This is a genomic window from Enterobacter sp. BIGb0383 (assembly GCF_003751845.1).
GTDB lineage: Bacteria > Pseudomonadota > Gammaproteobacteria > Enterobacterales > Enterobacteriaceae > BIGb0383.
Genome location: NZ_RJKQ01000002.1, coordinates 1203463 through 1434148, shown reverse-complemented (window position 1 = coordinate 1434148; position 230686 = coordinate 1203463). Strand labels below are relative to the sequence as shown.

General features: G+C 55.8%; 212 protein-coding genes, 5 tRNA genes and 6 pseudogenes (1 of these 223 cut by a window edge). 134 read left to right on the top strand and 89 right to left on the bottom strand.

Going from position 1 to position 230686, the window contains the following annotated elements; genetic code table 11:
• Positions 1-243 precede the first annotated feature (243 nt).
• The 5 genes from EDF81_RS15150 to EDF81_RS15130 all read left to right on the top strand — a co-directional run bounded on the left by EDF81_RS15150 (position 244) and on the right by EDF81_RS15130 (position 6328).
• Positions 244-912 carry a glutathione S-transferase family protein gene (locus EDF81_RS15150; RefSeq protein ID WP_123348932.1) on the top strand — a complete coding sequence of 223 codons (669 nt, stop codon included), beginning with the start codon at positions 244-246 and terminating at the stop codon, positions 910-912.
• A gap of 305 nt (positions 913-1217) precedes the next feature.
• On the top strand, positions 1218-2567 hold the full coding sequence (ghxP, locus tag EDF81_RS15145; protein ID WP_123348931.1) for a guanine/hypoxanthine transporter GhxP: 1350 nt from the start codon (positions 1218-1220) through the stop codon (positions 2565-2567).
• 146 nt (positions 2568-2713) lie between these two features.
• Positions 2714-4360, top strand: a complete 1647-nt coding sequence (locus tag EDF81_RS15140) for a Na+/H+ antiporter (RefSeq protein ID WP_123348930.1) — start codon at positions 2714-2716, stop codon at positions 4358-4360.
• 271 nt (positions 4361-4631) lie between these two features.
• Positions 4632-5015: a helix-turn-helix transcriptional regulator gene (locus EDF81_RS15135; protein WP_184999494.1), complete on the top strand. Its 384-nt coding sequence runs from the start codon at positions 4632-4634 to the stop codon at positions 5013-5015.
• Positions 5015-6328, top strand: a complete 1314-nt coding sequence (locus tag EDF81_RS15130; protein WP_184999495.1) for a type II toxin-antitoxin system HipA family toxin — start codon at positions 5015-5017, stop codon at positions 6326-6328. Before EDF81_RS15135 ends, EDF81_RS15130 begins: the two co-directional genes overlap by 1 nt.
• A 40-nt stretch (positions 6329-6368) precedes the next feature.
• Here the strand turns inward: EDF81_RS15130 and EDF81_RS15125 are convergent, their stop codons facing one another.
• Entirely contained in the window at positions 6369-7253 is an 885-nt protein-coding gene (locus EDF81_RS15125; RefSeq protein WP_123348928.1) for a LysR family transcriptional regulator, read from the bottom strand.
• 103 nt (positions 7254-7356) lie between these two features.
• Here EDF81_RS15125 and EDF81_RS15120 point away from each other — a divergent pair, with 103 nt between their 5' ends.
• The gene (locus tag EDF81_RS15120; RefSeq protein ID WP_123348927.1) at positions 7357-7767 is read left to right on the top strand and encodes a CidA/LrgA family protein; all 411 of its coding nucleotides are present in this window, start codon (positions 7357-7359) and stop codon (positions 7765-7767) included.
• Complete coding sequence (locus EDF81_RS15115) at positions 7760-8449, top strand: LrgB family protein (RefSeq protein WP_123348926.1); 690 nt, start codon at positions 7760-7762, stop codon at positions 8447-8449. Before EDF81_RS15120 ends, EDF81_RS15115 begins: the two co-directional genes overlap by 8 nt.
• Positions 8450-8477: 28 nt before the next feature.
• Here the strand turns inward: EDF81_RS15115 and EDF81_RS15110 are convergent, their stop codons facing one another.
• Positions 8478-9773 (bottom strand): Gfo/Idh/MocA family protein, encoded by a 1296-nt coding sequence (locus EDF81_RS15110; RefSeq protein ID WP_123348925.1) that lies wholly within the window; start codon positions 9771-9773, stop codon positions 8478-8480.
• Positions 9774-9831: 58 nt separating this feature from the next.
• On the opposite strand from EDF81_RS15110, the gene EDF81_RS15105 reads away from it, so the two are divergent.
• Positions 9832-11403: a hypothetical protein gene (locus EDF81_RS15105; protein ID WP_123348924.1), complete on the top strand. Its 1572-nt coding sequence runs from the start codon at positions 9832-9834 to the stop codon at positions 11401-11403.
• 206 nt (positions 11404-11609) lie between these two features.
• Here EDF81_RS15105 and actP read toward each other — a convergent pair whose 3' ends face one another.
• The 3 genes from actP to acs all read right to left on the bottom strand — a co-directional run bounded on the left by actP (position 11610) and on the right by acs (position 15592).
• Positions 11610-13259: a cation/acetate symporter ActP gene (gene actP / locus EDF81_RS15100; RefSeq protein WP_123348923.1), complete on the bottom strand. Its 1650-nt coding sequence runs from the start codon at positions 13257-13259 to the stop codon at positions 11610-11612.
• Positions 13256-13570 carry a DUF485 domain-containing protein gene (locus tag EDF81_RS15095; RefSeq protein WP_184999496.1) on the bottom strand — a complete coding sequence of 105 codons (315 nt, stop codon included), beginning with the start codon at positions 13568-13570 and terminating at the stop codon, positions 13256-13258. The genes actP and EDF81_RS15095 overlap by 4 nt, the downstream gene beginning before the upstream one ends.
• 63 nt (positions 13571-13633) lie before the next feature.
• Positions 13634-15592 (bottom strand): acetate--CoA ligase, encoded by a 1959-nt coding sequence (gene acs, locus EDF81_RS15090; RefSeq protein WP_123348921.1) that lies wholly within the window; start codon positions 15590-15592, stop codon positions 13634-13636.
• Positions 15593-16001: 409 nt separating this feature from the next.
• Between acs and gltP the strand changes: the two genes are divergently transcribed.
• Positions 16002-17315 (top strand): glutamate/aspartate:proton symporter GltP, encoded by a 1314-nt coding sequence (gene gltP, locus EDF81_RS15085; protein WP_123348920.1) that lies wholly within the window; start codon positions 16002-16004, stop codon positions 17313-17315.
• A 51-nt stretch (positions 17316-17366) separates the two neighbouring features.
• Here gltP and fdhF read toward each other — a convergent pair whose 3' ends face one another.
• From fdhF to alsR, 7 genes are all read right to left on the bottom strand, one after another.
• On the bottom strand, positions 17367-19514 hold the full coding sequence (fdhF, locus tag EDF81_RS15080) for a formate dehydrogenase subunit alpha (protein ID WP_123348919.1): 2148 nt from the start codon (positions 19512-19514) through the stop codon (positions 17367-17369).
• A gap of 177 nt (positions 19515-19691) precedes the next feature.
• Positions 19692-20606 carry an allose kinase gene (gene alsK, locus EDF81_RS15075; RefSeq protein WP_123348918.1) on the bottom strand — a complete coding sequence of 305 codons (915 nt, stop codon included), beginning with the start codon at positions 20604-20606 and terminating at the stop codon, positions 19692-19694.
• A complete protein-coding gene (gene alsE / locus EDF81_RS15070; RefSeq protein WP_123348917.1) occupies positions 20590-21285 on the bottom strand; it encodes a D-allulose 6-phosphate 3-epimerase in 696 nt (231 codons plus the stop codon). Before alsE ends, alsK begins: the two co-directional genes overlap by 17 nt.
• Before the next feature lie 25 nt (positions 21286-21310).
• On the bottom strand, positions 21311-22291 hold the full coding sequence (gene alsC, locus EDF81_RS15065; RefSeq protein ID WP_123348916.1) for a D-allose ABC transporter permease: 981 nt from the start codon (positions 22289-22291) through the stop codon (positions 21311-21313).
• Positions 22270-23802, bottom strand: coding sequence for a D-allose ABC transporter ATP-binding protein AlsA (alsA, locus tag EDF81_RS15060; RefSeq protein ID WP_123348915.1), 1533 nt, complete (start codon positions 23800-23802; stop codon positions 22270-22272). The genes alsC and alsA overlap by 22 nt, the downstream gene beginning before the upstream one ends.
• A 57-nt stretch (positions 23803-23859) precedes the next feature.
• Positions 23860-24798 carry a D-allose transporter substrate-binding protein gene (alsB, locus tag EDF81_RS15055; protein ID WP_123348914.1) on the bottom strand — a complete coding sequence of 313 codons (939 nt, stop codon included), beginning with the start codon at positions 24796-24798 and terminating at the stop codon, positions 23860-23862.
• A gap of 64 nt (positions 24799-24862) precedes the next feature.
• Positions 24863-25753, bottom strand: a complete 891-nt coding sequence (gene alsR, locus EDF81_RS15050; protein WP_123348913.1) for a D-allose utilization transcriptional regulator AlsR — start codon at positions 25751-25753, stop codon at positions 24863-24865.
• Positions 25754-26119: 366 nt separating this feature from the next.
• On the opposite strand from alsR, the gene rpiB reads away from it, so the two are divergent.
• Positions 26120-26569 carry a bifunctional allose-6-phosphate isomerase/ribose-5-phosphate isomerase RpiB gene (rpiB, locus tag EDF81_RS15045; RefSeq protein ID WP_123348912.1) on the top strand — a complete coding sequence of 150 codons (450 nt, stop codon included), beginning with the start codon at positions 26120-26122 and terminating at the stop codon, positions 26567-26569.
• On the opposite strand, the gene phnH is transcribed toward rpiB, so the two are convergent.
• Positions 26563-27147: a phosphonate C-P lyase system protein PhnH gene (gene phnH, locus EDF81_RS15040; RefSeq protein ID WP_123348911.1), complete on the bottom strand. Its 585-nt coding sequence runs from the start codon at positions 27145-27147 to the stop codon at positions 26563-26565. The two genes, rpiB and phnH, sit on opposite strands and share 7 nt — an antisense overlap.
• Positions 27148-27231: 84 nt before the next feature.
• Positions 27232-27567: a zinc ribbon domain-containing protein YjdM gene (locus EDF81_RS15035; protein ID WP_123348910.1), complete on the bottom strand. Its 336-nt coding sequence runs from the start codon at positions 27565-27567 to the stop codon at positions 27232-27234.
• A 551-nt stretch (positions 27568-28118) separates the two neighbouring features.
• Between EDF81_RS15035 and crfC the strand changes: the two genes are divergently transcribed.
• Together crfC and EDF81_RS15025 are read left to right on the top strand one after the other, a co-directional pair.
• Complete coding sequence (gene crfC, locus EDF81_RS15030; RefSeq protein ID WP_123348909.1) at positions 28119-30473, top strand: clamp-binding protein CrfC; 2355 nt, start codon at positions 28119-28121, stop codon at positions 30471-30473.
• Positions 30470-31348 (top strand): diguanylate cyclase regulator RdcB family protein, encoded by an 879-nt coding sequence (locus EDF81_RS15025; protein WP_123348908.1) that lies wholly within the window; start codon positions 30470-30472, stop codon positions 31346-31348. The genes crfC and EDF81_RS15025 overlap by 4 nt, the downstream gene beginning before the upstream one ends.
• Positions 31349-31384: 36 nt before the next feature.
• Here the strand turns inward: EDF81_RS15025 and kdgT are convergent, their stop codons facing one another.
• Positions 31385-32380 carry a 2-keto-3-deoxygluconate transporter gene (gene kdgT, locus EDF81_RS15020; RefSeq protein ID WP_123348907.1) on the bottom strand — a complete coding sequence of 332 codons (996 nt, stop codon included), beginning with the start codon at positions 32378-32380 and terminating at the stop codon, positions 31385-31387.
• Between the two features lie 719 nt (positions 32381-33099).
• Here kdgT and proP point away from each other — a divergent pair.
• Positions 33100-34602: a glycine betaine/L-proline transporter ProP gene (gene proP, locus EDF81_RS15015; protein ID WP_123348906.1), complete on the top strand. Its 1503-nt coding sequence runs from the start codon at positions 33100-33102 to the stop codon at positions 34600-34602.
• Positions 34603-34649: 47 nt separating this feature from the next.
• On the opposite strand, the gene EDF81_RS15010 is transcribed toward proP, so the two are convergent.
• A complete protein-coding gene (locus EDF81_RS15010) occupies positions 34650-35273 on the bottom strand; it encodes a DUF2238 domain-containing protein (RefSeq protein ID WP_123348905.1) in 624 nt (207 codons plus the stop codon).
• Between the two features lie 212 nt (positions 35274-35485).
• On the opposite strand from EDF81_RS15010, the gene EDF81_RS15005 reads away from it, so the two are divergent.
• From EDF81_RS15005 to EDF81_RS14995, 3 genes are all read left to right on the top strand, one after another.
• Positions 35486-36259 (top strand): hypothetical protein, encoded by a 774-nt coding sequence (locus tag EDF81_RS15005; RefSeq protein WP_148049937.1) that lies wholly within the window; start codon positions 35486-35488, stop codon positions 36257-36259.
• Positions 36260-36599: 340 nt separating this feature from the next.
• Positions 36600-49895: a hemagglutinin repeat-containing protein gene (locus tag EDF81_RS15000; RefSeq protein WP_148049936.1), complete on the top strand. Its 13296-nt coding sequence runs from the start codon at positions 36600-36602 to the stop codon at positions 49893-49895.
• A gap of 14 nt (positions 49896-49909) precedes the next feature.
• Entirely contained in the window at positions 49910-50101 is a 192-nt protein-coding gene (locus EDF81_RS14995) for a DUF4926 domain-containing protein (protein WP_123348903.1), read from the top strand.
• Between the two features lie 61 nt (positions 50102-50162).
• On the opposite strand, the pseudogene EDF81_RS14990 reads toward EDF81_RS14995, so the two are convergent.
• Positions 50163-50444: pseudogene (locus EDF81_RS14990) on the bottom strand (SymE family type I addiction module toxin); the annotation flags it as partial.
• Positions 50445-50489: 45 nt separating this feature from the next.
• Between EDF81_RS14990 and EDF81_RS23965 the strand changes: the two are divergent.
• From EDF81_RS23965 to EDF81_RS14980, 3 genes are all read left to right on the top strand, one after another.
• A complete protein-coding gene (locus EDF81_RS23965; protein WP_148049935.1) occupies positions 50490-50675 on the top strand; it encodes a hypothetical protein in 186 nt (61 codons plus the stop codon).
• 130 nt (positions 50676-50805) lie between these two features.
• Positions 50806-51300: a hypothetical protein gene (locus EDF81_RS24140; protein ID WP_221180820.1), complete on the top strand. Its 495-nt coding sequence runs from the start codon at positions 50806-50808 to the stop codon at positions 51298-51300.
• Entirely contained in the window at positions 51297-51635 is a 339-nt protein-coding gene (locus tag EDF81_RS14980; RefSeq protein WP_123348900.1) for a hypothetical protein, read from the top strand. Before EDF81_RS24140 ends, EDF81_RS14980 begins: the two co-directional genes overlap by 4 nt.
• Positions 51636-51677: 42 nt before the next feature.
• On the opposite strand, the gene EDF81_RS14975 is transcribed toward EDF81_RS14980, so the two are convergent.
• Together EDF81_RS14975 and EDF81_RS14970 are read right to left on the bottom strand one after the other, a co-directional pair.
• Positions 51678-52025, bottom strand: coding sequence for a SymE family type I addiction module toxin (locus EDF81_RS14975; RefSeq protein WP_123348899.1), 348 nt, complete (start codon positions 52023-52025; stop codon positions 51678-51680).
• Between the two features lie 71 nt (positions 52026-52096).
• Positions 52097-52435, bottom strand: a complete 339-nt coding sequence (locus EDF81_RS14970; protein WP_123348898.1) for a helix-turn-helix domain-containing protein — start codon at positions 52433-52435, stop codon at positions 52097-52099.
• Positions 52436-52637: 202 nt separating this feature from the next.
• On the opposite strand from EDF81_RS14970, the pseudogene EDF81_RS24065 reads away from it, so the two are divergent.
• The 3 genes and pseudogenes from EDF81_RS24065 to cdiI all read left to right on the top strand — a co-directional run.
• Positions 52638-52913: pseudogene (locus tag EDF81_RS24065) on the top strand (hemagglutinin repeat-containing protein); the annotation flags it as partial.
• 56 nt (positions 52914-52969) lie between these two features.
• Positions 52970-53284, top strand: a complete 315-nt coding sequence (locus EDF81_RS14960; protein ID WP_260232712.1) for a CdiA family toxin C-terminal domain-containing protein — start codon at positions 52970-52972, stop codon at positions 53282-53284.
• Entirely contained in the window at positions 53284-53634 is a 351-nt protein-coding gene (cdiI, locus tag EDF81_RS14955; protein WP_123348896.1) for a ribonuclease toxin immunity protein CdiI, read from the top strand. Before EDF81_RS14960 ends, cdiI begins: the two co-directional genes overlap by 1 nt.
• Before the next feature lie 41 nt (positions 53635-53675).
• On the opposite strand, the gene EDF81_RS14950 is transcribed toward cdiI, so the two are convergent.
• A complete protein-coding gene (locus tag EDF81_RS14950) occupies positions 53676-53906 on the bottom strand; it encodes a type I toxin-antitoxin system SymE family toxin (protein ID WP_260232715.1) in 231 nt (76 codons plus the stop codon).
• 116 nt (positions 53907-54022) lie between these two features.
• Between EDF81_RS14950 and EDF81_RS14945 the strand changes: the two genes are divergently transcribed.
• The 12 genes and pseudogenes from EDF81_RS14945 to EDF81_RS14895 all read left to right on the top strand — a co-directional run bounded on the left by EDF81_RS14945 (position 54023) and on the right by EDF81_RS14895 (position 61172).
• On the top strand, positions 54023-55699 hold the full coding sequence (locus tag EDF81_RS14945; protein WP_123348895.1) for a VENN motif pre-toxin domain-containing protein: 1677 nt from the start codon (positions 54023-54025) through the stop codon (positions 55697-55699).
• Positions 55672-56061, top strand: coding sequence for an SCO4402 family protein (locus tag EDF81_RS14940; RefSeq protein ID WP_221180819.1), 390 nt, complete (start codon positions 55672-55674; stop codon positions 56059-56061). Before EDF81_RS14945 ends, EDF81_RS14940 begins: the two co-directional genes overlap by 28 nt.
• Positions 56062-56082: 21 nt before the next feature.
• Complete coding sequence (locus EDF81_RS14935) at positions 56083-56343, top strand: hypothetical protein (RefSeq protein WP_123348893.1); 261 nt, start codon at positions 56083-56085, stop codon at positions 56341-56343.
• Positions 56344-56599: 256 nt separating this feature from the next.
• The gene (locus EDF81_RS14930; RefSeq protein WP_260232711.1) at positions 56600-56986 is read left to right on the top strand and encodes a hypothetical protein; all 387 of its coding nucleotides are present in this window, start codon (positions 56600-56602) and stop codon (positions 56984-56986) included.
• A gap of 547 nt (positions 56987-57533) precedes the next feature.
• The gene (locus tag EDF81_RS23960; RefSeq protein ID WP_185015750.1) at positions 57534-57731 is read left to right on the top strand and encodes a hypothetical protein; all 198 of its coding nucleotides are present in this window, start codon (positions 57534-57536) and stop codon (positions 57729-57731) included.
• Between the two features lie 13 nt (positions 57732-57744).
• Positions 57745-58044: a hypothetical protein gene (locus tag EDF81_RS14920; RefSeq protein WP_123349070.1), complete on the top strand. Its 300-nt coding sequence runs from the start codon at positions 57745-57747 to the stop codon at positions 58042-58044.
• 296 nt (positions 58045-58340) lie between these two features.
• A complete protein-coding gene (locus EDF81_RS23955; RefSeq protein WP_148049933.1) occupies positions 58341-58574 on the top strand; it encodes a hypothetical protein in 234 nt (77 codons plus the stop codon).
• Positions 58552-59055 carry an immunity 42 family protein gene (locus tag EDF81_RS14915; protein WP_123348892.1) on the top strand — a complete coding sequence of 168 codons (504 nt, stop codon included), beginning with the start codon at positions 58552-58554 and terminating at the stop codon, positions 59053-59055. Before EDF81_RS23955 ends, EDF81_RS14915 begins: the two co-directional genes overlap by 23 nt.
• 271 nt (positions 59056-59326) lie before the next feature.
• Positions 59327-59701, top strand: coding sequence for a hypothetical protein (locus EDF81_RS14910; protein WP_123348891.1), 375 nt, complete (start codon positions 59327-59329; stop codon positions 59699-59701).
• A 322-nt stretch (positions 59702-60023) separates the two neighbouring features.
• Positions 60024-60227 carry a hypothetical protein gene (locus EDF81_RS14905; RefSeq protein ID WP_260232710.1) on the top strand — a complete coding sequence of 68 codons (204 nt, stop codon included), beginning with the start codon at positions 60024-60026 and terminating at the stop codon, positions 60225-60227.
• 270 nt (positions 60228-60497) lie between these two features.
• Positions 60498-60800: pseudogene (locus EDF81_RS14900) on the top strand (hypothetical protein); the annotation flags it as partial.
• A gap of 84 nt (positions 60801-60884) precedes the next feature.
• Positions 60885-61172 (top strand): hypothetical protein, encoded by a 288-nt coding sequence (locus EDF81_RS14895; protein ID WP_123348888.1) that lies wholly within the window; start codon positions 60885-60887, stop codon positions 61170-61172.
• 71 nt (positions 61173-61243) lie between these two features.
• Here the strand turns inward: EDF81_RS14895 and EDF81_RS14890 are convergent, their stop codons facing one another.
• A complete protein-coding gene (locus tag EDF81_RS14890) occupies positions 61244-61786 on the bottom strand; it encodes an RNA 2'-phosphotransferase (protein ID WP_123348887.1) in 543 nt (180 codons plus the stop codon).
• Positions 61787-61794: 8 nt separating this feature from the next.
• A complete protein-coding gene (locus EDF81_RS14885; RefSeq protein WP_123348886.1) occupies positions 61795-62727 on the bottom strand; it encodes a LysR family transcriptional regulator in 933 nt (310 codons plus the stop codon).
• Positions 62728-62810: 83 nt separating this feature from the next.
• On the opposite strand from EDF81_RS14885, the gene EDF81_RS14880 reads away from it, so the two are divergent.
• Positions 62811-63290 (top strand): GNAT family N-acetyltransferase, encoded by a 480-nt coding sequence (locus EDF81_RS14880; RefSeq protein WP_123348885.1) that lies wholly within the window; start codon positions 62811-62813, stop codon positions 63288-63290.
• Positions 63291-63377: 87 nt separating this feature from the next.
• Here EDF81_RS14880 and EDF81_RS14875 read toward each other — a convergent pair whose 3' ends face one another.
• Positions 63378-64085, bottom strand: coding sequence for a hypothetical protein (locus EDF81_RS14875; RefSeq protein ID WP_123348884.1), 708 nt, complete (start codon positions 64083-64085; stop codon positions 63378-63380).
• An 82-nt stretch (positions 64086-64167) separates the two neighbouring features.
• Positions 64168-64896 (bottom strand): SDR family oxidoreductase, encoded by a 729-nt coding sequence (locus EDF81_RS14870; RefSeq protein WP_123349069.1) that lies wholly within the window; start codon positions 64894-64896, stop codon positions 64168-64170.
• A 265-nt stretch (positions 64897-65161) separates the two neighbouring features.
• On the opposite strand from EDF81_RS14870, the gene EDF81_RS14865 reads away from it, so the two are divergent.
• The gene (locus EDF81_RS14865; protein WP_148049932.1) at positions 65162-65395 is read left to right on the top strand and encodes a hypothetical protein; all 234 of its coding nucleotides are present in this window, start codon (positions 65162-65164) and stop codon (positions 65393-65395) included.
• A 112-nt stretch (positions 65396-65507) separates the two neighbouring features.
• Here the strand turns inward: EDF81_RS14865 and EDF81_RS14860 are convergent.
• From EDF81_RS14860 to aspA, 6 genes are all read right to left on the bottom strand, one after another.
• Positions 65508-65583 (bottom strand) — tRNA-Phe (locus EDF81_RS14860).
• A gap of 126 nt (positions 65584-65709) precedes the next feature.
• Positions 65710-66285, bottom strand: coding sequence for a transcriptional regulator (locus EDF81_RS14855; RefSeq protein WP_123348882.1), 576 nt, complete (start codon positions 66283-66285; stop codon positions 65710-65712).
• 35 nt (positions 66286-66320) lie between these two features.
• On the bottom strand, positions 66321-68009 hold the full coding sequence (locus EDF81_RS14850; RefSeq protein ID WP_123348881.1) for a protein-disulfide reductase DsbD: 1689 nt from the start codon (positions 68007-68009) through the stop codon (positions 66321-66323).
• Positions 67985-68308, bottom strand: a complete 324-nt coding sequence (gene cutA / locus EDF81_RS14845) for a divalent cation tolerance protein CutA (RefSeq protein WP_123348880.1) — start codon at positions 68306-68308, stop codon at positions 67985-67987. The genes EDF81_RS14850 and cutA overlap by 25 nt, the downstream gene beginning before the upstream one ends.
• Before the next feature lie 93 nt (positions 68309-68401).
• Positions 68402-69703 carry an anaerobic C4-dicarboxylate transporter gene (locus EDF81_RS14840; protein WP_123348879.1) on the bottom strand — a complete coding sequence of 434 codons (1302 nt, stop codon included), beginning with the start codon at positions 69701-69703 and terminating at the stop codon, positions 68402-68404.
• Positions 69704-69817: 114 nt separating this feature from the next.
• Positions 69818-71254 carry an aspartate ammonia-lyase gene (aspA, locus tag EDF81_RS14835; protein WP_123348878.1) on the bottom strand — a complete coding sequence of 479 codons (1437 nt, stop codon included), beginning with the start codon at positions 71252-71254 and terminating at the stop codon, positions 69818-69820.
• Between the two features lie 335 nt (positions 71255-71589).
• On the opposite strand from aspA, the gene EDF81_RS14825 reads away from it, so the two are divergent.
• The gene (locus EDF81_RS14825; protein WP_184999498.1) at positions 71590-72063 is read left to right on the top strand and encodes an FxsA family protein; all 474 of its coding nucleotides are present in this window, start codon (positions 71590-71592) and stop codon (positions 72061-72063) included.
• Here EDF81_RS14825 and yjeH read toward each other — a convergent pair.
• A complete protein-coding gene (yjeH, locus tag EDF81_RS14820) occupies positions 72060-73313 on the bottom strand; it encodes an L-methionine/branched-chain amino acid transporter (RefSeq protein WP_123348876.1) in 1254 nt (417 codons plus the stop codon). The genes EDF81_RS14825 and yjeH overlap by 4 nt on opposite strands.
• 238 nt (positions 73314-73551) lie before the next feature.
• Between yjeH and EDF81_RS14815 the strand changes: the two genes are divergently transcribed.
• The 3 genes from EDF81_RS14815 (at position 73552) to EDF81_RS14805 (ending at position 76063) form a co-directional block, all read left to right on the top strand.
• On the top strand, positions 73552-73845 hold the full coding sequence (locus EDF81_RS14815; protein ID WP_123348875.1) for a co-chaperone GroES: 294 nt from the start codon (positions 73552-73554) through the stop codon (positions 73843-73845).
• 43 nt (positions 73846-73888) lie between these two features.
• Entirely contained in the window at positions 73889-75535 is a 1647-nt protein-coding gene (groL, locus tag EDF81_RS14810) for a chaperonin GroEL (protein ID WP_123348874.1), read from the top strand.
• 174 nt (positions 75536-75709) lie between these two features.
• Positions 75710-76063 carry a DUF4156 domain-containing protein gene (locus EDF81_RS14805; protein WP_123348873.1) on the top strand — a complete coding sequence of 118 codons (354 nt, stop codon included), beginning with the start codon at positions 75710-75712 and terminating at the stop codon, positions 76061-76063.
• A 47-nt stretch (positions 76064-76110) separates the two neighbouring features.
• Here the strand turns inward: EDF81_RS14805 and epmB are convergent, their stop codons facing one another.
• Positions 76111-77139 (bottom strand): EF-P beta-lysylation protein EpmB, encoded by a 1029-nt coding sequence (epmB, locus tag EDF81_RS14800; RefSeq protein ID WP_123348872.1) that lies wholly within the window; start codon positions 77137-77139, stop codon positions 76111-76113.
• 40 nt (positions 77140-77179) lie between these two features.
• On the opposite strand from epmB, the gene efp reads away from it, so the two are divergent.
• The 3 genes from efp (at position 77180) to ecnB (ending at position 78201) form a co-directional block, all read left to right on the top strand.
• Positions 77180-77746 (top strand): elongation factor P, encoded by a 567-nt coding sequence (gene efp, locus EDF81_RS14795; protein WP_123348871.1) that lies wholly within the window; start codon positions 77180-77182, stop codon positions 77744-77746.
• A 68-nt stretch (positions 77747-77814) separates the two neighbouring features.
• The gene (locus tag EDF81_RS14790) at positions 77815-77949 is read left to right on the top strand and encodes an entericidin A/B family lipoprotein (RefSeq protein ID WP_123348870.1); all 135 of its coding nucleotides are present in this window, start codon (positions 77815-77817) and stop codon (positions 77947-77949) included.
• Between the two features lie 105 nt (positions 77950-78054).
• Positions 78055-78201, top strand: coding sequence for a lipoprotein toxin entericidin B (gene ecnB, locus EDF81_RS14785; protein ID WP_123348869.1), 147 nt, complete (start codon positions 78055-78057; stop codon positions 78199-78201).
• A gap of 31 nt (positions 78202-78232) precedes the next feature.
• On the opposite strand, the gene EDF81_RS14780 is transcribed toward ecnB, so the two are convergent.
• The gene (locus EDF81_RS14780) at positions 78233-78832 is read right to left on the bottom strand and encodes a LuxR C-terminal-related transcriptional regulator (protein ID WP_123348868.1); all 600 of its coding nucleotides are present in this window, start codon (positions 78830-78832) and stop codon (positions 78233-78235) included.
• Between the two features lie 270 nt (positions 78833-79102).
• On the opposite strand from EDF81_RS14780, the gene sugE reads away from it, so the two are divergent.
• Complete coding sequence (sugE, locus tag EDF81_RS14775; protein WP_123348867.1) at positions 79103-79420, top strand: quaternary ammonium compound efflux SMR transporter SugE; 318 nt, start codon at positions 79103-79105, stop codon at positions 79418-79420.
• Here sugE and EDF81_RS14770 read toward each other — a convergent pair.
• From EDF81_RS14770 to frdA, 5 genes are all read right to left on the bottom strand, one after another.
• Positions 79417-79947 carry a lipocalin family protein gene (locus EDF81_RS14770; RefSeq protein WP_123348866.1) on the bottom strand — a complete coding sequence of 177 codons (531 nt, stop codon included), beginning with the start codon at positions 79945-79947 and terminating at the stop codon, positions 79417-79419. The genes sugE and EDF81_RS14770 overlap by 4 nt on opposite strands.
• A 114-nt stretch (positions 79948-80061) precedes the next feature.
• Positions 80062-80421 (bottom strand): fumarate reductase subunit FrdD, encoded by a 360-nt coding sequence (frdD, locus tag EDF81_RS14765; RefSeq protein WP_123348865.1) that lies wholly within the window; start codon positions 80419-80421, stop codon positions 80062-80064.
• Positions 80422-80431: 10 nt separating this feature from the next.
• Entirely contained in the window at positions 80432-80827 is a 396-nt protein-coding gene (gene frdC, locus EDF81_RS14760; protein ID WP_123348864.1) for a fumarate reductase subunit FrdC, read from the bottom strand.
• A gap of 10 nt (positions 80828-80837) precedes the next feature.
• Positions 80838-81572: a succinate dehydrogenase/fumarate reductase iron-sulfur subunit gene (locus tag EDF81_RS14755; RefSeq protein ID WP_123348863.1), complete on the bottom strand. Its 735-nt coding sequence runs from the start codon at positions 81570-81572 to the stop codon at positions 80838-80840.
• Positions 81565-83355, bottom strand: a complete 1791-nt coding sequence (gene frdA / locus EDF81_RS14750; RefSeq protein WP_123348862.1) for a fumarate reductase (quinol) flavoprotein subunit — start codon at positions 83353-83355, stop codon at positions 81565-81567. Before frdA ends, EDF81_RS14755 begins: the two co-directional genes overlap by 8 nt.
• A gap of 306 nt (positions 83356-83661) precedes the next feature.
• Here frdA and epmA point away from each other — a divergent pair, with 306 nt between their 5' ends.
• From epmA to EDF81_RS14735, 3 genes are all read left to right on the top strand, one after another.
• Positions 83662-84639, top strand: coding sequence for an elongation factor P--(R)-beta-lysine ligase (gene epmA, locus EDF81_RS14745; RefSeq protein ID WP_123348861.1), 978 nt, complete (start codon positions 83662-83664; stop codon positions 84637-84639).
• A 241-nt stretch (positions 84640-84880) separates the two neighbouring features.
• The gene (locus EDF81_RS14740) at positions 84881-85447 is read left to right on the top strand and encodes a Panacea domain-containing protein (RefSeq protein WP_123348860.1); all 567 of its coding nucleotides are present in this window, start codon (positions 84881-84883) and stop codon (positions 85445-85447) included.
• 116 nt (positions 85448-85563) lie between these two features.
• The gene (locus tag EDF81_RS14735; RefSeq protein WP_260232709.1) at positions 85564-85851 is read left to right on the top strand and encodes a hypothetical protein; all 288 of its coding nucleotides are present in this window, start codon (positions 85564-85566) and stop codon (positions 85849-85851) included.
• Between the two features lie 29 nt (positions 85852-85880).
• Here the strand turns inward: EDF81_RS14735 and mscM are convergent, their stop codons facing one another.
• The 3 genes from mscM to rsgA all read right to left on the bottom strand — a co-directional run bounded on the left by mscM (position 85881) and on the right by rsgA (position 91392).
• Positions 85881-89207: a miniconductance mechanosensitive channel MscM gene (gene mscM / locus EDF81_RS14730; protein ID WP_123348858.1), complete on the bottom strand. Its 3327-nt coding sequence runs from the start codon at positions 89205-89207 to the stop codon at positions 85881-85883.
• A gap of 36 nt (positions 89208-89243) precedes the next feature.
• A complete protein-coding gene (asd, locus tag EDF81_RS14725) occupies positions 89244-90170 on the bottom strand; it encodes an archaetidylserine decarboxylase (protein ID WP_123348857.1) in 927 nt (308 codons plus the stop codon).
• Positions 90171-90339: 169 nt separating this feature from the next.
• Positions 90340-91392 (bottom strand): small ribosomal subunit biogenesis GTPase RsgA, encoded by a 1053-nt coding sequence (gene rsgA / locus EDF81_RS14720; RefSeq protein WP_184999499.1) that lies wholly within the window; start codon positions 91390-91392, stop codon positions 90340-90342.
• A 107-nt stretch (positions 91393-91499) separates the two neighbouring features.
• On the opposite strand from rsgA, the gene orn reads away from it, so the two are divergent.
• From orn to EDF81_RS14700, 4 genes are all read left to right on the top strand, one after another.
• Positions 91500-92045 carry an oligoribonuclease gene (gene orn, locus EDF81_RS14715; RefSeq protein WP_123348856.1) on the top strand — a complete coding sequence of 182 codons (546 nt, stop codon included), beginning with the start codon at positions 91500-91502 and terminating at the stop codon, positions 92043-92045.
• A 235-nt stretch (positions 92046-92280) separates the two neighbouring features.
• Positions 92281-92356: transfer RNA gene (locus EDF81_RS14710), tRNA-Gly, on the top strand.
• Positions 92357-92428: 72 nt separating this feature from the next.
• A tRNA-Gly gene (locus tag EDF81_RS14705) sits at positions 92429-92504 on the top strand.
• 71 nt (positions 92505-92575) lie between these two features.
• Positions 92576-92651: transfer RNA gene (locus EDF81_RS14700), tRNA-Gly, on the top strand.
• Between the two features lie 268 nt (positions 92652-92919).
• Here EDF81_RS14700 and queG read toward each other — a convergent pair.
• Positions 92920-94059, bottom strand: a complete 1140-nt coding sequence (gene queG, locus EDF81_RS14695) for a tRNA epoxyqueuosine(34) reductase QueG (RefSeq protein ID WP_148049931.1) — start codon at positions 94057-94059, stop codon at positions 92920-92922.
• Between queG and nnr the strand changes: the two genes are divergently transcribed.
• The 25 genes from nnr (at position 94058) to rlmB (ending at position 121040) form a co-directional block, all read left to right on the top strand.
• Positions 94058-95581: a bifunctional ADP-dependent NAD(P)H-hydrate dehydratase/NAD(P)H-hydrate epimerase gene (gene nnr, locus EDF81_RS14690; RefSeq protein ID WP_123348855.1), complete on the top strand. Its 1524-nt coding sequence runs from the start codon at positions 94058-94060 to the stop codon at positions 95579-95581. The genes queG and nnr overlap by 2 nt on opposite strands.
• Complete coding sequence (gene tsaE, locus EDF81_RS14685; protein ID WP_123348854.1) at positions 95574-96035, top strand: tRNA (adenosine(37)-N6)-threonylcarbamoyltransferase complex ATPase subunit type 1 TsaE; 462 nt, start codon at positions 95574-95576, stop codon at positions 96033-96035. Before nnr ends, tsaE begins: the two co-directional genes overlap by 8 nt.
• A 16-nt stretch (positions 96036-96051) precedes the next feature.
• Complete coding sequence (gene amiB, locus EDF81_RS14680) at positions 96052-97401, top strand: N-acetylmuramoyl-L-alanine amidase AmiB (RefSeq protein WP_123348853.1); 1350 nt, start codon at positions 96052-96054, stop codon at positions 97399-97401.
• A 9-nt stretch (positions 97402-97410) separates the two neighbouring features.
• Complete coding sequence (gene mutL, locus EDF81_RS14675; protein ID WP_123348852.1) at positions 97411-99282, top strand: DNA mismatch repair endonuclease MutL; 1872 nt, start codon at positions 97411-97413, stop codon at positions 99280-99282.
• Positions 99275-100225, top strand: coding sequence for a tRNA (adenosine(37)-N6)-dimethylallyltransferase MiaA (gene miaA / locus EDF81_RS14670; protein ID WP_123348851.1), 951 nt, complete (start codon positions 99275-99277; stop codon positions 100223-100225). The genes mutL and miaA overlap by 8 nt, the downstream gene beginning before the upstream one ends.
• A 96-nt stretch (positions 100226-100321) precedes the next feature.
• Positions 100322-100630 (top strand): RNA chaperone Hfq, encoded by a 309-nt coding sequence (gene hfq, locus EDF81_RS14665; RefSeq protein WP_123348850.1) that lies wholly within the window; start codon positions 100322-100324, stop codon positions 100628-100630.
• Between the two features lie 73 nt (positions 100631-100703).
• Positions 100704-101984, top strand: coding sequence for a ribosome rescue GTPase HflX (hflX, locus tag EDF81_RS14660; protein ID WP_123348849.1), 1281 nt, complete (start codon positions 100704-100706; stop codon positions 101982-101984).
• A 119-nt stretch (positions 101985-102103) separates the two neighbouring features.
• Positions 102104-103357 carry an FtsH protease activity modulator HflK gene (gene hflK / locus EDF81_RS14655; RefSeq protein WP_123348848.1) on the top strand — a complete coding sequence of 418 codons (1254 nt, stop codon included), beginning with the start codon at positions 102104-102106 and terminating at the stop codon, positions 103355-103357.
• Positions 103358-103359: 2 nt separating this feature from the next.
• The gene (gene hflC, locus EDF81_RS14650; protein WP_123348847.1) at positions 103360-104364 is read left to right on the top strand and encodes a protease modulator HflC; all 1005 of its coding nucleotides are present in this window, start codon (positions 103360-103362) and stop codon (positions 104362-104364) included.
• 82 nt (positions 104365-104446) lie between these two features.
• Positions 104447-104644: a DUF2065 domain-containing protein gene (locus tag EDF81_RS14645; RefSeq protein WP_123348846.1), complete on the top strand. Its 198-nt coding sequence runs from the start codon at positions 104447-104449 to the stop codon at positions 104642-104644.
• 101 nt (positions 104645-104745) lie between these two features.
• The gene (locus tag EDF81_RS14640) at positions 104746-106044 is read left to right on the top strand and encodes an adenylosuccinate synthase (protein WP_123348845.1); all 1299 of its coding nucleotides are present in this window, start codon (positions 104746-104748) and stop codon (positions 106042-106044) included.
• Positions 106045-106262: 218 nt separating this feature from the next.
• A complete protein-coding gene (gene nsrR, locus EDF81_RS14635; protein WP_123348844.1) occupies positions 106263-106691 on the top strand; it encodes a nitric oxide-sensing transcriptional repressor NsrR in 429 nt (142 codons plus the stop codon).
• 54 nt (positions 106692-106745) lie between these two features.
• A complete protein-coding gene (gene rnr / locus EDF81_RS14630) occupies positions 106746-109160 on the top strand; it encodes a ribonuclease R (RefSeq protein ID WP_123348843.1) in 2415 nt (804 codons plus the stop codon).
• Positions 109161-109391: 231 nt separating this feature from the next.
• Complete coding sequence (locus EDF81_RS14625) at positions 109392-110393, top strand: D-cysteine desulfhydrase (RefSeq protein WP_123348842.1); 1002 nt, start codon at positions 109392-109394, stop codon at positions 110391-110393.
• Positions 110390-111109, top strand: a complete 720-nt coding sequence (locus tag EDF81_RS14620) for an aspartate/glutamate racemase family protein (protein WP_123348841.1) — start codon at positions 110390-110392, stop codon at positions 111107-111109. The genes EDF81_RS14625 and EDF81_RS14620 overlap by 4 nt, the downstream gene beginning before the upstream one ends.
• 91 nt (positions 111110-111200) lie before the next feature.
• On the top strand, positions 111201-112208 hold the full coding sequence (locus EDF81_RS14615; RefSeq protein ID WP_123348840.1) for a glycine betaine ABC transporter substrate-binding protein: 1008 nt from the start codon (positions 111201-111203) through the stop codon (positions 112206-112208).
• The gene (locus EDF81_RS14610; protein WP_123348839.1) at positions 112205-112975 is read left to right on the top strand and encodes an ABC transporter permease; all 771 of its coding nucleotides are present in this window, start codon (positions 112205-112207) and stop codon (positions 112973-112975) included. Before EDF81_RS14615 ends, EDF81_RS14610 begins: the two co-directional genes overlap by 4 nt.
• The gene (locus EDF81_RS14605) at positions 112975-113754 is read left to right on the top strand and encodes an ABC transporter ATP-binding protein (protein ID WP_123348838.1); all 780 of its coding nucleotides are present in this window, start codon (positions 112975-112977) and stop codon (positions 113752-113754) included. The genes EDF81_RS14610 and EDF81_RS14605 overlap by 1 nt, the downstream gene beginning before the upstream one ends.
• A gap of 50 nt (positions 113755-113804) precedes the next feature.
• Positions 113805-115022, top strand: a complete 1218-nt coding sequence (locus EDF81_RS14600; protein ID WP_123348837.1) for a M20 family metallopeptidase — start codon at positions 113805-113807, stop codon at positions 115020-115022.
• A gap of 19 nt (positions 115023-115041) precedes the next feature.
• Positions 115042-116604: an ABC transporter substrate-binding protein gene (locus EDF81_RS14595; protein WP_123348836.1), complete on the top strand. Its 1563-nt coding sequence runs from the start codon at positions 115042-115044 to the stop codon at positions 116602-116604.
• Between the two features lie 12 nt (positions 116605-116616).
• On the top strand, positions 116617-117576 hold the full coding sequence (locus tag EDF81_RS14590; RefSeq protein ID WP_123348835.1) for an ABC transporter permease: 960 nt from the start codon (positions 116617-116619) through the stop codon (positions 117574-117576).
• Positions 117573-118430: an ABC transporter permease gene (locus tag EDF81_RS14585; protein ID WP_123348834.1), complete on the top strand. Its 858-nt coding sequence runs from the start codon at positions 117573-117575 to the stop codon at positions 118428-118430. The genes EDF81_RS14590 and EDF81_RS14585 overlap by 4 nt, the downstream gene beginning before the upstream one ends.
• Complete coding sequence (locus EDF81_RS14580) at positions 118423-119415, top strand: ABC transporter ATP-binding protein (protein WP_184999500.1); 993 nt, start codon at positions 118423-118425, stop codon at positions 119413-119415. Before EDF81_RS14585 ends, EDF81_RS14580 begins: the two co-directional genes overlap by 8 nt.
• Positions 119412-120212, top strand: coding sequence for an ABC transporter ATP-binding protein (locus tag EDF81_RS14575; RefSeq protein WP_123348832.1), 801 nt, complete (start codon positions 119412-119414; stop codon positions 120210-120212). Before EDF81_RS14580 ends, EDF81_RS14575 begins: the two co-directional genes overlap by 4 nt.
• Positions 120213-120308: 96 nt before the next feature.
• Complete coding sequence (gene rlmB, locus EDF81_RS14570) at positions 120309-121040, top strand: 23S rRNA (guanosine(2251)-2'-O)-methyltransferase RlmB (protein ID WP_123348831.1); 732 nt, start codon at positions 120309-120311, stop codon at positions 121038-121040.
• A gap of 68 nt (positions 121041-121108) precedes the next feature.
• On the opposite strand, the gene EDF81_RS14565 is transcribed toward rlmB, so the two are convergent.
• From EDF81_RS14565 to bsmA, 3 genes are all read right to left on the bottom strand, one after another.
• Positions 121109-123028 carry a methyl-accepting chemotaxis protein gene (locus EDF81_RS14565; protein ID WP_123348830.1) on the bottom strand — a complete coding sequence of 640 codons (1920 nt, stop codon included), beginning with the start codon at positions 123026-123028 and terminating at the stop codon, positions 121109-121111.
• A gap of 174 nt (positions 123029-123202) precedes the next feature.
• Positions 123203-123478: a DUF1471 family protease activator YjfN gene (gene yjfN / locus EDF81_RS14560; protein ID WP_184999501.1), complete on the bottom strand. Its 276-nt coding sequence runs from the start codon at positions 123476-123478 to the stop codon at positions 123203-123205.
• Positions 123479-123612: 134 nt separating this feature from the next.
• On the bottom strand, positions 123613-123921 hold the full coding sequence (gene bsmA, locus EDF81_RS14555; protein WP_123348828.1) for a biofilm peroxide resistance protein BsmA: 309 nt from the start codon (positions 123919-123921) through the stop codon (positions 123613-123615).
• Positions 123922-124117: 196 nt separating this feature from the next.
• On the opposite strand from bsmA, the gene yjfP reads away from it, so the two are divergent.
• The gene (gene yjfP, locus EDF81_RS14550; protein WP_123348827.1) at positions 124118-124846 is read left to right on the top strand and encodes an esterase; all 729 of its coding nucleotides are present in this window, start codon (positions 124118-124120) and stop codon (positions 124844-124846) included.
• 10 nt (positions 124847-124856) lie between these two features.
• On the opposite strand, the gene EDF81_RS14545 is transcribed toward yjfP, so the two are convergent.
• Positions 124857-125060, bottom strand: a complete 204-nt coding sequence (locus EDF81_RS14545) for a hypothetical protein (protein ID WP_123348826.1) — start codon at positions 125058-125060, stop codon at positions 124857-124859.
• Positions 125061-125200: 140 nt separating this feature from the next.
• Here EDF81_RS14545 and EDF81_RS14540 point away from each other — a divergent pair, with 140 nt between their 5' ends.
• From EDF81_RS14540 to EDF81_RS14515, 6 genes are all read left to right on the top strand, one after another.
• Positions 125201-125815: a GNAT family N-acetyltransferase gene (locus EDF81_RS14540; protein ID WP_123348825.1), complete on the top strand. Its 615-nt coding sequence runs from the start codon at positions 125201-125203 to the stop codon at positions 125813-125815.
• Positions 125816-125965: 150 nt separating this feature from the next.
• Entirely contained in the window at positions 125966-126361 is a 396-nt protein-coding gene (rpsF, locus tag EDF81_RS14535) for a 30S ribosomal protein S6 (RefSeq protein WP_123348824.1), read from the top strand.
• Positions 126362-126367: 6 nt separating this feature from the next.
• Entirely contained in the window at positions 126368-126682 is a 315-nt protein-coding gene (priB, locus tag EDF81_RS14530; protein ID WP_123348823.1) for a primosomal replication protein N, read from the top strand.
• Between the two features lie 4 nt (positions 126683-126686).
• Positions 126687-126914 (top strand): 30S ribosomal protein S18, encoded by a 228-nt coding sequence (gene rpsR / locus EDF81_RS14525; RefSeq protein WP_002210155.1) that lies wholly within the window; start codon positions 126687-126689, stop codon positions 126912-126914.
• A gap of 39 nt (positions 126915-126953) precedes the next feature.
• On the top strand, positions 126954-127403 hold the full coding sequence (gene rplI, locus EDF81_RS14520; RefSeq protein ID WP_123348822.1) for a 50S ribosomal protein L9: 450 nt from the start codon (positions 126954-126956) through the stop codon (positions 127401-127403).
• Between the two features lie 162 nt (positions 127404-127565).
• Positions 127566-128534 carry a DMT family transporter gene (locus EDF81_RS14515; protein ID WP_123349065.1) on the top strand — a complete coding sequence of 323 codons (969 nt, stop codon included), beginning with the start codon at positions 127566-127568 and terminating at the stop codon, positions 128532-128534.
• On the opposite strand, the gene EDF81_RS14510 is transcribed toward EDF81_RS14515, so the two are convergent.
• The gene (locus tag EDF81_RS14510) at positions 128518-129168 is read right to left on the bottom strand and encodes a LysM-like peptidoglycan-binding domain-containing protein (protein WP_123348821.1); all 651 of its coding nucleotides are present in this window, start codon (positions 129166-129168) and stop codon (positions 128518-128520) included. The genes EDF81_RS14515 and EDF81_RS14510 overlap by 17 nt on opposite strands.
• A gap of 237 nt (positions 129169-129405) precedes the next feature.
• Between EDF81_RS14510 and fklB the strand changes: the two genes are divergently transcribed.
• Together fklB and cycA are read left to right on the top strand one after the other, a co-directional pair.
• Positions 129406-130026, top strand: coding sequence for an FKBP-type peptidyl-prolyl cis-trans isomerase (gene fklB / locus EDF81_RS14505; RefSeq protein ID WP_184999502.1), 621 nt, complete (start codon positions 129406-129408; stop codon positions 130024-130026).
• Positions 130027-130323: 297 nt separating this feature from the next.
• Positions 130324-131736 carry a D-serine/D-alanine/glycine transporter gene (gene cycA, locus EDF81_RS14500; protein ID WP_123348819.1) on the top strand — a complete coding sequence of 471 codons (1413 nt, stop codon included), beginning with the start codon at positions 130324-130326 and terminating at the stop codon, positions 131734-131736.
• 38 nt (positions 131737-131774) lie between these two features.
• On the opposite strand, the gene ytfE is transcribed toward cycA, so the two are convergent.
• Complete coding sequence (ytfE, locus tag EDF81_RS14495; protein WP_123348818.1) at positions 131775-132440, bottom strand: iron-sulfur cluster repair protein YtfE; 666 nt, start codon at positions 132438-132440, stop codon at positions 131775-131777.
• Positions 132441-132691: 251 nt separating this feature from the next.
• Between ytfE and EDF81_RS14485 the strand changes: the two genes are divergently transcribed.
• Positions 132692-134353, top strand: a complete 1662-nt coding sequence (locus EDF81_RS14485; RefSeq protein WP_123348816.1) for a methyl-accepting chemotaxis protein — start codon at positions 132692-132694, stop codon at positions 134351-134353.
• Positions 134354-134383: 30 nt separating this feature from the next.
• Here EDF81_RS14485 and EDF81_RS14480 read toward each other — a convergent pair whose 3' ends face one another.
• The 3 genes from EDF81_RS14480 to EDF81_RS14470 form a co-directional block, all read right to left on the bottom strand.
• The gene (locus EDF81_RS14480) at positions 134384-135355 is read right to left on the bottom strand and encodes a DMT family transporter (protein ID WP_123348815.1); all 972 of its coding nucleotides are present in this window, start codon (positions 135353-135355) and stop codon (positions 134384-134386) included.
• Between the two features lie 75 nt (positions 135356-135430).
• Positions 135431-136258, bottom strand: a complete 828-nt coding sequence (locus tag EDF81_RS14475) for an AraC family transcriptional regulator (protein WP_123348814.1) — start codon at positions 136256-136258, stop codon at positions 135431-135433.
• Positions 136259-136340: 82 nt separating this feature from the next.
• A complete protein-coding gene (locus EDF81_RS14470) occupies positions 136341-137189 on the bottom strand; it encodes an SDR family oxidoreductase (protein ID WP_123348813.1) in 849 nt (282 codons plus the stop codon).
• Between the two features lie 78 nt (positions 137190-137267).
• Here EDF81_RS14470 and EDF81_RS14465 point away from each other — a divergent pair, with 78 nt between their 5' ends.
• On the top strand, positions 137268-137663 hold the full coding sequence (locus EDF81_RS14465) for a helix-turn-helix domain-containing protein (RefSeq protein ID WP_123348812.1): 396 nt from the start codon (positions 137268-137270) through the stop codon (positions 137661-137663).
• Between the two features lie 68 nt (positions 137664-137731).
• A pseudogene (locus EDF81_RS24275) lies at positions 137732-138015 on the top strand (type II toxin-antitoxin system HigA family antitoxin).
• Between the two features lie 219 nt (positions 138016-138234).
• Here the strand turns inward: EDF81_RS24275 and EDF81_RS14455 are convergent.
• Entirely contained in the window at positions 138235-140178 is a 1944-nt protein-coding gene (locus EDF81_RS14455; protein ID WP_123348810.1) for a bifunctional 2',3'-cyclic-nucleotide 2'-phosphodiesterase/3'-nucleotidase, read from the bottom strand.
• A 189-nt stretch (positions 140179-140367) separates the two neighbouring features.
• Here EDF81_RS14455 and cysQ point away from each other — a divergent pair, with 189 nt between their 5' ends.
• Positions 140368-141111 carry a 3'(2'),5'-bisphosphate nucleotidase CysQ gene (gene cysQ / locus EDF81_RS14450; protein WP_123348809.1) on the top strand — a complete coding sequence of 248 codons (744 nt, stop codon included), beginning with the start codon at positions 140368-140370 and terminating at the stop codon, positions 141109-141111.
• Here cysQ and EDF81_RS14445 read toward each other — a convergent pair.
• On the bottom strand, positions 141105-141665 hold the full coding sequence (locus tag EDF81_RS14445) for a YtfJ family protein (RefSeq protein ID WP_123348808.1): 561 nt from the start codon (positions 141663-141665) through the stop codon (positions 141105-141107). The two genes, cysQ and EDF81_RS14445, sit on opposite strands and share 7 nt — an antisense overlap.
• Before the next feature lie 331 nt (positions 141666-141996).
• Between EDF81_RS14445 and EDF81_RS14440 the strand changes: the two genes are divergently transcribed.
• Entirely contained in the window at positions 141997-142203 is a 207-nt protein-coding gene (locus EDF81_RS14440; RefSeq protein WP_123348807.1) for a DUF1107 domain-containing protein, read from the top strand.
• 75 nt (positions 142204-142278) lie between these two features.
• On the opposite strand, the gene EDF81_RS14435 is transcribed toward EDF81_RS14440, so the two are convergent.
• The 3 genes from EDF81_RS14435 to EDF81_RS14425 form a co-directional block, all read right to left on the bottom strand.
• Positions 142279-143616 (bottom strand): hemolysin family protein, encoded by a 1338-nt coding sequence (locus EDF81_RS14435; protein WP_123348806.1) that lies wholly within the window; start codon positions 143614-143616, stop codon positions 142279-142281.
• Positions 143617-143806: 190 nt separating this feature from the next.
• Positions 143807-144190 (bottom strand): hypothetical protein, encoded by a 384-nt coding sequence (locus EDF81_RS14430; RefSeq protein WP_123348805.1) that lies wholly within the window; start codon positions 144188-144190, stop codon positions 143807-143809.
• A gap of 84 nt (positions 144191-144274) precedes the next feature.
• Positions 144275-144445: a hypothetical protein gene (locus tag EDF81_RS14425; RefSeq protein WP_184999503.1), complete on the bottom strand. Its 171-nt coding sequence runs from the start codon at positions 144443-144445 to the stop codon at positions 144275-144277.
• Positions 144446-144585: 140 nt separating this feature from the next.
• Here EDF81_RS14425 and EDF81_RS14420 point away from each other — a divergent pair, with 140 nt between their 5' ends.
• Positions 144586-144969, top strand: a complete 384-nt coding sequence (locus tag EDF81_RS14420) for a hypothetical protein (protein ID WP_123348803.1) — start codon at positions 144586-144588, stop codon at positions 144967-144969.
• A gap of 171 nt (positions 144970-145140) precedes the next feature.
• Here EDF81_RS14420 and msrA read toward each other — a convergent pair whose 3' ends face one another.
• Entirely contained in the window at positions 145141-145776 is a 636-nt protein-coding gene (msrA, locus tag EDF81_RS14415; RefSeq protein WP_123348802.1) for a peptide-methionine (S)-S-oxide reductase MsrA, read from the bottom strand.
• Between the two features lie 214 nt (positions 145777-145990).
• On the opposite strand from msrA, the gene tamA reads away from it, so the two are divergent.
• From tamA to EDF81_RS14400, 3 genes are read left to right on the top strand one after another with little or no spacing between them, the layout of a single operon-like run.
• Entirely contained in the window at positions 145991-147727 is a 1737-nt protein-coding gene (tamA, locus tag EDF81_RS14410; protein WP_123348801.1) for an autotransporter assembly complex protein TamA, read from the top strand.
• Positions 147724-151503, top strand: coding sequence for a translocation/assembly module TamB domain-containing protein (locus tag EDF81_RS14405; RefSeq protein ID WP_123348800.1), 3780 nt, complete (start codon positions 147724-147726; stop codon positions 151501-151503). Before tamA ends, EDF81_RS14405 begins: the two co-directional genes overlap by 4 nt.
• Positions 151504-151505: 2 nt before the next feature.
• Entirely contained in the window at positions 151506-151841 is a 336-nt protein-coding gene (locus EDF81_RS14400; RefSeq protein WP_123348799.1) for a gamma-glutamylcyclotransferase, read from the top strand.
• A gap of 53 nt (positions 151842-151894) precedes the next feature.
• On the opposite strand, the gene EDF81_RS14395 is transcribed toward EDF81_RS14400, so the two are convergent.
• The 5 genes from EDF81_RS14395 to ppa form a co-directional block, all read right to left on the bottom strand.
• Positions 151895-153478: a methyl-accepting chemotaxis protein gene (locus EDF81_RS14395; protein ID WP_123348798.1), complete on the bottom strand. Its 1584-nt coding sequence runs from the start codon at positions 153476-153478 to the stop codon at positions 151895-151897.
• 159 nt (positions 153479-153637) lie between these two features.
• On the bottom strand, positions 153638-153997 hold the full coding sequence (locus EDF81_RS14390; protein WP_221180818.1) for an iron chelate uptake ABC transporter family permease subunit: 360 nt from the start codon (positions 153995-153997) through the stop codon (positions 153638-153640).
• 133 nt (positions 153998-154130) lie between these two features.
• Positions 154131-154766, bottom strand: a complete 636-nt coding sequence (locus tag EDF81_RS14385) for an MOSC domain-containing protein (RefSeq protein WP_123348797.1) — start codon at positions 154764-154766, stop codon at positions 154131-154133.
• 9 nt (positions 154767-154775) lie between these two features.
• Positions 154776-155621: a DUF364 domain-containing protein gene (locus EDF81_RS14380; protein WP_123348796.1), complete on the bottom strand. Its 846-nt coding sequence runs from the start codon at positions 155619-155621 to the stop codon at positions 154776-154778.
• A 219-nt stretch (positions 155622-155840) separates the two neighbouring features.
• Positions 155841-156371, bottom strand: coding sequence for an inorganic diphosphatase (gene ppa, locus EDF81_RS14375; protein ID WP_123348795.1), 531 nt, complete (start codon positions 156369-156371; stop codon positions 155841-155843).
• A gap of 400 nt (positions 156372-156771) precedes the next feature.
• Between ppa and ytfQ the strand changes: the two genes are divergently transcribed.
• From ytfQ to EDF81_RS14345, 6 genes are all read left to right on the top strand, one after another.
• Positions 156772-157728 (top strand): galactofuranose ABC transporter, galactofuranose-binding protein YtfQ, encoded by a 957-nt coding sequence (ytfQ, locus tag EDF81_RS14370; RefSeq protein ID WP_123348794.1) that lies wholly within the window; start codon positions 156772-156774, stop codon positions 157726-157728.
• A gap of 51 nt (positions 157729-157779) precedes the next feature.
• Positions 157780-159282: a galactofuranose ABC transporter, ATP-binding protein YtfR gene (gene ytfR, locus EDF81_RS14365; protein WP_123348793.1), complete on the top strand. Its 1503-nt coding sequence runs from the start codon at positions 157780-157782 to the stop codon at positions 159280-159282.
• Positions 159283-159295: 13 nt separating this feature from the next.
• Positions 159296-160318, top strand: a complete 1023-nt coding sequence (gene ytfT / locus EDF81_RS14360) for a galactofuranose ABC transporter, ATP-binding protein YtfT (protein ID WP_123348792.1) — start codon at positions 159296-159298, stop codon at positions 160316-160318.
• Positions 160305-161306: a galactofuranose ABC transporter, permease protein YjfF gene (yjfF, locus tag EDF81_RS14355; protein WP_123348791.1), complete on the top strand. Its 1002-nt coding sequence runs from the start codon at positions 160305-160307 to the stop codon at positions 161304-161306. The genes ytfT and yjfF overlap by 14 nt, the downstream gene beginning before the upstream one ends.
• A gap of 139 nt (positions 161307-161445) precedes the next feature.
• Positions 161446-163011, top strand: coding sequence for a methyl-accepting chemotaxis protein (locus tag EDF81_RS14350; protein ID WP_123348790.1), 1566 nt, complete (start codon positions 161446-161448; stop codon positions 163009-163011).
• Between the two features lie 48 nt (positions 163012-163059).
• Positions 163060-163506 (top strand): DUF2569 domain-containing protein, encoded by a 447-nt coding sequence (locus EDF81_RS14345; protein WP_184999504.1) that lies wholly within the window; start codon positions 163060-163062, stop codon positions 163504-163506.
• Between the two features lie 42 nt (positions 163507-163548).
• On the opposite strand, the gene fbp is transcribed toward EDF81_RS14345, so the two are convergent.
• On the bottom strand, positions 163549-164547 hold the full coding sequence (gene fbp, locus EDF81_RS14340; protein ID WP_123348788.1) for a class 1 fructose-bisphosphatase: 999 nt from the start codon (positions 164545-164547) through the stop codon (positions 163549-163551).
• Between the two features lie 175 nt (positions 164548-164722).
• Here fbp and mpl point away from each other — a divergent pair, with 175 nt between their 5' ends.
• Complete coding sequence (gene mpl, locus EDF81_RS14335; protein ID WP_123348787.1) at positions 164723-166105, top strand: UDP-N-acetylmuramate:L-alanyl-gamma-D-glutamyl-meso-diaminopimelate ligase; 1383 nt, start codon at positions 164723-164725, stop codon at positions 166103-166105.
• 48 nt (positions 166106-166153) lie between these two features.
• Here mpl and yjgA read toward each other — a convergent pair whose 3' ends face one another.
• Positions 166154-166705, bottom strand: coding sequence for a ribosome biogenesis factor YjgA (gene yjgA, locus EDF81_RS14330; RefSeq protein WP_123348786.1), 552 nt, complete (start codon positions 166703-166705; stop codon positions 166154-166156).
• 94 nt (positions 166706-166799) lie between these two features.
• Between yjgA and pmbA the strand changes: the two genes are divergently transcribed.
• Together pmbA and cybC are read left to right on the top strand one after the other, a co-directional pair.
• A complete protein-coding gene (pmbA, locus tag EDF81_RS14325; protein ID WP_123348785.1) occupies positions 166800-168152 on the top strand; it encodes a metalloprotease PmbA in 1353 nt (450 codons plus the stop codon).
• Positions 168153-168209: 57 nt separating this feature from the next.
• Positions 168210-168596, top strand: a complete 387-nt coding sequence (gene cybC, locus EDF81_RS14320; protein WP_123348784.1) for a cytochrome b562 — start codon at positions 168210-168212, stop codon at positions 168594-168596.
• Between the two features lie 38 nt (positions 168597-168634).
• Here cybC and EDF81_RS14315 read toward each other — a convergent pair whose 3' ends face one another.
• On the bottom strand, positions 168635-169027 hold the full coding sequence (locus EDF81_RS14315; RefSeq protein WP_123348783.1) for a nuclear transport factor 2 family protein: 393 nt from the start codon (positions 169025-169027) through the stop codon (positions 168635-168637).
• Between the two features lie 94 nt (positions 169028-169121).
• Between EDF81_RS14315 and EDF81_RS14310 the strand changes: the two genes are divergently transcribed.
• From EDF81_RS14310 to EDF81_RS14265, 10 genes are all read left to right on the top strand, one after another.
• On the top strand, positions 169122-169856 hold the full coding sequence (locus EDF81_RS14310) for a helix-turn-helix domain-containing protein (protein ID WP_123348782.1): 735 nt from the start codon (positions 169122-169124) through the stop codon (positions 169854-169856).
• Positions 169857-170102: 246 nt separating this feature from the next.
• Positions 170103-170432 carry a glycine dehydrogenase gene (locus EDF81_RS14305; protein ID WP_123348781.1) on the top strand — a complete coding sequence of 110 codons (330 nt, stop codon included), beginning with the start codon at positions 170103-170105 and terminating at the stop codon, positions 170430-170432.
• A 10-nt stretch (positions 170433-170442) separates the two neighbouring features.
• Positions 170443-170805, top strand: coding sequence for an SFCGS family glycine-rich protein (locus EDF81_RS14300; protein WP_123348780.1), 363 nt, complete (start codon positions 170443-170445; stop codon positions 170803-170805).
• A gap of 4 nt (positions 170806-170809) precedes the next feature.
• Entirely contained in the window at positions 170810-171106 is a 297-nt protein-coding gene (locus EDF81_RS14295; protein ID WP_123348779.1) for a DUF4312 family protein, read from the top strand.
• A gap of 47 nt (positions 171107-171153) precedes the next feature.
• On the top strand, positions 171154-171930 hold the full coding sequence (locus EDF81_RS14290; protein WP_123348778.1) for a DUF4311 domain-containing protein: 777 nt from the start codon (positions 171154-171156) through the stop codon (positions 171928-171930).
• A gap of 12 nt (positions 171931-171942) precedes the next feature.
• Positions 171943-172587 (top strand): DUF4310 family protein, encoded by a 645-nt coding sequence (locus tag EDF81_RS14285; protein ID WP_123348777.1) that lies wholly within the window; start codon positions 171943-171945, stop codon positions 172585-172587.
• Between the two features lie 41 nt (positions 172588-172628).
• A complete protein-coding gene (locus EDF81_RS14280) occupies positions 172629-173762 on the top strand; it encodes an amidohydrolase/deacetylase family metallohydrolase (RefSeq protein WP_123348776.1) in 1134 nt (377 codons plus the stop codon).
• A complete protein-coding gene (locus EDF81_RS14275; protein WP_123348775.1) occupies positions 173746-174864 on the top strand; it encodes a DgaE family pyridoxal phosphate-dependent ammonia lyase in 1119 nt (372 codons plus the stop codon). Before EDF81_RS14280 ends, EDF81_RS14275 begins: the two co-directional genes overlap by 17 nt.
• Complete coding sequence (locus tag EDF81_RS14270) at positions 174861-175601, top strand: 2-dehydro-3-deoxy-phosphogluconate aldolase (protein ID WP_123348774.1); 741 nt, start codon at positions 174861-174863, stop codon at positions 175599-175601. The genes EDF81_RS14275 and EDF81_RS14270 overlap by 4 nt, the downstream gene beginning before the upstream one ends.
• A 21-nt stretch (positions 175602-175622) precedes the next feature.
• Complete coding sequence (locus EDF81_RS14265) at positions 175623-177533, top strand: transcription antiterminator (RefSeq protein ID WP_123348773.1); 1911 nt, start codon at positions 175623-175625, stop codon at positions 177531-177533.
• A gap of 169 nt (positions 177534-177702) precedes the next feature.
• On the opposite strand, the gene EDF81_RS14260 is transcribed toward EDF81_RS14265, so the two are convergent.
• A complete protein-coding gene (locus EDF81_RS14260) occupies positions 177703-178152 on the bottom strand; it encodes a hypothetical protein (RefSeq protein WP_123348772.1) in 450 nt (149 codons plus the stop codon).
• Between the two features lie 383 nt (positions 178153-178535).
• Here EDF81_RS14260 and EDF81_RS14255 point away from each other — a divergent pair, with 383 nt between their 5' ends.
• Positions 178536-179135, top strand: coding sequence for a nitroreductase family protein (locus EDF81_RS14255; RefSeq protein ID WP_123348771.1), 600 nt, complete (start codon positions 178536-178538; stop codon positions 179133-179135).
• Positions 179136-179173: 38 nt separating this feature from the next.
• Here EDF81_RS14255 and nrdG read toward each other — a convergent pair whose 3' ends face one another.
• Both nrdG and nrdD read right to left on the bottom strand, forming a co-directional pair.
• Positions 179174-179638, bottom strand: coding sequence for an anaerobic ribonucleoside-triphosphate reductase-activating protein (nrdG, locus tag EDF81_RS14250; protein ID WP_123348770.1), 465 nt, complete (start codon positions 179636-179638; stop codon positions 179174-179176).
• Entirely contained in the window at positions 179638-181776 is a 2139-nt protein-coding gene (gene nrdD / locus EDF81_RS14245) for an anaerobic ribonucleoside-triphosphate reductase (protein ID WP_123348769.1), read from the bottom strand. Before nrdD ends, nrdG begins: the two co-directional genes overlap by 1 nt.
• A gap of 476 nt (positions 181777-182252) precedes the next feature.
• Between nrdD and EDF81_RS14240 the strand changes: the two are divergent.
• Positions 182253-182501: pseudogene (locus EDF81_RS14240) on the top strand (ISNCY family transposase); the annotation flags it as partial.
• Positions 182502-182597: 96 nt separating this feature from the next.
• On the opposite strand, the gene treC reads toward EDF81_RS14240, so the two are convergent.
• The 3 genes from treC to treR all read right to left on the bottom strand — a co-directional run bounded on the left by treC (position 182598) and on the right by treR (position 186800).
• Positions 182598-184253 carry an alpha,alpha-phosphotrehalase gene (treC, locus tag EDF81_RS14235; RefSeq protein ID WP_123348768.1) on the bottom strand — a complete coding sequence of 552 codons (1656 nt, stop codon included), beginning with the start codon at positions 184251-184253 and terminating at the stop codon, positions 182598-182600.
• A 51-nt stretch (positions 184254-184304) separates the two neighbouring features.
• The gene (gene treB / locus EDF81_RS14230) at positions 184305-185723 is read right to left on the bottom strand and encodes a PTS trehalose transporter subunit IIBC (protein ID WP_123348767.1); all 1419 of its coding nucleotides are present in this window, start codon (positions 185721-185723) and stop codon (positions 184305-184307) included.
• 129 nt (positions 185724-185852) lie between these two features.
• Positions 185853-186800, bottom strand: a complete 948-nt coding sequence (gene treR / locus EDF81_RS14225; protein ID WP_123348766.1) for a trehalose operon repressor TreR — start codon at positions 186798-186800, stop codon at positions 185853-185855.
• Positions 186801-187118: 318 nt separating this feature from the next.
• Between treR and mgtA the strand changes: the two genes are divergently transcribed.
• Complete coding sequence (gene mgtA, locus EDF81_RS14220) at positions 187119-189827, top strand: magnesium-translocating P-type ATPase (RefSeq protein WP_123348765.1); 2709 nt, start codon at positions 187119-187121, stop codon at positions 189825-189827.
• Positions 189828-189864: 37 nt separating this feature from the next.
• Here mgtA and ridA read toward each other — a convergent pair whose 3' ends face one another.
• From ridA to pyrL, 4 genes are all read right to left on the bottom strand, one after another.
• Positions 189865-190251: a 2-iminobutanoate/2-iminopropanoate deaminase gene (ridA, locus tag EDF81_RS14215; RefSeq protein WP_123348764.1), complete on the bottom strand. Its 387-nt coding sequence runs from the start codon at positions 190249-190251 to the stop codon at positions 189865-189867.
• Between the two features lie 69 nt (positions 190252-190320).
• A complete protein-coding gene (gene pyrI, locus EDF81_RS14210) occupies positions 190321-190782 on the bottom strand; it encodes an aspartate carbamoyltransferase regulatory subunit (RefSeq protein WP_123348763.1) in 462 nt (153 codons plus the stop codon).
• A gap of 15 nt (positions 190783-190797) precedes the next feature.
• Entirely contained in the window at positions 190798-191730 is a 933-nt protein-coding gene (gene pyrB, locus EDF81_RS14205) for an aspartate carbamoyltransferase (protein ID WP_123348762.1), read from the bottom strand.
• Entirely contained in the window at positions 191723-191869 is a 147-nt protein-coding gene (pyrL, locus tag EDF81_RS14200; RefSeq protein WP_123349063.1) for a pyr operon leader peptide, read from the bottom strand. Before pyrL ends, pyrB begins: the two co-directional genes overlap by 8 nt.
• A 272-nt stretch (positions 191870-192141) precedes the next feature.
• On the opposite strand from pyrL, the gene EDF81_RS14195 reads away from it, so the two are divergent.
• Positions 192142-192594, top strand: coding sequence for a YhcH/YjgK/YiaL family protein (locus EDF81_RS14195; RefSeq protein WP_123348761.1), 453 nt, complete (start codon positions 192142-192144; stop codon positions 192592-192594).
• A gap of 42 nt (positions 192595-192636) precedes the next feature.
• Here the strand turns inward: EDF81_RS14195 and argF are convergent, their stop codons facing one another.
• Positions 192637-193641, bottom strand: a complete 1005-nt coding sequence (gene argF / locus EDF81_RS14190) for an ornithine carbamoyltransferase (RefSeq protein WP_123348760.1) — start codon at positions 193639-193641, stop codon at positions 192637-192639.
• A gap of 161 nt (positions 193642-193802) precedes the next feature.
• On the opposite strand from argF, the gene rraB reads away from it, so the two are divergent.
• Together rraB and miaE are read left to right on the top strand one after the other, a co-directional pair.
• Positions 193803-194231: a ribonuclease E inhibitor RraB gene (gene rraB, locus EDF81_RS14185; protein WP_123348759.1), complete on the top strand. Its 429-nt coding sequence runs from the start codon at positions 193803-193805 to the stop codon at positions 194229-194231.
• Between the two features lie 44 nt (positions 194232-194275).
• A complete protein-coding gene (miaE, locus tag EDF81_RS14180; protein WP_123348758.1) occupies positions 194276-195034 on the top strand; it encodes a tRNA isopentenyl-2-thiomethyl-A-37 hydroxylase MiaE in 759 nt (252 codons plus the stop codon).
• A 6-nt stretch (positions 195035-195040) separates the two neighbouring features.
• Here the strand turns inward: miaE and EDF81_RS14175 are convergent, their stop codons facing one another.
• The gene (locus EDF81_RS14175) at positions 195041-195544 is read right to left on the bottom strand and encodes a GNAT family N-acetyltransferase (protein ID WP_123348757.1); all 504 of its coding nucleotides are present in this window, start codon (positions 195542-195544) and stop codon (positions 195041-195043) included.
• A gap of 263 nt (positions 195545-195807) precedes the next feature.
• Here EDF81_RS14175 and EDF81_RS14170 point away from each other — a divergent pair, with 263 nt between their 5' ends.
• Positions 195808-197007, top strand: a complete 1200-nt coding sequence (locus EDF81_RS14170) for a YjgN family protein (protein ID WP_123348756.1) — start codon at positions 195808-195810, stop codon at positions 197005-197007.
• 94 nt (positions 197008-197101) lie between these two features.
• On the opposite strand, the pseudogene EDF81_RS14165 reads toward EDF81_RS14170, so the two are convergent.
• From EDF81_RS14165 to pepA, 5 genes and pseudogenes are all read right to left on the bottom strand, one after another.
• Positions 197102-197604, bottom strand: a pseudogene (locus EDF81_RS14165) (contact-dependent growth inhibition system immunity protein).
• A gap of 432 nt (positions 197605-198036) precedes the next feature.
• On the bottom strand, positions 198037-205071 hold the full coding sequence (locus EDF81_RS14155; RefSeq protein WP_123348754.1) for a hemagglutinin repeat-containing protein: 7035 nt from the start codon (positions 205069-205071) through the stop codon (positions 198037-198039).
• 353 nt (positions 205072-205424) lie between these two features.
• On the bottom strand, positions 205425-208280 hold the full coding sequence (locus EDF81_RS14150) for a valine--tRNA ligase (RefSeq protein ID WP_123348753.1): 2856 nt from the start codon (positions 208278-208280) through the stop codon (positions 205425-205427).
• Positions 208280-208723: a DNA polymerase III subunit chi gene (gene holC / locus EDF81_RS14145; protein WP_123348752.1), complete on the bottom strand. Its 444-nt coding sequence runs from the start codon at positions 208721-208723 to the stop codon at positions 208280-208282. The genes EDF81_RS14150 and holC overlap by 1 nt, the downstream gene beginning before the upstream one ends.
• Before the next feature lie 62 nt (positions 208724-208785).
• Positions 208786-210297 carry a leucyl aminopeptidase gene (gene pepA / locus EDF81_RS14140; RefSeq protein ID WP_123348751.1) on the bottom strand — a complete coding sequence of 504 codons (1512 nt, stop codon included), beginning with the start codon at positions 210295-210297 and terminating at the stop codon, positions 208786-208788.
• A 274-nt stretch (positions 210298-210571) separates the two neighbouring features.
• Here pepA and lptF point away from each other — a divergent pair, with 274 nt between their 5' ends.
• The 4 genes from lptF (at position 210572) to EDF81_RS14115 (ending at position 215055) form a co-directional block, all read left to right on the top strand.
• Positions 210572-211672 (top strand): LPS export ABC transporter permease LptF, encoded by a 1101-nt coding sequence (gene lptF / locus EDF81_RS14130; protein WP_123348750.1) that lies wholly within the window; start codon positions 210572-210574, stop codon positions 211670-211672.
• Entirely contained in the window at positions 211672-212754 is a 1083-nt protein-coding gene (lptG, locus tag EDF81_RS14125; protein ID WP_123348749.1) for an LPS export ABC transporter permease LptG, read from the top strand. Before lptF ends, lptG begins: the two co-directional genes overlap by 1 nt.
• Before the next feature lie 58 nt (positions 212755-212812).
• Entirely contained in the window at positions 212813-213310 is a 498-nt protein-coding gene (locus EDF81_RS14120) for a hypothetical protein (protein WP_123348748.1), read from the top strand.
• A gap of 104 nt (positions 213311-213414) precedes the next feature.
• Positions 213415-215055, top strand: a complete 1641-nt coding sequence (locus tag EDF81_RS14115; RefSeq protein WP_123348747.1) for a dihydroxyacetone kinase subunit DhaK — start codon at positions 213415-213417, stop codon at positions 215053-215055.
• Positions 215056-215087: 32 nt separating this feature from the next.
• Here the strand turns inward: EDF81_RS14115 and EDF81_RS14110 are convergent, their stop codons facing one another.
• Entirely contained in the window at positions 215088-216107 is a 1020-nt protein-coding gene (locus tag EDF81_RS14110) for an NAD(P)-dependent alcohol dehydrogenase (protein WP_123348746.1), read from the bottom strand.
• 266 nt (positions 216108-216373) lie between these two features.
• On the opposite strand from EDF81_RS14110, the gene EDF81_RS14105 reads away from it, so the two are divergent.
• Positions 216374-216844: a ribonuclease gene (locus EDF81_RS14105; protein WP_123348745.1), complete on the top strand. Its 471-nt coding sequence runs from the start codon at positions 216374-216376 to the stop codon at positions 216842-216844.
• 69 nt (positions 216845-216913) lie between these two features.
• On the opposite strand, the gene EDF81_RS14100 is transcribed toward EDF81_RS14105, so the two are convergent.
• From EDF81_RS14100 to EDF81_RS14090, 3 genes are all read right to left on the bottom strand, one after another.
• Positions 216914-217414, bottom strand: a complete 501-nt coding sequence (locus EDF81_RS14100) for a hypothetical protein (protein WP_123348744.1) — start codon at positions 217412-217414, stop codon at positions 216914-216916.
• A gap of 97 nt (positions 217415-217511) precedes the next feature.
• A complete protein-coding gene (locus EDF81_RS14095; RefSeq protein ID WP_123349062.1) occupies positions 217512-218090 on the bottom strand; it encodes a bifunctional 2-polyprenyl-6-hydroxyphenol methylase/3-demethylubiquinol 3-O-methyltransferase UbiG in 579 nt (192 codons plus the stop codon).
• On the bottom strand, positions 218090-219106 hold the full coding sequence (locus tag EDF81_RS14090) for an HNH endonuclease (RefSeq protein ID WP_123348743.1): 1017 nt from the start codon (positions 219104-219106) through the stop codon (positions 218090-218092). The genes EDF81_RS14095 and EDF81_RS14090 overlap by 1 nt, the downstream gene beginning before the upstream one ends.
• 244 nt (positions 219107-219350) lie before the next feature.
• Here EDF81_RS14090 and EDF81_RS14085 point away from each other — a divergent pair.
• Positions 219351-219435, top strand: a tRNA-Leu gene (locus tag EDF81_RS14085).
• A 162-nt stretch (positions 219436-219597) separates the two neighbouring features.
• Here the strand turns inward: EDF81_RS14085 and EDF81_RS14080 are convergent.
• Entirely contained in the window at positions 219598-222600 is a 3003-nt protein-coding gene (locus EDF81_RS14080) for a tetratricopeptide repeat protein (protein WP_123348742.1), read from the bottom strand.
• A complete protein-coding gene (locus EDF81_RS14075) occupies positions 222537-223622 on the bottom strand; it encodes a dsDNA nuclease domain-containing protein (RefSeq protein ID WP_148049930.1) in 1086 nt (361 codons plus the stop codon). Before EDF81_RS14075 ends, EDF81_RS14080 begins: the two co-directional genes overlap by 64 nt.
• 489 nt (positions 223623-224111) lie before the next feature.
• Here EDF81_RS14075 and EDF81_RS14070 point away from each other — a divergent pair, with 489 nt between their 5' ends.
• The 5 genes from EDF81_RS14070 (at position 224112) to EDF81_RS14050 (ending at position 228625) form a co-directional block, all read left to right on the top strand.
• A complete protein-coding gene (locus EDF81_RS14070; RefSeq protein ID WP_123348740.1) occupies positions 224112-225014 on the top strand; it encodes a sce7726 family protein in 903 nt (300 codons plus the stop codon).
• Between the two features lie 6 nt (positions 225015-225020).
• Positions 225021-225953 carry a sce7725 family protein gene (locus tag EDF81_RS14065; protein ID WP_123348739.1) on the top strand — a complete coding sequence of 311 codons (933 nt, stop codon included), beginning with the start codon at positions 225021-225023 and terminating at the stop codon, positions 225951-225953.
• A 1-nt stretch (position 225954) separates the two neighbouring features.
• On the top strand, positions 225955-226980 hold the full coding sequence (locus EDF81_RS14060; protein ID WP_123348738.1) for an RES domain-containing protein: 1026 nt from the start codon (positions 225955-225957) through the stop codon (positions 226978-226980).
• Between the two features lie 220 nt (positions 226981-227200).
• A complete protein-coding gene (locus EDF81_RS14055; RefSeq protein ID WP_123348737.1) occupies positions 227201-227461 on the top strand; it encodes a helix-turn-helix transcriptional regulator in 261 nt (86 codons plus the stop codon).
• Between the two features lie 156 nt (positions 227462-227617).
• Entirely contained in the window at positions 227618-228625 is a 1008-nt protein-coding gene (locus tag EDF81_RS14050; protein ID WP_123348736.1) for a zinc-binding alcohol dehydrogenase family protein, read from the top strand.
• Positions 228626-228711: 86 nt separating this feature from the next.
• On the opposite strand, the gene EDF81_RS14045 is transcribed toward EDF81_RS14050, so the two are convergent.
• Positions 228712-229356: a zinc ribbon domain-containing protein gene (locus EDF81_RS14045; protein WP_123348735.1), complete on the bottom strand. Its 645-nt coding sequence runs from the start codon at positions 229354-229356 to the stop codon at positions 228712-228714.
• 287 nt (positions 229357-229643) lie between these two features.
• Here EDF81_RS14045 and EDF81_RS14040 point away from each other — a divergent pair, with 287 nt between their 5' ends.
• The 3 genes in view from EDF81_RS14040 to EDF81_RS14030 are tightly spaced (at most 1 nt apart) and all read left to right on the top strand, a layout consistent with a single transcriptional unit that may run on beyond the window.
• Positions 229644-230003, top strand: coding sequence for a tlde1 domain-containing protein (locus tag EDF81_RS14040; protein ID WP_123348734.1), 360 nt, complete (start codon positions 229644-229646; stop codon positions 230001-230003).
• Positions 230003-230500, top strand: a complete 498-nt coding sequence (locus tag EDF81_RS14035; protein WP_260232707.1) for a hypothetical protein — start codon at positions 230003-230005, stop codon at positions 230498-230500. Before EDF81_RS14040 ends, EDF81_RS14035 begins: the two co-directional genes overlap by 1 nt.
• 1 nt (position 230501) lies before the next feature.
• Positions 230502-230686, top strand: partial view of a type VI secretion system tube protein TssD gene (locus EDF81_RS14030; RefSeq protein ID WP_123348733.1) — the start only. It continues 307 nt past the right edge of the window; only the first 185 of its 492 coding nucleotides appear in the window; the start codon lies at positions 230502-230504; the stop codon falls past the right edge of the window.

The following is a 230686-nucleotide window of genomic DNA, read 5'->3' as shown; positions in this document are numbered from 1 at the left end:
AACTGGGGCGCTTTAGTCGTTCCGGTCTTTGTCTTTCGCTCTATCCCGCCTGCGTGCGGGAGGGTTTCCCCCGACATCAACACCCCTCAATCGAGCAATCTGGAGGTTCCGGATTGTGCTGACAACTTAAGTCTGGCACAGACCCGCAGAATCGCCAGTGAGCGGTGATTTTTTCGCCATAATTTTTTTCACTATCAGGAACGGTTTCCTATAGTTATTCAGAATAACGAGAAGGAGAGCATTATGCTGACGGTACACCATCTGAACCAATCTCGCTCCCAGCGTATCTTATGGGCGCTTGAAGAGTTGAATCTGCCTTACAAACTGGTGCGCTATCAGCGTGAGAGCAACATGCTGGCACCGGAGGCGCTAAAGAAAGTGCATCCGCTGGGGAAATCCCCGGTGCTGGAAGATAACGGCCTGGTGCTGGCGGAGTCAGGGGCGATCCTCGAATATCTGCAGGAAACCTACGACCCGGATGGCCATTTCAGGCCGCAGGAGCCTGCTGACCGACAGCTGTACCGCTTCTGGCTGCACTATGCCGAAGGGTCATTAATGCCTTTATTGCTGATTAAGCTGGTCCTGGGCCGTTTCGGTAAACCGCCGGTGCCCTTCGGGTTGCGCACGCTCGGCGGGGCGCTGGGGAAGGGCGTGCAAAAAGCCTGGCTTAACGGGCAGATTAAGACCCATGCCCGGTTTATCGAATCCCATCTTGCCGGGCAGCCCTGGTTTGCCGGGGAGCAGCTGAGCATGGCCGATGTTCAGATGACCTTCCCGGTGTTTGCGCTGCTGGCCCGCGGCGAGGCGGGTGACCTGCCGAATATTGAGGCCTGGCGGGAGAGGATTGAACGTCGTCCCGGCTGGCAGCGTGCTATTCAGCAGGGCGGACCGTTCGAGCTGCCGGGCGCATAATCTTTGCCAAAACGTTAGCAGATTGCGCATAAACGATAACGTTTGCGCATTCTTTGGCTACTTCTTCATCACCCTCTGTTATTTTTCGCGAAAACCGGCAAAGTTCAGTTGAAAAGAGGGGGCTTCGGGCAGGATAATCGTTTGCCTTTTTTTGACACACCGTTTTGTATACGCGGAGCTAAACGTTTGCTTTTTCGCGTCGCCCCCTGGCGCACCGATGTAGCACAAGGAGATGACGTTTCGCTGGCAGTGGATTGTCCATCACGTATACGACGAAAAATAAAAAACTCTCAGGGGATGTTTCTATGTCTACGCCTTCAGCGCGTACCGGCGGTTCACTCGACGCCTGGTTTAAAGTATCTGCTCGTGGCAGCACCGTCCGTCAGGAAGTGGTTGCCGGCTTAACCACCTTCCTGGCGATGGTCTATTCCGTTATCGTTGTTCCGGGCATGTTAGGTAAAGCGGGCTTCCCGCCGGCGGCCGTCTTTGTTGCGACCTGCCTGGTCGCGGGTCTTGGTTCTATTCTGATGGGCCTGTGGGCAAACCTGCCGCTGGCCATCGGCTGCGCCATTTCACTCACCGCCTTTACCGCCTTCAGCCTGGTGCTGGGGCAGCAGATCAGCATTCCGGTGGCGCTGGGCGCCGTCTTCCTGATGGGCGTGCTGTTTACCGTGATCTCCGCAACCGGCATTCGTAGCTGGATCCTGCGCAACCTGCCCCAGGGCGTTGCGCACGGTACCGGTATCGGTATCGGCCTGTTCCTGCTGCTGATCGCCGCGAACGGCGTCGGTCTGGTGGTGAAAAACCCGCTGGACGGCCTGCCGGTGGCGCTGGGTCACTTCGCCAGCTTCCCGGTGATTATGTCCCTGATTGGTCTGGCGATGATTATCGGTCTGGAAAAACTGAAAGTACCGGGCGGCATCCTGCTGACCATCATCGGTATTTCCATCGTCGGCCTGATTTTCGATCCGAACGTGCACTTCTCCGGGATTTTCGCGATGCCGTCCCTGAGCGATGAGAACGGCAACTCCCTGATCGGCAGTCTCGATATTATGGGCGCGCTGAACCCCATCGTCCTGCCAAGCGTGCTGGCGCTGGTGATGACGGCGGTATTTGATGCCACCGGCACCATCCGTGCGGTCGCCGGTCAGGCGAACCTGCTGGATAAAGACGGCCAGATTGTTAACGGCGGCAAAGCGCTGACCACTGACTCCCTGAGCAGCGTCTTCTCCGGCCTGGTGGGCGCGGCTCCGGCGGCGGTCTATATCGAATCGGCAGCCGGTACGGCAGCGGGTGGTAAAACCGGTCTGACGGCAATCACCGTGGGTGTGCTGTTCCTGCTGATCCTGTTCCTCTCTCCGCTCTCTTATCTGGTTCCGGCTTATGCAACGGCACCCGCGCTGATGTACGTCGGCCTGCTGATGCTGAGCAACGTCGCGAAAATCGACTTCAGCGACTTTGTTGATGCGATGGCGGGCCTGATCACAGCGGTGTTTATCGTCCTGACCTGCAACATTGTGACCGGGATTATGATCGGTTTCGCCTCGCTGGTGATTGGCCGCGTGGTGTCCGGTGAGTGGCGTAAGCTGAACATCGGCACCGTGGTTATCGCGATTGCGCTGGTAGCATTCTACGCGGGCGGCTGGGCTATCTAAGGCTCACTACCCACAAAAACGGGTGGCTTTGGCCGCCCGTTTTGCCATTTAAGGCATATCCTGTTTCCCTTGTATTGATTAAGATGTTTTAGTATCAGAGCACGACGCTCTGTCGTTATTAAAAAGACACTGCAAACAGGGACAGCATGGAAATCTTCTTCACAATACTCATCATGACCCTCGTGGTCTCGCTTTCCGGCGTTATTACACGCGTACTGCCTTTTCAAATCCCGTTGCCGCTGATGCAGATCGCCATCGGCGCGAGCCTGGCCTGGCCGACCTTTGGCCTGCACGTCGAGTTCGATCCTGAACTCTTCCTGGTTCTGTTTATTCCGCCCCTGCTGTTTGCCGACGGCTGGAAAACGCCGACCCGCGAGTTCCTTGAGCACGGCCGGGAGATCTTCGGCCTTGCGCTGGCCCTGGTGCTGGTGACGGTGGTGGGGATCGGCTTCCTGATTTACTGGCTGGTGCCGGGTATTCCGCTGATACCGGCTCTGGCGCTGGCGGCGGTGCTGTCGCCGACCGATGCGGTGGCGCTCTCGGGCATTGTCGGCGAAGGCCGTATTCCGAAAAAAATTATGGGCATCCTGCAGGGCGAGGCGCTGATGAATGACGCGTCCGGCCTGGTGTCGCTGAAGTTTGCCGTGGCGGTGGCGATGGGGACTATGGTCTTCACCGTCGGTGGTGCCACGGTGGAATTTTTCAAAGTGGCGGCGGGCGGTATCCTGGCGGGCTTTGTGGTGAGCTGGCTGTATGGTCGCTCTCTGCGTTTCCTCAGCCGCTGGGGGGGCGATGAACCAGCCACCCAGATTGTTCTGCTGTTCCTGCTACCGTTCGCGTCCTATCTGATTGCCGAACATATTGGCGTCTCGGGCATTCTGGCGGCGGTGGCGGCCGGGATGACCATTACCCGCTCCGGGGTAATGCGCTCCGCGCCGCTGGCGATGCGCCTGCGTGCCAACAGCACCTGGGCGATGCTGGAGTTTGTCTTTAATGGCATGGTCTTCCTGTTGCTGGGTCTGCAGCTGCCGGGCATTCTCGAAACCTCTCTGGCGGAGGCGGCGGCCGATCCGAACGTAGAAATCTGGATGCTGTTTACCGACATTATCCTGATTTACGCTGCGCTGATGCTGGTCCGCTTCGGCTGGCTGTGGACGATGAAAAACTTTAGCCGTCGTTTCCTGAAGAAAAAGCCGATGGAGTTTGGGGCCTGGAGCACCCGTGAGCTGCTGATTGCCTCCTTTGCCGGAGTGCGCGGGGCCATTACTCTGGCGGGTGTGCTCTCTATTCCGCTCTTTATTTCTGAAAATGTGCCCTTCCCGGCGCGCTATGAACTGGTGTTCCTTGCGACGGGCGTGATCCTTATCTCTCTGTTTGTCGGGGTCGTTGTGCTGCCGATTCTGCTCCAGCACATTGAGGTCGGCGACCACTCCCTGCAGCGGCAGGAGGAGCGCCTGGCGCGCTCCGCGACCGCCGACGTGGCGATTGTCGCGATCCAGAAGATGGAGGAGCGGCTGATCAACGACAGCGAGGAGAACATTGATAACCAGCTACTGAAGGAAGTCAGCTCACGGGTTATCGGCAACCTGCGCCGTCGCGCCGACGGGCGTAACGATGTGGAGAACTCAATGCAGGAAGAGAATCTCGAACGCCGCTTCCGCCTGGCGGCGCTGCGCTCCGAGCGCGGCGAGCTCTACCATCTGCGTGCCACCCGGCAGATCAGCAATGAAACCCTGCAAAAAATGCTGCACGACCTCGATCTGCTGGAAGCCCTGCTAATCGAAAAAGCGTAATAAAGTGCCGCCTCCGCTCAGGAGGCGGCACTCTTCACACCTTCTCCCTGCTAAAAAATGTTATTAATGCCTTATTTTTTAGGCGGTAATGTCTTTTTTAGTCATTAGTGCCTGGATAATTGTGCGTTGATTTATTTTCTGGTGCTAAGATTTCTACAGATGATGTGTTTCTTCAATGCCTAAATTGCCAGGCGTTATTTGCATTTTTGCGCTTTTTTGCCTGGTTTGTTAGGCGTAGATGTGAAAAGAGGTTCAGGTGCGACTAACCGTAATGAGTAATGAGGCGATTGCCGAAGAAATCGGCGACCGAATTGAAAATCTACGCTTAAAGCATAATGTAGGGCAGGCGCAGCTGGCAGAGGCTGCCGGTATCTCGCGTGAGACATATCGTAGCCTGGCTAAAGGACGGGGTACGCTTGTTAACGTTATTGCTGTCCTTCGTGCGCTGGGCGAAATGGAGAGGCTTAGCTCTATGGTCGAGGATATTCCTGTCAGCCCGTTGCTCCTTGCTGAGCTCGGCAAAAATCAGCGGGTGAGGGCTTCCGGCGGGCGTAAAACAGTAGCCGAAGAGACAGCAAAACCCTACGTAAAAAAGACAGCAGATACCCGGCAATTGATTACACGTAAAAAGGACTCGGGAAGAGGAAGCTGGTAATGATTGCTCAGGTGTATCTCTGGAATAGATTTGTTGGTGCGCTTAACTGGGATGACACCCTGAAAGTGGGGCAATTTCAATACGCGCCAGAGTTTGTTGATGGTGGATTGCAAATCGCCCCTGTGCGTATGCCCCTCAGTAAAGACAGAATTTATAGTTTTGCCGCACTTTCTGTCGACACGTTTAAGAAGTTACCGCCTGTCTTTGCCGATTCCCTTCCGGATGCCTATGGATATGCGCTGATGGATGCCTGGCTGGCCCAAAATGGGCGAGACAAAGCCTCTTTCTCACCCGTTGAGCGCCTGCTTTATCAGGGAAATCGGGGGATGGGCGCGCTGGAATACCGACCTGCCATTGAGCCAGCTTCCAGTAAAACTGAAAAAATTCAGCTTGATGCTTTGGTTGAACTGGCTGAGTTGGTGCTGCATAGCCGGGAAGCCATGGTGGATCGCATTGAGTCACAGGATCCTTCCGTAGATGATGAAGCGTTGAAGCGTCTTATTCAGGTCGGTACCAGTGCGGGCGGTGCGAGGGCGAAAGCCGTTATCGCCATCAACGATAAAAATGAAATCCGTTCTGGTCAGGTGAAAGCGCCAAAAGGATTTAGTTACTGGCTGCTCAAATTTGATGTGCAGAAAGAGGCCGCTGAATTAGCGGATACGCAGGGCTATGGCCGGATTGAATACGCTTATTACTTAATGGCGCAGGCTGCAAAAATTGAGATGACGGAGTGTCGACTACTGGAAGAGGGTAGCCGTGCCCACTTTATGACAAAGCGGTTTGACAGAACTGATGACGGCGAAAAGATTCATATGGCAACGCTGTGCGCCCTTGATCATGCCGATTTCAATGTGCCTGGGGTTTATAGCTATGAACTTGCTCTGAATGTGATGCGTGAGCTTAATCTCTCACGTGAAGATGCAATACAGTTTTTCCGGAGGATGGTTTTCAATGTGGTCGCCAGGAATCAGGACGACCATACAAAAAATATTGGCTTTCTAATGGATATGGACGGCACATGGTTCTTATCTCCGGCCTACGACGTGTCCTGGGCATACAGAACGGACAGTGAATGGGTCAGCCATCACCAGATGACGATAAACGGCAAGCGTGATGACTTTGCCCGGGATGACCTGATTACAATCGGCAAAAAAATACAGGGGCTACCTCTTAAAGGGATAAAAGCCATTATTGACGATATCTGCGGCGTTGTGTCCCGCTGGGAAGAATTTGCCACCGAGGCGGGGGTGGACGAAAAAAGGGTATCGGAAATCGCAAAGACGCACAGATTATATTTGGGTGATGAAAGATAACCCTCGGTGCGGCTGTGCGACGGTCGCACGCCGCCGCTGTTCACTTCGCCAGCCAGAATGACTCGCAGCACTTTAGCCACGCCTGGGCGCTTTGTGACAGATAGACCCCATCGCGCCAGATCATTCCCAGCTGCCAGCTGAGATCGCTTTGCAGTGGGATCCAGCGCAGGGCCTGTTTATCCAGACGCTGGCAGATCGGTTCCGGCAGGACGGCGATGCCGATTCCCGCCTGCACCATGGCCGCGAGAAAATCCCACTGCCCGCTACGGACCGCAATGCGCGGCGTGACGCCGTGCTGGTGGAACAGCCGTGAAAGCTGGCGGCTGAGGGCGAAATCTTCGTTATAAATCAGCAGGGGATGCTCCGCCAGTTGCTCGGGAGAGATGGCCTGCTGGTCGGCCCAGGCGTCGGTACGCGGCACCAGGACGCAGAGCGGGTGGCTGAACAGCGACAGGGTGGTCAGGCCGCTATCCTCTTCTACCGGCAGGGCGGTCATCGCCAGATCAAGCTCGCCGTTCATCACCGCCTGCTGGACCGTCAGGCCGCCAGATTCAGAAATTTTAAGCTCCACACCGGGGTATCGCTGGCGAAACAGGCCGATGGGCCCGGCCATCAGCACCCCGACCATCGGGGGAATGCCCAGTCGCAGCACGCCGCGGTTAAGGTGGTTGATGTCATTTAGCTCGGCCTCCAGCTGGCGGAACTCATCGAGGATCGCCAGCCCGCGTTCAAACACCACCCGACCGGTGTCGGTGAGCAGCAGCCTGCGGCCGTCGCGGATCAGCAGGGTACAGTTCAGCTCATCTTCAAGGTTTTTCAACATCTTACTGATGGTTGGCTGGGTGACGAAAAGCTTCTCGGCTGCGCGGGTAAAGCTTTGCTGACGCACCACTTCGACGAAATAGCGCAGCGTTCGAATATCCATCATTATTCCTCGTGACTATACCTGCGATGAGTTTAATTCATTTCAGTCGCGATCGTGCGCTCTCTATACTGTGCTTCTTTGTTTTTGTTCAGGAAATCAAGAGATGGCTGTGGCCTATAGCCGCGTAGCACCTGTGCTACTGCAGCGCTTACAGATCCCGGTGCAGGTGGTGCTTTATGCCGGACTGTTTGTCGTGGCGGAATATCTGGTGGCCTGGCTGCACCTGCCCCTTCCGGCAAACCTCGTCGGGATGCTGATTCTGCTGATGCTGATCCTCTGCCGTATCGTGCCTCTGCGCTGGGTGCGGGCCGGTGCTGCCTGGCTGCTGGCGGAAATGCTGCTGTTTTTTGTCCCGGCGGTGGTGGCGGTGGTTAATTACGCCCAGCTGCTGATGGTTGACGGCTGGCGCATCTGTCTGGTGATTGCCCTGAGCACGCTGCTGGTGCTGGGTGCGACCGCCTGGGTGGTCGATAAGGTCTACCGCTACGAAATACGCAGGGCTGGACATGAGTGACTCCCTGGTCAGTATCCTGTGTCTGGTGATGACGGTTGCGCTCTATTTTGCCAATAAACGGCTCTACCGACGTTTTCACAAACTGCCGCTGATGCCGCTGGTCTTTACCCCACTGCTGCTGGTGCTGATCCTGGTCTTCGGCCATATCTCGTACCAGAACTATATGGGCGAAAACCACTGGCTGATGTGGCTGCTGGGTCCGGCGACCATTGCCTTTGCCGTGCCGGTCTATGACAACCTGGCGATCATTAAACGTCACTGGATGTCCCTGACCGCTGGCGTGGTGACGGCCACGGTGGTGGCGGTCACCTCTTCAATCTGGCTGGCGCGCCTGTTTACCCTTTCCGATGAGATCCAGCGCAGTCTGGCGGTGCGTTCCGTCACCACGCCCTTTGCGCTGGCGGCGGCGAAGCCGCTGGGCGGCCAGCCGGATCTGGTGGCGCTATTTGTGGTGATCACCGGCGTGTTCGGCATGGCGGTGGGGGATGTCCTTTTTCTGCGGCTGGCGATCCGCGCAGGGATGGCTAAAGGTGCGGGGTTTGGTGCCGCCTCGCACGGGGCCGGGACGGCGCGATCCTATGAGCTGGGCCAGCAGGAGGGCGTGGTGGCAAGCCTGGTGATGATGCTCTCCGGCGTGGTGATGGTGCTGCTGGCGCCGCTGGTGGGACGGCTGATGTTCTAGCCGCCGATTGCCCGGCGGCGACAGAACGTTACTGTTTTTTCAGTCGGGCAACCAGTTCAAACTCGCGGAAATTCACCGGACGCTGCTGCTGTATGGAGATATTTCCTGCGATACCGGTGAGGATGGACATGGCCCCCGCGCGGTGGTCGGCGGCCCGCTGCAGCGGGTCGTGAGCGGGTTCACCAAACAGGTCTGCCAGCATAGCGTTATCACCGCCGCCGTGTCCGCCTTCTCCCACGTTAAACTCGGCTTTCCAGGGCGCGGCGAACATCGGGAAGACGGTGATATCGCACTGCTCCAGACTGCCTTCATTTTCCCGTTTGCCCCCGGCGTTAACGTAGGATTTCTCCACCAGCTTCATCTCCAGTCGGCCCTCGCTGCCGTTAAAGACCACGTTCAGCCCTTCCCACGGCAAATACGCGTTCAGAGAGTAGGTGAGCTGCACCTGATTCTGGTACTTCACCAGTACCGACATCGTGTCCTCAATGGTGATCCCGTCGCTGAACACGCTCTGGTCACGGAAGTAGTTATCCTCGTGCTCGGCATCCAGATACAGCGCCTTAAGCTGGGGGTTCTCCTCCATATGCAGCGCGAACGGATCGTCTTTGGCAGCGGCATAGCCGTGGGCGCGTGGGTAAAACTGGCGGATGCCGCGTTTTTCGGCGTTCTCTTTACCGTAGAAACGCAGGCCGCCTTCGGCATACACCCGCTCGGGATAGCTGCCCAGCCAGAAGTTCATCAGGTCGAAATGGTGGGTGGATTTATGCACCAACAGCCCGCCGCTGTTGCGTTTTTCCCTGTGCCAGCGGCGGAAATAGTCCGCGCCGTGCTCGGTATTGAGCAGCCATTCAAAGTGGACGGAGTGGACTTCGCCGATGGTGCCCTGCATCAGCAGTTCGCGGACTTTGCTGTGGTGCGGGGCGTAGCGGTAGTTAAAGGCCACCCGCACCTGACGACCGGTCTGTTCGATGGCATCGAGAATACGCAGCGCCCGGGCTTCGTCGATGGTCATTGGCTTTTCGGTGATCACATCGCAGCCCGCATGCAGGGCGCGGACGATGTAGTCATCGTGGGTGCGATCCATCGTGGTCACAATAATGGTATCGGGGCGCGTTTCGCGGATCATCTCCTCGAACTGCTCCGCCTGCCAGCAGGAGACGGCCTGCGCACCGGCTTCGCTCAGTAGCCGGTTGGCGTACTGCATCCGGGTCTGGTTGGTATCGCAAAAGGCCACCAGGCTGGCGCTGTTTTTCCACTGTCCACCGATTGCCGAAATATAGAGTCCGGCACGTCCGCCGGTGCCGACCAGGGCATATTTTTTCATATTGTCCTCATTAAATAATCGCTTACTATCAGAGCATGGAAAGAATTCGGGCGACGCAATGAAACGTATTCCGCAGCAGCTGATGGAACTGAACAGCACCCTGATCTGGCACTGGCCGTGGCTGGTTCAGGGCGTCGAGAGCGCGAAGCGGCACGGCTATACCGGCATCATTCTTCACCAGCAGGAGCTGCTGTCGCTGCTGGCGACGCCGTCACCTCTGAGCCAGCGGCTGCAGGTCGGCAATCTGATTCACCAGCAAAACTACAGCCTGCAATATTTAAAACGGGTCAACGACTACCTGCAGGCGAACCACCTCTCCTTCTGGCTGCAGGGGGAAGCGGCCCCGTCCGACGATATTATTAAGCGCAAGTTCCCCGAGTTTTCCTTCGATGAGAAAAGTGCCCCGGACTTCTGGCAGCGGTTTTACGCCGCGATTTTTACTGCGCTGTTGCCCGCGCTGCCGCACCTCAGCGGTATCATCCTTAGCCTGACCACGCCGGCGTTCCAGACCGGTGGCTGGCAGCAGAGTCTGCATCAGGTCTGGAGCCAAATACGGGCGCAGGGCAAAAAGCTGGTGCTGCGCGACTTTATCGATAGCTCCTGGCCGCGCCAGCAGCTTTCAGGCGTGCTTTCCCGGCTGCCTGACGACGTGCGGGCCTCGATTAAAGCCACCGAGCTGGACTACCACCCCGGCTTTGCTAATCATCCCCATATCACCGGCCTGCCGGGGCATAAAAAGTGGATCGAATACGATCTCTGGGGCACCGGCTATGGCTGGACGATCCTGCCCTGCTGGCTGGGCGACGAGATTGCCGGCCGCCTGAGCTGGGCCATCAGCGCCGCTGAGGGCGAAATCGAAGCCATCTCCTCGCGGGTTAGCTGGCAGTGGCTGCCCGACAGTCGGGTGATGGACTCGGCCAACGCCATTAATCTTTATGGCCTGACGGCGGCGAATCAGGCGGATAACAGCGCCGGGTCGGCCTTTGACCGCTGGGCCGAACAGCAGCAGCTGCGCTTTCGTCATCAGCAGGACCGCCAGAGGCTGGCGACGCTGCTCTACAGCAGCCACGACTGGCTGTGTAAAACCCCCAATCTGCTGGGGCGACGGCTACATGACCAGAGCCAGGTTCCACAGAGTTTTGCTCAGGCCCAGCAGCTGCTGCATATGGATACCCGCAGTGCCAACTGGCTGCAGGCGTATCAGCCTCTGTTCCTGGCGGATGACCGGGCAAGCGGTCTTGAACAACGTCAGCTGATCGCCCTGGAAAAAGAGGCCGCCTGCTTTCTCAGCGCCGGTGCGGTGCAGGCCCTGCGCGAATTGACTCCGCGTATTGGCGGCGGCGATGAAACGCTGACTGTACTGCTCGCGGCCTGGCGTAATGGCGAAATCTACAGCCAGATGTTTGCCCGCGTGGCGGCCGCCGTGGCCGATTTACTCTGGTGCGACCGCTATGGCGAACCCGCTGAGCGCGTGGCGACAGAGCATCAGCAAACCCTGCTGCGCTATGCTGATACCGTTGCCCGCTGGGTCGATAACCCGCCTGAAGGTAGCCCGCTGTATCTGCCTCTGCTACTCAGTCCCGAGCGGCTAAGCCGTTTTGCCGACAGTCTCGTGATGAATTCAGAATAAAAAGGGGGCGAAGAATTGTCTCGTCCGCCAGGCGGTCTTGCGGCAGGCTTTCGGGGGAAAGGGGAAAAAGTGTGATGGGGTAGGCGAAATGGCAATAAATCCTGTGACGTCGATCTTGTTTTCATTCCGTTGTGGCGTGAAGTTGCTCACGCCACACGGACAAAAATGTGATCCCCGGTCGGGCGACCGGGGAAGGGCGTAAAGGCTTAGTGGGCGCGGCCCTGTTCGATGCCGATCCCGGTCTGGGAACGGATAAACTGGGCGCGGAAACGCTCGCGCTCGCGCTTGCCTTCTTCGGAGTTATCGGTGATTGAGAACAGCCAGATCCCGACAAAGGCGACGGCGATAGAGAACAGCGCCGGGTATTCGTAAGGGAAGACCGCCGTGGCATGTCCGAGGATTTTGACCCAGATTGTCGGGCCGAGGATCATCAGGATCACCGCCGTGAGCAGGCCAAGCCAGCCGCCGATCATCGCTCCACGGGTGGTCAGCTTCGACCAGTACATCGACAGCAGAATAATCGGGAAGTTACAGCTGGCGGCGATGGAGAAGGCCAGCCCGACCATAAAGGCGATGTTCTGATTTTCAAACAGGATCCCCAGCAGGATCGCCACCACCCCCAGCACCAGCACGGTGATCTTCGATACCCGCAGCTCCTGACGTTCGCTCGCGCCTTTACGGAAGACGTTGGCATAGAGGTCATGTGACACCGCAGAGGCACCGGCCAGGGTCAGCCCGGCCACCACCGCCAGAATAGTGGCGAAGGCCACGGCGGAGATAAAGCCGAGGAACAGGTCACCGCCGACCGCATCAGAGAGATGAACCGCCGCCATATTGTTGCCGCCGATAAGCTGTCCCGCCGCGTCTTTAAACGCCGGGTTCGCGCCCACCAGCATGATGGCACCGAAGCCGATGATAAAGGTCAGGATATAGAAGTAACCCATAAAACCGGTGGCATAGAGTACGCTCTTACGCGCCTCACGCGCATCGCTCACGGTGAAGAAACGCATCAGAATATGCGGCAGACCGGCAGTACCGAACATCAGACCCAGACCCAGCGACAGGGCGGATATCGGGTCCTGAACCAGCCCGCCGGGGCTCATAATCGCCACGCCTTTCGGGTGGACGGCCATCGCTTCGTTAAACAGGTTATTAAAGCTAAAGCCCACGTGCTTCATGACCATAAAGGCCATAAAGCTGGCACCGAACAGCAGCAGTACGGCTTTGATGATCTGTACCCATGTGGTGGCGAGCATCCCACCGAACAGTACGTACATCACCATCAGTACGCCGACCAGCACCACCGCGACGTGGTAGTTCAGGCCGAACAGCAGTTCGATAAGCTTGCCCGCGCCGACCATCTGGGCAATCAGATAGAGCGCAACGACCACCAGCGAACCGCAGGCCGACAGGATACGAATCGGGCCCTGCTTCAGACGATAAGAGGCCACGTCGGCAAAGGTATAGCGGCCGAGGTTACGCAGGCGTTCGGCGATCAGGAAGAGAATAATCGGCCAGCCAACCAGGAAGCCGAGGGAGTAAATCAGCCCGTCGTAGCCGGAGGTATACACCAGCGCAGAAATCCCTAGGAACGAAGCCGCCGACATAAAGTCACCGGCAATCGCCAGGCCGTTCTGGAAACCGGTGATGTTGCCCCCGGCGGTGTAGTAATCGTTACGGGAGCGGACGCGCTTTGAGGCCCAGTACGTAATGTACAGCGTCAGCACCACGAAGATCAGGAACATGATAATCGCCTGCCAGTTGGTAGGCTGGCGCTCTACGGCACCGGTCAGCGCATCGGCTGCGATAGCGCTAAAGGGCAGGGTGGCGGCAAGCGCCGTCAGGACTCTTTTCATGATGACTTCACCTCACGCAGCACCGCATTGGTGAGTCGTTCAAACTCACCGTTAGCCCGCCAGACATAAATGGCGGTCAGAACAAAAGAGATCACGATGACGCCGATCCCTATCGGGATACCGCGTGTGACGCTGGTGCCCGCGTGCAGGGGCGTTCCCAGCCAGCCCGGTGCAAAGGCGATCAGCAGAATAAAGCCGACGTAAATCACCAGCATAATCAACGAAAGAATGGCGGCGAAACGCTGCCGTTTTTCGACCAGCTCCTTAAAATGCGCACTGTTTTCTATCTGCTGATAAATTTCATTCATCACAGAGTCTCCATTTGGGGAGGGACTATTTTATTCCCTCTCCCGGAATGGGAGAGGGATGGGCGGTCAGGATGGCATGGCGATGGTCTGCTTCTCTTCGAGCAGTTTTTCCACTACGCCCGGATCGGCAAGCGTAGAGGTATCGCCAAAGTTACTGGTATCGCCAGCGGCGATTTTGCGCAGAATACGGCGCATGATTTTGCCGGAGCGGGTTTTCGGCAGTGAGTCTGTCCAGTGCAGTACGTCCGGCGTCGCCAGCGGGCCTATCTCTTTACGTACCCAGTTGCGCACCTCGGCGTACAGCTCCGGCGTCGGTTCTTCCCCATGGTTCAGGGTGACGTAGGCGTAGATCGCCTGGCCCTTGATGCTATGAGGAATACCGACCACCGCCGCTTCGGCGATTTTCGGGTGCGAGACCAGCGCCGATTCGATTTCGGCGGTACCGAGACGGTGGCCGGAAACGTTCAGCACGTCATCCACGCGGCCGGTTATCCAGTAATAACCGTCCTCGTCACGACGCGCGCCGTCGCCGCTGAAGTACATATTTTTAAAGGTGGAGAAGTAGGTCTGCTCGAAGCGCTCATGGTCGCCGAACAGGGTACGTGCCTGGCCTGGCCAGGAGTCGACGATGGTCAGGTTGCCTTCGGTGGCGCCCTCAAGGGCGTTACCTTCGTTATCCACCAGCGCAGGCTGCACGCCGAAGAACGGGCGGGTAGCGGAACCGGCTTTCAGAGGGATAGCACCGGGCAGCGGGGTGATCATAAAGCCGCCGGTTTCGGTCTGCCACCAGGTGTCCATCACCGGGCATTTCTCCTTGCCGATTTTCTTCCAGTACCACTCCCAGGCTTCCGGGTTGATCGGCTCGCCCACCGACCCGAGGATGCGCAGAGATGAGCGGTCTGTGCCGTCAATCGCCTTGTCGCCTTCGGCCATCAGGGCGCGGATCGCCGTCGGGGCGGTATAGAGAATATTGACCTTATGCTTGTCGACCACCTGGGACATACGCGCCGGGGTCGGCCAGTTTGGCACCCCTTCGAACATCAGCGTGGTTGCACCGCAGGCCAGCGGGCCGTAAAGCAGATAGCTGTGGCCGGTGACCCAGCCCACGTCCGCCGTACACCAGTAAACCTCGCCCGGATGGTAATCGAAGACGTATTTAAAGGTGGTGGCTGCATAGACCAGGTAGCCGCCGGTAGTGTGCAGCACGCCTTTGGGTTTCCCGGTGGAGCCGGAAGTGTAGAGGATAAACAGCGGGTCTTCAGCGTTCACGGCGACCGGCTGATGCTGGTCGCTGGCGGCGTCCAGCAGGTCGCTCCACCACAGGTCGCGGCCTTCCTGCCAGTCAATTTTTCCGCCGGTGCGTTTATAGACCACCACGTGTTCAACGCTTTTGACGTTGGGGTTTTTCAGGGCGTCGTCGACGTTCTTTTTCAGCGGAATAGAGCGGCCCGCGCGGATACCTTCATCGGCGGTGATCACCAGCTTCGAGCTGGAATCAACGATGCGGCCGGCCACGGCTTCCGGCGAGAAACCGCCGAAAATAACTGAGTGAACGGCACCGATACGTGCGCAAGCCAACATCGCCACGGCGGCTTCTACCACCATCGGCATATAGATGGCGACCACGTCGCCTTTCTTAATGCCCAGCTGCTGCAGGACATTGGCGAAGCGGCAGACGTCGCGGTGCAGTTCGCGATACGTGACGTGCTTACTCTGGCTGGCGTCATCGCCTTCCCAGATGATGGCGGTTCTGTCGCCCTGGGTCTGCAGATGGCGATCCAGGCAGTTCGCGGCAAGGTTAAGGGAGCCGTCTTCATACCATTTAATGGAGACGTTGCCCGGCGCGAAGGAAGTGTTTTTGACTTTGCTGTACGGCGTTATCCAGTCGAGGATTTTCCCCTCTTCACCCCAGAAGGTTTCGGGATCGCTAACGGACAGCTGATACCGTGCCTCATACTGGTCCGGATTAATCAGGCAGTGTGCCGCAATATTTGCGGGAATATCGTGTTTATGTACCTGGCTCATAGCTTTTGTTCTCCTTGTAAGATGTTAAGGATATGTCACGTAAACGTTAATTACAGGAGCGCTACAGGCTTTGTTTATTATTTGCGCGATGGATCACGCAATGGCTGAATTGTATGAAAATACGGCAACTGATTCTTTTAACTAAAATAATTTCTTATCTCAATTATCAAAAATACCCACTTATAATTCTTTTCCATAACAATAAGTTATGTATGATTATTGGAAGAAATTAGCGTTTTAATGGCTAATTTCAGTGAAATGCCCTGTTCTTAAAAGGTTGCGCAGAATGCCATACAGATGGTACTTATTTTGCGCGTTGAAAAACCCCGCAATACGAATTACCCCTTTCAGTATGTGTCGTTCTGCAACACAAACATGGGAATGGCGCTTCATTGAGGATGTTTGTTATATGAGAAAAACGAAAGTCAGCCTGGCCTGGCAAATTTTGCTGGCCCTGATACTGGGTATTCTGCTGGGCAGCTACCTGCATTATCACAGCGAAAGCCGTGACTGGTTGATTGCCAATCTGCTGTCGCCCGCCGGTGATATTTTTATCCATCTGATCAAGATGATCGTGGTGCCGATTGTTATTTCCACACTGATTGTGGGGATTGCAGGCGTCGGTGATGCGAAACAGCTCGGGCGCATTGGTGCTAAAACCATTCTTTATTTCGAAGTGATCACCACGGTGGCCATTATTCTCGGCATTACGCTGGCGAATGTGTTCCAGCCGGGCGCGGGCATTGATATGTCCCAGCTGGCAACGGTGGATATTTCGAAATACCAGAGCACCACGGCGGAAGTGCAGAGCCACGCGCATGGCCTGATGGGCACCATTCTGTCGCTGGTCCCGACCAATATCGTTGCCTCGATGGCGAAGGGCGATATGCTGCCGATTATCTTCTTCTCGGTGCTCTTTGGTCTGGGCCTGTCGTCCCTGCCGTCCGCCCATCGCGAGCCGCTGGTGACCGTGTTCCGCTCTATCTCGGAAACCATGTTCAAAGTCACCCATATGGTGATGCGCTACGCGCCGGTCGGTGTATTTGCGCTGATCTCGGTGACCGTGGCTAACTTCGGCTTTGCGTCCCTGTGGCCGCTCGCCAAGCTGGTTATCCTGGTTTATGCGGCGATCCTGTTCTTTGCGCTGGTGGTGCTGGGCCTGGTGGCGCGGATGTGCGGCCTGAGTATCTGGACGCTGATCCGCATCCTGAAGGATGAGCTGATTCTGGCCTACTCGACCGCCAGCTCCGAAAGCGTGCTGCCGCGTATTATCGAGAAGATGGAAGCCTACGGCGCACCGGCGTCGATCACCAGCTTTGTGGTGCCGACCGGCTACTCCTTTAACCTCGACGGCTCTACCCTGTACCAGAGCATCGCGGCGATCTTTATTGCCCAGCTGTACGGTATTGAACTGTCGATTGGGCAGGAGATTATCCTGGTCCTGACGCTGATGGTCACCTCGAAGGGGATTGCAGGCGTGCCAGGCGTCTCCTTTGTGGTACTGCTGGCCACGCTCGGCAGCGTCGGTATTCCGCTGGAAGGCCTGGCCTTTATTGCGGGCGTAGACCGTATCCTCGATATGGCGCGTACGGCGCTGAACGTGGTGGGCAATGCACTGGCGGTGCTGGTGATTGCCAAGTGGGAACACAAGTTTGACCGCAACAAAGCGCTGGCCTATGAGCGTGAGGTGCTGGGCAAATTCGATAAGACCGCAAACTCGTAAGCTGTCTTTACCTATAAAAACGCCGGAGCACTGCTCCGGCGTTTTTGTTTATTACCCCTGCGCACTCTCCAGCAGCCTGGCCTTCAGCGCGTCGTACTCATCAATCACATACTGCTCGGCGGCATGCTGATCGGCGATAGACTCCACGCGCACGGCGCAGTACTTATACTCCGGCGTTTTGGTTATCGGACTGAGGTTTTCCGCCACCAGCTCGTTACAGGCACCAATCCACCACTGGTAGGTCATATACACCGCGCCTTTGTTCGGCCGTTCGCTGACCTGAGCGCGGGTGATAACCCGTCCTTTACGTGACGTGACCCAGACCAGGGCGTTATCTTCAATCCCTAACCGTTCGGCGTCGGCGGTGTTGATCTGCGCATAGCCCGGTTCGTCCGCCAGCGCGACCAGCGCCGCGCAGTTGCCGGTCATCGATCGGCCGGAGTAGTGGCCCACTTCGCGCACCGTGGAGAGCACCATCGGAAACTCTTCCGTCACCTTGTCGATTGGCGCAACCCAGTCACAGGTATAGAACTGGGCCAGCCCGTTCGGGGTATCGAAGCGCTCTTTAAACAGATACGACGTGCCCTGGTCCGCCTCTGACTCATCCCGACACGGCCACTGGATATAGCCCAGCTCACCTATTTTCTCATAGGTGGCACCGAGATAGCCGGGGCAGAGATGGCGTAGCTCGTCCCAAATCTGCTGCGTATTGTCGTAGTGCATCGGGTAGCCCATTCGGGTCGAGATTTCGCTGATAATCTGCCAGTCGGTTTTCAGGTCCCACTTCGGTTCGACCGCCTTAAAGAAGCGCTGGAAGCCGCGGTCGGCTGCGGTATAGATCCCTTCATGCTCGCCCCAGGACGTTGAGGGCAGGATCACGTCCGCTGCCGCAGCGGTTTTGGTCATAAAGATATCCTGGACGATAACCAGTTCCATATCGGCAAAGGCCTGGCGCACGGCCGGAAGCTCTGCATCGGTCTGGAGCGGGTCTTCGCCCATAATATACGCCGCACGAACCTCGCCGTGAGCGACCCTGTGCGGCAACTCGCTGATGCGATAGCCAGGCTCCTCCGGCAGGGTTTCTACGCCCCAGGCCCGGGCAAACTTCTCCCGGTATTCCGGGACTCTGACGCTTTGGTAGCCGGGATAGATATCCGGCAGCGCGCCCATGTCGCAGGCGCCCTGAACGTTGTTCTGGCCGCGCACCGGGTTGACCCCGACGTGGGGCTTCCCGAGGTTGCCGGTCAGCATCGCCAGGCTGGTCAGGGCGCGAACGGTTTCCACCCCCTGGTAAAACTGGGTGACACCCATTCCCCACAGGATAGTGGCGGTCTTCGCCGTGGCATACAGACGTGCCGCCTGGCGGATCTCCGCTGCGCTGACGCCGGTAATGCTTTCCACCGATTCCGGCGTATAGCCCTCGACGATTTTGCGGTACTCCTCGAAGCCTTCGGTACGTCCGGCGACAAAGGCCGCGTCATACAGGTTCTCGGCGATCATCACGTGGCCGAGGGCGTTCAGCAGGGCGATATTTGAGCCGTTTTTCAGCGCCAGGTGCATATCCGCAATACGCGCCGTTTCGATTCTGCGCGGATCGCAGACGATAATCTTCGCCCCGTTGCGTCTGGCGTTCAGAATATGATTCGCCACAATGGGGTGTGAGTCCGCCGGGTTGTAACCGAAGACGAACACTAAATCCGTATTGTCAATTTCCGTGATGGCATTGCTCATTGCGCCATTGCCGACCGACTGGTGCAGACCTGCAACCGAAGGGCCGTGTCAGACGCGTGCGCAGCAGTCGACGTTATTGGTACCTATAACGGCGCGTGCAAATTTCTGCATCACATAGTTGGTTTCATTCCCCGTGCCGCGTGACGAGCCGGTGGTCTGGATAGCGTCAGGGCCATGTTTGGCCTTAATGGCGCTCAGGCGCCCGGCCACGTAGTCCAGGGCTTCGTCCCAGCTGACGGATTCCAGCTTTCCGCCGCGCTTGCGGCGAATCATCGGCGTTTGCAGGCGCGGGGTCAGGATCCGGGTATCGTTAATAAAATCCCAGCCGTAATAGCCCTTCAGACATAGCGTACCCTGGTTGTTCTTCCCCTGAGCCGCTTCCGCCCGGACGATACTGCCGTTCTCCACGACCAGGTTGATTTTGCAGCCTGATGCGCAGTAGGGACAAACCGTCATGATTTTTTCCATCTCTTCGCTCCCGTGAATCGAAGGGTCCTGAGCATGCATTATGCACGCGATAAGCAATATGTTTATTGTGGGTATTGCCGGATATTACGGGCGAGTTTTGGTCAAAACCCTGACGAAGAACAGGGTAAGGGCAGATTCCGGCGGGCAACGTCTGTTTTTGCGTGGCCCGCCGGAGGATTACTGGCGGGTGATAAACTGACTGTGGGCGAGGGCGGCAGCACCCCGGGCACCGTTAAACGAAGAGGAGGATGCGGCGATAAAGCGCACTGCCTGCCAGGGCAGGGGACGGCGAACGTGCTGCTTCGTCAGGGCTATCAGCGTGTCCCGTGGGAAGCCGGGCATATCCATCACCCCGCCGCCGAGGATCACCGCATCCGGGTCGAACAAATTGATGCTGGTGGCTATCGCCCGTGCGGCATGGTGCAACAGGGCCTGCACAAAGGGTTCATCGACGGCATGGAGAAAGAGATCGCCCAGGTCGTACTCGCGGGGCTGCTGTTCATACCAGCGGCGCAGCGCCACCCCGGAACAGACGGTTTCCAGGCATCCTGGGTTGCCGCAGGCGCAGGTCTGCTGCATATCGCCCTGCGGGATATGCCCCAGTTCACCGGCTACGCCGTGCGCACCGGTCCAGGGCGCACCGTTCAGCCAGATGGCGAAGCCCATTCCGGTACCGAGATAGGCCGCCAGCACCTGGCCGTCGGCCAAATCGTTCTCCTGCACGTCGAAGGAGAGCTGCAGGTTGACGTCGCGGGCGAACTCTACCGGGCAGCCCAGGGCCGTTTCCAGCTGGTCGGCAAGACTGGCCAGGGTTTCCGCTGTCAGCGGCAGATTAGGCGTCGAGATCACCGTGCGCTTATCCCGGCCAACCAGCGCCGGAAACCCCATGACCAGCCCGAGACAGCGGGCCTGCAGGCGTTCGCTCTGGGCCAGGATCAGTGCGCTGATACCGGCCACCACGCCACCTTCAATCGCCTCGGCGGTACGGCGTTTTTCACAGTGCAGCACCGTCCCGTCCTCGGCCTGCAGGCAAAAGCGGATATGGGTCGCGCCCATATCCACGCCTGCCACGACCTTATGCTGTTCGCGCATGAGGTTGACCCTCGTTTTTCGCCGCCAGGATCTGTTGGGCCATCACCTGCCAGGCATCATCAATCTGCTCGGCGTGGTTAAACAGCCCGGAAGTGCCGACGATAAAGACATCTGCACCCGCCGCCATCAGACGCTGGTAGGTCGCCTGGTTGCAGGATCCGTCGATCTCAATTTCGTAGCTCAGACCTTCGCGCTCGCGCCAGGCTTTCAGCTCGGCAATCTTATCCAGCATTTCCGGAATAAACGGCTGTCCGGCAAAGCCCGGGTCGACGGTCATCACCGTCACCTTGTCCGCCTTATGAATATAGTATTTCATTGCCTCGACCGGGGTTTCCGGGTTGAGGATCAGTCCGACTTTCATACCGTGACGGCGGATCTCTTCGATCAGGCGGAAGGCCTGGCCGTTAAGGGTTTCCGGATGCAGGGTGATAAAGTCCGCGCCCGCGCTTGCCAGCTGGCTGATATAGTCCTGTGGCCGGGTGACCATCAGATGGCAGTCCAGCGGCTTGCTGGCCAGCTTCTTGACCTGGCTGACAAAGAACGGCGACAGGGTCAGATTAGGGACAAAATGGCCGTCCATAATGTCGATATGGAAGTAGTCAGCATGGGTGTCGATAAACTCGATCTGTTCTTTAAATTTCACCAGATCCATACACATCAGCGAGGGAGAGATCTTCATAATTAACTCCTGGAATACGACGAATTTATTTACTGATCAGTCTGTCGAGGGCAACGGCGGCGATAATCAGCCCACCCATCACCACCAGCTGGTAGTAGGTTTGTACCTGTAGAATATTGAGCCCGTTGTTGATGGTGCCGATAATCAGGCCGCCAATCACCACCGAGAAAATACGGCCCTTGCCGCCAAAGAAGCTGGTGCCGCCGATAATAGCGCTGGCGATGGCGTAGGTTTCGAAGCCCATTCCGGCCAGCGGCTCTGCGGCCCCGAGGCGAGCGGTGGAAACAACTCCCGCAAGACCCGCACACACGCCGGAGATAATGAACACCACCAGAATGTGGAACTTCACATCAATACCGGAGTAGAAAGCGGAGTTTTTATTCCCGCCGAGGGCATAGATATTGCGTCCCAGCCGCATACGGGTGGTCAGGAACCAGAGGATCAGCGCCACAATCAGGGAGAAGATCACCGGCACCGGAATACCGAGCGGGCTGGCGGCGAAGAAGTTCACAAAGTCGAATGAGAACCCGTAGACCGAGTTGGCATCGGAGATCACCAGCGTGATGCCGCGGAAGATGGCGTTGGTGCCGAGGGTGATGATAAACGGGTGCAGACCGGTCCAGTTGACCAGACAGCCGTTGATCGCGCCCAGCGCGCCGCCGACCAATACACCGCCGATCAGCGCCGCCGTGAACGGGTCGACGCCGGCCAGCATCAGTTTCGCGGTCACCATCCCGGAAAGTGCGAGGATTGCGCCGACGGAGAGGTCGATCCCGGCCACTAAGATGGCAAAGAATTCCCCCATGCCGATCAGCACCGTCACCGAGCTCTGGACAAAGATCTGTCGGATATTATTGGTGGTCAGGAAATACTCCGGCGACAGGCCGCCGAAGATCGTCACGATAATCGCCAGGATAAAGAAGGTGCCGTATTTGTCCCAGAACAGGGCGAAATTAAACGGCTTTTTCTCGCTCGCCTCGCCTTTTACTCTTGAGGTAATGCCCATGCCATAATCTCCTCTTCGCTCATATCGTCGCGATTGGTCAGGATTTGCGTCAGTCGCCCTTCGCAGAACACGGCGATGCGGTCGCAGACGGCGATAATTTCAGGAAGTTCGGATGACACCATCAGGATGACTTTTCCGTCGTCGGCCAGTTGACGCATCACTTTATAAATTTCGGCTTTGGCGCCGACGTCGATGCCACGGGTTGGTTCATCGAAGATGATGACCTCAGGGTTGCAGCACAGCCATTTGGAAATCAGCACCTTCTGCTGATTACCGCCGGACAGCTCGGTAATGTTCTGCCCGACCGAGTGGCATTTCAGCCCCAGCAGCTGTCGCTGCTGTTCGGCGATGTTGCCCTCATCGGATTCGTGGAACAGCCCCATCGCACCCTTATAGCCGCCGTTTTTGAGGCTGCGGCTAAGCGCCATATTTTGCGCAATGGAGAAGTTGGGAAAGAAGCCGTTGTCGCGGCGGCTTTCGGTGATGTAGCCCATGCCTTTTTTCAGTGCGTCCAGCGGTGAGCGGGGCGAGATAACCTTGCCGTTGAGGCGAATTTCGCCGCTGCTGCGCTTATCAACGCCGAACAGGCAGTCCATCAGCTCGGTGCGCCCGGAGCCGACCAGCCCGGCAAAGCCAAGAATTTCGCCACGGTTAACGCTAAAGGAGATATCACGGACCTTTTTCTTATCGCGGCTGGTGACGTTTTTCACTTCGAATACCGTGTCGCGCACGATATTGCCGGTGCTCTCTTTCATCGCGTTAAAACGGTTTTGCAGCTCGCGACCGACCATCAGGCGGACGATTTCATCATTGCTGACGTCGCTGACCATCCCGCTGCAGACGCTGCTGCCATCCTTCATCACCGTATAGCGATCGCAGATGCGGCGGATCTCCGCCAGCTTGTGCGAGATATAGACGATAGCGGTGCCCTCTTTGCGCAGCTGATTCATAATCAGGAACAGGTAGTCGACCTCTTTATTGGTCAGCGAGGAGGTCGGCTCGTCCATAATGATCACTTTGGCATCGAGCATTAAGGTTTTAGCAATTTCCAGCATCTGCTTGTGGCTAATGGATAAGTTCGCCACTTTCTCTTCGAGATTTACCTTTAAGCCGACGCGCAGCAGCATCATCGCCGCACGAACGCGCATCTCTTTCCAGTCAATCACGTTAATGCCACACACTTTTTTTGTCAGATGACGACCAATAAATAAGTTTTCCAGCACGGTTAATTCATCAATAACGCTGAGTTCCTGATAAATAATGCCGATACCAAGCTGGGCCGCCAGTTTATGATCCAGCTTATCGTAATTAACGTTATTAATTGCGATGGAACCTTTAGTCGGTTCATGAATACCCGACAGCACTTTCATTAATGTTGATTTACCGGCACCATTCTCCCCTAATAACGCATGGATCTCATGGGTATAAACAGTTAAATCAACCGATTTTAATGCGTGAACCGGACCAAAGGATTTGCCGATCCCCGCCATCGATATATATGGCGTGACCATAATCAACCTCACTATGTTTATCCTCTCCGGAAGGAGAGGATAAAGGACTGCGTTATCTTATTGCTTCGTAACCAGAATGGAATCAACCAGCTTGTACTTCGGCGTTTTATCCAGTGGGATAACCTTGCCGGTCTTCGCGGCATCGACCAGCAGTTTCAGGCCGGTTGCACCGATATCCGCCGGGTTCTGCGCGACGGTGGCGGTCATCTGCCCGGCATCAACCATTTTACGGGCTTCCGGAATACCGTCGGTGCCGACGACCATGATCTGGCCGGTTTTGCCTGCGTTAGCCACGGCCTGGGCCACGCCCATTGCCATGGTATCGTTGGCGCAGTAGAAGGCTTTCAGGTTCGGGTTACGCTGCAGTACGTTGGTCGCGACATCCAGCGCCTTAATGCGATCCCAGTCGCCGGGCTGGCTGGCGACCAGCTTGATCTGGCTGGCTTTTTTAAAGGCGTCGGTGGCACCGTTGCGGCGCGCTTCACCGGAAGCATTACCGGCTTTACCTTCAATAATAGCGACTTCACCGCCGGCATCACCGAGCGTTTTAATAATAAAGTTCGCGCCTCTGGACCCCACGGCGACGTTATCGGTGGTGACGAAGGCCTCAACGTTACCGCCCGCTTTTTTCAGGTTGTCCATATCGATTTTTTCATCGAGATTGACCAGGTAAATGCCTTTTTGCCAGGCGCGGGAAACCGGCATCACCAGATTCACCGAGGAGAGCGGTGCAAAGGCAATACCCTTATAATTCTTATTGCTTAAATCTTCGAATAACTGCAGCTGAGACTGAAAATCGCCTTCAGACGGTGAGGCAAAAATATCCACGCTAACGCCGAGGGTTTTTGCTTCGTCTTCAATACCTTTTTTCATATCCACCCAGAACGGATTAGATAAGGTTTTTAATACTATGGCGTAATCGGCGGCGGCGAATGCACTGGTGGACAGCATTAAGCCCATAGCGGCGCCGCTGAATATTTTCAGATATTTATTCATAGCAGTATTCTCTTATAGGGTTTATTTTGGTGAGCCTCATAATATGAGACTCACCTTTTTTGTCTTACTTCAGTGCGCCCGGTGAGAAGAAATCAACTATCGCACCGGTCTTTTCCATATTGACTGTAGCCTGTTCAATGTTTTGTTGGGCTACTGAAACAAAAAAGGCGTCCAGTAGTGTTAATTGTAATATCCGTGCTGAGGCATTGCGTCCCAATAAAGGGGTCTCTGGTGCTGGCGAGCAAATAATAAAGTCTGCAAGTTTAGCGATCGGCGAATGATAGCTATGGGTAATACAAATAATTTTTGCGCCATTCTTTTTCGCCAGTTCGACCGCTGCTTTTAAATCACTGGTGCGTCCGGAGTGCGACACCACCAGAACCACGTCACCTTCCTGGAGCAGTGACGCGGACATCATCATGATGTGCGCATCCTGATACACCTGGCTTCGGACACCGATACGCAGCAGCTTATGGTGTATATCAGCACAGATGGCGTTAGACCCGCCGACGCCGTAGAGATCGCGCTGCTTCGCCTGGTGAAAGAAGCGGGCGGCGCGGTGGATCTCATCCACATTGACGATCGACTGTCCTTCCATAATGGTGCGCAACGTAATGTTGAACACCTTGTTCACCACATCCTGCGGTGCTTCATCAAAAGCCAGTTCAGCAGGTAACACCTGCTCGGACTGCGAAAAGTAGTCAACCAGCGCGCTACGCAGGTTGCGAAAGCCGCTGAAGCCCAGCAGTTTCGACACCTTAACGATCATCGCTTCCGATACGGTTAAGGCTTCAGCGACATCCTTGATGGCCGGCGCGTCGCTCAGATTACCCGGTGTCAGTAACCAGTCCACAATACGGCTTTCGTTCTCCGTCATCCCTTCCTGCTTCATGCGCAGATACGGGGCGAGGCCGATGCCGTTGGGAAAGCCTTGATCAAACTCTGACTGACTCATCGCACTCTCTTGTCCATAAAATTGAAGACGACACTATATCATCACAGCATAAACAAAAAAGATGCTGTCAACTTCACAAAAATTATAAATTCATAAAGTTTGTGGTTTTGTGAAGTTTTGATTGAGTGGGTGTTGAGGGTTTTATTGTTTAAATTCATTTAAAAACAATAAATTATATTGATTTGGCCTTTCGATTTATATTGCGTTGGTCTGACCAGAATCAGCATAAACACGCTTGCTTTGTAAAATGATGCCGTGTAGAACTGACGCCAGACCCGGTGATTTTGCGGTTTTATTCAGCAGTAAACCGGTCTTAAATCACAAAACTCACCGGGTTTGTAAAGTCAGCAATAATGCGAGGCAGCGATGAAAAAGATAGCGTTTGGTTGCGATCATGTCGGCTTTATCCTTAAAGAAGAAATTCTGGCGCATCTGCAGGCGAGAGGCGTCGAGGTGATTGATAAAGGCGCCTGGTCCGTGGATCGAACGGATTATCCGCGCTACGCCAGCGCCGTGGCGCAGGCGGTGATCGATGGCGAGGTGGACGGCGGCGTGCTGATCTGCGGCACCGGCGTCGGGATCTCGATTACCGCCAATAAATTCCCGGGGATCCGGGCGGTGGTGTGCAGCGAACCTTACTCCGCTCGGCTTTCCCGCCAGCATAACGACACCAATATCCTGGCGTTTGGTTCGCGGGTGGTGGGTTTAGAGCTGGCGAAAATGATCGTTGATAGCTGGCTGGACGCCACCTTTGAAGGCGGTCGTCATCAGACGCGCGTTGACGCTATTGCGGCTATTGAACATCGGGATCAATAGACTTCCACATGGGTAGTGCGCGGGATAGCCAGCAGGCGCTCGCCGCAGGTCAGAATCAGGTCGCGCTCCAGAGGGAAGGGGTGCGAACGTTCCGTCATTTCATGAATAATGCAGTCGGGCAGCAGCGGGGCGATCATCCGTTCTTCCGCAATACCGGTGCCGGTCAGGCGCAGCATCAGCCCGCCGCTCAGGGCCGGAACCTGCAGAATCAGGGCGGAACTGGTGTCCGTAAGCGGATTACCGTTGGCAATCAGCGCATTAAGTTGTTCCTGGCTTATCGCATCATCGGCCACGGCAAAAACCGACTCCTGCGGCTTATCAGCCAGCGGCGCGCCGGTGTGATAACGCAGGTTCGAGCTGACGATATCGTTGGCCATGCGCGGGGAGAACCAGACCGGTGTCTCCTGGTCGGCCAGGGTCAGCAGCAGACTCGTGGTGGCGAGGCTCAGCGGCTGCCAACCATATTTCAGACGGTGCAGGCTGACGATGGTGCCAGGTTCGCTCATGGCTTTGAGCAGACGACGCGCGCTTTGCTGTGCGTCCTGAAGCGGTAGGGTAAAGGTGGTGTTCAATGTCATTAATGAGGTCTCCCAAACAGGTGACCTCATCGTGGCGAAGAAGTATGACGATAATGTTACTGAATACGGGCTCAGACCCAAAAATCAGCTTTTTTTCACAAATTCGGATTTAAGCTTCATCGGGCCGAAGCCGTCGATCTTGCAATCGATGTTGTGATCGCCTTCGACCAGGCGAATGCTTTTCACTTTGGTGCCGATCTTCAGCATGGAAGAGCTGCCCTTCACCTTCAGGTCTTTCACCACCGTCACGCTATCACCATCGGCCAGCAGGTTGCCATTCGCATCCTTAACGATCAGGACGTCGGCATCCGGCGTCGGCTCCGCGTTGTTCCATTCATGTGCGCACTCCGGGCAGATATACATGCCGTTATCTTCATAGGTATATTCGGACTGGCATTGCGGGCAGTGGGGAAGTTGCATCAGGGATATCCTCATAAATGAACTGACAGGACCGGCGTATCCGGTCAAAAATCGGCGTTGCCGAAAAAGGCGGCAAGTATACCGCAATTCCCTATGCTTTACCGGTGTAATTACCGGCGCTGTGCAACCTGCGCGCAGAAGACGACGCGCCGGGCTGAAACCCTGAGAATATTTGATTAGGGAAATTGCTACCCTCAGTTATTTCAGATATGGTGAGATAAATGCACCTCATGTGGCTATAACCTACCCGTAAACCCGGTGATTATTTCGTTTTCTTATGACGAAAACCTTCTCTTCCGGCGCGGGTTAACTGACATGATGATATATCCTGATTATTCCTGAGAATGCGCTACGCTGAGTATCTTCCGGTCTCTGCGGGGACGGGAGCACCAATCTTTTAGCCAGCAGACAGATAATTATATTTCTGGTTGCTTCTTTTGTGTTGATTTTTATAGCTATTTTCCACACGTAATTATAAAAGCCGAATTTTTAGTAATTAAAAAAATGGCTAAATAAAAGTAATAAAATTTGCGTTAAGGAAAGACTTAACCATGCACACACAGACAATATATGAGTTGAGCCAGGAGGCCGAGCGCCTGCTTCAGCTGGCTTTGCACAACCTGCAGACGCTACAGAGCATGCCTATGGCGGCGCTGGACGATCCTGCCACGCAGCCCGGCGGCGAGCGCGCCAATATTCATCCGCTGCATTTCAGCACCCGTGGCATCGAGGCGCAGCAGGCGACGCTGCATAATGAATTACACAAGGTCACGCGGCTTGAAATGGTGCTGGCGATTGTTGGCACCATGAAGGCCGGCAAGTCCACCACTATCAACGCTATCGTGGGCACCGAAGTGCTGCCGAACCGCAACCGCCCGATGACGGCGCTGCCGACGTTGATCCGCCATACGCCGGGGCAAAAAGAGCCGATCCTGCATTTCTCCCACGTCGGCCCGATTGAAGCCCTGATGCACCAGTTACAGCATCAGCTCGGGCGCATCGACAGAGACAGCCTGGCGCAGCGGCTGGAAATCGACAAGGACATGATCGTGCTGCTGGAGCGCATTCAGAACGGGATGGCCTTTGAACGCCACTATCTCGGCGCGCAGCCTATTTTTCACTGCCTGAAAAGCCTTAACGATCTGGTACGGCTGTCGCGGGCGCTGGAGGTGGACTTCCCCTTCGCCGACTATGCCGCCATCGAACATATTCCGGTGATTGAAGTGGAGTTTGTCCATCTTTCGGGGCTTGGCAGCAATCCGGGCCAGCTGACGCTGCTGGACACGCCGGGGCCGAATGAAGCCGGACAGCCGCACCTGCAAAAAATGCTTGATGAACAGCTGGCACGCGCGTCTGCGGTGCTGGCGGTGATGGATTACACCCAGCTGAAGTCGATCTCCGATCAGGAAGTGCGGCAGGCCATCGCGGCGGTGGGCAAAGCGGTACCGCTCTATGCGCTGGTGAATAAGTTCGATCAAAAGGATCGTAATAGCGACGATGCTGAACAGGTACGGGCGCTGATTTCCAGCACCCTGATGAAAGGCTTTATTACGCCGGGACGCATTTTCCCCGTGTCGTCGATGTGGGGCTACCTGGCGAACCGTGCGCGCTATGAGCTGATTATGAACGGTAAGCTGCCCGATGCAGAAGAACAGCGCTGGGTACAGGATTTCGCCGAGGCCGCGCTGGGACGCCGCTGGCGGCTGGCGGATCTTGATGACCAGGAGCATATTCGCCATGCGGCGGATCTTCTGTGGGAAGACTCGCTGTTCGAGCAGCCGATCCGCACTCTGCTGCACGCCGCCCATGCTAATGCCTCGCTTTATGCGCTGCGTTCCGCGTCGCACAAACTGCTGAATTACTCCCAGAGTGCACGGGAATACCTTGAGTTCCGCTATCAGGGGCTGACCATCGCCTATGAAAAGCTGCAGTTCAATATTGTGCGCCTCGAAGAGGATATGACCCAGATACAGGTCCGTCAGGAGAACGTGATGGGCGAGATCCACCATGAGGTGGAGCAGGCAATCGGCGCGGCGGAAAGCTTTATCGATCGGCAGCAGAGTGACATTCTGCAGGCATTTGACGGCTACTTCAGCGACGACAAGCTGGCGACGCTGGCCGCGCTTAACCGGGCGGAAATGCGTCGGGACAGCGAATCCGGACGTGGCCAGCTGGTGCTTGATGACGAAAGCCAGGCGCAGGTAGTACTGAGTAAAATCCGCTCCGCCTGTGAAATGATCCTGCTGGGCGCGCAGCAAACCCTGACTCAGGAGCTGGGGCTGCGCTTTAACCAGCTGGAAACCACCCTGACGCGATCGCTCAATGACGCCATGCGGCCCATCGAAATGCGGCTAAAAAGCGAGCTGAGCGAAGCGGGATTCCATACGCGCATTTCCCTTCCGGCATTTCAGGCCGGAGTGCTTAACTTCAACACGCCGCAGCTGTTTAACGGCGTTATCGCCGCAGAAGACTTGCCGCTCGCCGCACATTCACGGGTGAGCAGCGTGCGGGAGACGATGTCGCGCTGGCTAAACAATCCCAACTGGGGCTGGGACGACTATGTGGTCACCCGGACCCGCTACATCATTGATGTCTCCAGTTTAAAAGAGAAGCTGGTTCAACACGTTCGCGAGTTCTGCGCGCAGATCCTCAAGGCGCTGTCGGCGCAGGTTGATGTCTCCGTCACGGCGGGAATGGCCAGCTTCTTTGCTGAGTTTTCACAAAGCCTGGGCGGTTTACAGAAAAGCCTCCAGGACAGCCTGCTGCTGCGCCAGCAGAGCGAATCGACCGTGCAGGCGTTAAGCCATCAGCTACAGCACTGCCTGAGCGCGGCGCGCTGGATCCAGGAGGACGCCCATTTGCTGCGTGACGATATCCAGACTCTTTTTTCGGTAGAGCAAGCATGAGCACAACACTGCTGGAGGGTCCCGGCCACGCGCTGGAATCTATTCATCCTAAGTTTATGGTCGAGCTGGTGCTGGGCATTGATAACCCACGTCTGGCACCCGTCGCCGCGCAGCAGCAGGTTTTTCGCGAACGGCTGATGAATGAAATCATGACCCAGACCCGGCTGCGGCCCTGGGCCATGTCGGGGATGTTCAGTGAAAATCCCGGGATGCGGCTGGGTCTGGCGGAGAAACTGGCAGGTATGCTCGATCCCGGGCATCTGGCGCTGACCCGCATGGGCGACTATCTGGAGACGCTCCAGCTTAAAGGCGTCGGCACGGAAACGCTTCAGGCCCAGTACGCGAAGGTTGGCGCACAGTTTCGCCAGCGGGCCGCGCATAAGCAGCGGGCGCTGTCCCAGCGCGGGCTGGTGGTGCAGGCTGGTGAACATAGCGAGCAGGTATTCACCCGCTGGCAAACGGGCCAGTATAACGGCTGGTCCCTGGCCGGACGCTGCTATATCGCGCTGGAGGAACTGCGCTGGGGGGCGTTTGGCGACGCCTGTCGGCTGGCAAACAGCGAGGTGACCCAGCTGCTGAAAGACAATGTCAGCGTGATGGCGTCCCAGCTTCTGGCCCAGAGCGTGAACGCCTCTCCGGCGACGCGCCACTTTTATCATCAGTGGCTGACCACGCCGGGCAGTACCGGCAGCGGACTGGTCGAACATAAAGAGATGCTGGGCTGGCTTGGCGGCTGGTGCGATGCGGAGCGTCATCCTCTGAGCTGGTCGGTGACCCAAAGCTGGCAGACGGTTGCGCTGGGAATGCCAAGACTCTGTTCGGCAATGCGGCTGGTGAACGGGATGGTAGAAGAGGTGTTTGGCGAATATAACTAAAAACCCCCTCGCAAAGGAGGGGGCGTTTATGCTGTTTTAGTGCTGTGTACTTTCAGTCTGTTCTGTCTGCTCGTTTACCGGCTGATGATTGCCGAAACGTCGGGCATACAGGGCGGTGATTATCGGCACCAGAATCGCCGTTACAATCACGCTCGCTGCCACCAGCGCCGTTGCGGAAGCCGCAACCGGTTCAAATGCCGGATTAATCTGCGCGATAATCACCGGGTTAGCCACCGCAGCACCTGCTGCAGAGGAGGCTGCCACACCCGCAGTACCGTTACCGCCACCAATCACACGGTCAGCAATAATCAGCGGGATACCGGTGATAATGATAACCGCCACGCCCAGGACGATACCCAGCAGGCCGGTGTCCATAATCACGCTCAGGTTAATGGTGTTACCCAGCGCGAAGCCGAAGAACGGGATCAGAACCGGCGTTGCCTTACTAAAGAAGGTGCGGAAATCGTGGTCCAGGTTACCCAGCGCAAAACCAATCAGGAACGGCAGTACCGCGCCGACGAAGTGATGCGGCTCGAAGGAGGCCAGGCCAGCGGAACCGAGGATCACCATGGTCATCAGCGGGCCAGATTCCAGAGACATCAGCACGAATGCGCCGGACTCTTCTTTACTGCCGTACTGATTCATCAGGCTCGCATACAGGCCGCCGTTGGTCATATCCATCGCAGAGACAATCGCCAGAACGGAGAGGCCAGCAAAGAAGCCGGTCTGAATGCCCGTATCCGGAATAAAGCTTGCGGCAATCATCGCAACCACCCAGGCCACGGCGATTTTAGTCAGCACTAAGGTGCCGGACTTACGTAATACGGTGCCGGTAGCGCGCAGATCGATAGAAGCACCGATACAGAAGAACCATACCGCCAGAATAGGTACGGTGCCGCCGATCATGCCCTTGGTGAAAGAACCGAAATAGTTCCCTGTATTGGGTGCGAAGGTATTTAAGATCGCACCGAGTAACAGGGGGATCAGCATCATCCCGCCCGGGATTCGTTCAATAGTAGCTTTGATTTTCATTGTGCATCCTCACTTCGCATCTCGACAGCGATGGAAGAGATTTAATAATAATTTCATTCGGTTATATGTCGATAGCGGCGGTAAGTGCTCGCTAACCCATGCAAAAATAACGAAATCGAACGCGGGTGTTATGCGTTACTCGAACTACTCATTATGTGTGACGTCGGAAGCTATGATGCGATCTTTGGAATAATGATTCAATCATAATAAAACGCTGTTTTAGTTATCTTCGTCACATATTTCAGCTAAAGGTTCCGGAACATTCCAGTTATTAGGAAAGCTGTAAATGGGATGTAAATATTTATAGATTATTTTTTGACTAGCTGAGTAATAGTCACTATCGGTACGTCTTCTGAGACCGCTTTGAAAATACGCAAAAAAAAGAAGAAAGTGACGGAGGAAAGGGGCCGGAAATAGCAGGGTGATGTCCCGCCATTTACATTTAATGACGCAGGCCGTCACATCTGAATATTTTTCGTGAAGTTGATCACAAATTTAAACACTGTTAGGGTAAAGAGGTCATTAACCCGCCTGAACAGGCGTCAACAGGTTCGGTTGTACGGATGAAAACAGGTCAGCCTGAGTAAATCAGTGTAAGTAAACCTGCTACGCTTGAATGGAGAGTTGCTTAAGTAGCGGCTCACTGGTGCACAGCATGCTCCGATATCGTTCGGAACAGCGGTGGTGCGCCAGAGGCAAAGGAAAGATGAGGATAAAAAATGCTTAAAAGGAAAAAAGTTAAGCCAATTACCCTGCGTGACGTGACGATCATTGATGATGGTAAGTTACGCAAAGCAATTACCGCGGCATCGTTAGGTAACGCGATGGAGTGGTTCGATTTTGGTGTTTACGGTTTTGTGGCCTATGCGCTTGGTAAGGTCTTTTTCCCCGGGGCCGATCCCAGCGTACAGATGATTGCCGCACTTGGGACCTTCTCCGTACCCTTCCTGATTCGTCCGCTCGGCGGGCTGTTCTTCGGGATGCTTGGTGACAAATACGGTCGCCAGAAAATTCTCTCCATCACCATTATTATCATGTCGGTCAGTACCTTCTGTATCGGGCTTATACCGTCCTATGCGTCGATTGGTATCTGGGCGCCGATACTGCTGCTGCTGTGTAAAATGGCGCAGGGCTTCTCCGTCGGGGGTGAGTACACCGGGGCGTCGATCTTTGTTGCCGAATACTCCCCGGACCGTAAACGCGGCTTTATGGGCAGCTGGCTGGACTTCGGTTCAATCGCCGGGTTCGTTATGGGTGCGGGCGTGGTGGTACTGCTTTCAACCATTCTTGGCGAGGCAAACTTCCTTGAATGGGGCTGGCGTATTCCGTTCTTTATTGCGCTGCCGCTGGGCCTGATTGGTCTCTATCTCCGCCATGCGCTGGAAGAGACGCCGACGTTCCAGCAACACGTTGATAAGCTGGAGCAGGGCGACCGCGAAGGCCTGCAGGAAGGACCGAAGGTCTCCTTTATGGAGATCGCGACGAAGCACTGGCGCAGCCTGCTGACCTGTGTTGGTCTGGTGATTGCCACCAACGTCACCTACTACATGCTGCTCACCTATATGCCGAGCTACCTGTCGCATAACCTGCATTACTCCGAAGATCACGGCGTGCTGATTATTATCGCCATTATGATCGGGATGCTGTTTGTGCAGCCGGTTATGGGCCTGCTGAGCGACCGCTTTGGCCGTCGCCCGTTCGTTATCCTGGGGAGCGTCTCGCTGTTTGTGCTGGCGATCCCGGCCTTTATGCTGATTAACAGCAACGTCCTCGGCCTGATTTTCGCCGGTCTGTTGATGCTGGCGGTGATCCTCAACTGCTTTACCGGTGTGATGGCGTCCACGCTTCCGGCGATGTTCCCGACGCATATCCGCTACAGCGCGCTGGCCAGCGCCTTTAATATCTCGGTGCTGATTGCCGGTCTGACGCCAACGGCAGCCGCCTGGCTGGTGGAAAGCTCGCAGGATCTGCTGATGCCGGCCTACTATCTGATGGTCATCGCGGTGATCGGTCTGATTACCGGTATCACCATGAAGGAAACGGCCAACCTGCCGCTGAAGGGGGCAACCCCGGCCGCGTCGGATATCCAGGAAGCAAAAGAGATCCTGCGTGAGCATCACGACAATATCGAACAGAAAATTGAAGATATTGATAAAGAGATCGCTGACCTGCAGGACAAACGCGGACGCCTGGTGCAGCAGCACCCGCGGATCAACGACTAAGGTTTCACTCTTTGAATGCGAAGCGGGCCGACAACGGCCCGCTTTTTTTACGGCTTAATCCAGGTCGCCAGCTGGCGGCTATGCCAGCGGCCCAACCCCAGCACGGTGACCAGGGAGCCGATCAGCGCACAGAACATATCGGACTGGGTATCCCAGGGATCGCCCTGGGTGCCGAGGAAATCATCCGCACCCTGACCCATGGCCAGCGCGGCCCACCACTCGATCAGCTCATAGAAGGCGCTAATCGCAAGCGCAATACAGCACACCACAAACCCGAGCATCTTCCGGCCTCGCACGATAGCCCCGCGGATCAGGATCTCCCGTGCCACCAGCGCCGGTACCAGGCCCTGGAACAGATGGCCCAGCTTATCGTAAGGGTTGCGGCTCAGCCCGAACCACGCCTGCACGTCAAAACCGATGGGCACTTTGGCATAGGTATACATCCCGCCGACCATCAGAATAATGGCGTGGAAAAAAATCAGGGTGTACAGCAGCGGCGTCAGCGGATAGCGATGATGGGTCAGCCAGAGCAGCGGCACCACGATCATCACCGGCGCAGCTTCCATTAACCAGGTCACTTTGTCCCCCGCGCTGATGCCGGTGAAGGCCAGCATTAACAGCAGGAGCAGGGCGGCGCTTTTCAGCACCAGCGGTTTCACAGTTCGGGTCATAACGATTCCGTGTTACGGGGAAAAGAGGCTTACTATCCGCCGGAGAGCGGGGAAATTCAATCCTGTACAAGGAAGAGAGACGTTATCGATTTACCCCCGGAGAGCGTAAAATCGTATCGACCCCATACCGATAAGACGCGTTATTTGCAGCCTGAGGATTTATGAACCTGAACGTGATAGCAGGAATGCTCGCCTTTTTTTCAGGCACCCTGATGGCAAATAGCCACACCTGCCCGGAGAGACACCAGACGGCTAAACAGTACACCGTCAACGGCCAGAGTGATATTCCGCAAACCGCCTTCGCTGTCGCCAACCAGAAGCGAGTCCCGTTTTACAGCGCCCCCGACGCCGACTGTAAAACCGAAGGCCGCTATGTGGTTGCCGGTGACTTTCTGCGGGCTTACAAACATTACGGGGAGTACACCTACGTCAGTTATACCAGCGTAAAAGGCGAAAATATTCCAGGATGGGTAAGCACCTCAGCGCTAAATGATTATTCACCGAAGAAGGCAAAGCCACGTCAGCATACCCTGGGCGATACGGATTTTATTGTCGTGGGTCAAGCGCGGTGGTTTGGCCTGGGCAGCTCCTGGAGCCGTACTTTTGCGGCCTTATCTGACCAGGAAATCGCTTCTGGCTATATTGGTGACTTCCCGAATGAACTGGGAGGGCTAAATAAATTCTCATCGCATGAGTATGCTGGCCTGAGCGTTGTCTCATCTAACCAGGATTACGATAAACGGCTTTGGGGGATGGATGATGACTACATTATCCAGGCCATTACAGTGACCTCCGCAGAGTATAAAACGACGCGAGGTATCGGCGTTGGCGATACCCTGGAAGAGGTGTATCACGCCTACAACGGTATTGCTGCGGTAGAAACGCCTGACACCCTACGCTATTTCGTGAATGACCAGTCCCTCTCTTTCACTATTGCCAATGGCAAGGTTGCCTCTGTTGATTTGGTCTGGCGCAATCAGGAGTAATGGATGCTTGCGGCCCTGAATTAAAAAATCGCGGCCGTTTGATTTAAGTTGGATTATTAATGTGGTGAATTTTATTTACGTTCTTTCTTTATCTTGTGGTTGTTATTGAGTCAGGGAATGAATTTGTTTTATTTTTCGGGGCTGGTATATTTAGTCCTTATCTTATTTATTTTTTATAAAAACAACTAACTCGATCCTCTAAAATGGAATGGACAGGATGTCTCTGCGTATAGCCTCTGTGGCCGTGCTGGCCCTTATTTCTCCCCGGTTAAACCGCTCCCCGAAATTCCCTCTCAGCGTCAACTGGCGCGTCAGCATGATGTTTTAAGAGATAACGATTATGGATAACACTTCTCTGCCCGTGAAATTTTCCCAGCGCGCCATCAGCTGGCTGATCATCAGCACCCTGGTCTGGCAGCCAATGGCTCCGGCCGTCGCCGCCGTCATCAGCCCGACCGGTCCGGCCAGCATGGACAGCGCCGCCAACGGCGTGCCGGTCCTGAATATCGCCACGCCCAACGGGGCAGGGATTTCCCATAATCAGTTTAACGACTACAACGTCGGCAAAGAGGGGCTGATCCTCAATAACGCCACCGGCCAGTTTAATCAGACCCAGCTGGGCGGGATTATCCAGAACAACCCCAACCTGCGTCCCGGCCAGGAAGCCCGGGGCATCATCAACGAAGTTACCGGCGGGAGCCGTTCACAGCTGCAGGGCTACACCGAGGTCGCCGGGAAAGCGGCCAATGTGATGGTGGCGAACCCTTACGGCATCACCTGCGACGGCTGCGGCTTTATCAACACGCCGAACGCCACCCTGACCACCGGTAAACCGCAGTTTGATGATAAAGGCAACCTGAGCGCGCTGAACGTCACCGGCGGGACCATTACCGTCGAAGGCAAAGGTCTGGATGCGAGCCAGAGCGATGCCCTGTCGATTATCGCCCGGGCAACGGAAGTGAACGCCGCGATCCACGCGAAAGACCTGACGGTCACCGCCGGTGCAAACCGCGTCGGGGCGGACGGCAGCGTGGCTGCCATTGAGGGCGAAGGTGCAGCCCCGACGGTCGCGGTCGATACCGGAGCGCTGGGCGGGATGTACGCCAACCGTATTCATCTGGTGTCCAGCGAGAAAGGCGTCGGGGTTAACCTCGGTAACCTGAACGCGCGTCAGGGAGATATTCAGCTCGATGCCAGCGGGAAGCTGGTGCTGAAAGACAGCCTGAGCAGCGGGGCGCTGGTTGCGAAGGGCGAGGGTGTGGTGCTTAATGGCACTCAGCAGGCGGGTGGCAATATGGTTATCGCCGGATCGCAGGATGTGGTGCTGAATGGCACCCTGGTGGTGAAAGGTGAACTGAATATTAAGGCGAAAAGCCTTAAGCACAGCGGCACATCTGCTGCCAATAGCATCACATTTACCGCACAGGACAGTATCAACAACGGTGGTTTGCTGGTAGCTGATAACCTGGCACTTGGTGCTTCGCACATCAGCAATAGCGGGCAACTCCAGGGCACCCAGGCGCTGAATCTGGATACCAATCTACTGGATAATCTTGCGAGCGGGACGCTGTACTCAACGCAAGATTTGCATCTCAATATTCCGCAACTGAACAATCAGGGAACAATACAGGGGCTTTCTCTCAACGTAGCAGGTGATGTGCTGCAAAACAGCGGCATACTGCTTTCCGATACTGGTATGCAGCTTAATGCCTGGCAACTTAATAATCGGGGTAGTGTGGCGGCAAAAGGCCAGTTGACCGCCAACACTTCTTGGCTGAACAACACCGGACAAGTGCAAAGCGGTGGCACTCTGACTCTTTCCGCTGGCGAGGCGACGCTGAACGGGACCCAGGCCGCACAAGATGCGCTGGAGGTGATCGCGAAAACCCTTAATCACAGCGGCCAGTCGAGTGCTGCCAGGATCGCCATAACCGCGATGGACAGCATTAACAACGGCGGAACACTGGTGGCGGACAACCTGGTGCTCAGCGCTGCACTGATTGAGAGTGATGGTCAGATTCAGGGCACGGACGCCCTGAATCTGAATGCTGATCGGCTGGACAACCAAGCGAACGGCACGATCTACACCTCACAGGGTCTGATCCTCAATATTCCACAACTGAATAACCATGGAAAGATTCAGGGGGTATCGCTGAGCCTTACCGGCAACGTGCTGAAAAATGACGGAACGCTGCTTGCCGATACCGACCTGTGGCTAAACGCCGGGCAGATGGACAACCGGGGTAGCGTGGCTGCGAAAGGCCAGCTGACCGCCGAAGTTACCAGGCTGAACAACTGGGGGACGATACAAGGACTGTCGCTTGGAGTTTCAGGAGATACGCTGGAAAACAGTGGCACGCTACAGGGAAAAACCCTTGGCGTGAGCAGTGATGTGGTGCACAGCAGCGGCATGCTGACGGCTGATGACGCTCTGCACGTGGAGGCAGGTTCCCTGACTACGACGGCAGATTCAACCCTGACCAGCAAAGGCGATATCACTCTGACGGTAAAACGCGACGCCACTCTGCAGGGGCAGGTGAACGCTGATAGATCACTAAATCTTGATGCGGGTAGTCTGACCAGCACGGCCCAGTTGCAAAGCGGCGGCAATATGATGATAACCGCCGACAGCGCCACATTTAACGGGGCTCAGGTGGCAAAAGGTTCGCTCGATGTGACGGCGAACTCCCTGAACCACGGTGGCAGGACCAGCGCGGGGAAAATCATTCTGACCGCTCAGGATGATATTACCAACGGTGGCACCCTGATTTCGGATAACCTGGCGCTTAATGCCTTGCATATCAGCAATAGCGGATTACTACAGGGTACCCACGTGCTGAATATGAAAACCGGGCAGTTGGATAACGAGGCGAATGGTTCGCTCTACTCGGTGCAGAGCCTGCTGCTGAACATTCCTTATCTGAATAACCACGGCACAATTCAGGGACTATCGCTGGGCCTCACCGGCGATGTGCTGCAAAACGACGGTACCCTGATGTCAGCCTCCGACGCACTACTACGTGCCAGAGTGCTGGATAACCGGGGAACGGTAACGGTAAAGGGGCTGTTAACCGCCGAGGGTTCAACGTTGGACAACAGCGGTACGCTTGAAGGGCAGGAGCTGGATCTTACAGGCGACACGGTGCGCAATAGTGGATCGGTGATGGCAGCAGGCGACGCCAACATTAGGGCCGGGTTGCTGGATAACCGAGCAACGATGGCGGCAAAAGGCCAGTTAACGGGCGATACCCAAACGCTTATCAACAGCGGCACCTTGCAGGGGCAGACGCTGGAAATCGGCGGTGATGAAATACAAAACAGCGGTGTGCTGAATTCGGCGGGCGCGGCCCTGGTCCGTGCGAGAGAACTGACTAACGTTGGTGTGGCCGCGGCAAAAGGCCAGCTCATCGTCAATGCTACAACGCTTACCAACGTTGGTACGCTACAGGGACAGAGCCTCAGGGTCACTGGGGATCGGGTACAAAACAGTGGCACGCTGGCCGCAGACGGCGCACTGCGCGTGGAGGCTGGAACACTCACCAGCGGCGCGGGTTCCACCATTACCGGCATCGGCGATGTCGTGCTAAGTGCGCAGGCGCAGGCCGATATCGACGGGCAGGTTAACGCCACAGGCGCACTGGATATCCACGCAGGCGTCCTGACCAGTCAGCAACAGGCGCAGTTGCAGAGCGGGAGCGATATGACCCTGGGCGCTGAAAGCGTTACGCTTAACGGTACTCAGGCGGTAAAAGGGATGCTTGATGTTAAGGCTAATACGCTGACTCACGGCGGTAAGTCCAGCGCTGCGGGTATCACCCTGAATGCGCAAAACGGACTGAAGAACAGCGGCACGCTGGTTGCCGATACCCTTAATATTACCGGGGCACAGGTACGTAATAGTGGTCTGCTGCAGGGCACTCGCGCGCTGAACCTTCAGACCGGGAAACTGGATAACCTGACGGGCGGTACCCTCTATTCGGCACAGGGGTTCACCCTCTCTGTCCCTGAATTTAATAACAGTGGGCTGGTTACCACCGATGGCGATCTACATTTGGAAGGCATCGCGCTGGTAAACGGCGGGGAAATCAACGGTGTCAGCCTGTTTAGCTATTACCGTGACCTGACCAACAGCACTGCCGGGCGTCTGCTGGCCGATAAGCAAATAATCCTTAATTCAGCACGTGTAACAAACGACGGGCTGGCGGCGGCAGATGTCGGCAGCGTGACGGCGGATACGCTTGACAACAGCGGCGAAGTGGCAGCGACCTCCCTGCTGCTGACGCTGACGCAGAAAGCTATTAACCACGATACCGGACGCATTGTCGCTGATAGCGATTTAACGTTCAGCGCACCGATGCTGATCAACCATGGGCTGCTGGCGGGTAATAGTCTGACCCTGAAGCAGGCAGATATCACCAACGGTGGTACGTTACAGGGGGCGGACTGGCTTACGGCCGTTGGGGCCAGCCTTACTAACCAACAGGGCGGAGTCGTGCTGAGCAATGGCGCGATGACCCTCAAAAATGATCGACTGGTCAACGCCGGGCTGGTTCAGAGCGATACGCTGGATTTGACGACCGGAGAGTGGATCAATAATGGCAATGTGCTGGGTAAAAATGGCCTGACCGCTGTGGTGAATGGCAGTTTTAATAACCAGGGGCGGGTAATCAGTCAGCAGGTCCTGACGCTACAGGCATCAAGCAGTGAGAATGGCGGCACGCTGATGTCCAAAGCACTCTCACTGTATGGCGATGTACGCAATAGCGGGTTGATTCAGGGCACTGATGATTTGGCCTGGGAAGGGACCACGTTGGTCAATGCCGCAAATGGTCAGATGCTGAGTGGAAACGGCCTGACGCTACAGGGTACCTCGCTTGATAACCATGGGCAGATGCAAGGGCGCATGGTTACCGCAACCGCCGACAGCTTGTATAACGGTGGTACTTTGCAGGCGCAGGAGGCTCTTAACACCACGCTCAGCGGGCAGCTTGATAACCAGGGGGAGATACTGAGCCAGGGGCTGGCAGATATCCGCACTACGCAGATGCAGAACGATGGCAAGCTGGCCGCGAAAGTGTTGCTGCTTACCGCTCCTGAGCTGACCAGCAACGGCCTGTTGCAGGGCAACGACAGCCTTACGCTTACCACCCTCAAACTGCTGAATGGCAGGCAGGGACAGCTGGTCAGCGGCAAAGCGCTGAATCTGAGCCTGGATCAACTTGAGAACCAGGGGCTGCTGTATGTGAACGGCGACTTGACTCTTGATGCGCTCACTCTGGTCAACGGTGGCAGTCTGGAGGTCGATGCACTTGACGCTACGCTGCGTGGTACTTTGACCAACACAGGTATCCTGCTCGCCCATCAAGACGCGACTCTGCGTGCCGACGTACAGACCAACAGCGGTGAGATCGCCGCCTATTCTCTTATCCTTGAGGGAAAAAACCTCAGCAACAGCGGACTGGTGCAGGGTGCGCATGGGCTTCAGGCTACAGCGGATGAACTCATCAATAACGCCGGGGGCCGCTGGCTTTCCGGCGATGTGTTGACCCTCAATGCAGCCCACCTGGACAATGCCGGGACATTGCAGGGGGAGACTCTCGATCTGCACGGTACTACCTTTGATAACCGTGGCACCGTCAACGGCCTGCAGGGCATGACCGGCGTTTACCGTGGTGATGTGACCAACGACGGACTACTGGCCAGCGGTGGCTTGACTGATTTACGCGGCGAAACCCTCACCAGCAGCGGGCGTATCACTGGCGATACTCTGACGTTAAATGCCACGACGCTGCACAACGACGGGTTGTGGCAGGGCAATAACGGCTTGATGCTTAATGCTGACACCCTGACCACCGGAGCGGCATCCCGCACCCTGAGCGGCGGGACCTTCAGGCTGGATACCGGACAGCTTACGACCCTCGGTACGCTACAGGGCGGCCTGGTGAATGTGGCTACCGACAACTGGACGCTTGGCGGTTCGCTGCTGAGCCAGGGCGATTTGACGGCCACGGTCAGCGACACTCTGACGTTGACTGGCTCGTTGACCAGCCAACGAGCGATGAACGTGCGTGCCCAGACACTGCATAACGACGGGCAGATACTGAGTTCCGGGGATATCACTCTGCGCGGCCAGTCGTTTACCAACAACGGTACCGTGCAGGGCAACAGCCTGGCTGCGCATGAAAGTCGCATAACCAATAATGGTACGTTGATCGGACTGAACGACCTGTTGCTGGATAATCGTCAGAGCTCTGTCGCTACGCTGGCGCGCATGGCGCTGGTGGCCCCGGAGCTTGAACTGAACAACGGGGAAACAGGATCGCTACTCACCCAGGGCACCCTGGACATCACTGCCGGGGTGGTACGTAACACTGGAACTTGGCAAGGAAACCGCGTGTTGCTGGCGGCCCAGTCGCTGGAGAACGGCGGAGTGGTGCAGAGCGCCGGGGCGCTGAATCTTACACTTGCGGGAAATCTTCGTTCGACGACGGGCAGTAAAATCACTGCGATGGGTACGGCGGCGTTGCAGGCGCTCTCCATGACCAACGATGGTCTGTGGGCGGCAGACGCTCTTATGCTAAAAGCTAATAGTCTGAACAATAGTGGCGTCATCAGCGGTAACGACGAACTGACTGCCACGCTCAACGGTGCGTTCATTCAACAGGCGGGAGCCACTTTTGCAAGCAGCGGGGCGTTGAACCTGAGTGCCGAAAAAGTGGTGAACGCGGGTAAAATTCAGGGCAGAGACATAACGGTTACCGGCGCTTCGCTGGTTAATAACGCCGGTGCGGAGTTGGTGAGCTCGGACGTGCTCACCCTGATCGCACCAGATATGAAAAACAACGGTCTGATCCAGGGCACCGGTGAAACCCATGTCGATGCTGCCACCCAGGCGCTTAACAACGGAAGGATTCTCTCCGGTGGGCCGTTAACGCTTACCACGCCGGAGTATAACGGCGCCGGCTGGCTTCAGGCGACTGACTTGATCCTCAACGCTGCACAGAACGGAGCCAGCGGCACACTCATGGCCGACCGGTTGACGCTGGCCGGTGATACCTTTACTAATCAGGGCCTGTTGCAGGCCAATGACCTCACACTTAATTACCGGCACCTGACCAATGGTGGCACTCTGCTCGGAGGCAACACACTGACGGTCAATGCCACGCAGGTAGAGCAGTCCGCCACCGGCAAGCTGTTTAGCGGCGGCGATTTGTTTGTGGGTGCAACTGGGCTGGACTCGCTGGGGCAGATGGTGGCACTGGGCAACCTGACGCTGCAACTGACTAACGCTTTTACTGGCAAGGCGCAGCTGGTGGCAGGTAATACCCTGAGCGTCATCAGCGACGGGGCGATTGACAACCAGAGTGTGATGCAGGGCCAGGCAGTGAACCTGAACGCGGGCGGACAACTGACCAACAGCGGGCAAATAACCACCGGTAGCGGAGCCAGTATGTTCAGCGGCAGTGCCATTGCGCTTAGCGACAGCAGCGCCATCCAGAGCGGGGGTGACATCACCCTGGCCAGCCGGGGCAATATTACGACCAACGGTTTTACCGGAACGAGCGGCACTCTGACGATGAGTGCGACAGGGGCTATTGTTAATACCGCTTTGTTGTATGCGGCGAACAATCTGGCGCTCTATGCCAGCAGCATCCATAACCTGCGCGGCGACATCCTGGCAGGCAACAGCCTGTGGATGCAAAAAGACGCGGCGGGTAATGCTAATGGCGAGGTGGTGAATACCTCGGGAACGATTGAGACCACTAATGGCGATATTACGATTAGGACGGGGAGTCTGCTGAATGAGCGAGAGGGACTCAGCGAGTCACGCAGCTATCAGGCGGCAACGGGAAGCCCTGCGGCAAGTGGAGCGAGTTCAATCAGTGTAAAAGTCACCAGCCTGCCCGCTGAACAGTGGGGGTATATTTATACGGTTGTAAGCGGCCCTGGAGGAGGTAATGGGTTTTCTGTTGTCGCACCCATGGCGATAGGGGCAGTGCAACGTTACTTAGTGGGATCAACTGTTGTTAACGTCACGGCGAAGGCAGGTGCATCGCGTATCTCTGCCAATCACGATCTTAATGTGAGTGCCGCTACGCTGAATAACCATGCCAGTAATTTACTGGCTGGCAATCGGGTCAACCTATCTGGAGCTAGCCTGAATAACCAGTCCTGGTTTGGTTATGCTGAAGATGAATACAAGGTCTACCGCTATAGCGGGAAAACAGGCAAGGTATCCAGTCTTGTGGGAAAGCCTGCCTCAGGAAACGATAATAACCGTCGCGTAACCTATACGCTGGACGGCGCACCGCAGTACGAAACGCGCAACACCGATCAGGTTTTCCGTTCAGTGATTCAGGCTGGCGGTCTGGTAACAGCTAATTTTTCCAGTGATATCAGCAATACGGCGACAACATCGAATGGTGGAGGAATAAGTCATGTTATTCCAGCGCCTTCGCTGAACACCCTAAGTAACCAGTCTATTGATACGGGCGCGAAAAAACAGAGCCTGAATAGTGCTGGTGCCGTTAGCTCACCACAGTGGAACGATCAACTGCAAAATGCATTGCAGCAAATCAACGGCGGCGGGTCGCTGGACAGCGGCAGTGCTGCAGGTGTTTCGATCAGCGCAATCCATAGTAACCAACAAGGCAACGCCAGCCTTGGTAAGCTTAATACGCTGGCGGATACGGGCATCACGACTGCCGAATTGAATCCGGTTAAAGGTAGCACTACCGGGCAGTACCAGGGGAAAACCGTTGATACCAGCGCTTACCCCCTGCCGATGGGGAATAACGGCTACTTCGTGGTGTCGGATAATCCGAAAAGCCCCTACCTCATTACCATCAATCCAAAACTCGACGGGCTGGGTGATCTAGATCCGGCTCTGTTTGGAGACCTGAACAAGCTGCTGGGGCTGTCGCCATCGGCTTCTGCACCCGGTTTTAATGCGTCGACTCTGCCGAATGGAGTCACCCCTTCCGCAACGCCCGGGGACCAGACAGCATCCGGGTTACCAGATAGCATTAAGCCTGTTACGCCCCCTTTGGCTATTTCTGGGCCTGCGATATCGTCGCCTGAAATGGTGGTGCCACGGGAGATTAATCCGGAATATACCGACGAGAAGTTGTTCCTTGGTTCCGCTTATATGCTGGATCGCATTAACCTGAAACCAGAATACGATTACCGTTTCCTTGGTGATGCGGCGTTCGATACGCGTTATGTCAGTAATACGCTTCTTAACCAGACAGGTCATCGTTACCTTAACGGGATAGGTTCCGAGCTGGATCAGATGCGCTACCTGATCGACAACGCCGCCAGCCTGCAGCAATCTCTGGGGCTTCAGCTTGGTGTGTCGCTCACTGCCGATCAGATTGCGGGTCTGGACCACAGTATCCTGTGGTGGGAAATCGCGAACATCGGTGGCGAAATGGTGATGATCCCAAAACTGTATCTATCGCCAAAAGATGCCACCATCAACAGCGGCAGCGTGATCGCCGGGAATGACATCAGCCTCAAGGGCGGTAATATCACCAACAGCGGGAGCTCGCTGCTGGCCAAAAATGACCTGAGCCTTGAGAGCCGAGAGTTTATAAATAACAGCGGTGATTCGTTGATTAAAGCGGGAGGCAATCTTGACCTCAGTTCCATCGGCGATATTAGCAACATCAGCTCTGCTATCAGCGGTAAAGCGGTGGTACTAGAGAGCTTAGATGGCAGCATCAATAACATCACTCAGTCCGCGACTTTCTCCCTGGATGATAAAAGCAAGGGCCGTGCCTTAAGCATTACCGATACTAAGTCTGGCAATATTGCCAGTATTACTGCGCAGGATACACTATCGCTGGATGCCGGGAAAAACATCACCATAGGCGGCGCCAGTCTGACCTCGGGCGGTGGCATGCTGATGAAGGCTTGGGGTGATATTGCGCTCAACGCGAACAATATAGAGAGCACCCGGAATCTCAGCGAGGGAAAATCCAAAACCACTCGAGCGTCAGCCTCTTATCAGGGCAGCACGCTCAGCGCTGGCGGTAATCTGGTGCTTGAAGCCGGACAGGATATTAGGGCGCAGGCCGCTGGAATGGTGGCAGAGAAAAGCGTTGAACTACAGGCCGGACGCGACATCAATCTGGATGCTCTGGCAACACGACAGGCCGACAGCTACAAAGCCAGTAAAAAAACAGTGATCAACGAGCACGTCCGCCAGCAGGGAACGGAGATCGCCAGCGGCACCGATACGGTGATTATCGCCGGGCGCGATATGAATGCCCAGGCCGCACAGGTGACGGCGAAAGGGGATATTGGCGTTCAGGCCGGACGTGATGTCAATCTCACCACTGCCACCGAAAGTGATTACTACTTCAAAGAAGAGACCAAAACTAAAAAAGGCTTCCTGAAAAAAACCACCACGCACACCATCGCGGAACAGCAGAGCACCCGGGAAACCGGTTCGTTGCTGAGCGGTGATAACGTGACGGTAAGATCCGGTAACGACCTGCTGGTAAAAGGCTCAGCGGTGGTCGGCGATGGCGATGTTGCGCTGAGTGCGGACCGCAGCATTGATATTCAGGCGGCCACCAATACTGACTCGAGCTGGAATCTTAAAGAGAAGAAAAAGAGCGGGCTGATGGGGTCAGGGGGAATCGGCTTCACCATCGGCACCAGTAAAACCAAACAGGACCTTAAGGAGAAAGGCACCACCCAGAGTCAGAGCATGAGCACCGTCGGCAGCAACGGCGGGAGCGTCACGCTTAACGCGGGGGAACAGGTGCATATTGGCGGTGCCGATCTGGTGGCGAAGAAAGATCTCAGCCTGACCGGGGACAGCGTCGTGATCGAATCGGGCCATGATAAACGGACCAGTGACCAGACGTTTGAGCAGAAGAGCAGCGGCCTGACCGTGGCGCTCTCCGGCGCGGTCGGGGACGTAGTCAATACCGCGGTCTCTACGGCAATCGAAGCGAAAGAGCAGAGTGACGGGCGACTGGCCTCACTGCAGGCCACCAAAGCGGTACTGTCCGGGATTCAGGCCGGTCAGGCGAGTCGCCTGGCAGAAGCCGCCAACGGCAGTGATATGACCAAAAATGGCGCATTCGGGGTTATGGTCTCCCTCGGTGGGCAGTCATCCAAATCCACGTCCCACTCAGAGCAGGACACGGCCATCGGCAGCACGCTGAACGCGGGGAACGATCTCAGCGTGGCGGCAAATGGCCGGGGAAATTCGGCTAACAGCGGCGATATTGCGGTATCAGGCAGCCAGGTGAAGGCCGGGAAAGATATCACTCTCGATGCGGCTCGCGATATCAGCCTGGGCGGCGCGGCAAACACGCAGTTCACCACCGGCAGCAATTCCAGCAAAGGCGGCTCGCTGGGCGTGGGTATTACTGCCGGACCAAACGGCGCCGGGTTTACGGTCTCCGCCAGCGCCAATGCGGGCAAAGGCGGTGAGAAAGGGAACGGCACGACGTGGAATGAGACCACGCTGGATGCGGGGAGCAACGTCAGCCTGACCAGCGGCCGTGACGCTCTGCTGCAGAGCGCGCAGGTCAATGGCGAGAAGGTCACGGCTGATATCGGGCGTGACCTTACGCTCAGCAGCCTGCAGGACAGCAATAACTATGACAGCAAACAGCAGAGCCTGAGCGGCGGGCTGAGTTACACCTTTGGCGCAGGCGGCGGACCCGGCGTCAATATCAGCTACAGCCGCGACAAAATGAAGAGCAATTACGACTCTGTCCAGGAGCAGACGGGGATCTTCGCGGGCAAGGGCGGGTTTGATGTCGCCGTCGGCAACCATACCCAGCTGGACGGGGCGGTGATTGCCAGCCGGGCAGAGGCGGATAAAAACCGCCTTGAGACCGGGACGCTGGGCTTTACGGATATCAACAATAAAGCGGAGTACAAGGTCGAGCATCAGGGCGGCGGGTTCAGCACGTCCGGGGGCATTGCCGGAAACGTGATTGGCAATATGGCGAGCACGCTGCTGACCGGTCTGGGCGGCAGCGGTAACGCGGAAGGCACCACGCAGTCGGCGGTGGCAGACGGAACAATAATTGTTCGCGACGTCGCACATCAGCAGCAGGATGTGAGTACACTGAGTCGTGATACTGACCATGCCAACGGCAGTATCGACCCGATCTTTAACAAAGAGAAAGAGCAACGACGCCTGCAGACCGCACAGCTTATTGGTGAGATCGGTCGTCAGGTGTCGGATATCGTGCGCACGGACGCGAAAATCAGGGCCACGGAAAGTGCCGGCAAGCAGATGAAAACGGCGACGGCAGACGACCGTGCTGCCGCCATTAAGGCGCTGGAAAAGGATAAAAAGGCGGTCACGGAAGAGGCCATCAGCGGGCAGATGTATCAGACGTTCTACAATGATGCGTTTGCAAAAACCGAGCAGGGAACAGGCGGGCAGTATCAGCGGGCTATCACCGCCGCCACGGCAGCGATACAGGCCATCGCGGGCGGAGATATCAAAGGTGCCCTGGCGGGAGCTGCAGCCCCGTATATCGCCAATGAGATAGCGAAAGCTATTCCTGAAAAAGACCACGCAGGAAGAGTCCTGGCGCACGCGGTGGTGAATGCCGCGCTGGCCGCCGCCAGCGGAAAAGATGCAGGAACAGCGGCAGCAGGCGCCGCCACGGGCGAACTGGCGGGCATGATCGCCCTTGCCGCCTGGGACAAAACGCCCGACCAGTTGAGTGAAGAGGAAAAACAAACGGTCTCCGCGCTGGCGACGCTGGCTTCAGGCCTGGCCGGTGGCCTGGTGGGTGACAGCGGTGCAAGCGTGGTGGAAGGGGCGCAGGCCGGGAAGACTACTGTTGAGAATAACTCTCTTAGCGTCAAACAAAACCAGGACCGGGCCAGAGAAATGACCCAGTGCCAGGGGGATGCCTGTAGCGCTGTTGTTGAAAAATATAAGAAAATAAATGCTGAGCAGCATGAAAGCGTTGTGAACTGCTCGGGGGCTCAGGACTGTGTCGATAAAGCGAATGAAGTTGGCCAGTTGCAGGCTGATTATGCTAATCGTATCAATGAGCTGCTGGAAAAGGCGCGTGCTGATGGTGGTCTGAGTCGGGAAGATCAGGATGAACTTTCAGTCCTTCAGGTGACGACGATCCAGCTTGAGGCAGACAGAAACGCGGCGATTCATAACGCATTGATGTCCGGAGATTCATCCGAAGCGAAGCAGCTTGCGATCAACTCGCTGGCTCAGGTGGCAGGGACAAGCGCAGCGGGAATAGCTGCTGGGATTGGGAAAAATAAGACTAATACTGGAGAAAATGCGGCCAAGAATGGATTAAAAAACGCACCAGAGACGCAAACTAGTGTTGATAATAAATTAGCTAATTACCTGTTAGCAAAAGATCATCCAGTTGGTGGAAGCAAGGCTGAATGGTTTGACAAAGCCCTCGGCTTTAACAAAGGGAATTCAAGCGATCTCGCAAAACAAATTGTCTTTGAACCAGGCAAAGCTGTGAAAACAGCAGAAACTCAGCACGGCGTCAAATATGACCAGGTAATATCTATCACTGGTGCTAACGGAAGAACAATAGATGTGAAATTCGGTTGGATTAAGAATAATGATGGAGTCGTTAGACTTGTGACAGCTATTCCGGCCAAGAAATAACGGGTGCTAATATTATGATTAAAGAATATGACGTCGTTAAGTCCACAAAGATGTTATCTGGCTCTATAGCTGCAGGATGTAAGGGGGCTGTTGTTATGGTATATACAGAACCTACATTGGGCTATGAAGTAGAGTTTATTGATGCTAATGGTGAGACGTTAGATGTTTTGACTGTTTATCCAGATGATATTGAGCTGTTGAACTAATATTACGCTCCAATACATAAAATCCCAGCCAGTGCGGCTGGGATTTTAACTTTTTAACCAGTTACTTACGTTTGTTCGCCGCCTGCAGATCCACCCTGTCCGGTAGTGGTGGCCGATTGTGCGGCGTGGCAATCACCTGGATAAACTCCGCAATCTGCCGTTGCTTGCGTGCGGAGAGTTTTTTGCAGGCCTGGCGTAACTGCGTCAGCACTTCCGGTTCTGCCGTCTCCGGCTGTGGTTCCTGCGCGGTCAGGATCAGGCAACCCGGCAGCACCCGGACTTCAACCGGCGTATCGATCGTAAATCCCGCCTCTTCCAGCCAGTCTCCCTTCAGCCTCAGACCCGCGCAGCGACTGTATCAGGCTGTGCCGGCATCGCTGCGTACTTCGTGACGGATGCTGATATATCCCACCAGAGCCTGAGCGGTGGGCTGAGTTACACCTTTGGCGCAGGCGGCGGACCTGGCGTCAATATCAGCTACAGCCGCGACAAAATGAAGAGCAATTACGACTCTGTCCAGGAGCTGACGGGGATCCAAACAATGGAAAGCTGGTATTGCTGCCAGGAACGATGAATTAACAGCTAAAATACGAAAAGACGGAATTGATTCGCTCAAGGCGGCTGAAAAGCTGGAGTGGAAAAACCTGCGTGGAGCCTCGTCAAACTTTGATGGCTCAATCAATACATTGGTTTATCGTGCAAAAATGTTTGGTGGTTCAGAAGACACAACGACTGAACTTGCGAACATTTTTGGAAATGCGGCGATATCTAATGCGGCGGGAATAGCTGCTGGGATAGGTAAAAGCAGTAATGGCTCATCAGTTACAAAAAACGCAGATACAGTATCAAATATTTATGGAATCACTCAATCACGCATTAATTTAATGAGTGGTAGTCAAGCAAGTGGCGCTGGATGGAATTATGTTGTGCATGATCATTATTCTGGGAGGCCAGGTAAAAGCCAATTTACTATTTCTCAATCCGAACTTAAAACATTATTGCAAAGTTCTCAGGTAGTAAAATCCCCAATTGCTGGGACACTTTCCAGTGCTAAAGGAGAACGTTACATCAGAGAGGTTGATCTGGGGAGTCCAATAGGGACAGATAAGTTTAGCAATCATCAACCCACTTCGGTTATGACCATACTTACTGATAAACATGGGAATTTGAACACAGCTACTCCAGGAAGAATAAAATGAAACTGACAGGCTCTCGTACTGAAAACATCAAGAGGGATGAGTTAATAAACTCAGGGTCTTTTATTAGGGGCAATAAAGTAATAACCGGTTTCCTAAATGATAAATATGGACATATCAACTCAGTCTATGTTCTGGCTCATACTCCAGAACAGGGTGAGGATATATACAGGGTGTTAATTAATGGCATTCTAATTGTTGGCTTCGAATTATCCAAAAGTGATAATCAAGTTAATGAGCATTTTGACATGTCAGTTGCTGACTACTCAAAGCAGTTGAAAGGTAGATTGGATAAACTAGAGTTGGCAGTAGCTCTTGATTTAGCCGATAAGCATTAACGATAAACTCCCGTTCAAAGATCGGGAGTTTATTATCAGGTCTTAGATAAAATGATTATCACCACGCTTCACCACCGGCACATCGCCGGTATCGTTAATCGCGCCGGGAAAGGCTTTGATCCACTGGTTCATCTTCCGTTTGCTGAATTTGGCGACGCTCAGCCCTTCCGCACAGCCCCACAGTTCGCGGGTGTTCTGAGTAGTGATCACAATACAGTCCGGCATCACCCGGATTTTGACGGGCATACCTGGCGTAAAGCCAGCCTGTGAAAGCCATTCGCCCTGCAGTGGAATGAAGTTATGTCGGATGCGATCGTAAAACTCGCAGCGGGCAAGGGGCTGTGTTGCTTTAGTTGTGGCAACTTCTGGCTTAGAATTGCGCTCAGCCATAATTAACTCCTGGATAGTTAGTTGTGGTTAGCGGCTATATCGTGCTCGCAACACGGTATAGCCGCGCTTAATCAGGCCCGACCAATCAGCTTTTTGGCCTGATCTTTTAAAATCATCGCATCCAGAATGGAGAGAACAGCCTTCTGTTCATCTTCATCCATCTGCTTAATCGCTTCAAACTTCAGCTTTAACTCATCCTGCGGTTCCCGCTCGCCTTCTTCAAATACCAGCCAGTCGGTGGTCACACTAAAAGCAACAGCGATGCGCTTAAGGATATCCATTGAGGGCAGTGCTTCACCTGATTCATAACGACGGACCTGACTTATATGGATACCCGTCTTCTCAGCCATCTGCGGCTGGGTCAGGCCATTTTCCTTTCGTAGTTGCAGAAACCGGGCAGAAAAACTCATCCAGATATCCTCTGATAATGAATGCTTTCGCTTATCACTGAAATTCTATTTTGCATCCTTACTGGGGTGTATTTTGAACTCTCATAAGGTCTCACACAAGCATTTCAGAACAAGAAATAAACAAATTGGTGGTTATGCGACCCGGCTCCCATTTACCACTCTTGCTATCAGGCAGCCAGGTGAAGGCCGGGAAAGATATCACTCTCAATGCGGCTCGTTGGGCGTGGGCATTACTGCCGGGCCAAATGGCGCCGGGTTTACGGTCTCCGCCAGCGCCAATGCGGGCAAAGGCGGTGAGAAAGGGAACGGCACGGCGTGGAATGAGACCACGCTGGATGCGGGGAGCAACGTCAGCCTGACCAGCGGCCGTGACGCTCTGCTGCAGGGCGCGCAGGTCAATGGCGAAAAGGTGATGGCAGATATCGGGTGTGACCTTACGCTCAGCAGCCTGCAGGACAGCAACAGCTATAACAGCAAAGCCTGAGCGGTGGTCATAATGCTGATGCTTTCTATTCAACAGTAAGTGAGAAAAGTGTGAAAATTGTTGGTGAAAGTCAAAGTAACGTGAAGGGGATTACTGAGGTTCAATATAGAATACCCTCTTACGATCGTGCCGGTAATGTTACAGGTTATAAGGATACGATATTTACCAAAAAAATCTATGACCCTAAGATTTTTACTGACCAAAAAATATTAGACTTGGGGCAACAAGCTGCAAGTAGCGGTTACAAGGCAGCTATTGCAGCTGGGCAGCGAGAATATACGGCAACGGCCGGTGGGATAAAATTCCAAGTTTATTTGGATAAAAAAACAAGAATGGTAGAAAATTTTCACCCGGTGACCAAGTGATGAACGAATATATTTTTGAAAGCACAGATTATGAAAACGATCCTGAATGGATTGTCCGGGATTATTTTAATTCAATGAATTTACAGGGGAAATTCATATGGATGTTACCATATCTTATAAATATGATAGGTTGTGGTGTTAATGAAACATATTGTTCATTCCCTGATTTTGAAGACCCTGATCCCGAATGCCATTTTGAAGGAATAATGTTTGGGGTGTGGGACGGAGAAATTATCGTTCCTGAAGTTGTAGGCTTTAAATATGTCCGTCTGGCCTGTGAAAAATATGTTCAGTTACACCCTGAAGATACTGAAAAAGTAAACGAATTACTGGCTAAAATCCCATCCTGAGTAAAGATCCCGGCTCCAGCGTCGGGATCGTACTGCCAACCTCAGGCAAAATGCCTGTTCCCACACCTGTACACCGACAGATTACCGGTGTCATTCAGCGCCCTCGGAAACTTTTCCTGCCACTGCTTCATCTTCGGCTGGTGGATGTAAGCCACGTCAGGCCCTTCGGCGCAGCCGTACAGCTCGCGGGTGTACTGAGTGGTGGTAATGATGCAGTCCGGCATTACCCGTATCTTTAGCGGCATCCCGTCAATAAATCCCGCTTGTTCTATCCACTCGCCACGTAAAAAAATATCGCCTGATGAACGGCCCGGCTGTAGAACTCGCAGCGGGTGGTGGGTTGTAGTGCTGCACGTCCGGAGGGATTGCCGCGAATGTGATTGGCAATATGGCGAGCACGCTGCTGACCGGCCTGGGCGGTAGCGGTAATGCGGAAGGCACCACGCAGTCGGCGGTGGCAGACGGAACAATAATTGTTCGTGACGTCGCACATCAGCAGCAGGATGTGAGTACACTGAGTCGTGATACGGACCATGCCAACGGCAGTATCGACCCGATCTTTAACAAAGAGAAAGAGCAACGACGTCTGCAGACCGCACAGCTTATTGGTGAGATCGGTCGTCAGGTGTCGGATATCGTGCGCACGGACGCGAAAATCAGGGCCACGGAAAGTGCCGGCAAGCAGATGAAAACGGCGACGGCAGACGACCGTGCTGCCGCCATTAAGGCGCTGGAAAAGGATAAAAAGGCGGTCACGGAAGAGGCCATCAGCGGGCAGATGTATCAGACGTTCTACAATGATGCGTTTGCAAAAACCGAGCAGGGAACAGGCGGGCAGTATCAGCGGGCTATCACCGCCGCTACGGCCGCGATACAGGCCATCGCGGGCGGAGATATCAAAGGTGCCCTGGCGGGAGCTGCAGCCCCGTATATCGCCAATGAGATAGCGAAAGCTATTCCTGAAAAAGACCGCGCAGGAAGAGTCCTGGCGCACGCGGTGGTGAATGCCGCGCTGGCCGCCGCCAGCGGAAAAGATGCAGGGACAGCGGCAGCAGGCGCCGCCACGGGCGAACTGGCGGGCATGATAGCGCTGGATGCCTGGGGCAAAACGGTCGATAAGCTGAGCGAAGAGGAGAAGCAGACGGTCTCAGCGCTGGCGACGCTGGCTTCAGGCCTGGTCGGTGGCCTGGTGGGTGACAGCGGTGCAAGCGCGGTGGAAGGAGCGCAGGCCGGGAAGACTACTGTTGAGAATAATCGGCTGAGCAATAAAAATGAAAAGGAAATCATTAGCAATCTGACAGATGCAGCGCATGACCGACAAAAACTGGAAGCAGCATCCTGCGCGCTAATCAAATGTTATGCGGAGTATCCGGTTGGTTCGGCTGAGTACGAGAAGAATTTTGCCCTGGCTCAGGAAGGTGAAAAATATCAGCAGGAACAGCAACTCCTCAAAAACTATGAATTGCTGACTACCGAACTTCAGGATCCGCTTTATTGGAATAAAGTACCGGAAGAAGTAAAAGTCAAATATCAGGGTTTTGAATATGGTCAGGCAGATCAGATTGCTGATAGTCAGAAAGCCTATGATGCATGGAAAATTGGTTATATAGCTGATAAGTTGGGTGTTTCACCGGGAGTGGTTGAATTAACCAGTACTGGATTTAACATCGGGCTGATTGTGGCAGCCACATCTCAGGCTGGGAAAGTTGTGGGGAATAACCTGACTCAAGCAGGGAAAAATGCTACAGACGTAGCATGGCGAGTTCCTGACTCTGTTTCGAATAAGTTTCCTTCAGGCTGGGGAAACGCTACCGAAAATAAAAAAGGCGTCGGTTTTAGATGGCAAGATCCAAACAATAAAGGGAATGGTGTTAGGATTGATCAAGGAAATCCAAACATCAGTCAGCCAACCCAACAAGTTGATCATGTTATTGTTCGTAATAACGGTAAAGTTATAGGCCGGGATGGTAAATCTATACAGGGTTCTATAGCAGATAACGCAGAAAATGCGCACATTCCTTTAAGTGAGTATAAAAAATGGAAAAATTGGAACTCTCCCAATTAAAATATCCAGATATGCGTGGAGAGCTTATTGAGTATCTTCACGCGTTGAGCGATAGGGAATATCAGTATCAGTCATGGGTACGGGGTAATCGCCCTGGTGGGGGATATGATGAATTGGATTATGCAATCCATTTTCTGTACGATGATACAGATTTGGCTAAAGCTCCCAACTTAATGATTGGCTGGATATTAACAGGAGAAAATGAAGCGAATGCCATAGCTAGTCTAATAAGGGCATTAGACACAGTTTTTGATAAGTATGGAACAGGACTGTCGGATGAAGAATATCTTGATAAGAATGAATGGGGAAGTGTCCTGACTATGGCGAAAGATGCAGAAAGGATTTTGCTTTTAGCTCAGTGAATATAAGTTGAGAATAACTCAATGAGCGGTTGTTCTCCTGTAACCTGTAAGCAGGGACTCGATATTATCGGTGGCGGTGGGAGCAGCAGTCTTGGCGGCGGTATGATCGGTAGAGGTGCAGGTATAGGCCTGGTTGCGGTCATTGGAGAAATATTTGGTGGGGACAGCGAAGATGCTGAGTCGAAACCGAATGCAGGTAAGGATCTGACAGATGCCGAGAAGGCTGAGTGCGGTGGCGCTGGTTCGGGGATGCCAGGCGGCTGGGAACCTCAGGATGAATAAAATGCCCGCGATAAAGAATTAAGTACTTCAGATAGAAGGTCTATCAAACCTCTGGAAGACCAAATGAAGACTCATGAGGATAAATTAGCTGAATATAAGCGTAATCCTAATTCGTTTGATAATCAGGGGCATCTTAAGAATGCGCCAAGCGATGCAGTAAGGCAGGGGTTATAGATGGAAGGGTTCATCATCTTGAGCACGAAATTAAGACTTCCCAAGAAAATATAAATAAAATCAGAAACGGTAAGGGGTAAGTATGCAAGTGGATCTCGATTTACTTGAAGCGGCCATCGCTACTATATTCAGCGACATGAAACAGCGTGGTATAGATAGCGTTCAATTAGATTCCGATTTTTATTGGAATGTGCCATTCAAATGTATTTATGATCCTTATAATGAGCCGAGTCAGCTGGACATTGGGCAATTAGAAGAAGATTATGAGGCATTGAAACATGCTCAAGAAACAGATAAGTTGACCGGCTACAACCTGAAAAATATATCATTCAATAATGAGATATATATCAGTGAAATACCCATCCTAAAACGCTACCCCAGTTTGCATAAAACCGAGCAGGGATCGGACTTGCCTGCTCTGCAGATGATGCAGAACAGCCCGGCGGCCCGAATGCCGGTGTTAACCTGACGGATGCGGAGAAGGCTGAGTACGGTGGCGCAGGATCGGAAACGCCGGGCGGCTGGGAACCTCAGGATGAGGAGAATGCTCGTAATAGTGAGCAGACAACTGTTGATGGTCTGGTGTCTTCATCGTCAAAATTCTGGCTCATTGTAATGGCAATTGTGACTGGCTGCGAATAGCACTGGAGAAGACGCTTGCGGAAGGGGCAACGAATTTTGCGTATGGTGCACTGGGGGCAGGGAGTCTTCCGAAACCTGGGCAAAATTCATCGGAAATATCTAAAACCTCTCCGACCTCAATCATAGATATTGCACCAGGTGGCTCGGGATTTGGTAAAATACCGACAGCTTCCATTTATAATGTTAAATCGATAAGTGCGGCTGAAGCGAATGCGCCATTTATAAGTAAGGGCTGGAATGCACCTTACGATTCAGCAACTCAGGTTAGAACTTTTACGACGGCAACAGATCTTGCTTTTGTTCGGGTTTCTACGTCTGAAAACCCTACAGGTGCATTTTTAGTTCGTGCAAATGAAATTTCTGGTATGAATCCTGTGCAAATTCAACAGCATTTAGGGCTACCAAAAATACCAACTCAAATAGCGGAAGTTATTGTTCCGGCTGGAACAAAAATGCAAGTTGGTAAAGTCGCTGCTCAGCCTGAGTTTGGCGCATTACAAAAAGGTGGTACTCAGTATCAACTTTTACAACAAATACCAACAAATAGCTTTGGCACTCCTAAGCCATTTTAGTAATGTGAGGGTTATGGTGGATAAAATATTAAATGAAATACATCTTAATGATGGTGGTCGAATTGTTGTCCTTGACCGGTTAGGGATGGGGCATATTTATGGGGGAATGGAATGTGCTCGGAATGTGTATCGATTGAGTAAGAATGAGGATCTTATTTGGCAAATTGCGAGTGACTTTGATAGTGAAGGTAGCCCATTCACCAATATCACTTTAAATCAGGATGATAGTCTTGTTGCGTATCGATGGGATGGTGGTGCTTACATAATTGATAAAGAATGTGGGTTTGCAACTCCTTGTTTTTTATTGAAGTGACTGACATGGTGAGAGTGTGTTCAGAGTGCTTAATGTTCTCAGGAGTCTGCGCCTAAATCTGTGAAATTGCCCATTCGTTAAAGGTGATCGTCCAGGCGTTCACTGAACACAACAATAAAACGATGCATTCTAGCCGTGATGGCAACGTCAAAATTACGGCTGGGAAGGGAAGGGGGCGGCCAGCTTTGGCTGATTTCGGGACGGCGATAATCTGGTGCTCGGTAAATCGGGCTTTAGCATGGTGATCTCCTCAGGGACATAATCAGTATGTCCGAAGATCTCTAAAAGTGAATGGTGTGGATTACTGGGATGCTTACACCACCACAGATCCCAAGGTAAGGTTGTCAATTGATAGTGATGGTAATATACATAGGTTCTTTAATACTAGTAAAGATGGCTCTGGTACTTATCATTGGAGTGGAAGTTCTGGTGACGGTAAAAATGCATTAGGAAATAGAGAGTTAGGTGGTTTTAATAAAGAGGTTAGAGAGTTGAAGGAGAAGAAAAATGATCTATGGAAATCCTTATGAATTTGCTGTTTTTTATGAGATTTTAGAAAAAACAGATGAAGGACATTGGAAGTATGGGTTGTTCAATTTTTTTATTGAGGATGAAGCATATCCTTCAAAAGGTTCTAACTATACATTAGGTATGGCTTTAGGTTACTTAAAAGATAGTCAGGAAGATATCCATCTCAATGGCAATGTTGAAAAGGATTTGTCTGAAAATATTACCGATTTAATAACTCAATTGGCTCATTCTCATGGATTGCTTCTTGATACTGATTCCATTGGTTTTGAATTGTCTGATTCAGAACCATTGGGTGTGTTATTAAGCCCTCTTGAAATATTGGATGCCGGATTCTATCTTTTTTACTATTCTAAACATGGTGAGGATAAAGAGTATTTGGTTTATACTTTGGACTATGGTAAGACAGTAAAAAAAACAGTTTTCAAAAAAGGCATTGTCAATGATGTAATTGCTCTTCTTCCCTGTGAAGAGAGTATATAGCAGGATATATAGGAAAGGGTAAATATCTTGGGTGTTTAAATTACCTTGGCATTTTTATCTTTTTTAAATTAAATTTCTGAGGTAGATTTTTTTATCAGTTAGTTCATTGATTATCTGTATGTTTAGTCAGATTATCCACTTTTTAAATGGATTTTACACAGTGAAAGCCTTTATTGCACTTATTCACTCCTGGGATAATGAAATAAAAGGCGAGATAAATCATGCCTTTTTAAACTGATTTGATGTTGAGAATAACAATCTGGAGCTGATTGTGCGTGGTTTTGCCGTTCTCTCGCTGTGCAGGAATAAGGTTGCGGAGCAATTGCTGGAGATCGGTGCGAAAGCCGGAATAGTGGTTCTTGCCGGTGCGGTTATCAAGGACGTTGCTGACAAGATGATCTCCGATGAACTGGATCATCTTATTACCCTGGAAATGATGGGTAACGGTGATGGCATCGGTAACTATCTGATTTTCTTGCAGTATAAATATGGTTCTGGCAATGACTCAGCGGAAAATGGTGGAGTAAATCTGACGGATGCAGAGAAGACGGAGCAGGCTCGGGAACGCCGGGCGGCTGGGAACCTCAGGATGAGGAGAATGCGCGGAATAATGCGTCTTCAAATATTCCTTCTAAGGATAAGTTAGATCAGGCAGCTGCATCACCAAATCGAAATGGATTAACAGATGCTGGACGGGTGTTGCAAAAACATGGAGGCCGAGAAGGTTCTATATATTCGTATTCCAGCCAGAAAACCTCTGTCTTGAACCAGGAAGCACAAACTATAGTTAACGAAATTTTGAATAACCTCAATACTAAAATTGAAACCAGAGTTGTTTTCCAGAATAAGCAAAAAGCCACGGTTGTCGAAGCTACAGCTCCTGATGGTTCTAAAATGATAGGGTTCCGTGAACCGCCAACTAAATAACGAGGGTTAACCCAATGTTGCAATACAGTGTAGGGGGTTCAATGGATAGAGATGATCTTTATGTTGAACTTTCATTTAATAGGGTTCAATGGGGCGAAATATCGTTATCCGAGGACAAAAATTCAGTAAACATTATTATTTATCCAGATGATAATAATGTAATGGAGTTTAAGTATGATGAGTTTTTAGCGCTTATTGAAAAAGCAAAAAATCATCTTCTTGATCTTGAACCATTAGAAAAGTAAAAAATCCCGGCCTCTGAGCCGGGATTTTTACATTTAAACAGTTATTTACGGTGAATCAGACAATCATAGCGATCGCACTTGATCACGAGCAAATCGCCGGTATCGTTCAGCGTGACCGGAAATGGCTTAATCCACGATCCCGTCCCTAATTCTGTGTAACTACCCATTACTTAATGGTGTTCACTCAGTTAGTTACCAGACTCGACAATAAAACGATGCATTCCCAGCCGTGATGGTGACGTCACACTTGCCGCCGGTAAAGATATGGCCATTGGCGGGGCGGATATCAACAATAAAGCAGAGTACAAGGTCGAGCATCAGGGCGGCGGGTTCAGCACGTCCGGAGGGATTGCCGGAAACGTGATTGGCAATATGGCGAGCACGCTGCTGACCGGTCTGGGCGGCAGCGGTAACGCGGAAGGCACCACGCAGTCGGCGGTGGCAGACGGAACAATAATTGTTCGTGACGTCGCACATCAGCAGCAGGATGTGAGTACACTGAGTCGTGATACGGACCATGCCAACGGCAGTATCGACCCGATCTTTAACAAAGAGAAAGAGCAACGACGCCTGCACGCGCATGGAAAGTGCGATGGTGGCCGAAACTTCAAACGCCAGCAATATTAGTGCTATTGCTTGTAAATAGAGGTGTTAAAAATGGATGTGAGTCATTTTAAAAATCATTTTAGCCATAAGCTAAGTAACTATAAATTAACTTATAGCTCATATCCAGATGGGGATTTTGGCTATCTGGAAAGGGTTGTGATTGAAGGGCCTGATAAAGTAGCAGGGATTGATTTTTGGTCAAGAGGTTGGTTGGATATTGATATTTATGATTTGGTTTTAGATCAGCAAGTTATGAATGTGTTGATAGAGCCAGCAGAAACTCAAAAAAAAGAAGAAGAACTTATAAAGTTCATGAGGATATTATTAGATTGTGGCTAATGAAGAATAGCTGCGACTGTATTACCTCCGACATGCTTACCCAAAATGCATTAGACCGCGCCGCCAGCCCTTCAAAACCCAATAAACTCCACCGGCACCGCTTTCGTTAGCCAGACCCCATTATCCGCTTGGTGGAAGATAAAACCCCGGTCGTGCATGGCGCGGGCATCAATCTTCAGTACCACCGGTTTGCCGTGGCGCTGTCCGACGCTGATTGCCGTCGTCTCTTCTGCAGACAGGTGTACATACTGGCGCGACCCGGCGATCAGTCCCTGTTCCTGAATAGATGCAATAAAACGTGTCGCCGTACCGTGATAGAGCACGGCAGGGGGCGTTTTCTCCTGATAGCCGATATCCACCTGGGCGGAGGAGTGTCCCTGAACGGCGCGGATAGACAGGCCATCTGGCGAGATAGCAAAACGCTTTTTATCGCTGCTTTCGACGACGGCTTCAATCAGCGTTCTGTCGAGCTGCCGGTTGTCCGTGGCCGCGCAGGCGATCAGCGTATCGATATTCGCCCAGCCTTCGCTGTCCAGCGCCAGGCCAATAGACTCAGGCTGATGGCGCAGCACATAGCTAAGAAACTTACTGATCTCTGCGTGGGTTTTACTCATCTCTTACCTCAACGTTCACAAACGGGAAAGGTTGCTGCCAGGGCTGAAAGCCGGTTCTGCAGCCAGTCAGCCGCCTCTTTTTTACCGCTACGGCGGTGAGAGTACATCTTTACGCAGTAGGGCGGCACGCTAAAAGGCATCTCGAAGATAGCCACAGGCACTGCGGGTTTGAATATTTTCGCGGCATAGCGCGGGATAGTCATCAGCAGCTCACTTTCCGCGACGATAAAAGGCCCGCCCAGCATGGACGGCGTTTTAATAGTCACATGGCGCTGATGTCCCTGACGCTCCAGCAACAAATCAATCACGCCTTTTTTCTCGTTCCACGGCGTGACGACCAGATGCCTGGCGGCAAGATAGTCCTCAAACGTTAAACGCGTTCTGTCGGGGTTGCTGATAACAACGTACTCATCCTGAAACCAGTCCGTCTCTCTGAGTTCCGCGTAGGGCTCATCTTCCGGTGCGCTAAAGCCCAGCGCCAGATCGACTTCACCGGCCAGCAGCTCCTTTAATGCCGGGTTGTGCGGCAGATACTGCAGGTCAAAGCGCAGGTTCGGCGCGGTGTGCTGAAGATCGCGCATGAGTGTAGGGAAGACGCTGAACGCGGTGTAGTCGGTGATCGCAATATTGAAACAGATATCGCTGGTTTGTGGCACAAAGCGTGGCTGCGGCGACAGCTGACGATTAAGGCTTTCCAGCGTGGCCGCGATCTCCGGGGCCAGCTGGCTGGCATAGACGCTCGGGCGCATATGGTGACCTTCCCGGTAAAATAACGGGTCGTTTAAAAACATGCGTAGCCGGGCAAGCGCGTGGCTGAGCGCGGATGTGCTCATGGCGAGCTCTTCCGCCGCCAGTCTGACCGATCCGTGGCGGAAAACCGCATCGAAGACGGGAAGCAGGTTCAGATCGAGTCGCCTTAAAACCGGATGCATAGAATTCATCTTCTGTTGATGTTATTGCACTTAATTCATCGAAGAATAGCGATTATGCTTGTCGCATTCAATTTGTCACGAGACAGGAATTTATGAGTATTACGATTCGTCAGGCCGTAGCCGCAGATGCTGAGGCGATCTTCGCCATGATCGTCGATCTGGCCATTTATGAAAAAGCCCGGGACGAGGTAAAGACCAGCCCGGAAGAGATCAAAGCAACGCTTTTTGGCGCTGAGAGCGTGACTGAAGCGCTGATCTGCGAAGATAACGGCGTCATGATTGGCTATGTGGTGTTCTTTACCAGCTATTCGACCTGGCTTGGCTGCAACGGTATCTACGTGGAAGATCTCTACGTTTCCCCGGAGTCTCGTGGTCAGGGCGCAGGGAAGGCGATTCTGAAGTATATCGCACAGCTGGCGGTGCAGCGTCGCTGTCAGCGCGTGGAGTGGAGCGTGCTGGACTGGAATACGCCCGCTATCGATTTCTATGACAGCCTCGGCGCACTGCCGCAGTCGGAGTGGATCCGTTATCGCCTTACCGGTGATGCGCTGCTGAATTTTGCGGAAAGTTAATCTGCATCATCGTGTCAGCAAAATCTCATCGGCCAGGCAATCAGCCTGGCCGAAAGGTTATCGCTTTCTTCGGGTATGCGGATTTTTTTATCCATGCACAGGACCTTCCTTCGCCATTAATGCGGCTTCCAGTACCTGCTCAGGTGCCGATGTCAGAAGGTCCTTGGGTTTTTTATTCCCCAGCCAGCCGTTGAGCGTGCCAAACCACAAGGCCAGGGACCAGGGGGTTTTAGTTTCCCCGAACAGTTCGATGACTTTTTTCACCAGCGGCAGGGGCTGCCCACCGATATCCAGCGCATAGGCCGGATACAGATCTCTGCCTTCCGATGTGATGGCAAAAATCTTCCCGGCCCGCTTCCAGCGATTGGGTAATCCGCTGGGATTTTTCACTCCCGCACTGGCTCCACCTCGACGAGAGACCTCCTGAGCCGGCAGCCATTCGCTGTCATTCAGGATGGTCTCTTTGAGTTTCTCGAGCCGTTCTGTATTGGTGGTTCCGCTACGCTTTTGCTTAGCCTTTACCGTGGTCGCTTTTACTTTTACCGTGTCAGGGAGCTGGTTCAGTCCGGCGACGGCCAGGAAAGCGGCTTCCAGCGCAATTTTAAAGACGGCATCATCGATACCGCCAGGGCGCTTCAGTACATAGTATTGCGCGGTCTGCTCTTCCTGAAGATCGTAGAAGCCCGGAACTGACAGGGTGAGATCCGCATGTCCGTCCTCTGTTTTGAGGTAGGAGACCTTATTTGCCGGGACGGCAATAACGTCAAAATCAGACGCTTTTTCACGTGTCATCATGATTTGACTCCTGATGATAATGGATTCATATATCTCATATCACCAAGATAGCCAAAATACCGATTATTTTCCATATCGTCGTTCAGGGCTGACGTGTTGGCCCCTGAAAATAGATCGTGCTGATATGGCAGCTGCGTGGCTGAGTCAGTACGAAACGAATCGTTTCCCACACGGAGCGCGCGTTCAGCAGGCTTTCACCCATTCTCTCCGTTGGTGAGGGCTGTGTGTCCAGGTCGGTGACCTCAAAGTCAGGCGGGTACAGCCCGGTTACGCGAATGTTCTCTTTTGCGAGATGGTGTGCCAGATTCTGGCTAAACCCGCTCATGCCATGTTTGGCGGCAAAGAACGCCGGATGGGCGATGGACTCCGTAAACTGCGGAATACCGCACACGGAGACCAGTGTAATAATATCGGCGCCCGTTGAACGCCGCAGAGCGGGCAGCAGCGCCTGGGTCAGGATCACCGAGCCGGTCAGGCCTGAGTTGATGGTGCTGAAAATATCTTCGGCGCTCTCCGCTTCCAGGCCGCCTTCCAGCCACTGGGCCGCGCTCAGGATCAGAATATCAACAGGCGCATCCTGCGCTGAAAGCTGTGCGGCAAAGGCCGTTACGGATCCCAGCTCAGAGAGATCGCACGCGTATGCCTGCGCCGTACCGCCTTCCCGGACAATCAGATCGGCAGTCGCCTGTGCATCTGCCAGCCTGCGGGCGCAGAGACTGACTTCCACACCTTCCCTTGCCAGCCACACGGCAACGGCCTGGCCAAAATCACGCCCACCACCGGTGACCACCGCACGTTTACCTTTCAGCATCATCTTTTCCCTTTAAGTGACTGATGAACCGAGTTTTACCATAGCGGGCTGCGGAAACTTTCCCCGCCGTGCGGTGTTAAGGCGATACCGCTCAAAGGTAAACGAAACTTAAGCGATACTTAAATAGCGTTAATTTCTGCTTAATAAATATGCGACCTGGTATAAACTGAGCGCCATTTTGGTCGATAACCTTAATGAGAAAAACAGCATGCCAGGCCCTTATTACGGCAGCTGATTGATGTTTCTGCATTTTCGGACACACAGAATGAAACGGGTTGCTCTGAGCTTTGTTCTGATGGTGGCGGCTAACGGTGCGTTAGCAGGCGGAACGCTAAGCGGTACGATTGGCGTTCGTCTGGAGGTATTGCCGACTAACGGCTGTCTCAATAACCGCTGTGTGCTGGACCCCTATCAGACATTTAATGACATACAGCAGGGGAAAGTGGCTAACGATTTTAAGGCCACGCGGAAGGGTAACCAGGTAACGGTTGAGTTTTAAGTTGTAACACCACAGGTCAGCGCAGGGCAGCGCTGGCCTTTTCGCTTTCAGTGTTGCTGACAGCACTTGTAGAAAGCAAAAAACCCGCCATAGGCGGGTTCTTCTAAATTAGTGGTGCCCGGACTCGGAATCGAACCAAGGACACGGGGATTTTCAATCCCCTGCTCTACCGACTGAGCTATCCGGGCAACGGGGCGCATTAAACCGTAAACCAGCACGGTCGTCAATGAGATTTCCCGAAATGCCGTCCGTTTGGTTAACTTTACGGCAATCCGGGGCTTTTTGCGGTCAAATGACGTAAAAACCAATGTCGATCAGGTTAGCGCGCCGCCCTGACGACACTCGGCAAAGCGCAGGATATCTTCCGCCAGTCGCTGAGCGGTGTCGACGTCCGCCTGGCTGCGTTTGACCAGCATACGGCTCAGACAGCCTTCCAGTATCAGCTCCATCTGCTTTGCGACCATGGCCGGATCGTCGATGCCCAGCTGGCTCAGCAGTTCGTGGGTTGAGTCTCTTGCCGCGCTCTTTTGCTGTTCCGCCAGCTGATGAATAGGGTGGGTCGGGTCTGGATAGAACGTACAGGCGGCGATAAACAGGCAGCCGGGAAAGCGGTTCTGGCTGACGCATTCGGTCAGCGCCGTATAGCGGGCCAGCAGCTTCTGCTGGGGCGTTAATGTCTCGTCGAGCAGCAGCTGACGACGCCAGACGTCAACCTGCTGGCTGAGATAGCGCAGGGCGTCATACAGCAGGGCTTCTTTGTCAGGCCAGAAGCGCTGGAGTTCTTCCAGCGGATAATCCACTCGTTCGGCCAGCATCTCAAGCGTGGTGCTGGCGATACCCCGAATTTCCAGTAATTGCAGGGCTTCTCCCAGAACATCTTCACGTTGCACGGTCGTCTCCTTCATTTAGTCACTGAAAGTGTCGTTTACCGGGGCAGATTCTGCAAATGCCCCTGGAACGCGTCGGCGTCCATAAAGCCGGTCACGCGCAGGTCAGGTAACTCCTGGCCACTGGCGTCGAAAAACAGAATCGTCGGCAGGCCCAGCACCTGCAGATGCCGCAGAAGTTCCGCATCCTTTTTGCTGTTGGCGGTAACGTTGGCCTGTAGCAGCGCTGCATGGCTCAGGAGCTGCTGCACCTTCGGATCGCTGAAGGTATATTTCTCAAACTCTTTGCAGGCCACGCACCAGTCGGCATAGAGATCCAGCATCACCGGCTTGCCCCGGGCGTTTGCCAGGGCCTGCTGCAATCCGTCTGTATCGGCTACCTGGCTAAAGCTCAGGTGGGACTGAGCGCTGGCGGTCGGCGCGCCGAAGGCCCAGTCCTGTAATGGCCGGGCGCAGATAAGCGCCGCCGCCAGTAGGGCGACTTGCACCGCACGCATCCACGGCCGGGTGGCCTGCAGGCTGGTGAGGAAGGCCCAGCCAAAGAAGGCGATACCCAGCAGGGACCACAGGCGTAGTCCCCAGAGATCGCCGATCACCCGCTCCAGCAAGAAGACCGGCAGGGCGAGGATCACAAAGCCAAAGGCGATTTTTACCTGCGCCATCCACGGGCCGCTTTTTGGCAGCAGCCGGTTGCCGAAGACGGCAATCAGCATCAGCGGCAGGCCCATGCCGAGGGCATAAAGATAGAGCGTCCCGCCGCCGAGCCACAGATTACCGCTCTGGGCGATATAGAGCAGAATGGCGCTGAGCGGCGCGGTGGTGCACGGGGAGCAGATCAGCCCGGCAATGGCGCCCATAACGAAGACGCCGCCCACAGAACCGCCCTGACGACGGTTGCTGAGCAGGGTCAGACGCGTCTGCAGCGACGACGGAAGCTGAAGGCTAAACAGGCCGAACATCGACAGGGCCAGCAGGGTGAAAATCACCGACAGGCCAATCAGCACATACGGATGCTGGAGGGCGGCCTGGAACTGCAGCCCGGCGGCGGCAACGACGAGCCCCAGCGCGGTATAGGTCAGCGCCATCCCCTGCACATAGACAAAGGCCAGCCACAGGGCTCGCGGCGTGGAGAGGCGCTGCTTACCGCCGAGCACGATACCGGAGATCAGCGGGTACATCGGCAGGACGCAGGGCGTAAAGGCGATCCCGATTCCGATCAGCAGCGCCCAGAGCGCGGTGAAGGGGAGCTTGCTGTCGTGCGGCGCGGTCTGCTCTTGTACCGGCGCGGGCGTTGGCAGCGCGGCAACCTCGCTCAGCGGCACCACTTTGGTTTCCGGGGGATAGCACAGCCCCGACTCGGCACAGCCCTGATACGTTACCGTCAGGGTCGCGTCTTTTGAGGCCTGATTAATGGTCAGAGGGAGATTCAGCCGCTGACGGTAGATCTGGCTTTTGCCAAAAAACTCATCTTCATGCCACTTTCCTTCGGGCAGGTTCAGGGGCGAAACCTGAGCCTGGGCGGGCGTGACGCTAATATGCTGACGATAGAGGTAGTAGCCCTCTTTTATCTGCCAGTTAAGCTGCAGATCGTGCTGATTTTGCTGAAAATCAAACGCGAAGGCCTGGTCGGCAGGAACGAAGCTGGAGCGGCCGGGCGCGTCAAATAATCCGGCAGAAGCTGAAGCGCTGCACAGCAGCAGAATCAGCGCAAAGATGCGTTGAGCCATGAGAGATAGTCGTTGTCTCCGTGGGTCACCGGCAGAACCAGTAACTCCGGGGTTTTATACGGATGATGTGATTTCAGGCAGTCGAGCAGCGCCTGCTGATGCTGAACGGTGGTTTTCAGCAGCATCTGCACTTCATATTCTTGTTCGAGTTTGCCTTCCCAGTAGTAGAGGGACGTCGCGCCGGGCAGGAGGGTAACGCAGGCGGCCAGTTTCTCCGCAAGTACTTTAGCCGCAAGATCCTGGGCCGTCGCTTCATCGGGAGCCGTACAGAGCACAACAACAGCATCGGGCGCGTTCATCGTTTACCTCCTGGCAGCGGAAAGAGGCACTATAGCACGCTGAGGCGAGGGAATAATCAAACGGGCCGACAAGCGGCCCGCTTTTAACAACATTTACAACAATATGCCGCCAAAAATAAAGCCCAGAATCACGCACAGGCTGATGGCGATCACGCCCGGGATCAGGAAGGCGTGGTTAAAGACATATTTGCCGATACGCGTTGAGCCAGTATCGTCCATCTCCACCGCAGCCAGCAGGGTTGGATAGGTCGGCAGAACAAAGAGCGCGGAAACCGCCGCAAAAGAGGCCACCGCCGTCAGCGGGCTGACGCCCAGCAGCAATGCCGCAGGCATCAGCGCTTTGGTCGTTGCCGCCTGGGAGTAAAGCAGGGTGGAGGCAAAGAACAGCACCACCGCCAGCAGCCACGGATAGCTGTTCAGCAGATCGCCGGCAATCGCCTGGATATCGTTAATATGGTGTTTAACGAAGGTATCGCCCAGCCAGGCCACGCCGAGCACGCAGATACAGGCGCTCATGCCGGACTTAAAGGTACTGGCGTTCAGGATCTCGCCGGTATCGACTTTACAGGTCAGGCAGATCAGCGTGGCGATGGTCAGCATAAACACCACGATCGCTTCGTTACGCGGCAGGATCGGGTTCGCGATCAGACCCACGGTCGGGCTGATGGCGGTGGCATAGAGCATCACCGCCACGATACCGATCAGGAACAGCGTCACCGAACGTTTAGCGTGGGGTTTAAGCTGGAATACCTGGCTGCCGCGCAGTTTAATTTCGCCTTTGGCGAGACGCTCCTGATAGACAGGATCGTCTTTCAGTTCGCTGCCGAGGAAGTTGCAGACTACAGCGGTCAGCATCACCGCGATCAGGGTCACCGGAATACAGACGGCCAGCAGGGTCAGGTAGCTGATACCCAGCGGCTCAAGCACCCCCGCAAAGAAGACCACCGCGGCGGAAATAGGCGACGCGGTAATGGCAATCTGCGAGGCAACCACCGCAATAGAAAGCGGGCGGGAAGGACGAATACCCTGTTCTTTCGCCACTTCGGTGATCACCGGCAGCGTTGAAAATGCCGTATGCCCGGTCCCGGCCAGAATGGTCATAAACCAGGTGACCAGCGGGGCGAGGAAGGTGATGTATTTCGGGTGGCGACGCAGCACACGCTCGGCGAGGCTGACGAGATAGTCCATCCCTCCGGCGACCTGCATGGCGGCGATAGCGGCGATCACCGCCATAATAATTTCAATCACGTCAAAGGGGATTGCGCCGGGTGTGACCTGGAAGACCAGAGTCAGGACCAGCACGCCGAGGCCACCGGCAAAACCGATCCCGATGCCCCCAAGCCGCGCGCCGAGATAAATCGCCAACAGGACGATAACCAGTTCAGCTCCAAACATAATTTGCTTCCTTGTTTTTTAACAAGTTGATATTGAATTGTTATATTTTAGTAACCCCATAAAAGCAAAAAGGCACGTCTGCAAAGACGTGCCTTTCAGGGCTACCGGATGGGATTACTGTTCGCTTTCATCGGTATACCGTTTAGCTTTATAGGCCGGGTGCATCAGGTTTTGCGCCGAGAAAATATCGTCAAGTTCGGCTTCGGTCAACAGGCCGCGCTCAAGTACCACTTCCCGCACGCTCTTACCGGTTTCCGCACAAATCTTGCCGACGATGTCGCCGTTGTGGTGGCCGATAAACGGGTTGAGGTAGGTGACGATCCCGATGGAGTTGTAGACGTAGCCTTCGCACACCTCTTTGTTGGCGGTGATGCCGAGGATGCATTTCTCCAGCAGGTTGTAGCAGGCGTTGGTCAGGATATGAATCGACTCGAACATCGCCTGGCCGATCACCGGCTCCATCACGTTCAGCTGCAGCTGACCGGCTTCTGACGCCATGGTGACGGTAGTATCGTTGCCGATCACTTTAAAGCACACCTGATTGACGACTTCCGGCACTACCGGGTTAACTTTGGCAGGCATAATTGAGGAGCCCGCCTGCAGTTCCGGCAGGTTGATCTCATTCAGGCCAGCGCGCGGGCCGGAAGAGAGCAGGCGCAGGTCGTTACAGATTTTCGACAGCTTCACCGCCAGACGCTTCAGGGAGCTGTGCACCATCACGTAAGCGCCGCAGTCGGAGGTGGCTTCAATCAGGTCTTCCGCCGGGACAACCGGGAGGTTGCTGACTTCCGCCAGCTTCTGCACCGCCAGCTGCTGGTAGCCGTCCGGGGTGTTCAGACGCGTACCGATAGCCGTTGCGCCGAGGTTAACCTCCAGCAGCAGTTCTGCGGTACGCAGCAGGTTTTTGGTTTCTTCATTCAGCAGGACGTTGAACGCGTGGAACTCCTGGCCGAGGGTCATCGGCACCGCGTCCTGTAGCTGGGTGCGACCCATTTTCAGGATGTCTTTAAACTCAACCGCTTTCTGCTGGAAGCCGTCGCCCAGCTGGCTGATGGCGTCGTTCAGTTTGATGATGGAGGTGTACACCGCGATGCGGAAGCCGGTCGGGTAGGCATCGTTGGTGGACTGGCATTTGTTAACGTGATCGTTCGGGTTCAGGTACTGATATTCACCCTTCTGGTGACCCATCAGCTCCAGGCCGATATTGGCCAGCACTTCGTTGGTGTTCATGTTGACCGAGGTGCCCGCGCCGCCCTGGTAGACGTCAACCGGGAACTGGTCCATGCATTTGCCGTTGTTCAGGACTTCATCACATGCCGCAATAATGGTATTTGCGATGCTTTTCGGGATGGTTTGCAGTTCCTTGTTGGCCAGCGCTGCCGCCTTCTTCACCATCACCATGCCGCGGACAAACTCAGGAATGTCGCTGATTTTGCTGTTGCTGATGTAGAAGTTTTCAATCGCTCTCAGAGTGTGAACGCCGTAGTACGCATCCGCCGGCACTTCCCTGGTACCCAACAAATCTTCTTCGATACGAATGTTGTTTAACATGTGAACCTTCTTTTCAAGCTGCCAATGATTACACTAAACACACAGGATATATGTGGTTATGCGTATTCCCCGACCGACGATTATTTCCTTAATCGGTCGGATGCCTATGATCATATGCTGATGATAGCGAATTGCAGCTATCGCGATCACCTAATATGAGAGCCTTTTGCCTTATATTTATTGATCTGTGAAACGCATCACCCGACCGACAGGGCGAAGAAAACCCTTCGCGCAGAGATTGAAAATGGGCGATTCGCCACCATTTCTCTGTAACGCGAATTGCAAATGACTTTCGACAGGGGCCAGACCGCCGCTGTTTATTACAGGAGAACCCCGTGCGTTGGATCCCACTTTTAGCCATCTTTCTCTATGTTTACATAGAGATCTCAATTTTTATCCAGGTGGCGCACATCTTCGGCGTGCTGTTAACGCTGGTGCTGGTGATTTTCACTTCGGTGATTGGGATGTCGCTGGTGCGCAACCAGGGCTTTAAAAACTTTCTGCTGATGCAGCAGAAAATGGCGGCGGGCGAAAGCCCGGCGGAAGAGATGATCAAAAGCGTCTCGCTGATCATCGCGGGTCTGCTGCTGGTGCTGCCCGGCTTCTTTACCGACTTCCTCGGCCTGCTGCTGCTGTTACCGCCGGTGCAGAAGCATCTGACGCTGAAACTGCTGCCGCACCTGCGTTTCTCGCGGATGCCGGGCGGTGGGTTTAGCACTCGCCCGGAAGACGGTCAGACCTTTGAAGGGGAGTATCAGCGCAAAGAGGACCAGCGCGATCGCCTCGATCATAAAGATAACGACCGCTAATCCTCTGCAGTCACTCCCCGGCGGCGCCTGGGTAAAAACAGCCACAGCGCCGCCAGCATTACCACCGCATACAAGCTTTTCCAGCCCACCATTGCCAGCAGCAGTACGCACAGCCCGGTGCCGATAACCGCCAGCAGGCGATAGCGTCCCTGAAGCAGGCGGCATCCGGCCAGCATACAGAGCAGATAGATCAGGATAAAAATGCCGTTGGCGTAGACGATCAGCGCATCGAGGTCGATCTTAAACCAGTGGCTGGCGAGGGTGCTGATCACGCAGCTTCCCAGCACCAGATTGAGGGCGTTCAGCGGAATATGTCGTCCTGACAGCTGTGCCAGACGGCTCTGCGGCCTGGCCTGCGCCTGGGACCAGACCAGGCGGGCGAAGCTCTGAATATAGATATTGAGGCTGGCGAAGCAGGCCAGATAGCCAATAATGCAGGCCACCCACAGCATCTTCTCACCGAACAGGCGTACCACGATCCCCGGCAGGGACGCCGCTGCCGCACGGTCCGCGCTCCAGGCATCGAAATGCAGCACCGCGACGGTACAGGCCCAGTAGACCGTCCCCGCCAGCAGCAGACCGGCCATCAGCGCCCGGGGGAAGTCGCGCTCCGGGTTTTTAAATTCCGAGGCCAGGTGGGCGAACGCCTCCAGGCCGACAAAGCACCAGAACATCACCGACAGCGCGGCAAACAGGCGGGAAGGCGCGATATCGGTCAGCGCCGGGAAGGGGATCTCCGTTAGGGTTAAACGGCCACCCCACCAGATGGCGACAACGAGCGCGACAATCAGCCCGGCAATCAGCATCTGCAGGTTGGCGCCGGAACGTGCGCCGCGACTGCCTACCAGCCAGATAAGCCCGAGGGTCGCCAGCTCTGCCATCAGCAGTTGCCAGCCCTGCCAGCCAAACATCGCCTGCCAGAAACCGGCGGCGATATGCAGCGCGGCGGGCAGGCCGACCGGGATCACCGATAAAAACAGCCAGCCGGTGACGCGCTCCAGCTTTGAACCGAAGGCCATGCCGACAAAGTGCGCGACGCCGCCCGCGCTGGGGAAGTGACGCCCCAGGATGGCAAAGACGATTGCGACAGGGAACACCAGCAGGATCAACGCAGGCCAGGCCCACAGGCTGTCATTTCCCGCCGCCAGGGCGGCGAGCGCCGGTACGGCAAAGACGCCGGTCCCCAGCAGTGAGGTAGAGAGTAAGCCGATTCCCTGAGCCAGTCCCAGCTCTTGTTTAAGTCCGCTCATCGCGCCGTCCAGCCATTCGTAAAGAAGCGGATGGTATCACAATCAATTCTGCTTATGACCTCGCCATTTCCCCCGATTTTACTGGGGATTAGGGGGATCGCATTATGCGAAATTTTTTTTCCGTTGCCCCTTGAAGGGGGGGAAGCCCATCCCCATCTCTCAGGGCACTAGTCGGAAAACCGTGTAGGGCCCGGCGTCATCCATAACTGATAATGACTTTCTCAAAGGAGAGCTATCAATGAGTATTCGTCCGTTACATGATCGTGTGATCGTCAAACGTAAAGAAGTTGAAACCAAATCTGCGGGCGGCATCGTGTTGACCGGTTCTGCTGCAGCCAAATCAACGCGTGGCGAAATCATCGCTGTCGGTAAAGGCCGCATCCTGGAAAACGGAACCGTGCAGCCGCTGGACGTGAAAGTGGGCGATATCGTCATTTTCAACGATGGCTACGGCGTGAAAGCCGAGAAGATCGACAACGAAGAAGTCCTGATCATGTCCGAAAGCGACATTCTGGCCATTGTTGAAGCGTAATCCGCGAACGACACTGAACATACGAATTTAAAGGGAAAAGAAAATGGCAGCTAAAGACGTAAAATTCGGTAACGACGCTCGTGTGAAAATGCTGCGCGGCGTAAACGTACTGGCAGACGCAGTTAAAGTGACCCTGGGCCCGAAAGGCCGTAACGTGGTTCTGGACAAATCCTTCGGCGCACCGACCATCACCAAAGATGGCGTATCCGTAGCACGTGAAATCGAGCTGGAAGACAAGTTCGAAAACATGGGCGCTCAGATGGTGAAAGAAGTTGCCTCTAAAGCGAACGACGCTGCAGGCGACGGTACCACCACCGCAACCGTTCTGGCGCAGGCGATCATCGCTGAAGGCCTGAAAGCCGTTGCTGCTGGCATGAACCCGATGGACCTGAAGCGCGGCATCGACAAAGCAGTCGTTGCTGCTGTTGAAGAGCTGAAAGCGCTGTCCGTACCGTGCTCTGACTCTAAAGCGATTGCTCAGGTTGGTACTATCTCCGCTAACTCCGACGAAACCGTAGGTAAACTGATCGCGGAAGCGATGGATAAAGTCGGTAAAGAAGGCGTGATCACCGTTGAAGACGGTACCGGCCTGGAAGACGAACTGGACGTGGTTGAAGGTATGCAGTTCGACCGTGGCTACCTGTCCCCGTACTTCATCAACAAGCCGGAAACCGGTGCCGTTGAGCTGGAAAGCCCGTTCATCCTGCTGGCTGACAAAAAAATCTCTAACATCCGCGAAATGCTGCCGGTGCTGGAAGCCGTTGCGAAAGCAGGCAAACCGCTGGTTATCATCGCTGAAGACGTTGAAGGCGAAGCGCTGGCGACGCTGGTGGTTAACACCATGCGTGGCATCGTGAAAGTGGCTGCGGTTAAAGCACCTGGCTTCGGCGACCGCCGTAAAGCTATGCTGCAGGACATCGCAACCCTGACCGGCGGTACCGTTATCTCTGAAGAGATCGGTATGGAGCTGGAAAAAGCGACTCTGGAAGACCTGGGCCAGGCAAAACGCGTTCTGATCAACAAAGACACCACCACCATCATCGATGGCGTGGGTGAAGAAGGCGCGATTCAGGGCCGTGTTGCTCAGATCCGCAAACAGATCGAAGAAGCCACTTCCGATTACGACCGTGAAAAACTGCAGGAGCGCGTAGCGAAACTGGCAGGCGGCGTTGCGGTAATCAAAGTCGGTGCTGCAACCGAAGTGGAAATGAAAGAGAAGAAAGCGCGCGTTGACGATGCCCTGCACGCAACCCGTGCTGCGGTAGAAGAAGGCGTAGTTGCTGGTGGTGGCGTGGCGCTGGTTCGCGTTGCGGCTAAACTTGCTGGCCTGACTGCTCAGAACGAAGATCAGAACGTGGGTATCAAAGTTGCGCTGCGCGCAATGGAAGCGCCGCTGCGTCAGATCGTTGCTAACGCCGGTGAAGAGCCGTCTGTAGTGACCAACACCGTGAAAGCGGGCGAAGGTAACTACGGTTACAACGCGCAGACTGAAGAGTACGGCAACATGCTCGACTTCGGTATCCTGGACCCAACCAAAGTAACCCGTTCTGCTCTGCAGTACGCGGCCTCTGTTGCCGGTCTGATGATCACCACCGAGTGCATGGTGACCGACCTGCCGAAAGCTGACGCACCTGACTTAGGTGGCGCTGGCGGTATGGGCGGCATGGGTGGTATGGGCGGCATGATGTAATAACCGTTCACCCTGCATCCGTTGAGAATGATTTGGGTGTTTAGGTTTGGCTCCCAGAATTTAAAAACCCCCGGACATAAGATGTCCGGGGGTTTTTCTTTTGGTCATCTTTTTAGTATAAGGTGTACACTCGGACAACAAATTGTGTCCAGCTTATTGATAATGGGGAATAACATGCGCGTTAAAGTCTCAGCAGGGATCGTCGGTGCCGCGTTGCTGCTGGCCGGATGTACTTCCGGTAATGAGTTGTCCGCAGGCGGGCAGGGCGTTCGTTTTGTCGAAGATAAACCGGGTGCAGAGTGCCAGCTGTTAGGCACCGCTAACGGCAAGCAAAGCAACTGGCTGTCTGGCCAGCACGGCGATGAAGGCGGCTCTATGCGCGGTGCGGCCAATGCGCTGCGTAACAACGCTGCGGCGATGGGCGGCAATGTGCTGTACGGCGTAAGCAGCCCGAGCCAGGGTGTGCTGTCGAGCTTTGTGCCGACCGCCAGCGAAATGAGCGGCCAGGTCTATAAGTGCCCGAACTGATCGGGACACGCTGATACCCTCTCCCGGCCAGGAGAGGGTCAGAACAATCAGCTCTGCCTGAGCTGTAAATCTATCGGCGTTTTGCTGGGCTCACCGCCAATCTCACGCGCCAGCTTCGGCACCATATAGCCGGAGACCAGCGTCAGCAGCTCACGCACAATCGTGCGGGCTTCCTCATCGCTCACCATAAAGTGCGCCGCACCCTGGACCTTATCCAGCACGTGCAGGTAATAGGGCATCACGCCCGCATCAAACAGCGCGTTACTCAAATCAGCCAGCGTCCGGGCATTATCGTTCACGCCGCGCAGCAGCACGCTCTGATTCAGCAGCGTCACGCCTGCCGCTCTGAGTCGCGCCATACCGTCACGAAACGCGTTATCGATTTCCCGGGCGTGGTTGATATGGTTGACCAGCAGGATCTGCAGCGAAGAGCGTGCGAAGCGGGCAACCAGGCCGTCAGTGATTCGCGCCGGGATCACAATCGGCAGGCGACTATGAATGCGCAGACGTTTTACGTGCGGGATCTTTTCCAGCTGTTCGATCAGCCAGTCCAGCTCGTGATCCTTCGCCATCAGCGGATCGCCGCCGGAGAAGATGACCTCATCCAGCTCGGGATGTGCGGCGATATAGTCCAGGGCGGTCTGCCAGCTTCGCTTATTGCCGGGATTATCCGCATAGGGAAAATGGCGACGGAAGCAGTAGCGGCAGTTGACCGCACAGCCGCCTTTCACCAGCAGCAGCGCCCGGTTGCGGTATTTATGCAGCAGTCCCGGCACCACGCTGTGCTGTTCTTCCAGCGGGTCCGTTGAGAATCCCGGTGCGGCGATAAACTCGTCCCGCACGGTCAGGACCTGCCGCAGCAGGGGGTCGTCCGGGTTACCTTTTTCCATGCGCGCAATAAAGGCGCGCGGCACCCGCAGGGCAAATAAGCGTTTGGCTTCGCGCCCGGCGAGCAACTTTTCATCCGCGTCTACATTTAAAAGACGCAGGAGTTCATCCGGATCGGTCACAACATCGGCGAGTTGCGATAACCAATCTTCTCTGGATGGGGTGTTTAGGGTTACAATGTGCGCCATTTTGTGGCTAAGCTACCAGTTAACAATTTCAGAGGGCCTTATGGCGACTTACTATAGCAACGATTTTCGTGCCGGTCTTAAAATCATGATGGACGGCGAACCTTATGCGGTTGAAGCGAGCGAGTTCGTTAAACCGGGTAAAGGCCAGGCATTCGCACGCGTTAAGCTGCGTCGTCTGCTGACCGGTACCCGCGTAGAGAAAACCTTTAAATCCACCGACTCCGCCGAAGGCGCTGACGTGGTCGATATGAACCTGACCTTCCTGTACAACGACGGCGAGTTCTATCATTTCATGAACAACGAAACTTTCGAGCAGCTGGCCGCTGACGAGAAAGCCGTTGGTGATAACGCAAAATGGCTGCTGGACCAGGCTGAATGTATCGTGACCCTGTGGAACGGTCAGCCGATCTCCGTGACCCCGCCGAACTTTGTTGAGCTGGAAATCGTTGAGACCGACCCAGGCCTGAAAGGTGATACCGCAGGTACCGGCGGCAAACCGGCTACCCTGACCACCGGCGCCGTGGTTAAAGTTCCGCTGTTCGTACAGATCGGCGAAGTGATCAAAGTGGATACTCGTTCAGGCGAATACGTATCCCGCGTTAAGTAATACCTCAGGGTATACAACATTTAATGGCGTGGCCTCCCGGCCGCGCCGTTTTATTGAATAAGGCAGGGATGATGAAACGTCTGATTCGTTTGTTCGTGCTAATGCTGGTTGCTGGCGCAATGCTGGCTGGCTGCAATACCGCTCGCGGTATGGGTGAAGATATCCAGCACCTCGGTAACGCTATTTCACACGCTGCAAGTTAAACCCTTCTAACTTTCCGAAAATTGTCTTGATTCCCGCCATCTTGCGAGAAGTTGTCTATGCTTATTTGGCTACTAACCAAAATTGGACAACAAAAGGAAGACATCATGGTTAAGAAGACAATTGCTGCAATCTTTTCTGTTCTGCTTCTTTCTTCGCTGTTAACAGCGTGCAATACCACCCGTGGCGTCGGCCAGGATATCTCTGACGGCGGCAGCGCGATTTCGGGTGCGGCCACCAAAGCACAGCAGTAAGCCATATGCGGTACGGCAGCTTGCCGTACCGTTATTCCACCTTTCCTGACAGGGCGAAGGGCGAGAAGCGGTTATCCATGTGCAGCTTCATGCGAATATTACGCTTGTAGGTGTAAACCGTTTTTCCACGGATACTCAGCGACCTGGCAATCATGTTATTGCTTTGCCCCTCCATCCACAGCGACAGCACCTTCTCCTCCTGACGAGTGAGCAGGGTAGTGGCGATTTGGGTGCTGAAAAACTCCGGGCGCGAACGCAGCGCCGCATCCGTAATCCGTGTCAGCTCATCCAGACGAATTCGCTTCGACAGCGTGGCCCAGACCGGCAGGTGCTGTCGGTACTGGCTGAGACGCGGGTCATCGCCCGACTGCAGCAGGATAACCAGACTCTGATTCTCACAGGCGGACATCAGGGAGGAGATCAGCTGCAGCTGATGCGGCTCATTGGCGAAGCCGTGCAGATCGGCGATCACCAGGTTTGGCTGCCACTGCACAATATGCTCTTTGGCCAGCAATAAGCTATTAATGCCGGAAATCAGCAGGGGGGAAGAGAAGCAATTTACGTGATCGAGCCACATTTCCAGTCCAGAGCGGCTGAAATTGCACCGATCAATCAGCAATATTTTAAACATGTATTCTTCGCAATCAGGAGAGAACCAGGAGCATCCAGCTCAAAACATCCTGCCAGGTGAGGCAACATAATAAAGAAGTCCGATGTGTTGTAAATGCGCGAGTTGCGCGGCTAACTACCGCTATTTCTGCCAATAAAGTGCGGAAACGGGCAAAAGCAAAACCGTTGATATTATTTTGCCTCTGGGTAAGAATAATGTTTCCTTCATACACCTTATGGGACGACCCATAAGCGTATCTTTTATCCGGGGACGGCCCCACAAGGGAGCTCTATGTCCTGGTTAATTCTTGTTGTTGCGGGTCTGCTTGAAGTGGTCTGGGCCGTTGGCCTGAAATACACCCACGGCTTTAGCCGCCTGGTGCCGAGCATTATCACGGTGACGGCGATGGTGGCGAGTATTGCGCTGCTGGCCTGGGCGATGAAAAGCCTGCCGGTCGGCACCGCTTACGCTATCTGGACGGGGATTGGCGCAGTAGGCGCGGCGATTACCGGCATCCTGCTGTTAGGTGAATCCGCCAGCCTGGCGCGAATTGCCAGCCTGGCGCTGATTGTTTGCGGGATTATCGGGCTGAAACTCAGCACCCATTAATGGGGCTGTTCCACCCAGATAAGCTTGTTGATGTCAAAGCCCCGCCGGGTCGCGGTATCCAGTAACTGCTGCTTCACGTCGGCGGAGATCGTCGGCGTGCGGGAGAGGATCCACAGATAGTCGCGATCCGGCCCGCAGACCAGCGCGTGCTGGTAGTCTTTATCGAGCGCGATAATATTGTATCCGCCGTAGAACGGGCCGAAGAACGACACTTTCAGTGCGGCACGGTCCGGCGAGCCGGTAAAGTACGCTTTCCCGATCGACTGCTGCCACATTCCTCTCTCCGGGTTATAGCCCCGGTTTATCACCTGAATGCCGCCGTCATCCTGGGTGCTGTAGGTGGCCGTAACACGCTCTAAGCCACGCTCAAAGCGGTGATCGAAACGGGCGATTTCATACCATTTTCCAAGGTAACGATTAGCATCGAACTGGCTGACGACGGTGACGCCCTGAGGCGGGGTTGGGGAGCTGCAGGAAACCACCAGCAACGCAGCGGTTACGGCGGCGATAACGGGTAAAATACGCATCGGGATATCCTTGCTGTTTTTTAGTTAAGTGTAGATGACGGCAAGGAAAAAGCGGGCAATAAAAAGGCCTGCCGGAGGGCAGGCCAGAGTGACAGGCCAGAGTGACAGGCGGGATCACAGAGTGATAATGGCGACCAGCGTGACAATGGTCAGGATTGCCGCCAGACCATAGAACACCCACTCGCCACGCGGCACGTGGATCTTCAGATCGTGCATGGCGTGATGAATGCGATGCAGGCCGCACCACAGCGGCAGCACAATCATTAGAAAGATAAAGGCACGGCCAATAAAGCTCTGGGCGAAGGCCAGAACGCGTTCATAGCTGAAAGCGCCTTCCGGGGCGAGGCCCAGCGGCAGCAGAATACCCACCAGCAGCACCATTACCGGCGTAATAATCGCGCCCCACATGCCGCCTGCGCCAAACAGGCCCCAGAATACCGGCTCGTCGGAACGTTTAGGGTTAGGATTGATCATCGGGCTCTCCTTACCAGTACAGGGCGACAAACAGAATGACCGCGGTAACGATAGCCGTCACCACCCAGAGCGCACGGATAACCGGCCCTGGCCCCATTTTCTCGCCTTTGATAATAATATTGGCTGCTTTCGGCGCCAGCTCGAACCAGGTCTTCGTATGCAGCAGCGCCGCCGCGAGGGCGATGATATTCAGCACAACCACGATCGGGTTTTGCAGGAAACCGACGAAGCTCGCCCAGCTTTCAGGCCCGTGCTTCAGTGCGAACAGACCGGAAATCAGCAGGATGCTGAACCAGACCGCTGGCACCGCCGTTCCCTCACGCAGCATATAAAAGCGATAAAACGGCAGCTGCTGCCACCAGTTGGACGGCACCGGCCGTACATACGCTTTACGTTTAGTCGTCATCATGCACTCCTTAGCGTGGTTTCAGGGTGGCGATAAGAAAGTCTTTCGAACTTTCCACTTTGCCCTGCTGAATGGCGGCAGCCGGGTCGACATGCTTCGGACACACCTCTGAGCAGTAGCCGACAAAGGTGCAGGTCCACACGCCGTTCTGGCCGTTAAGCTGCCCCATACGCTGTTTCTTACCGTTATCACGGCTGTCTTCGTTATAACGGTGCGCCAGGGTAATCGCCGCCGGGCCGATAAACTCAGGGTTCAGACCAAACTGTGGACAGGCGGCGTAGCACAGACCGCAGTTGATGCAGCCGGAGAACTGGTGATACTTCGCCATCTGCGCGGGCGTCTGGGTATTGGGGCCCTGATCCGGCGTACGCGGGTTGCCGATGATATACGGCTTAATGGCTTCCAGACTTTCGATAAAGTGGGTCATATCGACCACCAGATCGCGCTCGATGGGGAAGTTGCCCAGCGCCTCGACTTTCATTCCCCGGGTGTATTCGCGCAGGAAAGTTTTGCAGGCCAGCTTCGGCACTTTGTTGACCATCATGCCGCAGGAGCCGCAAATCGCCATTCGGCACGACCAGCGGTAGCTCAGGTCCGGGGCGAGGTTATCTTTGATATAGCCCAGCGCGTCCAGCAGCGAGGTTTGCTCATCAAAAGGCACATCGTAGAACGCGCTGTGCGGGGCGGTGTCCACTTCCGGGTTGTAGCGCACCACCTCAATCTTCAGGGTTGTCATCTCAGCCATTCGCCGTCTCCTTCTTGTCGGCCGCTTCCGCTTCTGCGCCGTAGACGCGTTTTGCCGGTGGCAGGGTGGTGATCTTCACATCGCTGTATTCCAGGCGCGTGTTGCCGGCCGCGTCGCGGAAGGCGAGGGTGTGATTGAGGAAATTTACGTCATCGCGTTCGGTACAGCCTTCGTCCAGGCGCTGGTGCGCTCCGCGCGACTCTTTACGCGCCAGAGCCGAGTGGGCCATACACTCCGCCACGTTAAGACCGTGACCCAGCTCTATGGTATAGAGCAGATCGGTGTTGAACACGCTGGAGGTATCGGTAATGCGCACGCGCTTCATACGCTCCTGCAGCTCCGCCAGTTTGTCGACCGTTTTCTGCATCAGCTCCGGCGTCCGGTAGATACCGCAGCCCTCTTCCATCGACAGGCCCATCTCATCGCGGATCTTCGCCCAGCTCTCGTTGCCCTGCTGATTCACCAGCTGTTTCAGGCGCTGTTCGATATCGGCAACCTGCGCGTCCAGCGCCGCGCCGTTGGCTTCTCCGGCGGTGGAGGCCCGCTCAATGGCCTGTTCCCCGGCCAGGCGGCCAAACACCACCAGCTCTGCCAGTGAGTTAGAGCCGAGACGGTTAGCGCCGTGCAGGCCCACGGAGGAGCATTCACCCACCGCAAACAGCCCCTGAATTCGGGTTTCACACTGCTGGTTAGTTTCAATACCGCCCATGGTGTAGTGGGCGGTCGGACGGACCGGGATCGGCTCTTTGACCGGGTCGACGCCGACGTAGGCTTTCGACAGCTCACAGATAAACGGCAGGCGTTCGAGGAGCTTTTTCTCGCCGAGATGGCGCAGGTCAAGGTAGACCACGTCCCCGCGTGGGGTTGGGATGGTGTTGCCTTTGCGCCACTCGTGCCAGAAGGCCTGGGAGACTTTATCCCGCGGGCCCAGCTCCATATATTTGTTCTTCGGCTCGCCGAGCGGGGTTTCCGGGCCCATGCCGTAATCCTGCAGATAGCGGTAGCCATCTTTATTGACCAGGATACCGCCTTCGCCGCGACAGCCTTCGGTCATCAGGATCCCAGAGCCGGGCAGGCCGGTCGGGTGATACTGGACAAACTCCATATCGCGCAGCGGCAGGCCGTGGCCCAGTGCCATGCCCATACCATCGCCGGTCACGATGCCGCCGTTGGTGTTATAGCGATAGACGCGGCCCGCGCCGCCGGTCGCCATGACCACCGCATTCGCGCGGATCTGCATCAGCGTCCCTTCCATCATGTTCATCGCCACCAGGCCACGGGCTTTTCCCTCATCCACAAGGATGTCGAGGACGAAATGTTCATCGAAGCGCTGGATTTGCGGGAACTGGAGGGAGGTCTGGAAGAGGGTATGCAGCATATGGAAGCCGGTTTTATCGGCGGCGAACCAGGTGCGTTCTATTTTCATCCCGCCAAAGCGGCGGACGTTAACGCTGCCGTCGGGACGGCGGCTCCACGGACAGCCCCATTGCTCCAGCTGGGTCATTTCGGTGGGGCAGTGATGCACAAAATAATCTACGACATCCTGCTCGCAGAGCCAGTCGCCTCCGGCGACGGTATCGTGAAAATGGTATTCAAAACTGTCATGGTCCTGCGCCACGGCGGCGGACCCTCCCTCGGCGGCAACCGTGTGGCTGCGCATGGGATAGACTTTTGAAATCAGTGCGATTTTAGCGCTCGGGTTCGCCTGTGCTGCGGCAATGGCAGCGCGCAATCCTGCACCGCCTGCGCCAATGACGACAAGATCGGCCTGAAAAGTGTGCACGACATTCCTCCAGATTATTGTTATCCACCCTGCCGTACAACGGTGAGTTTTATGTCGAAAACGGCGCAGGCGGAAGCGTTTCACTGCTCCTTTTTATGCCAAAACAGTATAACCGTGGGAAATGCAGGGAAAATTGATGTGTTCGATTTTTTTGCTGTTCTGTGCGCTGATTTATCATTGAGATTGATGAGACTCGTCACGAAAACGTGCTTGAGCGCCGCCGGAAGGTATTTGCTGCGCAAAATTTGTCTCGCTGCACGGATACGCGTAGACTTCGTGCCCTTGTCTGAAACTGGAGAATTGACTATGAGCGAAACGGCCACCTGGCAGCCGAGCGCTTCCATCCCCAACTTATTAAAACGTGCAGCGATCATGGCCGAAATTCGGCGTTTTTTCGCAGATCGCGGCGTACTGGAGGTGGAGACGCCCTGTATGAGCCAGGCGACGGTAACGGATGTGCATCTGTTCCCGTTTGAGACCCGTTTTGTTGGCCCAGGCCATTCTCAGGGAATCAATCTCTATCTGATGACCAGCCCGGAATACCATATGAAGCGCCTGCTGGCGGCGGGCTGTGGCCCGGTGTATCAGCTGTGTCGCAGCTTCCGTAATGAAGAGATGGGGCGTCACCACAACCCGGAATTCACCATGCTGGAGTGGTATCGCCCGCATTACGATATGTACCGTCTGATGAATGAGGTGGACGATCTGCTTCAGCAGGTACTGGACTGCCCGGCGGCAGAGAGTCTCTCCTATCAGCAGGCGTTCCAGCGTCATCTGGACATTGATCCGCTGTCGGCGGACAAAGCTCAGCTGCGCGAGGTCGCGGCGAAGCTGGATCTCAGCAATATCGCCGATACCGAAGAAGATCGCGATACCCTGCTGCAGCTGCTATTTGCCATGGGCGTCGAGCCGCATATCGGCAAAGATCGCCCGGCATTTGTCTATCACTTCCCGGCAAGCCAGGCATCGCTGGCGCAGATCAGTACCGAAGATCACCGCGTGGCGGAACGCTTCGAGGTCTATTTCAAGGGGATGGAGCTGGCGAACGGCTTCCATGAGCTGACCGACGCCCGCGAACAGCAACTGCGTTTTGAGCAGGATAACCGCAAGCGTGCTGCGCGTGACCTGCCGCAGCAGCCTATCGATACTAACCTGCTGGATGCGTTGAAAGTGGGGCTGCCCGACTGCTCCGGCGTGGCGCTAGGCGTGGATCGTCTGGTGATGCTGGCGCTGGGCGCTGAAAGTATCGCCGATGTGATTGCCTTTACGGTGGATCGCGCCTGATTCTACCTTCTTTTGGATAACCTCTCTCTTCGAAGAGAGGTTATCGCACCGGTAGTTTGAATCATTCGTTGTGGTGCGCAAAAAATAGTTTGCTGAGATTGCATTTACATTTTCTGCTCGGGCAGGTTCTGAGTTTAGTTTCCCTCTCAAATAAAGGCCGCGCTGCCGGATTGACTCCCATTTGACCAATACTCATAATCTAACCAAAGATTGCCTGAAAGGTAATCAAGGAGGTTGACGTATGTATAGCGAAATTAAAACTGCTCAGATGGCAGGCTACCTACTGTTTAAACGCGGTGGGCGCATGGCGTATATCAAGCTCATGAAATTGCTTTACCTCGCCGATCGTGAATATCTTCTCAGCTATGGTGACTCAATGACCGGTGACCGGGCTGTATCGATGAATCATGGCCCTGTTTTATCGCGTACTTATGACCTGCTTAAATCCGGTAGCCAGGAGGAAGAGTCTCCCTGGGATGACTGGATTGCCGGAGAATCAAACTATGAAGTTTCTATCAAAAAACCAGTTCATGGTCTTGATGACGACGCATTTGACGAATTGAGTCGTGCTGACAAAAGAATCCTCGACAAAGTGTTTGCAGAATACGGGCACTATAAGCGTTTTGAACTTTGCGATTTAACGCATCGTATTTGTCCTGAGTGGCAGGATCCGCACGACTCTTCGGCTCCGATAAGTCCAAAAGCAATATTTATGGCAGGTGGGAAGTCGGAGGGAGAGGCGAATGCGCTGGTGCAAAGAATGCGTGAGCGTGGTCTCCTGAAACAATTCAGCTCTGAGCTTGCATAATAATGGCGTACTCACCATACAGGAAAGGCACAGTCCTTGCGCCTGTTGGTGGGGCCAATCATCTTCACATTGTCTGTAACGCTCCCGTTTTTCACCCTGTGCATGGCTGTGATTGCGTGTTGGTTGTCAATATCTCAACGGTTTATCCAACCCCGGCTTATCACGACCCTGCGTGTATCCTAAGTGCAGGTGAGCACCCTTTTGTTCGTCATGATAGCTATGTTTATTACGGCGATGCGATTATCTGGAAAGTACCAAATGTCGTTTCCAGAGAGCAAAGTGGGGAATTGATTCAACATGTTGATATGCAGGAAGCCGTTTTTCAGCGAGTGCTGACAGGTTTTGAACAGTCGGAATTTACGTCCGGCAAAATCCTGAAATTTTATCGGCAGCATTGCCATTAACGCCCGCTGAGCGGGCGTTAATGGTGGGGTTACAGGCTGCCTGCCGGGCGTCTGCCCGCAGAGGAGAGCGTTTTCCCCGTCTGTTTTCCGTTCATGGTTTCCAGACGCATCTGGAACGGCGGGAACGGCATATCGATACCATGCTCGCGGAAACCGGCCAGGATCAGCTGGTGGATTTCGTGGCGCAGCGGCATACGATGCCCCATTTCGGCGGCATAAATACGCAGTTCGAAAATCTGAATCCCCTGCTGAAGATCGACCAGGAAGACCTCCGGTGCGGGCGTATCGATCACCAGCGAACAGCGCTCTGCGGCGGTCTCCAGGATTTGCGTCACCTCTTCGCTGTTGGCATCGGAAGGGGCCGGTACCGTTAGCACCACACGCGTCACTGAATCCGACAGGGACCAGTTAATAAACTGCTCGGTGATAAAGGCCTTGTTCGGCACGATAATCTCTTTGCGGTCCCAGTCGCTGATGGTGGTGGCGCGGGTATTGATTTTGGTGATGCTGCCGGTAAGGTCACGGATCGTGACCGTATCGCCGATACGAATCGGTTTCTCAAACAGAATAATCAGGCCGGAGATAAAGTTGGCGAAGATCTCCTGCAGACCAAAGCCCAGACCCACACCCAGTGCGGCGACCAGCCACTGCAGTTTTGACCACTCAATCCCAATCATCGAGAAGCCCATCAGCCCGCCAATCAGCATCAGCAAATATTTGGTGATGGTGGTAATGGCGTAACCGGTGCCCGGCGTCAGCGAGAGGTGCTGAAGCAGCGCCAGCTCCAGCAGCGCCGGGAGATTGCGCACCAGCTGGGCGGTGATAATAAACACCAGAATCGCAATCAGCACCGCCCCGAGCGTGATCGGCAGCTGGCTTTCAACGCCCTGCACGGTGGAGGTGACATCCCACAGGGAGATATTCTCCAGGAAGGCGAAGGCGGAATGGATTTCCGACCACAGCACGATCACCGACAGCAGGGCGATCAGCATCAGGATTGAGCGCACCAGACGCAGGGACTGGGTACTGATGGTATCGAGATCGACTTCGCTTTCATCGATCTCCACGGCGCCTTCGAGGCTGAGGTTATGGGTTGGTTCCTCTTCACCGCGTGCGCGCTGGGCAAGAATTTCCGCCCGACGGTGACGGGCGCGATCGAACGCCAGACGGCGGCGCTGGATCAGCATCCAGCGGCGGATCACATGGTAGATCACCAGCAGCAGGAACCAGATGGCGACGGAGGTTTCCAGACGGGCCAGCAGCGCCTGCGAGGTCGCCAGGTAGCCCGTCATCGCGGCCAGCATCGCCACCAGAGGCGCGCCGATCAGCAGGTTCCACAATAGGTTATTCACCATATTGTCGCTGCTGCCCTCTTTGTCGACGTACAGCGGGATCCCCGCTCGCTTGAGGCTCAGGGTCACGATCGCCAGCGCGCCGCAGATCAGAATAAAGCACAGCCTGCCGAGCGATCCGAAGAACTCACGATCGTTGAGATTATCAAACATGATCAGCGCCATAATCAGCGGCACGATCAGGCCGATGCTCATCAGGTAATAGCGCATGGCGCGGGAAACGCGACTGCGCGGCCAGCCGAAGTGGGCGCTGAACAGGCCGTTTGGTCGGGCGAAGGTGGCGCAAATCATCACTACCCACAACAGCGGCACCGTGGCGGTGACGCCGTCGCCGATAGCAACCGCCAGCGGATAAGGCCAGGCAGCCTGTAGCCCGTAGCCCAGCGTGGCCCACAGCACCGGCAGCGGTGAGGCCACCAGAATTGACCAGAAGACGGTGCGCAGCGTCAGGCGGAAGTGGTCCTGGGTCACTTTACCGACCCGGGACGCGGAGCGTTCAAGGAAGCGGGTAAAGTGCTTGCGCGAATAGAGGCTAAAACTGACCAGCACCAGCGCGGCAAACAGCGGGAACAGGGTCTCTTTGCTGGTGAGCATCATCACGCTGGCTTTACCCAGCTGACTAAAGGTATCGAGCGAGATCAGACGGCGCAGATCCTGAACGATATCAATCGGCCACGACAGGGTCAGAGGGCTGACGTCGGCGGTCCAGAACAGATAACGATGGGTGGCTTCATTGACCTCTTTCAGGGCGTCTTCCAGCTGGCTGTTCGAGACTTTAAGCTTGGTCAGCTCCAGAATCAGCGTATCCCCGCCCTGCAGCAGAGAGTTGAGCAGCTCGCGCTGGGTGCGCAGCTGGGCATCAAGAATGCGCCGCTGCTCAGAGGTCAGCGGCTGGCCGTCGGCCTGATGGATCTGCCGCAGCTGAGGCTGCTTATTGAGCAGGTCTTCATAGCGCATACGGTGTACGCGCAGCTGAGCCATTTCGGTATCGAGCTGCTGCGGCTTGGGCATTTCCGGCAGGCGGGCCACCTGGGCGCGCAGCGCCTCGCCCAGCATATTGGACATGCCCAGCCACTGCGCCTGCTCGCGCAGGGTATTCAGGGCCTGACGCACCTGCAGCGTCTGGTTCGCGGCCTGGCGCTGCTGGGAATCGACCAGATCCATCCGCTGGGCCTGCTGGTTCAGGGCCTGGGACAGCTCGCGGTTGACTTTAAACTGGTTAAGAATATCCGGCGGCAGATCGGCATTGTTTTCCGCCAGCAGTTCGGTGACTTCCAGCGCTTTTTCCGCTTCGCGCTGGCGCTGGCTGTTCAGCTGGTTCCGCAACCCTTGCAGGTAAGCATCCAGCTGTTCGCCCTCTTTTTGCGCCATTTCGCCGCGCATTCGCGCCAGTTCCTGACGATTGTTGGCCGACAGCTGCGCCAGCTCCAGCTCATCCACCAGCGCTTTTAATTTGGCGGCTTCCGCCATCAGGCCAAGGTTCTGCGCCTGGGCCAGCGGGGTATTGCTGGTCTGGGTGCCAATGCGTCGCTCAACGTCGCTCAGCTGGCGGCGGGCATCGGTCTGCTGCTGCGGTAGCTGGCTCAGGGAGTCGCTGATTTCGCGGGTACGCTCCTGCTCCTGCTGCGCCACGCGGGTCTGCTCCAGCAGCTGGCTGCTGACCTGCAGGATCTCCTGATTCAGCGTATCGCTGTTCATCCCGGTGGGCACCTGGCGCGGTTCATCGCGCAGGCTGGCAATCTGCTGACGCAGGGTACGGGAGAGTTTGGGGAAGTTGTCGATCACCTGCTGATACTGTGCAGCGCGCTCAAGGGAGGCTTTACGCTCCTCCAGCGCATTCAGCGCGGACTGGAGCGCTTCGACGGCTTCGGCCTGATTCGGCATATTCTTTGCCGATTTGACCTGCTCCAGCTCCTGGGTAATTTGTTTCGCGTCAGGGATAGCGGCGGCGTGCGCCCCCAGGCTGAGGCTCAGGGCCATCAGGAAAATGAGAATCAGGCGCACGTCGTTATACCTTTTTTACTGTGATTAACTGTCGTCTTACGGGTTGGCTTCAGGCTCGGCCTTCGGCTCTTCTGAAGGCACGGCCGGAACCACAACCGCTTCGGTGGAGAGCGCCAGCGGCTGACCGATACGGGTAGCAGAGAGGCTCTGCAGCTGCTCGACCAGGTTAACTTTGCCCGGTGCAAACAGGTTGATCACGGTTGAACCCAGCTTAAAGCGGCCCATTTCCTGACCTTTGAGCAGCGCAACCGCGCCTTCGCTCTCGCCGGCAGGCCAGGTCCAGCGTTTGATGACGCCTTCACGCGGCGGCGTGATGGTTCCCGCCCAGACGGTTTCGATGCTGCCGACGATGGTCGCACCGACCAGAATCTGCGCCATCGGGCCAAATTCAGTATCGAACAGGCAGATGACGCGCTCGTTACGGGCAAACAGGTTCGGGACGTTCTGCGCGGTCAGATGGTTCACGGAGAACAGGTCGCCGGGAACGTAGATCATTTCGCGCAGAATACCGTTACACGGCATATGCACGCGGTGGTAGTCGCGTGGCGACAGGTAGGTGGTGACAAAGCTACCGTTGCGGAACAGGTCCGCCATCAGGTAGTTGCCCGCCAGCAGCGCTTCCAGGCTGTAGTTATGGCCTTTGGCCTGCAGAATTTTATCGTTGTCGATAGCGCCCAGCTGGCTGATCACGCCGTCGGCCGGCATCACCAGCACGCTCGGGTCGGTGTCCAGCGGACGGACGTCGTCGCGCAGGGGACGAACAAAGAAGTCGTTAAAGGTGCGGTAGCTGGCGGTATCCGGCTTCTGCGCCTCTTTCATATCGACTTTATAGACTTTAACAAACAGATCGATAACCGCTTTGGTCAGCCATCCTGCGCGCTTGCTTGCGCCCCAGCCAGCCAGGCGAGTCAGCCACAGCTTCGGCAGAAGGTATTGCAGCGAAAGTTTAAGGTCGTTTAACAAAATAGCCTCCAGGCCAGTGTTGTATCATTCCAGGCCCGCCTTCATGCGAGCCCCGGGTCCTGAAAAAAAGGGGACGATTGTAACGATGCGCGGCGTAACAGCCAATCTCGCCCGCCCATTTTTCTCCCCGTGTCGAAGATTGCTGTGGATTCAGGCGAGACTGTATCCGTCAGCCTCCGCTATCCGAAAAGTTTTTACGCGTTTTTACCTGCGACATACTTTCCAGGATGCGGTGATAGTTTTCGAAACGTGTTTCGGCAATTCGGCCGGCTTCTACCGCTTCGCGGATGGCGCAGCCCGGGTCGTTATCGTGTTTGCAGTCACGATATTTGCAGGTGCCCAGATAGTCATGGAATTCGACAAAGCCGTCGGTGATTTGTTCCGGCTCAAGGTGCCAGAGACCAAATTCACGCACGCCGGGGGAGTCGATCACATCGCCACCGTGAGGGAAGTGATAGAGACGGGCGGCGGTGGTGGTGTGCTGGCCCAGACCGGAACCGTCAGAGACGTCGTTGGTCAGGATCTCTTCCTGCAGCCCCAGCAGGGCATTCAGCAGGCTGGATTTACCCACCCCGGACTGCCCGGCGAAGATGCTGATACGGTCCGTCAGCGCCGTTTCCAGCGGTTCAAGGCCATTCTGAGTATGGCTGGAGACCATCAGGACGCTATAGCCAATGTTGCGATAGATATCCATCTGCTCATTAACGAACTTCATGCCTTCGTCATCCAGCAGATCGATTTTGTTCAGGACGATCAGCGGATCGACGCCGAGCGCCTCGCAGGCCACCAGATAGCGGTCGATAATATTCAGCGACAGCTCCGGTAAAATAGCGGAAACGATCACGATCTGGTTGATATTGGCGGCGATCGGTTTCACGCCGTCATAGAAGTCCGGACGCGTCAGTACCGAGGTGCGATCGTGCACTGCTTCGACGATACCCTTAACGTTCACGCCTTCCGCGGCGGCTTTGCCCGGCCGCCACAGGACGCGGTCGCCGGTAACCAGCGAACGGATGGTGCGTCGGATATTGCAGCGGTGAACCTCGCCATCGGCAGATTCTACGTCAGCATGCATCCCGAAGCGGCTGATAACCATCCCTTCAGCAATTTCGCCGAACAGGTTGTCATCGAAATCTTTTTTCTCCGTGCCCTGCTTAAGCCGCCGCTGATGGTTGGCTTTAACGCGGCGCTGCTGGCCTATGGAGAGTTTATTTTTACTCAATCGTGCTGGCTCCTGGTCGCCCCGGATGGGCAAAACCTCTATGATACACGCTAATCAATACTAGTTAACCAGATGAGACTGGTTATGCGAGAAGGGTGGAAAATAGCATGAGTGCAAATGAAAACAACCTCATTTGGATCGATCTGGAGATGACCGGGCTGGACCCGGAGCGCGATCGCATTATCGAAATCGCCACCCTGGTGACCGATGCCAACCTCAATATTCTGGCGGAAGGGCCGGTAATGGCCGTGCATCAGTCCGCAGAGCAGATGGCGCTGATGGACGACTGGAACGTGCGTACCCATACCGGAAGCGGCCTGGTAGAGCGCGTGAAAGCCAGTCCGTTCGATGACCGTGCCGCGGAGCTGGCGACCATCGAATTCCTGAAAACCTGGGTACCGGCAGGAAAATCGCCGATTTGTGGCAACAGTATCGGTCAGGACCGTCGCTTTCTGTTTAAGTACATGCCGGAACTGGAAGCGTACTTCCACTACCGCTACCTCGACGTCAGCACTTTGAAAGAGCTGGCCCGTCGCTGGAAGCCTGAGATCCTGCCCGGCTTTAAAAAACAGGGCACCCACCAGGCCATGGATGACATCCGTGAGTCGGTGGCAGAGCTTTCTTACTATCGCGAGCATTTTATTCAGCTGTAGTGGAATGCCCGGCAGAAAGCGTCTGCCGGGCATTCAGTACGAAATATATTCATCTCTGATGTTAAAATAACCGTTCTGCTGATTAATTCAGCACTTGAACAAAAAAAACAAAAAAATGCTTTCAGGGGCTTGCAGCAAAAAGGATTTCTCGTATAATGCGCCTCCCGTGACGAAGCAGAAATGCAAATCACGAAATCCATGATTTTCGGGTTAATTTACTGAAAAACATAGATAAGCGGGAATAGCTCAGTTGGTAGAGCACGACCTTGCCAAGGTCGGGGTCGCGAGTTCGAGTCTCGTTTCCCGCTCCAAAATTTGAAAGCCGAAAGGCAGCACCATCCAGATGTCATGTTTCAGACAATAACGGTCTGAAAGCAAGATAAGCGGGAATAGCTCAGTTGGTAGAGCACGACCTTGCCAAGGTCGGGGTCGCGAGTTCGAGTCTCGTTTCCCGCTCCAAATTTGAAAGCCGAAAGGCAGTACCATCCAGAAGTCATGTTTCAGGCAGCAACGGTCTGAAAGCAAAATAAGCGGGAATAGCTCAGTTGGTAGAGCACGACCTTGCCAAGGTCGGGGTCGCGAGTTCGAGTCTCGTTTCCCGCTCCAAATTTCGTCCTCTTTAAACGTCATCCACAGTGCCATAGCGCATTGGGGGCGATTTGTTTCATCCCTGACACACTCTTGTGAACAGACTTATCCACAACCCTGTCGCTATTCTGAAAAGCCAAAAATATTCGCACGGTGAAGAGTATTCTTATAACTCATTGAATTGTTTATTAAAATTTCAATTCAAAAATGCTATAGAGATCGCTTGACGAATTTGGGCGCTTTGAATCACAAGTGTTTTTAATTTTATTCACAGGCTGTGGATGCCTCAGGCGTCCCGCGGTAATCCCTTTTCAATCACCCTGACCAGACGCTGTTTTTGTGAGGTTTGCACCTCGACTACGCAGGCCTGTCGCTTCTCAATCTGCTGCGCAATCGCCCAGTCTATATGTTCATCGAGAAGTGGGTGCTCACCCTGACGCTGCTCAAGGGCACGAATATTCGCGTCATCCCAGGGCGCATTCCCCAGCGCGACGGCGATATTCCGCAGCCAGCGCAGGTGGCCAATACGGCGGATGGCCGAGCCTTCGGTGACCTTGAGGAAATACGCTTCGGTCCAGGCGAACAGCTCAATCAGCTCCGGGGCGTGCAGCGCCTTACGCGGGCTGAAATCATCCTCGGCGGTGAGCTGTGAAAAACGGTTCCACGGGCAAATCAGCTGACAGTCGTCGCAGCCGTAGATACGGTTGCCCATCAATGGGCGGAAGGCTTCCGGGATCGCACCTTCCAGCTCGATGGTCAGATAGGAGATACAGCGGCGGGCGTCGACGGTGTAGGGCTCGACAATCGCACCGGTCGGGCAGATGGTCATACAGGCCACGCAGCGTCCGCAGCCCTCTTCAACCGGGCTGTCTATGGGCAGCGGGAGATCGATCAGCAGCTCGCCAAGGAAGAAAAACGACCCGGCGTCGCGGCTGAGGATAAGTGAGTGCTTACCCGTCCAGCCCAGCCCGGCTTTTTCGGCCAGCGGGCGCTCCAGGATAGGCGCGGAATCGACAAAGGGTCTAAAATTCAGCGAAGAACACTGTTCCTGGATCATTTCGCCGAGCTTTTTAAGCCGGTTGCGCAGCAGCTTGTGATAATCACGCCCGAGGGCATATCGGCTGACATAGCCCAGCGCCGGGTTTTTCAGGGTGCTGGCAAAGGCCGCATTGGCGGGGAGATAGTTCATCCTGACGCTTATCACGCGCAGGGTACCGGGAAGCAGTTCGTGAGGGCGTGCGCGCATCATGCCATGACGCGCCATCCACTCCATCTCGCCGTGGTATTGTTTATCCAGCCACGCCTGCAGACGGGGTTCGCTGGCGCTGAGATCGGTATCGGTGATACCGACCTGCTGAAAGCCGAGTTCAGTGCCCCACTGTTTTATTTGCTGTGCTAATTCATTGAGATCGAGGGGCTGTGACATGACGGACCATACCATGACGAAAAACCCCACCAGTATACCACATTCCATCTGGCCTGCGGATGACCTGCGTCGCGCTGAAAAAGCGGCGGCAGACAGCCTGGGTATTACCCTGTATGAACTGATGCTGCGGGCCGGTCAGGCGGCCTTTGACGTGGCGATCGCATGCTATCCGAATGCCCGGCACTGGCTGGTGCTCTGCGGCCACGGTAATAACGGCGGTGACGGTTACGTGGTGGCGCGGCTGGCCGCGGCGGCGGGCATTCAGGTCACGCTCCTGGCTCAGGAGAGCGACAAACCCCGCCCGGAAGAAGCGACGGAAGCCCGCGAGGCCTGGCTCAATGCCGGTGGCACGCCCCACGCGCCGGATGTTCCCTGGCCTGACGATGTGGATCTGATTATCGATGCGCTGCTGGGCACCGGCCTGAAGCAGGCACCCCGCGAACCCGTTTCCCGGCTGATTGAACGTGCTAACGCCCATCCGGCGAAGGTGGTGGCGCTGGATATTCCCTCCGGGCTCAATGCGCAAACCGGCACCGTGCCAGGCGCGGTGATTAACGCTGCCCATACGGTGGCCTTCATCGCGCTTAAGCCGGGGCTGCTGACCGGCAAAGCCCGCGACTGGGTGGGTCAGCTCCATCATCATGCTCTGGGGCTTGAAGCCTGGCTTGCCGGTCAGACAACGCAACTGCATCGCTATGACGCCTCGCAGCTTGTCGGCTGGCTGCCGCCGCGTCGCGCCACCTCGCATAAAGGCGATCACGGCAGGCTGGTGGTGATTGGCGGCGATAGCGGCACGGCCGGGGCGATCCTGATGGCCGGAGAAGCGGCCTTGCGAACCGGGGCTGGACTGGTACGCGTCCTGACGCGCCCGGAGAACAGAGCGCCGCTGCTGACCGCGAGACCGGAACTGATGGTCCACGAGCTGACGCCGCAGTCGCTGGATGATGCCCTGGAGTGGGCGGATGTGGTGGCGATTGGCCCCGGTCTTGGCCAGCAGGAATGGGGGCAGAATGCCCTGCAGCGGCTGGCGAATTTTAACAAACCGATGCTATGGGATGCGGATGCGCTTAACCTTCTGGCAATCAATCCGGATACAGGTCACAATCGGGTGCTGACGCCGCATCCCGGCGAAGCCGCACGCCTGCTGAAATGCAGCGTGGCGGAAATAGAGAGTGACCGCTTACAGTCGGCCCGGCGTCTGGTAAAACAGTACGGCGGCGTTGTGGTGCTGAAAGGTGCTGGTACGGTGGTGGCGAGCGAAAACGGCGAGGCGGGCATTATTGATGCCGGTAACGCGGGCATGGCAAGCGGCGGCATGGGCGATGTGCTCACCGGTATTATCGGCGCGCTGCTGGGGCAAAAACTGTCCCTCTATGATGCGGCCTGCGCGGGCTGCGTGGTTCACGGCGCGGCGGCGGACAGGCTGGCAGCGGCGGGCACCCGCGGGATGCTGGCAACGGATCTTTTTGTCGCGCTACGGCGAGTTGTTAACCCTGAAGTGACTGATACAGAACATGATTAATCGAGTAATTCCTTTAGCCGACGAACAGGCGACGCTGGATCTCGGTCTGCATATGGCGCAGGCCTGCGGCGGCTCGGCGGTAATTTATCTTTATGGCGATCTTGGCGCGGGTAAAACCACCTTCAGCCGGGGTTTCCTCCAGGCGCTGGGACATAAGGGCAACGTCAAAAGCCCGACCTACACCCTCGTTGAGCCTTACACCCTCGAGTCGCTGATGGTGTACCACTTCGATCTCTACCGTCTTGCCGATCCGGAAGAACTGGAGTTTATGGGTATTCGCGACTATTTCACCAGCGATGCGATTTGCCTGGTCGAGTGGCCCCAGCAGGGGACCGGCGTGTTGCCGGAGCCGGATATTGAAATACACCTGGACTACCAGGCGCAGGGGCGCGAGGCGCGGGTGACCGCCGTCTCCCCGGCGGGTGATGCCATGCTGGCGCGTTTAGCCGGTTAACCGAAGGGGAAGCGGGATGATGTATCGCGTAACAAAGTGTATTCGTCGGGCTGCTGCCGCAGTCCTGGCGCTCATGCTGCTGAGCCTGTCGGCCAGCGCGGCCAGTTTGTCCGATATCCAGGTCTCCAACGAGGATCGCCAGGCCCGCATCACCTTTAGTTTTCTCGGCGATCCTGAATACGCCTTTTCGCAGATTGATAAGCGCAGCGTGGCGCTGGATATCCAGCAAACCGGCGTGATTCAGGGGCTGCCGCTGCAGTTTAGCGGCGACAATCTGGTGAAAAGTATTCGCTCCGGCGCGGCGAAAGACGCCCGCTCTCTGCGGCTGGTGGTGGATCTCACCCAGAACGGCAAAACGCGGGCGGTCAAACAGCGCAACGGCGCAAATTATACGGTGGTGTTTACGATCAATGCCGATGCACCGCCACCACCGCCGCCCGTTGTAGTGAAGCGTGTTGAAACGCCGGTCGTCAAACCGGCACCGGTCCCGGCACAGCCCGCGCGTAATCCCTTTAAGTCCGAGAACGACCGTATCACCAGCGTTACCGGCAGTAATACGGTAACCCGTCCCGCTGCGTCGGCACGTCCGGCGTCCGGCAGTCAGGTGGTGATCGCTATCGATGCCGGTCACGGCGGACAGGATCCCGGGGCTATCGGTCCTGGCGGCACCCAGGAGAAAAACGTCACCATCGCCATCGCCCGTAAATTGCGGACGCTGCTCAATGCCGATCCGATGTTTAAGGGCGTCCTGACCCGTGACGGCGACTACTTTATTTCGGTAATGGGCCGCTCCGACGTAGCGCGCAAACAGAATGCCCATTTCCTCGTATCGATTCATGCGGATGCCGCCCCGAATCGCCAGGCCACCGGGGCCTCGGTGTGGGTGCTGTCGAATCGCCGTGCCAACAGTGAAATGGCCAGCTGGCTTGAGCAGCATGAGAAACAGTCCGAACTGCTGGGCGGGGCGGGGGACGTGCTGGCCAACAGCCAGTCCGATCCGTATCTGAGCCAGGCGGTGCTGGATTTACAGTTCGGCCATTCCCAGCGCGTCGGGTATGATGTGGCAACCAGTATGCTCGGCCAGCTTGGGCGAGTCGGTAACCTGCATAAACGCCGGCCGGAGCACGCCAGCCTTGGCGTTCTGCGCTCCCCGGATATTCCGTCCGTGCTGGTGGAAACCGGCTTTATCAGCAACACCGGCGAAGAGCGCCAGCTGGCCAGCGACAGCTATCAGCAGCAAATAGCCGAGGCGATCTACAGCGGTCTGCGCGGCTATTTTGTGAAGCATCCGATACAGTCAGGCCCGCAGGACGGCGCGGCGCAGACGGCCAGCGCGGAATCCTCCACTGGCGCGAGGGTTAATTAAGGAGATCTCATGCCCATTCAGGTTTTACCCCCGCAGCTTGCTAACCAGATTGCCGCAGGCGAAGTGGTGGAGCGTCCGGCGTCGGTGGTGAAAGAGCTGGTGGAAAACAGCCTGGACGCTGGCGCAACCCGCATTGACATCGATATTGAGCGCGGTGGCGCAAAACTGATCCGCATCCGCGATAACGGCAGCGGCATCAAAAAAGACGAGCTGGCCCTGGCGCTGGCGCGCCATGCTACCAGTAAAATTGCCTCGCTCGACGACCTTGAGGCGATTATCAGCCTCGGTTTTCGCGGCGAAGCCCTGGCCAGTATCAGCTCCGTTTCCCGTCTGACGATGACCTCGCGCACCGCCGACCAGCAGGAAGCCTGGCAGGCCTATGCGGAAGGGCGCGAGATGGCGGTGACGGTCAAACCGGCTGCCCATCCGGTGGGCACCACCCTTGAAGTGCTGGATCTCTTCTACAACACCCCGGCGCGGCGCAAATTTATGCGCACGGAAAAAACCGAATTTAATCATATCGACGAGATAATTCGCCGCATTGCGCTGGCGCGTTTTGATGTCACCATCAATCTCAGCCACAACGGCAAAGCGGTGCGTCAGTACCGGGCCGTGTCCCAGGACGGGCAGAAAGAGCGACGCCTCGGCGCTATCTGCGGGACGGCGTTTCTTGAACAGGCTCTGGCGATTGAGTGGCAGCACGGCGATCTGGCCCTGCGCGGCTGGGTCGCAGACCCGCAGCAGACCAGCAGCGCCTTTGCTGAGATCCAGTACTGCTACGTCAACGGCAGGATGATGCGCGACCGGCTGATTAACCATGCTATCCGTCAGGCCTGCGAGGATAAGCTGGGTGCAGACCGCCAGCCGGCTTTTGTGCTCTATCTGGATATCGATCCGCATCAGGTGGACGTCAACGTCCATCCGGCCAAGCACGAAGTGCGTTTCCACCAGTCCCGCCTGGTGCATGATTTTATCTACCAGGGCGTGCTGAGCGTCCTGCAACAGCGGCTGGAGACGCCTCTGCCGCTGGATGACGAACCGACACCGCCGCCGCGTGCGGTGCCGGAAAACCGCGTGGCGGCGGGACGCAACCAGTTTGCTGAACCGCAGTCTGCCAGGGAACCGGCCGCACCGCGCTATACCGCATCCGCCGGTAGCAGCGCGTCCGGTTCGCGACCGGCGGCCAGCGGTGCCAGCTGGCCGAATGCGCAGCCGGGCTACCAGAAACAGCAGGGCGCGCTCTATCGTCAGCTGCTGGACACGCCCGCCGCAGTAACGGAAACTGCTGAACGGCAGCCGCCTGCGGCACCGGCCCTTGACGGGCACAGCCAGAGCTTTGGCCGGGTGCTGGCGATTATCGCCCCTGACTGCGCTCTGCTGGAGCGCGGCGGCCACCTTAGCCTGCTGGCGCTGCCGGTGGCGGAGCGCTGGCTAAGGCAGGCGCAGCTGACGCCGGGTAACACTCCGGTTTGCGCCCAGCCGCTGCTGATCCCGGTACGCTTAAGCGTTTCGGCGACCGAGTCGACGGCGTTGAAAAACGCCCAGTCGGCGCTGGCGACGTTGGGGATTGAGTACCAGGCCGACGCCCAGCACGTGACGATCCGGGCGGTGCCTTTACCCTTACGCCAACAAAATTTACAAATCTTGATTCCTGAACTGATAGGCTACCTGGCGCAACTGACAACGTTTGATGCCGCCGACATTGCACAGTGGATCGCGCGTAATCTGCGCGGTGAACATGCGCAGTGGAATACGGCGCAGGCGATTGCCCTGCTGGCTGACGTGGAGCGTTTATGCCCGCAGCTGGTGAAGTCGCCGCCGGGAGGTCTGTTGCAACCTGTTGATTTACACTCGGCGTTAAATGCCCTGAAAGATGAGTGATATGAGTAAGGCCAGCCTGCCGAAGGCTATTTTTCTGATGGGGCCGACGGCCTCGGGTAAGACCGCCCTGGCGATTGCGCTGCGGAAAGTTTTGCCCATTGAGTTGATTAGTGTGGATTCCGCCCTTATCTATCGAGGTATGGATATCGGCAGCGCCAAGCCGGATGCCGAAGAACAGCGCGTTGCGCCGCACCGGCTGATGGACATTCTCGACCCCGCTCAGTCGTATTCGGCGGCGGATTTTCGACGGGATGCGCTGAGGGAGATGGCGGAGATCGCCGCAGCCGGGAGAATCCCCGTGCTGGTGGGCGGAACCATGTTGTATTTCAAAGCGTTGTTGGAAGGGTTGTCGCCGTTGCCCTCGGCGGACCCTGAGGTCAGAGCGACCATTGAGCGTCAGGCAGCAGAGCAGGGATGGGATGCGTTACATAAGCAACTGCAGGCGATCGATCCGGTCGCGGCAGCACGCATTCATCCGAATGATCCGCAAAGGCTTTCCCGGGCACTGGAAGTTTTTTTCATTTCGGGTAAAACTTTAACGGAACTGACGCAAACGTCAGGCGATGCTTTGCCGTACCAGGTGCATCAATTTGCGATAGCTCCGGCGAGTCGTGAGGTGCTCCATCAACGCATTGAGCAGCGTTTTCATCAGATGTTGGCTTCAGATTTTGAAGCTGAAGTGCGGGCGCTTTTTGCTCGCGGAGATTTGCATACGGACATGCCTTCCATTCGTTGTGTCGGCTATCGCCAGATGTGGTCTTACCTCGAAGGCGAGATCGGATACGATGAAATGGTTTACAGAGGTATTTGCGCGACGAGGCAGTTAGCCAAGCGACAGATGACCTGGTTGCGGGGCTGGGACGGCGTCCACTGGCTGGACAGCGAAAAACCGGAACAGGCTTACAACGACGTGTTACAGGTTGTTGGTGCTATCGCGGGTTGAATGTGTACAATTAAGCGGTATCGTGCGCAAATTTTTACGCAGTTTTCAGAGCCTTCGGGTTCAAAGTACAAAACAAGCATATAAGGAAAAGATAGAATGGCTAAGGGGCAATCTTTACAAGATCCGTTCCTCAACGCACTGCGTCGGGAACGTGTTCCAGTTTCTATTTATTTGGTGAATGGTATTAAGCTGCAAGGTCAGATTGAGTCTTTCGATCAGTTCGTGATCCTGTTGAAAAACACGGTCAGTCAGATGGTCTATAAGCACGCGATTTCTACTGTTGTCCCGTCACGCCCGGTTTCTCATCATAGCAACAATGCGACCGGTGGCGGCTCCAGTAACTATCACGGCAGCAACGCGCAGGGTTCTTCTACGGCGCAGCAAGATAGCGAAGATTCCGAGTAAGGTTGATCGCTGTCCATCCATGTCGGGGAGCCGGTTAACCAGTTCCCCGCTGGTATTTTATGAGGATTAACGCTTGTTTGACCGTTATGACGCCGGTGAGCAGGCGGTGCTGGTGCACATCTGGTTTACGCAAGACAAAGACATGGAAGATATCCAGGAGTTTGAAGCTCTGGTCTCTTCCTCCGGTGTCGAAGCATTGCAGGTGATTACCGGTAGCCGTAAAGCGCCGCACCCCAAGTATTTTGTTGGTGAAGGTAAAGCACAAGAAATTGCGGATGCCGTAAAAGCAACGGGTGCCTCCGTTGTGCTCTTTGATCATGCCCTGAGCCCGGCCCAGGAACGCAACCTGGAAAGCCTGTGCGAGTGTCGCGTTATCGACCGCACCGGTCTGATTCTGGATATTTTCGCCCAGCGTGCGCGTACCCATGAAGGTAAGCTGCAGGTTGAACTGGCGCAGCTGCGCCACCTGGCTACGCGTCTGGTACGTGGCTGGACCCACCTTGAAAGACAAAAGGGCGGGATCGGTTTGCGCGGCCCGGGTGAAACCCAGCTCGAAACCGACCGTCGCTTGCTGCGTAATCGTATTATGCAGATTTTGTCGCGCCTGGAAAAAGTTGAGAAGCAACGTGAACAGGGGCGTCGATCCCGTACCAAAGCGGATGTTCCCACCGTCTCGCTGGTGGGCTATACCAACGCCGGAAAATCCACGCTGTTTAATCAGATAACCAACGCCCAGGTGTATGCGGCCGACCAACTGTTTGCCACGCTGGACCCAACGCTGCGGCGGATTGACGTCGCCGACGTGGGCGAAACCGTCCTTGCGGATACCGTTGGCTTTATTCGCCATCTTCCGCACGATCTGGTGGCGGCGTTTAAAGCGACGCTGCAGGAAACCCGACAGGCCACGCTGCTGATGCACGTGATTGATGCCGCCGACCTGCGGGTGCAGGAGAACATCGACGCGGTCAACACGGTGCTCGAAGAGATTGAAGCGGACGAGATACCGACCCTGCTGGTGATGAACAAAATCGATATGCTGGACGATTTCGTGCCGCGTATCGACAGGAACGATGAGAACAAACCGATTCGGGTCTGGCTTTCCGCGCAGACCGGAGTGGGTGTGCCACTGCTTTTCCAGGCTTTGACGGAGCTGCTTTCCGGTGAAATCGCGCAGCACACGCTGTGCTTACCTCCCCGGGAAGGGCGACTGAGAAGCCGGTTTTATCAGCTTCAGGCGATAGAAAAAGAGTGGATGGAGGATGACGGCAGCGTTGGCATACAGGTGCGTATGCCCATCGTCGACTGGCGTCGCCTCTGTAAGCAAGAACCGGCACTGGCTGACTATATTGTCTGATAGTGCACATTTGCCTGAGTATCGTAATCCCTCTGAGGGTACCCCGCATTATTCAGTCTGCAGCAAGGTGGCAGCGGAACAATAAGGGGTAATAATGCATAACGAATATGGAGCATAACATGGCGTGGAATCAGCCCGGTAATAACGGACAGGACCGCGACCCGTGGGGAAGCAGCAAACCAGGCGGCAACTCTGAGGGGAATGGAAATAAAGGCGGTCGCGATCAGGGGCCGCCCGATCTGGATGATATCTTCCGCAAGCTGAGCAAAAAGCTCGGTGGTCTGGGCGGGGGAAGAAATAACGGCTCCGGTGGTAATTCGGGTCCGCGTGCGCCGATTGGCGGACGCGTGGTCAGTATTGCTGCGGCAGCGGTAGTGATCATCTGGGCAGCCAGCGGTTTCTATACCATCAAAGAAGCGGAGCGCGGTGTTGTGACCCGTTTTGGCCAGTTCAGCCATCTGGTTGAGCCGGGTCTGAACTGGAAACCGACCTTTGTTGATGAAGTGACCGCGGTCAACGTTGAGGCCGTGCGTGAACTGGCTGCTTCCGGCGTGATGCTGACCTCCGACGAGAACGTGGTTCGCGTCGAGATGAACGTTCAGTACCGTATTACCGACCCGCGCAGCTACCTGTTCAGCGTAACCAGCGCTGATGACAGCCTGCGTCAGGCGACCGACAGCGCCCTGCGTGGTGTTATCGGTAAATACACCATGGACCGTATCCTGACCGAAGGCCGTACCGTTATTCGTAGCGATACTCAACGTGAGCTGGAAGAGACGATTCGTCCGTACAACATGGGTATCACCCTGCTGGACGTCAACTTCCAGGCGGCGCGTCCGCCAGAAGCGGTTCAGGCGGCATTTGATGATGCGATCTCTGCCCGTGAAAACGAACAGCAGTCGATCCGTGAAGCAGAAGCCTATGCTAACGAAGTGCAGCCGCGTGCAAACGGTCAGGCGCAGCGTAAGCTTGAAGAGGGCCGTGCTTATCGTACCCGTACTATCCTGGAAGCTCAGGGTGAAGTGGCGCGCTTTGCCCGCATCCTGCCAGAGTATAAAGCCGCGCCGGAAATTACCCGCGAGCGTCTGTATATCGAAACCATGGAAAGAGTGCTGAGCAATACGCGCAAAGTGCTGGTTAACGATAAAGGCGGCAACCTGATGGTGCTTCCGCTGGATCAAATGCTGAAGGGCGGCAACGCACCGGCGGCAAAGAGTGACAGCAGTGGTGCGAACAACCTGTTGCGCCTGCCACCTGCGTCCTCTTCCGGCAGCAGTGATGCAAATACCCAATCGTCCACCAGTCAGGGCGATATCATGGACCAACGCCGCGTTAACGCGCAGCGTAACGACTACCGGCGTGCAGGAGAATAACGATGCGTAAGTCAGTTATAGCGATTATCATCATCGTGCTGGTAGTGCTGTATACCTCTATCTTCGTGGTGAGAGAAGGCGAGCGCGGAATTACGCTTCGCTTCAGTAAAGTAGTACGTGACGATGAAAACAAACCGCTGGTATTCGAGCCGGGTCTGCACTTTAAGATCCCGTTTATCGAAACCGTGAAGACGCTCGATGCCCGTATCCAGACCATGGATAACCAGGCCGATCGTTTCGTCACCAAAGAGAAAAAAGACCTGATCGTTGACTCCTACATCAAGTGGCGTATCAGCGACTTCAGCCGTTACTATCTGGCAACCGGCGGCGGTGACGTCAGCCAGGCCGAAGTCCTGCTGAAACGTAAGTTCTCTGACCGTCTGCGTTCTGAAATTGGTCGTCTGGACGTGAAGGATATCGTTACCGATTCCCGCGGCCGTCTGACCGTAGAAGTGCGCGACGCGCTGAACTCCGGTTCTGCCGGCACGGAAGATGAAGTCAGTACGCCGGCTGCCGATGAAGCTATCGCCAAAGCGGCGGAGCTGATCACGGCGGAAACCGACGGTAAAGTGCCGGTCATTAACCCGAACAGTATGGCTGCGCTGGGTATCGAAGTGGTGGATGTGCGTATCAAGCAGATCAACCTGCCAAGCGAAGTGTCCGAGGCGATTTACAGCCGTATGCGCGCCGAGCGTGAAGCGGTCGCACGTCGCCACCGTTCTCAGGGTGAAGAAGAGAAAGAGAAGATCCAGGCTTCTGCGGATTATGAAGTCGCCAAAACGCTGGCAGAATCTGAGCGTCAGGCTCTTATCCTGCGCGGTGAAGGTGATGCCGAAGCGGCGAAACTGTTTGCCGATGCGTTCAGTCAGGATCCGGATTTCTATGCCTTTATCCGTAGCCTGCGCGCTTACGAAAACAGTTTCCAGAGCAACCAGGACGTGATGGTGCTCAGCCCGGAAAATGATTTCTTCCGTTATATGAAGACGCCGGGCAACGCGACGCGCTAATATCGGCCGTCCGTTTTCGCGGTAAAAAAACCACCGCATCCATCAGGATGTCGGTGGTTTTCTTTTTTCTAAGGAGTGGTTCATGAATTCAACCGTCTGGCTGGCGCTTGCCCTGGTTCTGGTGCTGGAAGGCTTAGGTCCGATGCTTTATCCCAAAGCCTGGCGGCGTATGGTTTCCGCCATGAGTCAGATGCCGGATAGCATTTTGCGCCGTTTTGGCGGTGGTCTAGTGGTTGCCGGCATCGTGATCTACTATATGTTGAGGAAAACGATTGGCTGAGCCCAAAGTGGTCTGATTTGACTAAAATCGCCGACAAAAAGAGCTGATCATCATGAAAGCTGGTGGTAGAATCCATTTTTAAGCAACCGGTGATTTTGAAAATGGGTAACAACGTCGTCGTGCTGGGCACCCAATGGGGTGACGAAGGGAAAGGGAAGATCGTCGATCTCCTGACTGAACGAGCTAAATATGTTGTCCGCTACCAGGGCGGTCACAACGCAGGTCACACTCTCGTAATTAACGGTGAAAAAACCGTCCTCCATCTTATTCCATCAGGCATTCTTCGTGACAATGTGACCAGCATCATCGGTAACGGTGTTGTGCTGTCTCCTGCCGCGCTGATGAAAGAGATGAAAGGCCTGGAAGACCGTGGTATCCCGGTACGTGAACGTCTGTTGCTCTCTGAAGCCTGTCCGCTGATCCTTGATTATCACGTTGCGCTGGACGTTGCTCGCGAAAAAGCGCGCGGCGCGAAAGCGATCGGCACCACCGGTCGTGGTATCGGTCCGGCCTACGAAGATAAAGTCGCCCGTCGCGGTCTGCGCGTTGGCGATCTGTTCGATAAAGCCACCTTTGCCGACAAACTGAAAGAAGTGATGGAATATCACAACTTCCAGCTGGTGAACTTCTACAAAGCCGATGCGGTTGACTACCAGAAAGTACTGGACGATGTGATGGCGGTTGCCGACATCCTGACCGGTATGGTGGTGGACGTCTCCGATCTGCTGGATCAGGCGCGTAAACGCGGCGACTTCGTGATGTTCGAAGGCGCGCAGGGTACGCTGCTGGATATCGACCACGGTACCTATCCGTACGTGACCTCGTCCAACACCACCGCGGGTGGCGTGGCGACCGGTTCCGGCCTGGGTCCGCGCTATGTCGACTACGTGCTGGGGATCATCAAAGCCTACTCCACTCGCGTGGGTGCAGGTCCGTTCCCGACCGAACTGTTCGATGATATCGGCGAGTTCCTGTGCAAGCAGGGTAACGAATTCGGTGCCACCACCGGTCGTCGTCGTCGCACCGGCTGGCTGGATGTGGTTGCCGTGCGTCGTGCGGTACAGATCAACTCCCTGTCGGGCTTCTGTCTGACCAAGCTCGACGTGCTGGACGGCCTGAAAGAAGTGAAACTCTGCGTTGCCTACCGTATGCCGGACGGCCGCGAAGTGACCACCACTCCGCTGGCAGCCGACGACTGGGAAGGTATCGAGCCAATCTACGAAACCATGCCGGGCTGGTCTGAAACCACCTTTGGCGTGAAAGAGCGTAGCGGCCTGCCGCAGGCGGCGCTGGACTACATCAAGCGTATTGAAGAACTGACTGAAGTGCCGGTTGATATTATTTCTACCGGCCCGGATCGTACTGAAACCATGATCCTGCGCGACCCGTTCGACGCCTAAGATACCCGTCATACTTCGAGCTGCAGATGCGTTGGCTGCGCTTGCCGCCTCCCTGCAACTCGAATTATTTAGGGTATGTAATCCGAGGGGTACTTGTGCCCCTGTTTTTCCCCGCTTTTTTCCTGCGTCAGTTCAAATAAACTAACCTCTAACTATCAGGCTGGTTTATCATCAATATACCCGCGGATTGCCGCGTTTCCCCTGTTCCTGAGGTTGATGTGCAGTTAACAAGTTTCACCGATTACGGATTGCGCGCGTTGATTTATATGGCGTCGTTGCCGCCAGAGCGCATGACCAGTATCTCCGAAGTCACGGAGGTGTACGGCGTGTCACGTAATCATATGGTTAAGATAATTAATCAGCTGAGCCGGGCAGGGTACGTCTCCGCCCTGCGGGGAAAAAACGGCGGGATCCGTCTGGGTAAAGCGGCCACTGATATCCGCGTCGGTGACGTGGTGCGCGACCTTGAACCCCTCTCCCTGGTCAACTGCAGCAGTGAGTTCTGTCATATTACCCCCGCCTGCCGCCTGAAGCAGGCGCTTGCCGAGGCCGTACAGTGCTTTCTCAGGGAGCTGGACAACTACACGCTGGCCGATTTGGTTGAGAAAAATCAACCGCTTTATAAATTATTACTGGTGGATCAATGAGTACCCTAAAAAGCGATGGGTGCTCCCGCCAGAGCTGACAACGGAGGAACCGCTATGTCACATGATCCTTTTCAGGAACGCGAAGCCGAAAAATATTCCAATCCTATCCCGAGCCGGGAATTCATCCTCGATCACTTATCTAAACGCGAAAAACCCGCCAATCGTGAAGAGTTAGCCAAAGAGCTCAATATTACCGGTGAAGAACAAACGGAAGCCCTGCGCCGCCGTCTGCGCGCAATGGAGCGCGACGGGCAGCTGGTCTTCACTCGCCGCCAGTGCTATGCGCTGCCGGAACGTCTCGACCTGCTGAAAGGCATGGTTATTGGCCACCGCGACGGCTTTGGCTTCCTGCGGGTGGAAGGCCGTAAAGACGACCTCTATCTCTCCAGCGAGCAGATGAAAACCTGTATGCACGGCGATCAGGTCCTGGCTCAGCCGCTGGGTGAAGACCGTAAAGGCCGTCGCGAAGGGCGTATTGTCCGCGTGCTGGAGCCACGGACCGCGCAGATCGTTGGTCGCTACTTTACCGACGCGGGCGTCGGCTTTGTGGTGCCGGACGACAGCCGCCTGAGCTTTGATATTTTGATCCCGTCCGATGCGATGATGGACGCGCGAATGGGCTCTGTGGTGGTGGTCGAATTGACCCAGCGCCCGACCCGCCGCACCAAAGCCATCGGTAAAGTGGTTGAAGTGCTGGGCGACAATATGGGCACCGGCATGGCTGTGGATATGGCTCTGCGTACCCATGAGATCCCGTACGTCTGGCCGGATACGGTAGAAAAAGAGATCTCAAGCCTCACAGAAGAAGTACCGGAATCCGCGAAATTCGATCGCATCGATCTTCGCGATCTGCCGCTGATGACGATTGACGGCGAAGACGCCCGCGACTTCGATGATGCGGTGTACTGCGAGAAAAAACGCGGCGGCGGCTGGCGCCTGTGGGTTGCCATTGCCGACGTGAGCTACTACGTGCGTCCTGGCACGGCGCTGGATACCGAAGCCCACAGCCGTGGTACCTCGGTCTACTTCCCGTCACAGGTTGTCCCGATGCTGCCGGAAGTACTCTCCAATGGCCTTTGTTCGCTAAACCCACAGGTCGATCGCCTCTGTATGGTCTGTGAAATGACCATTGCGGCCTCCGGGCGTCTGACCAGCTATACCTTCTATGAAGCCGTGATGCGTTCCCATGCACGCCTGACCTACAACAAGGTGTGGCATATGCTGCAGGGTGATGCGGACCTGCGCGCCCAGTACGCACCGCTGGTGAAGCCTGTTGAAGAGCTGCATAACCTGTATAAGGCGCTGGAGAAGGCGCGCGAACAGCGTGGCGGTATCTCGTTTGAGAGCGAAGAAGCCAAATTTATCTTTAACGCGGAACGCCGGATTGAGCGTATTGAGCAGACCCAGCGCAATGACGCCCATAAGCTTATCGAAGAGTGCATGATTCTGGCGAACATCTCCGCCGCGCGCCTTGTTGAGAAAGCCAGCGAGCCTGCACTGTTCCGTATCCACGACAAGCCGACCAACGACGCGATTACCGCGTTCCGTTCCGTGCTGTCGGAGCTGGGTCTGGAGCTACCGGGCGGCAACAAGCCGGAGCCGCGCGACTATGCCGCGCTGCTGGTGTCGATTGCCGATCGCCCGGACCACGAGATGCTGCAAACTATGCTGCTGCGCTCGATGAAACAGGCGGTTTACGATCCGGAAAACCGCGGCCACTTCGGTCTGGCGCTGCAGTCCTATGCGCACTTTACCTCGCCGATCCGTCGTTATCCTGACCTGTCCCTGCACCGTGCCATTAAGTACCTGCTGGCGCGCGATGAGGGCCATACCGGTAACAGCACCGACACGGGGGGCTGGCACTACAGCATGGAAGAGATGCTGCAGCTGGGCCAGCACTGCTCGATGGCCGAACGTCGTGCCGACGAAGCGACCCGCGACGTGGCTGACTGGCTGAAGTGCGACTTTATGCAGGACCAGGTCGGTAATACCTTCCCTGGCGTGATTGCCAGCGTCACAGGCTTTGGCTTCTTTGTGCGCCTTACCGACCTGTTTATCGACGGGCTGGTGCATGTCTCCTCCCTTGATAACGACTACTACCGTTTCGACCAGGTCGGGCAGCGCCTGATCGGTGAATCCGGTGGGCAGACTTATCGCCTGGGCGACCGGGTGGAAGTGAAGGTCGAAGCGGTCAATATGGACGAACGTAAGATCGACTTCTCGCTGATCTCCAGCGAGCGCGGGCCACGCAACGTCGGTAAAACCGCGCGTGAAAACGCCAAAAAACCGGGTGGCGGTAAGGCCGCGCCCGGCAGGCGTCGTCAGGCCGGCAAAAAGGTGAACTTCGAGCCGGACAGCGCTTTCACGAAGGGCAAGCCTAAGAAAGCGAAAAAACCGTCGGACAAAACGCAAAAAATTGCTTCGGCCACCAGGGCTAAGCGATCGACAAAGAAAAAAGTCGCTGAGTGATACCAATAACCCTCTTACTTTGTAAGAGGGTTATTCTTTTTGGCCTTATGCTATTCCATACCGCTATAGTTATTTTCCCTGACACCCCGTATTTCCCGTCTTAGCCGAATACCGGCAATCGATATTTTTATTTCTCATTAGGGGCGATTTCTCGCCTGTGTATAGTGAATTCCCGTCCGATATTATTTTTTTTTTGCGCTGTCTGGCGCTGGTTACCGGCAAGGAGTTTGTATGCATCTGGCACGTTTCCCCCGTATTTCACTTGGCCATTTTCCCACCCCGCTGGAGCCGCTGGAAAATTTATCCCGGCTGCTTGGCGGACCGAAAATATGGATCAAACGCGACGACGCCACCGGTCTTGCGAGCGGCGGAAATAAAACCCGCAAGCTGGAGTTTTTACTCGCCGACGCGCTGGCGAAAAAAGCCGATGTGATTATTACCCAGGGTGCGACCCAGTCGAACCATGTTCGCCAGACCATTGCCGGGGCGGCAAAGCTGGGCCTGCCGGCGAAAGCGCTGCTGGAAAAGCGGGTTACCGACTTCGGTGAAGACTATCAGCGTTCCGGCAACGTTCTGCTGGACCAGCTCCTTGGCGGCGAAATCGTCGCGCATCTGCCGGGTGGAACCGATATGCAGCAGGCGATGGAAGAGTATGCCGCTGAGCTTCGCGAGAAGGGGCATAACCCGTACGTGATCCCCGGCGGTGGCTCAAACGATATCGGGGCGCTGGGCTACGTGGCCTGTGCCGAAGAGCTGCTGTATCAGTCCTCTCAGCTGCGTCTGCGTATTGATCATGTGGTTCACGCAACCGGCAGCACCGGCACCCAGGCCGGGCTGGTGGCGGGATTTAGCGCCACTAACAGCCAGGTTCCCGTGCTGGGCATCAGCGTTCGTGCGCCAAAGGCAAAGCAGGAAGAGAACGTCTGGCAGCTGGCATCACGTACCCGTGAGCTACTGGGCGTGGCGGGCGATCTGCCTCGTGACGCGGTGGTGGCGAACAGTGATTATGTCGGCGATGGCTACGGTCTGCCCACCGAAAGCATGCTGGAGGCGCTGCAGCTTTTTGCCCGCCACGAAGGTATTTTGCTCGATCCGGTTTACTCCGGGAAAGGCGCTGCCGGGTTGATCGATCTGATCCGTAAAGGCCACTTCCGCCGCGACGAAAACCTGGTCTTTATCCACACCGGGGGGTCTGCGGGGCTGTTTGGCTATCGCCAGGTGCTGGAGAGATGAGCCGGCCGTTTCTGCTGGGTGTTCTGGGCGGAATGGGGCCGCTGGCAACGCTCGACTTCCAGCATAAGCTGCTGGAGGCGACGCCCGCTGAGAGCGATCAGCAGCAGCTTCCGTCGGTGGTGTGGAATGTGCCGCAGGTGGCCGACCGGCAGAAAGCGCTTGCCGGGCTGGGGCCGTCGCCGCTGCCGCAGCTTCTGCAGGGTATCGAAAAACTGAATCAGGCCGGTGCGAGCCATATCGTGATTGCCTGCAATACGGCCCATCACTGGTATGACGCCCTGAGCCGTGCCAGCGCGGCTCCGCTGCTGCATATTGTGGATGCCACTCTGGAGAGTCTGGTGGTGCAGAAGCCGCAGCGGGTCGGGATTATTGCAACCAAAGGCACCCTGGAAGCAGGCTGGTTTCAGCGCGGATTCGCGGCGCAGGGCATTGAAGCCGTCGAACCTACCCCAGAGGAGCTGGCGGAATGGTTTGTGCCGGGCTGTTATGCGGTAAAACGCGGAGCGCTTCGCGAAGGCGGTGTGTTACTCAGCCTGCTTGCCGATGCCCTGCTGGCGCGTGGCGCAGAGCGGCTGGTGCTGGCCTGTACCGAAGTGCCGGTGGCCCTGCGGGCCGTTGCGGCCTCTTCACTGGCGCAGTCGCTCGATCCGGCCCAGGCGCTGGCTCAGCGCTGCGCAAAAATATGGCTGGCGCAGCGCCATTCTTATCTGGCGTAAATACAAAACAATAATTTGAATAAATAAAAACGCGCCCTGTCGATATAGTGACTGAGCGCTAATTACATCGTCGTTTAAAGGTTAAATAACAATGAAAAAAAGTCTCTGCTTATTACTGGCAGCGGGTAGCTTATGGGCAAATTCCAGCTTCGCGGCCAATCCGACCGAGGTCCGCGTCGCCTACAGCGGCGGCTCACAGGTATTAATGCTGGCGAAAGCCGATGGCTCGCTGGATAAGGCCTTAAACAGCAAAGTGCAGTGGGTGCAGTTTGCTTCCGGGGCCGATGCATTAAGTTATTTCGCCAGTAACGCCATCGATATTGCCAATTTTGGCTCCAGCCCGGCAACGGCCGGTATTGTGCGGAAATTACCCGTGGAAATTATCGGTGTTTCCGGCGTCATTGCCAGCTATGAACGCTTAATTGGCAAAAACGGCATTAATAATATTAAGGATATTGAGGGTAAACGCGTCGCGTATCCGCCAAACTCCACCGCGCAATATGCGCTGGAGGCGGCTATCAGCGTCAACAAGCTCGACCGCAGCAAAATTACCCTGCTGCCGCTGCGTCCGGCAGAGATGGTCGCCGCCTGGAAACGCGGGGATATCGATGCGGGCTACGTCTGGGCGCCGTTTGCCCAGGAGCTGGAGTCTTCCGGCGGACATCAGGTCTTTGCCACTAAAGACCTGCAGAAAGATGGCTACCTGATTTACAACAACTACGTGGTGCGTAAAGCCTTCGCCGAGCAGTATCCGGAAGCGGTGACCGCCTTCCTGCGCGTGCATCAGCAGAAAGTGGATGAATTTAAAAAGGATCCTGAGCGCGCCGCGGCCATCGTCGCCAAAGAGGTGGGCGCACCTGTGACCACCGCCGCGAATACCCTCGGCGGGCTGGAGTATCCGACCCTGAGCGAGCAGGGCACCGCCGCCTGGCTGGGCGACGGGACGCAGACTTCGCAAAGCGGTATCGGCAAGGCGCTGAGCAAAACCTCCTCCTTCCTGGCCGGTATCGGCGAGATCCGCAAACGCGATATTCCGGCGAACTGGGATAGCGCCATTAACTCCCGCTATATCCGCGATGCGGCGGCTGCAGAAAAATGAGACTGAGCCAGCATATCGCCATCAGCGTGCTGTCGGTGGCGATCTTTTTTGTTATCTGGCAGATCGCGGCCACCCGACAGTGGGTGGACCCGCTCCTGCTGCCGTCCCTGACGGATATTGGCCTGACCGCGGAAGAGCTGCTGGCGGATGGCTACCGCCAGGTGCCGCTCTGGCAGCACGTGGCGGTAAGCCTGGCGCGTGCGCTGGGAGCGTTTAGCGTCGCCATCGTCATCGGTATTCCGCTGGGGCTACTGATGGGGCTGTCGGATGGTCTGTCGGCGGTACTGAATCCCTTTGTGCAGTTTCTGCGCCCGCTGCCCAAAATCGCCCTGATCCCACTGGCGGTGGTGTGGCTGGGGATTGGCGAAGCGTCGAAATTCTTTCTGATTTTTATCGCCACCTTCTTAAGTGTGGTGGTGGGCGCGGCGGCGGCCGTGGAGCGGATTGGTCGGGCGCGCATTCGCGTGGCCCAGACGCTAGGTGCATCGAAGCGGCAGATCTTTCTACGGGTAGTCCTGCCGGATGCCTTGCCGGATCTCTTTACCACCGTCCGCCTGTCGATCGGTATTGGCTGGACGTCGCTGATCGCCGCCGAAATGGTGGCCGCCAGCTCGGGGCTGGGCTGGATGGTGATTAACGCCAGCTCCTACCTGCGCACCGATATCGTCATGCTCGGCATTCTGCTGCTGGGTGGAATTGGCTATTTACTGGATTTACTACTGCTGGGGCTACAGCGACTGACGGTGCCCTGGGCGGGGAAAGAGTGATGACTGCACAGATTGCACTGGAGAACGTCTCCCTGACTTTTGCGGCAAAGCCGCAGCCCTTAACCGTACTGGAGGATATCTCCCTGACTCTCTCGCCGGGCGAGTTTGTCGTGCTACTTGGCCCCTCGGGCTGCGGTAAATCGACCATCCTCAACCTGGTGGCCGGTTTTACGAAGCCGGACAGCGGCCAGGTACTGGCCGCCGGTAAAGCGGTCCGCCAGCCGGGGCCGTCGCGGGGGATGATCTTCCAGCAGCCGAATCTGTTTCCGTGGCTGTCGGTGCTGGATAACGTCACCTTCGGCCCGCGTCTCGGTAAGCATCATAAGGATGAGGTGAACGTACAGGCGCTGGACTGGCTGGCCCGCGTTGGCCTGAAGGGCTTTGAACATCACGCGCCCTGGCAGCTTTCCGGCGGCATGAAACAGCGCGTGGCGCTGGCCCGCGCCTGGCTTCCCGGCCCGGACGTGCTGCTGCTGGATGAACCTTTCGGGGCGCTGGATGCCCAGACCCGGCTGATGATGCAAGAGCTGCTGCGCGAGGCCTGGCTGGACACCCGTACCACGCTCCTTTTTGTGACCCACGATGTGGAGGAGGCCCTGTTTCTTGCCGACCGCATCCTGATTATGTCCGCCCGTCCGGGAAAGATCGTCGAGGAGATTACGCTGCCGTTTGGCCGCGACAGGGATATCGAAACCCTCGCCGGGCATCCGCAGTACGGCGAGATCAAACAGCATGTCCTGCATCGCGTCCGGCTGGAGGCGAAGCGGCATCTGAGCTAGCCCCGCACCCGGTGTCGGGAAATTTACTGTCACAACCAAAGGTGGAAGCAATGAGCATTAGCGAATTACAAGCCCGTCTGGAACAGAGTATTGACCAACACCGCGATGACTATATTGCGATAGCCAAAGATATCCACGCCCACCCGGAAACCGGGAATAACGAGTATTACGCCAACGGCCTGCTGACCGCGCTGCTGCAAAAGCACGGCTTTACGGTGACGTCCAACGTGGCCGGGCACGAGACCGCCTTCTATGCGGTTAAAGAGAGCGGCAGACCGGGGCCGACCATTGCCTTTCTGGCGGAATACGATGCGCTGATCGATATTGGCCACGCCTGCGGACACAACATTATCGGCGTCACCAGCATCGCGGCGGCGGTGGCCCTGAGCGAAGCGCTCGATAAGACCGGCGGTAAGATTGTGGTGCTGGGTACGCCAGCGGAAGAGGGCGGGCTGCGCGGAAAAGGCGGGCCAAACGGCAACGTGAAGGCGCGCTTTGTCGAGCACGGCTATCTGGACGATGTCGACGCCGCCCTGATGGTGCATCCGGCGGGGAAAACCCGACTCTCTGGCCCGTCGCTGGCGAATAACCATCTTTATTTCCACTTCTACGGTAAACCTTCCCACGCGGGCAGCTCACCGCATAAAGGCGTTAACGCGCTCGATGCACTGGTACTGCTTTATAACGGCATCAGCGTGCTGCGCCAGCAGCTGCCGGACGGGGTTCGCGTCCACGGGATTATCACCAACGGCGGCCAGGCCCCGAACGTCATCCCGGAATATGCGTCGGCGCACTACTACATTCGCGCCCGTACCCGTGAGCAGGTGATCGCTCTGGAGCCGCGCCTGCGGGCTATCGCCGACGGCGTGGCGCTGGCAACCGGGACCACGGTGAAAATCGAACATCAGGTCGGTCCGCGCGATTTCAATATTAACCACACCCTGAACAGCGTGCTGCTGGAGGAGTTTACCGCTGCGGGTGAAGAGGTGGAGCTGCGGGAAAAAGAGGGGCTGGGGTCGACGGATGCCGGGGATATCAGCCATGCGGTGCCGACGGCGCATCCCTATATCAAGATTGGTCCGGATGACCTGATCGGGCATACGGTGCCGTTCCGCGAGGCGGCAAATTCTCCTGAGGGCTATGCGGCGCTGGTGACCGGCGCAGGCGTTCTGGCGCGAACCGGGTTACGTCTGCTGACCGATGCGGCGCTGCTGCAGAAAACCAAAGATGAGTTCGCCGGTCGTCAGACGACCACACAGGCGGCATAACCCCGAACGGAGCATAACAATGAAAGCCATCTTTTCTGCCGCCGCGCTTTTGCTGGCGGCTGTTTTACCCTGGGAAAATGCACAGGCGCAGACGGTCAACCGCGATGCGACGCTGAATATTGCCTACGGCAACCGTCCGGGCACGCTCGATCCCTATCTGACGACCAATAACGCCACCTCGGATGTGGATCGCCATATTTTCGAGACCCTGTTCACCATCAACGCAAAGTTTGAACCGGTGCCCGATCTGGTGGAGAGCTTCACCCTTAGCGAGGATCGCAAAACCTATACTTTCGTGCTGCGCGACGGTATTCACTTTCATGACGGACAGCCCCTGACCGCCGATGATGTGGTGGCCTCCATGAATCGCTGGCTGGCCGTTTCAACCCAGGGGAAAGCCAATCTGCCTGGTGTGCAGTTCAGCAAGGTCGATGCGCGTACCGTCAGCCTGACGCTGCCCGTGCCGTCGTTAATCACCCTGAACGTGCTGGCGGATGTAAAAAACATCGCCGCGATTATGCCGAAGCGCATTATCGACGAAGCCAACAGCAGCAAAAAACCGGTGACCGAGCTTGTTGGCACCGGGCCCTATAAGCTGGCCGAGTTTAAAGCCGGGGATTATCTGCATCTGACCCGCTATGACCAGTATGTCTCGCGCAGTGAACCGGCCAGCGGATTGTCCGGGCAGAAAAAAGCCGACGTCAAAGATATCTGGTTCCGCTATATCACCGATGAATCGACCCGTCTTGCGGGGGCAATGACCGGCGAATATGACCTGGTCTTCCAGCTGCCGAAGGACAATATTGAAACCCTGAGCCACGCGCCGGATCTCTCTCTGTTCCAGCCTCAGAGCGGCGGCTCGTTAATCACCTACCTGTTTAATAAGCAGCAGGGACCCTTTGCCAACGTCAAGCTGCGGCAGGCGTTCAATCTGGCGCTGGATGTGCATCAGACTCTGCTGGCAGGCTACAGCGATCCGCGCTTTTTTAAAGAGGACCCGTCCCTGGGCTTCCCGGATCAGGTCGACTGGTATAGCGAAGCCGGTAAGCCATTCTGGAACCAGCATAAGCTGGACGAGGCGCGGGCGCTGGTGAAGGCATCGGGCTATAAAGGCGAAGAGGTGGTGATTATTGCCACCAAAGAGTACGCCGAGCTGTATAACCTGGCGATTGTTGCCCAGCAGGTGCTGAAGCAGATCGGCGTTAAGTCGCGGCTCGATGTCTATGACTGGCCGACGGTGCTCCAGCGCCGCCAGGATCCGAAAAACTTTGACCTCTGCGCGCTGGAGTTCTCCATGCGCCAGGTCCTGCATCAATATCCGTTCCTCGACTCCCGCGCCAAATTCCCCGGCCTGAGCAACAGTCCGGAAATTGACGCGACCCTGGACGGCATCAAGCAGGCCGCGTCTCTGCAGGAAGCCAGAGGGCTGGTGGATCAGCTTAACGTCCAGACCTGGCAGTATTTGCCGGTGATTGTGCTGGGTCGTACCACGCCGGATGCGGTGGCGGTGAAAAACAACGTGAAGGGATATCAGGATCTGATCGGGCCGGTGCTGTGGAATATCAGCGTCAGCCAGCCCTGACGGGAGTTGACGATGAGACGGTTTCTGTTCCACCGCCTGCTGGCGCTGCTGCCGGTACTGCTCGTGGTATCGGTCGTGGTGTTCTGCCTGGTGCATCTGGCACCGGGCGATCCGGTGCTGGTGATCCTCGGTAACGACGCCAGTCCGGCGGATGTCGCCGCCCTGCGCCAGCAGATGGGGCTGGACAGGCCGTTTCTTGTGCAATTTCTGCACTGGTTCCGCGCGGTACTCTCCGGGGATCTGGGCCATTCCCTGTTTCTGAATAACAGCGTGATGAGCCTGTTTCTCCAGCATCTGACGCCGACGCTGGCGCTGGCGTTCTACGCTCAGCTGATTGCGCTGGTGCTGGGGCTGGCGGGCGGTGTGCTTAGCGCCTGGCAGCACGGGCGGCTCACCGACCGGGTGATTCGCGGGCTGGCGACGCTGGGCATGTCGGTACCGGGCTTTCTGCTGGGGCTGTTTTTAATCTTCTTCTTTGCGGTCCAGCTGCGCTGGTTTCCGGTGGTGGGCTACCGCTCAACCAACGCCGACTGGTTGATGAACCTCTGGTATCTGACCTTGCCGGCCATCGCGCTGGCGTTTCGTATTGCCGCGCTGATTGCCCGCATGACCCGGGCGGTGATGCTGGACGTGATGCAGGAAGGCTTTATCAACACAGCCCGCGCCAAAGGCGTGCCGGAGCGCTGGGTGCTGCTTAGCCACACGCTGAAGAATGCGCTGATCCCCATTCTGACCATCTGCGGCGAGTCCTTCGCCTCGCTGGTGACCGGGACCATTGTGATCGAGAGCGTGTTCGGTATTCCCGGCGTGGGGTCGCTTATCGTCGACTCCATCGAGCGGCGGGACGTGACGGTGATCCAGGGCGTGGTGCTGTTGATCACCGTTTGCTACGTGTTGATTAATCTGGCGGTGGATCTGCTGAGTTATCTGGCCGATCCCCGGCTCTCCGTTGAGGGGGCGGAAAACCCATGAGACTGAAAAACCCTGGCTTACTGCTCTGGCCTGGCGTGCTGGCGACGATTGTGCTGCTGTCGTTTTTTGCCAGCGCCTTTAGCCCCTTCGATCCCTACAGTATCGATCCGCTCAGTCGCCTGAAGCCACCGTCCGCGACCCACTGGTTTGGCACCGATAATTTTGGCCGCGATCTCTTTGTGCGCGTGGCGCTCGCCGTCAGGGTCTCTCTGTCGGTTGGTGCGGCAGTGGCGGTGATTTCCGGCGTGGTGGGGCTGGCAACGGGTTTGCTCTGCGCCTGGTATCGTCCGCTGGATCGAATACTGATGCGTGTCTGTGACGGGTTGTTTGCCTTTCCGTCCTTGCTGTTGGCTATTGCCATTGTTGGCGTGCTGGGGCCGAAAATCGCCAATGTGGTGCTTGCCCTGTCGCTGGTTTACGTCCCGTCGATAGCCAGGGTCATTCGCGGGGCGGCGATGGTCATTAAGGAGAAAAACTTTATCGAGGCGCTGCGGGCGCAGGGTGCGTCATCGTCGCGCATTATCTGGCTGCACCTGCTGCCCAATGTTATCTCGCCCTTTATTGTGCAGGTGAGCTGGGTGTTTTCGGTGGCGATCCTGACCGAGGCGGCGCTCAGCTTTCTCGGCTCCGGCGTGCCGCCACCGATGCCAAGCCTCGGCAATCTGCTGCTGGAAGGCAAAGCGGTGATCTTTACCGCCTGGTGGATGACCTTTTTCCCCGGGATCGCCATCGTCCTGCTGATCCTGGCGCTCAATATTGTTGGTGACGATCTGCGTGATAACGCCGATCCCAGCCTGAAGCCGCTCCCGCGTCGGGTTCTGCGCCTGCTGAAAAGAGGAGAGTATCATGGCTGAAACGGTCCTGCGTGTTGACGATCTGCGGGTCAATTTTGCGACCCGCAGCGGCGTGGTGGCACCGGTCCGCACCGTCTCTTTCCAGGTAGGCGTGGGTGAAACGCTGGGTATTATCGGCGAGTCCGGCTGCGGTAAGAGCGTCACCGCTCAGGCGGTGATGGGGCTGCTGCCTTCGCGCAGCAGTCGGGTGGACGGGGCTATCCATCTCGCCGGAAAAGCACTGCACACGCTTTCCCGCCGCGCCCGTCGGCAGGTGGGGGGCCGGGAGATGGCGATGATCTTTCAGGACCCGCTCTCCAGCCTCAATCCGGTGATGACGATTGGCCAGCAGATCGATGAATGCCTGCGTTTGCATACGGGACTGGATCGGCGTCAGCGGTCGGCGCGGGTAGTCCATCTGCTGGAGCAGGTTGGCATTGTCGATCCTGAACGCTGCGCGGCGTCATGGCCGCATGAGCTCTCGGGCGGGATGCGTCAGCGAGTGATGATTGCGATGGCGATTGCCGTGTCGCCCTCGCTGCTGATCGCCGATGAACCGACCACCGCGCTGGACGCGACCGTTCAGGCGCAGATCCTCGATCTCCTGGAGGCGATTCAACAGCACACCGGGATGGGGATCATGTTTATCACCCACGATCTTAGCGTGGTAGCGCGACTGTGCCAGCGTGTGGTGGTGCTCTATGCCGGACAGGTGGTGGAAGAGACCGATGTCCATACGCTGTTTGCCCGGCCGCGTCACCCGTATACCCGGGCGCTGATGGCGGCACGCCCGTCGGCGGATCGCGCGCCGAAAACCCCGTTGCAGGAGATCCCCGGTCGGGTTCCGGCGCTGGATGCGCTGCCGACCGGCTGCGCCTTTGCCGATCGCTGTCCGCTGGCCCAGCCGCGCTGTCGCGGGCAGATGCCCCTGCTGCGTCCCGTGGGCGCGCCTTCTCACCAGGTTCGCTGCTGGCGGGCCGATGAAACCGGAGCACTGAGCCTATGACAACGCCCCTACTGAGCGTCAATAACCTGTCAAAAACCTTTCAGCGGCGCGGACAAAACGTGCAGGCAGTGGACGGCGTCAGCCTGACAATCCAGCCCGGTGAAACCTGGGCGCTGGTGGGAGAGTCGGGTAGCGGGAAAAGCACCACCGGGCGGCTGATCCTCGGTCTGACGGCGGCCTCTGGTGGCGAGGTGCTATTTGAAGGCCGCTCTCTGCTGACACAGAGCGCCGCCGAATGGCGCAGCGTGCGTAAAGAGATGCAGATGATTTTCCAGGATCCGCTCTCCTCCCTCGATCCTAAACGCAGCATCGGCTACAGCCTGGAAGAACCGTTAATTATCCACGGTATTGGCAACCGGCGTCAGGCGGTAGCGGAGATGCTCAGCCACGTAGGCCTGCGACCCGAAGATGCCGGACGCTACCCGCATGAGTTCTCCGGCGGTCAGCGCCAGCGGATTGGAATTGCGCGGGCGCTGATCCTTAAACCGAAGCTGATTATCTGCGACGAGCCGGTCTCGGCGCTGGATGTCTCTATCCAGTCGCAGATCCTTAACCTGCTGATGTCCCTGCAGCGAGAGTATGGCCTGGCGTATCTGTTTATCTCCCACGATCTGAACGTGGTGCGCCATATTGCCGATCGCGTCGGCGTGATGTCGCGTGGCAGGATAGTGGAACAGGGCAGCGCTGAGGCGATTTTTACCCGGCCGCAGCACGACTACACTCGCTATCTGCTGAACGCGATTTTACCCGCGCACCCGGCTGCGCCAGACGGACTTCGCGCCGTGGTGAACGGTTAAGCTCGATCCGGGGCGCGTGTCGGTTATAATAAGCGCTGGTGATGAGAATCACGGCCTGTTTAACCCGGCGCAAGCCGCCCCAAATGAGTACCCTCAATGAGTGAAATGATTTACGGCATCCACGCGGTGCAGGCACTGCTGGATCGCGCCCCGGAGCGTTTTCAGGAAGTCTTTATTCTGAAAGGCCGCGAGGATAAACGCCTTATGCCGCTGATCCATGCGCTGGAAGCCCAGGGCGTGGTGATCCAGGTGGCGAATCGCCAGTATCTGGACGACAAAAGCGAAGGCGCAGTGCACCAGGGGATCATTGCACGTGTGAAACCGGGGCGTCAGTACCAGGAAAACGATATTCCCGACCTGCTGGAAAGCCTTGAACAACCGTTCCTGCTGATCCTCGACGGCGTGACCGATCCGCACAACCTCGGCGCCTGCCTGCGCAGCGCCGATGCGGCGGGCGTTCATGCGGTGATCGTCCCGAAAGATAAATCTGCTCAGCTGAATGCCACGGCGAAAAAAGTGGCCTGCGGCGCGGCGGAAAACGTCCCGCTGATCCGCGTGACCAACCTGGCTCGCACCATGCGTGTGCTGCAGGAAGCGAACGTCTGGATCGTCGGCACCGCCGGTGAAGCGGACCACACCCTGTTCCAGAGCAAAATGACCGGCCCTATGGCGCTGGTGATGGGCGCGGAAGGGGAAGGTATGCGTCGCCTGACCCGCGAGCACTGCGATGAGCTGATCAGCATTCCGATGGCGGGCAGCGTCTCCTCCCTGAACGTCTCCGTGGCGACCGGTATCTGCCTGTTTGAGGCTGTACGCCAGCGCGGTTAATGCTCGTCTTCTGACGGACAAAAGCCATCCCGAGGGATGGCTTTTTTGTCTCTTGTGTCCGTGCGAAGTTACCGGTTCAGGCGGAACAGGCTCACCAGCTCCGTCAGGTGGGTGCCTTTTTCGCGCAGGGCACGGGCGGTCTCTTCGCTGCGTGAAACCCGTCCGGCGTTGATATTGGTGGCTTCGCCAATATGGGTCATCGCCAGATTGACCTGATTAATCCCGGCTGACTGCTCGTGTGAGGCGTGGTTAATCTCGGTCACCAGCTGGTTGATATGGGTGATATGGCCGATGATATCCTCCATGGCATGTCCCGTTTGCTGCGACAGAGAGTGACCCTCTTTCACTTTCTGCAGGGTATCGCTAATCAGCTGCTCAATCTCCTTCACCGCGTTGGCGCTGCGTGCCGCCAGAGCACGCACTTCCTGCGCAACAACGGCGAAGCCCTTACCGTGCTCGCCGGCGCGGGCGGCTTCAACCGCCGCGTTCAGCGCCAGGATATTGGTCTGGAAGGCGATGGACTCGATCACATGGGTAATATCGGCGATACGCTGGGAGGCGTCGCGAATATCGTTCATGGTTTCAACCGCATTGGAGACCGTTGCGCCACCTTTCTGCACCGCCTGAGACGTTTCACTGACCAGCTTCTGGGTCTGCTCCATATTCTCCGCCGTCTGCTGAACGGTGGCGGTGAGCTGTTCCATGCTGGCAGAGGTCTCTTCTACGCTGGCGGCCTGCTTGTTAATTTGCTCGCTGATCTCGCCGCTGTCTGAGGCGAGGGCGTTAGAGCTGAGGTGGATCTCGCTGGCCGCTTCGCGGACCTGTGCGACAATCGTCTGCAGCCCCTGCCCAATGCCGTTAATGGCCTGAATCAGATGACCGACTTCATCCTCCCGGTCGGTCTCCAGGCTGGCGCGCAGATCCCCGGAAGCGTACTGCTGTGCCAGCTGGGTGACATCGCGCAGCGGGCGGGTCAGCCAGCGGCGGATCAGGGCAACAAACAGGGCGGCAAACAGCAGGGACAGCACCAGTCCACCAATCAGGAACTGATTACGCATTGAAGTTACATCGCGTAACAGAATGGATTTATCCACTTCACCGACGATGGTCCAGCGCCAGTCCGGCATCGCGTTCCAGGACATCAGCAGCGTTTTGCCGTCATCGCTTTCGCGCTGCAGGGTTCCGCTCTCTTTGGTCAGCAGATCTTTCTGTATGCTCTCATCCCATGCCGGACGCTGGCCTTCCAGGCTGTCGTGGAACAGGTAGTTGCCATTTTTGCGGTCCAGCACGTAGAAGTGTCCGCTTTCGCCGAGATGGCGACCGAGGATCTTCTCGCGCATCACCTGCCAGGAATTGGTGATATCCACGCCGACAAACAGGATGGCGATCGTTTTGCCCGTCGCATCTTTTACCGGCTGGTACTGGGTGATGTAGCGCTTGCCGAACAGCAGGGCAAGGCCGCGATAGACTTCACCGCGCGTTACCGGCTCCCAGGCCGGGCTGGCTCTGTCGAGCTTTGTCCCGATGGCCCGTGCGCCGTCTTCTTTGCGCAGGGAGGTGGCGACGCGCACAAAATCATCGCCGCTGCGAACAAACAGCGTCGAGATAGCGCCGGTGCGCTGCAGGAAGTCGTCGGAGAAGTTGTTATTCTCGTGGAGTTCGGTCTCGCCGCCTTTCAGCAGCGGCACGTTAAGGCCGCTGATAGTACGACTCTGAGAGGCGTCAACGTTAATCGGCTGCGGCAAAAAGCTGTTGTACAGACGGGTAAAGCTCTCCACCTCTTCGGTGAGGCTGGTATTAAACATCTGTACCATATCAACGATGGCTGAAGACTGGTTCTGGAGGTCTTCCACCGCTAATTTTTCAAGTTGCTGACTTGCCCTCTGGCTAAGCAGTGACGTGAAGAGCAGGAAAAGGACGGCGACGCTAATGCCGGTGATTAGCGATAGCTTGGTACCAAGCCCGGTACGACGAAATAAGGCAATCATGATATATCCGTTGAAAATGGGTATGGCTCGTTCAACGGCAATATTCGGGCAACATTTAGTTTGTCAATGTAACAAAATATTACAAAAAGCTATCTTTACGCTAACACAGTATTAATAAAGATGCGGAAATTAAAAAGCCACCTGATTTGGTGGCTTTGTAGATGGGGATCGATTTCAGGCATAAAGAATGGCCTGTACGCGCCAGTTGTCGGTCCGCGGTTCTTCGTACATCTGGACGATGCGGTACCAGGACGCCCCTTGTTCATCGGCCTTTAAGGCGATAACACGCTCTGCATCCTGCGCAGAGCCGGGCACATTACTGACGGAAATCAGGCCAATTTCATTGAGTCCCGTCACGCGATCGGCGCAGGCAAATTCCGCAGACTGCGCCGTGGTGCTGACCAGGCCGGCGGAAAGCAACAGTGAGGATAAGGCAAGAGATCGTTTCATCGTCAGCTCCATTTACGTCGCCCCGATTCGCTACGGGGCTTTCCATCGCGATATAAACCTCGCTGCCGTCGGCAACAGGGATTATTGTGCACAGGTGAACATAAAGGAGCGCAAAGCATTGTAAATCCTGGTCATCACCGACGGTAAAGAATGGCCTGCGAATACCACTGACCGGTCAGGATGGTTTCCTCAGTCATCAGGATCACGTAATAATCTGCTCTGGCGGTGACGGCCTTCGCACGAATTTGCGCTTCAGCATCCGAGGGTGCACCCTGCACCTGAACGCTGACGGTGCCTGTCCGCACCAGTCCGTCGGTTTGATTACGACGGATCTCCTGCGGCGAATTCGTCACCGGTGGGGGCGGCGTGGGCGTCCCCTGAAGAACGCTACAACCGCTTAATAACAGTACCCACAATAAGAGTGCAAACCGACGCATCACCATAGTTCGTTTCCTGCTCGTTAATGAGTGTAGTTAGACCCGTAAATTCCTTTAAGGGGAATGTTCCCGAAGTGTTACCTGGGACGCTATTTATGGCTAAAAAAAAGCTGAAAGCGTAATCCACTTCTCAAGATGATGTCATGAACGCGTCGATTGTGCTGTTGCGCCATGACCACATTGAACAAAGAAGGAGAAACTAATGATCGAACTGCAGTCCCTGATGCTGGCCGACCGGCCTGTTTTGCACGCCTTCCCGGCAGGAAAAGCCACGGCGCCGCTGCCCTGTGTGATCTTTTATCACGGGTTTACCTCTTCAGGCCTGGTCTACAGCTATTTTGCCGTTGCGCTGGCCCAGGCCGGGTTTCGGGTGGTGATGCCGGACGCCCCGGATCACGGAGGGCGTTTTTCCGGACACGCTCAGGACCGGCTGCTGCGTTTCTGGCACATTCTACAGCAAAGCCTGGAGGAGTTTGCTTCCCTGCGCGATGCGCTGCAGGCGCAGGGCTGGATAGCCGAAGAGCGGCTGGCGGTGGCGGGTGCTTCAATGGGCGGCATGACGGCGCTGGGCATTATGGCCCGCCACCCGGAAGTGCGCTGCGTGGCCAGCCTGATGGGCTCGGGGTCTTTCAGTGAACTCTCCCGCACGCTATTCCCGCCTGAGGACGGGGCGCGTGAAGCGGTTATGGCGCAGCTGGCCGAGGATGAGCCTTCACGGCAGCTGGGGAGGCTGGCGGACAGGCCGCTGCTGCTATGGCACGGCGACGCGGACGACGTGGTGCCTGCCGCTGAGAGCTTCCGCCTGCAGCAGGCGCTGCAGCATGCCGGGCTGGACGCGAATCTGACCTGTGAGTGGCAGGCCGGGGTGCGCCACCGTATCACGCCGGAGGCGCTGGATTGTGCGGTGGATTTCCTGCGTCAGCATCTCTGAGGCGATAAGATCAGTCGCGTGCGGGCAGGGACGGCAGGCGGAACGCGCAGGATGCTGGCGCATTGCGGGATTTATCGCAGTCCGTATTATGGTTGATATAGTTAACGCTCAGGCTCTGCACGTCGTCCATATTCTTGCTCTGCGGCGTCGGGCTGGCCATCGCACCGGTGCTTAACAACAGGGCTGCCAGCAGGGTCATTGCGATCGTTTTCATGGTGATGTCCAGGCTAATAAGAAAGTATCTTTATTGTAGTGATTTCCGTCGACGGGTATCGCGACCCTTTCTGATGGAGTTATTCAAAAAAATGCGGCTACGGTCTGTGAGTTTCAAAAACCTTCTTCAGGAGAGTCATAATGAGCAGCAAAACGTCGGCGATACCTGCCGGTTATTCTGATATTCCCGCCGGTCATATCGCGTCGGTCGTCACCTGCCTGGAGATGTGTAAGAAGCCTGATATAGCACCTCGTGCGTTGCCGAAGGGGTTCACGCTGGAACGCTATAGCGGTGGCAGTCTCGATCAGTACCGCGCGCTGTTTCGCAAGGTGGGCGCGGACTGGCTGTGGTTTTCACGCCTGTTAATGTCGGATGAAAAGCTAGCGGCGGTACTGAGTAAAGCAACGCTGGAGATCTATGTGATCCGCCATCAAGGTGAGGACGTCGGGCTGATGGAGCTGGATTTCGGCGTGCCGGATGAGGCCGAACTGGTTTATCTGGGGCTGGTGTCAGGTACGACGGGGCAGGGTATTGGCCGGGTGGTCATGAACGCCGCTACCGAACTGGCCTGGTCCAGACCCATCGGTCGCTTTTGGGTGCATACCTGTTCTTTCGATCACCCTTCCGCCCTGAGCTTTTATTGCCGCTCAGGCTTCGTGCCCTTTGCGTTCCAGGTCGAGGTGCAGCCCGATCCGCGTCTGAGCGGGGCGTTGCCTCTGACCGCTGCGTCTCACGTACCGATTATCAGGCCCTGATAATATTTGTACTATCACCTTGTCTTTATCAGTGGCCGCAAGTAGAATGACGCGTCAATTTTTCGACCGCACTTTAACTCACGTTCCTTGCCTCCCCGGGCCCGCGGTTGACCCAGACAGGAGGCTGAATAATCCGTAAGGAGCAATTCGATGCGTCATTACGAAATCGTTTTTATGGTCCATCCTGACCAGAGCGAACAGGTTCCGGGCATGATCGAGCGCTACTCTGCAACTATCACTGGTGCAGAAGGCAAGATCCACCGTCTGGAAGACTGGGGCCGCCGTCAGCTGGCTTACCCGATCAACAAACTGCACAAAGCGCACTACGTTCTGCTGAACGTTGAAGCGCCGCAGGAAGCGATCGATGAGCTGGAAACAAACTTCCGCTTCAACGACGCCGTTATCCGTAGCATGGTAATGCGTACTAAACACGCGGTTACTGAAGCATCTCCGATGGTTAAAGCGAAAGACGAGCGCCGTGAGCGTCGCGATGATTTCGCTAGCGAAACCGCAGATGATGCTGATGCTGGGGATTCTGAAGAGTAATCCCTGATGACCAATCGTCTGGTTTTGTCCGGCACCGTGTGCAGGACGCCACTTCGCAAGGTCAGCCCATCAGGAATTCCTCACTGCCAGTTCGTGCTTGAGCACCGTTCAGTGCAGGAGGAAGCCGGTTTTCACCGGCAGGCGTGGTGTCAGATGCCGGTTATTATTAGCGGGCACGAGAACCAGGCCATTACTCACAGTATAACGGTCGGCTGTGCAGTGACCGTTCAGGGGTTCATTAGTTGCCACAAGGCAAAGAACGGCCTGAGCAAAATGGTTCTGCATGCCGAGCAGATTGAATTGATAGATTCTGGAGACTAGCCATATGGCACGTTATTTCCGTCGTCGCAAGTTCTGCCGTTTCACCGCGGAAGGCGTTGTTGAGATTGATTACAAAGACATCGCTACGCTGAAAAACTACATTACCGAAAGCGGTAAAATTGTCCCGAGCCGTATTACCGGTACTCGTGCAAAATACCAGCGTCAGCTGGCTCGCTGCATCAAGCGCGCTCGCTACCTGTCCCTGCTGCCATATACCGATCGTCATCAGTAATCGGCCGCCGTCTATTAACGACTTTAAGAGGATAAGGTAATGCAAGTTATTCTGCTTGATAAAGTAGCAAACCTGGGTAGCCTGGGTGATCAGGTTAACGTTAAAGCGGGCTACGCTCGTAACTTCCTGGTACCGCAGGGTAAAGCCGTTCCGGCTACCAAGAAAAACGTTGAGTTTTTCGAAGCACGTCGTGCTGAACTGGAAGCCAAACTGGCTGACGTTCTGGCGGCTGCTAACGCTCGCGCTGAGAAAATCAACGCACTGGGCAACGTAACCATCGCTTCCAAATCTGGCGACGAAGGTAAACTGTTCGGTTCCATCGGTACTCGCGACATCGCTGATGCAGTTACTGCAGCTGGCGTTGACGTGGCTAAGAGCGAAGTTCGTCTGCCGAACGGCGTTCTGCGTACCACCGGTGAGCACGAAGTGGACTTCCAGGTTCACAGCGAAGTCTTCGCTAAACTGGTTGTGACCGTTGTAGCTGAGTAAGTTTTTACTCTGATACACGTGTTAAAACGCCGGCCTTGTGCCGGCGTTTTGCTTTTCTGGCCCTTAAGCGTGACCCGTTACGCGATTTCCACCGTCAAGATGGCTATTCCCTGTCCGTTCCCGGATAATAAACTGAAACACTATTTTATCTTTGGGACTGGAATGGACACTGCTCATCCGGCGTCGGTTTTCGCACGTAAAAATGTCGCCTTTGCCTGTGCAACCCTCTGTTGCCTGCTGTGGGGAAGCTCATACCCCGCCATCAAAAACGGCTATGAAATCTTTCAGATTGCTGCCGACGACGTACCCTCAAAAATCGTCTTTGCGGGCTATCGCTTCCTCTTTGCGGGTCTGCTTCTGCTGGTCTTTGCCCTGCTACAGGGACGGCCGATTGCCCGACTGAGTCCGCGTCAGTGCGGTCAACTGGCGGTGCTGGGCGTGACCCAGACCTCGATACAGTACACCTTTTTCTATATCGGTCTGGCCTTCACCACCGGCGTGAAGGGGTCGATTATGAATGCCACCGGCACCTTCTTCAGCGTGCTGCTGGCGCACTTTATCTACCAGAATGACCGTATCAGCTTTAACAAATCTCTCGGCTGTATTCTCGGCTTTGCCGGGGTGATGCTGGTTAACCTCAACCACTCTTTGCTCGATTTCAGCTTTATCTGGCTGGGGGACGGTTTTATCGTGCTGGCGGCCTTTATTCTGTCGGCGTCTTCCCTGTACGGAAAACGCATCTCCCAGACCGTTGACCCGATGGTGATGACCGGCTGGCAGCTGGCGTTCGGTGGTCTGGTGCTGGTGGCGGGCGGCTATCTGACGGGCGGGACGCTGGCGGTTCACGGCGTCGCGTCGGTGGCGATCCTCGGCTATCTGACCCTGCTGTCCTCGATTGCATTTGCCCTGTGGAGCGTGCTGCTGAAGTACAATCGCGTCAGTATGATTGCGCCGTTTAACTTTGTGATCCCGGTAGCCGGCACCGTACTGTCGGCTATTTTCCTCGGCGAGCAGATCTTCGAGTGGAAATATGCCGCCGCGCTGGTATTGGTCTGCTCCGGGATCTGGTGGGTGAATAAGCCGGGAAAGGGGAGCGCGGCGCGCTCCCGAAAGGTTAACGCGCCCGAATAAAGCTGCCGTCGGGCTGGCGGGTAAACAGCGCCTGCTGGTCGCCGTTCTGCTCGATGGTCAGCCCGGTGACCACGCCGCTGGCGTTCTGCCGTATCTTCACCATCTGGCCGCTCTGCAGGCTGCTGAGCGGCTTACCGTCGCCTTCTACCTGTGCCATGGCATAGGCATCCGCCGGGGGCAGGCTGTTATCGCGGAACAGCTGGGCCAGGGTTTTACCCGACTCGACGCGGTAGCTGCGCCACTGCTGCTCGATCCCGGTTGGGGCCGTATGAGGGCTGGGGGCCGTTGCTGCCTGCTGCTGTGCTGGTTCAGGCGACGGCGCGGGCGTTTGCTCAACGGACTGAGGCGTCTGGGCCTGCTGTAGCTGGTCACTGGCGGACGGCATAACGACTTCCGGCGTCTCCGGGCTGGCAGGCGTCATCTGCGACTGGGGCTGGATATCAAGCTGGGCTTCGCGGCTGGCAGGCGCAGGGCTGTTATCATCGGACGGCAGCAGGATGCCCACAACCACCAGCGCGACGCCGAGGATAATGCCCCGACGGTGCATGGACGGCAGGGGATCCATCAGGCGAAAATGATCCGCAGCGTGCCAGATCTTCACCAGGGTTGGTTTCAGTTCAATTCGCCCGGGCATGGCTCTCCTCCTGCTCCGCGTCGTATAAGATCCTGTGTCACTGATTATAGATGCCTAAGCCTCTGAAGCGCGTAGTAAAGCGTGCATTCGTGAACTTAAATCGGGAATATTCTCAGTTGCCGACCATTGTTTCCGTTTCCCCGCCTTTTGTCATCTTTCCTGCGACAACGTTTTACCGGATGCGGCGTGGCTGCTATGCTGCCCGCTACTTTTTTATTCCCGATGAAAGGAAAGACAATGGCAACCCCGACTTTTGACACTATCGAAGCGCAGGCAAGTTACGGCATTGGTTTGCAGGTAGGACAGCAGCTGAGTGAATCCGGCCTGCAGGGATTGCTGCCGGAAGCACTGGTTGCAGGTATTGCCGATGCGCTGGAAGGCAAGCAGCCGGCCGTGCCGGTAGACGTGGTACACCGTGCCCTGCGTGAAATCCACGAACGTGCTGACGCAGTGCGTCGCGAGCAGTTCGAAGCGATGGCCGCAGACGGCGAGAAATACCTTGAAGAGAACCGCGCACGTGAAGGCGTGAGCAGCACCGAATCCGGCCTGCAGTTCCGCGTCCTGACCCAGGGCGAAGGCGCTATCCCGGCCCGTACCGACCGCGTTCGCGTTCACTATACCGGTAAACTGATCAACGGCACCGTCTTCGACAGCTCCGTAGCCCGTGGCGAACCGGCTGAATTCCCGGTCAACGGCGTGATCGCCGGCTGGATCGAAGCGCTGACCCTGATGCCGGTTGGCTCCAAATGGGAACTGACTATCCCGCAGAACCTGGCCTATGGCGAGCGCGGCGCTGGCGCGTCCATCCCGCCGTTCAGCACCCTGGTCTTTGAAGTTGAGCTGCTGGACATCATCTAAGTCCGCAGTGACTCCTCTCTCCGACGGGGGAGAGGAGGCTTTTCTACCCCGCCACAGCCTAATCACCTTATAAAAAAATAATTCTGGTGTTTTATATTGCAAATGCCGCAAATGGATGTATTTTTGTGAGCTGTTTTGCGCCAGAGAAGTGATTAAACACTCAATTTAAACAAATTATTAACAACCGCCCTCAAATCTAAGTATTCATCCCGCCGGTTCTTACCTAATATCGACGAGTTATTTATAGAAAGGCCATCAGAGCCTGAACACAACACAGACAGGTACAGGAAAAAAATCATGGTAGATCAGATCAAGGCCGCAGCCGAAGAACAGGCGCCGGTCGAACAGTCGCTGCGGCGAAACCTAACAAATCGTCATATTCAACTTATCGCCATCGGCGGGGCTATCGGGACCGGGTTATTTATGGGGTCCGGGAAAACCATCAGCCTGGCCGGCCCGTCGATCATTTTTGTCTATATGATCATCGGCTTTATGCTCTTCTTCGTGATGCGTGCGATGGGCGAGCTGCTGCTGTCGAACCTCGAGTACAAATCCTTTAGCGACTTTGCCGCGGATCTTCTCGGTCCCTGGGCGGGCTATTTCACCGGCTGGACCTACTGGTTCTGCTGGGTGGTGACCGGCATGGCCGACGTGGTGGCGATCACCGCCTACGCCCAGTTCTGGTTCCCCGGCCTCTCGGACTGGGTGGCTTCGCTGGCGGTCATTTTACTGCTGCTGGGGCTGAACCTCGCCACCGTGAAGATGTTCGGCGAGATGGAATTCTGGTTTGCGATGATCAAAATCGTCGCCATCGTCGGGCTGATCGTTGTCGGGCTGGTAATGATACTGATGCACTTCCAGTCGCCGACCGGGGTTGAAGCTTCCTTTACCCACCTGTGGAACGAAGGCGGCTGGTTCCCGAAAGGCATTAGCGGCTTCTTTGCCGGTTTCCAGATTGCGGTCTTTGCCTTTGTGGGCATCGAGCTGGTCGGGACCACCGCGGCGGAAACTAAAGATCCGGAGAAATCCCTGCCGCGTGCGATTAACTCGATTCCGATCCGCATCATTATGTTCTACGTCTTCTCGCTGATTATCATTATGTCAGTGACACCGTGGAGCTCGGTAGTGCCGGATAAGAGCCCGTTTGTGGAGCTCTTTGTGCTGGTGGGCCTGCCGGCAGCGGCCAGTATTATCAACTTTGTGGTGCTGACCTCAGCGGCCTCTTCCGCCAACAGCGGGGTGTTCTCTACCAGCCGTATGCTGTTTGGTCTGGCGCAGGACGGCATGGCGCCGAAAAGCTTTGCGAAGCTCTCTAAGCGCGCCGTACCGGCGAAGGGACTGACCTTCTCCTGTATCTGCCTGCTGGGCGGCGTGGTGCTGCTCTACGTTAATCCGAGCGTGATTGCGGCCTTCACCATGATCACCACGGTCTCTGCGATCCTGTTTATGTTTGTCTGGACCATTATTCTCTGCTCGTACCTGGTCTACCGTAAACAGCGCCCGCAGCTGCACGCGCAGTCCATCTACAAGATGCCGCTGGGCAAGCTGATGTGCTGGGTCTGCATGGCATTCTTTGTCTTCGTCCTGGTGCTGCTGACGCTGGAAGATGACACCCGTCAGGCGCTGATCGTCACGCCGCTGTGGTTTGTGGTGCTGGGTGCAGGCTGGTGGATGATGGGTAAGAAACGACTGGCAGGACTGAAAAAGTAAGCATTTTGGCCCTCTCCGACGGAGAGGGCCGTCACTTCTTAGCGTTCCCCGGCCAGCGCGCGCGGGAACAGGTTGTTATTCTCCAGGCTGATATGCTCCATCAGGTCGTCAATCAGCTCGTTAATCCCGTTATATAACGCTCTCCAGGTGGTGCAGGCATCGTCCGGCGGCGTCACGTTATTGGTGGTGTGCTTGATCACTTCCAGCAGCTCACCGGCTTCATCGTGTTCGCTCTCCATCACGCTGACCGGGCCTCCGGCCTGGCTGCCCATACCCTGTTTGATCATCGGGAACAGGATCCGTTCCTCTTTCATCATATGGCTGCTCAGTTCATCGTGCAGCATGGTCAGGTATTTGGTCAGCCCGCGCGGAACGCTCTCTTTCGCGGCGTGAACGCGTTCAACTTTGGTAGCCTGCAGGATCAGCTCCGGGAGCTGTTCGCGGTGGCGATCGTGGTAGCGCACCACGATATGGTCGATGATTTCTGCCAGTGGTGCGACGCGCCAGTCTTTTTCCAGCGGCTGCTGAGACAGCTTCGCCAGCTCTGCCTCGATCTCTTCAACGTTAGCACCGCAGCGCTCGGCCGCACGTGCCAGAGTCTGTCTGCCGCCGCAGCAGTAATCCATATCGTATTTACGAAACAGGGCCGATGCACGCGGGATGGACAGGGCCAGTTCGCCTAAGGGTTTATCCTGGAAAGTCATGGTGGAAGCCTCACAGATGAAATGTATAAGATGCATTATAAATACATCTTTTAAAAAAGGCGATAACCCTTTTGAGGTGGCGGTTTTCTGTGAGGTGTGTCACAAAAAAACTTTCAGCATTAACTTACTGAATACGATTGGAAATTTCAGGAAAACACCGGTGCCGGGCATTTTCCGCATTAAATAACCTGTTTTTACTGCCGATAGACTGTCGGCTAGACAATATCCTGCAAAACATAAAAAGGTTTCCGATGTTTAAACGTATAAAAGTAATAACACTGCTTATTGTAGTGTTACTCGTTCTGGGCACCATGCAACTGATTTCGGCCGGCGTATTTATTAGCGCGCTGAATAAAGATAAAGAGAACTTCAACGTCTCCCAGGTCTCCAGTCTGAACGTGGCTGAATTTACCGACGCATGGATTAGCCTTAACCAGGCTCGCGTGACCCTGAACCGCGGGATGCTGCGTCTGCAGAGCAGCGCTGCCAGCCAGATTAACGGCGGCGAGTTGAGCGAACTGTCAAAAATCGCCGACAACCTGCTGGTGCAGGCCAAAGAGCATTTTGACAAATACCGTGCTCTGCCGAATACCCCTGGCCTGGACGAGGCGCTGGCCGCTCAGCTGGAAGAGCAGTATGGAATCTACTCTTCAACGCTGGCGGAAATGAACCGCCTGCTGACGGCGGGTAATCTGGAAGATATGTTTAAGCAGAACGCCGAGAAAAAACAGAATGCGATGCAGAAAGTTTATCTCGAATGGCGTGGCAAGCAGGCCGAGCTGGCCAGCAAAGGCGTGCAGGAAAATGACAGCAACTATCAGCGCATTCTGTGGATCCTGATAGTGATTATGGTGGTGGTCGTGGCCTCTATCGTGATGAGCTGGGTAGCGATGCAGCGTGTGCTGCTGAAGCCGTTGCATCAGGTGATGGCCCATATCCGCACCATCGCAGCGGGCGATCTGACCCACGCTATCGATGCCGAAGGCAAAAATGAAATGGCGATGCTGGCCCGCGACGTGCGCGACATGCAGCAGTCGCTGGCGCAGACGGTTGGTGTGGTACGCGACGGAGCCGATACCATTTACACCGGCGCAGGCGAAATCTCTGCGGGTAGTAACGACCTCTCCTCCCGTACCGAACAGCAGGCCGCCTCTCTGGAAGAGACCGCAGCCAGCATGGAACAGTTGACTGCGACGGTGAAACAGAATGCCGACAACGCCCGTCAGGCGACTGGCCTTGCGCGTAACGCCTCAGAAACCGCGCAGAAAGGCGGGAATGTGGTGGATGGCGTGGTGCGTACGATGAACGAGATCGCCACCAGCTCCAGCAAAATTGCCCAGATCACCAACGTGATCGACGGTATTGCCTTCCAGACCAACATTCTGGCACTGAATGCAGCGGTAGAAGCGGCGCGTGCCGGTGAGCAAGGTCGTGGCTTTGCGGTTGTTGCCGGTGAAGTCCGCACCCTGGCGCAGCGTAGCGCTCAGGCGGCGAAAGAGATTAAAGGTCTGATCGAAGACTCCAGTAACCGTGTTGAAGCGGGTTCTGCCCTGGTGGACGAAGCCGGTAAGACGATGGCGGAGATCGTGGGTGCGGTAACCAAAGTGACCGACATTATGGGTGAGATTGCGTCTGCATCTGATGAGCAGAGCCGCGGTATCGACCAGATTGGCCTGGCGGTTTCCGAGATGGATCGCGTCACCCAGCAGAACGCCTCCCTGGTGGAAGAGTCTGCAACGGCTGCTGCTGCGCTGGAAGAACAGGCCGCGCGTCTGAACCAGACGGTGGCGGTGTTTAAAATCGTCCGTCGCCAGAACGCACCGACCCCTGCGTATAAAGCGCCGGGTAAAAAATCCCCTGCGCTTCAGCCTGCGGCCGCTGCTGCAACTGACGGCAACTGGGAAACCTTCTGATAGCTGACCCGGCCGCCAGGCCGGGTTGATTCAGGAAGAGGTCACATCAACCGGGGTCAGCCCCGGTTTTTCCGGTTTCGCCCGTACCGCCAGTACCACGCCCATCACCAGCAGAAGAATGCCACCCGCGGTTAACACCGGCGGCAGGCTTTGTCGCAGCACAAAGGTATAGAGCAGCCCGGCCAGGGTTTCGAAGACAATCAGCGGCCCGAGGATCACCGTCGGCAGACGCTGACTGGCAATGTTCCAGCACAGAGCACCCACCCAGGAGCAGAGCACGGCGATAGCCACCATCAGGGCGATAAAGAACGTCGGACGTGGGCCGAAGGGCAGGGCAAAGTCAGGCTGCTGTTGATCGAGCCACAGGCAGGCGACAACGTATCCCAGCAGAGAAACGGGCAGCGTCACCAGCGCCTGGGCGGTCGCCCACATCATTGGGTTTTTATCCGGGTTTTCCCGCAGCCAGCGCGCATTGCGCAGCGCATACCAGGCCCAGCACACCACCGACGTTAGCGCCAGACCGATACCGATAATGTAGCCCCAGCCGCTCATCTCAGTTTCCCCGCTGCGCAGCTCGGCGATATTCACGCAGGCCAGACCGCCGCCAATCAGCAGCAGGGAAGGGAAGAGTTTACCCCAGGGCAGCCTGCCGTCGCGCTGGCTATAGAGGAGGTTGGCGAAAATGGGGATCACCACCGGCAGGGTACCGATAATCATGGTCGAAACGGGTGCGCCGGTACGCTGGATGGCGCTGGCAAGGCAGGCGTAATAGATCAGATTGCCCATCAGGGTCAGTAGCAGGGCGCTTCCCCAGTCCCGGCGGGTAAGCTGTTTCAGGCGCGTACGGCCCAGCCACGCCAGGGGCACGGCGATCAATCCCAGCGCCAGATAGCGGCCCATCGACTGCAGTACCGCCGGATACTCCGGGACCAGCAGCGGTCCGACAAAAATTAATCCCCACATCAGCCCTGCCAGGAGGGCATACAGCACACCACTTATCATCTTTTTACCCGCAAACCATTATGTCGCAGCAAGTGTAGCGGTCGAACTGCGTGAAATATTGTATGAACTTGCGCATTACCGGCGCGCAACCTGCTTCTGGTAGCGCACGGGCGTAATGCCATAGCGGTGGGTAAAGGCGCGGGTCAGATGGGACTGATCCGTCAGGCCCGTCAGGGCGGCGACGTCCGCTGCGGGCAGACCGGCAGTAAGGAAGTTTTTGGCGCGCCACAGGCGGATGGCCATCAGCATCTGGTGGGGCGTGACGTGATAGTGGGCCTTAAACTGGCGCTGGAAATGCCAGGGGCTGAGGGCCGCCACGTTTGCCAGCTCATCAAGGGTGACCGGGCGCATATAGTTGTCGTGCAGGTAATCGCGGACCCGATCGAAACGGTGGGATTCCCGCTGTTGCCCCGCAGGCGCATGGCGGGCAAAGGGCCGGAAAGCGTCGATCAGATCCAGCAGCACGCCTTTCTGCGCCAGCGGATCCTCTTCTGCCCACAGCTGGTGGTTCAGCTGGCAGAGTCTGCGTGAGCGTTGGGGATCGTAGTGGACCACGTCGCTAAACCACCAGTGGCGGATACCGGTAATCTCTTCAAGCAGGTCCGGCTCCAGGTAGATCATCCGATAGCGCCAGCCGTCGGTGGTCTCCGCCTCGCCCGTATGCAGCTCGTCAGGATTCATGGTGACAACGGAGTGGACTGGGGCAACGTGTTGGGCACCGCGATAGCGAAAACGCTCCGCGCCCAGCTCGATAGAGCCGATGCCGAAGGCTTCGTGGGTATGGGGTTCAAAGGCGTAGTTGGCGATATGGGCGTGATACAGCTCAAGGCCAGGCACCTGCGCCAGATGGCGAAAGCGGGCGCTGTCTCTCTCATCGCTAAACTGTTCCGGAACGCCTTGCACTTGCCATTCTCCCCTGGGGCCATGTCCTTATTATTAGGGATGGCCCGCGGGGATGCTATAAAAATTAACCAGACGTTAACCGTTACAGAACGGTTTTCACGCTCTCAGCAATCGGCGTGGTCGGGCGTCCGGTCAGTTTGCTCAGGGTGTGGCTGTCGTCAAACAGGCCGCCTTTGCTGGCGCCGGTATCCGAGTCGGCCAGCATCTCTGCTAGTCCTGCCGGCAGGCCAAAGCCTTTCAGCGCGGCGGCGTAATCCGCTTCGCTCAGGTTCTGGTAAACCACTTTCTTATCGCTCTGTTTGCTCAGCTCGGCCGCCAGTTCTGCCAGGGTATAGCTGGTATCGCCCGCCAGTTCGTAGACTTTCCCGGCATGTCCGTCTTCGCCGATCACGCGGGCGGCTGCGGCGGCATAGTCCGCGCGGGTGGCAGAGGCAATTTTGCCTTCGCCTGCGGCACCGATAAAGACGCCGTGCTCCAGGGCCGCCGGGGCGCTGGCGAGATAGTTTTCGCTGTACCAGCCGTTACGCAGCAGAGCGTAAGGAATGCCGGATTCGGCGAGCATTTTTTCCGTTTCGACATGCTCAACGTGCAGGCCCAGCGGGGATTTGTCCGCGTGCAGCAGGCTGGTATAGGCGATAAATTTCACCCCGGCCGCTTTGGCCGCGTTAATGACGTTGCGGTGTTGAACCGCACGCTGGCCAACTTCGCTGGAGGAGACCAGCAGCAGTTTATCCACGCCCTGAAGGGCAGCGGTAAAGGCGGCCTGGTCGGTGTAGTCTGCCTGACGTACGCTTACGCCGCGCTTTGCAAACTCCTCGGCTTTGGCCGGGTTACGAACAATCGCGACCAGCTGGCTGGCAGGATGGGTATTCAACAGCGCTTCAAGCGTTAACTGGCCAAGCTGGCCGGTGGCACCGGTAATGGCGATCATGGGATTCTCCTTCGTGTCAGTGTTGTGTTACGCTATCACCATAGCTAACTTTTAGTAAGTACGTACAAAAAGGTAAGTATGAAAAAAATAACGCCGACCCTGAGTGAACAGCTGCGCGATGGCAATCTCTTTGCCGCCGAATGCCCGTCGCGTGAGGTGCTAAAGCACGTCACCAGCCGCTGGGGCGTGCTGATTCTGGTGGCGCTGCGTAACGGCACTCACCGCTTCAGCGATCTGCGGCGCAAGATGGGTGGCGTTAGCGAAAAAATGCTGGCCCAGTCCTTACAGGCGCTAGAGCAGGATGGTTTCGTCAACCGGGTCTCCCGGCCGGTGGTGCCACCGCATGTAGAGTACAGCCTGACGCCGCTCGGAGAGCAAATCAGCGACAGAGTGGCCGCGCTGGCGGACTGGATTGAACTGAACCTGCCGGAAGTGATGGCAACGCGTGAGGAGCGGGAGAGTCGGGTGGCGTGAAGGTCTGCCTCGAAACGCATAAGGAATATGACGCCATAAATGCGGATACGATTGAGCTGGAGTGAACGATGAACATTAAACCTATCCGAACTGAACAAGACTATGAGGCGGCCCTCCGGGCGGTCGAGCCGATGTTCGAAAATGAACCGGGTGTGGGAACTCCGGAAGGTGACTATTTCGAGGTGATGTGCCTCTTAATCGAAGATTATGAAAAAAAGCACTATCCGATCGAACCACCTTCACTGATTTAGGCCATTAAATTCCGCATGGAACGCGGACGCTGACTTTACCAATGATTCGCCGTCTTCACGCCCAACTGGGAATCCCGTTTGAAAGCCTGGTTGGCTTGTGACAGTGCAATAATGGCAATTGATATAAAAGGTTTGTAGGGCGTTTAGGGTGCCATGACATGTTTATAAAAGCCGTTTTTATCGACATGTCCTCGCTATATGTTTATCGCATCGACATATCAACGCGACATGTTTATTTTTTGCGGTTTTATAAACATATTGGATTTTGAAGGCGGGAGATAAAAGGCTACGCCTGGCGTACCAGACGCAGCCCTCTGAGGTTACTTACTTAAATCCAGCTGATACAGCGCAAAACCGATCTCGTCGGTACCGACTTTCTTCATCGGATACTGCGCGTTCTCTTTAATAAACGCGGCGGCTTTCTCTGACGGAGAGGTTTCGAAGCGGATATCCAGCGGCGTGCTGCCGTGAATCGGGGCCAGACGCCAGTTATGGTCGGCGGCCGGGTGGATTTCACCTGCACGTTTGGTTTCGGCACTGATCCAGGCGGCCAGCACCGAGCGGTTCTCGTCCGGCGAGGCGAAAGCGATATGGCTGTCGCCGGTGCCTGCGAACTTGCCGCCGTAGGCGCGGTAGTTGTTGGTGGCCACCAGGAAGGTGGCGTTTGGATCGATTGGCTTGCCGTTAAAGGTCAGATCCTTAATACGTTCCGATGTTGGATTGATGCTCTGGCACTCGCCGTCATAGCGGGCGGGCTGGGTCACATCAACCTGATACTTCACGCCGTCGATCACGTCGAAGTTATAGGTACGGAAGCCGTCCCAGTTAATCAGCGACTGCGGCTTGCTGCTGTTCGGGTCAATCTGATTAAACTGCGCTGCGGAGCACTCCAGCCACTCTTTCACCTCTTTACCGCTGGCTTTCACCACCACCAGGGTATTCGGGTAGAGGTAGAGGTCGGCGGCGTTACGGAAGGTCAGCTGGCCCTTTTCTACTTCAACATAGCTGGCTGGATCGTTTTTACGTCCGCCCGCTTTAAACGGCGCGGCGGCGGAGAGGATCGGCAGTTTCGCCAGGTCCGGGTCGCCCTGCACAAAGCGCTCTACATAGGCTTTCTGCGCGTTGTTCACCACCTGTACGGTCGGATCGTCCTGTACCAGCGACAGGAAGCTGTACATATTGTCCGCCGACTTGCCAATCGGCTTGCTGACAAACTCGCGGGTGGCATCGTGGTCGTGTTCCAGCACCTTCACCAGCTTCGGATCGGCCGCCGCCAGCGATTTTTTCGCCGCGGTATCGTAGATCGGACGGGCTTCGGCTTTTGACTCTGTGACCTGCCATTTGCCGCTGTCGTTATTCAGCACCAGGTCCACGACGCCAAGATGGTCGCCCCACATGCCCGGCATCACCGCCGGTACGCCGTTAAGGGTGCCTTTGGCCAGATCGACGCCCTTGATGCTGGCGAAGTCTTTACCCGGGAAGACCGCGTGGGCGTGACCAAACATAATGGCATCCACGCCCGGGACTTCGCTCAGGTAGTAGACCGAGTTTTCCGCCATTGCCTGGTACGGGTCTGAAGAGAGACCGGAGTGGGCAATCACCACCACCACGTCCGCACCCTCTTTGCGCATCTGCGGCACGTACTTGCGGGCGGTTTCGGTAATGTCGTTCACCGTCACTTTGCCGGTCAGATTGGCCTTATCCCAGGTCATGATCTGCGGCGGAACAAAGCCGATATAGCCGATACGCAGGGTATGGGATTTGCCGTCCTTATCCTGGACCTGGGTCTCTTTAATCAGATAAGGCGTAAACATCGGCTTGCCGGTTTTCGCGTCGATCACGTTGGCGTTGACGTAGGGAAATTTCGCGCCAGCCAGGGCTTTATTCAGATAGTCGAGGCCGTAATTAAACTCATGGTTGCCGAGGTTGCCGACCGCGTAATCCAGCGTATTCAGCGCCTTGTAGACCGGATGGACTTCACCCTGCTGCAGCCCTTTGGCCGCAACATAGTCGCCCAGCGGGCTGCCCTGGATAATATCGCCATTATCGACCAGCACGCTGTTCTTCACTTCACCGCGCGCAGCGTTGATCAGGGTGGCGGTGCGGACCAGTCCGAATTTTTCCGTGGCGCTGTCCTTGTAGTAGTCAAAGTCCATCATATTGCTATGCAAATCAGTGGTTTCCATAATACGGAGATCCACCGTTGCGGCCTGCACGCTGGCAGCGATCAGCGTGGCCAGAAGCGTTGCGCTAAACTTAATCATCAGAGGCGTCCTTTTAAGATCTGAGGCACAAAAGAAATTGAAGATACATTTTGTTGCTTACAAAACTGTGAATCCTGCCATAAAACAGGGCAGGAAAACCCGAATGGCTATCACAGATAGCGCAATCCTTTTGATTAGGGTATAAGTAAAACAACGGCTTATGACCACTGCAACTATCTGAGGTGGAGAATGTTAGAACAAGTTTGCCAGCTTGCGCGTACCGCAGGCGATGCCATTATGCAGGTTTATAACGGAGCTGAACCGGTGGAGGTCACCAGCAAGTCGGATGATTCCCCGGTTACCGCGGCGGATATCGCGGCACATAAAGTGATTCTCAGCGGCCTGCAGGCGCTGACACCGGATATCCCGGTGCTGTCTGAAGAGGACCCGCCGGGCTGGGATGTGCGTCAGCACTGGCAGCGCTACTGGCTGGTCGACCCGCTCGACGGCACCAAAGAGTTTATTAAACGTAACGGCGAATTCACCGTCAATATTGCCCTGATCGACAACGGCAAACCGGTGCTGGGCGTGGTCTATACCCCGGTGACGGAGGTGATGTACAGCGCGGCGGAAGGTAAAGCCTGGAAAGAGGAAGGCGGCGTACGCAACCCCATCCATGCGCGGGAGGCGCGTCCACCTCTGGTCGTTATCAGTCGCTCCCATGCGGACAACGACGAGCTAAAGGAGTATTTGCTCCAGCTGGGCGAGCACCAGACCACTACCGTTGGGTCATCGCTGAAGTTCTGCCTGGTGGCGGAAGGTCAGGCCCAGCTTTATCCTCGCTTCGGGCCGACCAACGTCTGGGATACCGCCGCAGGACATGCGGTGGCGGCGGCTGCCGGGGCGCACGTGCATGACTGGAAGGGGCAAACCCTCGACTACACGCCGCGTGAATCTTTCCTGAACCCCGGCTTCCGGGTGTCGATTTACTGATCGGCGAGTAAACGTTGCAGCAGGGCAATCACCTGCTGCACCTCTACCTGAGTCAGCGCCCCGTCTTTAGCCCACTGTACCCGACCCGTTTTATCCAGCACCGCGATGGCAGAACTTTCTTCTGCCAGCTGCCAGGCATTGCGCACCGCGCCGTTACTGTCGACGATAATCTGCGACCAGGGGTAGAGCTTTTTATTGCTCTCAAGACTGCTGCGCACAAACATGCCGGAGCCGGGAATGGCGTCGTCGGTATTCACAATAGTGGTGGTCTGATAGCGGTCGTGGGGGAATTTTGCCGACTTAATGGCTTCGATCAGTGCAGCATTTTTCTCTTTCGCCGAGCTGCGGCCGGCAATATGCATCACAACCCGCACTTTGCCGGGCAGCTGCGCGCTATTCCAGCTTTTATAGCTAAACTTATCGTTATCGAGCAGGAGCTCGCCGCGGTCTGCCACGCCGACGGCCGGGACGCGCTGGTTGTTTTCAAAGCTATGCGCCGAGGCCATCACCGGCAGCAGCAGGCTGGCCAGCAGTATCAGTTTACGTAGGGTCATGGTGATTCCTTATTATAAATGCAGGTGATCCGACCACTTGAGGTCGCCGTTTTTAAGCATACGTGCGATCCCGGTGCTTTTCCCGCAAGCTTTGTACCAGATTGCGGCAGAACGCACATAACCGTAACAAATTGAAGCCATATACTGCGTTCATTACGCAATTGAAACGATAATTCTGAATTACTGTAATGAAACGGTAAATAAACTTATATAGGGTGGGTAACCCTGGCGTTCTGGTCTATAGTCATGAAGCTTTAAATTTGCGCCTTACATCGCTGCTGGGCCGAGTGTGGTACCGCAAGGGCGTAATACTATGCAGGAGTTAAAAACAATGAAAATTTTCCAACGTTACAACCCACTACAGGTGGCGAAGTACGTGAAGATCCTGTTCCGTGGACGGTTGTATATCAAGGACGTTGGCGCTTTTGAGTTTGATAAGGGCAAGATCCTTATCCCAAAAGTGAAGGACAAACAGCACTTTTCTGTGATGTCCGAAGTCAACCGTCAGGTTATGCGTCTGCAGACAGAGACGGCGTAATCAACAGTGCTATGCAGTAATCCTAAAAGCAACGGCTCCTGAACAGGAGCCGTTTATATTTGTGCTTAATGGCGCTTACTCGTCGCCTTTCTCGTCGGCATCCGGTAGCCTCGGCACCAGCGTGGTGGGCTTGCTGTCGATCCGCGTCACCAGCAGCTGGTCGATGCGGTAGTTATCGATATCCACCACCTCGAACTTATAGCCGGAGAACTTCACTGAGTCGGTACGTTTCGGGATCTTACGCAGCATAAACATCATAAAACCGCCGATGGTTTCGTAGTTGCCGGACTGCGGGAAATCGTCGATATCCAGCACGCGCATCACGTCTTCAATCGGCGTTCCGCCGTCGATCAGCCATGAGTTCTCATCGCGCGCCACAATCTGCTCTTCCTGTCCCTGGCCGACCAGATCGCCCATCAGGGTGGTCATCACGTCGTTAAGGGTAATAATGCCCACTACCAGCGCGTATTCGTTCATGATCACCGCAAAGTCTTCGCCAGCGGTTTTGAAACTTTCCAGCGCCTCAGAGAGCGTCAGCGTATCGGGCACGATCAGCGTATTGCGGATCATTACGCCGCTGTTCAGGGCCAGGCTCTGGTTTGCCAGCACGCGGATCAGCAGGTCCTTCGAGTCGACATAGCCGAGCAGATGGTCAATATCGCCGTTGCAAACGAGGAACTTGGAGTGCGGATGCTGCGCGACCTTGTTCTTCAGACTCTGCTCGTCTTCATGCAGATCGAACCAAATCACGTTCTCGCGAGAGGTCATCGAAGACGGTACGGTACGGGATTCCAGTTCGAACACGTTCTCAATCAGCTCGTGCTCCTGCTTACGCAGCACCCCGGCCAGCGCACCGGCTTCCACCACCGCGTAGATATCATCGGAGGTAATATCGTCCTTGCGCACCATCGGCAGCTTAAACAGGCGGAAAATCATATTCGCCATGCCGTTGAAGAACCATACCAACGGGCGGAACACAAACAGACAGAAGCGCATCGGGTTGATGATACGCAAAGCCACGGCTTCAGGCGCAATCATACCGATGCGTTTCGGGGTCAGGTCAGCAAAGAGGATAAACAGGCTGGTCACAATGGTGAACGAGATAATAAAACTCAGCTGGTCCGCCAGTTCCGGCGACACAACCTTGATCAGCATCTGGTAAAAGAACGGGGAGAACGCCGCATCGCCGACGATACCACCCAGGATGGCAACGGCGTTCAGGCCAATCTGCACAACGGTAAAGAAGGTGCCGGGGTTTTCCTGCATCTTCAGGATACGCATCGCGTTGATATTGCCGTCATCCGCCAGGAGCTTCAGCTTGATCTTTCGGGAGGCGGCAAGGGATATCTCCGACATGGAGAAAAATGAACTAATGGCTATCAGGCAAAGTATAACTAAGATACTGTTTAACATAGTTTATCCGACCATGGGCCAGATCCTCGGAAGGGAATTGATTAGTGTGCGAAATGCACATTGAAAACCGCACCGCAGGCGCTGGTGCGGCTTTTTCAGGCAACAGTATAGCGTAAGGGAATGTAAAATCACCAGAGCCGTGGTCGCGGAGGCTCTGGCAGGTAAACGCGATGCTGGTTCGCACGTTTTCTTATAGTTCTTTTAATGGATACGTGTTTGTTGTGCTTGAACCATCGCTATAGATTTCTGAAAGAGTCAGCTTTTTACCTTCAACAGAGAACCTGACGACACTGTCAGCAGGATCATCGCGCCAGCGACCTGTGCTGTCTGGATTATCGGAAGCCCACATGACCTGGTCCCCCATTAACTTGCACTTGATAGCCCAACGTGAGTTGTCGACCGGGCGGATGTAATGCACATAGGCTATTCCCGATTCTACTTTATCCAGCTTCATCGTTTTATGGTCACGATCAAACATTGAAGCGGCAGCGGCTTTGCAGACCTGACCGACAGTAATTTCTTTTGCGAAAAGTGGAGAGCTGAATAGTAATGTGATGAGTAATAACTTTTTCATGGCAATCATCCATTTTGAGTTCATGGATGTTATCGTCATTTTCGGGTGGGACTTTACGCTGGATTGCGTGATCAAGACTTCAAATCATTCCTCTTTTTCACCAACTTTACGCGACTTCAACTCCTTCCTGATAATCCGCTTAATCCATGCCGCCAGCGACTCATCGCCATCCTGATGCTGGGCTTCTTCCATTTCCTTACGGAGTTCCGGGTCCAGGCGAAACTGGAAAGGTGGATTGCCTCTTCTGTCATTCATGTGTGTTGACACCTAAGTTATCTTGAGTTAGTGTATTTATGTGTGATGACACATTACTATCACACGATGAAAATGACAACGCCCCGATTGTGCAGCAACACGTTCAGGGCGTCTAACCACGACATTAAAGAGGTAATGCTATGGCTGATGCGAATAGTAACACACCAACACACGCAAAAGATGAGGCGCTGCACTGCTTAGATAAGCAGGGTGTTAGCCCTGTCGATCTCGATATCCTGTTTTCAGACTTCGCGACGGCGTTATCCGGGCTGAGTACCGATCGGCTTTCTGCCGAAGACGCCCTGCAACTTTCTTCCTATTGCGAAGAGAATATCTTCGGGCTGTGCCATGCGCTGCGTTTTTTAGGGAAATCCTTTATTACGTTTTCTGAAAATAATGTGACTGAATTGTCTCAGGAGAGTCTGTGCCAGGCTGCGCACGGAATCACGGCGATAAGTGCACTGATCCCCGCGCTTTACACGCTTGAAAGAAAGGCTGACGGCGCACTATTTGCTGCGAGTTAGCGAAAACAGACGGCCACCAAAGCCAAAAAGCAGGGAACGCAGGCCGGGGAGTAAAGCGTGCCACGCCAGGGAAGGCGTGGCTCGAGCGGTCAGGGATGACGCTTTTGCGTCTTTACGATCGGCCTGCGTTCCCTGCGTCAGGCACACTCTCAAGACTGGCTACCCCTAAATTTACTGCGGCGGTAAACACACCCCAATTCCCCCGATACCGCAGTAGCCGTACGGGTTCTTATGCAGATACTGCTGGTGATCGTCCTCGGCATAGTAGAACGGACCGGCGCTGGCGATCTCGGTAGTGATAACGCGTTCATCTCCGGCGGCGGTCATTGCGTCCTGGAAGCGTTGCAGGCTTGCCTTGGCTGCGGCATCCTGTTCAGGCGTCAGCGGATAAATCGCCGAGCGGTACTGGGTGCCGTGGTCGCCGCCCTGGCGCATCCCCTGGGCCGGGTCGTGATTTTCCCAGAACACTTCCAGAAGTTGCTCATAGGAAATGGTTTGCGGGTCGTAGACAATACGCACGGCTTCGGCATGGCCGGTTTCGCCGGTGCAGACTTCGCGATAGGTCGGGTTTGCCGTATAGCCGCCGCTGTAGCCTGCTGCAGTACTGTAGACGCCCGGCAGGGACCAGAAGAGACGTTCAACGCCCCAGAAACAGCCCATAGCGAAGAGGGCGATTTCCATACCCGGCGGGACGTTAGTCATCGAGTGCTCGTTTACGGCATGCAGCGCGGCAACGGGCATCGGCGTGCCACGGCCGGGCAGAGCGTCCGACTGTGCAACAAGGTGGTTTTTATCAAATAAACTCATGCCTGTGGCCTCCCGGCAGCGATGATTGTGGTTAGGGTTGTAACCCGATGTCTCTTTGCACACAATAACAGCGTGAAAACGTCTAGAGTTAACTATTAAGAAATATTTGTGTCGTCGTATTTTTTTCAACCCTGAGCGCTGGTTTTTTGTGACGTCGCGGAGCGGCCGGTCATTCAGTGTGCAGGGGGGAAGGTAAGGATAGTCAGGAGAAAACGTGCCACAAATCCGTCAGTTATGTTGGGCAACCCTGCTCATAGCAACAACCAGCGCTGTTCATGCAGCGAATATCCGTTTACAGGTCGAAGGGTTATCTGGCGAACTGCAGAAAAACGTTCGGGCACAGCTGTCAACGATTGAGAGCGATGAGGTCACGCCGGACCGGCGCTTTCAGGCCCGCGTGGATGATGCCATCCGCAGTGGACTAAAGGCGCTGGGGTATTACGAACCGACCATTACCTTTGAACTGCGTCCGCCGCCGGAAAAGGGGCGGCAGGTGCTGCTTGCCCGCGTCTCGGCCGGTGAGCCGGTTCGTATCGGTGGCACGGACGTTGTGCTGCGCGGCGGTGCGCGTACCGACCGCGACTATCTCGATCTGTTAAAAGGCAGGCCCGCTGTCGGTACCGTGCTGAAGCATTCCGACTACGACAGCTTCAAAAGCAGCCTGACGCGGGTTGCGCTGCGTAAAGGCTACTTCGACAGCGAATTCAATAAAAGCCAACTGGGCGTCTCCGTGGAGCGTCAGCAGGCATTCTGGGATATCGATTACGACAGCGGCCAGCGCTATCGCTTCGGTGCGGTCACCTTTGAAAATTCCCAAATCCGCGACGAGTACCTGCAAAATCTGGTGCCTTTTAAGCAGGGCGACTTCTACCAGTCCAGCGATCTCGCCGAGCTTAACCGTCGCCTCTCCGCCACTGGCTGGTTTAACTCGGTGGTGGTGGCGCCTCAGTTCGATGAAGCGCGTGAAAGCAAGGTCCTGCCGCTGCACGGCGTGCTGAGTCCGCGCACCGAAAACACCATTGAAACCGGCGTGGGCTACTCAACCGACGTCGGCCCACGGGTAAAAGCCACCTGGCGTAAACCCTGGGTGAACTCTTACGGCCACAGCCTGACTACCAGCGCCAGCGTTTCCGCGCCGGAACAGCAGCTCGATTTTGGCTATAAAATCCCGCTGCTGAAAAACCCGATTGAGCAGTACTACCTGGTGCAGGGCGGCTTTAAGCGTACGGATCTCAACGATACGGAGTCCGACTCCACGACGCTTGCCCTGTCGCGCTTCTGGGATCTCTCCAGCGGCTGGCAGCGGGCGATTAACCTGCGCTGGAGCCTCGACCACTTTACCCAGGCCGACGTCACCAACACCACCATGCTGCTCTATCCCGGGGTGATGATCAGCCGCACCCGCTCCCGTGGCGGTCTGATGCCGACCTGGGGCGATTCCCAGCGCTACTCGATTGACTACTCCAATACGGCCTGGGGCTCTGACGTCGATTTTCTCGTGATGCAGGCGCAGAACGTCTGGATCCGTACTCTTCAGGATAAACACCGCTTTGTGATGCGCGGCAACCTGGGCTGGATTGAAACCGGCGACTTCGAACGCGTGCCGCCGGACCTGCGTTTCTTCGCCGGGGGCGACCGCAGTATTCGTGGCTACAAGTATAAATCCATCGCGCCGAGAAACGACGACGGCAAGCTGATAGGGGCGTCGAAACTGGCGACCGGCTCGCTGGAGTACCAGTACAACGTGACCGGCCCCTGGTGGGGCGCCGTCTTCGTTGACGGTGGCGAAGCGGTCAGCGATATCCGCAACAGCAACTGGAAAACCGGCGCGGGCGTCGGCGTTCGCTGGCAGTCGCCGGTGGGGCCGATCAAACTCGATTTCGCGGTGCCGGTGGGTGACAAAGACGAGCACGGTTTACAGTTCTACATCGGTCTGGGGCCTGAATTATGAGTTTATGGAAGAAGATAAGCCTCGGCGTACTGATTTTTATTGTGCTGCTGCTGGGCACCGTTGGATTTCTGATTGGCACTACCAGCGGCCTGCATCTGCTGTTTAACGCGGCTAACCGCTGGGTTCCGGGGCTGGAAATCGGCCAGGTCACCGGCGGCTGGCGCGATCTGACCCTGAGCAATATCCGCTATCAACAGCCGGGCGTGGCGGTCAATGCCGGACGCGTGCATCTGGCGGTCAAGCTGCGCTGCCTATGGGACAGCCAGCTGTGCGTGAATGATATCGCCCTGCAGGATATTAACGTGGCGATCGACACCAAAAAGATGCCGCCGCCTGCCGCGCCGGTTGTGGAAGAGGAGAGCGGCCCGCTGAACCTCTCCACGCCGTATCCCATCACGCTGAGCCGCGTGGCGCTGAACAATATCAATATCCAGATTGATGACACCACCGTGTCGTTAATGAACTTCAGCTCCGGCCTGAACTGGCAGGAGAAAAACCTGACCCTGACGCCGACTTCGCTGCAGGGGCTGCTGATCGCCCTGCCGAAAGCGGCGGAGGTGGCCCAGGAGCAGGTGGTCGAGCCGAAGATCGACAATCCGCAGCCGGGCGAGCTGCCGCTGGGGGAAACCCTGAAGCAGCTGTTTGCCAAACCGGTGCTGCCGGAGATGGCCGACGTCAATCTGCCGGTCAATCTTAATATCGAATCCTTCCACGGCGAGCAGCTACGCCTGACCGGTGACACCGACCTGACGGTGAGCAATATGCTGCTCAAGGTGAGCAGCAGCGACGGCCATATGCGGCTGGATACCCTCGATATCGACTCAAACCAGGGCCTGGTCAATGCCACCGGCAGCGCGCAGCTTAGCGGCACCTGGCCGGTGGATCTAACCCTGAACAGCACCCTCAACGTTGAGCCGCTCAAGGGCGAGAAGATCAAACTGCAGGTCGGCGGCGCGCTGCGGGAGCAGCTTCAGCTGGGCGTTAATCTCTCCGGCCCGGTGGATATGACTCTGCAGGCGCAGACGCGGCTGGCGGAAGCCGGGTTGCCGCTGAACCTGGAGATCAACAGTCAGCAGCTTTACTGGCCCTTTACCGGCGAGAAGCAGTTCCAGGCGGACAAACTGGCTCTCAAGCTCAGCGGCAAAGCCACCGACTACAAACTTGCCTTCAGTACCGCCGTCAGCGGGCAGGATGTGCCGCCCGCCACCATCAACCTTAACGCCACGGGCAACGAGCAGCAGATTAACCTCGATAAGCTGACCGTCGCGGCGCTGGAGGGCAAAACCGAGCTGCAGGCGGTCCTCGACTGGCAGCAGGCGATCAGCTGGCGCGGCGAGCTAAAACTTGCCGGGATCAATACGGCGAAGGTCGCGCCCGACTGGCCGTCGAAGCTCGACGGTCTGGTGAAAACCCGGGGCAGCCTCTACGGTGGGACCTGGCAGATGGAGGTGCCGGAGGTCAATATCACCGGCAACGTGAAGCAGAACCGGGTGAAGGTTGCCGGCGCGCTGAAGGGCAACAGCTATCTGCAGTGGTTTATTGAAGGTTTACACCTCGAGCTGGGGCGCAACAGCGCCGATATCAAAGGTGAGCTGGGCGTTCAGGATCTGAACCTTGATGCCACCATCGATGCGCCAAATCTGGATAACGCCCTGCCGGGCCTGGGCGGCAATGCAAAAGGGCTGGTGAAGGTGCGCGGCACCGTCGAGGCCCCGCAGCTGCTGGCGGATATTACCGCCAACCGCCTGCGCTGGCAGGAGCTCACCGTTGCCCGCGTGCGGGTCGATGGCGATATCAAATCCAGCGACCAGATCGCCGGTAAGCTGGATGTGCGGGTAGACAGCATCGTTCAGCCGGGTATTAACATCCGCCAGGTGTTGCTGAACGCGGACGGCAGCGAGAAGCAGCATCGTCTCCAACTGCGGGTACAGGGCAAGCCGGTCTCCGGCCAGCTGGATCTGGCGGGCAGCTTTAACCGGGAACAACAGCGCTGGACCGGCACGCTAAGCAATACCCGCTTTGCCACGCCGGTCGGTCCCTGGACGCTGAGCCGTCCGGTCGCACTGGACTACCGCAATCAGGAGCAGAAAATCAGCATCGGGCCACACTGCTGGAACAACCCGAATGCCGGACTCTGTATTCCGCAGACCATCGATGCCGGAAAAGAGGGGCGGGCAGTGGTCGATCTGACCCGCTTCGACCTGGCGATGCTGGCACCGTTTATGCCGGAAACCACCCAGGCCAGCGGCGTCTTTACCGGCCGGGCGGACGTCAGCTGGGATGCCACCAAAGAGGGGCTGCCGGAAGGTCAGGTTAACCTGAGCGGACGCGGCGTCAAAGTCACCCAGACGGTCAACGATGCACCGCTGCCGCTGGCGTTTGACACCCTCAACGTCAACGCTCGTCTGCGCGATAACCGCGCCGAGCTGGGGTGGATGATCCGTCTGGTCAACAACGGTCAGTTCGACGGTCAGGTACAGGTCACCGATCCCCAGGGACGGCGGGCGCTGGGCGGTAATATCAATATCAGCAACTTCTCGCTGGGCATGGTTAACGCCATCTTCTCCCGCGGCGAGAAAGTGGCGGGGATGCTGAGTGCGAATCTGCGTCTCGGCGGCAATGCCCAAAGCCCGCAGCTGTTCGGACAGATGAAGCTGGATGGTCTGGATGTGGAAGGCAACTTTATGCCGTTCGATATGCAGCCGAGCCAGGTTGCCATGAACTTTAACGGCATGAGCTCCAGCCTGCAGGGCGTGGTGCGCACCGCGCGCGGGCAGATCAATCTGAGCGGCGATGCGGACTGGAGCCAGCTCGATAACTGGCGGGCGCGGATCGCCGCCCAGGGGAACCGGGTGCGGATCACCGTGCCGCCAATGGTGAGGCTGGATGTCTCCCCTGACGTGGTCTTTGAGGCGACGCCGAGCCTGTTTACCCTCAATGGTCGGGTGGACGTGCCCTGGGCGCGCATCGTGGTGCACGACGTGCCGGAAAGCGCGGTCGGCGTCTCCAGCGATGAGGTAATGCTCGACGAAAACCTGCAGCCGAAAGAGACCAAAACGGCAGGCATTCCGATCAACAGCAATCTGACGATCCACGTCGGTAATGACGTACGTCTGGACGCTTTCGGCCTGAAAGCGCGCCTGACCGGCGATCTGCGCGTGGCGCAGGACCGTCAGGGGCTGGGTCTCAACGGGCAGATTAATATCCCGGACGGGCGCTTCCACGCCTACGGCCAGGATCTGCTGGTGCGTAAAGGCGAACTGCTCTTCTCCGGCCCGCCGGACCAGCCGCTGCTCAATATCGAGGCGATTCGTAACCCGGACGCCACGGAAAACGACGTGGTAGCGGGCGTGCGCGTCACCGGCAGCGCCGATGAGCCGAAGGCGGAAGTCTTCTCCGACCCGGCAATGTCGCAGCAGGAAGCGCTCTCTTATCTGCTTCGCGGTCAGGGGCTGGAGAGCGGACAGAGCGATAGTGCGGCAATGACCTCAATGTTAATAGGCCTGGGGGTTGCACAAAGTGGGCAGGTTGTGGGTAAAATCGGCGAGACGTTTGGCGTCAGCAATTTAGCCCTGGATACCGAAGGAGTCGGTGACTCTTCACAGGTTGTGGTCAGTGGCTATGTACTGCCGGGTCTGCAGGTGAAATATGGCGTGGGAATTTTTGACTCACTGGCGACGCTTACGTTACGTTATCGCCTGATGCCCAGGCTTTATCTGGAAGCCGTGTCTGGTATAGACCAGGCACTTGATGTGCTCTATCAGTTTGAGTTCTAGCAATGCGAATATTTGTTTACGGCAGTTTACGACGCAAACAGGGCAACAGCCACTGGATGACCAACGCCCAGTGGCTGGGCGATCACAACGTCAATGACTACCAGCTGTACAATCTGGGCCACTATCCGGGCGCGGTTCCGGGAGAGGGTCTGGTACAGGGGGAAGTTTATCGAATTGACGCCTCGACGCTTGCCGAGCTTGATGCGCTCCGCACCAAAGGCGGCGAATACGCACGTCAGTTGATTCAGACGCCTTACGGCAGCGCATGGATGTACGTATACCAGCGTCCGGTAAATCAGTTTAGGCTGATTGAGAGTGGTAACTGGCTGGATCGATAAGTAAAAATAAAAAGCCCGTCAGTGTTCTACACTGACGGGCTTTTTTGCGTTTATTAAAGCGCGTTTTCGCGCAGTTTAAACACGCTCACCGTTTCCAGGAGCTGTTCCGCCTCGCGGTGCATGGCGTGCGCGGCGGCAGAGGACTCCTGAGACAGCGTGGCGTTCTGCTGGGTCGCAGTATCCATATGGGTCACCGCGATATTAACCTGATCGATCCCCGCGCTCTGCTCGTGGCTGGCCTGGGAAATTGCCTCGATCAGCTCGCTGACCTTGCTGACGCTCTGCAGGATCTCCGCCATCGCCGAACCGGCTTCTTTCACCTGGACGTTGCCGTCATCAATGCGGCTAACCGAGCGGTCGATAAGGGTGCGGATCTCTTTCGCCGCACCCGCCGAGCGCTGGGCCAGCGCGCGCACTTCGGCGGCGACTACCGCAAACCCGCGACCTTCTGTGCCCGCACGGGCCGCTTCTACCGCCGCATTCAGCGCCAGGATATTGGTCTGGAAGGCAATACTGTCGATCATGCTGATAATGCTGTTGATCTCGCTGGAGAACGCGCTCACTTCGCTCATGGTCTGTACCGCACGCTCTACCGCTTCGCCGCCTTTGTCGGCAATCGTGCGGGCATTACGGGCGATATCGCTGGCAAAGTGCGAGTTTCCGGCATTGCTCTTCACCACCGAGGTGAGCTGCTCCATTGAAGCGGCGGTCTGCTCCAGCGCGCTGGCCTGGGCTTCATTACGGGCGGATAAATCGCGGCTGCCGCTGGCGATCTGTGCCGAGGCGCTGGCGATGGTTTCCGTGCCGGTACGTACATCGGCCACGATACGGGTCAGATTATCGTTCATCTCCAGCAGGGCGCGCATCAGCCCGGCGGTTTCATCCCGGCCCGCGACGGTAATGTTCTGCTGCAGATTACCTTCGGCCACCGAACGGGCGACCGTCACCGCCTGCGCCAGCGGACGGGTAATGCTGGTCACCAGCCACCAGGTCACGAGCGCCCCGACCAGCAGGGTCAGGCCCATGGTGATAAACAGCATCAGGCTGGTTTGCTGATACTGGGCCTGGTTCTGGCTGTGGGTCTGCTGATTGATCTCTGCGGCATGGGCCAGGGTGCGGCTCACGACGTCATCGATCATCTTCGTCGGTTCACGGTCGATGCCGGTGACCAGTTTATCCACGCGCTGTGCGCTGGTCGGGTCAGCGACGGCGTACTGCTGCAGGGCGTCGAGATAGTGTTTTTCCAGCTCGGCGTGACGCTGGCGTGTCTCCAGCACCCGCGCATTGTCCATGCCGATCTTCGGCAGCAGTTCGCTGAGGCTAGTTAACAGCTGCTGGGTTTTCTGGCTCTGGTCGATAAACGCAGTGCGGTATTTATCAAACGTTTTCTGATCCTGGTTGCCGCGCAGCAGGGTATTTTTCCACTCCTGGACCTGAATTTTAAACTGCACCTGCGCATTACGGGCGGTATCGATGCTGTCGGCGATAATCTGCTGCGTCGCCATAATACGGTTGTTCTGGGCCAGTCCGTTGGCGTTGACGCTCAGTCCGCGAACGCCGATAAACAGCGTGGCGAGCAGAAGCAGCGTCGCGAGAAGCCCGAGACGCTGACCGATAGTAAGATGGTTGAGTTTCATGCCGTTCTGTTATTCCCGAGGTGATAAAAAGAGAGATCGCAATCACAGGATTGGGTATCGACCCGGGGGAGTCAGACTTTATGTAGGGCAAAAGAGCAGAATTTCAGCTATTTGAATTATGTCATTAATTTTCATCGGCAAAAATTCATTGTGAAGGTTTTATGACAGTGCGCGACTGCGGGAAAAAACAGCGCTGAAGCGCAACGATACCCCGTCAGAGACGCCCAGGATATCGGGCGAGACGATGGGGTTACGGAACAGGTTCTGGTAGGCGCTTCCGGCATCTGCCAGCGCCGCATCGACCATCAGGGCTGCGCAGATCCGCGGCAGCCTGACGTTCATTACGATAAGCGCTTCCGCAGGCGTCCAGACCGGCGTAACGGCAACATATTTTGACAAGAGAATGGCCAGAACGCGTTCCGGCGCAATATAAACCCGGCTCACGCCGAGAGAGACAATGGCTAAAACAACAAAAATCCCCGTCCGGATATGGCTGGTAATTGCGCGATCACCAGCCATATCCGGATGGGGAAAATTGTTCACTAGCATTTTTATTAATTGTGATGCTTCAGGCGGAATTTTCATGGCTTATTATGCTGAGGTGATAAATATAGTTTCTCCTATATTAAATCTATATATATCACCCGTTTAATTACGTGTTTAACTGTTTTAGAAAGCGTTCCGTCCACTCTTTTGCCATATAAGGAAGGGAAGCAAGTTCTTCCAGAATAGCGGTGTCCTGCGTAGGGTTAAACACATAGTGCTGTACGCGAGCAAGGGTCCACTGAGGATTTGGCCTCTCGAGCAGCCGGGCTGCATCGCCTGTCGTTATTTGCCCTTCCGTCAGCACCCGATAGAACCATCCGTTCCGGTGGGTGCCGTGCATTTCAAGATTCATTTCCGGGTGATTGAAGCGCCGGTTCATGGTGCCACAGGCTTCGCGCCCCTGAGTGACCTGTATCACCGCTCCGCCTGCCTGAAAAATATCGCCAATGCACAGATCGCGTTCCGTAATACCGTGGGTGGAGATATTTTCACTGAAGGCGCCGGGCCGCTCCAGCCGGGGATGTGGCAGGCCCAGATAGCTTTTCCAGTACGCATAATGATCGAAAGCGTAGTGCAGCAGGGCCTTATCGGCATCGTCATACTGCTCTCTGTCGCCGGTATCGCTTTCAGCCCCGTCAAAGTGGATAAAAGCCGTTTTCTGCACCGGGCGCTTACGCTTCTCCTGGCCCGGTTCCTGATAGTTACAAAGGAGATGTTCAACGATAAAAAGAGGAGATTGCATGGCGGTGCCTCAATGTGTCAGAAGTAAGCTTACCCGCTCAACGGATTTGCCAAAGAAGTGATAGCCCGATGCGCCCTCAGCCAGCAGGTCGAGAAGCGCGTCAATATCCATTACGCGGCATCCGCCAATCACGGCGGCTCCACGCTGCAGGAAGGGCGCGGGCAGCAGCGGCGTGGTGGGACCAATAATGGCAAACTGCGTATCCGGCCGGGCGAGCGCAAGGAGGGGATCCAGCGTATCGTTGATCAGCGTTGTCCCCGTCGAGATAATAATATCGCCCCATGGAATCACCTCAGAGGCCGTGTCCGCCGGGGCAAAATAGGGTATCTCGGACGCTTTCAGCACCGACGGGTCGAGTTCCAGAATTTTAAAGGCCTGGCCCCTTTTGCGCAGTTCACGAATATAGGGCGGAAAGGCACCGACCAGCACCACGTTGCTGGTGGCCGGAAGGGGGAGCAGATCGAATGCATCTTCTTTATTGCCAATCGTTACCCCGGCGCGCCACTCAGGGTTTTCCCAGAGCAGCTCAATCAGCGCATTAAGGGCGGCAATCGCGATGGCTTTGCGCAGAGGAAAATCACAGTAGAGATCTCGCAGAATCGTTTGTAGCGGCTTACCTTTTAGCTTTCCCGGTGAGGGAAGGGCTTTCGCCGAACTGGTGCAGCATACCGCCGAAGGAATGGTTTTTATGGGCGTGGCCGCGAGGCCGCCGCTACCGTTGCTGAGCTTAACCGCCGTAAAAAAGAGCCCAACGGTCACGCGGTCGATGTATAAGGTTTCTATTTCCGCAGGAAGTAAACGGGCAGCTTCCTGATGCAGAGAGGCTAAAAGCGAAGGGACATTTTCTAATGTCATCAGCGGGTCCTCGTTCCTTGTATCGCTGTATAGGTAACAATATAGCGACAGTATACTCGCCCGAGGTCCGTTGGGTATTTGTTTTCGTTTTTAATAATTGAGCTAAATGGAAAGCGGCATTATTCATTCAGTCTGGTAATAATGTTTCTGAAGCTGACGGCCACGGAAACGAAAAAACCCTGAACGCAGTGTCCAGGGTTTTTCAGCGGGCAAAGAAGATTACTTCTTCGCTGCGCGCTCGAAGGAGGCAATGATTTCGGCTTTCGCGGCTTCGGCGTTATCCCAGCCGTCCACTTTCACCCATTTGCCTTTTTCGAGGTCTTTGTAGTGCTCGAAGAAGTGGGTGATCTGCGCTTTCAGCAGTTCCGGAATATCGTTCACATCTTTAATGTGATCGTACTCTTTGCTCAGCTTGGTGTGCGGTACCGCAACCAGCTTGGCATCTTCACCGGATTCGTCGGTCATTTTCAGGACGCCAACCGGACGGCAGCGGATCACTGAGCCTGGCTCCAGCGGGTACGGCGTCGGGACCAGCACGTCTACCGGATCACCGTCCAGGGAGAGGGTGTGGTTGATGTAGCCGTAGTTGCACGGGTAGAACATCGCGGTGGACATGAAACGGTCAACGAACAGCGCGCCGCTGTCTTTATCGACTTCATACTTGATTGGATCTGCGTTAGCAGGAATTTCGATGATAACGTAGATATCTTCTGGCAGTTCTTTGCCCGCCGGGACGTTGAGTAAGCTCATGTTTGTTTCCTTTGAAATGTGTGCAAACAAGTGCCGGGTATTATAGCCAAATGGCGCGGAAAGTCTTTGCCTGTTTTCGCCGATCGCGGCCTTCAGACTGCATTTTCAGACCGTTTCCATAGCGTGAAAATCCATAACCTCAGCCGGATACTGAATAAATTTATGGAAGCGGTTACAAATGGAGTGGAAAAGCGAAAAACCTGACAAAAAATTCATCAATTTCAACCGCTGACCCGCTCCCCGCGATGCCGCATCACGCCCTGACTCCCGCCGTCAGCCTGAGTTAACAATTCATTCACTTTTCTGAAGTGTGATGTAACGCAGTCCGTTACATCGCCTATTGTCTATAGTTCTTGCGCAGGTGACGTTTTACTTACAATAACCCTACGAGGACGTCCTTATGTGGAAGCGTTTACTTCTTGTCACAGCAGTTTCGGCAGCCATGTCGTCTATGGCGATGGCCGCTCCCTTAACCGTGGGATTTTCCCAGGTTGGGTCTGAATCCGGCTGGCGAGCGGCCGAAACCAGCGTCGCGAAAAGCGAAGCGGAGAAGCGCGGCATCACGCTGAAGATCGCCGACGGACAGCAGAAACAGGAGAACCAGATCAAGGCAGTACGTTCCTTTATTGCCCAGGACCTGGACGCCATCTTTATTGCGCCCGTGGTGGCGACCGGCTGGGAGCCGGTGCTGAAAGAGGCCAAAGAGGCGGAAATCCCGGTATTCCTGCTGGACCGCTCTATTGATGTCAAAGATAAGTCGCTCTATATGACCACCGTCACCGCCGACAACGTGCTGGAAGGTCGTCTGATTGGCGAATGGCTGATTAAAACCGTTGGCGACAAGGCGTGTAATGTCGTTGAACTGCAGGGCACCGTCGGTGCCAGCGTGGCCATCGACCGTAAGAAAGGCTTCGCTGAGGCTATCGCAAAAGCCTCCAACATCAAGATTATCCGCTCCCAGTCCGGCGACTTTACCCGCAGTAAAGGGAAAGAGGTGATGGAGAGCTTTATCAAGGCGGAAAACAACGGCAAAAACATCTGCATGGTTTACGCCCACAACGACGATATGGCGATCGGTGCCATCCAGGCCATTAAAGAAGCGGGCCTGAAACCGGGCAAAGATATCCTCACCGGCTCTATCGACGGCGTGCCGGATATCTTCAAAGCCATGCTCGACGGTGAAGCTAACGCCAGCGTAGAGCTGACCCCGAATATGGCCGGTCCGGCGTTTGATGCGCTGGAGAAATTCAAAAAAGACGGTACCGCACCTGAGAAGCTGACCCTGACCAAATCGACGCTGTTCCTGCCTGAAAATGCCCAGGCGGAGCTGGATAAGAAAAAAGGTATGGGTTACTGAGTGATTGATTCCCCTCCTTCATCTGAGGGAGGGGAGTAAGGGGATAATAATATGACCGCCGAATCACAGCAGGTTATTTTGCGCACCGAAGGCCTGTGCAAATTTTTTCCCGGCGTTAAGGCGCTGGATAGTGTCGACTTTAGCCTGCGGCGCGGCGAAATCATGGCGCTGCTGGGTGAAAACGGTGCCGGTAAATCGACCCTGATTAAAGCCCTGACCGGCGTTTATCACCCGGATCGCGGCACTATCTGGCTGGACGGTAACGCGATCTCGCCAAAAAATACCGCCCATGCCCAGTCTCTGGGGATTGGCACTGTTTATCAGGAAGTGAACCTGCTGCCGAATATGTCGGTGGCGGATAACCTATTTATCGGGCGCGAGCCTAAGCGCTTCGGCTTTCTGCGGCGCAAAGAGATGGAAAAGCGCGCCACCGAACTGATGGAAGGCTACGGCTTCTCCCTCGACGTGCGCGAGCCGCTTAACCGCTTCTCGGTGGCGATGCAGCAGATTGTGGCGATCTGCCGGGCTATCGATCTCTCGGCGAAAGTGCTGATCCTCGATGAGCCGACCGCCAGTCTCGATACCCAGGAAGTGGAAATGCTCTTTACCCTGATGCGCCAGCTGCGCGATCGGGGCGTCAGCCTGATCTTTGTCACCCACTTCCTCGATCAGGTCTACCAGGTCAGCGACCGCATTACAGTTCTGCGCAACGGGGGCTTTGTCGGCTGCCGGGAAACCCGCGAGCTGCCGCAGATTGAGCTGGTCAAAATGATGCTTGGCCGCGAGCTGGATAACAATGCCCTCCAGCGCGCCGGGCGGACGCTGCTGAGCGATAAGCCGGTGGCGGCCTTTAAAGATTTCGGTAAGAAAGGCACCCTTGCACCGTTCGATCTGGAAGTTCGTCCGGGAGAGATCGTCGGCCTGGCGGGACTGCTCGGTTCCGGGCGTACGGAAACCGCCGAAGTTATCTTTGGGATCAAACCGGCAGACAGCGGCACGGCGCTGATCAAAGGCAAACCGCAGACGCTGAGCTCGCCGCATAAGGCTTCCTGTCTGGGGATCGGATTTTGTCCGGAGGATCGCAAAACCGACGGCATTATTGCCGCCGCCTCGGTGCGGGAAAACATTGTTCTCGCCCTGCAGGCCCAGCGCGGCTGGCTACGACCCATCTCCCGGCGCGAGCAGGGTGAAATCGCCGAGCGCTTTATTCGTCAGCTTGGCATACGTACCCCCAGCGCCGAACAGCCCATTGAATTTCTCTCCGGCGGCAACCAGCAGAAGGTCCTGCTCTCCCGCTGGCTGCTGACCCGACCCCAGTTCCTGATCCTCGACGAGCCAACTCGCGGCATTGACGTGGGCGCGCACGCGGAGATTATCCGCCTGATCGAAACCCTCTGCGCCGACGGTCTGGCGCTGCTGGTGATCTCCTCCGAACTGGAGGAGCTGGTGGGCTATGCGGATCGGGTGATCATTATGCGGGATCGCCGCCAGGTGGCGGAGATCCCGCTGGATGCGCTGTCGGTTCCGGCGATCATGAATGCCATTGCGGCATAAGGAGTCACCCGTGATGTCCCGTTCCCTTCCGCAACCCGGCCAGCCAAAGCGGCGTTTTAACTGGCCCACCGGTATGCCGCAAATTATCGCGCTGCTGCTGGTGCTGCTGGTTGACAGCCTGGTCGCGCCGCACTTCTTTCAGGTCGTTTTACAGGACGGGCGGCTGTTTGGCAGCCCGATTGATATTCTGAACCGTGCCGCACCGGTTGCGCTACTGGCCATCGGCATGACCCTGGTGATCGCCACCGGTGGGATCGATCTGTCGGTGGGGGCGGTAATGGCGATTGCCGGTGCCACCGCCGCCTCGATGACCGTCGCCGGCTACAGCCTGCCGGTGGTGCTGCTGGCCGCCATTGGCTCCGGCGTGCTGGCGGGTCTGTGGAACGGTATTCTGGTGGCGGTCCTCAAGATCCAGCCCTTTGTGGCGACGCTGATCCTGATGGTTGCCGGGCGCGGGGTCGCGCAGCTGATCACCTCCGGGCAGATTGTGACCTTTAACTCGCCGGAACTCTCCTGGTTCGGCAGCGGTTCGCTGCTGTTCTTCCCGACGCCGGTGATTATCGCCGTGCTGACGCTGATTGCCTTCTGGCTGCTGGTGCGTAAAACCGCGCTGGGGATGTTTATTGAGGCGGTTGGGATCAATATCCGCGCCGCCAAAAATGCCGGGGTGAATACCCGCACCGTGGTGATGCTGACCTACGTGCTGAGCGGCGTCTGTGCGGCCATTGCCGGGACCATCGTCACCGCCGATATTCGCGGTGCCGACGCCAACAACGCCGGGCTGTGGCTGGAGCTGGACGCCATTCTGGCGGTGGTGATCGGCGGGGCGTCGCTGATGGGCGGGCGCTTTAATCTGTTCCTGTCGGTGGTGGGGGCGCTGATTATTCAGGGCATGAACACCGGCATTCTGCTCTCCGGGTTTCCGCCGGAGATGAACCAGGTGGTGAAAGCGATTGTGGTGCTGTGCGTGCTGATCGTCCAGTCGCCGCGCTTTATTAGTCTGATCAAGGGGATGCGTGGTCATGATAAAACGTAACTTGCCGCTGATGATCACCCTCGGCGTTTTTGTGCTGGGCTATCTCTTTTGCATGACTCAGTTTCCGGCCTTCGCCTCAACGCGGGTGATCTGCAATATTCTGACCGATAACGCTTTTCTCGGCATTATCGCCGTCGGCATGACCTTTGTGATCCTCTCCGGCGGGATCGATCTCTCCGTCGGGTCGGTGATCGCCTTTACCGGTGTCTTCCTGGCAAAAGCGATTGGCTACTGGGGGCTGTCGCCGCTGGTGGCCTTCCCGCTGGTGCTGGCGATGGGCTGCGCTTTCGGGGCGTTTATGGGGCTGCTTATCGACGCCCTGAAAATCCCGGCCTTTATTATCACCCTCGCGGGGATGTTCTTCCTGCGCGGCGTCAGCTACCTGGTGTCGGAGGAGTCGATTCCGATTAACCACCCGATTTACGACACCCTGTCGAGCCTGGCGTGGAAAATCCCCGGTGGCGGACGGCTGAGCGCGATGGGCCTGATGATGCTGGGCGTGGTGGTTCTGGGGATCTTCCTCGCCCACCGGACCCGCTTTGGCAATCAGGTCTACGCCATTGGCGGCAACGCCACCTCGGCGAGCCTGATGGGGATCTCCACCCGCAGTACCACCATCCGTATCTATATGCTCTCAACCGGCCTGGCGACCCTCGCCGGGATTGTCTTCTCTATCTATACCCAGGCGGGCTACGCGCTGGCCGGGGTGGGCGTGGAGCTGGATGCCATCGCCTCGGTGGTGATTGGTGGGACGCTGCTGAGCGGCGGCGTCGGGACGGTGCTGGGCACGCTGTTCGGCGTCGGGATTCAGGGGCTTATCCAGACCTATATCAACTTTGACGGCACTCTGAGCTCCTGGTGGACCAAAATTGCCATCGGCATTCTGCTGTTTATCTTTATCGCGCTACAGCGCGGGCTGATTGTGCTGTGGGAAAACCGGCAGAGCGCGAATGTGACGCGTATCACAGATAATGGCATAAGGTCATAACATATTGATATGATGAAAAAATAACTAAAACTTTTCCGCTAGCGGCCGATACCATCCTTTATACCTAAAATTACTCCGGGTTCTTGCCCGGAGAATGCATTACACACAACACACAATCATTGCTACCGGAATCTCCATCATGCTCAAAACGCTATCGATTCGTGCCGGCCTGCTCTCTTTACTCGCCGTCATGACCCTGTTACTGCTGCTGGTCAGCGGTATCGGCATTTATGCTCTTAGTCAGAGCTCTTCCTCTCTTGAACGTATTAACCACCTCCAGGGCGAGCAGATGCTGCGCCTCAACGAGGGCTATACCGGTATTCTGCGCGCGCGTAATGAAGCGGGCCAGGCGGTGCGAATGATGGAAATTGGTCTGCTCGATGACGCCGCGAAATCGGTGAAGGCTATCCAGCTTGATGTGGAGAAGTCGGGTAAAGCGCTGCAGAGCGTGATCGACAGCGGCGTTGACGATCCTCAGGGCGCGCAGTTGCTGGAAAAAGTCGCCGCCAGCTACGGCGCTTATTTTAAAGACGGCATCACGCCGATGCTGACCGCGCTCAACGAACAGAGCCCGGATGCGTACTACGAGCTGCTGGAAAGCAAGCTGATTCCGGTATCGCATCAGTTCGATACGGATATGCAGGCGTTCCAGGTCTGGGGCGAAGCCCGCGGGCAGTCGGAGGTCAGCGCGGTGCTGGCCAGCAAGAGCCGGGTGATGATCGCCATTGTGATCGCCGCGCTGCTGACCGCCGGGGTGATTGTGCTGGCCTGGCTGGTACTGCGCCATCTGCTGCTTAAGCCGCTGGACGCCTCAATTGCCCAGATTGAACAGGTTGCCGCCGGTAATCTGCTGCTGGTCCATGAAAAACCGGCCAGCCAGGAGTTCAGGCGCCTGAGCACGGCCATTGACGGCATGCGCACGGCGCTGATGGAGTCGGTGATGCGGGTACGCGACGCCAGCTCACAAATCGATATCGGCAGCCGGGAGCTGACCGCCGGGAACGAGCATCTTTCCCAGCGGACGGAATCCACCGCGACCTCTCTGGAGCAGACCGCTGCCAGCATGGAGCAGATCACCGCCACGGTGAAACTGAATGCGGACAACGCCGAGCAGGCGCATAAGCTGGCGAAAGCGGTCTCCGACACGGCGGATCGCGGCAGCGAAATGGTCTGCTACGTGATTGAAAAAATGCGCGATATTTCCGGCAGCTCCAGCCGTATCGGCGATATCCTCAGCGTGATCGACAGTATCGCCTTCCAGACCAATATTCTGGCGCTCAATGCGGCGGTCGAAGCGGCGCGTGCCGGCGAGCAGGGCCGTGGTTTTGCGGTGGTCGCCGGAGAAGTCCGTACCCTTGCCAGCCGCAGCGCTGACGCGGCGAAAGAGATCCGCCAGCTGATTGGCAACTCCCAGTCGCAGGTCAACGAAGGCAGCGAACTGGCCCAGCAGGCCGGAGAAACCATGGATGAGATCGCCGAAGAAGTGGTGCGGATGACCAAACTGATGCGCGAAATTGCCAGTGCTTCGCTGGAGCAGAGCCGCGGCATTGAGCAGGTCAATATCGCCGTCAGCCAGATGGATGAAACCGCCCAGCAGAACGCCGCCCTGGTTCAGCAGTCTTCCGCCGCGACCCGTTCGCTGGAAGAGCAGTCCCGCGAGCTGATGCAGGCGATGTCGTCATTCCGTTTACAGGCTCAGGCCTGATAGTATTGTCTGCCGCGCATTCGCGCGGCAGATCAACAGGGAGGTCGTGTGGACAACAGGGAGCATACTCCTGGTCAGGAGATCGGCGGCTGGCTGTGGCTGGCAGTGCTGTGGTTGTTTATCGGCGTGATGTCTTATCTCATCAGCGCCATTGATTTGCAGGGGATGCTACGCGGCAGCTACGGCAATCTGGCCGACCCACAGGTGAGAATGTTGTTATTTTATCTGGGTTCCAGAGTGGGCCTGTTGGGTTATAGCGTCTGGGTAGCCTTTCTGTTTTATCAGCGTAAACGGGTTTTGCCGTTCGCCGTTATCACGCTCATCATCGCCGAGTTGATTCTGTCCGGTATCGATCTGCTGCTGCTCGACTCTCTGTTGTTTTTCCCGCTGGACATTGAATCCGCGCTGTCTGTGTTCCGCGCGCTGATTGTCGCCGCGATCGCCATCCCCTATTTTTGTTTTTCTCAACGCGTAAAACGGACCTTTGTAAAATAAAAAAGCGCCGCGGTATGCGGCGCTTTTCCCATTCACGGTTGCTTACGCGTCCGGGAACTCACGCATAAAGCGCTCAACGTCGTCAACCATATGCTCGTTGCCAACGAAGAACGGACGGCGCTGGTGCAGGCTTTCCGGGACGATATCCAGAATACGATCTTTACCGTCGCTGGCTTTACCGCCGGCCTGTTCCGCGAGGAACGCCATCGGGTTGCACTCGTACAGCAGGCGCAGTTTCCCTTCCGGGTGGCTGGCGGTGCTTGGGTAGAGGTAGATCCCGCCTTTCAACAGGTTACGGTGGAAGTCCGCTACCAGCGAGCCGATATAGCGCGTGGTGTACGGGCGCTGGGTCGCTTTATCTTCTTCCTGGCAGAACTTGAGGTATTTCTTCACGCCCTGCGGGAATTTGATGTAGTTCCCTTCGTTAATGGAGTAGGTGGTGCCCTGCTCCGGGAAGCGCATACGCTCCTGGCACAGACAGAACACACCCAGAGACGGGTCGTAGGTGAAGGCGTGTACGCCACAGCCGGTGGTATAGACCAGCATGGTGGAGGAGCCATACACCACATAGCCTGCCGCAACCTGGGCGCTGCCCGGCTGCAGGAAGTCTTCTTCCGTTACCGGCGTACCGACCGGCGTCACGCGGCGATAGATAGAGAAGATGGTGCCGACAGAGACGTTAACGTCGATGTTGGAGGAGCCGTCCAGCGGGTCCATCAGCACCACGTATTTTGCATGCTCATAGCCGTCAAAGACCACGATCTCGTCTTCTTCTTCGGACGCGATACCGGCCACGATGTCGCGGGCGCGCAGCGCAGCCTTCAGTTTTTCATTGGCGAACAGATCGAGTTTCTGCTGCACCTCGCCCTGTACGTTCTCGGCGCCGCTGGCCCCGAGAATATCCACCAGACCGGCCTTGTTAATGTCGCGGTGGATGATTTTGGCGCCCAGCTTTATCGCCGACAGCAGCGAAGTCAGCTCACCGGTAGCGTGAGAGAACTCATGCTGTTTCTCAACGATAAATTCACCTAACGTTTTCATAACCTTTCCCTGCATTTTGTATGGAGTAAAGCGAACTGCAACAATACTAACAAAGATTCAAAATTTAGCGCACAGGTGAATCGCGCCAGCACACTACGGAATATCCTGAAATGCATTTCCGTGATGGCGGACATATGAGTAGAATGTGCCCCGGCTAAAAAAAGGATAGAGATGTATGCGTATTCATATTTTGGGAATCTGTGGCACGTTTATGGGCGGGCTGGCGTTGCTGGCGCGTTCGCTGGGTCATGACGTTACCGGCTCGGATGCCAATGTGTATCCGCCGATGAGCACGCTGCTGGAAAAGCAGGGTATTGATCTGATTCAGGGTTACGATCCGCAGCAGCTCGATCCTCAGCCGGATCTGGTGATTATCGGCAACGCCCTGTCGCGTGGGAATCCCTGCGTCGAAGCGGTGCTGGAAAAGAACATTCCGTTTATGTCGGGCCCGCAGTGGCTGCACGACTTTGTTCTGCGCGACCGCTGGGTGCTGGCTGTCGCCGGGACGCACGGCAAAACCACTACCGCCGGGATGGTGACCTGGATCCTCGACGCCTGCGGCTATCAGCCGGGCTTTGTGATCGGCGGCGTACCGGGGAACTTCGACGTCTCCGCACGTCTGGGCGACAGTTCATTCTTTGTGATTGAAGCCGACGAATATGACTGCGCCTTCTTCGATAAACGCTCCAAATTCGTTCACTACTGCCCGCGCACGCTGATCCTCAATAACCTTGAGTTCGATCACGCGGACATCTTTGACGATCTTAAAGACATCCAGAAGCAGTTCCATCACCTGGTGCGTATCGTACCGGGGCAGGGCAGAATTATCTGGCCGGAAAATGACGCTAATCTGAAGCAAACCATCGGCATGGGCTGCTGGAGCGAGCAGGAGCTGGTGGGCGAGCAGGGCCACTGGCAGGCGAAGAAGCTGAGCAACGACGCCTCCGAGTGGGAAGTGTGGCTGGATGGTGAAAGCGTCGGGCAGGTCAACTGGGGCCTGGTCGGCGAACACAATATGCATAACGGCCTGATGGCGATTGCCGCTGCACGGCACGTTGGCGTGGCGCCGGCCGATGCCGCCAATGCGCTGGGCGGTTTTATCAACGCCCGCCGTCGTCTTGAGCTGCGCGGTGAAGCCCACGGCGTGACCGTCTATGACGATTTTGCCCATCATCCGACGGCGATTCTGGCCACCCTGGCAGCGTTACGTGGCAAAGTGGGCGGGACCGCACGGATTATTGCCGTGCTGGAGCCGCGCTCCAACACCATGAAAATGGGCGTCAGCAAAACCGATCTGGCTCCGTCGCTGGGCCGGGCCGATGAAGTCTTCCTGCTGCAGCCGCAGCATATTCCGTGGCAGGTTGCCGAAGTCGCGGAATCCTGCGTTCAGCCTGCGTACTGGAGCGCCGACGTCGATACGTTGGCGGATATGGTGGTGAAAACCGCGCAGCCGGGCGATCACATTCTGGTGATGAGCAACGGCGGGTTTGGTGGGATCCATCAGAAACTGCTGGACGGGCTGGCGAAAAAGGCAGCCGCGGCGGCGGAACAGGACTAACGTTGTGAACGTTGAGGTGAGGGCATTAGCCCTCACCCGACAACAGGCTTACTCTTCGCTCTCTGCCAGCTCGCGCAGATACTGGAAAATCAGTCGCGCTGATTTCGGCGGTTTATTGCCTTCTTTCTCTTTTTGCGCGTTGCGGATCAGCGAACGCAGCTGCTGACGGTCGGCCTGCGGCCACAGATTCAGCACTTCCGGCACCGCGTCATCGCCCACTTCAATCAGACGGTCGCGAATTTGCTCCAGCTTATGGAAGAAGGAGACCTGCTGGTTATGGCGGTTTTTCAGCTTGTCCAGAGCCTGACGGATCGGTTCGACGTCACGGTTACGTAACATTTTGCCGATAAGCTGCATCTGACGACGACGGCCCTCTTTTTTGATTCGCTGCGCCAGTTCAATGGCATCGCGCAGATCCTGGTCCAGCGGGATTTTATCCAGCGCGTTTTTTCCCAGGTCCACCATTTCGGCACCAAGGCGTTTCAGCTCCTCGGCATCGCGTTTAATTTCACTCTTACTGACCCAGATAATTTCATCGTCTTCATCGTCGATTTCATCACCGGGAACATCGTCGAGCCAGTCATCGGGCTGCTTAGTCATCTCAGGCTCCTTAAAAAAGAGGCTAATGTTACCAGTTAAGGCGCGCACTGAAAAACGGTTCTCTGTTAGACTTCAAAGAAATTCTCTCTACATTATGGCATTCGCGATGAAAGTAATCACAGAAGTTGCAGAGCAGCGCAAAGTACTGGAAAAAGCCGTATCCACCGCGCTGGAACTCGCCTCCGCGCATTCAGACGGCGCGGAAGTGGCCGTGAGCAAAACCACCGGTATCGGTGTCAGCACCCGCTATGGCGAGGTGGAGAATGTCGAATTTAATAGCGATGGTGCGCTGGGCATCACCGTTTATCATCAGAACCGCAAAGGCAGCGCCTCATCGACCGACTTAAGCCCGGAGGCGATTGCCCGCACCGTGCAGGCGGCGCTGGATATTGCTCGCTATACCTCGCCGGACCCGTGCGCGGGCGTGGCGGACAAAGAGCTGCTGGCGTTTGACGCCCCGGATCTTGATCTGTTCCACCCGGCAGAAGTCAGCCCGGACGAAGCGATTGAACTGGCGGCCCGCGCTGAAAAAGCCTCTCTTGAAGCGGATAAGCGCATTACCAATACCGAAGGCGGCAGCTTTAATAGCCACTACGGCATCAAAGTGTTCGGCAACAGCCACGGCATGCTGCAAAGCTACTGCTCCACCCGTCATTCCCTGTCCAGCTGCGTGATTGCCGAACATAACGGTGATATGGAACGCGACTACGCCTACACCATTGGCCGGGCGCTGGGCGATCTGCAAAGCCCGGAGTGGGTCGGTGCCGAATGCGCCCGCCGTACGCTCTCACGCCTTGCTCCGCGTAAACTGTCCACCATGAAAGCGCCGGTTATTTTCGCCAATGAAGTCGCGACCGGCCTCTTCGGTCATCTGGTCGGGGCCATTGCCGGTGGGGCGGTCTACCGTAAATCCACCTTCCTGCTCGATTCTCTCGGCCAGCAAATTCTGCCGGAGTGGCTGACCATTGAAGAGCATCCGCACCTGCTGAAAGGCCTGGCCTCGACGCCGTTCGACAGCGAAGGTGTGATGACGTCCCGCCGCGATATTATTAAAGACGGCGTGCTGACCCAGTGGCTGCTGACTAACTACTCCGCGCGCAAGCTGGGGCTGAAAAGCACCGGGCACGCAGGTGGAATCCATAACTGGCGCATCAAAGGCCAGGGGCTGAGCTTCGAGCAGATGCTGAAAGAGATGGGCACCGGCCTGGTGGTCACTGAATTAATGGGCCAGGGCGTCAGCGGCGTGACCGGGGACTACTCCCGCGGTGCGTCCGGCTTCTGGGTCGAAAACGGCGAAATTCAGTATCCGGTGAGCGAAATCACCATCGCCGGTAACCTTAAAGAGATGTGGCGCAGCATTGTTACCGTTGGTGACGATATCGAAACGCGCAGCAACATCCAGTGTGGTTCTGTACTGCTGCCGGAGATGAAAATCGCCGGACAGTAATCTGGCGGGCGTGGCGCGCTACGCCCACCTTTTTTATAACAATAAAGGAAGTGAGCAATGCGTAAACAACTCTTAACGATGCTGGCCGTCTCCTCTCTGGCGTTCGGTTCCGTGGCCTTTGCTGCGGACCTGGGTGAGGATATGGATACCCTGGCTGAAAACCTGCAGATCGTCCAGAAAACGAATGACGCAGGCGAGATGAAAACCGCCCTGAATGCGATGCGTACCGCTGCGCTGGACGCCCAGAAAGCGACCCCGCCGAAGCTCGAAGGTAAAGCGGCAGATAGCGCGGAGATGAAAGATTATCGCCACGGTTTTGACGTACTTGTCGGCCAGATCGACGGCGCGCTGAAGCTGGCCGAAGCCGGTAAAGTAAAAGAGGCACAGGCGGCCTCGGAAGAGTTTAAAACCACCCGCAACACATACCACAAGAAATACCGTTAATCCCTCCGCCAGTCGGTTTCACCGGCTGGCGTTTTTTCTTATGCGACACGCTGTCCCAGATCGGCATCCGCCGGATCGCCTGTGAGCAGACGGGTCAGTTCATCGCAGCGAACAATCCTGCCCTCACGACACTGAAAGTGTGCCAGAACCTCAATCCGACTGGTTTGCCCGTCCTGTTTTGTGACGTTGACCTGATGATGCGTTAGCACCGTGTCCCCATTATCTGCGATGGCCTTTACGTCAATTGTCATCCGGCGGGTGAGCGTTTTAAGCGTAGCCATATGGATCAGAAACTGTGCGTAATTGAGAACGTGACCGTCCACCTGCTGCTGATAATCCGGGTCAAACCAGCTGGCGATGCGTTCGGGGCTGTGGGCGGGTTCGCTAATTATCGCGAGCGCCTCAAGGACGGTACGGCGGTTAGTGTTCATCAGTGTCTCCTTATAGCAGAAGCCACAAGGATAACCGGCGATGTTGATGGCATAATAATCGCATTCAGACGTGATATACGGGGAATAAGCCATAATGACGCCATTTCACGCGACCAGACTTGAACATGACAACCGAACGCAAACGCCCAGCCATCATCATGCCGAAGGGCAGTTTTACTGGCTAACGAAGGGAATGATTTCCCTGATCACGCCCGGTGGGCAGTGGGCGTTGACGCCAGGCTGCGCAGGCTGGTTGCCGCCAGGATGTTTTCATCAGTCGGTGGCCTGCGGTGAAATACAGGGCTGGAGCCTGTTGCTTCCGCCCGACCTTTGCGACGCGATGCCGGGCGAACCCACGCTGGTGACGGCGGACGATTTTCTGACGGCACTGCTGGCTCGTCTGGCGCGTCGTGGGCAGGGGGATAGCGAGGCGGTCCGGCTACGGCTTATCGGCGTACTCCTGGATGCATTTTTGCAGTCGCCGACGGCGGCGCTTCAGTTGCTGCTTCCCGTTGATAAACGTGCCCGGACGGTCGCACAGCAATTACTGGCACACCCGGATGATGATCGTCGACAGGCAGATCTGGCTGCCTGTGCCGGGCTGAGCGGCCGTACGCTTAGCCGGTTGTTTATCGGGCAGACCGGTTTAACCTTTGCACGCTGGCGGCAACAGGCGCGGATCCTACGTTCGCTGGAGGGACTGGCGGCGGGGCTGCCAGTTGCACAGGTTGCAGCGCAGTATGGCTATGATAATACCAGCGCCTATATCGCCGTATTTCGTCAACGTTTCGGCGTCACGCCTGGCATCTATTTTCTTTCCGCCCGCTGATATTCATAAGTTTTTTTTATCCCCTTCCTTTCTGGCGGAAGCAATCTGACGGTCCTGAAGGCGTCTATGGACGCCAGTGCGATGCTTTCCCGGCAAAAGCCAGCACGAAATCTCCGGCCCGCACATTTATGTGGCATAGATCACTGATGCCTCGCCCCTTTCCACTTTGAAGTGGAAAACACCTCGCTACAAACTTTTCCCGGCTGACGTTAGTTTGATCCCAGCGCTATTGATGGGGTGAGACAAGTGAATAACGGAGCGGTAACACAGGACGCCGGGGATCGGGTGGAGCAGCTTGCCGAACGCATGCTGCAGCAGGTTTACAGCCTGCTGGCCAGCCAGAACATTATTCCCAATGCGGTACAGGAACAGATGCTGACCTCGCACGTGCGTGCGATGGCACACCGGTCGGTGACCGGCGAGCCGTTGCCGGAGGTGGATATCAGCCTGTTCGAAGAAATTTCAGCGGATTCGATGACCCTGGCCCGCCAGGTAGTCGCCGGGTTCGGCAATTTACCCGATGAAGAGTCCTGGCTGCTGTCAGTGCACTTTGAAGTCGCGAAAGAGAATCTGTAAGGAGCAAACGATGGAACAGATAACCGTAGTGATTGGTGATCGTCTGGGCAAGGGACAGAAAGTGGCTGCCGGTGTGGAAAAAGCAGGCGGCCGTGCGGTCGTGGTGCCGGGCGTGGCGGCGGATATGAAGCTGGGCGACGTGATGAAAGCTGAGAACGCGACTTTCGGCATCTCCTTCTGCGGCAGCGGCGGCGCGGGTGCGATTACCGCCCAGAGCAAGCACGGCTATAAAGCGAAATACGGGATGCGTTCAGTCGACGAAGGCGTAACGGCGATTAACGAAGGCAACAACGTGCTGGGCTTCGGCTTTATGGACAAAGAAGAGCTGGGCGAGCGTCTGGTGCTGGCCTGGAAGAAAAAATACGGCGTCTGAATCGATGAAAGATAACTTCACCACCACGGTCCGCGTCAGCGGCAAGGGCGAGTCTAAAGCGCGTGCGTTTTCCGACGCGCTCAACCAGGTACAGGCCGCGGTGATGAAGGCATCGCCGCATATCTTACTGCGTATCGAGCCACAGGATGTGCAGGTTGTTCGTGCGCAACAAGCGACGCGAAAAGAGGCATTTCTGTTTTTCTTTTTACGTCGGGAAAGACGTGCGTACAGCGTGGAGCTGGACGTCACCGTCAACGTGACCGCCATTAACCTCGACAAAGTGGACTTCGTCACGACATAACGCAACCCGGAGTGCCAGACACAAACCGGGTCAAAGAGGGCAGACAGATGTTCTTAATCATACTAATAAAATCACTCATTATCGGCGGCCTGGTGGGCGTCGGTGTGGGTGCCGGGGCTGCACGCATGTTTCATGCGCCCACCACTCAGGGGATGGGCGCGTTTCGTACGCTGGGGGAGCTGAACTCCTGTGAAGGGGACCCGGCGTCTCACTTCTCGTTTGGGCTGGGCTTCTTCTTTAACGCCTGGGCCTCGTCGGTTGCGGCGGGCTCCTTCACGCAGGACGTTGACCACCGCATTATCCCTAACTGGGGCGCGGCGGCGCTGATGCTGAAAAACCGTAACGTCGGCGAAACCCTGCACGATCCGAAGCGCATGGCGATTGCCTGCGGCGTGATCGGCATGATCGTGGTGACCTTCCTTAACCTGACCGCCTCTTCCGTGCCGGAAGCGCTGCAGGTCACGGCGGTGAAGGTTCTGGTCCCGGCAGCGAACCTGCTGGTAAACACCGTGATGCCGGTGATTTTCTGGCTGGCGGCCATCGATGCCGGTAAGAAATCGGGCTTCTGGGCCACCATCTTCGGCGGCTGCGCGCAGCTGATTATGGGCAACGCCGTACCGGGTCTGGTTCTGGGGATCCTGATCGGTAAAGGTGTGGAAGAGAGCGGCTGGAATCGCGTGACCAAAGTCATGATGACCGCCATCGTCGCGCTGTTTGTGCTGAGCGCCTTCTTCCGCGGTTTCGATATGAAGATGATCGAATCCTTCCATCTGACCGTGCCGAACTGGCTCGAACTGATCCACAACTCGCTCAGCGGCAAATAACAGGAGCCCGACATGGAACAGAATAAAGGTTTTTGGTATGCCGACTGGTCGTTCCCGATCTTTGTAGGCCTGCTCTCTTCCGGCGTCTTCGCTGGGACGCATATGTACTATCTGTACGGAATCGGCGCGTTTAACGAAGTGGCCTTCGTGGCGATGCTGAAAGCGGGTATGGATACCGGCGTGTACGGCGCGGTGGCGGCATTCGGTGCCAGCTTCCTGTTTGCCCGTATTATCGAAGGCTCGCTGGTGGGGATCCTCGATATCGGCGGTGCAATCCAGACCGGCGTGGGCCTCGGCGTTCCGGCGCTGCTGCTCGGCGCAGGGTTTGTCTTCCCGGTGGCGAACTTTATCGCTTCCCTGTTCACCGGTCTGGTGATTGGTCTGGCGATTGGCTACCTGATTATCCTGGCGCGTAAGTTCACCATCAATCAGAGCGACTCCACCTACGGGGCGGACGTGATGATGGGGGCCGGTAACGCCTCCGGCCGCTTCCTTGGGCCGCTGATTATCCTCAGCGCCATGACCGCCTCGATCCCGATCGGTGTCGGTTCTCTGGTGGGCGCGCTGCTGTTTTATATCTGGCAGAAGCCGATCACCGGCGGCGCGATCCTCGGTGCGATGCTGTTAGGTTCTTTCTTCCCGATTGCTATTAGCTAACCCAGCGGGCGCGACAGCGCCCGCTCTTACAGGAGATGCGTATGTTTGATTTACTCCTGCGCCGTGCGCGACAGGTGGACGATACGCTGACGGATATCGCCATCGTTGACGGCAAAATTGCCGCGCTGGGCGACCTGAACGGTCCGGCCCGGCAAAGCATCGATCTGGGCGGTGAATACTATGTCAGCGCTGGCTGGATCGATTCCCACGTCCACTGTTATCCCCGTTCGCCTATCTATCACGATGAGCCGGACAGCGTGGGTATTCGTACCGGCGTGACCACGGTGATCGACGCCGGAAGTACCGGGGCTGATGACGTAGACGACTTCTATACCCTGACCCGCAAGGCCGCAACAGAGGTTTATGCGTTGCTCAATATCTCCCGCGTGGGGCTGGTGGCGCAGAACGAACTGGCCAGCATGGCCCATGTCGACGGCGATGCGGTGCGCGACGCCCTGAAGCGTCACCCTGACTTTATCGTCGGCCTGAAGGCGCGAATGAGCAGTAGCGTGGTCGGTGAAAACGGCATTACGCCGCTGGAGAAAGCCAAAGCTTTCCAGCGTGAAAACGGCGATCTGCCGCTGATGGTGCATATCGGCAACACCCCGCCGGATCTCGACGAGATTGCCGCGCTGCTGACCTCAGGGGACATCATTACCCACTGCTATAACGGCAAGCCAAACCGAATTCTCACCCCGTCGGGTGAACTGCGCGCCTCGATTACCGACGCCATTCGGCGAGGCGTCCGGCTGGATGTGGGCCACGGCACCGCGAGCTTTAGCTTTGCGGTGGCGCAGCAGGCCATTCGGCAGGGCATTTTGCCCCATACCATCAGCTCGGATATCTACTGTCGCAACCGCCTTAACGGCCCGGTGGGCAGCCTGGCGAGCGTGATGTCTAAATTCCTCGCCATCGGCATGTCGCTGCCGCAGGTGATTGACTGCGTAACCCGTCATGCGGCCGACGGGCTGCGGCTGAGCCAGAAAGGTCGGCTGGACGTGGGCTGCGACGGGGATCTGACGATCTTCGCCCTGCGCAGGCAGCCGTGCCTGCTGGTGGATGCGGAGCAGGAAAGTTTACAGGCCGAACAGATGCTGGTGCCGCTGGCGGCGGTGCGGGCAGGTAAGGGCTGGTTGACCGAACAAGGGAGCGCTGAACATGCCTTCGATTTTTGAGAAATACGATTTAAAACAGGTGATTAACACGTCTGGCCGTATGACGGCGCTGGGCGTCTCCACCCCGCGACCGGAAGTGGTTGAGGCGGCGTTAAGTGGGATGAACCACTACTTCGAAATGAAGGACCTGGTGAACAAAACCGGGGAATACATCGCGAAGCTGCTGGACGTAGAAGGGGCGACCGTCGTCTCCTGCGCCTCGGCGGGCATTGCCCAGTCGGTGGCGGCGGTGCTGGTGAAAGACAGCGACTGGCTGCTGGAAAACCTGCACGTCACGCCAATTGAAAATAACGAAATTGTCCTGCCGAAAGGCCATAACGTGAACTTCGGTGCGCCGGTCGGCAGTATGGTGGCGCTGGGCGGCGGCCGTCTGGTCGAAGCGGGCTATGCCAACGAATGTTCGCCCCAGCAGCTGGCAGCGGCGATTACCCCGCGTACAGCGGCGATCCTCTATATCAAGTCCCACCACTGCGTGCAGAAAAGCATGCTTAGCGTCGAGCAGGCGGTCGCGGTCGCCCGCGAGCACGGCCTGCCGCTGATTGTCGATGCGGCGGCGGAAGAGGATCTGCAGTGCTACTACCGGGCCGGTGCGGACCTGGTGATCTACAGCGGCGCGAAGGCGATTGAAGGGCCGACCAGCGGTCTGGTGATCGGCAAAACCCGGTACGTGGAGTGGGTTAAACGCCAGTCGGCGGGGATTGGCCGGGCAATGAAGGTCGGGAAAGAGGGCATCCTCGGTCTGACCTGCGCCATCGAACACTACCTTACCGCCGCCAAAGAGAGCGGGGCGGAGATGGTGGCAAAAATGACCCCGTTTATTCAGCAGCTCAATGCCCTGGACGGCGTGACCGCTCGTGAAGTCTGGGACAGCGCCGGGCGCGATATCGCGAGAGCGGAGATTAAGTTTGATCAGAAGGTCACCGGGATTGGCGCAGGCGAGGTGGTCAGCGCGCTGAAGCAGGGCGAGTACGCTATCTATTTCCGTGGCTACAAAGCCAATGAAGGGATTATCGAAGCCGACGTGCGCAGCGTTAACGCGGCTCAGCTGGCGATTGTTGCCCGCCGTATCGAGGAAGTCTTACGTAAGGAGAATCACGCATGAAACTGACGCCCAATTTCTACCGCGACCGGGTGTGTCTGAACGTCCTGGCCGGGTCAAAATCTAACGCCAGCGCCATCTATGAAGCGGCGGAAGGTCACGTCCTGGTCGGCGTGCTGTCGAAAAACTACCCGGACGTCGCCAGCGCGGTGGCGGATATGCGTGAGTATGCGATGCTTATTGATAACGCGCTCTCGGTCGGCCTGGGCGCAGGCGATCCGAACCAGTCGGCGATGGTCAGCGAAATCTCCCGCCAGATCCAGCCTCAGCATGTGAACCAGGTCTTTACCGGCGTCGGCACCAGCCGGGCGCTGCTGGGCCAGAGCGAGACGGTGGTTAACGGTCTGGTGTCGCCCACCGGTACGCCGGGCAAGGTCAAAATCTCCACCGGCCCGCTGAGCAGCAAAGCGCTGGACGGGATTGTCGATGTGGAAACGGCCATTGCCCTGCTGAAGGATATGGGCGGTAGCTCGATCAAATATTTCCCGATGGGCGGGCTGAAGAGCCGTGCGGAGTTCCAGGCCGTGGCCGAAGCCTGCGCACGCCACGACTTCTGGCTGGAGCCAACCGGCGGGATCGATCTGGACAACTACGGCGAGATCCTGCAGATCGCCCTCGATGCCGGGGTCAGCAAAATCATCCCGCACATCTACAGCTCGATTATTGATAAGGCAAGCGGCGATACGCGCCCGGACGATGTCCGCACGCTGCTGGCACTCACCAAAAAATGCGTGGGCTAATAGTGATAAAAGGAAACTGACGTGCGATTCCCGAACCAACGCCTGGCGCAGCTGTTTGATATGCTGCAAAACGAAACGCTGCCGCAGGACGAACTGGCCCAGCGGCTGTCGGTTTCGACGCGGACCGTTCGGGCCGATATCACCGCGCTTAACGCCCTGCTGGAAGCCCACGGGGCGCAGTTTATCCTCAGCCGCGGCAACGGCTATCAGCTAAAAGTAGAGGACGCCTCGCGCTACCAGCGTCTGGAGGTGGCTCGTCCGCGTGGGCTGCGTATTCCGCGCAGCGGCCTGCAGCGGGTTCACTACCTGGTGGTGCGTTTTCTTACCTCCGCCTTCTCCCTCAAGCTGGAAGACCTGGCCGATGAGTGGTTTGTCAGCCGCGCAACCCTGCAGGGCGATATGGTTGACGTGCGCGAGTGGCTGGCGCGCTACCATCTGACCCTCGAAACCCGTCCGCGTCACGGCATGAAACTGTTCGGCAGCGAGGTGGCTATCCGCGCCTGTCTGACGGATCTGCTCTGGGATCTCAGCCAGCAGGATGCCGTCAGCGCGCCGATAGTCGATGAGGTGCTGAACGCGGGCGTGCCGGAACAGCTGATGGTGGTGCTGCATGATATCTTTACTCGCTTTGCTATCCGTCTGACCGATGAAGGCGAACGCTTTATTCGCCTTTACTGCGCCGTCTCGGTGCGGCGCATCAGCGAAGGCTATCCCCTGGCGGATTTCAGCGCCGATGACGTGGACGAGCGGGTACGCGATGCGGCGCGGGAAGTGGTTCAGGTCTTACAGCAGCTGGCCGGAAAACCGCTGTCGTCATCGGAAGAGAGCTGGCTGCGGGTGCATATTGCCGCTCGTCAGGTGCAGGATGCGGCTCCCAGCGCCATTAACGCCGATGATGATGAAGCCCTGGTGCTCTATATCCTGCGCTATATCAACAGCCACTATAACTACAATCTGCTCGATGATGCGCAGCTCCACGCGGACCTGCTGACCCATATCAAAACCATGATCACCCGGGTGCGCTACCAGATCATGATCCCCAATCCGCTGCTGGATAATATCAAGCAGCACTACCCGATGGCGTGGGACATGACCCTGGCGGCGGTCTCCAGCTGGGGGAAATACACGCCGTACAGTATCAGCGAAAATGAGATTGGTTTTCTGGTACTGCATATCGGCGTGGGCCTTGAGCGGCACTACAATATCGGCTATCAGCGCCATCCCCGGGTGCTGCTGGTGTGCGATACCGGTAATGCGATGGTGCGGATGATTGAGGCGGTGCTGCAGCGAAAATACCCGCAAATCGAGGTCACCGGCACCCTCACCCTGCGCGACTATGAGCAGCGCGAATCGGTCGCCGAAGACTTTGTGATCTCCACGGCGCGCATCGCGGAGAAGGATAAGCCGGTGGTGACCATCGCCCCGTTCCCGACCGACTACCAGCTGGAGCAGATTGGCAAACTGGTGCTGGTGGACCGTACCCGCCCGTGGATGCTGAACAAATATTTTGATGCCGCCCATTTCCGGGTGATTGAGGAGCCGGTCGACAGACAGACTCTGTTCCGGGAGTTGTGCGGCCAGCTTGAGCAGGAAGGTTTTGTTGACGCGGCGTTTCTTGATTCGGTGGTCGAGCGAGAAGCTATTGTCAGCACTATGCTCGGCGACGGTATCGCGCTGCCGCACTCCCTGGGACTGCTGGCAAAGAAAACCGTGGTCTATACGGTGCTGGCCCCGCAGGGGATCCGCTGGGGAGATGAAACGGCCCAGGTGATCTTTCTGCTGGCGATCAGCAAAAGCGAATATGAGGAGGCAATGGCCATCTACGATATATTCGTCACTTTCCTGCGCGAGCGCGCCATGGCAAGACTCTGTGGCTGTAAGGATTTCGCCGAATTTAAATCGGTGGCAATAGAGTGTCTGGGGCGTTTTTAACTCGCCTGAATTTATCCCTGGTGGTTTTAAATTCTGTATCCGGTGAAAGCTCTGGTCCGATCCTTTCCCAATATATAAATACGGGAGAGAGGGCTTTCTTATCTTGCCTTATAGTAAATTATTTCGCGCGTAGCGTATTTATTATAATTATCAAGTTGGCTTAAATATATTAAAGATCACTGGGATCGCGTACGGAACCAATAATATCCATGTCGGGCAAGTCAACTACCTGCTGTTGTGCAGAGGATAAATCCTGCAGCTCCTGCGCCGTCAGTCTTCTCCCGGAAAGGGCATCAACAATCACCTCTTCACCGTTCGGGTACTTCGCTATCGAGATCAGTCTGCCGCCAAACAGGGGTAGTCCGGTCATCTCCAGGGTGTAGTCGGTCTTTTTAACTTCTTCAACTTTAAGTTCATGCTGTTTATTTATCTCTTCCAGATCGGTAGCTGAAAGTGTGATCTTTGTGCTGCTTTCCTCAATACCCTTTTGATTATTATCACTATTAGATTCTGCTGTTTTGGGATTATTCCGCATGGCAGAAGTATTATCGTTGTTAGATAAAAGCGAATCGCTCTGAGTATTCGCGGCGGTAATGTTTTCAATGCCGTTCATCATCATCTCCAATCATCGCAATGTAGCGCTGCGCGCAAGGGATCGTCACCTCCACAGGGAGGAGGGTATTTCTGTCGGGTGAACGTGACTATAGAATTATCGGCAGCAGAAAAAAATTATTTAATAAAAAATGAACAATCGTCGCTTGTTCGGTTTTTTTGACGATAGCCAACAAAGCGTTTTGCTTTCTTTCAGGCGCCGTCAGGTTTATCTTTTCAACAGCAGGGCAGCGTTATGCCCGACGTCAGGACTCAGACAGGAATCCGTACATCATGAGTTCGTTTCAGAAAATTTTGAACGCACTACTCTCACGGCCCGCCCCGACTGCGCCAAAAAGCAGCAGCCCGGTGATGCCGATACAGGAACCCGAAACGCTTTCAGGAGTCGTTATGTCAGATAATTACCTTTCGCTTGCCACACAACGCCGTACCATTTATGCCCTGGGCAAAGATCTTCCGCTGGCCGAAGATACGGTTGTTCAGCTGATTCAGGATGCGATTCGCCAGGCGCCGTCGGCGTTTAACTCCCAAAGCTCCCGCGCTCTGATCCTGCTGGGTAACGAGCACAATAAATTCTGGGAGCTGGTACGTGAACAGCTACGCAAAATTGTTCCGGCAGAGAGCTTCCACGCCACCTCCGACAAAATCGACGGCTTTGCCGCCGCGGCAGGTTCGGTGCTGTTCTTCGAAGATCAGAATGTGGTGACGGGCCTGCAGGAGCAGTTTGCTGCCTATGCGGACAACTTCCCGGTCTGGTCCGAGCACAGCTCCGGTATCGCCCAGTATGCGGTCTGGCTGGCACTGGCAGAGAAAGGGATTGGCGCGAACCTGCAGCACTACAACCCGCTGATCGACAGCGATGTTCAGCAGACCTGGAACATCCCGTCTAACTGGAAACTGCGCGCGCATATGAACTTCGGTTCGATTGCGGCACCGGCGGGCGATAAAACCTATATGGAAGATGAAAAGCGTTTTATCGTGGCTAAATAAGCCAGAAAGCCCGGCCGCTTGCGCGGTCGGGTGAAGGTTTATCTCAGATGATGCACGACCTGGTTGCTACTGCCTCGCCAGATCAGCGCCGGGTCTTTTAAATCCTGCACAAATTTCCCGTCGACCAGCACGTTAATCAAATCCACCACCGCCATCTGTTCGGCGTTCAGCTCGTCCAGCTTATAGCCGGTCCAGACCCAGATATCCTTGCCGGGACACTCGGCGCGAATACGCTCAACCAGCGTCAGGATCGTCGGCACATTCTGCGGATGCAGCGGATCGCCACCGGAGAGCGTGATCCCCTGACGCTTAACCCGCGTATCGTTCAGATCGGCAATAATCTTGTCTTCGACCTCGGCGGTGTACGGCAGGCCGGAATTGAGCCGCCAGGTGCTTTTGTTATAGCAGCCGGGGCACTCGTGCACGCATCCCGAAACAAAGAGGGTGCAGCGGGTGCCGGGGCCATTAACAATGTCGACCGGGTAGTATTGATGAAAATTCATCAACCGATCTGCCCATTCCCCAGATGCTTCACGCGGCGCTTCACTTCTTCCTGCTTACCGGCGTTAAACGGACGGGCATCCGGGCTGCCGAGGTAGCCGCAGACGCGGCGGGTGACCGACACGCGGGCAGCGTCGTGGTTACCGCATTTCGGGCAGGTGAAGCCTTTGCTGGTGCACTCGAATTCCCCGGTATAGCCGCACTCGTAGCACTCGTCGATTGGCGTATTGGTACCGTAGTAGGGCACGTGCTGATAGCTGTAGTCCCACACGTCTTCCAGCGCCTTCAGGTTGTGCTGAATATTCGGGTATTCGCCGTAGCAAATAAAGCCCCCGCTCGCCAGCGGCGGGTACGGCGCTTCGAAATCAATCTTGTCGTACGGATTAACCTTTTTCTCAACGTCCAGGTGGAAGCTGTTGGTGTAGTAGCCCTTGTCGGTGACGCCGTCGACCACGCCGAATTCGGCGGTATCCAGGCGGCAGAAGCGGTCGCACAAATTTTCGCTCGGGGTGCTGTAAAGGCTGAAGCCGTAGCCGGTCTCTTCTTTCCACTGTTCCACCGCGTCACGCATGCGCTGCACGATGGCAAGGCCTTTAGCACGCAGGGTTTCGCTGTCGAACATATGCGCATCGCCGCACAGGGCGTTAATGGTTTCGTGGATGCCGATATAGCCCAGGGAAATAGACGCCCGGCCGTTTTTAAAGATCTCGGCCACGTCGTCGTCGGCTTTCAGCCGCACGCCGCAGGCGCCTTCCATATAGAGGATTGGCGCAACGCGGGCTTTGACGCCTTCCAGGCGGGCAATACGGGTCATCAGGGCTTTACGCGCCAGCACCAGGCGAGCGTCGAGCAGTTTCCAGAATGCCTCTTCGTTGCCTTTCGCTTCCAGCGCGATGCGCGGCAGGTTCAGGCTGATGACACCGAGGTTATTACGTCCGTCGTGGACCTGCTCACCGTTTTCATCTTCATACACGCCAAGGAAGCTGCGGCAGCCCATCGGGGTTTTAAAGGAGCCGGTGACTTTGACGACCTGATCGTAGTTGAGGATATCCGGGTACATGCGCTTGCTGGCGCATTCCAGAGCCAGCTGTTTGATATCGTAGCTCGGGTCGCCGAACTTGTGGTTCAGGCCGTCGCGAATCGCGAACACCAGTTTCGGGAACACGGCGGTCTTGCGGTTTTTACCGAGGCCGGCGATGCGGTTACGCAGGATCGACTGCTGTATCATGCGTGACTCCCAGCTGGTGCCGAGGCCAAAACCAAAGGTGACGAACGGCGTCTGGCCGTTGGCGGTGTGCAGTGTGTTGACCTCATATTCCAGCGACTGGAACGCGTCATAGCACTCTTTTTCGGTGCGCGAGTGGGCGTAGCCGTCGGGATTCGGGATCTGCCACTCTTCGGCCACTTCGCGGTGCTTATTAAAGCTGGCGGTGACGAACGGAGCCAGTACTTCGTCGATACGGTTAATGGTGGTGCCGCCGTAGATATGGCTTGCCACCTGGGCGATGATTTGCGCGGTCACCGCCGTGGCGGTTGAGATGGATTTCGGCGGTTCGATCTCCGCGTTGCCCATCTTAAAGCCGTGGGTCAGCATGCCTTTCAGATCGATCAGCATACAGTTAAACATCGGGAAGAACGGAGAGTAGTCGAGATCGTGGTAGTGGATCTCGCCGCGCTCGTGCGCCTGCACCACGTCACGCGGCAGAATGTACTGACGGGCGTAGTGTTTGGCGACGATACCGGCCAGCAGGTCGCGCTGGGTCGGGATCACCTTACTGTCTTTATTGGCGTTTTCGTTGAGCAGCGCCGGGTTGGTTTGTTCCACCAGACCCCGAATTTCCTGGTTCAGGCGGCCGCGCTTTTCGCGCTCGATATCACGGTCGTGGCGGTATTCGATATAGGCGCGGGCCAGCTGCTTGTACTGGCCGGTCATCAGCTGATTTTCAACCGCGGTCTGGATCTCATTGATATCGACCTGGCTGCGGCCATCCATCTGGCGGCACACAATATCTGCGACGGTGGCGCAATAGTCTGCGTCATCGACTCCCGCTGCTTTAGCTGCACGAAGAATGGCTTCTTTAATGCGCTCTGATGTGAAAGGCACTTTACAGCCGTCTCGTTTCATCACATGCGGTGTCATGATCACTCCATAATTTTTGAAAACAGGTTATCCACAGAGGTTCAGAAAAGCGCTGCCGGGGTATTCACCACGCTAAGCAATCACTTCCCTCGATTCTGGCCCGGTTTATCCACAACTCCGTTGCGATTAGGGAGTGAGGATTTGTTGTAATAATAGACGATTAATACAAGATGTAGGGCCGGGATGCATTCTAAAGTCTATATGTAGTGCTTTGCATCAAAGATGTTTGCGACTTTTTTGATTCAGGACAAAGTAAAAGAGTGAAAGTGCGCAAGGAGCACAGCGGACGGGCATCCGGGGGAAATGTAAATGTTTCTTCATTATGTTTGCTTAAAAATGCAGCGAAAACATAGGGGCATACTATGGAAGGTGCTGTAGTAAGGCGGCTCGGCGAAGTGTTTTTTCCGTTTGTTTAACTGTTGTGCGCGTCACGTAAGTAAAAATGGAATTAGATAATATAGTTACCCCATAGGATGCGGGTGCCACAGCATGAGGACCAACTGATGACTATCGCACAACAGCTCGAACAGAAGGGCATGGAGAAAGGTCTTGAGAAAGGTCTTGAGCAGGGCATTGAAAAAGGGATCCTGCTCGGTGAAGAGCGTGGCATAGAGAAAGGCAAACTCGAAGTTGCACGCACCATGCTGCAGAACGGCCTCGACCGCAATACCATCATAAAGCTGACCGGGCTGACGGCAGACGAGCTGGCGAAAATCCGCCACTGATTATACTTTCTTGTCCTTCCTGCCTTGCCGTCACAATAAATAGATGGAGGCAGGAACGTCCGTTCACTCCTTCCCCCATCTGTCATCACGATTATTTTACTCCTGTAGCCACCACACCGCTTCAAACGGCCGGAGAATCATCTCGCAGGGTGTCTCCGATGTTTCCGCGTAGTTAGTGAGCACTTGCTTCCAGTTTCCGTTGGTCGTTTCCGGTTGCCAGGGCTGGCATTCGTGGCTCAGGTTGGCGACAACCTGCAACGTCTGGCCCTGCCAGTGGCGGCGATAGCTCCAGAGGAAAGGGTGATCCGGGAGGGCGTCATGATAATCGCCAAAGGTAAGCAGTGGCAGAGTTTTACGCAGCTGAATCAGCTGTTGATAGGTGTAGAACACTGAATCCGGATCGTTCAGTGCTGCCTCGACGTTAATCTCCTGATAGTGCTTCCCGAGATCAATCCAGGGTTCGCCGGTGGTAAAACCGCCGTGGCGTTGTGCGCTCCACGGGATCGGCGTGCGGCTGTTATCGCGGGATTTACTGGCGAGGATCGCCAGCAGTTCATCCGTATCGCGACCCAGCGCGCGCTTTTCGCGGAACATATTGAGGCTCTCCACGTCGCGATAGTCGTCGATCTGCGTGAAGCGCGGGTTGGTCATGCCGATCTCTTCGCCCTGATAGATATAGGGCGTGCCCTGCATCCCGTGCAGCACCATCGCCAGCATTTTAGCCGCCGGAACGCGCAGGGCGCCGTCGTCGCCGAAACGCGAGACGATACGTGGCTGATCGTGGTTACACCAGAACAGGGCGTTCCAGGCCTGGTTATGCATTCCCTGCTGCCAGTGGCGGAACAGGCGCTTAAGCGCAACAAAGTCCGCTTTTGCCAGCGTCCACTTTTCGCCGCCGGGATAATCGACCTTCAGATGGTGAAAGTTAAAGGTCATCGACAGCTGGTCGCCATTGAGGCTGGCGTACTGGCGGCAGCTCTCAAGCGTGGTGGAGGACATTTCGCCCACCGTCATCAGATTGCGCGGCTGAAACACATCCCGGCTCATTTCGCGCAGATAGTCATGGGCCCGTAGCCCATCCGTATAGAAGCTACGGCCATCGCCCTGAGGATCGTCCGGGAAGGTCTGCTCTTTGGCGATCAGGTTGACGACGTCAAGGCGCAGACCGTCGACGCCGCGATCGGCCCAGAATTCACAGACCTTTTTCAGCTCGGCGCGTACCGCCGGGTTGTCCCAGTTCAGATCCGCCTGCTCCGGGGCAAAGAGGTGCAGATAGTACTGCTCGCTCGGCGCGTGCCATTTCCAGGCCGGACCGCCGAATTTAGAGCGCCAGTTATTGGGCAACTGTTCCGGCACGCCGTCGCGCCAGATATAGAAGTGACGTCGCGGACTATTTTTATCCAGCGCCTCACGAAACCAGGCGTGTTCGGTAGAGGTATGATTAAACACCATATCCAGCACGATACGCATCCCGCGCTGATGGGCGCGGGCTACCAGTTCGTCAAAATCCCCAAGGGTGCCGTAAGCCGGGTCGACGGCGGTGTAATCGGCCACGTCATAGCCGTTATCCACCTGGGGTGACACATAAAAGGGCGTCAGCCAGATGGCGTCCACGCCAAGCTGCTGCAGATAGTCGAGGCGGGAAATCACCCCGCGCAGATCGCCGGTGCCGCTGCCTGTTGTGTCCTGAAAACTCTTTGGGTAGATCTGATAGATAACGCCGTTTTGCCACCAGGGGAGAGAGGTATTCATAGTGCTTTCCTGCTAAAAACGGCGGGGCGCAACAACGCCCCGCAAAGGTAATTACACCACCAGCAGCGCGCCCTGACGGAGCCTGCGCTGGTAGATGACGGAAGTCAGGATGATGGGGATGACAATCGCCACCGCCATCGCCAGGGCGAAGACCTGCCAGAAGCCCGGCTGGATGGAGAGAATGCCCGGCAGGCCGCCGACGCCTATCCCGTTAGCCATCACCCCGTACAGACCGCACAGCAGCCCGGCCAGGCCGGAACCGACCATCGCGCACAGCATCGGGAAGCGGTATTTCAGGTTGATGCCGTACATCGCCGGTTCGGTGACGCCGAGGAAGGCGGAAATCGCCGCCGGGACCGAAATTTCGCGCTCGTTATGCTTGCGGCTGCAGATAATGATGCCGACCACCGCCGACGCCTGGGCAATATTCGACAGGGCGATCAGCGGCCAGACCGGAGTACCGCCCATGCTCTGGATCATCTGCATATCAATCGCCAGCGTTGTCTGGTGCACGCCGGTGATCACCAGCGGGGCATAGAGGAAACCAAACAGGGCGGCGCCAATCGGCGCGAAGCTGCCGGTCATCAGATGGCGCACGGCAAAGGCCACGCCGTCGCCGATAATCCGCCCGAAGGGACCAATCAGGGCGTGGGCGAGGAACACCGCCAGCAGCAGAGAGCAGACCGGGACCACCACCAGATAGAGATAGTCCGGCACCCAGCGTTTTAAGCGGGTTTCAATCACCCCCAGTGCCAGACCGGCCAGCAGAGCCGGGATCACCTGCGCCTGATAGCCCACTTTAGCGACGGTAAAGAGGCCAAAGTTCCACACCTCCGGCACCTGGGTTCCCAGCAGATATGCATTCATCAGCTGCGGCGAGACCAGGGTTACGCCCAGCACAATACCGAGGATCGGCGTGCCGCCCATTTTACGCACCGCCGACCAGCAGATCCCGACCGGGAGATAGAAGAAGATCGCCTCGCCGATCAGCCACAGGAAATCGTAGACGGTTTGCAGGGCCGGGTAGATCTGGGCCAGGGTCTGGCCGTTGCTCATCGGCAGATCGCCGATCACATTGCGGAAGCCGAGGATCAGGCCGCCGCTGATCAGCGCCGGTAGCAGAGGGAAGAAGATCTCTGCGAAGTGGGAGATCAGCTGCTCGTGCCACTTCATATTCTGGCGGGCGGCCATTTTGGCCTGCTCTTTATCCGCCCGGCTGTGGCCGGTGGTGGCCAGCAGGGCCTGGTAGTAGTCGCCGACCTCGGTGCCGACCACCACCTGAAACTGCCCGGCGTTGGTAAAGCAGCCTTTGACCATCGGCAGTGCTTCGATGGCCTTCGGGTCGGCTTTAGCCGGGGAGTTGAGAACAAAACGCAGACGGGTAATGCAGTGGCTGACGGTGGCGATATTCTCGCGGCCGCCGACCAGGGCTATCAGTCGGTCAATATCCTGTTGTTTGACTTTACTCATCGTGGAGCCTCTGCCTGGAAAATAAAGGTAGCGGGAGAATCTGGCGGCAAGGTTACGATTTAAGCGAAATAATGAAAATGGGAACGTTCCCGAAACCGAGCGAGGATCACAATAAATCGCCGGACGGGATCAGGAGAGGGTGGCAGGGATCACAATCTGCTGCGGTTCGCTGCGGCCGTTGATCTGGGCGATCAGCTGCTGCGAGGCCTGGCTTCCGGCCTCGGCATAGCCGGGATCGACGCTGATAATTTCTGGATGCAAAAAGCGCATCAGAGGCGTGCTGCCGATGCTGGCCAGCTGGATGTTGCCGATGCGCTGCTCCTGCAGATATTTGCTGGCGCCCAGCGCCAGCGTATCGGTGGCGCAGACCAGGGCGGTGGTTTCCGCTGTCAGAACATCGGCAACCCGATCATAGCCCTGTTTCATCGCCAGACCCGGGAGGGAAGCGACCGGATGCAGCTTATGCTGCTGGCAGAAGGCGAGATAAGCCTGATGACGGCGCTGGCCGGTGGTGATATCGCTGTGCGGTACGCCAAGATAGCTAATCTGCCGGTGGCCCTGGTCGAACAGTTTTTGCATCAGCAGCGTAATGGCTCCCTCATCGTCATAGCAGACCGAGGAGAAGCCGCTGGCGTCGCGGGCCAGCAGGACCAGCGAGTTGCGCCAGGGAGTGAGCATTGCCTCGCTGATGCCGGTAAAGCCGAACAGCACCACGCCGTCGATATTGCGCCGCCGCAGCATGCCCAGATGCTCCTGCACCTTCGGCACCGAGAACTGGCTCTCCATCATGATCGGGTCGTAACCCTGCGCATAGAAGGCGGGCAGCATAGTCTGTACGGCAAGGTTTTCCGAGAGGGAGTCCAGACGGGTGACGATAATGGCGACCACTTTATCGCTCTGGCCGCGCATGGCCCGCGCCGAACGCGACGGCGAAAAGCCGTGCTCAATCATCACGGCTTCAACCCGCTCGCGGGTCTTTTCACTGACGCCGCTTTCGTTATTGAGCACCCGTGAGACCGTGGATTTGCCGACGCCGCTCAGGCGCGCAATATCCTTTATCGTCAGCCGACTTTGCATACTTCCAACCCGTATATAAAGGAAATCACCAGGAGCCTAATGCTACTCAACGAAACGGCAATGCGCAAAGTCTGGTTGAGGTTTGGTTAAGTTTTGTGGGCGTATGATACCGCCGTTCGATCTCCGTGCCCGTGCACGCCCTTTTAACCCTTACCGGAGGCTTTATGGATCCCGATCCCACCCCTCTTCCCGATTTGAGGAAAATGTACCGGTAAGGCGTGCCTTTGGCTGCCTTACCGAACGTGTAAGGCAGCGACGCTATTGTGTCCCTGCGTAACGATCTGCGCCCGCCATAAACGGGCGCCGAGGGACTTTACTATGTTCAAAAAAATTCTTCGGCTGCTGACGCAGCCCGGCCGTCCTTTGCCTCGCCGTCTGATCCAGCGCGATCCGCTGCCGGACGATCGCACCCTTAACGCCGCGCCCGTCGCCGACGCGATTGCCCGACGCAGCCTCGATATTGCCGTTATGCCGCAGGAGCAGTTGTGGGAGGCGTTTTCCAGCCATCCCGAGGGGCTTAATTCCGCCGAAGTGGCGCGCGCCCGTGAAATCCACGGTGCGAATCAGATCCCGGGTCAGAAAGCCACGCCCTGGTGGCTGCATCTTTGGGCCTGCTACCGCAATCCGTTTAACCTGCTGCTGACGGTGCTCGGCGTCGTCTCCTATGCAACGGAAGATCTCTTTGCTGCGGGCGTAATCGGCCTGATGGTCGGGATCTCCACCCTGCTGAACTTTGTGCAGGAGGCGCGCTCGACCCGTGCGGCGGACGCCCTGAAGGCGATGGTCAGCAATACGGCGACCGTCCTGCGGGTGATGAACGATCATGGGGCCAGCGGCTGGCAGGAGATCCCCATCGCTGAGCTGGTGCCCGGCGATATCGTTAAGCTCTCCGCCGGGGATATGATCCCGGCCGACCTGCGTCTGTTCCAGGCGCGGGATCTCTTTGTCACCCAGGCCTCGCTGACCGGTGAATCTCTGCCGGTAGAGAAGTACGCCACCTGTCGGGACGCGCAGCCGCGTAATCCGCTGGAGTGTGAAACCCTCTGCTTTATGGGCACCAATGTGGTGAGCGGGACGGCTCAGGCGATAGTGGTCGCTACCGGCAGCGGGAGCTGGTTTGGTCAGCTTGCCGGTCGCGTCAGCGAGCAGGCCAGCGAGCCGAATGCCTTCCAGCAGGGTATTGGCCGCGTCAGTATGCTGCTGATCCGCTTTATGCTGGTGATGACGCCGCTGGTGCTGCTGATCAACGGCTTCACCAAAGGCGACTGGTGGGAAGCGGCGCTGTTTGCCCTCTCCGTCGCCGTCGGCCTGACGCCGGAAATGCTGCCGATGATCGCCAGTTCCACCCTGGCCCGTGGGGCGGTGAAGCTGTCGAAGCAAAAAGTGATCGTCAAGCATCTGGATGCAATCCAGAACTTCGGCGCGATGGATATTCTCTGCACCGATAAAACCGGCACCCTGACCCAGGATAAAATCGTGCTGGAGCAGCATACGGATATCCTCGGCAAGTCGTCTCCCCGGGTGCTGCATCTGGCCTGGCTTAATAGCCACTACCAGACCGGACTGAAAAACCTGCTCGATACCGCCGTGCTGGAGAGTGTCGATGCAGATGACGCCGGTCGGCTGGCAAACAACTGGCGCAAAGTGGATGAGATCCCCTTTGATTTTGAACGCCGTCGGATGTCGGTGGTGGTGGGTAAAGAGGCGCAGCCCGGGAACCAGCTGATCTGCAAGGGCGCGCTGCAGGAGATCCTCAATGTCTGTACCCTGGTGCGCTACTGCAATGAGATTGTGCCCCTCGACGAGGTCATGCTGCGCCGTATCGCCCGGGTCACCGATAATTACAATCGTCAGGGCCTGCGGGTGGTGGCGGTTGCCAGCCGCTATCTGCCGTCACACCAGGCGGAGTTCCGCCGGGCGGATGAGTCGGAGCTGATCCTCGAAGGCTACATCGCCTTCCTCGATCCGCCGAAAGAGACGACGGCCCCGGCGCTGAAGGCGCTGAAAGCGAGCGGAATCCAGGTGAAGATCCTCACCGGCGACAGCGAGCTGGTGGCAGCCAAAGTGTGCCAGGAGGTTGGGCTGGATCCGGGTGAGGTGGTGATTGGCTATCAGCTGGATGAACTCGACGACGACCAGGTGGCCGAACTGGCCCGCCGCACCACGCTGTTTGCTCGTCTGACGCCGCTGCATAAAGAGCGGGTGGTCAGTTTGCTACGCAGGGAAGGGCACGTTGTCGGCTTCCTCGGCGACGGGATTAACGATGCGCCTGCGCTGCGGGCGGCGGATATCGGTATTTCCGTCGACGGCGCGGTGGATATTGCCCGCGAGGCGGCCGATATCATTCTGCTGGAAAAGAGCCTGATGGTGCTGGAGCAGGGCGTGATCGAAGGACGTCGCACCTTCGTCAATATGCTGAAATATATCAAAATGACCGCCAGCTCAAACTTCGGTAACGTCTTCAGCGTGCTGGTGGCCAGCGCCTTTCTGCCGTTCCTGCCGATGCTGCCGCTGCATCTGTTAATTCAGAACCTGCTGTACGATGTGTCCCAGGTGGCGATCCCGTTTGATAATGTCGATGAAGATCAGATCCAGCAGCCTCAGCGCTGGAACCCGAAAGATCTCGGGCGCTTTATGATCTTCTTCGGCCCGATCAGCTCGATCTTCGACATCATTACCTTCTGCGTGATGTGGTGGGTATTCCAGGCCAATGTGCCGGAAGCGCAGACGTTGTTCCAGTCCGGCTGGTTCGTGGTGGGGCTGCTGTCGCAGACGCTGATTGTGCATATGATCCGTACCCGTCGGGTGCCGTTCCTGCAAAGTCGCGCCGCGTGGCCGCTGATTGTGATGACGCTTCTGGTGATGGCGGCGGGCATTGCGCTGCCGTTCTCGGGGCTGGCCGGTTACCTGCAGCTGCAGGCGCTGCCGCTGAGCTACTTCCCGTGGCTGGTGGCGATCCTGCTGGGCTATATGACCCTGACGCAGCTGGTGAAGAACTGGTATACCCGTCGCTGGGGCTGGCAGTAAATAAAGAAAAAGGCCACGAAAGTGGCCTTTTTTGCGCTTAGCGGCGAACCGCGATGGCTTCGATTTCGATTTTCACGTCTTTCGGCAGACGGGCCACTTCGACACAGGAACGGGCCGGGAAGGTCGCCTGGTGTTCATTGAAGAACGCTTCGTAGGCCGCATTGACGGTGGCGAAGTCGTTCAGATCCTTCACAAACACGGTGGTTTTTACGATATCGCCGACTTTCAGGCCCGCCGCTTCCACGATGGCCTTCACGTTTTCCAGAGACTGGCGCGCCTGAGCCGCCACGTCTTCCGGCACGCTGCCGTCTTTCGGGTTTACCGGGATCTGCCCGGAGGTGATGATCATGCTGCCAAGGTCAACACCCTGAACATAAGGGCCGATGGCTGCCGGTGCATTTTCCGTCGCGAGAGTTCTGGACATGGTTTCTCCTGAAATAGAATAAAAGCGTCCCGGCCATTATAAGTAGCCGGGCAGTAAATACCACGTCAATCAGTTTGCCAGCACCACGCGGTGGGAAAACTCTTTTTCACAATATTTGCACTTCAGGGCGATATCATCCGGGCGCTTTTTGACGCTGAAGCTGGAGGCAACCGGCTCGGCGTGGCTGATGCAGTTGCTGTTCGGACAGATCAGGACCGCGTCGATACGCTCCGGCAGGCTCGGGCGGGATTTGCCCACCACGTCATATTCGTCGATGCGGTTGACCGTCGCCTCGGGCGCATAGAGCGCCAGCTGGTTAACCTGCTCTTCGGTCAGGAAGGTATTTTCAATTTTAATCAGGTCTTTACGGCCCATCTCGCCGGAGGGCAGGTTCAGGCCGATGGTGATGCGCTGATCGGTTTCCGTCAGCTTAAACAGCGTCAGCAGTCGAAAGCCTACCTGGGCCGGGATATGGTCAATCACGGTGCCGCGTTTAATGGCTTCAACCTGCAGTTTATTATCCTGTGTCATCTGCTTTCCCCTTACTTAAACCAAATCACGATTCAGAACCAGCGCCAGCAGTGCCTGGCGGGCGAAGATGCCGTTACCGGCCTGCTGGAAGTACCAGGCGTGCGGCGTTTTATCCACGTCGGTGGCGATCTCATCGATGCGCGGCAGCGGGTGCAGCACCTTCATATTGTCGCGTGCGCCCTGCAGATCCGCGGCGCGCAGAACAAACTGCGCTTTGACGTTGGCGTACTCGGACGGGTCGAGACGCTCTTTCTGCACCCGGGTCATATAGAGAATATCCACCTCGCCGACCACCTCATCGATGCTGGCGTGCTGGCTCCAGGTGATGCCTTTCTCATCGAGCATATCGAGAATGTACTGCGGCATCGCCAGCGCCGCCGGGGCGATAAAGTAGAAGCGGTTGCCGTTAAACTTGGCCAGCGCCTGGGCCAGGGAGTGGACCGTGCGGCCATACTTCAGGTCGCCGACCATGGCGATATTGATATTCTCCAGTCGCTGCTGGGTCTCCTGGATGGTAAAGAGGTCCAGCAGGGTTTGCGTCGGGTGCTGGTTAGCGCCGTCTCCGGCGTTGAGTACCGGCACGCCGCTGGAGAACTCCGTTGCCAGGCGAGCGGCCCCTTCCTGCGGATGGCGCATCACAATCGCATCCACGTAGGTGCTGATAACCGAAATCGTGTCGGCCAGGGTTTCGCCTTTTTTGCCCAGCGAGGTGTTGCTGCTGTCGGAGAAACCCACCACGCTTGCGCCCAGGCGGTGAATCGAGGTTTCAAACGACAGACGGGTACGGGTCGAGGCTTCGAAGAAGCAGCTGGCGATCACTTTATGCTTCAGCAGTTCCGGCTGCGGGTTGGCCTTCAGCTTCGCCGCGGTCGCCAGCACCAGCTCAAGTTCTTCACGACTGAGGTCATTGATTGAAATGATGTGTTTTTGATACAGCGGATTAGCCATTTTTTTCTCCTGCGCCGGGCAAAAAAAAAGCCCCTTCAATAAGGGGCTTCATGAATAGATCGGGCAACGGAAGGAAAAACGGCAGGCCAGCGTCTGCTTGCAGACGCGTTATGACAAAATGTCGTACACACTGAACCATGCTTCCTCCCGGCAAATTGTTCGCGATTATACTCAGCCCCATCATCGGATCAAGTCCCTGACGCACGTTTTACGCCAGGTAAACGATTAGTTCTGCATTTTTATTGAATTTTACTGACTGGTTATTTACGCGGTGTATGAATTCACAGGCTGTTAACAGCCGCAGTATTAACATGCGCTACCGCAAAGGCTGGGTAAAAAGTAGTGGTATGGCAGCCGGTTTTTTCGTATAAGAAGTAAAAATGAAACATTGTTTTAATTAAGGGGTTCCCGATGATTACTGGCAACATTCACAATCTGCAGTCCTGGCTTCCGGCCGAGCTGCGTCAGGCTATTGAGCATGTTAAAGCAAACGTGACCGACGCGACCGCGACGGGCAAACACGATATTGACGGCAACCGTCTGTTTTATCTGCTGTCTGAAGACACGACCCAGCCATTTGCCGAGCGTCGCGCTGAATACCACGCTCGCTACCTGGACATCCAGATCGTTCTGAAAGGCCAGGAAGGCATGACCTTCAGCACCCTGCCGGCGGGCACGCCGGATACCGACTGGCTGGCGGATAAAGATATTGCGTTCCTGCCGGAAGGCGAGCAGGAGAAAACCGTGGTGCTGAGCGAAGGGGATTTTGTCGTCTTCTGGCCGGGTGAAGTGCATAAACCGCTGTGTGCAGTGGGTGCGCCGGGTCAGGTGCGGAAGGTGGTCGTGAAACTGCTGGTAGAGTAAGGCGGTGTTGATGCCCTCTCCGGGGAGAGGGCATGACTGCAACTACTGGCTTAACGTTGCCACCATCACCGCTTTAATGGTATGCATCCGGTTCTCGGCCTGGTCGAAGACCACGCTTGCCGACGACTCAAACACCTCATCCGTCACTTCCATCCCGCCGTGCAGATCGAACTCTTCCGCCATCTTTTTGCCGAGGGTGGTTTTATCATCGTGGAATGCAGGCAGGCAGTGCAGGAACTTGACCTGCGGATTGCCGGTCAGCGCCAGCATCTCGCTGTTGACCTGGTACGGACGCAGCAGAGCGATACGCTCGGCCCATTTCTCTTTCGCTTCGCCCATCGACAGCCAGACATCGGTATAGATAAAGTCCGCGCCTTTGACGCCGGCAGCGATATCTTCCGTTAGCGTAATATCGCCCCCGTTCTGCTGCGCGAGAGCTTTGCACTCACTCACCAGGCCAGCGTCCGGCCAGCAGGCTTGCGGCGCGACCAGGCGCAGATCTAAACCGGTCAGCGCGGCGGCTTCCAGCATCGAGTTGCCCATATTGTTGCGGGCGTCCCCGGCGTAGACCAGGGTCATTTCGTTAAAGGCTTTACCCGGCAGATGCTCCTGTAGGGTCAGCAGGTCCGCCAGCAGCTGGGTTGGGTGGAATTCATCGGTCAGCCCGTTCCACACTGGTACGCCCGCGTAAGCGGCCAGGGTTTCGACAATCTCCTGGCCGTAGCCGCGATACTGAATCCCATCATAAAGACGACCCAGCACGCGGGCGGTGTCCTTAATGGACTCTTTATGGCCAATCTGGCTGCCGCTCGGGCCAAGATACGTTACGCGGGCGCCCTGATCGAATGCGGCAACTTCGAAAGAGCATCGGGTACGGGTCGAGTCTTTTTCGAAGATGAGCGCGATGTTTTTGCCGGTCAGGTGCGGGACTTCGGTCCCCTGTTTTTTATCCGCCTTCAGGCGGGCTGAGAGCTGCAGCAGGGTGGTGATTTCGGCAGGGGTAAAATCGAGTAATTTGAGAAAGTGCTTCTGGTAGAACCCGGACATATTTTCCTCACAGGGCACAGGCCACTAATTGAATTAAAATTCAATTTATATGTATGAATATGCAATTGCAACCCGTTTAACAATTCTTTTCCGGAAAGGTGGAGGCAATCACGGCGGTGTGTGACAATGAGAGTATTCGGCGAACATGAGAGGAACAGGCCATGGCAAACCAGGAACATCTGGACGAACAGCGCGAAGAGACGCGTCTGATTATTGAAGAACTGCTGGAAGACGGCAGCGATCCCGACGCGCTGTACACTATCGAGCACCACTTTTCCGCTGACGATTTCGACACGCTGGAAAAACTGGCGGTAGAAGCGTTCAAGCTGGGCTACGAAGTGACCGAGCCGGAAGAGCTGGAAGTCGAAGAGGGTGAGACGGTCATCTGCTGCGACATCCTGAGCGAAAGCGCCCTCAAGGCCGACCTGATCGACGCGCAGGTTGAACAGCTGATGAACCTCGCCGAGAAGTTCGAGGTGGAGTACGACGGCTGGGGTACCTACTACGAAGACCCTAACGGCGAAGAAGGCGACGACGACGGCGAAGATGAAGACTATGTCGACGAAGACGATGACGGAATTCGTCATTAAGTAACCGATGCGGCAGCGACTCCGCTGCCGCAGCAAGGATCCCCATGGACTACCCGCAACTCCTCTCCCCGGTACTCAACTTCCTCCACTGTACAACGCCGCAGGCCTGGCTCGACAAGGCCCGCGATCCGGCGAATTTACCGCTGCTGTTGACCGACCACCTGGTGTGCGAGCTAAAAGCGGCGCAAACCGCTCTGCTGCTGGTGCGTAAATACGTCGCCGATAAACAGGGGGCCGATGCACTGCTGGCCTGGCTCCAGCCCTATGAGGACTTTGCCTTTCGTGACGGTCCGGAGCCGGACTTCGCGGCGCTGAACCGGCAGATAAGTAAGAGCGTGATGCCGGTAACCGACGATCCCTGGGGTCAGGCGCTTATCAGCAGTATGGTGCTGCTGATTAAAGAGGAGCTGCACCACTTCTGGCAGGTGCGGGAAGCTATGGAGGCGCGTGCTATTCCGTATGTGAAAATCACCGCCAGCCGCTATGGCAAAGGAATGTTAAAAGAAGTCCGCACCCATGAACCGCTGACGCTCATCGATAAGCTTATTTGCAGCGCCTATATTGAGGCGCGCTCCTGCGAGCGTTTTGCCGCGCTGGCTCCGTATCTGGATGCGGATTTGCAGAAGTTCTATCTGTCGCTGCTGCGATCCGAAGCGCGCCATTATCAGGACTATCTGGCGCTGGCGCAGCAGGTCTCGAGTGAGGATATCAGCGACAGAGTGCGCTATTTCGGCGAGGTGGAAGCGGGGCTGATTTTAGCGCCGGACGCCGAATTTCGTTTTCACAGCGGCGTGCCGGCTTAGGGGCGCTCAGAGCTGTTTTAACATCCGCACTTCGCAGTCGACGTGCCCGGTACAGCCCAGCGGCCCGTCGATATACTCAAAGCCCAGATGCTCATACAGCGCCACGGCCTGGCGCAGAAAGGCGGTCGTTTCCAGATAGCAGCGGCCAAAGCCCTGCTCTCGGGCGTGATCCAGCGCCTTCAGCGCCAGCTTTTTCGCCAGTCCCTGACCCCGCGCTTCTGACAGAAAGTACATTTTCTGCAGCTCACAGATATCCGGCTCGCTACAGGCCAGCGGCGCAATGCCGCCGCCGCCGACAATCCGGCCGTTAAGCTCCACCACCCAGTAGGCGTAGCCGGGCTGGCTGTAAAGCTGATACAGCATATCGAGATTGGGATCGGCGACGGTATAGCCTTTGTCGGCGGTCAGGCCGTACTCGGCGGACACCTGGCGGATAACGCGGGCGATAGCGGCGTTATCCTCGGGGGCGATCGGGCGCATTTTCAGTTCCGTCGCGGCGGCAACGTTCATAGGACACTCTGCCAGAATTGCAAAAACCTAACCTCGCTTAATACCACTTAGTGACCGGGATGGCAATCCCAGTAAATTTAGTATCTATTATTTTGCGCCCGAATTCATTACACTTCAATAATGGCTAGCTATGCCATTATGTTTGTGCGGTTATTTCTACACACTTAAGACAAATAATCATTTAAGTGTCATCAACACAACATATAATTGTGATGAAGCCGCTTAAAGGATGTGTTTACTCTTTTTTATTGATAAGGATTGTTATGTCTGGCGTTGATCTATTAAAAACACGAGAGAATTCGCGCTCATTCGTGTTCACCGGCAGCGGGAAGGGTTACTTCCCGGTCTGGATCGTAAACGTATTGCTGACCATTGTGACGTTGGGGTTATTTTTACCCTGGGCGCTGGTGCGCGCACGTCGCTATTTCTATGAGAACACCTCCCTGTCCGGCGAGCGTTTCTCTTTCCATGCTACCGGCGGCTCCATCTTTGTTGGCTGGTTAGGCCTGATGGTTCTGTATATTATTTTCATTGCTGCAGTGGCGAGTAATAGCATCTGGCTGACGCTGCTGATGGTGGTGCTGTTTATTCTGTTCGTGCCGTGGCTGGTGACTCAGGGCCTGCGCTATCAGCTGCATATGACTCAGCTGAACGGCGTTCGCTTTAACTTCCGCGCCAGCCCGCTGCAGGCCTGGTGGGTGATGCTGGGTCTGCCGCTGCTGGTGGCGATTGCCGTGGCAGTGGTATCCGGTATTGCGTTCTCTGCATCGACCAGCGCAGGTAGCATCGACGGTATTATTACCGGCGGCGTTATTGGCACCCTGATCCTGATCTTCGGTACCGCTATTATTCAGGGCGTGTATGCGGCGAAATGGTACGGCCTGCTGGTAAATAACCTGCAGTACGGTACCCAGCGTTTCTCTGCACAGTTCTCCGTGAAAAAATGCACCGTCATTTACCTGCTGTCGATGCTGCTGTTTATTCCATTCATCTTCGTGGCATTGTGGATGATTGTTCCACCGATGGTGCAGATTGCACAAATGAGCGCGTTCGGTGCAAGCGAAGAAGCAATTATGTCTCTCCTCGCTTCTGTATATACTTCACTGATCATGGCTTATCTGCTTTATTTCGTTGGCATCCTGGTATGCTTTAGCTTTGCCTTTGTGAAGCTGCGTAATTACCTGTACAGCATGATGTCCATGGAAGGTGGAATTCAGTTCCGCTCAACTGCCGCTACCGGTCATTTTGTCTGGTTGGTACTGAGCAATATCGCACTGGTTTCCATCACCCTGGGTCTGGCATGGCCGTGGGCGAAAGCACGCGTTACGCGTTACCTGCTGGAAAACACCCATGTAGATGGCGACCTGGACGCGCTGAACCCGCAGGACCACAGCGAGCAACCGGGTAAAGATCCGGCGAGCCTGCTGGCACGTGGCCTGTCCGTGATGCCTTTCGCTCTCTGATTTCAGTCGTGTAGAAAGTCAAAAGCCGCCCTCGTTTTGAGGGCGGCTTTTTTTGGGGCTGCCTGAGCGATTACTGGCTGGGATTTGTGTGTCATTAACCTTTGCAGCGACTGAGCGCTAACCGTAGCCCCGCGCCGATTTCAGCCGGGGAACTGTCCGCTGATAAAATAACATCTTCAATACCATCACCTTTAGTCCTTCCCCAGCCCTCCAGCTTTTCATGACGGGTGGGAGATAGGGTGATCACGCCATTCACACAGTGAATTCCGCAGTTTTTCATGTTCTTAAACAGGTTTTTTTAGTTTTATAGCTATATTTATCCATCAACATTGCCGTCCATTCAGCATATTGCTCTTTACCTTTTTCAAGGTCGAAAAATGCTACACGGTCTTCCAGCACTGTTAATGTTCTGCTATCTGATAACGCCTGAAAGATTGCTTCACCAATACGCTTTTTATCAGAGTCAGGTGGTAATAAATGAGGTGGGAAAAGAGGGTCTGCAGCAACCATTCCCATTCCAGATTGGGTTTCGATAAGCAAAAATTCATTGGTGCCATAACAGCTAGCCCAATAATCCTTATCTCTGTTAAATTTCATTATTTCACCTGTGTCACTGTGACGTTTACACCCTGAGATTCACCATATTCAATAGCCCGATTGATCTCTGTCCATTGAACTTGTCTGGCTTTAATACTATCGTTGTCGCACCTGCAATCCCCATTCTAATACCTTGTTCTACAAGGTTTTTAATTTTACACCTTCCGATAAATTAGGCTGTGGCGTTATTGTGATCAGCAGCTTAAAATTTCCGATAGTAAAAAAACCATAAAATAAAACCTATCAGTACTCCACCGGAAAATCCCACTTTGATATATTTAAATAATTTATCAGAAAAAAACGAAAATATGTTGTCCCCACCACCAATCCAATAACCAAGCAGGCTGAATGACATTGTGATAATGAACAGTGTAATAAAAATGGTTGAGCATAGATAAAGCAAAAGAATGAAAGATCTATATCTGCTATTCATCATTGCCCCACCTCCTTGCTTTTCAGGGCTTCATCCATCTCCTCTGTAAATCCTCCCGAAGCGAAAGCGTTCCCCGCATTGCCTAAGATTGAAGGTAGAGAATGTTGTGGTGCTGGTTTGGTTATCGTCCAGACGCCAGTCGGAATCCATTCGTACTGTTTCGATACTGGATTAAATATCTTATCCGCCGGGACTTTAAGTATGTTACCGGCAGCATAACCCGTTGCTGCACCCGCCTTACTCAGAAATGCCCCTAAGAACGGATCGTCACCTTTAAGTTCTGCCTGGTAATACCCCCCGGCGGCATTCCATGTCACCGTTGGATTATAGCCTTTACCCGCTGTAATCGCTCCGATCACCCCCGCACCGATCACATCAGACAGTTTCACCTCACCATGAATGCCATATTGAATAACGACACTCCCGGTTGCTGATGCCCCTGCTGCAATTAACAGCTCTTTTCCATTAGTAACGGTATTGGTAACGAGCGCTTTCCCTCCCATGATCAGCACCGGCCATGACGATGGACTGGTAACGACATCGAGTACCCGATCGCCAGTTGTGATATTGTCTTGCAGAAACTTCAGGTCTGTACCGTTGAGGTAATTAACTAACGCTGCCGCACTCGGGTCTTTCAGTTTCTCATCGAGCCTAACCTGGGAAGGATGTGCATCGTTGGCTACGTTGGTCGCACCCTGAATTAGTTCTTGCCACGTGATACAAGCGACACCGCCGCCCGTACAAGCCTCAATAAGCTCCAGACTGTTTTTATTGCTGATGTCGATGTATTTTTCTACAACCTTATTGCAGTCACCACCGGAGGCTTTGCAAGCTTGCATTTCCTTATCCAACTGACGCGCTTCACTTGAACTTAAATAATTATTCTCAGCCGCATTTTTACCCGCCAACGCCCCCGCAATCGCGTCCGCAGTGCTGTTCCCTGCCACGCCACCGGCCAGACCGGCGGCCAGCGTTGCCAGCAGGCTAGCGGTCTGTTTTTCGGCTTCTGACAGGTCGCTGACATCTCTGTTCGGATAGAGTCGTTCGGTGACCAGCTGTGCAATGACTTCACCGCTAACGGCTCCGATGGCGCCCGCCTGGGCGCTGTTGCCTGAAGCCCAGGCCGTTACGGCACCGACGACGGCGTGGGCCATCGCTTTTGCGGCCGGGTCGCCTTCGGTCAGCTTATGGATTTGTTCTGCCAGCCAGGGGGCGGCCGCACCGCTGATGGCCTGGCCTGGATTGCCATTCATCAATCCCTGCAGGCCAGCGGTTGCAGCCTGAATAGCACGTTGAAGCGTGCTGCCGGTGCCGTATTTCTGCGTTTCGGTTTTATAGATATCCGTCTTTCTCAGCGCATCTGCGGTGAGATCCGGATACTGCTCCTTCGCCTTTATCAGTCCGTTCAGGTCGACCTGTTTTCGGGTGATGTCCATCACCTGGCCGCCGATTTCGCCAATCAGCTTTGCCTGCGCCAGCCGACGCTGCTCTTTCTCTTTGTTAAAGATCGGGGAAATCGTACCGTTGGCGTTTTCCACATCCCGGTTCAGGGTGGCAGGATCCTGCCCCTGCCCGGCGGGGTTGGTAAGCACAATGCTACCGCCCGATACGGCCGCCCGGGTGAGGCCGTATGCGCTGCCACCGTGTGCAGAACCGCTGGCTGAGGCGCCATCGTTGCTGACACCCGCGCTCTGCTGTTCCGATGAATACTTTGCCGAGTTTTCTTCATCCTGCCAGCCCAGGGTTCCGGTCTCCAGGCTGTTTTTGTCTTCTGTTGCCCGGGAAGCTATCACGGCACCGTTTAGCTGGGTGTGCCCGGTGGTTTGTATGCGGAAGCCTCCTTCACCAGCATACACGCCCGTTTGCTCGCGCACACTGTCGTAGTCGCTGCGAATTTTTGACTGTTCCGCCGTCAGGCTGCCGGACCAGCCGACCCCGATAATGGCAACGGAAAGCCCTCCGCTGATGCCGTACTGCGTCATCCGGTAACGTTCACTGTCCAGCAGGCTGGTCAGCTCCAGATGACGTCCGGCCTCCAGATTAACGGTATTGCCACTGGTCAGGGCTCCGGTGAGTGCCATATCCCGGCCGCTGAACATCCACAGCGTGTTCCCACTGGTGACCTGGCTTTCGTGCCACTCTGTAGCGTTACCGCCCTCGTGCCCGCCAGAAGCGTTCGCCCCGGCGGAGACATTCAGTCCAATGCTGTCCTGGCTGGCCCCGATCCCAACGCCGATGCTACCGCCGCTGTTGCTGTGGCGGCTGTTGCTGTTGTAAATATTGGCCGCTGCCGTCAGATGAAGATCGTTTTCAGCCCGGAGTTCGATATCGCCGCCGGCCTTAAGCTGGCTACCGGCAATCAGAATATCCCCGCTGCCTGCTTCGGCGGAGCCGTAAGCGTTGATAACGGTATCCTCGCCGCTGGTCAGCGTGGCGCTATTTATCCGCACCGAGGATTCATGCCATTCGGAGACGGAACGCTGCATCCCGAGTGAGAGGTTCAGACCAAAAAGCCCCGCAGCGCTGCCGTTCTCCGCGAGCATACCCAGCGCCAGCCCCTGAGCCGACTGCACGCCGGTCAGGGCGGACTGCAGCGCTATCAGAGCAGACAGACGACTGTCGCCCGCCTTCTGGATACGGGTCAGCATGCTGACCGTGCTGGTAATGGCGGTTGCCGCTGCGCCGGAGAGGGCCAGGGTCAGGCCAGACGTTTTCTGCTCCAGACGTTCGTCGCGCTGGTGCATATCCTGCCCGGCAACGATATGCACGCTGTCACCGCTGACCATCAGTGACCCGGCGGCCACAATATCTGCGCCGGTGACGATGACCTGGCCTCCGGCATCGAGGTAAACATTTTCCCCGCTGCTGCCGAGCGTGCTGATGCTCTGACTCTGGGTAATATCCTTCTCATTGACCTTGTGCTTCGATGAGCGACTGCCGATAGTGAACCCCAGAAATCCACCGGACAGCAGGCCGCTCTCTTTCTTCTCGTCGAGGCGATAGCTGGACCACTCTTCCGTCGCGGCAGTAATAACGCTATTTCCCTCCGCCCACAGAGAGACATCCTTCTCGCCGATTAATGACGACCCGGTGACGGTGAGATCTTTTCCCGCCGATAGCCACAGGCCCGCCCCGTTGACCCGGGCACCTTTTTCCCGGGTGGTATAGTCTTCATCCACCCGATGACGCACCTCTTTAGAGAGGAATCCCTTATCGACAAGAGTCTCTTCAAAGAAGTAGTAGTCGCTGTCGGTTGCCGTGGTCAGGGCGAGGTTACCCGCAGCGGTGAGAGTCATATCGCCCCCGGCATTCAGGCTGGCCGCCTGCAGAGTGATATCGCCATCTGCCCGCAGGGTCATATCTCCCTGACTAGCCAGCTCGCTTTCCACCTGGCGGACCACGCGGTCTTCCCGCTGGCTATGGTTTTCGCCGTAGCTCTCCTTGTTATGCTCGGTCTGCTGTGTCGCCAGGAAAATGCTGCGGCCTGCCGAGAGCAGAAGATTGCCCAGCGATGCCAGGCCTGCCGCTCTGGTAGTAATATCCCCGCCGGCAGTGAGCTGCATATTTCCATCACTGGACAGCAGCATCCCGCTCTCACTCAGGATGTGCTGCTCTTCTGTTGATGGCTGATAAGGGTTGGTCTCGAGGCTGTCCGTTGTGGTGTACAGCCCGATATCCTCTCCGGCGATAATGGCCAGCTCTCCGGCAGAGTGGAGCAGGGTATTGGTCAGTGCCAGGGTTTTCCCGGCGGACAGCGCCAGCGCGTTACCAGCGGTAATGCTGTTTCCCTGCCAGCGCGTCCCGTATCGAATCTGAAAATCGGTACGATCGTCTAACAGGGTGCTGTATGTTTCCACCCCTTCGATATCGAGATTCTCTGCGGCTTTCAGCATCACCCCGCTGCGGGCCGTCAGGTTAACGCCTGAGGCGAAGAGGCTGCCTCCGGAAGTCAGATGGAGGTTATCCGCACTGAGGATTGTGTCGGTGGGCGAGTCGAGCGACACTTCATATCGGCACCATTTGCAATCCGCTGCAAGGGCAGGTATTGACAGGTGGCTGTCGGCAACCGGCATCGACACACCGAGAGCGGCGAGCCTCTCTTCCGCCGTGCGACCGGGTTTCTCCGGAGATAAGGTGATCCAGTATTCATTTCTACTCGAGGTATTGTAGAGATTGAGGCCACGCCCGGCGTCTATCGTGATGTCCTGCGCTCCGATGAGCTGCGCGGCATCCAGTGCAACATTGTCCTCAGCCTGAATGTGGATATTTTCTCCGCTGGTTAACGAGGTCTGCTGCACATGCTCTACAGATCGGGAGACCGCCACATCCTCAAGGAAGGTCACCGACTGGCGTAGAGAGCTCTGAGCGGCATTCAGATATACACTCTGCGCAACAAGCGCGATGCTTCTGGCGGCAGTCAGTACCGCACCACGGGTGCTGATAAAGTCCCCGGCCTGCAGCAGGATCGCCGACAGGCTGCTGATTTTGTAGGGCGTGGGATCTGCGACAATGCCACTGGCGTCTTCTGAAAGACCTATCTCCTCTTGCCTGCGCATCTGGTCGTGGCTGTCTCTCTCCGTTGAGAGCCATATTGAAGTGCCAGCCCGTAGAGTAAGGTCGCCAACCGCGCTTATCTCAGTGTTATGACTATCGAAAACCTTCCCCGCAGCGATATCCAGTGCGCCGCCCGATTTCAGATGGTTGTCCGAGTAATATCTCCTGTATTCGGATAGCCAGATGTTCTGCCTGTTTCCGTCCAGATCATGGGAAACGCTGGTAGCGTAGAGGCCGATATCGTTTCCCGCTTCCAGAGATAACCCTTTACCGGCGTCGATCTCCACACCGTGGAGCTGCATATTATTACCGGCACTGAGGCGCATCGTATCGCTGGCAGACCAGATGCTGCTGTCCGCCATCACAGAGCCTGACCACGTCAAAGATTCACCCGTGAGCTCCAGAGCCCGGGAAGCAGTGTCTGCGACAATATTCCCAAAGCGGCTCTCTACGTCGACCACCGCGCCTGCGGTCAGTCCGCTATGTTGCTCAATATTGTTCTCCGCACTGAGGGACAGCGAGCCTTCTGAATGCAGTACGCCGCTGGCCCGATTGACCACGCTGTCGGTGCTGTTCAGGCTTAGCTGTGACTGGCCCGATACCAGGCCGCCATGGTTCAGAAAATGTGCGGTATTCAACGCCAGCCGATCTGCGCTAAGGGCGCTGCCCATCAGGGGTGAGGCCAGGTCTCCCTGGCGAAGTCGTTCCCGCTGCGCCGCAAGCTGAGTGCCTGAAGGGAGATTTGCCGCGTCTGGCAGGCTATCGCCCGCATCCCCGGCGTTTGCCCGCCAGGTGATGTTATTGATGCTGTCACTAAACTGGCCCTCCAGACGGTTTCCGGCCTGAATACTTCCCCGGAAGGCTTCTCCGTCGCTGCGGCGATAAAACGATTCGCTAAAGGGATCGATATTGCTGAAGGGAAGGGGATTGAGGGCATTCTGACCGTTGGCGGTCAGCGCCTGCCAGAATGTTTCCGTCCCGGAGAGCCATGAGAGGTTATTTAGCGTCGTGCCGTACAGTTGAATATCGTGGCCTGCCGTTATCTCACTGGCCCGGTTGTGTAACGTATCGGCGGTGAGGGTAAGATCCCGCCCGGCAAGAATACGAGCTGGTGGTGCGGCACGGGTTACCCATAGCCCGGAGGTCACGCCGCCAATAAAACGGTCTTCTGTTCCCGCCGGCGCAACGACCTCGGGCCGTAGGCCGCTGCCCGGGCTGTGCCAGGTTCCCTCCTCATAGCGCCAGGACCTGCCGTTGTAATCCATTTCCAGCCACTCTCGCTGGTTTGCCAGACTGGCGGTGTTCAGCACCATATCCCCGCGCAGGCTTTCCAGCGTCCCGGAGCTATTGATGATTTCTCTGTTTGCCTGGCCGCTGGCCTCTTTCTGTATCACCAGATCTTTCCCGGCGGTGATACGACCCCGCTGGTTGACTACGCTGTCGGCGTAGAGGTGAATATCTCCCTGCGCCGCTAGTTCTCCCTGATGGAGCAGCGTATCTCTGGCCTGCACGGTGATATTTTTTTGTGCCTGTTGCTTTCCGGCGAGGACAACATCCGGTGCGGCGATCTGTATATTTCCCTGCGCGCTGGCCTGAGTCAGCGTCAGTTTCCCGCTACTGTCGAGACGGATATCCCCCTGACGGGCATTCAGATTGCCCAAATTCACGCCCACGCCGCTGTCGCCGGATACCAGATGGATCCGATTGGTATACATCCCACCGAGCGCGCCGGTATCGACGGCAACGACAGGTCGGGTGCCCTCTCCGGCCAGGCGGATCAGGGGGCCATCGGCGTTGACCTGGTTGGCCCCGACAATCAGGTCCAGATCCTTAGCGTTCAGCGAGGCATGAATTTCTGCCGCTCTGGCGATGATCGCCAGCTTGTCAGTCTGGCTGGCGTCCAGCCCCTTGCCCTGCAGGACCACCGATCCTCGGGTTACCTCAAGCGCCTGAAGTCCGCCGTCGGGACCCAGAACGGGCTTCCCGGTGGTCAGGGTGGCCGAGGGGGTGTTGATAAACCCGCAGCCATCACAGGTGATACCGTACGGATTGGCTACCATAACGCTGGCACCTTTACCCGCCACCTCCAGGTAGCCTTTTAGTTCCGATCTGTTCGTCGATACCACTTCATTAATGATCCCCGCCGCCTCCCTGCCTTCGCGCAGGCGGGCATTGCCCTGAAGCGTTCCCCCTAGCTGACTCTGCACTTGATCCCGGGCGCTGTTATTGAGGATGAGGCCCTCTTGCCCGACGTTAAAATCCTGGAAGGTGTTATGGGATATTCCGCCCGCATTAGGCGGGGCGATATTGACCACGGGTACGCCGCCAGCTGTCTGCGTAATACCGGTATCGCTGGTGGCGACGTTAAGCCCCGCTGAAATAGCGGGCAGAACGGGTTGTCCTGCCAGCGTGAATGAGAGCAGATAGGCTAAAAACTGTCGGGTGGCAAAATTCGCGGAGCGTACAGAGGTAAATTCCATTTATTATTGTCCCACCGTTATCCTGACGAGTGATAAAAGCATTCCGACCCGGTAATACGCGGCTGCACGGGCGGTTATAGCTAAAAAAAACCTAAGGTTAAATTTTGTTCATTTTCTGCAATCTATTATTGCGAAATGACGGATGCAATATGATTTATAGTTGGAGGGGCGGTTTTTTGAAGTGAGTGATGTTTTTGGTGAGAATAATGTAATGGTCTGAAGGTTTAATCTTAAATAGATAAATAACGTCAATTGCTGGTGTGTTAATAACAAATAAAATATATGTTTTTTATCTTTCCCATAAAAAAGCCGGAGCGTAAGCTCCGGCCATTGATTATTTTCAGCGGACTCAATTAAAGCGCAGCAATAACGCCCTGCTGTTCAATCAGCTTGGTCTTCGCCTGAGCAAAGCCTTCCAGACGCTCACGCTCTTTAGCGATTACCGCTTCCGGGGCGCGGGCCACAAAGCCTTCGTTGGCCAGCTTGGTTTCGATTTTGCCAATTTCGACGTCGATCTTCGCCACTTCTTTGGCCAGACGCGCCAGCTCGGCGTCTTTATCCACCAGACCGGCCATCGGGATCAGCAGCTCGGCGCCGTCGATAATCTGGGTCACGGAAACCGGACCTTTATCATCGGCAGGCAGCAGAGTGATGCTCTCCAGACGCGCCAGGCTCTGCAGGAAGCTGCGGTTCTCGTTAACGCGACGCACGGCATCATCGCTACAGCCGCGCAGCAGCAGCGGCAGCATTTTGCCCGGAGAGATGTTCATCTCGGCGCGGATATTACGGATCGCGACGATAGCCTGCTTCAGCCACTCGGTATCGGCAAAGGCCACTTCATCCACCTGAGACGCCTCATACTGCGGGAACGGCTGCAGCATAATGGTATCGGCGGTGATGCCTTTCAGCACTTTCACACGCTGCCAGATGGTTTCGGTGATAAACGGAATAATCGGGTGCGCCAGGCGCAGCAGACCTTCCAGTACCGTCACCAGCGTATTACGGGTGCCGCGCAGTTCGGCTTCAGAACCGCCGTTCATTACCGGCTTGGTCAGCTCCAGATACCAGTCGCAGAACTGGTTCCAGGTGAACTCATACAGGATGCCCGCAGCGATATCGAAGCGGTAGCTGTCCAGCGCTTCACGGTAGGCTTTCACCGTCTGGTTGAACTCGGCGAGGATCCAGCGATCCGCCAGCGACAGCGTCAGTTCGCCGCCGTTAAAGCCGCAGTCCTGATCTTCGGTGTTCATCAGCACAAAGCGGCTGGCGTTCCACAGCTTGTTACAGAAGTTGCGGTAGCCTTCCAGGCGCTTCATATCCCAGTTAATGTCGCGACCGGTGGAGGCCAGCGCCGCCAGGGTAAAGCGCAGGGCGTCGGTGCCGTGCGGCTCAATGCCGTTCGGGAACTGCTTCTCGGTGCGTTTGCCGATTTTCTCCGCCAGCTGCGGCTGCATCATATTGCCGGTGCGTTTTTCCAGCAGGTCAGGCAGAGAGATACCGTCCACCATATCCAGCGGGTCAATGACGTTGCCCTTGGATTTGGACATCTTCTGGCCTTCGTCGTCGCGGATCAGACCGGTCATATAGACGGTCTTAAACGGTACCTGCGGCTTGCCGTTTTCATCTTTGATGAAGTGCATGGTCATCATGATCATGCGGGCGATCCAGAAGAAGATAATGTCGAAGCCGCTGACCATCACGGAGGTCGGGTGGAACTGACGCAGGGCGTCGGTGTTTTCCGGCCAGCCGAGGGTGGAGAAGGTCCACAGGGCGGAGGAGAACCAGGTATCCAGCACGTCGTCGTCCTGACGCAGAGCGACGTCGGCGCTCAGGTTGTTCTCCTGACGCACTTCCTCTTCGCTGCGGCCAACGTACACGTTGCCCTGATCGTCATACCAGGCCGGGATACGGTGACCCCACCACAGCTGACGGGAGATACACCAGTCCTGGATATCACGCATCCAGGAGAAGTACATGTTTTCGTACTGCTTCGGCACGAACTGGATATCGCCGTTCTCAACCGCTTCCACGGCCGGCTTCGCCAGCACGTCGGCACGCACGTACCACTGGTCGGTCAGCATCGGCTCAATGACCACGCCGCCGCGATCGCCGTAAGGGACGGTCAGGTCGTGCGGTTTGATCTCTTCCAGCAGGCCGAGGGCGTCAACGGCAACCACGACCGCTTTACGGGCGGCAAAGCGTTCCAGCTTCTGGAACTCTGCCGGGATTTCACCGGAGCAGGCGTCGGTTTCGTTGCCTTTGGTGTCGAACACTTCCGCCACGTCGCGGATATCGCCATCAAAGGTCAGAATATTGATCATCGGCAGGGCGTGACGTTTACCGACTTCGTAGTCGTTAAAGTCGTGCGCCGGGGTGATTTTCACGCAGCCGGTGCCTTTTTCCATATCGGCGTGTTCGTCGCCAACGATTGGAATACGGCGGTTCACCAGCGGCAGCACCACAAATTTACCGATCAGGTCTTTATAGCGCGGATCTTCCGGGTTCACCGCCACGCCGGTATCGCCCAGCAGGGTTTCCGGACGGGTGGTAGCGACCACCAGGTAATCTTTACCGTCGGCGGTTTTCGCACCGTCGGCCAGCGGATAGCGGATATGCCACATGGAGCCTTTGGACTCGCGGTTTTCCACTTCCAGATCGGAGATTGCGGTGCGCAGTTTCGGATCCCAGTTTACCAGGCGCTTGCCGCGGTAAATCAGATCTTCTTTGTACAGGCGAACAAAGACTTCTTTCACGGCGTTGGACAGGCCTTCATCCATGGTGAAGCGCTCGCGCTCCCAGTCCACGGAGGCGGCAAGACGGCGCATCTGGCGGGTAATGGTGCCGCCGGATTCTTCCTTCCACTGCCAGATTTTGTCGATAAAGGCGTCGCGGCCATAGTCGTGACGGGTTTTACCTTCTTCGGCGGCAATTTTACGCTCAACCACCATCTGGGTGGCGATACCGGCGTGGTCGGTCCCGACCTGCCACAGGGTATTTTTCCCCTGCATACGCTGGTAGCGAATCATGGTGTCCATGATGGTCTGCTGGAAGGCGTGGCCCATATGCAAACTGCCGGTGACGTTCGGCGGTGGGATCATGATGCAGAAGCTTTCCTGGCTTTCATCGCCATTCGGTTTGAAATAGCCCTGCTGCTCCCAGTGCTCGTAAAGCGGCTGTTCGATATCTTGTGGGTTGTATGTCTTTTCCATTATTTCCAGGTTGCCGTATTCAGGTTAAAACCAGCCATGCGATAGGCTTTGTAGCGTTCGCGCGCCAGTTGTTTTAGAGAATCTTCATGAGGGACGAAGTCTATCACTTCTGTGAAACCGGTGGCAAAATCTGCAAAGCCGACCCTGAGCGCAATTAACAAATCGCGCGGACTGCTGTTGCGTTTTTGCGGCCAGGCCAGCTCCACCGGTGCTCCGCCGCGCGGCCCTTCGCCCGCCAGATTATGCGGAACAAAGCTTTCTGCCGGTCGCGCCCACAGGGCTTCATCCAGCCGGATTGCCTGCCGTTCATCTTCGCAGGCAATCAGAATGCGCTTTCCCGCGCGCCAACGTTCTGCGGCAAGTTCACACACCAGCTGTTCGACGGCGCTCAGGCCATCCTGTTGTGTGTCATTGTCCAGAAGATAGAACGTTGCATTTTTCATGATATGGGGCTTCTTGTGGTCAATTTAAACGACAGGCCGGGGGTTGCCCGGCCTTGCGTTTCTTACTCTTCGCCGGTAAACCCGGCGCGGTTAAGCAGGAACTGCGACAGCAGCGCGACCGGACGACCGGTTGCGCCTTTGGCTTTACCGGAGCGCCAGGCAGTCCCGGCGATATCCAGGTGCGCCCAGTTATACTTACGGGCAAAGCGCGCCAGGAAGCAGCCTGCGGTAATGGCACCGCCAGGACGGCCGCCGATATTGGCCATATCCGCGAAGTTCGACTCCAGCTGATCCTGATACTCTTCACCCAGCGGCAGACGCCATGCGCGGTCGCCCGCCTGTTCGGACGCGCCGATCAGCTCATGCGCCAGCGGATTGTGGTTGGAGAGCAGGCCGGTGATGTGATGACCCAGGGCGATCACGCAGGCCCCGGTCAGGGTCGCCACGTCGATCACCGTTTCCGGATCGAAACGCTCAACGTAGGTCAGCACGTCGCACAGCACCAGACGGCCTTCGGCGTCGGTATTCAGCACTTCCACGGTCTGGCCTGACATGGTGGTCAGGACATCGCCCGGACGATAGGCCCGGCCGCCAGGCATGTTTTCACAGCCCGCCAGCACGCCGATAATGTTCAGCGGCAGCTGGAGTTCGGCCACCATGCGCATCACGCCGTAAACCGCCGCGGCACCGCACATATCGTACTTCATCTCGTCCATGCCTTCGGCCGGCTTGATGGAGATACCGCCGGAGTCGAAGGTCAGGCCTTTACCAACCAGCACAATCGGGCGGGCGTCTTCAGCCGGGTTGCCTTTGTACTCGATAACCGACATCAGGGATTCGTTCTGGGAACCGTTGCCGACCGCGAGGTAGGAGTGCATCCCCAGCTCTTTCATCTGCTGCTCGCCGATCACACGGGTGACCACGTTCTGGCTCCAGGTATCGGCCAGCTGGCGCGCCTGGGACGCCAGATAGGCGGCGTTACAGATATTCGGCGGCATATTGCCGAGGTCTTTCGCGGCTTTGATCCCGGCGGCAATCGCCAGGCCGTGCTGGATAGCGCGCTCGCCGCTGGTCAGTTCGCGACGGGTCGGCACGTTGAAGACCATTTTACGCAGCGGGCGACGCGGCTCGCTCTTGTTGGTTTTCAGCTGATCGAAGCTGTAGAGCGACTCTTTCGCCGTCTCAACGGCCTGGCGTACTTTCCAGTAGGTGTTGCGACCTTTTACGTGCAGCTCGGTCAGGAAGCAGACGGCTTCCATCGAACCGGTATCGTTCAGAGTGTTAATGGTTTTCTGAATCACCTGCTTGTACTGGCGCTCGTCCAGCTCGCGCTCTTTGCCGCAGCCGATCAGTAAAATACGCTCTGACAGGACATTCGGCACGTGGTGCAGCAGCAGGGTCTGGCCCGGCTTGCCTTCCAGTTCGCCACGGCGCAGCAGGGCGCTGATGTACCCGTCGCTGATTTTATCGAGTTGTTCGGCGATCGGAGAGAGTCGACGGGGTTCAAAGACGCCCACAACGATACAGGCACTCCGCTGTTTCTCCGGGCTACCGCTTTTTACACTGAACTCCATGCACTACGCTCCTGAATCTTAAAGACAACAGCGACGGCTACGGATAGAATTGCAAGCTTTCGTAACTCATGTCCGCTGTTGCGTTGACTTCGTGTTAATCTTAACGTGATGACGATCATCATGTGCCACACGTCAGAACAGTACCTGAAACGCGAATCCGCTGTATGTTTTAATCTTAGCGATGATTTCGACGACTCAAGAGAATAAATGACGTTTAAGCCATGAAACAAGCAATTTTCCTGCAAAAAGACGGGTTTTTACGGGCGTATTTAAAGTGATAATCATACGATATCTGGTGCGGGAGACGCTTAAAAGCCAGTTTGCCATCCTTTTTATCCTGCTGCTGATCTTCTTCTGCCAGAAACTGGTAAGGATCCTTGGCGCAGCGGTAGATGGCGAAATCCCGACCAATCTGGTGCTTTCGTTGCTGGGTCTGGGTGTGCCGGAGATGGCGCAGCTGATCCTGCCGCTAAGTCTTTTCCTCGGCCTGCTGATGACCCTCGGCAAGCTCTACACCGAAAGTGAAATTACGGTGATGCACGCCTGCGGCCTGAGTAAGGCCGTACTGGTGAAGGCGGCGATGGTGCTGGCGCTGTTTACCGGCCTGCTGGCGGCGGTTAACGTCATGTGGGCGGGCCCCTGGTCTTCGCTCCATCAGGATGAAGTCCTGGCCGAAGCCAAAGCCAACCCGGGCCTTGCCGCTCTGGCGCAGGGCCAGTTCCAGCCGACCTCGGACGGCAACGCGGTCCTGTTTATTGAGAGCGTCGAAGGCAGCCACTTTAAGGATGTCTTCTTAGCCCAGCTGCGTGCGCGTAACAACGCCCGCCCGTCGGTGGTGGTCGCCGATTCCGGCCAGCTCTCTCAGACCCCGGACGGCTCGCAGGTGGTGACCTTCAATAAAGGCACCCGCTTTGAAGGCACGGCGATGCTGCGCGACTTCCGCATCACCGATTTTGAAAACTATCAGGCTATTGTCGGCCATCAGGCGGTCGCTCTCGATCCGAGCGATACGGAACAGATGGATATGCGCACCCTGTGGCATGCCGAAGGCGACCGCGCCAGCGCGGAGCTGCACTGGCGTTTCACCCTGGTGCTGACGGTCTTTATCATGGCCCTGATGGTGGTGCCGCTTAGCGTGGTTAACCCGCGTCAGGGACGCGTGCTGTCGATGCTGCCGGCGATGCTGCTCTATCTGGTCTTCTTCCTGCTGCAGACCTCCATCAAATCCAACGGCGGCAAAGGCAAAATCGACCCGGCGGTCTGGATGTGGGCCGTTAACCTGCTGTACCTTGCGCTGGCCGTTGCCCTGAACCTGTGGGATACGGTCCCCGTGCGCCGGATACGCGCCCGTTTTACGCGTAAAGGAGCGGTATAATGCAGGCATTTGGCGTACTGGATCGCTATATCGGTAAAACGATATTCAACACCATCATGATGACCCTCTTCATGCTGGTGTCCCTCTCCGGCATCATTAAGTTCGTCGACCAGCTGAAAAAAGCCGGGCAGGGTGACTACGATGCGATGGGCGCGGGGCTTTACACCCTTCTCAGCGTTCCGAAAGATATTCAGATCTTCTTCCCGATGGCGGCGCTGCTTGGCGCGCTGCTGGGGCTGGGGATGCTGGCCCAGCGCAGCGAACTGGTGGTGATGCAGGCGTCCGGCTTTACCCGGATGCAGGTGGCGCTGTCGGTCATGAAAACCGCGATCCCGCTGGTCTTTCTGACCATGGCGATGGGCGAGTGGGTTGCGCCGCAGGGCGAGCAGATGGCGCGTAACTACCGCGCCCAGCAGATGTTCGGCGGCTCGCTGCTCTCCACCCAGCAAGGGCTGTGGGCGAAAGACGGCAATAACTTTGTCTATATCGAGCGGGTGCACGGCGACAACGAACTGAGCGGCGTCAGCATCTATGCCTTTAACGGCGAACGTCGTTTGTCCTCGGTTCGCTATGCCGCATCGGCGAAGTTCGATGCGCAGAATAACGTCTGGCAGCTGTCGCAGATTGATGAGTCTGACCTCAAGGATCCGCAGCAGATCACCGGCTCCCAGACGGTGAGCGGCACCTGGAAAACCAACCTCACGCCCGATAAGCTGGGCGTGGTGGCGCTGGATCCGGATGCCCTGTCGATTAGCGGCCTGGTTAACTACGTTAACTACCTCAAGGCCAGCGGCCAGGATGCGGGGCGCTACAAGCTCAACATGTGGAGCAAAATCTTCCAGCCTCTGTCGGTGGCGGTGATGATGCTGATGGCCCTGTCGTTTATCTTCGGCCCACTGCGCAGCGTGGCGATGGGCGTGCGGGTGGTCACCGGGATCAGCTTCGGCTTTGTCTTCTACGTGCTGGATCAGATCTTCGGCCCGCTGACCCTGGTATACGGGATACCGCCCGTGGTCGGGGCGCTGCTGCCCAGCGCGTCATTCTTTGCCATCAGCCTCTGGCTGTTGATGCGACGGTCCTGACGGACCGCACCGAGAAGAGAGGCCTGGCCTCTCTTTTTTATTACAAGGACGGTAAACCATGATGGAGATAGTGAAGGGGATCGGGCGCAGACTGGCGCTGGCGATGATGGAGCTGCTGACGGAGATGGTCATCAGCCCCTATGTCTGGGTCGGGCTTTTGGCGCTCGTCTGGTATCTGTTCCACCCGCTACCGGAACTCTTCTATATCGCCGAGCCGGGACTGTTCGCTGCGATAGCCGGCCTGGTGCTATGGCGGGTGCGCTGCACCGACCGCCTTTCGGCCCGGGTCGGGACCGTGCGCCGGGGCTCTGTGGAGGAGCAAGAGGCGGATAAGGTTCTGTTTCAGTTCGATCTCACCGAGCGGATCGCCTTCCTGGCGATGGCCCTGCTGATCCCGGCGTTCTGCCTGAGCTTTATGATGCTCGATACTCCCTGGATGCTCTGGCTCCACCACGCCTTTCTCGCGCTGCTGCTGGTCTGGCACTATCGGCTCTATCGTCGGCTGCACCGGATAAAAAAAGCCCGTGGCTACGGGGACGATAACCGGCTGGCGTAGCGCCTGCCCGGGTGCCGCCCTGACTCAGTATAATCCGTTCTTTACACCAGGGTCTGACAGGCGGACTATGCTTGCCTGACGGTTTTAGTGAACAGCGGGGGAGTATGTCCAGATTCTTCTTTAACGATCGGCAGCAGCTGGTCAACGACGCCATCGAAGGGATGGTCCTTTCTGCGCCGCACGGCAACCTGGTCCGGCTGGATATCGATCCGGCCATTCGCGTGGTGGCCCGCGCCGACTGGGATAAAAGCCGGGTAGCGGTCATTTCCGGCGGTGGCTCCGGCCATGAACCGGCCCACGCGGGCTTTGTCGGCAGGGGGATGCTCACCGCTGCCGTCTGCGGGGATCTCTTTGCCTCCCCGAGCGTCGATGCGGTACTTAACGCCATCGTCGCCGTCACCGGGGATCGCGGCTGCCTGCTGGTGGTCAAGAACTACACCGGAGACCGCCTGAACTTCGGCCTCGCGGCAGAACGCGCCCGGGCCTACGGCCTGAAGGTCGAGATGGTGATTGTCGCCGACGATATCGCCCTGCCGGACAACAAGCAGCCCCGCGGTATCGCCGGGACCGCGCTGGTCCACAAGGTGGCGGGCTACGCAGCCGAGCACGGCTGGAACCTGAGCGAAGTGCGGGACATCGCCCGCCAGGCCTGCGATAACCTCTACAGCCTCGGCCTGGCGATGCAGACCTGCAACCTGCCGGGCAGCGACGAAGAAGCCACGCGCATCAAGCCCGGCCATGCCGAACTCGGCCTGGGCATTCACGGCGAGCCGGGCGCATCCCTGATCGAAACCCAGAACAGCAAACAGATTATCGACACCCTGATAAAACCGCTGCGCGAGCAGGCCGGAGAGGGCGAGTATGCGGTGCTGATCAACAACCTCGGTGGCGTTTCGGCCCTGGAGATGGCTCTGCTTACCAAAGAGCTGGCCCACTCCGACCTGGCCCCGCAGATCCGCTACCTGATCGGCCCCGCGCCGCTGGTCAGCGCCCTGGATATGAAAGGCTTCTCCCTCTCGTTACTGCGCCTGAACGACACCCTTGAGGCTGCCCTCAACGACTCGGTCGAGACGGTCGGCTGGCAAAAACCGGTCGCCCTGGCTCCGCTCAGAACGGTGAAACACCATAAAATTCAGCACAGCGTCGAAGCCACGGCCTCGGATAACCCCCAGGTCGGGGAGCTGGTCTCCGCCGCCGTGCAGGCGCTGATTGCCCAGGAGAACCGCCTTAATGCGCTGGATGCCAAAGTCGGCGACGGCGATACTGGCTCCACTTTTGCCGAAGGCGCACGGGATATCGGCAGCCTGCTGAAAGAGAAACGGCTGGCGCTCGACAACGCCGGAACCCTGCTCCAGCAGATTGGCGACCGTCTGGCAACGGTGATGGGCGGCTCCAGCGGTGTGCTGATGTCGATCTTCTTTACCGCTGCAGGTCAGGCGGTGCAGGACGGCCAGCCGCTCCCGGAATCGCTCCTGAAAGGCCTGGCCCAGATGAAACAGTACGGCGGGGCGGATCTCGGCGACAGAACCCTGATTGACGCCCTCCAGCCCGCGCTGGAAGCCCTGCGCGACGGCGACCTCCATGCCGCCCGCGAAGCCGCACAGAAGGGCGCAGACGCGACCGCCCGGATGCAGACCGCAGGCGCGGGACGCTCGTCCTATGTTAACCGTGAGAACCTGGAAGGGGTGACCGACCCCGGCGCGGTGGCGGTGGCTGAGGTGTTTGCGGCGCTGGCGAAGAGCTAAAAAGAAAGGCGCCTCGCGGCGCCTTTGTTACATCAGAAATCGGCTTTCAGCACCACGCGGTAGCGGGCCTTGCCGTCGCGCACGTGCTGCAGCGCGTCGTTGATTTTTGACATCGGGAACTCCTGAGTGATCGGTGCCACTTTGGTGCGCCCGGCAAACTTCATCATCTTACGCAGCTCGTACGGGTTACCCGTTGAGGAGCCGGAGACGCTACGGTCGCCTGCGATCAGCGTAAAGGCCGGAACCGGCAGCGGCTTCAGCACTGCGCCAACGGTATGGAAATTCCCGCCGTGGGCCAGGGCCTGGAAGTACGGCTGCCAGTCGAGATCGACATTAACGGTGTTGATAATCAGATCGAACTGGCCTGCCAGCGCGGTCAGCGCCTGCGGATCGCGGCTGTTCACCACTTTATCCGCCCCCATCGCCAGCACTTCCTGCTCCTTCGACGGATTAGAACTGAAGGCGGTCACCTCGCAGCCCATCGCGTGCAGCAGCTTAATCGCGATATGGCCCAGGCCACCGATACCGATCACGCCCACGCGGCTGGTGGCGGTCACGCCGTGCATCAGCAGCGGTTTAAACACCGTAATACCGCCACACAGCAGCGGACCGGCGGTTTCAATATCGATGCTGTCCGGAAGCGGGATCACCCACTGCCAGTCGGCACGGATCTTCTCGGCAAAGCCGCCGCGGTTCAGAATGGTCGGGACCGATCCTTCCTGACAGTTCACCTGGTTGCCGTCGATACAGGCATCGCAGTGGCCGCAGCTGCGCGCCGTCCAGCCAATACCCACGCGCTGACCAATCTTCAGGCCCTTGTTCTGCGCCAGGCTGCCCAGCGCCGCCACCCGGCCCACCACTTCATGCCCGGCAACCAGCGGATACTGAGAGAAGCCCCATTCGTTATCAATCATCGACAGATCCGAATGGCAAACCCCGCAGTAATCCACCTGCACTTCCACATCTTCTGCCCCCAGCGGGCCCGCATCGAATTCCTGCAGCTCCAGCGCGGCACCGGCCTGCGGCGCGGCGTAACTTTTAATGATGCTCATCACGGTTTCCTTTGATGTTGTGGTGATGGGGGAAGTGTAGAGCATCTGACGGGGCGAGGGGAGAAGGGGGGAGGGGGTATAGCCCGGATCGTCAAAGATCCGCCCGATGAGCAGAGCAATTTTGCCCGTTTTCTCCCGCCATCCAGCCAATATTGCCGCACGTCAGATATAGCATCCATACTCAATGCAAATGTCAGCCGCTCCCACGCCAGCATGGTGCCGCAGAGCGGCTGTTTTAGACTCCGATAAACACACAGGAAATAACGATGAAACTGACTCTGACAATGCTCACGGCTGGGCTGTTTCTGGCACTGCCTGCTTACGCCAGTCTTCCCCAGTGCGATGCGGTGGTCACTGAGGCAAATGCGCTTCTGGCGCGGCAGGGCAAACCAGTTGTGCAGGATGAGAAAAAGCTGGTGGCACTGCTGAGAACCCTGAACCGGGATGGGGTGCTGCCCGCTGAGTATGTCACCCGCGACCAGGCCAGGAGGGTGGGCTGGAGCGGCAAAGACAGTGATTCCCTGTGGAGTATCTGGATTTTGAACAAGAAACAGCTTGGTGGCGACCTCTGGACCGGTAAACCGTTACCGATCAAAGCCACCTGGCGCACTGCGGATCTCGACACCGTGCGCGGCTACCATAGCAACAAACAGCTGATCTTCAGCGCGGAGAGTGCGACGCGTTACCTCACTCCAGATAACGGCGGCACGTTGGTCACACTGGATCCTTGCCAGTAACAGGCAGCGCGGTCCTGTGCGTTTCGGCAGGGCCGCCAGCGTAGAGGAAAAAAGGCACGTATCCGGGCATCACTCTCCCTGGATATCCACGTGCTTAATCAGGGACAGTTTACCCTCTTTGAGCGCGTAATAATCATACGCGGGCTTATCTCCCTCTTCCCCGCTGCCGTAGGTAACCAGCAGATTGCTGTCCTGTTTCATATACACAATCTCTGCGCCAAAGGGCACCTTGACACCTTCCCGGATGCTATAGCTCTTAAATGACAGATTCAGGGCGCGGCCGGTGCGTTTATTGATAAAGGCCGTCTCGGTGCAGGCAAGGCCGCAGCCCCAGCTGGTGGTGCTGTACTCACCTGCAAATGCCACCGGATTCGCCAGCGCCTCTTTAAAGCGGGTGCGATAGGTGTTGGTAAAATCATCTGAATAATCGACGCTGGCGGCGGTTTTGCCGGTATAAAGCGGAGCGGCCGGATAGTCCTTGCCCTTCGGCAATGCGTCTTCGGTGAAACCGTACGCGGGCAGCAGCATGGCAGCAATCAATAACAGGGCGCGGGAAGCAATCCGTGGCATAAGTATCCTTGTGTGGTATGTGGATAAACAATGCCGCGATAATGCGCCGGAAAATCTTTGTTATCAATCAGATATAGGTTAGGGAACGGTTTTTTCTTCAGGCGTGAACCAGAAGCGCGTTTAACCAGGTCTCGGTACGCTCAGGGCGCTTATCGGCAGTTGTCCATATCTTGCGAATCGCGATCCCTTCCAGAGGCTGTACCAGCGCCGCCAGCCCCGTTTCATTCAGGTCCGTAAAGCGACGACCCTCTTTTGCCCGCTCACCCTCGCCGTACTTAAAGGAGACATACCAGATCCCGCCCGGCTTCAGCGCCCGCGCCAGGCGCTGCATCGCATCCGGCAGTTCGGCAGAGGACACGTGCAGCAGCGAGGCGCAGCACCAGATCCCGTCATAGCGGCTGACCGCCTCTACCTCATCAAAACGCATCTGACGCACCGCCAGCCCCGAGTGCTCGCGGGCCATCGCCACCATCTCCGGCGACGCATCAAAGGCGTCCACGGCGTAACCCAGCCCGGCAAACGCCCTGCTGTCGCGACCGGAGCCGCATCCTGCGTCCAGCACCCGTCCCTGCGCGGGCAGCGCCGCAATAAACGGGCGATACAGCGACGCCATATCCACGTCCACCGTGCCGCTAAAAAACGCATCCGCGTGCTGTCTGTAATAGTCCATTGTCATCAGAATCTCTCCGGCCCGGCGGCGGGCGGTTCCCATTGGTGAAAAATCACGTTAGTCAGAGCCGCATTCCAGCTCTGGGATAAAAAGCTGCCACGTGCCGTTGCTGTTTTCCCGGTCTGACGGATCAGCGTCTCGCGCAGCGGCAGATGGCTGTTAATAAAATACTCATTGCGGTTATGCAGACGCTGGAGCAGCTTCGCCGACGGCAGACGGGCAAACTTGCCCTGTTCCCCACGATTACAGCACTGACAGGCCAGGACCAGATTCCAGACGCCGTGCAGATTGGTCACCGCACCCTGGGCTTTCCACGGAATAAAATGGTCCACGTCCGCCAGCGCATCCTCTCCGCTCACCACGCTGATCGGCGCATAGCAGTAAAAACAGTGCCCCTTCTGATAGCCGTTCAGGCTGTCCCGACAGCTGGTAATGGTAATACGCCGCTGATTCTGTCGGCTGAACAGCAGCTGCGAGCCCAGATCATACTCAACCGCAATCAGGCTGCGCGACACGCCCATCGCCCAGCCCTGCTCAACCAGATTCCAGCGCGCTTCCGTCTCCGGCATCAAATTCCGGTACTGCTGGCGCTCCGTCAGATAGTAGAAATTATCCGTCAGGCGAATACCCTTACTGGTCTTGCGCTCGTCGAGGAAAAAGCGTTTGTCGATCGGGGCCTGATTCACCGTGTGAAAGGCATCAATCACATTATTAAAGCCCCTGCGCACGGTAATCTCCATCAGCGTATCCTGGTCTATCTCACCGGCATTAAAGCGCTTACAGGCGTCAATAAACTGACTGTTCTGCGAGGTAATCTGCTTGGGCGCATCCACCAGGTGACGGCACAGATGCTGACTAAAATGCAGCGCCAGATCGTCGAGCAGGATCAGATCGCTGCCGCTACGCGGGACATCATACAGGGCGTGGGCCAGGGCAAACTTATAGGACGCCACGTTTCTGCCAAAAAGGATAATCCCGCGCCAGTAGTTCTCCAGCGTCGGATCGGCCTGAATAAATTGCATCGTTGATCCTGCTCTCTGCAAGGAAGGGGTTACAGCAACCGGTAACGAGATCAGATAACAAACGCGGCAAAATGTAAACGCCGGAGGTCACGTTGCAGAGTTTTGCGAGGCGGGTAGAGGAAGTGCGCGGGGTGAGTGCAGGGTGTTGATTTTTTCGACGTTTAGCGGCCCAGCGTGGCCTGAACGCTTGCGTGAAGGAGTGCAGCAGGTATAATGCACCCGCTATCAGCAAATCCCCTTCCGTGCCGGAGTGGCGAAATCGGTAGACGCAGTTGATTCAAAATCAACCATCGAGAGATGTGCCGGTTCGAGTCCGGCCTCCGGCACCACGCTGAACAGAGAAAAGTCGCTTAAGGGCGGCTTTTTTTGCGTCTGGAATTCAGCATTTATCCATCACTCCAGCTACATAGCTCTCTCAAGGTCAACTGACTTCAACGTACATCTAGCAACATATGTTGGTTTAGATGATGATACTTCCGGTTCGATTAGGCTTAATTTCCATTACGAATCTTCTCAAGTAGAGAACGAGCCGTGTTCGACAAATTGATATTTAGCCATGGAGCTGCAGCCTCCAATATCAACGCTACTTTTGCAGTTCCCGAATATGACGTGTTCATACATGCCTGTTCGATGTTGGGTATAGCCATATTTGGGGCCCTGAAACCAAATTTTTGGAACTGGCATGCATACTGCCAGAGTTTAGTTAGCCACTCCTCCATAGGTTGAGCGACGAGACTATGGATCGTCCGGCTGGCATCCAGTAGCCGGAAAGAGTGTCCCCACAGTTGTTCTGGAGATGATCGGTTTAAATTTAGCGCCTGCAGAGCTGCAGCTGCCAGCTGATAGAGATTGTCTGTTTCTGGAACTTCGCCTTGCAGGACACGAATGAACTTACTAAAACTAATGGGCGGTCGACCGAGAATTGCTAGCTCATTATACCAAGAGCTAAAAGGCAACTTCAGCGGGGTGGTGCTGGAATAATTGGAAATTGTTACCGCTAGAATCACTTGGCAGTTCAAGGTCCAAGGAGCTTCATTATTCCAATAGTCATCTGGTAGCTTGGGGAGGTCATCGATGGAGTATAAATCAACAATACTTGTTTTTGTAATTCCTCTGAAATGGTTGATTGCATGGTAATCCAGAAGTACTGAGATTAATTTTTCAAAGGTCTTATCACGTAACATAGTTTCTAATGCCAAAATTCCCCGGTAAATCCTGATGTGGAGAGGCATAATGCTATTTGTTTTATTTTTGGCGCGTTGCGCAATAGTATTACCTAGCGACAAATATGATTCTGTCGTGACTAGTAACTCCCACACACCACTTATGTCGACAAGTCGGTGGTCAACAATGTTTTCATGTGGATTTGGGTTGCTACACATACCAGGCAATGGCCTAGCAAGACTGTCGTCTGTGTACCCACGAGCAGCAAAATGAACCCAAGAAATAGCATGTCTGATCGTAGCATGGAGGTGGTGGGCTAGATGCTCTTCCTTAGGATCTACATCTTCTAAACTATCTAGTACATCTGCGAAAAGTGATAGACACTCTTTAGGTTGACTTGCGTGCCATAAAGAAACAGCACAATCAGCAGAAAGGCCAATCCCCATTAGTTTCTGAATATTGTTCTGACGGGCTGCCTCGGCACCTTGGCGGAAAAGCTTTGATGAAAACATCCAATTGCTTAATTTTGCAGCGACAATACCAGCATCGCGACAGGAAGTGACATAATTGACTTTATCAAGTCCTGGTAAAAGTAGGGCGTGTTTGAACGAGGTTAGAGCTTCTTCGTAGCGTTTTAAACGCAAAAGGACTTTTGCGCGCTGATTGATAAGCTGGGCATCATCACCAAATATTTTGTCTGCTTCATCTAGAGCTGCCATAGCATCTTCAGGAGCTTCAGCATATTCATCATAGATAGAAGCTATTACTGCGTAACAGGCAATAGAGAGCCTCTTAATACCCCACTCACGGGCTTTTGACTCGGTAAAACGCAGCACTGATAAGGATTCTTGTACATTAGTAGAAATTGCTTCAACATCTTTCCAGCATGCTTGCCGAATTAACATATTAGGAAAGTCTGATTCGGAGTCACAGATTGAAAATAGAGTTCTTCGTTTTTTTTCATCGATCTTTTCAAGAGCAATAACCAACTCCCTAAGATCTTTCAAACCGTTTACTCGGATAGCTTGAAATAAGAATAAATCTCTTGTTGCGTGAAGAATTTCTGGGGTATCGATTTTAGCAGAAGATTCGAAAAATTTTTCGGCCAGAGCAGTTTCGATACTTTCATCCATCAGATTATCCAAGATTCGTACAACTGTAGCCGCCGGAATATGTACCTCCAGATTACTTAGAATAATCGTATATGCCATGGCTGAAAAAAGAATCGATTCTTTTTTTGCTTTTGCATTGGCAACGATATCTTCAATAATCTGAATATCTATCAAAGCACTCGCATGTTTTGAAAGTGATGAATTAAGCCGAAATTGGAGTAAACGTAGTACCAGTTCTGTTGATAATTCGTCATCCATGATTTTATTTCCTGGGGATAGTGCTACCTCCGAAAACCAAAACATGGGCTCACGGAGATAATACATAGCATGCTCACCTTCTCTGATAATCACGCTTGCTAACTGAGATATGAGTTTCTTATCTTTCGCTGAATAAGCATGCCAAAAGGCCCCTGATAAATCGTCCTGGTTTAGGATTTTTTGACTGAGAATACAATTAGCAACATTAAGATGAAGGTCAATTATGTCTCTTTCTGAAAAAACACTCTGTGCGGCACCGATCAATAGAGGAGAAACACGATAGAGATCTGGACCCTCTTTTTCAATCCAGGGACCAACAAGTGTGTCAAAGATTTCACCTGACAAGATTACTGAAGGAGCTGTATTACCTAGGGTCAAGGCTAAGTTGCGATGAAAACGACCGGTGATAATACTTAGTCGATAGGCCAGCATCCTGGCTGCATCTGAAGGAAACATTTTTATTAGACGATTACGTGCATCTAAACGAATACGTTGAATATCTTCAGGATTGTGGAAATCTTCTTCTGTTACACTCCACCCTTGGTTGCTTAAGGTTCTGATTCGTGCGTGGACCAGTTGCGGGTGTCCTTGCGTCGAAGCGTAAATGTTTTGCCCCCATTCTATAACGCTATTAGATTCACCGAGACCATGAAGGATAATAAGTTCATTGATCTCTTCACGATCGAAATAAGGGATTTTCTGTTCACTTTCAGATGGAATCCATAATGCAGGGAACAGGGACAAAGGAGGTCGTTTCTGTCCTGTAGCAATTACCATGCCGTTGTTTTGGGTGATGGCAAAGATCAATGCAATCAGTTCGCGTTCAAAATTGGAAATATCACTTAAATCGAGATCATCTAGAACTAAAAAAGAAGGGTAACCACGAGTGTTTATTTCTAGAGCTGCTCGGGCAAGGGCCTCTTGAATATGTTCAGTGCGACGGCCACGAAATCCCCCCATTCCCATCTCTCGCTTGATGTAGCAGCTAACATCGCCGCAATATTTGTTTTTCCTGTGCCACTACTTCCATAAAGAAAAATCACACGGAATGATAAAAGATGACTATGGATTTTCGCAACCAATGCCTGACGACGAAGAGCTCCTTCGACAACCGGGAGAGGAGTTGTAAGGGGGTAGGGAATATCCCAAAGTCGGGTAAGGCTGCCAGAATCATTATTGTTTGCAAGCTGTTGCAATTGACTGTTACTTCTGAGAGTTTCTAGCAGACTTTTGGGAATCGATTCAGTAGTTGCTGTATCAAATTCTGTAAGAAAATCAGCCCGAGAGAGAGGTTTATGTCCTTTTACACTAAGAAGATCGACTACATGTTTAAGAAGATGCGAGAGTGCTTGGCATGAATAATGTGTATTGGTTCGATAATAGTGACCATGAATTTTCAGCTTATCTTCAATAGCTAGTTGTAAGGCATGTTTATTTTTGGCACCTAGGTCCCAGTTTATACGTAAAAGCAGCTGAGTATGTAATGTTTCATCGGAAGACGAGCGAAGAAATGCCAGTAGGTTTGGGGATAATTCAAGTGTCGTGAGAAAATTGCGTAATGGTGGGATTAGCGCTTTGTCAGATTGACAACGGTACCAGTATTCTAGGCCTTTCTGTTCCTGTCCAAACGGTGTTCCTTTTTCATGCCCGGCGTTCGCTGTGGTCAGAAAGCGGAGTTTGATGTCATGTTGTGGATTGTCTTGCTGCAATGACCAGAAATTGTTGAGTGCGGCTACCACATCTGCCGACCTAAGTGTTAGTTTGCTGGTTAAATCTTTAACCTGCGTGCTGATTACAGTCTTATTAGCATAAATATCAAAATCTTCAGCACATTCGAGAAAGAGTACCTCGTCGTCCTTAAGGTCTACCCAAGCAAGTACACTTTGGTAAATCTGGTAAACGTAGCCACGAATACTATCTGTCGCATCCCGTTTGCTGTTGACTTTATAATCAGGGGTAACAGGTTTTTCCGATTCCATCATGCTTTCCTTAACATTATTCACGTTCAGTATACACCTTCTGAGGGTGCTTTTTTCTTGTCTCCGAGTACTGTTAGAAGCACTTAGCAGACGCTTTGGGGTTGTTATGTTTGCAATCAGTGATAGAGCGTATACAGTATAGAGAAATTAGTGGTTTAGTGAATTTTGTCACCTGAATTGAAACGTGGAGTGCCCAATGTTAAAGAAATCCGTTTCATATGTGGTCTGAGGGCTGCCTCCTTAGATAATCTTTATCTTTTACGATCAACAGATTGTGTGATATCTCACAACCAAAATTTTCACAGGGTACTAGAATTGATTACATACAGTAAGGTTATCAACTTTTCTATGCAGGGTACTGCTGGTTTGGTAACCTAAGGTGAAAATTTTTTAATAGCCTTCCTGCACTTGATGAGCGGTTTTTATGGGGTTGTGCTAAGGATTTTGACAGTAACCAATTAAGATCCTGAACGATGGGCTATGTGATTCACCATGATGATAAGTAACGAACTTAACTCTTTTCAACTGACAGCTTTGAGTAGACTTTTTTCCGCTTCCGTCTTCAGCGAGATAGCGAAAAGAGGGCAGTCTCCTATGTTTGCTCGCTCTCTCCGAGAGACCGAACTTTTTGACCATGCAGATACATTTGGGATTACCGTTGGTGAAGCCTTCAATGAGGCATTTGCCTTACTTAGACAAACAGGCTTGCGGAATGAGTATGTTTATCGTTCTGCACTCACACACAATCTTTTGCTTGGGAAGCATTCATTAAGAACTGCCTGTATGCTTAATGAATTCAGAATCGGCTCTTGCAAAGCTGATCTCATCATACTGAACGGAACTGGAACGGTTTACGAAATAAAATCCGAAAGGGATTCCTTAAACCGTCTACAAAACCAAATAACAAACTACCGTAAAGCATTTGGGAAAATCTATGTGATAGCAGGTTCAGAACATATAGATGATGTGCTTAAAACAACTGAATCTACCATTGGGGTATTGAGTTTAGCCCGATGGAATCGAATATCTACTATAAGAGAAGCTGAAGAAGTCTTAGACTTTATATGCCCTGTAACAATCTTTGAGTCATTAAGAATTAATGAGGCGAAAATTATTGCTTCCGATTTAGGTATAAAAATCCCCGACTTACCGAATACTCAAATGCATGGTTTCTTGAAAGAAGCATTTAGTGGCTTACCACCTATTTCTGTATATAATTTAATGCTGAAAACTTTAAAGGAAAGCAGAAGTTTACTTTCTTTAAGAGAGTTGATTCTCAACTTACCAAAGTCTTTGCAACCAGCGGCGCTTTCTATTCAGCTTCGCTCTAAGGATCATGAGCGATTAATTAATACTATGCGGCTTCCTCTTAATGAGGCATTGTTATGGGAGTAACAAACTATGTATTATCCTTATTTTCGTGGGAAACAATTTGAACTGTTGGCTATTAGAGATACTGCTAATGTAATGGCTGAGGCAGGTTTTACTCCAATAATAGAGCCTGTGAGAGAGGCTCTCAACGGTCTTGAACGAACACTGAAAACAATAAAAGAAAATGATGGTAAGGCTATTGTCATCATTAATCCGGCATGTGGTGATCATTCTACCGATGGACAAAGTATAGCTCAATTATTAAAAAAGGAATTTAGTAAGTATGAGAAGATTTCTGTAGGTATACTTCTTGATAAGAGTATGACTATTGCTAAGGTTGATAATCTCCTTTATTCAGATCTCGTTCATGAAGTCACCTTCATCCATGCCGGGTTTGATGAGCCAAAAGTTTTACATGAAAGGTTTGGGGATGGATACAAACATGTATTTATTTCTAACTATTGTTCTAAAGCTTATCGAAAACATTTTTCGGGTTCAGAAAGAATTTTAATTAAAGATGGCTTTGAAAAAAGACGAAATGCTGACCATCCTGATTCTGAGTTCTTTTCAGATCTTCATCTTAATTATGAAGAAGAGGGTATGAATGGTTTTGGTGATTTTTTAATTGTTGGAGATGAATTTAGTGAATCAGGTGGACCTGCATATGCAGTTGCTATTCATCTTACTTATATTAATGCGAAGCATGAAGAAGAGATGTACATCTATCATTTTGTTTCGACAACACGTAATACACCAACAGATCCAGCAGGTAAGTTTGCACAATCACTTGAAAAATTAATGATTGCTTTAAAATCCGGTGAATCTATGTTGCTTGAAACATCGGCCATTAAAGAGTTTAGACGATTGCATAATCCGAGCCACTTCCCTGGTTTAGGAACAGTAAAAAAACTGTCAATGATTCACCACATAGAAACCTTGGCTGATTTCATGGATGATAAATAATATGATTAACTACTGCTGTGCGAATTGTTTTGGGGATAAAGGGTTAAAGAAAAATATCATACCTTCACTTTCCCCTAGTTTTGGTGATTGTTCGTATTGTGGTACAAAAGACATTGAGATTATTGAGCCTTATGCTTTATTTGATCATTTTAGTTCATTAATAAACATTTATGAACAGCATCCGGATGGTAAAAGTGTGGTTGCACATTTGAAAGAGGATTGGAAGCTATTTTCACATCCTCTTTTAGATGAGGCTCATGCTAAAGAACTATTAGGTGATATACTTGATGATGGGAATGTTGTAAGAAAGTCCTTCGTACTTTCTGATAGTTATAAAAGTGAATCTCTTGCATTATGGGATAATCTTTGTCAGGAACTAATGTATGAGAACAGATATTTTCTCAATAAATCACTTGATACTGATAGACTTGGTGAGTTATTAAGTTTTCTTGCTTTAGAGGACTTTTATCAAACTTGGTATCGTGCCCGTATTTTTACAGATGATATTGCCTTCACTGTAGACAAAATGGGGGCCCCTCCCAAGAGAGCAGTTAGTCATGGTAGAGCAAACCCTACAGGCATACCATATTTATATCTTGGCTCTAATCCAGATACGGCTTTGTCTGAGATTCGTCCTCATACAGGTGATAGAGCCTGCGTCGCTGATTTTAATTTAAAAGATAACTTGACTCTAATAGACCTCAGAAACCCTCGTGAAACCGTTTCGCCATTTTTATTAACTGATCCAAGTGAGATGGGGAAAATGCTTGCAGATATACCTTTTCTTGAACGACTTGGTTACGAACTAACAAGACCCGTATTACCCAAGAGTGCAGCCATTGATTATATCCCAAGCCAGTATATATGTGAGTTTATAAAGAAAACTGGATTTCATGGAGTGCTTTATAACAGTTCTGTGAGCGATGGAATCAATCTTGCTCTTTTTGAACCGATAAATGCTACTGGAGGCAATGTAAGTATTTATGATATAGATAAAGTCGAAGTTAGTGTAAGCAAACAAGATTAATATACTCTTTGTTCGATTATCACCAAATGGGACTGATGCTATCACCGATAATGTGAGTTGCTTTAATTACTAAATATCATAAGGATAGTTGCGATATTCGAGTCCGGCCTTCGCCGCCATTGATTGAATGCCTATGCACACTACGTTTCTCGTAGTATCCACCACCTCCCAAACCAGCGACAATCCTTAAACCATCCCCTACTACCACAGGAGTGACCCGATGGTTAAAACGGATATGCATCCCGCAGATATCATTGCCGGGCTCAAAAAGAAACGTATGTCTATGGCAGCGCTTTCACGGCAGGCTGGCCTGAGTTCTTCCACGCTGGCGAACGCACTGTCTCGCCCATGGCCGAAAGGTGAGCACATAATTGCTCAGGCACTAGAAATGGACCCCGCCGATATCTGGCCGAGCCGCTATTACGATGAAAGCGGCAATCTTATCGACAGAACACGACTGATGCGCGTGAAGAAAGAATGACGTTCTGTCCAGAAGGCGGCATAACTCTGCTGCCTTCTGCTCCCCATTTTCCCTCCACGCGTACAACACTTATCCTATCCCCCCACTGTTTCTCTCGCACCACCGGGCCTACCATCATCCTCACTAACCCAGAATCCATCCCCATCAGGAGAGCTCATGAAAGCCATTGCCATTACGAGTCCGGCCACAACCGGCAGCAATATCCCGTCCTTAACCGTCATCGAGCTGCCCGTACCGGTTGCTGCTGGCCACGATCTGCTTGTCGAGGTGCAGGCGATTTCCGTTAACCCTGTCGATACCAAAGTCCGTGCGGGCTTTAACGCCGGAGAGCCGCGCGTGCTGGGCTGGGATGCCGTCGGGGTGGTGAAATCCGTCGGTGAGGCGGTGACGCTGTTTCGCGAGGGGGATAAGGTCTGGTACGCCGGGGCGCTCGGTCGGCCCGGCAGCAATAGCGAGTTTCAGCTGGTCGATGAGCGTATCGTCGCCCTGAAGCCTCAGACGCTGGACAATGCCTCTGCGGCGGCGCTGCCGCTGACGGCCATTACCGCGTGGGAGCTGCTGTTTGACCGTCTGGGCGTGAAGGAGGGCGGCAATAAGGGCGATACGCTGCTGATTGTCGGTGCGGCGGGTGGCGTCGGGTCGATTCTGACCCAGCTTGCCAGCAGGCTGACCGGCCTTACTGTTATCGGCACGGCGTCCAGGCCGGAAAGCCAGCAGTGGGTGCGTGAGCTGGGTGCGCACCATGTTATCGACCACAGCAAGCCGCTGACTGAAGAGCTGGCGCGTATTGGCGTGAAGTCGGTAACGCACGTCGCCAGCCTGACCGCGACGGCGCAGCACTATGCGCAGATTATCGAAGCCCTGGCCCCGCAGGGGAAACTGGCCTTGATTGACGATCCTGAGACCCTCGATGCCCGTCCGCTGAAGACCAAAAGTATCTCCCTGCACTGGGAGTTTATGTTTACTCGCTCGATGTTCGGGACGCAGGATATGATCGCCCAGCATCAGCTCCTGACGCGTGTCGCTCGCCTGATTGATGACGGGGTGCTAAAGACCACTCTCGGCGAGCACTATGGCGCGATTACGGCAGAGAATTTACAGAAGGCGCACCGCCAGATTGAGACGGGTCGTGCGGTGGGTAAGATTGTGCTGGAAGGGTTCTGACAGGGCTGACTGAGTGACGGGGTTTTATCATCGATCGCGGCTGAAACCCCGTTTACTATTGCAATATTCCCGCTATCTGGCATGTCTCACTTTTCAATATCCGGCATCACCGTGGGATCAAAAAGAATACGGTGCATGCCCGGGTTTCTCAGACATATTAAAAGCTGGGAGCGGTCCTCTTTAGGGCCAACCATTCTTAATTTCATTTCCGTTCCACACCAGGGGCAATCGCAGCTGATCCGGGTCAGGTAGATTTTCCCGTCCTTGCCGTACTCCAGGTTTTTTAATCCCAAAAAAGGGCTGAACCGATGGCGTTTTAACACGGTCGGCAGGAATAACATCATGACGGACAGCGCAAGCACGGGAAATAGGAAGTGGGGGATGTATTTGAATGAGGTGAGATAGGGCAGCACGATGCCAACAATGCTGGCGATGCTCCCAATCGTGCCCAGCGTCAGGAAACCTGAGCTCTCTCCAAGCTTTCCCTCTGCTGACCAGGGGAGCCTGACAAACTCCCGACGCAGGTTCAATATATCGGGATTAATATTGTTGGAGTTGTTGTAATTATCACCTGTGTGAATGCTGCTGTTGGTGATGGTTGAGTTTTGCGTGTTGATGCTTCTGTCGCCGGCCGTAATCGCGCCATTTTCCGGGGCGGATAATTTACCTCCGCACTCATTGCAATATTTGTCCTCATCCCTGACGGTATAACCACAATGACGGCAGAACATGATGGCACTCCTTTTTTATTTGATGACTCTGCTAATGATGCTCAGTTTGCCATCAAGGCATCCGGTTTTATAGGGTTGATACGTTTTTTGGGAAGCCAGTCAAATAGAGCAGCCAGGCCTGGCTTGTTAAGTTGACGCTCCTTATCGCGCCCGATCTCCTGCTAATAAAGCTCCGCAATTGCTCAAAATGTGACCTTGTCAGATTTTCCTTCTCGTCGTTGTTGATAACGTCACGGCTACTGCACAGCGAGTGCGGGTTAACACAATAAACAGGGAGGGCTTAGCCAATGTCATGGGAGTATTCACAACAGACGGGTGTTCTGACTCACAATGGTCAGTTCTTTGCGCAGGGCTACAGCGGGGCCGGTACAGGAGAAAATAACCCCGCGATGGAGAGAGTAAGAAACACAGGTCCCATCCCGAAAGGGCATTATCGAATTACCGGTGCACATGACACCATTACCCGCGTCACAGTGGTTTTGCAGCCAATTCTGGGTACTGACACCTTTGGGCGGGATAATTTCCGCATTCATGGTGGAAGGCGCTCAGGAGAGCATACTGCTTCTCAGGGCTGCATCATTATTGATGGCGTTGCGCTACGTCAGCAGATCGTCAATAGCGGTGACTCAATATTAGTGGTGCGCTAATGAGAACACTACTTATCATCTTTTCTCTCTTCCCTTGCCTGGCCTTTGCGGTCGTTTCTCCGACGGCGGAGCAGCTCACTAAAGAGATTGAACAGCAGGGAGCAGGCGTTGTTATTTCCCGGCTCTATCAGAATAACGAAAGAGAGTGGCGGTACGTCACCGGCCAGATTGCCACGGGCGAAAACCGCTGGCTTAAGGTCGCGTCACTGCTGGCATCCGACACCGATGCGGCGTCTTCCGAAACCCTGACCACGGCGGTTGCACTTGCCATCCCTCATAATCCTGCGGGCGTGTTGGGTATTCTGACAGAGCGAGAGATGCCGCTGAGTATCAGGCAGGTATGCGGGTTGCCTTTTTACGTGATGTCGGAACCCGAGTTCAATCAGTATGTTCTCGACGCGATTCGCGCCCTGTACAAAGTCCCGGCGGGAAAAGCGTGTATGGACACAATGATCAATACCATTGGTCAGTCAGACGGATTTAATGAGGATAATTAATATGGCCATTCCGGTGTATATGCATCTGACGGATGATGCAGGCAACAGGATTAAGGGATCCGTTGATATTAGCGGGCGAGAAAATAGCATTGAGATTCTGGGGCTACATCATGGAGTATCTATCCCCACCGATAGTGGTACCGGGCGAATAACGGGTACACGGTCACATCTTGCTTACCTGATCGA

Excerpts from the sequence above, each read along its gene's own strand:
- EDF81_RS15150 (WP_123348932.1), top strand. The coding sequence starts at position 244 with ATGCTGACGGTACACCATCTGAACCAATCTCGCTCCCAGCGTATCTTA.
- ghxP (WP_123348931.1), top strand. The coding sequence starts at position 1,218 with ATGTCTACGCCTTCAGCGCGTACCGGCGGTTCACTCGACGCCTGGTTT.
- EDF81_RS15140 (WP_123348930.1), top strand. The coding sequence starts at position 2,714 with ATGGAAATCTTCTTCACAATACTCATCATGACCCTCGTGGTCTCGCTT.
- EDF81_RS15135 (WP_184999494.1), top strand. The coding sequence starts at position 4,632 with ATGAGTAATGAGGCGATTGCCGAAGAAATCGGCGACCGAATTGAAAAT.
- EDF81_RS15130 (WP_184999495.1), top strand. The coding sequence starts at position 5,015 with ATGATTGCTCAGGTGTATCTCTGGAATAGATTTGTTGGTGCGCTTAAC.
- EDF81_RS15125 (WP_123348928.1), bottom strand. The coding sequence starts at position 7,253 with ATGGATATTCGAACGCTGCGCTATTTCGTCGAAGTGGTGCGTCAGCAA.
- EDF81_RS15120 (WP_123348927.1), top strand. The coding sequence starts at position 7,357 with ATGGCTGTGGCCTATAGCCGCGTAGCACCTGTGCTACTGCAGCGCTTA.
- EDF81_RS15115 (WP_123348926.1), top strand. The coding sequence starts at position 7,760 with ATGAGTGACTCCCTGGTCAGTATCCTGTGTCTGGTGATGACGGTTGCG.
- EDF81_RS15110 (WP_123348925.1), bottom strand. The coding sequence starts at position 9,773 with ATGAAAAAATATGCCCTGGTCGGCACCGGCGGACGTGCCGGACTCTAT.
- EDF81_RS15105 (WP_123348924.1), top strand. The coding sequence starts at position 9,832 with ATGAAACGTATTCCGCAGCAGCTGATGGAACTGAACAGCACCCTGATC.
- actP (WP_123348923.1), bottom strand. The coding sequence starts at position 13,259 with ATGAAAAGAGTCCTGACGGCGCTTGCCGCCACCCTGCCCTTTAGCGCT.
- acs (WP_123348921.1), bottom strand. The coding sequence starts at position 15,592 with ATGAGCCAGGTACATAAACACGATATTCCCGCAAATATTGCGGCACAC.
- gltP (WP_123348920.1), top strand. The coding sequence starts at position 16,002 with ATGAGAAAAACGAAAGTCAGCCTGGCCTGGCAAATTTTGCTGGCCCTG.
- alsK (WP_123348918.1), bottom strand. The coding sequence starts at position 20,606 with ATGCGCGAACAGCATAAGGTCGTGGCAGGCGTGGATATGGGCGCGACC.
- alsE (WP_123348917.1), bottom strand. The coding sequence starts at position 21,285 with ATGAAGATCTCTCCCTCGCTGATGTGTATGGATCTGGTGAAATTTAAA.
- alsC (WP_123348916.1), bottom strand. The coding sequence starts at position 22,291 with ATGGGCATTACCTCAAGAGTAAAAGGCGAGGCGAGCGAGAAAAAGCCG.
- alsA (WP_123348915.1), bottom strand. The coding sequence starts at position 23,802 with ATGGTCACGCCATATATATCGATGGCGGGGATCGGCAAATCCTTTGGT.
- alsB (WP_123348914.1), bottom strand. The coding sequence starts at position 24,798 with ATGAATAAATATCTGAAAATATTCAGCGGCGCCGCTATGGGCTTAATG.
- alsR (WP_123348913.1), bottom strand. The coding sequence starts at position 25,753 with ATGAGTCAGTCAGAGTTTGATCAAGGCTTTCCCAACGGCATCGGCCTC.
- rpiB (WP_123348912.1), top strand. The coding sequence starts at position 26,120 with ATGAAAAAGATAGCGTTTGGTTGCGATCATGTCGGCTTTATCCTTAAA.
- phnH (WP_123348911.1), bottom strand. The coding sequence starts at position 27,147 with ATGACATTGAACACCACCTTTACCCTACCGCTTCAGGACGCACAGCAA.
- EDF81_RS15035 (WP_123348910.1), bottom strand. The coding sequence starts at position 27,567 with ATGCAACTTCCCCACTGCCCGCAATGCCAGTCCGAATATACCTATGAA.
- crfC (WP_123348909.1), top strand. The coding sequence starts at position 28,119 with ATGCACACACAGACAATATATGAGTTGAGCCAGGAGGCCGAGCGCCTG.
- EDF81_RS15025 (WP_123348908.1), top strand. The coding sequence starts at position 30,470 with ATGAGCACAACACTGCTGGAGGGTCCCGGCCACGCGCTGGAATCTATT.
- kdgT (WP_123348907.1), bottom strand. The coding sequence starts at position 32,380 with ATGAAAATCAAAGCTACTATTGAACGAATCCCGGGCGGGATGATGCTG.
- proP (WP_123348906.1), top strand. The coding sequence starts at position 33,100 with ATGCTTAAAAGGAAAAAAGTTAAGCCAATTACCCTGCGTGACGTGACG.
- EDF81_RS15010 (WP_123348905.1), bottom strand. The coding sequence starts at position 35,273 with ATGACCCGAACTGTGAAACCGCTGGTGCTGAAAAGCGCCGCCCTGCTC.
- EDF81_RS15005 (WP_148049937.1), top strand. The coding sequence starts at position 35,486 with ATGGCAAATAGCCACACCTGCCCGGAGAGACACCAGACGGCTAAACAG.
- EDF81_RS15000 (WP_148049936.1), top strand. The coding sequence starts at position 36,600 with ATGGATAACACTTCTCTGCCCGTGAAATTTTCCCAGCGCGCCATCAGC.
- EDF81_RS14995 (WP_123348903.1), top strand. The coding sequence starts at position 49,910 with ATGATTAAAGAATATGACGTCGTTAAGTCCACAAAGATGTTATCTGGC.
- EDF81_RS24140 (WP_221180820.1), top strand. The coding sequence starts at position 50,806 with ATGTTTGGTGGTTCAGAAGACACAACGACTGAACTTGCGAACATTTTT.
- EDF81_RS14980 (WP_123348900.1), top strand. The coding sequence starts at position 51,297 with ATGAAACTGACAGGCTCTCGTACTGAAAACATCAAGAGGGATGAGTTA.
- EDF81_RS14975 (WP_123348899.1), bottom strand. The coding sequence starts at position 52,025 with ATGGCTGAGCGCAATTCTAAGCCAGAAGTTGCCACAACTAAAGCAACA.
- EDF81_RS14970 (WP_123348898.1), bottom strand. The coding sequence starts at position 52,435 with ATGAGTTTTTCTGCCCGGTTTCTGCAACTACGAAAGGAAAATGGCCTG.
- cdiI (WP_123348896.1), top strand. The coding sequence starts at position 53,284 with ATGAACGAATATATTTTTGAAAGCACAGATTATGAAAACGATCCTGAA.
- EDF81_RS14945 (WP_123348895.1), top strand. The coding sequence starts at position 54,023 with ATGGCGAGCACGCTGCTGACCGGCCTGGGCGGTAGCGGTAATGCGGAA.
- EDF81_RS14940 (WP_221180819.1), top strand. The coding sequence starts at position 55,672 with ATGGAAAAATTGGAACTCTCCCAATTAAAATATCCAGATATGCGTGGA.
- EDF81_RS14935 (WP_123348893.1), top strand. The coding sequence starts at position 56,083 with ATGAGCGGTTGTTCTCCTGTAACCTGTAAGCAGGGACTCGATATTATC.
- EDF81_RS14930 (WP_260232711.1), top strand. The coding sequence starts at position 56,600 with ATGCAAGTGGATCTCGATTTACTTGAAGCGGCCATCGCTACTATATTC.
- EDF81_RS14920 (WP_123349070.1), top strand. The coding sequence starts at position 57,745 with ATGGTGGATAAAATATTAAATGAAATACATCTTAATGATGGTGGTCGA.
- EDF81_RS14915 (WP_123348892.1), top strand. The coding sequence starts at position 58,552 with ATGATCTATGGAAATCCTTATGAATTTGCTGTTTTTTATGAGATTTTA.
- EDF81_RS14905 (WP_260232710.1), top strand. The coding sequence starts at position 60,024 with ATGGATAGAGATGATCTTTATGTTGAACTTTCATTTAATAGGGTTCAA.
- EDF81_RS14895 (WP_123348888.1), top strand. The coding sequence starts at position 60,885 with ATGGATGTGAGTCATTTTAAAAATCATTTTAGCCATAAGCTAAGTAAC.
- EDF81_RS14890 (WP_123348887.1), bottom strand. The coding sequence starts at position 61,786 with ATGAGTAAAACCCACGCAGAGATCAGTAAGTTTCTTAGCTATGTGCTG.
- EDF81_RS14885 (WP_123348886.1), bottom strand. The coding sequence starts at position 62,727 with ATGAATTCTATGCATCCGGTTTTAAGGCGACTCGATCTGAACCTGCTT.
- EDF81_RS14880 (WP_123348885.1), top strand. The coding sequence starts at position 62,811 with ATGAGTATTACGATTCGTCAGGCCGTAGCCGCAGATGCTGAGGCGATC.
- EDF81_RS14875 (WP_123348884.1), bottom strand. The coding sequence starts at position 64,085 with ATGATGACACGTGAAAAAGCGTCTGATTTTGACGTTATTGCCGTCCCG.
- EDF81_RS14870 (WP_123349069.1), bottom strand. The coding sequence starts at position 64,896 with ATGCTGAAAGGTAAACGTGCGGTGGTCACCGGTGGTGGGCGTGATTTT.
- EDF81_RS14865 (WP_148049932.1), top strand. The coding sequence starts at position 65,162 with ATGAAACGGGTTGCTCTGAGCTTTGTTCTGATGGTGGCGGCTAACGGT.
- EDF81_RS14850 (WP_123348881.1), bottom strand. The coding sequence starts at position 68,009 with ATGGCTCAACGCATCTTTGCGCTGATTCTGCTGCTGTGCAGCGCTTCA.
- cutA (WP_123348880.1), bottom strand. The coding sequence starts at position 68,308 with ATGAACGCGCCCGATGCTGTTGTTGTGCTCTGTACGGCTCCCGATGAA.
- EDF81_RS14840 (WP_123348879.1), bottom strand. The coding sequence starts at position 69,703 with ATGTTTGGAGCTGAACTGGTTATCGTCCTGTTGGCGATTTATCTCGGC.
- aspA (WP_123348878.1), bottom strand. The coding sequence starts at position 71,254 with ATGTTAAACAACATTCGTATCGAAGAAGATTTGTTGGGTACCAGGGAA.
- yjeH (WP_123348876.1), bottom strand. The coding sequence starts at position 73,313 with ATGAGCGGACTTAAACAAGAGCTGGGACTGGCTCAGGGAATCGGCTTA.
- EDF81_RS14815 (WP_123348875.1), top strand. The coding sequence starts at position 73,552 with ATGAGTATTCGTCCGTTACATGATCGTGTGATCGTCAAACGTAAAGAA.
- groL (WP_123348874.1), top strand. The coding sequence starts at position 73,889 with ATGGCAGCTAAAGACGTAAAATTCGGTAACGACGCTCGTGTGAAAATG.
- EDF81_RS14805 (WP_123348873.1), top strand. The coding sequence starts at position 75,710 with ATGCGCGTTAAAGTCTCAGCAGGGATCGTCGGTGCCGCGTTGCTGCTG.
- epmB (WP_123348872.1), bottom strand. The coding sequence starts at position 77,139 with ATGGCGCACATTGTAACCCTAAACACCCCATCCAGAGAAGATTGGTTA.
- efp (WP_123348871.1), top strand. The coding sequence starts at position 77,180 with ATGGCGACTTACTATAGCAACGATTTTCGTGCCGGTCTTAAAATCATG.
- EDF81_RS14790 (WP_123348870.1), top strand. The coding sequence starts at position 77,815 with ATGATGAAACGTCTGATTCGTTTGTTCGTGCTAATGCTGGTTGCTGGC.
- ecnB (WP_123348869.1), top strand. The coding sequence starts at position 78,055 with ATGGTTAAGAAGACAATTGCTGCAATCTTTTCTGTTCTGCTTCTTTCT.
- EDF81_RS14780 (WP_123348868.1), bottom strand. The coding sequence starts at position 78,832 with ATGTTTAAAATATTGCTGATTGATCGGTGCAATTTCAGCCGCTCTGGA.
- sugE (WP_123348867.1), top strand. The coding sequence starts at position 79,103 with ATGTCCTGGTTAATTCTTGTTGTTGCGGGTCTGCTTGAAGTGGTCTGG.
- EDF81_RS14770 (WP_123348866.1), bottom strand. The coding sequence starts at position 79,947 with ATGCGTATTTTACCCGTTATCGCCGCCGTAACCGCTGCGTTGCTGGTG.
- frdD (WP_123348865.1), bottom strand. The coding sequence starts at position 80,421 with ATGATCAATCCTAACCCTAAACGTTCCGACGAGCCGGTATTCTGGGGC.
- frdC (WP_123348864.1), bottom strand. The coding sequence starts at position 80,827 with ATGACGACTAAACGTAAAGCGTATGTACGGCCGGTGCCGTCCAACTGG.
- EDF81_RS14755 (WP_123348863.1), bottom strand. The coding sequence starts at position 81,572 with ATGGCTGAGATGACAACCCTGAAGATTGAGGTGGTGCGCTACAACCCG.
- epmA (WP_123348861.1), top strand. The coding sequence starts at position 83,662 with ATGAGCGAAACGGCCACCTGGCAGCCGAGCGCTTCCATCCCCAACTTA.
- EDF81_RS14740 (WP_123348860.1), top strand. The coding sequence starts at position 84,881 with ATGTATAGCGAAATTAAAACTGCTCAGATGGCAGGCTACCTACTGTTT.
- orn (WP_123348856.1), top strand. The coding sequence starts at position 91,500 with ATGAGTGCAAATGAAAACAACCTCATTTGGATCGATCTGGAGATGACC.
- nnr (WP_123348855.1), top strand. The coding sequence starts at position 94,058 with ATGACGGACCATACCATGACGAAAAACCCCACCAGTATACCACATTCC.
- queG (WP_148049931.1), bottom strand. The coding sequence starts at position 94,059 with ATGTCACAGCCCCTCGATCTCAATGAATTAGCACAGCAAATAAAACAG.
- tsaE (WP_123348854.1), top strand. The coding sequence starts at position 95,574 with ATGATTAATCGAGTAATTCCTTTAGCCGACGAACAGGCGACGCTGGAT.
- amiB (WP_123348853.1), top strand. The coding sequence starts at position 96,052 with ATGATGTATCGCGTAACAAAGTGTATTCGTCGGGCTGCTGCCGCAGTC.
- mutL (WP_123348852.1), top strand. The coding sequence starts at position 97,411 with ATGCCCATTCAGGTTTTACCCCCGCAGCTTGCTAACCAGATTGCCGCA.
- miaA (WP_123348851.1), top strand. The coding sequence starts at position 99,275 with ATGAGTGATATGAGTAAGGCCAGCCTGCCGAAGGCTATTTTTCTGATG.
- hfq (WP_123348850.1), top strand. The coding sequence starts at position 100,322 with ATGGCTAAGGGGCAATCTTTACAAGATCCGTTCCTCAACGCACTGCGT.
- hflK (WP_123348848.1), top strand. The coding sequence starts at position 102,104 with ATGGCGTGGAATCAGCCCGGTAATAACGGACAGGACCGCGACCCGTGG.
- hflC (WP_123348847.1), top strand. The coding sequence starts at position 103,360 with ATGCGTAAGTCAGTTATAGCGATTATCATCATCGTGCTGGTAGTGCTG.
- EDF81_RS14645 (WP_123348846.1), top strand. The coding sequence starts at position 104,447 with ATGAATTCAACCGTCTGGCTGGCGCTTGCCCTGGTTCTGGTGCTGGAA.
- EDF81_RS14640 (WP_123348845.1), top strand. The coding sequence starts at position 104,746 with ATGGGTAACAACGTCGTCGTGCTGGGCACCCAATGGGGTGACGAAGGG.
- rnr (WP_123348843.1), top strand. The coding sequence starts at position 106,746 with ATGTCACATGATCCTTTTCAGGAACGCGAAGCCGAAAAATATTCCAAT.
- EDF81_RS14625 (WP_123348842.1), top strand. The coding sequence starts at position 109,392 with ATGCATCTGGCACGTTTCCCCCGTATTTCACTTGGCCATTTTCCCACC.
- EDF81_RS14620 (WP_123348841.1), top strand. The coding sequence starts at position 110,390 with ATGAGCCGGCCGTTTCTGCTGGGTGTTCTGGGCGGAATGGGGCCGCTG.
- EDF81_RS14615 (WP_123348840.1), top strand. The coding sequence starts at position 111,201 with ATGAAAAAAAGTCTCTGCTTATTACTGGCAGCGGGTAGCTTATGGGCA.
- EDF81_RS14610 (WP_123348839.1), top strand. The coding sequence starts at position 112,205 with ATGAGACTGAGCCAGCATATCGCCATCAGCGTGCTGTCGGTGGCGATC.
- EDF81_RS14605 (WP_123348838.1), top strand. The coding sequence starts at position 112,975 with ATGACTGCACAGATTGCACTGGAGAACGTCTCCCTGACTTTTGCGGCA.
- EDF81_RS14600 (WP_123348837.1), top strand. The coding sequence starts at position 113,805 with ATGAGCATTAGCGAATTACAAGCCCGTCTGGAACAGAGTATTGACCAA.
- EDF81_RS14595 (WP_123348836.1), top strand. The coding sequence starts at position 115,042 with ATGAAAGCCATCTTTTCTGCCGCCGCGCTTTTGCTGGCGGCTGTTTTA.
- EDF81_RS14590 (WP_123348835.1), top strand. The coding sequence starts at position 116,617 with ATGAGACGGTTTCTGTTCCACCGCCTGCTGGCGCTGCTGCCGGTACTG.
- EDF81_RS14585 (WP_123348834.1), top strand. The coding sequence starts at position 117,573 with ATGAGACTGAAAAACCCTGGCTTACTGCTCTGGCCTGGCGTGCTGGCG.
- EDF81_RS14580 (WP_184999500.1), top strand. The coding sequence starts at position 118,423 with ATGGCTGAAACGGTCCTGCGTGTTGACGATCTGCGGGTCAATTTTGCG.
- EDF81_RS14575 (WP_123348832.1), top strand. The coding sequence starts at position 119,412 with ATGACAACGCCCCTACTGAGCGTCAATAACCTGTCAAAAACCTTTCAG.
- rlmB (WP_123348831.1), top strand. The coding sequence starts at position 120,309 with ATGAGTGAAATGATTTACGGCATCCACGCGGTGCAGGCACTGCTGGAT.
- EDF81_RS14565 (WP_123348830.1), bottom strand. The coding sequence starts at position 123,028 with ATGATTGCCTTATTTCGTCGTACCGGGCTTGGTACCAAGCTATCGCTA.
- yjfN (WP_184999501.1), bottom strand. The coding sequence starts at position 123,478 with ATGAAACGATCTCTTGCCTTATCCTCACTGTTGCTTTCCGCCGGCCTG.
- bsmA (WP_123348828.1), bottom strand. The coding sequence starts at position 123,921 with ATGGTGATGCGTCGGTTTGCACTCTTATTGTGGGTACTGTTATTAAGC.
- yjfP (WP_123348827.1), top strand. The coding sequence starts at position 124,118 with ATGATCGAACTGCAGTCCCTGATGCTGGCCGACCGGCCTGTTTTGCAC.
- EDF81_RS14545 (WP_123348826.1), bottom strand. The coding sequence starts at position 125,060 with ATGAAAACGATCGCAATGACCCTGCTGGCAGCCCTGTTGTTAAGCACC.
- EDF81_RS14540 (WP_123348825.1), top strand. The coding sequence starts at position 125,201 with ATGAGCAGCAAAACGTCGGCGATACCTGCCGGTTATTCTGATATTCCC.
- rpsF (WP_123348824.1), top strand. The coding sequence starts at position 125,966 with ATGCGTCATTACGAAATCGTTTTTATGGTCCATCCTGACCAGAGCGAA.
- priB (WP_123348823.1), top strand. The coding sequence starts at position 126,368 with ATGACCAATCGTCTGGTTTTGTCCGGCACCGTGTGCAGGACGCCACTT.
- rpsR (WP_002210155.1), top strand. The coding sequence starts at position 126,687 with ATGGCACGTTATTTCCGTCGTCGCAAGTTCTGCCGTTTCACCGCGGAA.
- rplI (WP_123348822.1), top strand. The coding sequence starts at position 126,954 with ATGCAAGTTATTCTGCTTGATAAAGTAGCAAACCTGGGTAGCCTGGGT.
- EDF81_RS14515 (WP_123349065.1), top strand. The coding sequence starts at position 127,566 with ATGGACACTGCTCATCCGGCGTCGGTTTTCGCACGTAAAAATGTCGCC.
- EDF81_RS14510 (WP_123348821.1), bottom strand. The coding sequence starts at position 129,168 with ATGCCCGGGCGAATTGAACTGAAACCAACCCTGGTGAAGATCTGGCAC.
- fklB (WP_184999502.1), top strand. The coding sequence starts at position 129,406 with ATGGCAACCCCGACTTTTGACACTATCGAAGCGCAGGCAAGTTACGGC.
- cycA (WP_123348819.1), top strand. The coding sequence starts at position 130,324 with ATGGTAGATCAGATCAAGGCCGCAGCCGAAGAACAGGCGCCGGTCGAA.
- ytfE (WP_123348818.1), bottom strand. The coding sequence starts at position 132,440 with ATGACTTTCCAGGATAAACCCTTAGGCGAACTGGCCCTGTCCATCCCG.
- EDF81_RS14485 (WP_123348816.1), top strand. The coding sequence starts at position 132,692 with ATGTTTAAACGTATAAAAGTAATAACACTGCTTATTGTAGTGTTACTC.
- EDF81_RS14480 (WP_123348815.1), bottom strand. The coding sequence starts at position 135,355 with ATGATAAGTGGTGTGCTGTATGCCCTCCTGGCAGGGCTGATGTGGGGA.
- EDF81_RS14470 (WP_123348813.1), bottom strand. The coding sequence starts at position 137,189 with ATGATCGCCATTACCGGTGCCACCGGCCAGCTTGGCCAGTTAACGCTT.
- EDF81_RS14465 (WP_123348812.1), top strand. The coding sequence starts at position 137,268 with ATGAAAAAAATAACGCCGACCCTGAGTGAACAGCTGCGCGATGGCAAT.
- EDF81_RS14455 (WP_123348810.1), bottom strand. The coding sequence starts at position 140,178 with ATGATTAAGTTTAGCGCAACGCTTCTGGCCACGCTGATCGCTGCCAGC.
- cysQ (WP_123348809.1), top strand. The coding sequence starts at position 140,368 with ATGTTAGAACAAGTTTGCCAGCTTGCGCGTACCGCAGGCGATGCCATT.
- EDF81_RS14445 (WP_123348808.1), bottom strand. The coding sequence starts at position 141,665 with ATGACCCTACGTAAACTGATACTGCTGGCCAGCCTGCTGCTGCCGGTG.
- EDF81_RS14440 (WP_123348807.1), top strand. The coding sequence starts at position 141,997 with ATGAAAATTTTCCAACGTTACAACCCACTACAGGTGGCGAAGTACGTG.
- EDF81_RS14435 (WP_123348806.1), bottom strand. The coding sequence starts at position 143,616 with ATGTTAAACAGTATCTTAGTTATACTTTGCCTGATAGCCATTAGTTCA.
- EDF81_RS14430 (WP_123348805.1), bottom strand. The coding sequence starts at position 144,190 with ATGAAAAAGTTATTACTCATCACATTACTATTCAGCTCTCCACTTTTC.
- EDF81_RS14425 (WP_184999503.1), bottom strand. The coding sequence starts at position 144,445 with ATGAATGACAGAAGAGGCAATCCACCTTTCCAGTTTCGCCTGGACCCG.
- EDF81_RS14420 (WP_123348803.1), top strand. The coding sequence starts at position 144,586 with ATGGCTGATGCGAATAGTAACACACCAACACACGCAAAAGATGAGGCG.
- msrA (WP_123348802.1), bottom strand. The coding sequence starts at position 145,776 with ATGAGTTTATTTGATAAAAACCACCTTGTTGCACAGTCGGACGCTCTG.
- EDF81_RS14405 (WP_123348800.1), top strand. The coding sequence starts at position 147,724 with ATGAGTTTATGGAAGAAGATAAGCCTCGGCGTACTGATTTTTATTGTG.
- EDF81_RS14400 (WP_123348799.1), top strand. The coding sequence starts at position 151,506 with ATGCGAATATTTGTTTACGGCAGTTTACGACGCAAACAGGGCAACAGC.
- EDF81_RS14395 (WP_123348798.1), bottom strand. The coding sequence starts at position 153,478 with ATGAAACTCAACCATCTTACTATCGGTCAGCGTCTCGGGCTTCTCGCG.
- EDF81_RS14390 (WP_221180818.1), bottom strand. The coding sequence starts at position 153,997 with ATGGCTGGTGATCGCGCAATTACCAGCCATATCCGGACGGGGATTTTT.
- EDF81_RS14385 (WP_123348797.1), bottom strand. The coding sequence starts at position 154,766 with ATGCAATCTCCTCTTTTTATCGTTGAACATCTCCTTTGTAACTATCAG.
- EDF81_RS14380 (WP_123348796.1), bottom strand. The coding sequence starts at position 155,621 with ATGACATTAGAAAATGTCCCTTCGCTTTTAGCCTCTCTGCATCAGGAA.
- ppa (WP_123348795.1), bottom strand. The coding sequence starts at position 156,371 with ATGAGCTTACTCAACGTCCCGGCGGGCAAAGAACTGCCAGAAGATATC.
- ytfQ (WP_123348794.1), top strand. The coding sequence starts at position 156,772 with ATGTGGAAGCGTTTACTTCTTGTCACAGCAGTTTCGGCAGCCATGTCG.
- ytfR (WP_123348793.1), top strand. The coding sequence starts at position 157,780 with ATGACCGCCGAATCACAGCAGGTTATTTTGCGCACCGAAGGCCTGTGC.
- ytfT (WP_123348792.1), top strand. The coding sequence starts at position 159,296 with ATGTCCCGTTCCCTTCCGCAACCCGGCCAGCCAAAGCGGCGTTTTAAC.
- yjfF (WP_123348791.1), top strand. The coding sequence starts at position 160,305 with ATGATAAAACGTAACTTGCCGCTGATGATCACCCTCGGCGTTTTTGTG.
- EDF81_RS14350 (WP_123348790.1), top strand. The coding sequence starts at position 161,446 with ATGCTCAAAACGCTATCGATTCGTGCCGGCCTGCTCTCTTTACTCGCC.
- fbp (WP_123348788.1), bottom strand. The coding sequence starts at position 164,547 with ATGAAAACGTTAGGTGAATTTATCGTTGAGAAACAGCATGAGTTCTCT.
- mpl (WP_123348787.1), top strand. The coding sequence starts at position 164,723 with ATGCGTATTCATATTTTGGGAATCTGTGGCACGTTTATGGGCGGGCTG.
- yjgA (WP_123348786.1), bottom strand. The coding sequence starts at position 166,705 with ATGACTAAGCAGCCCGATGACTGGCTCGACGATGTTCCCGGTGATGAA.
- pmbA (WP_123348785.1), top strand. The coding sequence starts at position 166,800 with ATGGCATTCGCGATGAAAGTAATCACAGAAGTTGCAGAGCAGCGCAAA.
- cybC (WP_123348784.1), top strand. The coding sequence starts at position 168,210 with ATGCGTAAACAACTCTTAACGATGCTGGCCGTCTCCTCTCTGGCGTTC.
- EDF81_RS14315 (WP_123348783.1), bottom strand. The coding sequence starts at position 169,027 with ATGAACACTAACCGCCGTACCGTCCTTGAGGCGCTCGCGATAATTAGC.
- EDF81_RS14310 (WP_123348782.1), top strand. The coding sequence starts at position 169,122 with ATGACGCCATTTCACGCGACCAGACTTGAACATGACAACCGAACGCAA.
- EDF81_RS14300 (WP_123348780.1), top strand. The coding sequence starts at position 170,443 with ATGGAACAGATAACCGTAGTGATTGGTGATCGTCTGGGCAAGGGACAG.
- EDF81_RS14295 (WP_123348779.1), top strand. The coding sequence starts at position 170,810 with ATGAAAGATAACTTCACCACCACGGTCCGCGTCAGCGGCAAGGGCGAG.
- EDF81_RS14290 (WP_123348778.1), top strand. The coding sequence starts at position 171,154 with ATGTTCTTAATCATACTAATAAAATCACTCATTATCGGCGGCCTGGTG.
- EDF81_RS14285 (WP_123348777.1), top strand. The coding sequence starts at position 171,943 with ATGGAACAGAATAAAGGTTTTTGGTATGCCGACTGGTCGTTCCCGATC.
- EDF81_RS14280 (WP_123348776.1), top strand. The coding sequence starts at position 172,629 with ATGTTTGATTTACTCCTGCGCCGTGCGCGACAGGTGGACGATACGCTG.
- EDF81_RS14275 (WP_123348775.1), top strand. The coding sequence starts at position 173,746 with ATGCCTTCGATTTTTGAGAAATACGATTTAAAACAGGTGATTAACACG.
- EDF81_RS14270 (WP_123348774.1), top strand. The coding sequence starts at position 174,861 with ATGAAACTGACGCCCAATTTCTACCGCGACCGGGTGTGTCTGAACGTC.
- EDF81_RS14260 (WP_123348772.1), bottom strand. The coding sequence starts at position 178,152 with ATGATGATGAACGGCATTGAAAACATTACCGCCGCGAATACTCAGAGC.
- EDF81_RS14255 (WP_123348771.1), top strand. The coding sequence starts at position 178,536 with ATGTCAGATAATTACCTTTCGCTTGCCACACAACGCCGTACCATTTAT.
- nrdG (WP_123348770.1), bottom strand. The coding sequence starts at position 179,638 with ATGAATTTTCATCAATACTACCCGGTCGACATTGTTAATGGCCCCGGC.
- nrdD (WP_123348769.1), bottom strand. The coding sequence starts at position 181,776 with ATGACACCGCATGTGATGAAACGAGACGGCTGTAAAGTGCCTTTCACA.
- treC (WP_123348768.1), bottom strand. The coding sequence starts at position 184,253 with ATGAATACCTCTCTCCCCTGGTGGCAAAACGGCGTTATCTATCAGATC.
- treB (WP_123348767.1), bottom strand. The coding sequence starts at position 185,723 with ATGAGTAAAGTCAAACAACAGGATATTGACCGACTGATAGCCCTGGTC.
- treR (WP_123348766.1), bottom strand. The coding sequence starts at position 186,800 with ATGCAAAGTCGGCTGACGATAAAGGATATTGCGCGCCTGAGCGGCGTC.
- mgtA (WP_123348765.1), top strand. The coding sequence starts at position 187,119 with ATGTTCAAAAAAATTCTTCGGCTGCTGACGCAGCCCGGCCGTCCTTTG.
- ridA (WP_123348764.1), bottom strand. The coding sequence starts at position 190,251 with ATGTCCAGAACTCTCGCGACGGAAAATGCACCGGCAGCCATCGGCCCT.
- pyrI (WP_123348763.1), bottom strand. The coding sequence starts at position 190,782 with ATGACACAGGATAATAAACTGCAGGTTGAAGCCATTAAACGCGGCACC.
- pyrB (WP_123348762.1), bottom strand. The coding sequence starts at position 191,730 with ATGGCTAATCCGCTGTATCAAAAACACATCATTTCAATCAATGACCTC.
- pyrL (WP_123349063.1), bottom strand. The coding sequence starts at position 191,869 with ATGGTTCAGTGTGTACGACATTTTGTCATAACGCGTCTGCAAGCAGAC.
- EDF81_RS14195 (WP_123348761.1), top strand. The coding sequence starts at position 192,142 with ATGATTACTGGCAACATTCACAATCTGCAGTCCTGGCTTCCGGCCGAG.
- argF (WP_123348760.1), bottom strand. The coding sequence starts at position 193,641 with ATGTCCGGGTTCTACCAGAAGCACTTTCTCAAATTACTCGATTTTACC.
- rraB (WP_123348759.1), top strand. The coding sequence starts at position 193,803 with ATGGCAAACCAGGAACATCTGGACGAACAGCGCGAAGAGACGCGTCTG.
- miaE (WP_123348758.1), top strand. The coding sequence starts at position 194,276 with ATGGACTACCCGCAACTCCTCTCCCCGGTACTCAACTTCCTCCACTGT.
- EDF81_RS14175 (WP_123348757.1), bottom strand. The coding sequence starts at position 195,544 with ATGAACGTTGCCGCCGCGACGGAACTGAAAATGCGCCCGATCGCCCCC.
- EDF81_RS14170 (WP_123348756.1), top strand. The coding sequence starts at position 195,808 with ATGTCTGGCGTTGATCTATTAAAAACACGAGAGAATTCGCGCTCATTC.
- EDF81_RS14155 (WP_123348754.1), bottom strand. The coding sequence starts at position 205,071 with ATGGAATTTACCTCTGTACGCTCCGCGAATTTTGCCACCCGACAGTTT.
- EDF81_RS14150 (WP_123348753.1), bottom strand. The coding sequence starts at position 208,280 with ATGGAAAAGACATACAACCCACAAGATATCGAACAGCCGCTTTACGAG.
- holC (WP_123348752.1), bottom strand. The coding sequence starts at position 208,723 with ATGAAAAATGCAACGTTCTATCTTCTGGACAATGACACACAACAGGAT.
- pepA (WP_123348751.1), bottom strand. The coding sequence starts at position 210,297 with ATGGAGTTCAGTGTAAAAAGCGGTAGCCCGGAGAAACAGCGGAGTGCC.
- lptG (WP_123348749.1), top strand. The coding sequence starts at position 211,672 with ATGCAGGCATTTGGCGTACTGGATCGCTATATCGGTAAAACGATATTC.
- EDF81_RS14120 (WP_123348748.1), top strand. The coding sequence starts at position 212,813 with ATGATGGAGATAGTGAAGGGGATCGGGCGCAGACTGGCGCTGGCGATG.
- EDF81_RS14115 (WP_123348747.1), top strand. The coding sequence starts at position 213,415 with ATGTCCAGATTCTTCTTTAACGATCGGCAGCAGCTGGTCAACGACGCC.
- EDF81_RS14110 (WP_123348746.1), bottom strand. The coding sequence starts at position 216,107 with ATGAGCATCATTAAAAGTTACGCCGCGCCGCAGGCCGGTGCCGCGCTG.
- EDF81_RS14105 (WP_123348745.1), top strand. The coding sequence starts at position 216,374 with ATGAAACTGACTCTGACAATGCTCACGGCTGGGCTGTTTCTGGCACTG.
- EDF81_RS14100 (WP_123348744.1), bottom strand. The coding sequence starts at position 217,414 with ATGCCACGGATTGCTTCCCGCGCCCTGTTATTGATTGCTGCCATGCTG.
- EDF81_RS14095 (WP_123349062.1), bottom strand. The coding sequence starts at position 218,090 with ATGACAATGGACTATTACAGACAGCACGCGGATGCGTTTTTTAGCGGC.
- EDF81_RS14090 (WP_123348743.1), bottom strand. The coding sequence starts at position 219,106 with ATGCAATTTATTCAGGCCGATCCGACGCTGGAGAACTACTGGCGCGGG.
- EDF81_RS14080 (WP_123348742.1), bottom strand. The coding sequence starts at position 222,600 with ATGGGGGGATTTCGTGGCCGTCGCACTGAACATATTCAAGAGGCCCTT.
- EDF81_RS14075 (WP_148049930.1), bottom strand. The coding sequence starts at position 223,622 with ATGATGGAATCGGAAAAACCTGTTACCCCTGATTATAAAGTCAACAGC.
- EDF81_RS14070 (WP_123348740.1), top strand. The coding sequence starts at position 224,112 with ATGATGATAAGTAACGAACTTAACTCTTTTCAACTGACAGCTTTGAGT.
- EDF81_RS14065 (WP_123348739.1), top strand. The coding sequence starts at position 225,021 with ATGTATTATCCTTATTTTCGTGGGAAACAATTTGAACTGTTGGCTATT.
- EDF81_RS14060 (WP_123348738.1), top strand. The coding sequence starts at position 225,955 with ATGATTAACTACTGCTGTGCGAATTGTTTTGGGGATAAAGGGTTAAAG.
- EDF81_RS14055 (WP_123348737.1), top strand. The coding sequence starts at position 227,201 with ATGGTTAAAACGGATATGCATCCCGCAGATATCATTGCCGGGCTCAAA.
- EDF81_RS14050 (WP_123348736.1), top strand. The coding sequence starts at position 227,618 with ATGAAAGCCATTGCCATTACGAGTCCGGCCACAACCGGCAGCAATATC.
- EDF81_RS14045 (WP_123348735.1), bottom strand. The coding sequence starts at position 229,356 with ATGTTCTGCCGTCATTGTGGTTATACCGTCAGGGATGAGGACAAATAT.
- EDF81_RS14040 (WP_123348734.1), top strand. The coding sequence starts at position 229,644 with ATGTCATGGGAGTATTCACAACAGACGGGTGTTCTGACTCACAATGGT.
- EDF81_RS14035 (WP_260232707.1), top strand. The coding sequence starts at position 230,003 with ATGAGAACACTACTTATCATCTTTTCTCTCTTCCCTTGCCTGGCCTTT.